Here is a 230686-nt window from a genome sequence, read left to right as displayed (position 1 = left end):
GACACGACCAGGACGAGGTGGGGGATGGCGGGGCGTGACCAGCTCGACGGCGTCGATCTGAAAATCCTATCCGAACTGCAGCAGGACGGGCGGGTTCGCAACAACGAGCTGGCGCTGCGCGTCGGCGTGTCCGCGCCGAACTGCCTGCGGCGGCTGAAGTCGCTGTTCAGCCGCGGCGTGATCCGGGCGGTTCGCGCCGTGATCGACGAGCGGCTGCTCGGCTACGAGGTGGTGTCGTTCGTCTCGATCCAGCTGGGCAGCCAGGCCCAGCCGGTGCTGGAGGCGTTCGAGAGCTCGATCGCCGCAATCCCGCGCATCCAGCAATGCTGGCGGATTTCCGGCGACACCGACTATCTGCTCAAATGCGTGGCCCCGAGTGTCGAGAGTATGCGGCAGCAGCTCCTGCATTTCGCCGCGATTCCTAACGTCAAGAACGTGCGCAGCTTCCCCGTGCTCGGGGTTGCCAAGGACGTGCCGCTGCCATTGCAGGAGGTCGCGGTGGCAGAGCCGGCGGGGTAAGGCTCCGAATATTCCACGATCAAGTCTGAATCTCAGAAAAGCGCCTCAGCGATACCGCCCCCGAAACTCGCGCGGGGAGGTGCCGGTCCAGGTCCGAAAGGCCCGCGAAAAGCTCTTCTCGTTGCGGAAGCCGGCGATCTCGGCGATGCGCTTGATCGGCGTGCGGCCGCGCATCAGCTCCTGTTTGGCCAGCTCGAATTTCGCCTCCTCCTTGAGATCGCGCAGCGAGGTGGACTCCTCGCGCAGGCGGCGATGCATTGTGCGGGTTGATAGCGCGAGCTCGCGCGCGACGTCCTCGGCGCCGAGGACCCGTCCGCGCGCTTCGCGCAGCACGCGGCGGACGCGCTCGACCAGCAGGCGGTCGCGCCGGTACGGCAGCACGGTGAGCCGGAGCGCGCCCTTGAGCATGTTGTCGAGATCGGCCGCGCTGCGCGTCAGCGGTAGCGACAGATAGTGCTTGTCGAAGACGATGGCCGCGCGGTCCGCGTCGAAGCGGACGCTCCGGCAAAAGATGGTCGGATAGACCGAGACGTGGCCGGGCTCTGAGTAAGGAAACTCAGCCGCGCGGAGCGCGATCTGGGAGTCGACAGCCCAGCATGAGAAGCCGAGCACGTAGCGGAACAGCGTGACGAGGCAGAACTCGCGGAAGGGTCCGAGGTCACGGAGCTGACGGATCGACACGACGGCGGTCTCTTCGCCAACCTCGAGATCGAGCAGCACATCCTCTGTGACCAAGCGGTGATGCCGGCACCAGCGCTTGAGCGCGACCTCCAGCGTCGGTGCGGTGATCGAGGCCCGGCACAGCATGCCGTAGGTGCCCCATGGCAGCCGGCGCGAGAACCAGCCAAGCGCCTCGTCATCGAGCTCGCGCATGGCATGGCCCGCCAGCGCTTCGAACTGGGCCGCGGTCACACGCCCATCAGGAGAATTCACAAGCTCCGGCGCGACCTGACCCCGGCTCAAGGCTTCGGCGGGATCGCGGCCGTAATGCTCGTACGCGGCCACCACGCCGCGGACGAAGGCGGCGGGCGTGACGGCGCGGCGCGGAATCGCGGTGGCGGCTTGAAAAGGCATCGGAATTCCTTTCGGAAATCCTCGCCAAGTTTGGCGGAAAATGCAACCTTTTCGACTGCAAGAGGGCCGGGACCGGGCTAGTTTCGGAGCCCAAAATACGGAGGACTCGCCTTGAACATCCCGAGCATCGATTTCGATCTGGGCGAAGACATCAGCCTGCTGCGCGACACCGTTCGTTCGTTCGTGGAGGCGGAGATCACCCCGCGTGCCGCCGAGATCGAAAAGGCTAATCTTTTCCCCGCAGATCTCTGGAAGCGCTTCGGCGACCTCGGCCTGCTCGGCATGACCGCGCCGGAGCAATATGGCGGCTCCAATATGGGCTATCTCGCCCATATCGTCGCCATGGAGGAGATCTCGCGCGGCTCGGCGGCCGTGGGCCTGTCCTACGGCGCCCATTCCAATCTTTGCGTCAACCAGATCCGCCGCAACGGCAATGACGCGCAGCGGCAGCGTTATCTGCCGAAGCTGATCTCAGGCGAATATGTCGGTGCGCTCGCGATGTCCGAGCCGGGCGCCGGCTCCGACGTGGTCTCGATGAAGCTGCGCGCCGACAAGCGCGGCGACCGCTACGTGCTCAACGGCTCCAAGATGTGGATCACAAACGGCGGCGATGCCGACGTGCTGGTGGTCTATGCCAAGTCCGATCCGGAGGCCGGGCCGCGCGGCATGACCGCGTTCCTGGTCGAGAAGGGTTTTAAGGGCTTCACACACGGCCAGCATCTGGACAAGCTCGGCATGCGCGGGTCCAACACCTATCCGCTGTTCTTCGACGATTGTGAGGTGCCGGAGGAGAATGTGATGGGCAAGGTGGGCGAGGGCGTCAAGGTGCTGATGTCCGGCCTCGATTATGAGCGCGCGGTGCTCTCGGGCGGGCCGCTCGGCATCATGGCGGCCTGCATGGACGCAGTGGTGCCCTACATGCACGAGCGCAAGCAGTTCGGCCAGCCGATCGGCGACTTCCAGCTGATGCAGGGCAAGCTCGCCGACATGTATGCGACCTGGCAGGCCACGCGCGCCTATGTCTATGCGGTGGGCCGCGCCTGCGACCGCGCCGACCACGCGCGCACCCTGCGCAAGGACGCGGCTGCTGCGATCCTCTATTCCGCGGAGAAGGCAACGTGGATGGCGGGCGAAGCAATCCAGGCGCTGGGCGGGGTCGGCTATACCTCCGAATTCCCGGTCGGGCGCCTGTGGCGCGATGCAAAGCTCTACGAGATCGGCGCGGGCACCTCGGAGGTGCGCCGCATGCTGATCGGCCGCGAGCTGATGGCCGAGACGGCTTAAGTCCTTCACCCCATTGGAATCACCATGCCGCTTCATTCCAGCATCGATCCGTCGTCATCAGATTTTGCGCGCAATTCCGAGGCCATGCGCGGCCTCGTCGTCGATTTGCGCGAAAAGCTTGCCCAAGTTGCCGGCGGCGGCGGCGAAGCCTCGCGCAAGCGCCACACCGCGCGCGGCAAGATGCTGGCGCGTGAGCGGGTCGACCTCCTGGTCGATCCCGGCACCTCGTTCCTGGAGCTGTCGCCGCTCGCAGCCTATGGCCTCTATGGCGGTGACGTGCATTCGGCCAGCGTCGTCACTGGCGTTGGGCGCATCTCGGGCCGCGAATGCGTGATCGTCGCCAACGATGCCACCATCAAGGGCGGCACCTACTACCCGATGACGGTGAAGAAGCATCTGCGCGCGCAGGACATTGCGCGGCAGAACAATCTGCCCTGCGTCTACATGGTGGATTCCGGCGGCGCCTTCCTGCCGCTGCAGGACGAGATCTTTCCGGACGAGCGGCACTTCGGCCGCATCTTCTACAATCAGGCGCAGATGTCGTCGCAGGGCATTCCGCAGATCGCGATCGTGATGGGCTCCTGCACCGCTGGCGGTGCCTATGTGCCGGCGATGTCGGACGAGAGCATCATCGTGCGCAACCAGGGCACCATCTTCCTCGGCGGCCCGCCACTGGTGAAGGCCGCGACCGGCGAGGTCGTCAGTGCGGAGGAGCTCGGCGGCGCCGACGTGCATTCGCGGCAGTCCGGCGTGACCGATCACTACGCCCAGAACGATGCGCATGCGATCGGCATCGCCCGGCGTATCGTCGGCACGCTCAAGCCTTCCGTGCGGCCGAACCTGAACATGCATAAGCCGCGCGATCCGCTGTTCGCGGCGGAGGAAATCTACGGCGTGGTGCCGGTCGACGGCCGCAAGCCGTTCGACGTGCGCGATATCATCGCGCGCATCGTCGACGGCTCGGAGTTCGACGAGTTCAAGAAACTCTATGGCACGACGCTGGTGTGCGGATTCGCCCATATCTGGGGCTATCCGGTCGGCATCATCGCCAACAACGGCATTCTCTTCAGCGAGAGTTCGCTGAAGGGTGCGCATTTCATCGAGCTGTGCTGTCAGCGCGGCATTCCCCTGGTATTCCTGCAGAACATCACCGGCTTCATGGTCGGCAAGAAGTACGAGGCGGGCGGCATCGCGCGCGACGGCGCCAAGTTGGTGACGGCGGTCGCGACCGCCTCGGTGCCGAAGTTCACCGTCGTGATCGGCGGCTCCTACGGCGCCGGCAATTACGGCATGTGCGGCCGCGCCTACGCGCCGCGCTTCCTCTGGATGTGGCCGAACGCGCGCATCTCGGTGATGGGCGGCGAGCAGGCCTCGATGGTGCTGAGCCAGGTCCGGCGCGACAATATCGAAGCCAAGGGCGACAGCTGGTCCAGGGAAGAGGAAGATAAATTCCGCGAGCCCATTCGCGCGCAATATGAGAGCCAGGGCCACCCGTACTACGCGACCGCGCGGCTGTGGGACGACGGCGTGATCGATCCGGCCGACACGCGTCTCGTGCTCGGCCTTGGCCTCTCGGCGGCATCGAATGCGCCGCTCGAGCCGACGAAATTCGGCCTGTTCAGGATGTGATGTGATGGACCGCTCAAAACTCTACCGGCGTTTCCGCACGCTCCTGATCGCCAACCGCGGCGAGATCGCCTGCCGCGTCATCCGCACCGCCCGTGCGATGGGCCTGCGCACGGTCGCGATCTATTCCGAGGCCGATCGCGAGGCGATGCATGTCGCGCTCGCCGATGAGGCCGTATTGCTCGGGCCCGCCCGCGCCCGCGACAGCTATCTCAATATCGAGCGCTTGATCGAGGCCGCGCGCAAGACCGGAGCGGAGGCCGTGCATCCCGGCTACGGCTTCCTCTCCGAGAATGCCGAGTTCGCGCAGGCTTGTTATGACGCCGGCCTCGTCTTCGTCGGGCCGACCGCCGGGATGATGACGGCAATGGGCTCGAAATCCGGCTCGAAAGAGCTGATGGAGAAGGCCGGCGTGCCGCTGGTATCAGGCTATCACGGCGAGGCCCAGGACGAGGCGACGCTCGCCAAGGCGGCGGACAAGATCGGCTTTCCCGTGCTGGTGAAGGCCTCCGCCGGTGGCGGCGGGCGCGGCATGCGCATCGTGCGGTCCGCCGATGAGTTGGCGCCGGCGATCGTCAGCGCCAAGCGCGAGGCCAAGGCCGCCTTCGGCGACGACCGCATGTTGATCGAGAAGTACGTCGACAATCCCCGGCATATCGAGGTGCAGATCATCGGCGACAGCCATGGCAATCTGCTCTCGCTGTTCGAGCGCGAATGCACGCTCCAGCGCCGGCATCAGAAGGTGATCGAGGAGGCGCCATCACCGACGCTCAATGCGGCGCAGCGCGAAACCGTCTGCGCCGCCGCGCGAAAAGCGGCGGGCGCGGTGAACTATGTCGGGGCCGGCACCATCGAGTTCGTCTCCGACGGCAAGGACGTGTTCTTCATCGAGATGAATACGCGTCTGCAGGTCGAGCATCCCGTGACCGAGCTGATCACGGGTGTCGACCTCGTCGAATGGCAGCTGCGCGTCGCCTTTGGCGAGGCGCTGCCCTTGAAGCAGGACGAGATCACGCTCAACGGCCATGCCGTCGAGGCGCGCGTCTACGCCGAGAACCCGACCAAGAACTTCATGCCGTCGGTCGGCAGGATCTCGACCTGGCGGTTGCCGGCGGAAACCGGGGGCTTGCGCATCGACGCCGGCTATCGCGAGGGCGATACGGTCTCGCCGTATTATGACGCCATGCTTGCCAAGGTGATCGCGTGGGCGCCGACGCGGGACGTCGCGATCGAGCGGCTGAACCGCGGGCTGGAGGAGTCCGACGTCCGCGGCATCGTCACCAACATCCCGTTCCTGTCGGCGCTGATGACGCATCCGAAGGTGCGGGCGAATGCGATCGACACCGGCTTCATCGAGCGCGAGCTGGCGGTGCTGACCGCGGCGGCGCCTGCGCCTGGAGAGCTCGAGCTCTGCGCCGCAGTTGCCGCCATCGTCAACGAGGAGCGGCAGACCGCGCATGCGGAGGCGAGTTCGCCCTGGCAGACCTTCGGCTGGCAGCCGGTCGGTCGCCGCCAGCGCAGCTTTGCCTTCCGTGTCGGCCATGGTCCGGAGCAGAAGATCGCGCTGAACTATGGCAGCGGACCGTCGACGCTGGTGATCGGCGACCGCGAGCTGGCGTTCACGATCGCAGCGAAGGATGGGGGCTTCGATCTGACGCTCGACGGCGTCAAATCGTCGGTGGCAGCGGTCATCGATGGCCATGAGCTGTACCTGCGCACGCGCAACGGCCGCTTCGACCTGCATTGGGTGGATCCGTTCGGAGGCGAGAGCGAGGAGCATGTCGGCGAGGACAAGATCGCAGCACCCTTGCCGGGCACGGTGGTTGCCGTGCTGGCCGAGGAGGGGGCCGAGCTGGAGAAGGGCGCGCCGATCCTCACGCTGGAAGTGATGAAGATGGAGCAGACGCTGCGCGCGCCCTATGCCGGCGTGCTGAAATCTATCAAGTGCAAGGTCGGCGACATCGTGCAGGAGGGCGTCGAGCTCGCTATGGTCGAACCTGCAGGGGAATGAGATGAGCGATCCGGTCCGCATCATCGAAATGGGGCCGCGCGACGGCCTTCAGAACGAGAAGACGTCCGTCAGCGTCGAGGCGCGCATCGCCTTCATCGAGGCGCTCGTGGCGGCCGGGCTGGATACCGTGGAGGTCGGCGCCTTCGTCTCGCCCAAGGCTATCCCGCAGATGGCAAGCTCGGATGCCGTGCTGCGCGGCGTCGCGCATGTGAAGGGCGCCGAATTCCACGTGCTGGTGCCGAACGAGAAAGGCTATGACGCCGCGCGTGCCGCGGGCGCGAAAGTGGTCTCCGTGTTCGCGGCGGCCTCCGAGGGGTTTTCCCGGGCGAACATCAACTGCACGATTGCGGAGTCCATCGAGCGCTTCAAGCCGGTGCTGGCGCGCGCGAGGGAGGATGGCGTCAAGGTGCGCGGCTATATCTCCTGCGTGCTGGGCTGTCCGTTCGATGGCGAGATCAAGCCGAAGGCGGTCGCCGATCTCGCGCGCACGCTGTTCGAGCTCGGCTGCTACGAGATCTCGCTCGGCGACACAATCGGTGTCGGCACGCCAGCCAAGGCCAAGGAGATGCTGCGCGCGGTTGCGGCCCACATTCCCGCAGCCAGGCTCGCGATGCATTTCCACGACACTTACGGCCAGGCGCTCGCCAACCTCTATGCGGGCCTGGAGGAGGGCGTCCGCGTCATCGACGCCGCTGCCGGCGGGCTCGGCGGCTGTCCCTATGCGCCGGGCGCGACGGGGAACGTCGCGACCGAGGACGTCGTCTACATGCTGGAGGGTATGGGCGTCAGGACGGGTGTCGATATGGAGAAGCTGCTGGCGGCGACGAACGCGATGAGCGGCGTGCTCGGCAAGCCGCCCGTGAGCCGCGTGGCCTCCGCGCTGAACGCGAAGAAGAAGCGGGCTGTCTCCTAGTTCTCCGTCATTGCGAGCGAAGCGAAGCAATCCAGAGTCTTTCCGCTGAGGCGGTCTGGATTGCTTCGTCGCAAGGGCTCCTCGCAATGACGACCGAGAGAGTTTTCAAGCCGCCTTCAGCCCGACATCCGGCAGGCGCGGGCGGTTCTTCAGCGCCTTGGCCATCAGGGCCTCGACCTCGGCCTTTTCCTGCGGCAGCAGTGCCAGGCGGGGCGGGCGGGTCAGGGCGGTGCCGCGGCCCATGATGTGCTCGCACAGCTTGATGCACTGGACGAGGTCCGGGCGGGCATCGAGATGCAGGAGCGGCATGAACCATTCGTAGAGCGGCATCGCCTCGGCGAAGCGCCCTGCCTTGGCGAGGCGGAACAGCGTCTCGCCCTCGCGCGGGAAGGCGTTGGACATGCCGGAGACCCAGCCGACGGCGCCCATCGCGACGCTCTCGACGATGACGTCGTCGAGACCTGCGAACAGCACGAAGCGATCGCCGACCATGTTGCGGGTGTCGATGAAGCGCCTGGTGTCGCCGGAGGAATCCTTGAAGCAGACCACGGTCTCGACGTCGGCGAGCGAGGCCAGGATATCGGGCGTAACGTCGTTCTTGTAGATCGGCGGGTTGTTGTAGAGCATCACGGGAAGGTCAGTCGCGGAGGCAACGGCGCGGAAATGCGCGGCGGTCTCGTGCGGCTTGGAGGAATAGACCAGCGCCGGCATCACCATGACGCCGTCGATGCCGATTCGTGCGGCTTCCTTCGCGGTCTCCACCGCAAACGCGGTGGTGAATTCGGCGATGCCGCACAGCACGGGCACGCGGCCCTTCGCGACCGACTTCGCCGCTTCCATGATCGCGACCTTCTCCTTGCGCTCGAGCGAGGTGTTCTCGCCGACCGAGCCGCAGACGATCAGGCCGGAGACGCCGTCGCGGATCAATCCGTCCATCACCCTGGCGGTTGCGTCGATGTCGAGCGAGAGATCGTCGTGGAATTGGGTGGTGACGGCCGGGAAGACGCCTTCCCAGGCAACGCGGCGGCTCATGGTTTGACTCCAGGGGTATGTGCCGGCGGGGGGCTGGAGCCGCCGGCTCTTGTGGAAGGGATGGGGAACGGGATCAGAGCGTCGCGCCGACCTTGCGCAGCTCGGCGAGGACGGGGGCCTTGGGCAGCCAGATCTTGTCGAACTCGGCAATCACGGCCTCGGTGTCCTTGGCGTCGACCTGGCGGATCGGGATCGGTGCTTTCTTGAAATTCTCGATCAGCGTGGGCTCGTTGCCGGCGAGCTCGTCGATCTGCGCGTCCAGCGTCGTCTTGATCGTTTTCGTGACCAGCTCGCGATCGGCGGCGGGCAGCGATTGCCAGACGCGGCCGGAGACGACCGCGGCCATCGGCATGAAGACGGCGTTCATCTGCAGGATCACCTTCGACACCTTGTCGAAGCGCTGGTTCCAGGAGAACTCGAGATCGGCTTCGAGGCCGTCGACCTGGCCGTTGGCCATGGCGTCGAACACTTGCGGCGTCGGGATCGGCGTCGGCGCCGCGCCGAGCGAGGAATAGAAGTCGCGATAGACCGGCGTCGGGTTGATGCGCAGCTTCATGCCCTTGATGTCGGCGAGCGTGTTCAGGTCCTTGGAGGAGAACACCGCGCGCATTCCAGTGATGCCCCAGCCGAGCCCGATCGTGCCGGTCTCCTGCGGCAGCACCTCGAACAGCTTCACCGCCGCCGGATGCCGCACGAACTTGGCCACCGCCGGCGTCGAGCGCACGATGTAGGGCGCGTTGATTGCGGCGATGTGCGGCACACGCGAGCCGAGCTCAGCGGCCTGGATGAAGCCCATGTCGAGCGCGCCGGACTGCAATTGCTGCATCATCGCGGTCTCGTTGCCGAGCTGGCCGGCGTGGAAGACGGTCAAGGTCAGGCGGCCGTTGGTGGCGGCCTTGAGCTCGTCACCGAATTTGAGCGCGGCCTTGTTCCAGGAATGGCCGTTCGGCGTGATCAGGCCGAGACGGAATTCCTTGGCCTGGGCGAGCGCCAGCGACGGGGCGAACACCGAGGCGGCGGCACTGGCGGCGAGAAAGTGGCGGCGTGAAAGCGGCATCGTGGGACTCCTTTGGGCCTATTTGACGAGGATCAGCGAGAGCGATGGGTACAGCGAGAGCAGCACCAGGAGGATGCAGGCGATGACGAAGAAGGGCAGCGTCACCATGAACATCCTGCCGGGCTTGGCGCCGGTGACGGCGGCCGCGACGAAGAAGCAAAGCCCGACCGGCGGCGACAAAAGGCCGAGCACGAGGTTGATCACCACGACGACGCCGAATTGCCGGGGGTCGATGTGATAGATCTCGGTTGCGACCGGCAGCAGGATCGGCACCGTCATGATCAAGCCGGGAATGCCGTCGATGACAGTGCCGATCAGCAGCAGGATGACGTTGCAGATCAGCATGAAGCTGACCGGATCCTTGGCGACGGTCTGGATCCAGGCGGCGGTCTCCTGCGGCACCTTGCCGAAGATCAGCACCCAGGAGAACACCGCGGCGGCTGCGACCAGAAACAGCACGATCGCCGAATAGATCGCGCTGCGCAGCATCATCTGCGGCAGCTGCGAGAACTTGAATTCCTTGGTCCAGAACTTTCCGACCACGGCCGCAGCCACCGCGCCGACGGCCGCGGATTCCGTCGCATTGGCGAGGCCGCCGAGGATGGTGCCGACGATGACGATCGGGATCAGCAGCGTCGGCGAGGTCCGCAGGATCGTCATGACGCGCTGGCGCGGCGTCTGATAGTCGGCGCGCGGATAGTTGTAGATGTAGCCCATCAGCGCGATGACGAGGCAGAACATCACGGTGAGGATCACGCCCGGGACGATGCCGGCGATCAGCATGTCGCTGACCGAGACCTGCGCCAGCACGCTGTAGACCACGAACATCACCGAGGGCGGGATGATCGGGCCGAGCATGCCGCCATAGGCGGTCAGGCCGGCCGCGAAGGTCTTGTCGTAGCCCTTCTTCTCCATCTCGGGGACCATGATCTGCGCCATGATCGCGACCTGCGCGGTCGCCGATCCCAGGATGGACGAGATGAACATGTTGGCGAGGATGTTGACGTAGGCGAGCCCACCCTTGAGCGAGCCGACGAAGGCCATCGCCATGTCGACGATGCGCCGCGTGATGCCGCCGCCATTCATGATCTCGCCGATCAGGATGAAGAGCGGGATTGCGATCAGGCCGTAGCTGTCGACGCCGCCGAACAGCTGCAGCGGATAGGACTGGAACAGCACCGGGTTGCCCGAGGCGGCGATGTAGACGAGGCCGGCGAGGCAGAGGCAGAGGCCGATCGGCACGCCGACCAGCATGAAGGCCATGAAGGCTGCTGACGTGATCATCAATTGACCCCGTCGAGCTCGGAGAGCTGGAAGCCCTTCGGCGGCGTGCGCGGGACCAGCTCGAGATCTTCCAGCAGGTTGGCGAGACCATGTACGGTCATCGACACCGCGAAGATCGGCAGCGTCAGATAGAGCACCCAGGTCGGCCAGTTCAGCGTCTGCGTGCGCTCGGTGTAGAGGAAGTTGAAGGTCTCGGCGGCGAGCTTACGCCCGTCGAAGCCGGCGCGGGCGAGGCCCACCGGGTCCATCCAGAGCACGCAGGTGACGATCAGGGCGATGCCGAACACCACGACGAGGCCGGTCGAGATCACTTTTGCAAATTTCTGGTGCTGAGCGGACAATCGCTCCGTCAGCATCGTCACCGCAAAATCGAGCCGCAGCCGCGTCATCGCGGATGCCCCGATGAAGGTCAGCCAGACCACGCAATAGACGGCGGATTCATCGATCCAGTAGATCGGGAAATGCGAGTAGCGGGTGACGACGTTCACCAGGATCAGACCGGTGAGCAGGTACATCAGGCCCATCAGCGCGAGCCGCTCGCAGGCCAGCAGGGCACTCGACATCCGGACGATCATGCGTCGGAGGCTGAGTGCGCGCGTGGCCGGCATGGTCTGCTCGATCATGAAAGAGGCCCCAACCCCCTGAAGATTTGTCGTGCGATTGCCAAATGTATAATTTATACATTTTGGGAGTCAAACGAAGTTTGCGGTCATTTCGGCGGCAGGGCGCGCGTTTGCTGGGCACTATGCGGCGCCCCGGCTTTTGCCGGGCAGCTCGACACGCAAGACAGGGACCGCGTCGGCCGCGCGAGTCGGGAAGGACATCGGACGATCAGATGAAACAGCCTCTGAAGCATCGCACCCTGTCGGCCGCGATCGTCGACCAGCTCCGCCAGGCAATTCTCGACGGCACTTATCCGGCCGGATCGCAGCTGCGCCAGGACGCGTTGGGCGAAGCCTATGGCGTCAGCCGCATCCCGGTGCGCGAGGCGCTGTTCCAGCTCGAGGCGGAAGGCTTGGTGCGCATCGTGCCGCAGAAGGGCGCCATCGTCTCGGAGCTGTCGCTGGACGAAATCAATGACGTGTTCGACCTCCGCCGTATCCTGGAGCCGCGGCTGCTGGCGCAGTCGGCGCCGCGCTTCACCGCGCAGGATTTCGACGGGCTCGACGACATCCACCGGAGCTTCGAGAAGGCGATCAAGGCGCGCAACGTCAGTGAGTGGGGCCAGCTCAATGCCGACTTCCACATGGCGCTCTACGTCCACGCCCCGCAGCCGCGCACGCGCGCGATCGTGCTGTCGCTGCTGCAGACCAGCGACCGCTACACGCGGCTACAACTCTCCAACACCAAGTCGATGGGCATTGCCGAGAAGGAGCACGCCCATCTGATCGCGCTCTGTCGTGCGCAGAAAGTAGAGGAGGCCTGCCGCTTCCTGGAGCGGCACATCGAGGCCGTGCGCAAAGACCTGCTGCAGGTGGTGGCGAACGCGCCGAAGTCGCGGCGGAAGGAGAAATCGTAGGGTGGGTTAGCCGAAGTCGTAACCCACCGCTGTTCGTCGCCGCTGCGACAGAAGACGTGGATTACGCCTTCGGCTAATCCACCCTACAGGCCGGCGATCGCTTCTACCTGCTCCCGTCCGGCCCCATCACGAGGTCCGGCAGCCAGGTCGAAATCCCCGGCACCAGGCACAGCAGCAGCACTGCAAGCATCATCAAGAGCACGAAGGGCAGCGTACCCCAGATCACCTCGCGCAGGGGAATATCGGGCGCGACGTTGCGGATGACGAAGATGTTGAGGCCGACCGGCGGGTGGATCAGCCCCATCTCCATCACGATGGTCATGACGACGCCGAACCAGATGATGTCGAAATTGGCGGCGCGGAGCGGCGGCAGGATGATCGGTGCCGTCATCAGGATGATCGAGACCGGCGGCAGGAAGAAGCCGAGCACCACGACCATGACGAGGATCGCGAACAGCAGCTCCCAGCGCGGCAGGTGCATCGCAACGATGGATTCGGCGACCGATTGCGAGATGTGCAGATAGCTCATCACGTAGGAATAGAGCAGCGACATGCCGATGATCATCATCAGCATGGTCGATTCCCGGATCGTCGACTTCATGATCGGCGCGAGGTCGCTCGGCCGCCACACGCTGTAAATTGCAGCGATCAGCGCCAGCGCGAGGAGGCCGCCGAGGCCCGCGGTCTCCGACGGCGTGGCGTAGCCGCCATAGAGCGCGACCATGACGCCGGTGAGCAGCAGCACGAAGGGGATCACGCGCGGCAGCACGCTGAAGCGTTCGGCGAGCGTGTACTCGTCACGATGCAAGATCGGAGCCTCCGGTTCGCCGTTCTTGTAAGCCACCTCGGCGGCGGCATATTCCTGGCGGAAGCGAACGACGGCATAGGCGCCGAATAGGAAGACCAACAGCAGGCCGGGACCGATGCCGGCGAGGAACAGGCGGCCGAGCGACTTCTCGGCGGCGACCGCGAACAGGATCATCGTGATCGAGGGCGGCAGCAGGATGCCGAGCGTGCCCCCCGCTGCGATGATGCCGGCGGCGAAGCCGCCGGAATAGCCGCGCTTGCGCATCTCGGGGATCCCGGCCGAGCCGATCGCCGAGCAAGTTGCCGGCGAAGACCCCGCCATCGCCGCGAACAGCGCGCAGGCGAACACGTTGGCAACGCCGAGGCCGCCGGGCACGCGGTGCAGCCAGGCATGCAGCGCCAGATAGAGATCCTGGCCGGCGCGGGACTTGCCGATCGCCGCGCCCTTCAGGATGAAGAGCGGGATCGACAACAGCGTGATCGAGGCCATCTCCTCGTAGACGTTCTGCGTCACCGTATCGAGCGAGGCCGAGGGCATGAAGATGGCCATGAACACCACCGCGACCGCGCCGAGCGCGAACGCAATGGGCATGCCCGAGAACATCACGAGCAGCGTCACGATGCCGTAGGCGACGCCGATACCGAAAACGCTCATGGCCGCTTGGCTCCGGCGAAAGGCAGCGCAAGCTGCACGAGGATCTGGATGCAGAGCAGGCTCATCCCCAGCGCCATCAGCGTGTAGGGAATGGCGAGCGGCGGCGACCACATCGAGTTCGAGACCTGGCCGTCGACATAGGCTTCGTGCGCCAGTGTCCACGACTTCCAGGTGAAGAAGGCGCAGAACAGGAACGTGGCGGCATCGACCAGCCAGAGCCGGACCTGGTTCGCGAATGGCGAGAGCAGGCCGACGAAGGCCTCGATGCCGATATGACCGCGGTTCTGCTGCACATAAGCCGCCGTCATGAAGGTCGCGCCGACCAGGAGGAATACGGCGGCCTCGTCCTGCCAGTAATTGGCCGCCTTGTATAAGGCGCGACTGAGCACGCTGTAGCTCAGGATTGCACAGGCCGCGACAAGTGCGATCGCGGCGAACACGACGATGATGCTGTTGAGGACGGCGAGACCGCGATCGATCGCCGCCGCAGGGCCGGTCCCCGCGGCAACGCTCGTCCGGTCGTCACGATCCGGAAGCGGACCGTGGCTCATGCTGCGACGTCGATGGCGAGCTTGAGCAGGTTTGCGGCGGTCGCGGTCTTGGCGCTGTAGTCCTTCCACGCGGTGTCGCGGGCGATGTCGCGCCATTTTCCGACGGTGGCGGCGTCGAGCGCCGAGACCTTGGCTCCGGCCTTCTCATAGACCTTGGCGACCTCGACGTCGTCATCCTGCGCGCCCTTGCGGCCGAAGGCTTCGAGCTCGGTGCCGACCGCGAGCAGGATGTCCTGATGGTTCTTCGGCAGCTTGTCGAAGATCGCCTTCGACATCATCAGCGGCTCGAGCATGAACCAATAGGAGGCGCCCGCGCCCGAGGTCAGCGACTTCGCGACCTCTTCCAGGCGGAACGAGATCAGGCTCGTCGAGGAGGTGATGCCGGCATCGCAGGCGCCGGTCTGCATCGCCGCGTAGATCTCGTTCGACGGGACCGACAACACCGAGGCGCCGGCGGTCTGCAGCACCATGTCCATCTCGCGCGAGCCGCCGCGCACCTTGAGGCCCTTGGCGTCCTCCGGGGCGACGATCGGCTTGGAACGGCTGGCAACGCCGCCGGCCTGCCAGACCCAGGTGAGCAGGATGATGCCCTTGTCGGCCAGGAAGTCGGTCAGCGCCTTGCCGACGGGCTCCTTCTTCCAGCGCAGACCCTGGTCGTAGTTGGTCACGAGGCCCGGCATCAGGCCGATATTGGTCTCCGGCACTTCGCCGCCGGCATAGGGCATCGGATAGAGGCTGATATCGAGCGCGCCCTTGCGCATGGCGGAGAACTGCGCGTTGGTCTTGATCAGCGAGGAGTTCGGATAGATCTCGGCGGCAATGTCGCCATTGCTGCGCTTACTCACTTCGGCGGCGAACATGCGGCACAGCCGGTCGCGGAAATCGCCCTTGTCGATAGTGCCGCCTGGGAACTGATGCGAGATCTTCAGCGTGGTCGCGGCCTGCGCGGTGCCGGTGCCGAAGCGGAGAATGGCAGGTGCCGCGACGGCGGTCGCGAGCAGATGGCGGCGCGTGAACATGATGTAATCCCCTTGGGCGTTTCTTTGGGCATTTCTCGGAGTGTTTTTGGCAGAGGTGATTTGAACTGGGTTCTTCGCGACCGCGGGGCCAATCCAAGCCGGTCTCCATCCGATGGTCTTTCATCTGATAGTTCGAGACAGAGTGCCGCGGCAAGTGCCGGTTGTGCTGCGCTGCAGCACATCCGATCCATGCGGGCTCGCCAATCAACGAGGGCGGCTGGCCGCAGAAATTTATCGATGGTCAGCGTAACAACGCCACACGGCTATCCGTCGAGACAGGATAGCGGCGTCCGTCGCTGACAAACAAATCACGAAGGAAGATGAACCATGACCATTCGCACCCGCATCGTGCTCGGCGTCTCGGCTGCCGCTCTCTCGCTAGGCCTCGCGTTTGCGCCGGCCGCCTTTGCTCAGGACAAGATGGGCAAGGATGATGGCATGATGAAAAAGGACACGATGTCCAAGGACGGCATGATGAAGAAGGACCACATGTCCAAGGACGACGGCATGAAGAAGGATCACATGTCGAAGGACGGCATGAAAAAGGACGACGGGATGATGAAGAAGAACTGATCCCGGGTCGTCATCGCGCAACGCCCCTTGGGCGGGCCGCGTCCTCTCGAATTCCGGCGGCATTTGAGGCCGCCGGAATGATGGCTCAGTTCAAGTTCAATTGAACGTGACCAGCGCGTTTTACTTGCGCTTAGCCTTGCGGGCGGCGTAGCGCGCATCGCGCTTGGCCTTCTGCTCGGCCTCGAGCGCAGCCTGCTTCTCGGCGGCTTCCTCGGCTTCCCGCGCGATCCGCGCAGCTTCGGCTGCCTTGGCCTCTTCCTCGAGGCGCTTCTGCTCAGCCTTTTCGGCCTCGCGCGCGGCCTTTGCCTCGGCGCGCTTGGCCGCGAGGGCCTCACGCTCGGCGCGCTTCGCCGCCACCGCGGGATCATCCGGCCCCGGCTGCGACTTGAACTTGTTCAAAAGATTTTTGCGGGCGTCCTGCGCCGCCTTTTGCCGGTCTGCAAAGCCGGGTTCCCTGAATCCACTCATCGACGAGCCTTGTCTTCCTCGCTTTCGATCCTACATCGGTGCCTGTTGGTAAGTCGGCTGGGCATAGCAGGCGCCACGCGACGCAGAAGCGTGTACATCGGCGCGCGTCGCGAAGCCACCCATAATCGCAGCCGATCAGGTCAACGAAAATCGCCCCCCGACGATCTCTCGTAGCCCGAAAAAACTGCCGAATTGTGATGTCCCTCATAAGGGAGCACATGGGCGACGCCTAGCGTCCGCCCCGTACGAGACGGAGCACGGGCATGACGATCTCAAGACCAAGCCTGAAGGCGCTCGCGATTGCCGTCGTCCTGGCAGGCGTGACCGGCGCCGCGCTGCTGCTGGCTCGTCCGCAGCCGGTTGAAAGTGCGGTCCTGGGAGCGGATTGGGAATGCACCCAGACCGCATTCGTGCTCACGAGTTGCGCACCGCGCGTTCAGGAGGCAATTCCGGCGGTCGAAACCTTGCGCAAGGATGCAATCCAGCAGACCCGGGGCTGAATTGGGCCGGACGATCGGGATGTGACGCGACGCCGCAGAGGTGGTAAAGCCAGCGCGCCAGCGTGACCAGACGGCCATGTCGAAGCCAGAGTCCAGATCCGAACTGGGCGAGGAGCCCCATCCTCGACCGAACCGTCAGCCCAAGCCTCCGTCCGGCGGCGACCGCCGCGGCGCGCTGGCAGGATTGATCATCGCGGTCGTGATCCTCGGCGTCGGCTGGTGGCTTGCCCGGGATCTGACGGCAGCCAGCAAGATGCAGGATTGTCTGATGTCCGGGCGAAGCAATTGCAATGTGATCGAGCCGGCTCGCTAGGCGCGCTCTACAGCATGGCCATGGGGCCGAAAAAATGCCCTGATCTTAATCATTTGTAACGGGACTTAGCCGATCAAGCAGGGCAGTGATTTCGGCCGGCATCAGCCCGGCGCGCGGCGATTCGCCGATCGCGCCCGGGATTCACGGCCATGAGAGCAGGGGGCGAGCACGCATGAGTGCGTCCAAACATCTGAAGATCTTCATTCCCTTGGTTTCGGCCACGTCGCTGCTCGCGCTGTCGGCGCAGGCGCAAGAGGCCAGGTCCCGGCAAGAGGTCGTCCAACCGCCGGCCGGGCCGGCAGCAGGCGCGCCGCCACAGGCCAATCCGCCCATGCGCAAGGGCCCTCCGCCGCAGCAAGCGACCAGGCCTGCGCAGCCCGGCGGTCAGCCCCATGCGGGTCACAACGCCGGCGGCCCGCCGCCCGGACGTCACGTCGCGCGCGGTCCTGCTCCCACACGTGATTGGGGTGGGCACACCTATCGCGGCAACCTTGCCTGGGAGGGTGGACGCTGGCGCCACGACGTCCGCCATGGCCGATCCGGCTGGTGGTGGGACGTTGGCGGCGTCTGGTATTATTATCCGCAGCGTATGGCCGGCCCGCCCGCCTACATTTCAGAGGACTATATCGACGACGTGCCGGTGGTCTACGCCCGGCCTCCGGTGGCCTATGCGCCGCCACCTCCGCCGCCGCCACCGCCGGCCGATCCCGGCGCCAGCGCGCTCGGCGGCGCGCTCGTCGGCGGCCTGCTGGGCGGACTGATCTCGGGCAATGCAACCGGGGCCGCCGCAGGCGCGGTTCTTGGCGGCGCGACGGGCGCGATTGCTGGCGCGACCGCAGCGTCCCAGCCCGGCTATTACTGGGCGCAGGGCACCTGCTACTACCGCTATCCGAACGGCCAATATGTGCAGGCCGATCCCCGCGCCTGCTATTGAGTTTTGCAGGCAGGATCGGACCATTGGAGGCGGGCTTCGGGCCCGCCTCATCCTTTTGCACGCCGGCGGTTGCTATGAATTGGCTCTGGTGCTCGTCGCCCCCTCACGTCAATTTCAAAGAAAAATGACGGGATGATTCGCGGGGGATGTGGTGCATGCTGGATGCCATCCAGATCAGCGTGGCGCTCTGGGCCATGATCGTTTGCGGCGGAATTAAACTCTCGCAGGCGTTGCCCTACCTGCTCTAAAACGGCGATCAGCTGGCAGGCCAATGCCTTGGTCGGTCAGGACACGAGCCAATCGAAGAATGCGATCGAGGCCCAGACCAGGCCCGCGATCCAGGCCACCATGACGACGCCGATGGTGCCGAGATAGGCGATGCCGAGCAGGTCCGCGCGATGTCGCTGCCTCGGGACGATGACTTCGGTTGCTGCTTTGCGTGTCATGACCGGACATCACCCATGAAGCCTGGACACGTAGTTTAGCGGAGATGTCGCGGACAGGCTGTGACGTGGTTCACAGACCGGTGCAGGAAGGCTGGTCGTTACCCCGCAATCATACGGACGAAATTGCCACGCACTCGTCCAGATGGCCGGCTAGAGTCTGCGCATGTACACCGAGTACGATCCGCAACATGAGGCCGAGGCCGCTATGAAGCGCGCCGCGGAGGCCGAGGGTGCCGACAGGCAACGGCTGATCCAGCTGGCCCTGGCATGGCACGAACTCGCCCGCGATCTGCACGATGAGCAAGCCGGCCCCTCGCATCCAGCCGGGCGCAGGCCTTTGGCCCGAGCGCGCTGAGATGAGAAAAACCCCGTGCTCGGGGGACAAGCACGGGGTCCTTCAAAGCCGACCGGGGCTGGCGGGTCGGCACCACTCAGTTCGGTCATCCAACGCGCGGATCGCGCATTCGTTCCGGTCAATCCGCAGCGCTGAAATCCGATCGCATTGCAGCGACCTTCCGCAGAAAGTCATCGTTAACGAATGCTCCGCGCAATCGAATTGCAGTCGCGATTCGTACTCGCGAACGAAGCGGAGTCGGACCGTGAACAAACAAAAAGCCCCCGCAGGGGCTCAGTGTTTTACGCAGCTTCGGTCTTCGGGACGGCGTCGGCATTCACCGACAGCTTGACCACGTCGCCTTCGACGGCGCCGACATATTTCGTGTCGATGTAGTGATGATGGTCCTTGTGACCTTCCGGGCTGTCCTTGCGCGTCAGCTTGATGCGGTTGCCCTCGAGACGATCGACGGTGCCGACATGTGCGCCGTCCTTGCCGATGATCTTCATGTGCTCTCTGATGTCAGCCATGCTGTCCTCCTTGCATGGCTTCAACTGCGAAGGCGCCGGTTCGTTGCAGCAGGCACGTTGGACCCGTTGGGATTTCCGGACGTTGACGCCTGATTGGATCTGTCAAGAAGCGCGATGGAGACCGTTCGGGCCTATCTGGAACGCAAGCACTGGGAACTCAGGCTGTTGAACGACGGCCTGAGAAACCCGCTCGATTTGGCGTCGCCGCGTTCCGTCGATGACGTCGTCAGGTCCAAATTCCAGATCACTGCCGCGCTCAGGGCGGAGCATGAATTACACGAGTGGAAGGCGACCGAGACCGCCTGGTCGCACACGGCCGATCCCGCCAGCGGGCCGTTCGAGTTCAGTTACGACTACCAGCGGGCCGATCTCACGGTACGCGGTCCGTCGTTCTACGAGCTCGACGGCGGCTGCACGAGCACGGCGATCTACACTGCCTCGGGGATGGCGGCGATCTCCGCGGTGCTGCTCGCCTCCGCGCGGATCGTCGCGAAGGCGGATATCCTGGTGCTGCCAGGCTGCTATGGCGAGACGCTGGAGCTGATCCGAAGCTTCATGCCGGATTTGCGGATCGAACCCTTGCCGCTGCCGCTCGGCGATGCGCTTGCACGGGTGAGCTCGCCGCGGATCCTGCTGCTGGATTCCTGCTCCGTCGCCGGCGCCATCGAGGCGGTGCTGCGCTGTGACGGCTCGGGCCTCGATCTCCTGATTTTCGATACGACGTGCTTCGCCGGCAGGTCGGGCCGCATCAGGCGCGTCGTGGGGTGGGCCAGGCGACACGGAATTGCGCTGGTGCTGGTGCGAAGCCACAACAAGCTCGATTCGCTCGGAGCGGAATATGGCCGCCTCGGCTCGGCCGTCTTCGTGCGCGGGCATGAGCGTCCACCGCGGGCAGGGGACGCTGAATGGTCACGTCTCGCGTTCGAAACGCGCAACGCAGTGCGGCTGCTCGGCGGCGCGGCATTGCCGGCCCACTTCCCGCCCTTCGCGGGCAGCGCGGCGTATTGGGCGCTGACGAAGCGGCGCGTGGCGGCGATCTTGCGCAACGGCCGCAGCTCGGCGCGATGCTTTGCCGCCGAGATCCCGGCGCTCTCGGCTCAGCTTCGCTTCGCTCACGGCCTCTACGTGACTCTTCGCGGAAGGCGCGCGCTCGACGAGGCGGCAGCACGGCAGGCTGCCGAGGACATGAGCTGCGAATTGCGCCGCGCGGGCTTTCCCATCCGCCACGCCGGCAGCTTCGGCTTCGATTTCGCCGCGACCGAGTGGTTTCACGACGCGACGACGGACCAGTACAGCGTCCGGGTGGCGGTGCCGGACCTGCCGACGGAGGTGTGGGACGATCTCACCGCGGCCATTGCGCGGTGGTGGCGGGGTCATCAGCGGGCAGGCTGTGGATAGACCGGAGGGCGGGCGCGTCGATCAGTCGACCGCCAGGCAATATTCGAGTCGCGGCTTGTCGTGACCGCGGCGCGCCCAGTCCTCAACTGCAAATGCAGGCTGACGTTGTCCCGTTGCGGCGCCAAGGATCGAGGCCTGGACCACCTTGATGGGCCTCGTGACCGCATTGGTGCTCACCAAGCCCGCGTCGACCGCCAAATACGAGATCGCAACGACCGCGACCGCAGATGCGATCGCCATTCTCGTCAATTCGGATTGCTGCATTCCCAAACCTACCGGGCGCGTCTCACCCGGCGCTTAGATAGGGCTGATCGGCGCCGTTCAAAGGCCGGCATATGGTTACCCACGCGTTCGTGAAGAGCGGCGGCGAGGCAACGAGCTGGCGATCCCGGCAGGACTCGAACCTGCAACCCGCGGAGTAGAAATCCGCTACTCTATCCAGTTGAGCTACGGGACCGTCTGAGCCGGCCGTCTTGAGCCGCTCGGATCGGGCGGCTGGCCGTTCATGTAGCATGCCAATATGAAAAAACTGGTGTTTCGCCAAGTCTGAACCGAACCGTTTTCCTCAGTGCGGCGACAAAGCGGAACGGTGGGGTGTCAGGGTGCCGGGTTGAGCGGCAGCGGACTGGACGATGGATCACATCGCCGGGAACGCTGAACAGCTTCCGGGGCACGGCCGCCGGTCGTCTGGTCAGGTAGTGCTGCGCCATCAGGACGGCGTGCGTGGCGATATCTTGGCCGGTCTCCTCTGGGCTTACCTCTGTCATGGCGAAAGCGACGCTTTGCACCTTCTGGTTCCATCGCCTTGAGTCCGTCACCTTTCCGCGCATTTCATTTGCCGCCGCGGCGTTCGTCCGCGCTTTCCGGGAGTCTTCGATGATCGGTCTCGTTCGCGCCGTCACAATCTGCGCCGCGCTGGCGCTCGGCCTTGTCACCGCGCAGGCCGCCGACAAGGCGTTCAAACGCGACGACCTCGCCGATTCCGCGATCAAGCTGGAGGCCCAGATCAAGAGCGAGGCGGGGCCGGTCGCCAAGACCAATGCGACGCTGAAGACGGACGCCGACGCCGCCTTCCGGCGCAATGATTACCGCACCGGCCTTTCGGTGCTCGGCCAGATCGCCGCGACCACGCCCGAGGATGCCGGCAACTGGCTGCGGCTCGCCAAGGTCATCTTCCAGATCTCGCCGAAGAGCTCGAGCGAGCAGACCTTCCTGCTGGAGCGCGCCTCGACGGCGGCCTATATCGCTTACATGCGCGCCGGCAATCCGGGCGAGGAGGCCGACGCGCTCGCCGTGCTCGGCAAGGCGCTGGCCGACCGCAAGCTGTGGCGGCCGGCACTGGATGCGCTGCGGCTGTCGCTCGACATGCGCGAGGTCGCCGAGGTCCGCGGCCAATATGAGAAGATGCGCGACGAGCACGGCTTCCGGCTGCTCGACTATACCGTCGACTCGGACTCGGCGAGCCCGCGCGCCTGCTTCCAGTTCTCCGAGGAGCTCGCCAAGCGCACCGACTTCGCGCCGTTCCTGGCGCTTGCAGGCCAGGACAACCCGGCGCTGTCGGCCGAAGGCAAGCAGCTCTGCGTCGACGGGCTGAAGCACGGCGAGCGCTACAACATCAACCTGCGCGCCGGCTTGCCGTCGACCGTGAAGGAGGGGCTGCCGAAATCGGCCGAATTCAACATCTATGTGCGCGACCGCAAGCCGTTCGTGCGCTTCACCAGCCGTGCCTATGTGCTGCCGCGGACCGGCCAGCGCGGCATTCCCGTCGTCAGTGTCAACACGCCTGCGGTTAGCATCAATGTCTTCCGGATCGGCGACCGCAACCTGATCAACACGGTGGTCGACAGCGATTTCCAGAGGACGCTGTCGAAGTACCAGCTCAGCGAGCTCGGCGACGAGCGCGGCGTCAAGGTCTGGACCGGCGAGCTTGCGACCGCGACGACGCTGAACCAGGACGTCACCACGGCCTTCCCGGTCGACCAGGCACTCGGCGAGCTCCAGCCCGGTGTCTACGTCATGACGGCCGCGGCGAGCGCCTCGGACGAGGACTACCAGCTCGCCACGCAATGGTTCATCGTCTCCGACCTCGGCGTCGCCGCTTATTCCGGCAATGACGGCATTCATGTCTTCGTCAACTCGCTGGCGTCGACCGACCCGGTCGGCAAGGCCGAGGTGCGCCTGGTCGCGCGCAACAACGAGATCCTGGCGACGCGCAAGACCGACGATGCCGGTCACGTGCTGTTCGAGGCCGGCCTTGCGCGCGGCGAGGGCGGATTGTCGCCGGCGATGCTCACGGTCACCGGCGAGAAGGCCGATTATGCCTTCCTGAGCCTGAAGACCTCGGCCTTCGACCTGTCCGACCGCGGCGTTTCGGGGCGCGCGGTGCCCGCCGGCGCCGATGCCTTCGTCTATGCCGAGCGTGGCGTCTACCGTTCCAGCGAGACCGTGTTCCTCACCGCGCTGCTGCGCGACGGGCAGGGCAATGCCGTCACCGGCGGGCCGATGACGCTGGTGGTCGAGCGCCCGGACGGCGTCGAATATCGTCGCGCCGTACTGGCGGATCAGGGCGCCGGCGGCCGCACGCTGTCCGTGCCGCTCAACTCGGCCGTACCGACCGGCACCTGGCGGGTGCGCGCCTTCACCGATCCGAAGGGAGCTTCGGTCGGCGAGACCACCTTCATGGTCGAGGATTACGTCCCCGATCGGATCGAATTCGACTTGTCCGCCAAGGACAAGCTGATCAAAGCTAACGCTCCAGTGGAGCTTAAGGCCGACGGTCATTTCCTCTATGGCGCACCTGCTTCGGGCCTGCAGCTCGAAGGCGACATGCTGATCGCGCCGGCGGCCGAGCGGCCCGGCTTTGCCGGCTACAAGTTCGGCGTCGACGACGAAGAGACCACCTCGAACGAGCGCACGCCGCTGGAGAACCTGCCGGAGGCCGACGCCAATGGCGTCGCGACCTTCCCGGTGACGCTGGACAAGCAGCCGGCCTCGACGCGCCCGCAGGAGGCACAGATCTTCGTCCGCATGGTCGAGACCGGCGGCCGCGCCGTCGAGCGCAAGATCGTGCTGCCGGTCGCGCCGGCAACGGCGCAGATCGGCATCAAGCCGCTGTTCGGCGACAAGAACGTCACGGAGGGCGACAAGGCCGAGTTCGACGTCGTGTTCGTCTCGCCGGACGGCGAGAAGCTGCGCCGCGACGGTCTGCGCTACGAGCTCCTGAAGATCGAATCGCGCTACCAGTGGTACCGCCAGAACAATTACTGGGAGTACGAGCCGGTCAAGTCGACCTCGCGCGTCGCCGACGGCGACGTCACTGTTACGGTCGACAAGCCGACGCGGCTCTCGCTCACGCCGGAGCCCGGCCGCTACCGGCTCGACGTCAAGTCGAACGAGGCCGACGGCCCGGTGACCTCGGTGCAGTTCGACGTCGGCTGGTACTCGGACGGCAGCGCCGACACGCCGGACCTGCTGGAGACCTCGATCGACAAGCCGCAATACGCCTCCGGCGACACCATGACGGTGTCCGTCAACGTCCGCAGCGCCGGCAAGCTCACCATCAACGTGCTCGGCGAGCGGCTGCTGACGACGCAGACCATCGACGTCAAGGAAGGCACCGCGCAGGTCAAGCTCCCGATCGGCAAGGATTGGGGCACCGGCGCCTATGTGGTGGCGACGCTGCGCCGTCCGCTCGATGCCGCCGCCCAGCGCATGCCTGGCCGTGCGATCGGGCTGAAATGGTTCGGCATCGACAAGCAGGCTCGCACCTTGCAGGTCAAGCTGTCGCCGCCTTCGCTGATCCGGCCGAATTCGACGCTGAAGATCCCCGTCAAGCTCGATGGGCTCAATCCGGGCGAGGACGCCAAGGTCGTCATCGCCGCGGTCGACGTCGGCATCCTCAATCTCACCAATTACAAGCCCCCGGCGCCGGACGATTATTATCTCGGCCAGCGTCGCCTCAGCGCCGAGATCCGCGACCTCTACGGGCAGCTGATCGACGGCATGTCGGGCACGCGCGGCCAGATCAAGTCCGGCGGCGACGCCGGTGGCGAGCTACAGGGCTCGCCGCCCACGCAGAAGCCGCTCGCGCTCTATTCCGGCATCGTCACGGTCGCCGCCGACGGCTCGGCCGAAGTGAGCTTCGATGTTCCGGAATTCGCCGGCACCGCGCGCGTGATGGCGGTGGCGTGGACCGCGACCAAGCTCGGCCGCGCCAACACCGACGTCGTGATCCGCGATCCCGTCGTGCTCACGACGACGCTGCCGCGCTTCCTGCTCAATGGCGACCGCGGCTCGGTCAATCTCGAGATCGACAATGTGGAGGGCCAGGCCGGCGACTACGTCATCAACGTGAAGGCGGGCGGCCCGGTGAAGATGACCGGCAATCCCGCAACCACGGTGAAGCTCGCCGCCAAGCAGCGCAATTCGTTCTCGCTCGCGCTCGATGCGACCGCGGCGGGGCAGGCGACGCTCGACGTCGACATCAAGGGGCCGAATGGCCTCGCGCTGGTGCGTCACTATGTGTTCGACGTCAAGCCGGCGACGCAGGTGCTGGCGCGGCGCTCGATCCGGACGCTGGCGAAGGGCGAGAGCCTGACGCTGAGCTCGGACATGTTCTCCGACCTCGTGCCGGGCACTGGCAGTGTCTCTGTTTCGGCCAGCCTGTCGACCGCGCTCGATGCGGCAACGATCCTGAAAGCGCTCGACCGCTATCCCCATGGCTGCTCGGAGCAGATCACGAGCCGGGCGATGCCGCTGCTCTATGTCAACGAGCTCGCGGCCGGCGCGCATCTTGCCATGGACACCGAGGTCGACCAGCGCATCCGCGACGCCATCGAGCGGCTGCTGGCGCGCCAGGGCTCGAACGGCTCGTTCGGCCTGTGGCTGGCCGGCGGCGACGATGCCTGGCTCGATGCCTACGTGACGGACTTCCTCACCCGTGCCCGCGAGAAGGGCTTTGCGGTGCCGGACGTGCTGTTCAAGAACGCGCTCGACCGTATCCGCAACTCCGTCGTCAATGCCGACGAGCCGGAGAAGGACGGTGGCCGCGATCTCGCCTATGGCCTCTATGTGCTCGCCCGTAACGGCGCAGCTCCGATCGGCGATCTCCGCTATCTCGCCGATACCAAGCTCGCCAACCTCGCGACCCCAATCGCGAAATCGCAGCTTGCGGCGGCGCTCGCCCTGGTCGGCGACCGCAACCGCGCCGAACGGGTCTATGGCGCGGCGCTCGACAGCCTTGCGCCGAAGCCCGCGCTGGAATTCGGCCGCACCGACTACGGCTCGCAGCTGCGCGATGCCGCAGCATTGGTGTCGCTCGCCAGTGAAGGCAATGCGCCGAGGGCGACGCTGACGCAGGCGGTGTCGCGGGTCGAGACCGCCCGTGGGCTGACGCCCTACACCTCCACGCAGGAGAATGCGTGGCTGGTGCTGGCGGCACGGGCGCTCGCCAAGGAGAACCTCTCGATCGAGGTCGATGGGCAGCCGGTCAAGACTGCGCTGTACCGCAGTTACAAGGCGGACACGCTGGGTGGCAAGCCGCCGAAGATCACCAACACCGGCGAGGCGCCGGTGCAGGCGGTCGTCTCGGTGTCGGGCTCGCCGGTCACGCCGGAGCCGGCGGCGTCCAACGGCTTCAAGATCGAGCGCGGCTACTATACGCTCGACGGCAAGCCCGCGGACATCAGCAAGGTCAAGCAGAACCAGCGCTTTGCGGTGGTGCTGAAGATCACCGAGGCCAAGCCCGAGTACGGCCACATCATGGTGTCCGACTATCTGCCGGCGGGCCTGGAGATCGACAATCCGAACCTGGTGTCGTCCGGCGACAGCGGCACGCTGGACTGGATCGAGGACGGCGAGGAGCCGGAACATACCGAATTCCGCGACGACCGCTTCACCGCGGCCGTCGACCGGGCCTCGGATTCCAAGTCGGTCTTCACGCTCGGCTATGTCGTGCGCGCGGTCTCGCCCGGCAAATACGTGCTGCCGCAGGCCTATGTCGAGGACATGTACAATCCCTCGCGCTATGGCCGGACCGGCACGGGCAGTGTCGAGGTGCGGGCGGCGAAGTGAGTGAGATGAGCGAGGTCGAGCCACATACACGGGCATCCACAGCCGCGCCGGCGGTGGGTGTTGGCGTGGATGGCCGGGTCAAGCCCGGCCATGACGGGCGGAGGGGGCGGATCGCCTTTCGCCTTCTCTCCGCAGCCGCGCTCACCTTTATCCTCGCCATCATCGGCTTCGTTGGCTGGGTCTACTCGCTCGGCCCGCTCCCGCTCGACGAAGCCCGCCAGGTCTCAACCACCATCATCGATCGCAACGGCAAGCTGCTGCGCGCCTATGCGATGGCGGATGGGCGCTGGCGGTTGCCGGTCGATGCCAGGACCAACGTCGATCCGACCTACCTGAAACTGCTGTTCGCCTATGAGGACCAGCGCTTCTACGCCCATGGCGGCATCGATCCGCTCGCCCTGGGACGCGCCGCCTTGCAGCTCGGAACGCGCGGCCACATCGTCTCGGGCGGCTCGACCATCACGATGCAGCTGGCCCGTCTGATGGAGCCGCGGCGGCAGCGCTCGCTTTACGCAAAATTGCGGCAGATCGTGCGTGCCATCGAGATCGAACGCAGCATGAGCAAGGAGCAGATCCTCGATCTCTATCTGGCGCTGGCGCCCTATGGCGGCAATCTCGAAGGCATCCGCGCGGCGTCGATCTCCTATCTCGGCAAGGAGCCGAAGCGGCTGTCGCTGGCGGAGGCCGCGTTGCTGGTCGCGCTGCCGCAATCGCCGGAGACACGCCGGCTCGACCGGTTTCCGGAGGCTGCGCGCAAGGCGCGCGACCGCGTGCTCGACCGCATGGTCGAGGAGCACGTGGTCAGCGCCGACGACGCCAATCAGGCCAAAGCGATGCCGGTGCCGAAACTGCGCAGGCCGATGCCGATCCTGGCGCCGCATGCCTCCGACGCCGCGCAGTCGACGGTCAAGGACGCGCCGATCATCAAGCTGACGCTCGATGCGACCTTGCAGAAGGTGCTGGAGCCGCTGGCGCGCGACCGCGCAACTGCGCTGGGTCCGAACATCTCGGTCGGAATCGTCGTGGTCGACAATGAGAGCGGCGACGTGCTCGCCCGCGTCGGCTCGGCCGATTATTTCGACGAGAGCCGGGCGGGGCAGGTCGATATGACCCGCGCCATCCGCTCACCCGGCTCGACGCTCAAGCCCTTCATCTACGGGCTCGCCTTCGAGGACGGCTTTGTCCATCCCGACAGCTTGATCGACGACCGCCCGGTCCGCTTCGGCTCCTATGCGCCGGAAAATTTCGACATGACTTTCCAGGGCACGGTTCCGGTGAGGAAGGCTCTGCAACTGTCGCTGAACGTGCCGGCCATCGTGCTGCTCGACCGCGTCGGCTCGAGCCGGCTGACCTCGCGGCTGCGGCAGGCCGGCGGCAACCTCGTCCTGCCCAAGGACGAAGCGCCCGGCCTCGCCATGGGGCTCGGCGGCGTCGGCGTGACGCTGCAGGATCTGGCCCAGCTCTATGCCGGCTTTGCCCGCCTCGGGACCACCAAGCCGCTGCGCGAGATCGTGACGGCCAGGGACGATCGGGAGCCGCTGCGGCTGCTGGATCAGGTCGCAGCCTGGCAGGTCGGCAACGTCCTGCTCGGCACGCCACCGCCGGAGAACGCCGCCCACAACCGCATCGCCTTCAAGACCGGCACCTCCTACGGCTATCGCGACGCCTGGTCGGTCGGCTTCGACGGTCGCATGACCATCGGCGTCTGGGTTGGCCGTCCGGACGGAGCGCCGGTTCCCGGCCTGATCGGACGCGTTGCCGCCGCGCCCATCCTGTTCGATGCCTTCGCCCGCAGCGGCAAGACGCTGACCGCCTTGCCGAAGCCGCCCAAGGGAACCCTAGTCGCAAGCAACGCGAAGCTGCCGCTGCCCTTGAAGCGGTTCCGTCCGGTCGGCGAACTGGTGCGAAGCGGGGGCGAGCAGCCGCTGCACATCCAGTTTCCGCTGAACGGCTCGCGGATCGACGTCGATCGATCGGGTGGCCGGGCGAGCGCGGCGATGCCAGTCAAGGTCGCCGGCGGCGTGCTGCCCATGACCGTCATGGTTAACGGCACCGCGCTCGGCGAGATCGACGGCCGCCGTCAGCGGCTGATAGATCCGCCCGGCCCGGGCTTTGCACGGCTCACCGTGATCGACGCCACGGGCGCCGCGGACACAGTCGTCATTCGAATTCAATGACCCTGCCTTAAGCGGTTGTCGCCATGGCGGTTTCAGCGTAAGCGGAACCAATGGCCGACACCTACCCCAGCCCCCGTTTTGGTGCCCCCCGCGAGTCGAAATCGCCCACAAATCCGGGCAGCGGGCTCGTGCGCATGCTCGACATCGTCACTGCCAGCCACCCGCGCGCGGTCGGCTTCCTGGTGCTGTGTGCGCTGCTGCTGTTCCTGCCGGGCTTCTTCACCATCCCGCCGATCGACCGCGACGAGGCACGGTTTGCCCAGGCCACCAAGCAGATGGTCGAGAGCGGCGACTATGTCGACATCCGCTTTCAGGACGACGTCCGCTACAAGAAGCCGGTCGGCATCTACTGGTTGCAGTCGGCAACCGTCGAGGCCGCCTCGATGCTCAAGCTGCCGAAGGCCGAATTGCGGATCTGGGTCTACCGGCTGCCGTCGCTGATGGGGGCGATCGGCGCCGTGCTGATGACGTATTGGGCCGCGCTCGGCTTCGTCACGCGGCGTGCCGCGGTGCTGGCGGCGCTGATGATGTGCGCCTCGGTGCTGCTCGGCGTCGAGGCGCGCCTGGCCAAGACCGACGCCGTGCTGCTGCTCTGCGTGGTTGCCGCGATGGGCGCGATGGCGCGGGCCTATCTGTCCTGGCAGCGCGCCGAGGACGAGACGCATCCGCCCTGGAGCTGGCCCGCGATCTTCTGGACCGCGCTTGCTGCGGGCATCCTGATCAAGGGGCCGCTGATCCTGATGTTCGCAGGCCTGACCATCGTCGCGCTCGCGATCCAGGACCGCGACGCCTCCTGGCTGTGGAAGCTGCGGCCTGTCTGGGGCCTGATGTGGATGCTGGTGCTGGTGCTGCCCTGGTTCGTCGCGATCTTCTGGCGCGCGGGCGAGACCTTCTTCACCACCTCCGTCGGCGGCGACATGCTGAGCAAGCTTGGCGCCCAGGAATCCCACGGCGCACCGCCCGGACTTTACCTGGCGCTGTTCTGGATCACGTTCTGGCCAGGTGCGCCGCTGGCGGCGATGGCGGCGCCCGCGGTGTGGCGGGCCCGCCGCGAGCCCGGTGCGCAGTTCCTGCTGGCCTGGCTGATCCCGTCCTGGATCGTGTTCGAGGCGGTGCTGACCAAGCTGCCGCATTACGTGCTGCCGTTGTATCCCGCGATCGCGATCCTCACCGCCGGCGCGGTGGAGCGGCGCGTGCTGTCGCGCTCCTGGCTGATGCGCGGCTCGGCCTGGTGGTTCGCGATCCCCGCAGCCGCCTCCATCATCGCGGTGGTCGGCTCGGTGATACTGACGCGGCAGCCCGCTTTCGTAGCTTGGCCGTTCATCGCGGCCGCGCTGATCTTCGGTCTGTTCGCCTGGTGGCTGTTCGATACCAACCGCGCCGAGCGCTCGTTTCTCAACGCCCTGGTCGCAGGCCTGATGCTCGCCGTGACGATTTACGGCATCGTGCTGCCGTCGCTGACCCCGCTGTTTCCCAGCATCGAGATCGCGCGCGCGCTTCGCAACGTCACCTGCGTCGGACCGAAGGCGGCTGCGGCCGGTTATCACGAGCCGAGCCTCGTCTTCCTGGCGGGCACCCGGACCTTGCTCACGGACGGCTCCGGTGCGGCGGACTTCCTGCGGCAGGGCAGCTGCCGCTTCGCGCTGATCGAGCAGCGCTCGGAGCGCAGCTTCGTGCAGCGTGCCGAGGCGATCGGGCTGCGCTACAAGGTCGGCGCGCGCATCGACGGCTATAACTTCTCGCAAGGGCGCGCGATCTCGATCTCGATCTTCCGATCGGAAGGTACCGAATAGGATGCGGGCTCTGACCGACGTTGCAGCGCATGCCGGCTATCCTGCGCAATTGCTAGCGGTGTCCTGGCGCGCGCTGGCGCAGCTCGTGCGGTCGCCCTCGCACTCGCGCCGCGCCGAGGCCGCCCGGAAGCTGGCGCGGCATTCGCTGTGGCTTGCCACGGCGGGTGCAGCGCTCGTCATCGTGCTGATGGTCGCGTTCGATCAGACCGAGATCCTGCTGATGCCGCCGCGCGGCACGCCGAGCCTGTGGCCGATCCGCATCCTCACCGATTTCGGCAAGGACGAGTATATCCTCTCGGTGCTGGGGGCTGCGCTGGTGGTGCTGGCGCTCGTCGCGGCCGGGCTGCGTGGGAGCCGCCGCGCGCTGCTGCTCGGCTTCGGCACGCGGCTGCAATTCCTGTTTCTGTCGGTTGCCGTGTCAGCCTTCGTCGCCGAGATCCTGAAATATGTCATCGGCCGCGGACGTCCGTTCGTCGGGGGCAAGGCCAATCCGTTCAACTTCGTCCCGTTCGAGGGGACGGGGGCTTATGCCAGCCTGCCGTCAGGCCACGCCGTGGCCGCGTTCGCCCTGGCGTTTGCCGTCTCGGCACTGTGGCCGCGTCTGCGCGTCTTCATGTTCACTTACGCAATCGTGATCGTGCTGACGCGCCTGGTGTTGCTGGCGCATCATCCGAGCGACGTGGTCGCCGGCGCTCTGGTCGGAACGGTGGGCGCCATGGCCGTTCATTACTGGTTCGCGGCCCGAAAGCTCGGATTTGCCATCCGCGCCGACGGCACCATCGTGCCGCTTTCAGGGACGTTTTCCGACCGCCTCAAAAGGGTTGCCCACCGGGCATCCGCCCCATAAAAGCGGCTGCCTGCCGGGACCGCCGGTTCCCTTGGGCAGGTCCTTTGGGCAGGTCAATTCCAACCACGAGCCTCGATTTGTCGACGTCCCAGCCTTCGGTGTCCATCGTTGTTCCCGTGCGCAACGAAGCCGACAACATCGCGCCGCTGATCGCGGAGATCGGCGCGGCACTCGATGGCCGCTGGCCCTATGAGATCATCTACGTCAACGACGGCTCGACCGACGCCACCGGCGAGCGGCTTGGCGCCATCATGAAGCAGCAGAGCAATCTGCGTCAGCTTCGCCATGCAAGATCGGGCGGCCAGTCGGCGGCCGTGCGCAGCGGCGTGCGCGCGGCGCGCGGAGAGATCGTGGCGACGCTCGATGGTGACGGCCAGAACAATCCGGCCTTCCTGCCCGACCTGATCGCGGCGGTCGAGAAGGGGGCAGGGCGCGTCGGTCTCGCGGCCGGCCAGCGGATCGGGCGCAAGGACACCGGCTTCAAGAAATTCCAGTCGCGCATCGCCAACGGCGTTCGCAACGCCATCCTGAAGGACGGCACGCGCGACACCGGCTGCGGGCTGAAGGCGTTCCGCCGCGACGTCTTCCTGATGCTGCCTTATTTTGACGGGCTGCATCGCTTCCTTCCCGCGTTGGTCCGCCGCGAAGGCTACGACATCGCCTATGTCGACGTGATCGACCGGCCGCGCCATTCGGGCGTGTCCAACTATGGTTTCTTCGACCGGCTGTGGATCGGCATCATGGATCTCGCCGGCGTTTGGTGGCTGATCCGCCGCAAGAAGCCGACGCCAGAAGTGACCGAGGTGGACGCATGATCATTCAATACGGTCAGGCGCTGAGCAATTATCTCTATGACGTCTTCGTCGCCAAGTTCGACTTCTGGCTGGCATTCGGCCTGGTCGCGCAGCTGTTCTTCACGGCGCGCTTCCTGGTGCAGTGGATCGCGAGCGAGCGCGCCGGCAACAGCGTGGTGCCGATGGCGTTCTGGTTCTGCTCGATGGGCGGCGGGCTGATGACGCTGGTCTATGGCGTCGTGAAGCGCGAGCCCGTCATCATCCTCGGACAGTCGCTCGCGACCATCATCTATATCAGAAACATCATGCTGATCTGGAAGAACCGCGGCACCGCCTCGAAGACGCTGGACCGCTGATCCAGCGTTCGGCTTCGCTTGTTGAAGCCTGGCACGTTGTTGGGCGAGATGCCCAATCCTGATGCTCACATGGCCGCTTTCAGGGCAGCGAAGCCGCGATCGAGATCGGCCTTGAGGTCGTCGGTGCTCTCGAGCCCGATGTGGAGACGCAGCGTCGGGCCGCCGGGCGCCCATTTAGTCGCGGTGCGATAGGCATCGCAATCGAAGGGAATTGCAAGGCTCTCGAACCCGCCCCAGGAAAAGCCCATGCCGAACAGCTTCAGCGTATTAAGCATGGTGTCGACCGCCTGCTGCGGCGCCGGCTTCAGCACGATGCTGAACAGGCCCGAGGCGCCGGTGAAGTCGCGCTTCCAGATCGCATGACCGGGATCGGTCTCCAGCCCGGGATGCAGCACGCGCGCAACCTCAGGCCTTGCCGCCAGCCAGCGCGCCATCTCGAGCCCGGAGCGATGATGTTGCGCCAGCCGCACCGACAGCGTGCGGAGGCCGCGCAGCGCCAGGAAGACGTCGTCGGGGCCGGCACAGACGCCGAGCAAGCGGATGCCTTCGGCAATCATCGGCCAGGCCTTGGCGTTGGCCGAGATGGTGCCGAACATGATGTCGGAATGGCCGCCGATATATTTCGTCGCGGCCTGCATGCTGATGTCGACGCCCTGGTCCAGCGAGCGGTGATAGAGCGGCGTCGCCCAGGTGTTGTCGTCGATGACGAGCGCGCCGCGCCCATGTGCGACTTCGGCGATGGCGCGGATGTCGGGCATCTCGAACGATTGCGAGCCCGGCGCCTCCACCAGAACGGCCCGGGTGTTGGGCTTGAACAGCTTGTCGATGCCCGCGCCGATCATCGGATCGAAATAGGTGGTCTCGACGCCGTAGCGCGTGAGCATGCCGTTGCAGAAATTGCGCGAGGGCCGATAGATGTTGTCGACCACCAGGATGTGGTCGCCGGCTTTGAGCACCGAGAGCAGGGTGGTGGAAATCGCCGACAGCCCCGACGGCACGATACCGACGCCGGCGCATTGCGGACCCTCCAGCGCCATCAGCGTCTCCTGGAACGCCTTGGTGGTCGGGGAACCGTGACGGCCGTAGGTGAACTCGCCGCGATGGGCGTGCAGGTCCTCTGCGGTCGGATAGAGCACGGTCGAGCCGTGGAAGACCGGCGGATTGACGAACCCCTTCTGCGCCTTGGTGTCGCGGCCGGAGGTGACCAGCCGGGTCTCGGCGTGCTGCTCTTGGGGGGACGAAGAATCCATGCGCCTGCTTTCAAAACCGCGTTTCCACCGGACGCATCGCGCCCCTGGGCCGACCGAAAGGCCGCGGTCGTTAATAACAGAACACAGAAGAGTCCCGTCAACCCCTTGACCCGGAACGCCAGTCGTTCTGTGATGCGCAGGTGCTATTCAGTCGCCGCATGTTGAGGGGCCTGCCGCGACCTTCGATCCATTGCCTGACCGGACGTCGCGTCACAGCCAAGAGATGGCGGGCGCCGGCGGCGGGGATGAAGGTATGGGCTCCCGAGATCGGCGAGTGTTCGGCAAGGTTTTCCAGCATGACTCTTGCAAGGCCGGATTCTTGAAGGACCTGGTTTGGCAGAGACGATCCTAAGACAACATTCCTGACCTTGAGACGACCTTGAAAGGCCCAAAGCCCATGAAACGCGTAACCCTGGCTCTCTCCCTTGCTCTCGCCGCCGGCCTCACCGCCCAAGCCGCCGATGCGCAAACGCTCAAGACCGTCAAGGATCGGGGCATGCTGTCCTGCGGCGTCAGCCAGGGCCTGCCGGGCTTCTCCTCGCCCGACGACAAGGGCAACTGGACCGGCATCGACGTCGACGTCTGCCGCGCCATTGCCGGCGCCATCTTCAACGATCCGACCAAGGTCAAGTTCGTGCCGCTGTCGGCCAAGGACCGCTTCACGGCGCTGCAATCCGGCGAGGTCGACGTGCTCTCGCGCAACACCACCTGGACCATCTCGCGCGACACCTCGCTCGGCGCCAATTTCACCGGCGTGACCTATTACGACGGGCAGGGCTTCATGGTGAAGAAGTCGCTCAAGGTGAATTCGGCGCTCGAGCTCAACAGTGCATCGGTCTGCGTGCAGACCGGCACCACCACTGAGCAGAATCTCGCCGACTACTTCAAGGCCAACAACATGAAGTACGAGGTGATCGCGTTCGCCACCAACGACGAGACCGTCAAGGCCTATGAGGCCGGCCGCTGCGACGTCTTCACCACCGACCAGTCGGGCCTGTACGCCAACCGCCTCAAGCTCGCCAGCCCCAACGACCACATGGTGCTGCCCGAGATCATCTCGAAGGAGCCGCTCGGCCCGATGGTGCGGCACGGCGACGACCAGTGGTTCGACATCGTGAAATGGACGCTGTTCGCGATGCTCACCGCCGAAGAGCTCGGCGTGACCTCGAAGAACATCGACGAGAAGGCGAAGCTGGAAAATCCCGAGCTGAAGCGCGTGCTCGGCAGCGACGGCAATTTCGGCGAACAGCTCGGCCTGACCAAGGATTGGGTGGTGCGGATCGTCAAGACCGTCGGCAATTACGGTGAGGTGTTCGATCGCACCGTCGGCGCCGGTTCGCCGCTCGGCATCAATCGCGGTGTCAACAATCTCTGGAACAAGGGCGGTCTTCAGTACGCGCCCCCGATCCGCTGATCAGCCCTGATCGGCCGGCAGCGGCATGAGCACCGAGGCTCGAAAACCGCCGCCCCAGATCGCGCTGAAGATCCGGCGCATTCTGGGCGGCAAGGCAGGCTGGAACGGCGTTGCCGTCCAGTTTGCCTTCGCGGCGATCCTGGGCTGGATCGGCTACGAGATCGTCTCCAACGCGCGGGCCAATCTCGAGAACCAGCACATCGCTGCCGGCTTCGGCTTCCTCAGGAACAATGCCGGCTTCGACGTCAACCAGACCCTGATCTCCTATACCGGCTCGGACACGTTCCTGCGCGTGTTCGTGGTCGGACTGTTGAATACGCTCGTGGTCTCCGTGGTGGGCATTGTCTTCGCCACGGTGATCGGCTTCATCGTCGCGCTGTGCCGGCTGTCGCCCAATTGGCTGCTGTCGCGGGTCGGCGAGATCTATGTCGAGGTCATCCGCAACCTGCCACTGCTGTTCCAGATCCTGTTCTGGTACCTGGCGGTGCTCGCGGCCCTGCCAAATCCGCGGCAGAGCATTTCCCTGTTCGGCATTGCCTTCATCAGCAATCGAGGCCTCGTCATTCCCAGCCCGATCGGTCAGAGCGGTCTCGCGCCGTTCCTGGCGGTGCTGGCGCTCGGCATCGTCGCCTCACTGGCGCTGCGCGTCTACGCAAGGCGAGCGCTGTTTCAGCGCGGGCAGGTGATCCGCATCTGGCCTTCCGTGCTGGCCCTGCTGTTCGGGCTTCCGCTGGCCACGATGCTGGTCTTCGGTCTGCCTTTCACCTTCGAGCTGCCGCAGCTGAGGGGGTTCAACTTCGCCGGCGGCTCACGCATCATCCCGGAATTCGTGGCGCTGACGGTGGCGCTGGCGACCTATACCGCCGCCTTCATCGCCGAGATCGTGCGCGCTGGCATCCTGTCCGTTCACAAGGGGCAGATGGAGGCGGGATCTTCGCTCGGCCTCAGCCGCGGCGCCACGCTCCGCCTCATCGTCGTGCCGCAGGCCATGCGCGTCATCGTGCCGCCGCTAACCAACCAGTACCTCAATCTCACCAAGAACTCGTCGCTGGCGGTCGCGATCGGCTATCCTGACCTGGTGTCGGTGTTTGCCGGCACGTCGCTGAGCCAGACCGGGCAGGCGATCGAGATCATCGCCATGACGATGGGCGTCTATCTCCTGATCTCGCTCCTCACCAGCGCGATCATGAGCGTCTACGGGTGGCGCGTCAGCCGGAGCCTCGGCGCATGAGCGATGTCATCTCGTCCAGCTTCGTCCGCCAGGACCTGCTCGCCGAGCGTCCGGCGCCGGTGAAGACCACGGGCTTCATCGGCCTGATGCGCACGCGCCTGTTCAACTCGCCGACCAACATCCTGCTGACGATCGTCGGCGCCTTGCTGCTCTGGTTCACCATCGTTCCCTCCGTCAAGTTCCTGTTGGTCGATGCGGTCTGGAGCGGTAAGGACCGCACCGCGTGCCTCGCCGAGAACGCCGGCTTTGCGGTCGGCGCCTGCTGGCCCTACATCCAGGCGAAGCTCCCGCAACTGATCTACGGCTTCTATCCCGAGGCCGAGCGTTGGCGGGTGAACTTGACGCTGTTGCTTGCAGTGGTCCTACTGTTGCCGCTGCTCATTCCGCGGCTGCCGGCGAAGAGCCTGAATGCCGGCCTGTTCTTCGTCGCCTTTCCGGTGGTGGCGTTCTTCCTGCTGCACGGCGGAGGCATCAAGGGCTTCGGGCTGAGCTGGACGGCCGGCCTGCTGCAATTGTTCGACGAGAGCATCATCGGTGCCGGACAGGCGCTGCTCACCTCGAGCAGGACCTCCGCGGTCGGTCCGCTGCTGTGGGTGCTCGGGAGCCTCATCGTGCTGCTCGGCACGGTGATCCATTGGCTGATCTTTCCGCTCACCTGGCTGCGCGACTATCTCCAGGGCACCGGCCAGCCCGTCTGGGCGGATTTCGGCGTCACGGCCGCGATCGTCTGCCTGATCGCCTTCGTTCTCGGCGGTGGTGTTCGCACCGGCGGGCGGGCTCTGGCGTCGAGCATCGCCACCTTCATTGGCATCGCCATCGTCATCAGGCTGATGGATCTCGATCACGGCGGATTGCCGATCGTAACGACGAATCTGTGGGGTGGCCTCCTGGTGACGCTGGTGGTGTCCGTCACCGGCATCGTCACCTCGCTGCCGATCGGCATCGCGCTCGCGCTCGGCCGCCGCTCGACCATTCCCTTGATCCGGATCTTCTCGATCGCCTTCATCGAGTTCTGGCGCGGCGTGCCGCTGATCACCGTGCTGTTCTTCGCAACCTACATGCTGCCGCTGTTCCTTCCCGGCAATTTCACCGTCGACGGCTTGGTGCGTGCGCTGATCGGCATCGCGCTGTTCACCGGCGCCTATCAGGCCGAGAACGTCCGCGGCGGGCTGGCGGCGATCCCGCGCGGGCAGAGCGAGGCGGCCGCCGCCCTCGGGCTGTCCTGGTGGAAGACGACCTCGCTGATCGTGCTGCCGCAGGGGCTGCGGCACGTCATTCCGAACCTCGTCAACAGCTTCATCTCGCTGTTCAAGGACACCTCGCTGGTCTCGATCGTGGCGCTGTTCGATCTGCTCGGCTCGCTGCGCGCCTCGTTCGCGGATCCGAAATGGTCGACGCCGTCGACGGCGTTCACCGGCTTCGCCTTCGCTGGGATCATCTACTTCCTGTTCTGCTTTGGCATGTCGCGCTATTCCTTGTTCGTCGAGCACCGCCTCAACGCCCACCGCCGCAACTGATCGAGGCCACCATGTCCGAGCCCATCGTCAAGATTTCCGGCCTGAACAAATGGTACGGCGAATTCCACGTCCTGCGTGACGTCGATCTCGCGGTGCAGAAGGGCGAACGCATCGTGATCTGCGGCCCCTCGGGCTCGGGCAAGTCCACGCTGATCCGCTGCATCAATGCGCTGGAGGAATTCCAGGAAGGCGAGATCGTCGTCGACGGCATCGAGCTCGGACCGAACCTCAAGCACGTCGACGCGGTCCGCCGTGAAGTCGGCATGGTGTTCCAAAGCTTCAACCTGTTCCCGCATCTGACCGTGCTCGACAATTGCACGCTGGCGCCGATCTGGGTCCGCAACATCCCCAAGAAGGACGCCGAGGTGACGGCGATGAAGTTCCTCGAGCGCGTCAAGATCCCGCACCAGGCCAACAAGTTTCCGGGTCAGATGTCCGGCGGCCAGCAGCAGCGTGTCGCGATCGCGCGAGCCCTGACCATGAACCCGAAGGTGATGCTGTTCGACGAGCCGACCTCGGCGCTCGACCCCGAGATGGTCAAGGAGGTGCTCGACACCATGGTCGACCTCGCCGAGGAAGGCATGACCATGCTGGTCGTCACTCACGAGATGGGCTTTGCCCGCGAGGTCGCCAACCGCGTCGTGTTCATGGATGCCGGGCAGATCATCGAGGCCAACACTCCGAACGAGTTCTTCGCCGCCCCGCAGCACGCCCGCACCAAGCTGTTCCTGAGCCAGATTCTGCGCTGAGCCCGGCGACCTGTGGCCTCGCCGGTCTGACCGCAAGCCTGGCACCATCCGAATCGGCTTGCTTCTTTTCGGACCATCCTCCGGAGAGAGACCTTGCAGAGCAGTGCCGGCGTGCGCGCATACCAGAATGCGCGACTGGAAAAGAAGCTGAAGAAGCAGGCGGACGCCGTCATGGCCTTCGCGATCGAGGCACTCGGGCAGGGCAGGCCCGATGAGGCCGAGATGCTCTGCCGCGAGATCTTGAAGGAGGTGCCGGATCATTTTCATGCCACGCATCTGCTCGGCCTGCGCGCGTTCGACGGCGGGCGGCTCGATGAGGCGGAATTCCTGCTCGAGCGTGCGATTGCGCTCGATCCGCGTTCGCCCGATGCGCACGGCAATCTCGGGGCGGTCTATTTCGCGCTGGAGAAATTCGCTAGCGCCCGCGCCTGCCAGGAGAAGGCCATCGCGCTCAAGCCGAGTTGTCCGATCACCCTGACCAATCTCGGCAATACGCTGCTGCACATCGGGCTCGGCAACGAGGCGATCGGGCTGCACGAACGGGCGATCAGGCTGAAGCCGGATTATGCCGATGCGTTTTGCAACCGCGGCATGGCGGAATTGATGACGGGCCAGTTCGAACGCGCCAAGGCGAGCTTCGAGCGCGCCCTGTCGTTTCAGCCATCTCACGCCGAGGCGATCGCGGGCAGGGGGATGGTCAGCCTCGAGCTCCGGCACTTCGCGGAGGCGGGCGCCGCCTTCGAGGCCGCGCTCGCGATCAAGCCGGGTTCGCCACGGATTCTGCTGCAGCGTGGACGGCTTAATTTGAGTTTAGCCCGGCTGGAGCAGGCGGCCGCGGACCTCGACGCGGCGCTGGCGCAATCGCCACGGCTCGAGCTCGCGCTGTGCTGGCGGGCGCAGATCGACATTCTCGCGGGAAACACGGCGCGGGCGATGGCAGGCGTCAAGACGCTGCTCGAGGTCAATCCGCAATCCGAGATGGGGTTGGCGCTTTTGGCGGCGTGCCATGTGAACCAGGGAGACATCCTGACCGCGCTCGCGCACCTCGACGCCGCGCTCGAGATCGCGCCGGATTTTCCGGAGGCGATCGGATACAAGATCTTCGTGCTGGACTACCTGCCGGAGGCCGATTTCGCCGCCCAGCAGGCCGCGCGGAAATACTGGTGGGACGCGATCGGCGCGAAGCTGCAGCAAAGGACGCTGGCGCCGCGGCCACTCGATCCTGACCGGCGGATCGTGATCGGATACGTCGCATCCGAATTCAGGAACCACTCGGCGGCATACTCTCTGTTGCCGGTGCTGCGCCATCATGATCACGCCCAGTTCAAGCTCGTCTGCTATTCCTGCTGGCCGATGCAGGACGAGATGACGGAGAGCTTCAGGCCTCTCGCGGATGTCTTCGTCGATGCCGCACAATTGTCCGATGACGAGCTGGCCGACCGCATCCAGGCCGACGGGATCGATATTCTGATCGATGTCTCCGGGCACACGACCGGCAGCAGGCTTCATGTCTTTGCCCGCAAGCCGGCGCCGATCCAGGTGACGGGCTTCGGGCATGCCACGGGGACGGGCCTTCAAACCATGGACTACGTGCTCGCGGACCCGATCTTCATCCCGCAATCGGCGCGCCATCTCCTGGCCGAGAAGGTCCACGACCTGCCGTGCCTGATCACGATCGATCCGATCCTGGACATTCCGCCTTCAGAGCCACCCATGCTCCGCAACGGCTACGTCACTTTCGGGGTGTTCAACCGCATCTTCAAGATTTCGGACGAGGCCATCCGGGTGTGGTCGAACGTGATGCATGCGGTGAGGGGATCGAAGATCATCGTCAAGAACGGGCTGCTTGATGATACATTGCTGCGCGATCGCCTGGTCGCGCGGTTCGCGGCACGGGGGATCGCCGAAGAGAACGTGGTCTGCATGGGCTCGACCTCGCGTCCCGAGCATCTGCGGGCCTTCGCGATGGTCGACATTTCCCTCGACACCTTCCCGCAGAACGGCGGCATCAGCACCTGGGAGTCCCTCTACGCCGGCGTTCCCGTGGTCGCCAAGCTCGGCAGCGGCGCTTCGTCGCGCGCCGGCGGCTCCATCGTTGCCGCCGTCGGCTTGGAGGACTGGGTCGCCGAGGATGACGCGGGCTATGCCGCGATCGCGTGCAACTACGCGGCGCAGCCGGCCCAGCTGGCAAAGCTGCGGGCGGATCTGCCGGCTCGGATCGCAGCCTCGCCGGCCGGCGACGTCGAATTTTACACGCGCGAGGTCGAAGCGGCCTATCGCCGGTTCTGGCGCGATTATTGCGCCGCCGCCTCGGAGGTGGCGTAGGACGATTGCGCTGGGCCCCGGGAAATCCCGGAGGCGATAGGACTCGGTGACCGGCGGGCCAGGCTCGCGAATCAGTTAGACTCTGCTGAGGGCATCCTCCGGAGATACACCTTGCAGAAGAGCGGCGGCGGCGCGCGCGCGTTCCAGAATGCGCGATTGCAGAAGAAGTTGATGAAGCAGGCCGACGCCGTCCTTGCCGCTGCGGCGAACGCCTATGGCCAGGGCCGATATGCCGAGACCGAGGCGCTATGCCGCGAGATCCTGAAAGCCCTTCCCGATCATGTCGATGCCATGCACCTGCTCGGCATGTGCGCCCATGACGGCCGGCGCCTGGAAGAGGCGAGGGAGCTGCTCGAGCGCGTGATCGCGCTCGATCCGCGCCTGCACGATGCCCACAACAACCTCGCGACCGTGCATTTCGACCTCGGCAATTACGAAGAGGCGCGGCGCTGCCAGGAGAGGGCGATCGCGCTCAAGCCGAATTTCGCCGTCGCATTGACCAATCTCGGCAACACGCTGATGCATATGGGGCTGTACGAACAGGCGCTCGAGATGCAAGAGCGCGCCATCAAGATTAAACCGGATTATGCCGATGCGCTCTGCAATCGCGGCATGGTCGAGATCGTGCTTGGGCAGATCATGCGTGCCAAGGAGAGCTTCGATCGCGCCCTCCTGTTTCAGCCGCGTCACGCCGAGGCCATCGTCGGCAGCGGCATGGTCAGCATGGAGCTGCGGCACCACGAGGAGGCCGCAGCCAAGTTCGCTCAGGCCCTCGCAATCAAGCCAGGCGCGCCACGAATTCTGGCCCAGCGCGGACGGCTCAGTTACGAGCTGCAGCACCTGCAGGAGGCGCTGGCGGATTTCGATGCGGCGCTTGCGGTTTCGCCCAAGCTCGAGCTGGCCCTTCGGGGCAAGGCGCAGGTCTGCCTCGTCATGGGAAGGACCGCGCAGGCGATGGCGGCCGCAACGACCTTGATCGAGCGAAATCCTCGCTCGGAGATGGGGTTGGCGCTTCTGGGCTTCGCTTATTCGAACCAGGGAGACATGGAATCCGCGATTGAATATCTCGATCGCGCGCTGGCGCTCCGACCGGACTATGGAGACGCGATCAGAGGCAAGATCTTCTTGCTGGACTACCTTGCGGAGGCGGATTTCGCGGTCCAGCAGGCGGTGCGAAAGTCCTGGTGGGATGCAATCGGCTCGAGGATTCCGCAAAGGACGCTGCCGAAGCGGCCGCTGGATCCGGACAAGCAGATTGTGGTCGGATATGTCGCGGCCGAATTCCGACAACACTCGGCGGGACTCACCTTGCTGCCCGTGTTGCGCCATCATGATCACGCCAAGTTCAAGATCGTCTGCTATTACGCCTGGCCGGGGGCGGACGAGTACACCGCCAAGTTCAAGGCGCTGGCGGACGTCTGGGTCGACGCTTGGCAGATGTCGGACGACGAGCTCGCCGATCGTATTCAGGCCGACAATGTCGACATTCTGATCGACGTTTCCGGCCACACGACCGGCAACAGGCTGCAATGCTTCGCGCGGAAGCCGGCTCCGATCCAGGCCACCGGCTTCGGACACGCGACGGGCACGGGCATGCCGACCATGGATTACGTGCTCGCCGATCCCATTTTCATTCCGCCATCGGCCCGGCATCTGTTTCCCGAGAAGATCCACGATCTGCCGTGCCTGATCACGATGGAGCCGGTCACCAATCTAAAGCCCTCCGAGCTGCCGATGCTCCGCAACGGCTACGTCACCTTTGGTGTGTTCAACCGCATCTACAAGATCTCGGATGATGCGATCCGCGTGTGGTCGCGCATCATGCGGGAAGTGCCGGGATCGAAGATCATCCTCAAGCATGGTTTGCTCGACGATGCCCTGCTGCGCGATAGCCTGGTCGCACGCTTCATCGCACAGGGTATTGCGGAGGAGGACATCACTTGCCTCGGCACCACCTCGCGTGACGACCATCTGATGGCCTTCGACAAGATCGATATTTCCCTCGACACGTTCCCGCAGAACGGCGGCATCAGCACCTGGGAATCCCTCTACAAGGGCGTTCCGGTCGTGGCCAAGCTCGGCATTGGAGCCTCCTCGCGTGCTGGCGCCTCCATCGTGGCGGCCGTCGGCCTCGGCGACTGGGTCGCGGAGGATGATGACGGTTATGTCGAGATCGCCCGCAAGTTCGCCTCGCAGCCCGAATATCTGGCAAAGTTGCGCGCGGGCTTACCGGCCCAGATCGCAGCCTCGCCCGCCGGCAATGTCGAGATCTACACGCGTGAGCTCGAGGCGGGCTACCGAAAGTTCTGGCGCGACTATTGTGCCGCTGCCGCCGAGCACGGCGACGCTGCGGTCAGCGGGGCGGACGCACCTGGCGGCTCCTGAGCCGCATCCTGCAGGCGACCCCCGGGATATCCCGGACGGATTTCTGGTCCGGCAGCCCGGCCGGGTCGGTGCGCGAATCAGTTAGACTCGGCCTTGGGCCATCTTCCGGAGAGACACCTTGCAGAGCAGCGTCGGCGCGCGCGCATTCCAGAATGCGCGATTGCAGAAGAAATTGAAGAAGCAGGCCGACGCCGTCATCTCCGCCGCGGCGAGCGCCTATGGTCAAGGCAGATATGCGGAGAGCGAGGCGCTCTGCCGCCAGATCTTGCAAGCCGTTCCGGATCATTTCGACGCGACGCACGTGCTCGGCCTCAGCGTGCAGCAGGGCGGGCGCCTCGACGAGGCGCAACAGCTGCTCGAGCGCGCGATTGCGATCGATCCGCGTTCGCACGAGGCTCAGAGCAATCTCGCGGCGCTCTACTTCGTGCTTCAGAAACTGGAAGCGGCCCGCGCCTGTCAGGAGAAAGCGATTGCGCTGAAGCCGAATTTTACGCCGGCCCTGGCCGGTCTCGGCAACACCCTGCTCCAGATGAACCTGCCCGAACAGGCCATCGAGGTCTACGATCGCGCGATCAAGCTGAAGCCCGACTACGCCGACGCGTTTTGCAATCGTGGCGTGGCGGAACTGGCGCTGTTCCGGTTCGACCGCGCCAGGGAGAGCTTTGATCGCGCGCTGCTGTTTCAGCCGCGCCACGTCGAATCGCTCATCGGCAAAGGCGTGGTCAGCATCGAGCTCAAGCGCTACGATGAGGCGGAGGCTGCGCTCGCAGCGGCGTTCGCGATCAAGCCCGATTCAGCGAAGATCCTGGCGCAGCGCGGACGCCTCAATTCGTCCCTGTCGCGGCTGGAACAGGCGGCCGCGGACTTCGATGCGGCACTTGCGCTTTCACCCCGGTTCGAGATGGCCTTGCGGGGCAAGGCGGAGGTCTCGCTCAGCCTGGGAAACACCGCACAGGCGATCCTGGCCTGCACGACCTTGCTCGAGCAGAATCCACGTTCCACGATCGCATTGGCGTTGCTGAGCTCCTGTTTTGCAAATCAGGGAGAAATCGCGTCCGCAATCGAACATCTCGACGCCGCGCTGGCGATCTCGCCGGATCCAGACTTGATGGCGCGGAAGATCTACTATCTGGACTTTCTTCCCGACGCCGATTTCGCGATCCAGCAGGCGACGCGACGGTCCTGGGGCGAAGCGATCGGTGCCCGCGTGCCGCAGAGGAAGCTCGCCCCCCGGCAGCTCGATCCCGACAGGCGGATCGTGATCGGCTATGTTTCCGCCGAATTCTGGTATCATTCGGCGGCGTTCGGCTTGCTGCCGGTGCTGCGCCATCACGATCATGCCAGCTTCGAGGTCGTCTGCTATTCGTGCTCGCCGACACGAGATGCGATCACAGCCGAATTCAAGTCGGCGGCAGACGGCTGGGTCGATGCCTGGCAGATGTTCGACGACGAACTGGCCGATCGTATCGAGGCCGACAAGGTCGATATCCTGATCGACGTGTCCGGGCACTCGTCGGGCAACAGGCTTCAGGTCTTCGCCCGCAAGCCGGCTCCCATCCAGGTCACGGGCTTCGGGCACGCGACCGGTACCGGCCTTCGGACGATGGACTACGTGCTCGCGGACCCGGTCTTCATTCCGCAATCGGCGCGGCATCTGCTGGCCGAAAAGGTCTATGACCTGCCGTGCCTGATCACGATCGATCCCATCCTCGATGTGCCGCCTTCGGAGCTTCCCATGCTCCGCAACGGCTACGTCACCTTCGGCGTGTTCAACCGCGTCAACAAGATCTCGGACGAGGCCATTCGCGTGTGGTCGAACGTGATGCGGGAGGTGGCCGGATCGAAGATCATCATCAAGCATACGCTGCTCGACGATCCCCTGGTGCGCGACGGCCTTCTCGCGCGCTTTGTCGCCCACGGGATTGCCGAGGAGAGGATCACCTGCCTCGGCTCGTCCGAGCGCGCCGATCATCTGCGAGCCTTCGCGCTGGTCGATATTTCGCTCGATCCGTTTCCGCAGAACGGCGGCGTCAGCACCTGGGAATCCCTCTATGCGGGCGTTCCGGTCGTCGCCAAGCTCGGCCACGGCGCATCCTCGCGCGCCGGCGGCTCCATCGTGGCCGCCGTCGGTCTCGACGACTGGGTGGCCGAGGACGACGAGGGCTACGCCGCCATCGCGTGCAAATTCGCTGCCCAGCCCGCGCATCTGGCAAGGCTGCGCGCGGAATTGCCGGCCCGGATCGCGGCGTCGGCCGCGGGTAATGTCGAAACCTACACGCGCAGGGTCGAGGAGGGCTACCGCAAGTTCTGGCGCGACTATTGTGCCGCGGCCTCGGAAAGCGGGGAGGTCGCTTAAGCCGGCCGAACCGCGCAGATTTTGTGGATCTGCGCCTTCGGCCCGAGGATGCGCGTGACGATCAGACGAAGGGCGGCTTGATGTTGCTGCGCTTCTCCAGCCATTCCGGCACCGGCAGGTTCTTGGCGCGCATGAAGTCGGCGTTGAACAGCTTCGACAGATAGCGGCTGCCGGAATCGCACAGCACCGTGACGATCGTCTTGCCGGGCCCGAGCTGCTTCGCAAGCCGCATCGCGCCGACGACATTGATGCCCGTCGAGCCGCCGAGGCACAGACCTTCATGCTGGAGCAGTTCGTAGATCGCACTGACGGCGTCGGTGTCGGGAATGAGATAGGCATCGTCGACCTTGGCAGTTTCGACGATCGCAGTGGCGCGGTTGAGGCCGATGCCCTCCGTGATCGAGCCGCCCGGCGTCGCCTTGGGATCGCCGGTTCTGAAATATTCGTACATGCCGGCGCCATGCGGATCGGCGCAGGCGATGCGGATGTTCTTGTTCTTCTCCTTCAAATAGCGGCTGACGCCGGCCAGCGTGCCGCCGCTGCCGACCGAGCAGACGAAGCCGTCGACCTTGCCGCCGGTCTGCTCCCAGATCTCAGGCCCCGTGGATTCGTAATGTGCCTTGGCGTTGTCCAGGTTGTTCCATTGGTCGGCGAACAGCACGCCATTGGGCTCGGTCTTGCGCAGCTCGTCGGCGAGCCGCCGGCCGACATGCTGGTAGTTGTTGGGGTTGGCGTAGGGAAGGGCCGGCACCTCGATCAGCTCGGCACCGCAAAGCTTCAGGAAATCCTTCTTCTCCTGGCTCTGCGTCTCCGGGATCACGATCAGGGTGCGGTAGCCGCGCGCGCTCGCAACCACGGCAAGACCGATACCGGTATTGCCGGCGGTCGCTTCCACCACCAGCCCGCCGGGCTTCAGCTCGCCGCGCTTCTCGGCCTCCAGGATCATCCATTTCCCGGCGCGGTCCTTCACCGACTGACCGGGATTCATGAACTCGGCCTTGCCCAGGATGGTGCAGCCGGTCAATTCCGAAGCCTGCTTGAGCTTGATCAGGGGGGTGTTGCCGATGGCTTCGACAACGTCGTTGCGAATGGTCATGTCGGGGAAAATCACTACCAAGGGGTTGATCGGCTTTGGCCCGAACCTAGTGCTTGGGAGGCCAAAGGGGAAGGCTTTTGCGCTGCGGCGAACCCGACCGAAACGCCCGCGGAAACAGTGATATGCCTGCAGTAGGAAATGGCCCAACCCCGGCCCGTGCACGAAACGATTGCGCTCCCGATCAACGTTGTTGCGACCAATTCTTGCCACGGGCGAAACGGGTCGCGACAGGGCGCGTGTCCTGTTCGCGGGGGATTGTCTAGAAATGCGGTTGTCCCTCGGTGGTAAGAACCTCAGCCGCCGCAGCGGGAGAGGCGAAGCGAACCCTGCAGCAACGGGTGTGGCCGCGATATCACATGAAATCTTGGTAAGCTTGCTTACGTTTCCCAATGTTTCGCAATGAAGAAAGTCTCTGCGAGACAGGCGCTTTTCGCATTCTTGTCAGTTCGCTCCCGCCTCGTTGGCACGGGCATCTCGCAATTGCGGCACTGTCCCGCCGTTCCGCGCCCGGCTAGTATGAAGCTCAAGTTCCGCAGAAAGCATCATTACTGTGAGCGCGTCGTCCAAAGCCTCCCGACCATCCCGCCGCGAATCGGTTAATCCGGCAGCGTTGCGGCGGCTTGATCTGCCCGGCGGGGGGTGGATGTGACCCAGCAAGTTCCAGTGATCGCCTCGCGGCGGTCCCTCGGTTCTGCATTCGGAACGCTGCGCGCGGCACGATGGATTGCGGTGCTGTGCCTCGCCGCCGGCTCGGGGGCCTGCGTGCTGACCCAGGATCTTCCCGATCCCGCGCTCGACGTTCCCGCGCACTACAAATATGCCGGCAAGGGCGATGCGCCGCCGTCGCTCGATTGGTGGCGCGGCTTCCGCTCCGCGGAGCTGACGCAACTGATGGAGGAGGCGCAGACCGTCAATCTCGACATTGCCGCAGCCGTGGCGCGCATTGTCCAGGCTGACGCGCAGGCGCGACAGGCCGGCGCGGCGCTGCTGCCGAGTGTCTCGACAGCCGGATCGGAATCCTATTCACGCACATCCGGCTCGAGCGCTTCGGGGCTGTCCATCGGCGGGCGCGAGGTCGTCAATTATTCGGCCTCGCTGAGCGCGAGCTATCAGCTCGATTTCTGGGGCCAGAACCGCGACGCGCTGCAATCGGCAGAGGAGACGGCGAACGCCAACCGTTTCGATCGCGACACGGTCGCGCTGACCACGCTCGCCGCCGTCGCCAACGCCTATTTCCAGGTGCTGGCCTCGCAGGACCGCATCAGGACCTCACAGCGCAACATCGCGAGCGCGCAGCGCATCCTCGATGCGGTCAGGGAGCGCCGCAGGGCCGGCACCGGCACCGATCTCGACGTCGCCCAGCAGGAGAGCGTGCTGGCGAACCAGAAGGCGCTGGTGCCGCCGTTGCGCCAGACGCTGGACCAGAACGTCAACGCGCTCGCCGTGCTGGTGTCGCGGCCGCCGGAGAGCGTGCGCGTGCACGGCGGCTCTCTGGACCGGATCGCGATCCCGCGCGTGACGCCCGGCCTGCCGTCGGAGCTCCTGACGCAGCGGCCGGACATCCGCCGACAGGAGGCGCAGCTCGCCTCGGCCACCGCCAACATCGGCAATGCCCGCGCACAGTTCTTTCCGACCATCCAGCTCACCGGCAATGGCGGCTACCAGAGCTCGGCGCTGGTCTCGCTGTTCCAGCCGCATGCGGCCTTCTTCCAGCTCGTCGGCAGCGCGACACAGCCGATCTTCGACGGCGGCAGGATCCTCGGCAATTTCGAGTTGGCCAAGGCGCGGCAGGACGAGCTGCTGCAAACCTATCGCAAGACCATTGTCCAGGCCTTTGCCGACGTCGACAACGCCCTGTTCTCGATCAAGCAGACCACGATCAGGCTGCAATTGCAGCGCAACGTCGTCGCCGCCTCGCGTCGCGCCTTCGATCTTTCCGAGCAGCAATTGCGTGCCGGCACCGCCGACATCGTCACAGTGCTCAACACCCAACTGACCTTGTTCCAGGCGGAAGACGCGTTGTGGCAGGCCCAACTCGCACGGCTTCTGGCCATCGTCAGCCTGTACCAGGCGCTCGGCGGAGGCTGGGAGCCGCGAATGGAGAAACCGGTCAATGCTCTTTAAGCCGGACACCAAGCAAGGCGCGCGAGAGGGGACAGCGAAGCGATCGCGCGGCCGCAGCTTCGTCATGACCCTGATCACGCTCGCGATCCTTGGCGGCCTTGGTTACGTCGGCTGGATTGCAATGCAGCAGCAGCAGGCAAACAACCGCAATCAGCGCCCCGATCTACCGGTGCCGGTGCTGGCGGCGAGCCCGCGCATCCAGGACGTGCCGGTTTATCTCGACGGCGTCGGCGCGATCCGCGCGCTCAACACCGTAACCGTGCGCTCGCAGGTCGACGGCAAGCTGATCGCGGTCAACTTCACGGAAGGCCAGGACGTCAAGAAGGGCGACGTGCTCGGCGAGATCGATCCGGCGATCTATCAGGCGCAGTACGACCAGGCGGTTGCCAAGAAGGCGCAGGATCAGGCCCAGCTCGCCAACCAGCGCATCGACCTCGCGCGCTACGAGCAGCTCGCTGCCTCCAACGCCGGCTCCAAGCAGCAGGCCGACACCCAGCGTGCGCTGGTCGCGCAGACCGAGGCGCTCGTCAAGGCCGACCAGGCTGCGATCGACAACGCGGCGGCGACGCTGAGCTACACCAAGATCGTGGCGCCGATCTCGGGCCGCGTTGGCCTGCGCCTGGTCGATCAGGGCAACATCATCCATGCCTCCGACACCACGGGCCTCGTGGTGATCACGCAATTGCAGCCGATCGCGGTGTGGTTCAGCCTGCCGCAACAGCAGATCATGCGCGTCAACGCGGCGGCGGCGAAGGGGCCGCTCGCGGTCGACGTGTTCGGCAATGACGGCATCACGGTGATCGATACCGGCAAGCTCACCGGCATCGACAACCAGGTCGACCAGACCACCGGCACGCTCAAGCTCAAGGCCGAATTCCCCAATGCCAATTACCAGCTCTGGCCGGGCCAGTTCGTCAATGTCCGCCTCAAGGTCGAGACCTTGACGCAGGCGCTGGTGGTGCCGACCTCGGCGGTGCAGCGCGGCCCGATCGGCACTTTCAGCTACGTCATCGGCGCGGACAACATCGTCTCGGCCAAGCCCGTGACGGTGACCCAGCAGAACGAGCATGACGCCGTGATCGCGAGCGGCCTGTCGGCGAGCGAGAGGGTGGTCACCACGGGCTTCGCAAATCTGTCCGACGGCTCCAAGGTGATCGTCGGCCGCGATGACCAGCCTCCGTCGGCCGATCTTGCCCCGCGCAAGCGCTCGCGCGCACCGGACGCTCAGAAGAAGGATGGTGCTAACGAAGGCCAGAAGGACGGGCAGAAGGACGGCCAAGCCAAGGACGGCGAGTTGCGCGCCAAGCGCAAGAGCAGTGAAGGCGACCAGAAGGGGCAGACGGGACCGGCGCCGGGGCCGGGGCCGGGGGCATCGGAAAGTGGAGCCAAGCAGCCATGATCCCGACAACAGCCGCTTGAAGCGGCAGGCATAACCCATGGGTGTCTCCGAACCCTTCATCCGCCGGCCGATCGCGACCTCGCTGCTCGGCATCGCGCTTCTGATCGGCGGGCTGCTCGGCTATTTCGCACTCCCGGTCTCGGCGCTGCCGCAGGTCGATTTCCCGACCGTGCAGGTGACGACGCAGCTGCCGGGCGCGAGTCCGGACGTGATCGCCTCGCTGATCACCGCGCCGCTGGAGCGGCAGCTCGGGCAGATCCCGTCGCTCTCGGCGATGAACTCGACGAGCTCGTTCGGCGTCAGCCAGATCTCGCTGCAGTTCGAGCTCAACCGCGACATAGACGGGGCGACGCAGGACGTGCAGGCCGCGATCAATGCCGCCGCGGGCGTGCTGCCGAGGACGCTGCCTTACCCGCCGACCTACGCCAAGGTGAACCCGGCGGATGCGCCGGTGATGACGCTGGCGCTGCGCTCGGACACGATCTCGCTGCGGGTGATGAGCGACATCGCCGACACCATTCTGGCGCAACGTTTGAGCCAGGTCTCCGGCGTCGGGCGCGTGTCCGTGCTGGGCGGGCTGAAGCCGGCCGTGCGCATCCAGGCCGATCTGGCGCGCCTTGCAGCCTACGGCATCGCGATGGAAGATCTGCGCACCGCGATCGCGAATGCCAATGTCTCGGGGCCGAAAGGCTCGCTCGACGGCGCGCAGCAATCCTACATCATCGCCGCCAACGACCAGATCGCGGCGGCTGAAGCCTACAAGCCCGTCATCATCGCCTATCGTAATGGCTCGCCCGTGACCATTGCCGATGTCGCCCAGATCGTCGACGGCCTCGAGAACGACCGCACTGGCGGCTGGTACCAGGGCACGCCGGCGGTCATCCTCGACATCCAGCGCCAGCCCGGCGCCAACGTCATCGACGTCGTCAGCCAGATCCGCGCCGAGATCCCGAAACTGCAGCGCGCGATCCCGGCCGGCGTGAATCTCACCATCGTCTCCGATCGCACCGTCACCATCCGCGCCTCGGTGCGCGACGTACAATTCACTCTGGTCCTTGCCGTCGTGCTGGTGACGCTGGTGGTGCTGCTGTTCCTGCGTTCGTTGCGCGCGACCGTGATCGCCGGCGTCGCGCTGCCGCTGTCGCTGATCACGAGCTTCGGCATCATGTATTTTGCCGGCTTCAGCCTCGACAATCTGTCGCTGATGGCGCTCACGATCGGCACCGGATTCGTCGTCGACGATGCCATCGTGATGATCGAGAACATCGTGCGCCACATGGAAAATGGCGACGGCGCGATGGAGGCCTCGCGCAAGGGCGCCAGCGAGATCGGCTTCACCGTGATCTCGCTGACGGTGTCGCTGATTGCGGTCTTCATCCCGCTCCTGTTCATGTCGGGCCTGGTCGGACGCATGTTCCGCGAATTCGCGCTGACCTTGACGATTGCGGTCGTGACCTCGGCGGTGGTCTCGCTGACGCTGACGCCGATGATGTGCTCGCGGCTGCTCAAGCACGCGCACGAGGAGCTGGCCGTGCCGGGACTGGCCGCGATCAGCCGCTTTATCGACCGCACGGTCGATGCCTATCACAGGTCGCTGTTGTGGGTGCTGGAGCGCCAGCGCGCCACGCTGGTCGTGACCTTCGTTACGCTGATCGCGACCCTGGTGCTCTATGTCGTCGCGCCCAAGGGCTTCCTGCCGCTGCAGGACACCGCTTCGATCACGGCGGTGACGGAGGCGGGGCCCGACGTGTCGTTTGCGGAAATGAAGAGGCGGCAGGCCGAGGCGGCCGAGGCCATCAGGGCCGACCCTGATGTGGTCGGCGTCGTCTCGGTGATCGGTGCGGGCTCCGTCAACCCGACCACCAATGTCGGCCGCCTCGTCATGAGCTTGCGGCCGCGCGGCGAGCGCCGCGACGATGTCAGCGTGGTCGTGACCCGGTTGAAGGAGCGGGTCTCCGGCATCCCCGGCATGACCGTCTATTTCCAGCCGGTGCAGGACGTGCAGATCTCGACCCAGTCGAGCCGCTCGCAATACCAGTACACGCTGACCGGCACCGATGCGACGCTGGTCTCGGAATGGGCGCGCAAGCTGGTTGCGGAGATGCGGCGCGATCCCTTGTTCCGGGACGTCTCCTCCGAGGCGCAGGAGGGCGGCCTGCGGGCGCAGCTCGATGTCGACCGCACGCGCGCCGGCCAGCTCGGCGTGAGCCTGCAAGCAATCACCGACACGCTGAACGACGCCTTCGCGCAGCGGCAGATCTCGACCATCTACGGTCAGGCCAACCAGTATCGGGTGGTGCTGGAGGCGCTGCCGATGTATCAGCGCGATCCCTCGATCCTGTCGAAGCTCTATCTGCCGGGTGCCGCGAGCGCCACCGCGGGCGCGCCCAATGCCCAGGTGCCGCTGTCGGCCGTGGCGACGCTGAAGCGGACCACGGCGCCGCTCGCGATCTCGCATCAGGCGCAATTCCCGTCGGTGTCGCTCAGCTTCAACCTGGCGCCGGGCGCGGCGCTCGGCGATGCCGTCGAAGCCGTGAAGGTGATCGAGACCCGCATCGGCATGCCAGGCAGCATCGTCGGCGTCTATGCCGGCGATGCCGCCGAATTCGCCAAGGCACTCGCCGGCCAGCCCTGGCTGCTGCTCGCCGCCGTCATCACGATCTACATCGTGTTAGGGGTGCTCTACGAGAGCTATATCCATCCGATCACGATCCTGTCGACGCTGCCCTCGGCCGGCGTCGGCGCCATCCTGGCGCTGATGCTGTGCGGACAGGACCTCTCGGTGATCGGCCTGATTGGCATCATCCTCTTGATGGGCATCGTCAAGAAGAACGCGATCATGATGATCGACTTTGCGCTCGAGGCCGAGCGCGGGCGGGGCATGTCGCCCAGTGAAGCCATCGTGCAGGCCTGTCTGTTGCGCTTCCGTCCGATCATGATGACGACGTTGGCGGCGCTGTTCGGGGCGCTGCCGCTCGCGATCGAAAGCGGCACCGGCGCCGAGCTGCGCTTTCCGCTCGGCATCTCCATCATCGGCGGCCTGCTGCTCAGCCAGCTCCTGACACTTTACACGACGCCCGTGATCTATCTGGCGCTCGATCGCATCAACCGTCGCCTCGAGCAGGCGCTGCCGCCGGCTGGATCCGGCGGCCCGCCGGTCGCCGGCGCGACCGAGGGGATGCAGTGATGGCATCGATCTCGGAGCCCTTCATCCGCCGCCCGGTCGCGACCACGCTGCTGTCGATCGGGCTGTTCCTGCTGGGTGTCGTCGCCTACCGGTTCCTGCCGGTCGCCTCGGTCCCGAACGTCGACTTTCCCGCCATCTTCGTCTCCGCCAGCCGGCCCGGCGCCGATCCGTCCGTGATGGCGGCGACGGTGGCGTCGCCACTTGAGCGGCGGTTGGGAGAGATCGCCGGCATCAACCAGATCACCTCGACCTCGAGCCTCGGCACGACCAGCATCCAGCTTCAGTTCGACATCGGCCGCAACATCGACAAGGCCGCGCGCGACGTGCAGGCGGCCATCAACGCCGCGATGGTCGACCTGCCGAGCGACTTGCCGACGCTGCCGCGTTTCCGCAAGGCAAACACGGCCGGTGCACCCATCTTCGTGCTGGCGTTGACCTCCAAGACGATCTCTCCGTCGGCGATCTACGACGTCGCGGATAGCGTGTTGGCGCAACGCATCTCGCAGGTGCCGGGCGTCGGCAACGTGTCGATCTCCGGCGCCGACCAGCCGGCCGTGCGCGTGCAGCTCAACCCGGTTGCGCTGTCCAATGCTGGAATCGCCACTGACGACGTGCGAACCGCGATCATCGCCGCCAACGCGCTCGGCCCCGTCGGCATCTTCGAAGGCGAGCGCCAGAGCGAGACGCTGTCGCTGAACAAGCAGATGCGCACGGCGAAGGAGTTCCGCGACATCGTCATCAAGAGCTCGGGCAATAATTTCGTGCGGCTGTCGGATGTCGCCGACATCGAGGATTCTGTCCGCAACGTCCGCTCGATAGCCTGGTTCAACAGGCAACCGGCGGTTCTGATCCAGATCACCAAGCAGGGCGATGCCAACGTCATCGACACCGTCGATCGGGTTAAGGCGCTGATCCCCGAGCTGAAGCAGTGGATCCCGGCCGGTGTCGAGATCTCCACCCTGGTCGATCGGACCGGCACGATCCGCGCCAGCGTGCTGGACATGCAATGGACGCTGCTGGCAACGTCCGTCCTGGTGATGGTCGTCGTGTTCGTGTTCCTGCGGCGGCTGACGCCGACCATCGCGGCCGGCATCTCGGTGCCGCTGGCACTCGCCGGCACTTGCGCCGGCATGTGGGTCGCGGGCTTCTCCATCGACAACCTGTCGCTGATGGCGCTCGCCATCTCCGTCGGCTTCGTTGTCGACGACGCCATCGTCATGATCGAGAACATGTTCCGCAACCTCGAGCAAGGCATGCGGCCGTTCCGGGCGGCGCAGGAGGGCGCCAAGCAGATCGGCTTCACTGTGGTCTCGATCAGCCTGTCGCTGATCGCGGCCTTCACGCCGCTGATCTTCATGGACGGCGTCGTCGGTCGGCTCCTGCGCGAATTTTCGCTGACGCTGACCTTCGCCATCCTGGTCTCGACGCTGGTGTCGCTGACGGTCACGCCGATGATCTGCGCCCATTACATCCGGCAGGCCACCTCCGGCACGGCAACGCTGTTCGACCGCATCATCGAAGGCGCGCTGTCGCGCACCATCGTGTTCTACGCCCGCACCCTGCGCACCGTGCTGGAATTCCCGCTGCTGACGCTGCTGGTGTTCTTCGCCACCATCGCGCTCACGGTGACGCTCTACATCAAGGTCCCCAAAGGCTACTTCCCCACGGACGATTCCGGCTTCATCATCGGCGCGACGCGCGCCTCGGCGGACACCTCGTTCCAGTCGATGCTCGGCCTGCAGCAGCGGCTCGCCGAGATCGTGATGAAGGATCCCGCCGTGGCCGGCATCGGCTCGACGGTCGGCAGCGGGGGCCCGGGTCCGGCGACCTCGAACCGCGGCACCATGTTCATCAGCCTGAAGCCGCCGGAGGAACGTGGCCACGTGTCGACTGAGGTCGTGATCGAACGGCTCAGGCGCGCGCTATATCCCGTGCCCGGCATCCGCCTCTTCATGTTCGCTGCCCAGGACGTGCGGGCCGGCGGGCGTCAGAGCGATTCCGACTACCAATATACGCTCACCAGCACCGATCTCGGCCTGTTGCAGAAATGGGCGCCGATCGTGGCCAAGCGCCTGGAGAGCGTGGAGGGCATCACCGACATCTCCAGCGATCGCGATCCCGGCGGGCTGCAACTGACGCTCGCCATCGACCGCCAGAAGGCGTCCGCGCTCGGCGTCAGGGTCCAGGACATCGACAACGCGCTGAACAACGCTTTCGCACAGCGGCAGATCTCGATCATCTACACCCAGCGCAACCAGTACATGACCGTGCTGGAGATCGACCCGAAGTTCCAGGTCGACCCCTCCAATCTCGATCGCATCTACGTCGCCGGCGCGGGAGATGCGCAGGTGCCGCTGTCGGCCGTGGTGCGCGCGACGCGCGGGCTCGCTGCGCTCGCCGTCTATCATTCGCAGTCGTTCCCATCGACCACGGTGTCCTTCAACCTGATGCCGGACGTGCCGCTTCAGGCGGCGACCCAGAACATCCAGCGCGCGGTCGACGAGTTGCACATGCCCGAAGGCATTCGCGGCAGCTTCGACGGCAATGCCGGCGATTTCGCCAGGACCAGCGGTCGCCAGCCGCTCCTGATCCTCGGCGCGCTGGTTGCGATGTATATCGTGCTCGGGGTGCTCTATGAGAGCCTCGCCCATCCGCTCACGATCATCTCGACACTGCCATCGGCCGGCTTGGGTGCGCTGCTGGCCTTGCAGCTCACCAACACGCCGCTGACGGTGATCGCCTTCGTCGGCATCATCCTCCTGATCGGCATCGTCAAGAAGAACGGCATCATGATGGTGGACTTCGCGCTCGATGCCGAGCGCCAGCGCGGCCTGTCCTCGGCGGAGGCGATCTTCGAGGCCTGCCAGGCGCGCTTCCGCCCGATCCTGATGACGACCATGGCGGCGCTGTTTGCCGGCATTCCGCTGGTGATCGCGACCGGCCCCGGCACGGAGCTGCGCCGCCCACTCGGCATCACCATCATCGGCGGCCTGTTCGTCTCGCAGATCCTGACGCTGTACACGACGCCCGTGATCTACCTCCTGATCGACCGCCTGCGGCGGCGATCCGAGCCGCGTCCGCTGGCGGCCCCGGCGGAATAGGTTGTTGCAGCGCCGCGCGGAGCGTATAGCGGCGCCATGTCCAATCCGCCTGACACTACCGCCGCGCCGGCCGAGCCGATCCCCGAATGCCCGCATTGCCAGAAGCCGATGCCGCTCTGCATTTGCGACAGCGTCACGCCGATCGAGAACCGGCTCTCGCTCCTGATCCTCCAGCATCCGCAGGAGCAGGACAGGGCGCTCGGCACGGCGCGGCTGCTGGCCAGGCATTTTGCCGATGCAACGGTGCGGGTTGGCCTGTCCTGGCCGAGCCTGTCCAAGGCGCTGGGACGGCCGGTCGAGAATGCTTCGCACTGGGCGGTGCTCTATCTCGGCTCGGCACGCGCCGCTGATCTCGAGGCCGAAGGAGAGATCGTCGCGCTCAACCGCAAGGGCGAGGTCGCGGAGAACCAGCGCGCGATCCTCGGCAAGCTCGAAGGCGTGGTGCTGCTCGACGGCACCTGGAGCCAGGCCAAGGCGCTGTGGTGGCGCAATCCCTGGATGCTGAAATGCCAGCGCGTGATCCTCAATCCGGCACGTCCCTCTCGCTACGGGCGCTTGCGCAAGGAGCCGCGCCGCGACGGCCTCGCGACCATCGAAGCCGCCGCGACGATCCTCGCCGCCCTCGAGCGGCGCCCTGATATCGCCGAGACGCTTCATGCCAGTTTCGAGCGGATGCTGGCTCGCTACCGCGAGGTCCAGGCCGAGATGCCGGAACTGGCACCCAAGCCCGCGCCCAAGGGCCGCCGGCGCGACTTCCGGCGCGGCAAGCGCGCCTGATTTCGGCTGGACATTTCGCTGTGCTACCCGCGGGCCGTGGGGTTGCCTAAGCCATTGATCCCCTATATTGGTCCGCCCTTACGGGGCCACGTGGCGGAGTGGTTACGCAACGGTCTGCAAAACCGTGTACACCAGTTCAATTCTGGTCGTGGCCTCCATTCAACCATTTGATTTTCTTCCTCGTTTTTATTCATGACCTGTTCCCCTAGGCAGGGCTTCTACCGGACTTCTACCCTTCGCCTCAGCCCTATTGCGAATGGCCGCCTGCAGCGCAGAATCGACCGTCCTGGCGGCGTCCTCCTGCATGCCGGGAATGACGTGGCTATAGAGGTCCAGGGTGATCCCAATCTTGCTGTGCCCCAGTCGCTCGCTCGCGACCTTCGGATGAACGCCGTTGGCTAGCATGTGCGTGGCGTGAGCATGTCGGAGGTCGTGGAACCGTAGCCGTGCTAGTTCCGTCTTGGCAATGGTCCGGGACCATTGCTGTGACACGTAGATCGGCGGAATTACCGTCCCGTCGGGGTGGGCGATCACCAGATCGTCTTCGGATAGGCGAACGCCGAGCCGCAGGAGCTCCTCCGCGCGCCTGGCGCGGTGCGCGCGCAGCTCGTCGATTGCCGTTTGAGACAACGCCACGGTTCGTCCTTTCCCGCTCTTTGGGGATTTGAACCGCAGACCAGCCTTTGTCTGCTCCAAGCTCTCGACCACCGATAGCTGCCCGCCGACCAGATCGACGTTCCGCCAGCGGAGCGCGCAGATCTCTCCGCGGCGGAGACCGCAGAGCACCGCCAGCATGGCCGGCACAAAGATCGGCTTGCCGCGGACCGCCTCGATGACGTCAGCGGTCTGAGTCAGGTCGTAAGTCTGGACCGGCTTCCAGTCGACCTTAGGAGGGTCCACGGCGTCGACTGGATTTCTGGGGATAAGCTCCCACCGAACGGCCTGATGAAGCGCCCGTTTTAAGACACGGTGCATGTGGCCGACCGTGCGAGGCGCCAAGCCGCCTTCCTTTTTGTCGCCTCGGCCGCCCGCCAGCGCATCGCTGTATGCGGCCGCAATTCGATCCGGCTTCAGTTTGGATAAAACGGTCGCTCCGAGGCGCTGCTTGATATTCTGATTGATCAGACCGGAGTAACGCTCGTGCGTCTTCGGCGAAACTTGTGATTTGCAATGCTCGAGCCATCGATCGAGGAAATCGGCGAGTGTCACCTTGTTCGGCTCAATGTACGCGCCGCTGGCGATGTCGGCGACGATCTTGGCGCATTCAGCCTGCGCTTCGCGCTTACCTTTGGCCTTCAGGGAATGCCATTTCCGTTTCCGCTTGCCAGTGATGGGGTCGCGAACGTCAACCACCGCATACCAGTTGCCCTTACCCTTTTCGCAAACGTGGCCCTTCATTTTTTTCCCCTGTTCATGAGAAGCATCCTCCAAGCTTGCCCCATCTCATCTTTGAAGCGATCACGCGCAGGCGTTGCCATCGGTTCATCGGTATAGCCCCGCTCAGCAACTTCCTTCTGCGCGGACGGCTGCTGCACCAGGACAACCTGCAGCAGAAACTCTGCAAACTCTTCAGGCGTCTCGCTGAAGATGAGATACCCTGTTTTGTGCCCACCGGGGCCGGGACCGAAAATATCCAACTCCTGCCGCACGATTTCACCTGGCGGCTGCAGAAATTCCAGCAGACCGTCGAATGCGAGGCGCACCGCTTTGAACGCAAAAGGATCGCGGCTCCATGCATCAGGCTCCGGTTGATTCACGGCGTTGGCTGCCGCCATGTCGATGAACTTTGCGAACATTGCGAACAGCGCGTAGGTCGACGTGTCTCGATATCTCCCTGCGTCCTCCTCGACAGTCAGCCACAATCGTTGCAACACCTCCTGACTGAAGCTGCGCTCGTTTAAGGCTGCGGCCTTTTCCAGCTCAGCGCGCAAATCGGTTGGTATCCGCAGGGATATCGGTTTTCCGGAAAGGTCCGAAAAGTTGCCCTGCGGCGGCCGGCCTCTCGGTCGCTTCGCCGTCTTGGCCGATGCCTTTTTAGCCTTCGCCATTGATGCTCCATTTTGCGCTACAATAAACTACAATCAGATTGCAAAAAGTAAGTCAAGCTCACAGTCTCCGTGAATAGGTGCAACCCCACCATTCAAGGAGATAAATCGTGGCAAACGACCAGCCCCTCACAATCACGGTCCCCGAGGCGGGGCAGCGGTACTTGGGTCTCGGAATGCAGGCGAGTTACCGCGCGGCAGCGCGCGGCGACATCCCAGTGATCAGGGTTGGTCGGCTGCTTCGGGTGCCGATCAAGGCGATGGATCGCATGCTCGAAGAGGCGGGCAGGGCGGCGCCGGTCGGGGGCGAGGCCGCCTAGCATGCAGCCGAAAAGGGAAAGCCCCGCTGGCGGGCGGGGCAATCCGGAAGCTGTTTTCGCGGGCGCGATCACACAGCCGGACCATATTTCCGCCCTTCGCGAAATTCAAGCCGCACGTCTCGCGCGGCGGTGCCCCGTTACGTTCGCCATGGCGCTGACGATCGCTCCCCTTTTGCATGGGGAGGCCGCTAGTGGCTGAGGGGGCGCGCAACACTTCGCCACTGGCCGAGCCGATCGAGATCGCGAAGTTCTGGAAAAATCGACGCCGCAGCGAATCCGTCCGTGTTTCGCTGAGCGAGTACGAAGGCCACCCGCTAATCAACGTGAGGATCTATCTCACCGGGATCGACGGCATCGATCGGCCGACGCCGAAGGGCGTTGCCATGGGTGTCCGCAAGTTGCCGGAGTTGGCCAGCGCGCTCGCGAAAGCTGTGGATAGAGCGCGCGAGCTGGGGCTGCTGGACGATGGGGGCGGCTCATGAACGCGCCGCTTCATCGTCAGATTGTCCTCGACATTGCCGAGCATCTCGAGCTCGAGGAATTCGCGGAGTGCTGTAGCTTCCTTGCCGAATTCGTCGCGCGCGACTGGATCACGCTGCAATGCGCGGCTGATGGTGCGCAGCACCTGGCCGAGGCCGCGGGCTTCGTCGCTGCGTACGGACCGGACGCAGTCCAGCGCACGATGGCGGAGGCCTTCACGCCGGCGCCCGCGCTGCCGTCGGATTACGCCGCGCGCCTCGTGCGGGATTGGGAGCTCGCCGACCCGCGCGACCGGTGGCGCTGGACCGGCGAGGCGCCGCCACTGGCGCCTGCCGAGCCCGTCAAGGAGCCGCCCTACCGGACGCCCCAGGCGACCACGGACGCATTTTTCTGGGTCGCCCGCAATGAACCCGGCCGGCTGCGCGCCTGGCTCGAAAATCATCCCCGTGACGCTGCGTACCTGCACAAGCTCTGGAAGGAAAAAACGCATGCTGTCGCGGCCGCATGAAGTCGTCGCAGAAGCCTTCGCGGCGATCGGGATCGGTGCCGAGCGGCCGGAGCCTCCACCGCACACGGAGATCCCCGAGCAGTTCGATGATGCACGAAGGGAAGTGGACCACGGCGCGCCTGGGGCGGTCGTTGTCTCACCGTTCGCGCCGATCACGCCCGCGGTGTGGGAAGGCGTAGAGATCGTTCCGCAGCGCTGGGTGGCCCATGCACGCATTCCTTGCGGAGACGTCACCATCCTGTCGGGCAATGGCGGCAGCGGAAAGACCGAGATTGCCACGCAGTTGCTCGTCTCGGTGGCGGCCGGCCTTGGGGATTGGCTCGGCTGCGTCACTGAGAGCGGCCCCGCGCTGTTCCTGTCCTGTGAAGAGCAGGTGGACAATCTTCGCGACCGCATTGAACGCATCTGCAGGCACCGCAGCATTAACCCGTACGGGCTGGATCGGCTGTACCTGCTATTTCCCGACCTCGACGAAACGTGGCTCGGTACGGCAGATCGTGCCGGCAAGATCACGCCCACCGCGCTGATGCTGGGACTGCAGAAGTGGGTGGCGGAGCACAAGCCGCGACTGGTCATTATCGACAACGTCGCGGCCGTGTTCGATGGAGAGGCCATCGCGCGCCGGCAAGTCCGAACCTTCATCGGAATGCTCCGCAAGGTCGCAGCCGAGCATGACGTCGGGATCCTGCTCCTCGATCATCCCAGCGTGCGCGGCATGGCCGACGGCTCCGGCACCGCCGGCTCGGTCGACTGGCGCAACTCGGTGCGGTCGATGATGTATCTGTCCGACCCCGACAAGGAGGACCAGGACCAGCGCACGCTCGAGGTCAAGAAGACGAACCGCGTCCGCGGCGGCGAGAAGGTGACGCTGCGCTGGTCCGGCCTGACCTTCACCACCGCCATGGCCGGCGAGACCTCTCCGTATCGTGCAGCGGCCGACCGTGAGGTCGATGACGTCTTCCTGCGGCTGCTCGACCGCTTCGCGGCCCAGGGGCGCACCGTTCGGCCCGCTATGGGCCGTGGCAGCGCGCCCGCCGAGATGGCTGACGAGCCCGACGCCTGTGGGATCAAAGCCGAGGCGTTCCGCGCCGCCATGGCTCGCTTGCTGACCGCTGGCACGATCAGGATCGTGGAGAGCGGCCCGCCGAGCAGGCGTTCGAAGCACCTTGAAAGGGCCGCGTCATGACCTTCGATCGCCCCTTCGATCGGTCTTCGATCGGTACGAACGCCTATGTCATCGCCACTGCGATCGCCCCTGCAATCGGGTGCAAACGCCTATTCGATCGGGTGTGTTCAATCCCCCTTATACCCTATAGCGATCGAAGCCCTCGCGCGCGGCTCCGGGCACCGCTCGTGCCGCTCGCATTCGGACACGGCTGCGCTGGCGCTCCGCTCGCGTCCAAACGCTCTCATCTCGACCATGAGCGCAGGCAGACATCATGGGGCAGAAGAGACTGGCCTCCATCGGTGTGTGTTTGTATCGGCGCGGGTGGCAGGATCGCGACCAACCATCGCGCCCAGCGGCGAAATCAGGGCATTCAGTAGATGCATCGGTAGACTACGCATCAGCCGTAATACGCAAGTGTCTGAAACAATTGCATCTACTGTCGCGGTGTAAACGGATCTGCAATTCGTTCGCCGACTCGTCGCCTTGTTCCCCGGTGGGGAGGGGTGGGGGACACCCCCTGGCGGCCGCGAGCCCGAGCCCTAGAGCCGGATTTTCTCTCAAGCGCCCCTGAGGTCCGCAGCACCAGCGGGACACGTCAACCAAGTCGACATGATCATCATGGGATCGCAGCGCTCGATGGGACGGCGCCGATCGCATCGCGCGACCTTTATTTTGCGCTACACATGTAGTGTCGCTGTATTCCAATTCTTCGGTCGCGCGACTATGCATGATGCATGAGCGAAGCAGAATCATCGATCCCCTGGGATCAGCCTCTCGACCGCGACTGGTGGACGGACACCGGCGCGCGGCTCGGCGGAAGCGAGCAGCAGATCGCGTTTGCTTGCTGCGTGTTCTCCGGAACCATGACGCAGAAGCAGGCGGCAATCCTGGCCGGCTACGGCGCCGAGACCGACCGCAAGGCCATTCACGCCGGCTCGACCGCGGCGAAGTCGCGAGTTGTGCAAAATCTTCTCGTGATGGCGCGAGCCGAGGTCCAGCGCCGGGAGCTCCCGGCGACGTCGGTCGAGCCGTTCTCACAGGAGGAATGGACGCAGCGGCTCCAGGAGATCGCGCGCGGCCCGGACGCCAAGCTGGCGATGCAGGCTGCCCAAATACTCTTCGAGGGCAAACCCCGGTCCACCGAGCCCGGTCACTTTGCCTTGTTGGACGACGGCTTCAACGGCTGGCGCGTCTGCCGGGATTTCTTGCGCGTGCCCGGCGGCGCGGTGGCGATCGCCTCCATCCACGCCGCCGAAGGCGCCGAACTGTGCGGCATTCCGTTGCTCCACGATGTGGTGATCCTTCTCAGGCGCGATGACCCTGAATTCTACGATCGTCTGCGCAGTCGACAGTCCAAGATCGGGCTTGCGACGCTGGACCAGCATCTCGCCGACCCGAACTGGCAGCGCGCGGCCCGCGTGAAGCTCTGGCGCGAGGTCGGCGTCGAGATCGACGAAACGACCGCAGACGCAAAGGAGGTCGCATGACCAAAGAGCCCGGCGGATCGATCGCGCGCCCCGAGCCGAGCCACGCGCGCACGACGTTTGACCATCTTCCCTGGCCCACTGGCGGCCTGCTCGGTGACGTCCCGCCGTCGGAGCTCACGGCGCGACTGATCGTCTGGAAAATCCCGGGGGCATCTCACGAGGCCGGCCGCGAAGCCAACGCTGCTGCCTATGCGCGCCACCTCGAGCGGCTGCGCACCGAGGCCGCGGCTGCCGCCGTCAACGCCTGGCTCGACGAGGCCGCGCAATGAGCACCGACAGCGAAGTGTTCGACCGCTTGGCGGAGAGCCTGCCGAACAAGCAGAAGCAGGCCCAGCTCAACGCCGAAGTGCTGCCCGACGGCCGGAAGGTCGCCGATCTCAGCAACGCTGAATTTGCGCGAGCGCTGAAAAAACTGGACGTGGCCGGCGCATCGGTCAGCAACAAGAAAGCGGCGAACGAAGCGCTCTACGCCGGGCATCTGCAAGGCATCGCCGAAGGCGCGATCTTGCTCTGGTTCTTCGACAACGAGGACAAGACTGAAAGCAATGACGACGACGAGGACGACGAATGATCTTTCTCACGCGGAACCATCAGCGCCGCAACCTTGTCCTGCCCGACGGCAGGATCGCGGAAGACTTGCGCCTCTTGCCGCTTCAAGCGGAGCTGACGCGTCTGCAAATTCCAGGCATCTCCGCTGAGCTCGGGAAACAGGATCTGCTCGATCGATACGCCGCGCATGTCGCGGAGGTCGTCAAGGCACTCCCCAAGCAGTCGCATGTCGGCAAGACGCCAAAAACGATCGCGGAGCTTGTGGCGCGTCAGGCCGCGGAACTGATCGGACGTCAGGCGGCCTCGCCGCTGGCGATCGAAAATCAGGCCGCACCGCGGCCGCAGCCGCCGCACATCTCGGTGGGTGTGTGATGGCGGACGCAATCGAAAATGCGATCGATGCATATTTCGAATCGCGGTTGGGGGAAGATTTTGCGCAGGTCGAGCTGCGCGGCGATCCGCTCTTCCTGAAGGCGCTCGCGGTAGCCCCTGATCAAGACGAGGATGCGGTGGAATTGATCCGGCGCTATTTCGAGTTGGAGACCGAGAATTTCGAGTTCGGTAATTCCGTGCTCGAGCTGATGAGCGAACATGCCGACGACGAGAGTTTCATGGCGCAGTGTCGACGCGCCCTCAAGTCGAACGCTGATCGGACGTCAGCACAGCAGCGCGATCTGCTCCACGCCTGGGAGCCTACGCTTCGCCACGTGTGTTTGGACAACTGAAGGAGAACAAAGATGTCCAATGAAATGGCTGACTTTGAGAAACGTTTTCGCGAGATGACGCGCGAGCAGCAGCAGCGGGTTGCAGCGATCTCAAACAAGGTCGTCGCTGAACACGACAACAGCGATTGGCGCCGCAGCATCGCGGAAATGACCGACGCCGAGCTCGATCGCGAGTGGTCCAAATACGGTAAATGAGATCTTCATGAGCGAAGAACAGACGACGCAGACCGTGGTTGACGAAACCGAAGTGCCAGCAACGCCGGGCATGGAGGCGGCAAGCTCACGGAACGACGACGGCCTTGACGCGCTTCTGAGCGACTTCGATCGATCCCGCTCGGTTGAGAAAACCGCGCCGGCCGAGCCTGCGCCCCAAGAGCAGCCGCGTGCCGAGATACCAGCCAACTATTCCGAAGACGATTTGATGCGTCTACAGCTGAGCGAGATCAGCAATCGAGTGGTCATGGAGAACCTCCTGAACCACCAGATTGCAACCTCGCAGCGCCTCCAATTCGAGGAATGGCAGCGCAACGAAAAAGCGGACTTCGCCGAGACGGTGCAGGAAGCCGCGAGCATGCTGGAGGATTTTCCGCACGTCGGCGACGCGGCCGAATTTGCTCGGCGATGGCTGTTGAGTGAGGCGCAACTCGACCCGGCTCTATACGAGGCGTGGCAGCATCGCCGTGACAGCAAGGAACATTGGCAGCACGCGGAACGCGCGCTCGCACGTGCCTGTAAAAAAATGATCAAGGAAGTCGCTCGCTTTCCTGACCCCGAGCTGTCGGCCGATCGTGCCCTCGTCGCCTCCGTGATGCGCGGCGGCTCGGGCAAGCCACCACCGGCCGAAACGAGCGCGGCCTATTCGCGTCGTGTCGCCTCTATGAACGACGCCGACTTCCAGGCTGAGTCCGACAGGCTGATGGGGCGATGATGAACGAGCAGGAGCACATCCGCGCCGCGATCGTCTCCACCTTCGGCGAAGCCAGGACGACCGAGATGGAGGCCCATTTAGCGGCGAGCTCAATGACGCTCTCGGATTATCTGGAGGCGGTCGCGACCCGCCCCGGTGGTGCGTGTGACCAATTCGGAGTGCCTGACACCGTCACCGGCCGTGATCTGGCAACGACGCTGCAGGCGGCCCGTCTGCTTGAGCAGGCGGAGACGCTGCGGATCGTTCTCTCACAAGATCCCGCGGCAATGTTTCAGAACAGGAGTGCTTGAGCATGGCCGAACAATATCCCGGCGTATCCATCACCGGCTACAACTCGAATCCGCCGCCGGACGACGGCACGCAGACCGAGGCCAACCGCGTCAAATGGTCGACGATCAAGACGAAGATCACCGACCCGGTCAAGACGCGCACCGACGACATGGACACGGCTCTCATTGCCGCGTTCGGGAAGATCGACGGCGGGGTCACCTCGACATCGATCAGCTACACGGTGCTCGCGACCGACCAGGGCAAACTCGTCCGCGCGACGAGTGCAGGCATCACCATCACGTCGCCGGATGCAACGGATGTCGACGCACCCTTCGTTTTCGGCCTGCTCAACGATTCCGCTGGCGACATCATATTCGACGGTAGCGGGTCGCAGACCGTAGACGGAGACGCGGATGTCACCGTTCCTCCAGGCTGCGGCTTTCGGGTCAGGACTGACGGATCGAACTGGTTTTCGGAAGGGCAGAACTATACCCGAACGTTGGTGAAGCCGCAGGGCTATCTCACGCTGCTTTCGGTGGCGACACAGCCGACGTCACCGATACCGGCATCAGATCAGTCAGCGAAAACTGCGGTCTATTATCGACCTGACAGCGGCAACCTGATTCCGATCCCCGACGGCACGACGTTTTCGGTTCGCGAGTTCTCCGAGCTCACCCTCTCGTTGAACAATCCAAACCACGTCGGAAACGCGATCTATGACGTGTTTGTCTTCTCCGACAGCGGCACGCTCAGGATCGGCACCGGGCCGGCGTGGACCACGGCGACAGCCGGCGCAGGAGCGCGAGGGTCTGGAGCCGGGTCAACTGAGCTCGCCCTTCTCAAAGGTCTGCTCGTCAACAACGTGCAGATCACCGCGCGCAATGGCTCGACGACGTATACTGTCGCCGCCAAGAACGGAATCTATGTCGGGTCACTCTATATCGACGGGACCGCCGGTCAGGTGTCGTGTCACGTTACTTATGGAGCGTCCCGGAAGTGGGGCGTATGGAATGCCTACAACAAACGGCGGATATTCCTGAAGGCCGGAGACGCGACCACCTCGTGGATACCGGCGAATGCATCGAACGCGCACACCGTCAATAACAATTCGGGAAACAGCCTGACCACGTTCGCCGGTCTGCCGGAAGAAACGCTGGACTTGCAGTACTCGTCGGCAGCGCAGGCAGCGGTCACAGGCTCGACGACAATGGCAATTCAGGTTGGCATCGGGTTCAACAGTACGTCGTCGTTTTCGGGCAAGACAGCCAACTTCTTGTTCAATAACGTCACGAGCGGGAGCACCATCACGGTGAGCCAGCCCTTGCAGGCGGCGCGCTTCCTTTCCGCACCGGGAATTGGCATCAACACCGTAACGGCGCTGGAAACGACGATCGGGTCGAACGTCAACATCTCGGTCTTCGGTAACGAACAGCACATGCTGCTGTCGGCTGAATATTGGGGTTGATGACCGCGGAGTGGATGGGCTGACGGACAGACAGCATGGAGGACGTCGCCTCCACCCGGAGTTCCGCAAAATCCAGCATCCGGGGCGTCAATTTCGGGCCGCGTTCGGGGGCGGGTGGTGACAAATCGTAAACGAATCCTATATAAGCTACTGGGGCTTATGGCCGGCTGGGGAGCCGTCGCCCAGAGGGAAACGCAAATGTCGATCGCTTCGTCCTCCGCAGCGCGACACATCTGCGCGCGTGGAAATTGGGGCGTCACGAACCTCGCCCTTCAGAAAATCCTCTACATGGCTCACATGGTGCATCTTGGCCGTACTGGTCAGCGGCTAGTCGACGCCGAGTTTCAGGCCTGGGATTACGGCCCGGTTGAGCCCGGCCTGTACAGACAGGTGCGGAATTTCGGCAACAAGCCTATTCAGGATGTGTTCTTCTGGTCGCCGTCGATCGCGGGAACGCCGGAAGCGGACACTTTGGACGAGGCCTGCAACTTCTTGATTCAGAAGTCGCCGGGCGAGTTGGTTGCAATGACGCATTGGCAGAATGGAGCTTGGGCTCGTCACTATGTCCCTGGAACAAGAGGCATCCCAATTCCCGACGCCGACATCATCGCCGAGTACCGTGCGCGAATTGGAAGCGCATGATTTTTCGGTAATCGTAAGGCAGACTCCATCCGCTCCAAACGTAATCGAAAAGAGTGCCGCGGCGCTCGAAGCTGCTCTGCAAAAAGAGGCTGACGAGCGTCGAGAGGAGCGATTCTATTGGATTTGCGCGTGTATCGCCCTCATCGATTTGGCTACATTTCCGCACCTCGGATTTGTCGCTGTCATCTGCGTCTTTCTGATTGAGATCCTGGCCCTTGCCGCACTAGCCAGAAAATACGCAGATGAGAACATTGCCATAGCGATCGACAAAATCGTCGCATCGATTTGCGATAAGTTCGGCTGGAAGTAGGAGAGGATTTCGTGTCGCCGGCGACCGCTATTTTAGACCGCGCTTCTTTTTCTCGCTCCGAAGCAGTTTCTCGAACGCCTCATCCCAACCGGACCTGTGCGGAAGCCGATCGAATTTTGCGTCCGTTCCCTTGAGAAGTTCGAGGCGCGACCGCTTCGAGATGTCCTCCCAATCGTCGTAAAGGACGTAGAGGGCGTTGCCATACTGCACGTTTTCGAAGACGACGAGATCATCGGCAAACTTGGCTCCAATGTACGAGCCGAATCCGCCCGATCCCTTCAAGAATGCAGAAGGTTTCAGCTTCGAGAATAGGCGCACGCGCTCATCTATCTTGCTGCGAACGTCAGCGCGATAGGTCCCTCCTCGGGTGAGCCGCTCTACCACCTCTGCTGCGTCGCCAGGTGGAAAGACTTCCCAATCGAGTGTTATCGTCTTGATGTAATCGGCAATCGGGGTGTCGCTACTCACGACACCGATTGCTCCGCAGTTTTCTTGCAGCAGATTCAGCATCAGCAACAGGTCGCTCTCGAACCCAGGAGTTGAACGGCTGAGCTCCTGCTTGACGCGTAGAAGCGCGACGCATGCGCCGGCCGTATTGACCTTCAGCGTGTGCGCAAGGATCGAATAGAGCCGAGGTTCATGGAATTCGCGTTGATAGACCTCTCGCACCCGATAGTGCGTGTGAGTGCCATACCTTGAAGCATCTCCGAAATTTGGGGTTTCCCAAAAGTAGGTCTTCGTGGTCTTCGGTAGATCGTCGCGAACGACTTCCCATCCATTCCGGTTTCGATCCGAAAACTTGCCCATGTTAGCGGGAGGGATCGTCTCATGCGAGCGACCTTCCTCTTTCGGAATTTGCAGCTGCTTTAAGGGCTTCGAGTCTATCTCGTCGGGGGAGAACGTCTTCGTGACACCAACGAAGAACACGTCCGATTTGAACGCAGCAATCTGCGCCAGGATGTGCTCGGGGATCGTCTTAAGGTTACGCTTCCACGGCACCGCGCGATATTTGTTTGCCATTCCGTCGTCCTCATCATCGATTCGCAATGGCCGAAAAGATGACACGCAGAACGAGTAGCGGACATAGAGATCGCGCTTATCCCACCTATTCACAGCCCGTGGATTGTCTCAACTCAGCCTTTGACGTGCCGCGACTCAGGCGCGCCCTTCACCGGCGCAATTCTGCGCTTAGCGGAGGGTGCCATGTCCCCGTTGCGATACCTCACCGATGCAGAGGCCGACGCTATTCTCCATGCCGTCAAAGATAACGGCTACACGGTTAGAGACCTGACGACCAACATCAAGGGACCCAAGCTCACCAGCCGCGAGGCTCTTGAACGACGCTTCGCCTCGCACCTGGATTGGGCGGTCACTGTGAAGGCGCTGCTCAAGCAGAATGCCGAAGCTGCCGAAAAGCGCCGGGGCTCCGCGAAGCGAAATCAGACTCACTGCAAATTCGGACACCCGCTTTTCGGACCAAACCTGCTCGTCGAGAGCAAGACAAAATTCCGCCGATGCAGGATCTGTATGGCTCGCCGTGCTGCCGCTCCGCGCCCCGCGACGGAGGATCAGATCCGGCGTGTCACCGAAGCGATCCATGCGGGGCAGCGCGCCTATCAGTTTTCCGGTAGCGGAAAAAGAGCCCTGGAGCGCATCCTTGGCCAAAACAAGCTTCTGCTGCTCCGGCAGACTAATCCGGAGTTCGATCAGCTCTATAGATCTAAGGTATTGATCAGGCGCCCGTGGATATTGCAGCGAACCCAGTCAACGCAAATCGTCCTCACGCCTGAGAGGATCGAGTTCAACCAGATCGCCAACCTGGTCCCCCGCTATCTCCCGCATGACGTGAGGGACGACGTGATCCAGATGATCTTCCTTGCGATCGCGGAGGGCTCCCTACAGCGGGACCAAGTGCCGGCGCGGGTGCGGCAATTCATTGGCGCGCATTACAAGGACGCCCGGCTGCACAGCGTAGGAAAGTACGGGCTGCGGTCCCTGAACGCCCCGATTTACGGCGACAGCAATCTGACACTCGCCGACAAGGTGAACCGGGTCATTTGGGACGAAGTGCCCCTGTAAGGGGTGGATTTTTAACCAAATCAGTGGTGCACTGAGGACGGAGCGTGAGAACTCCCGCCAAAGGCCCTTGCCGGGGCCCGTTTGGCACCAGGGCGTTGGCAGGGCGATCCTTGCCGGGATCGATTTTGCCAACGATTAGGACGTGCTGGTTAGCCGCCAGCGCGAACGGCACCACTATGCCGGGAGAGCGGCGGCTATACAAGACCCCTCGGGGAAAGGCCGTCGCGCATCGTCTCTGGCGATGTTCTCACCCTCCCGGCGCCAGTGCTGTCCGCTGGCACCCGGCCGTGAGAAGCCGGTTTTTTGATCCAGAGCACCCACCATGTCCAACGTAATCACCTTCCCAGGGCGCAATCCCACGCCCATGGGGAATCTCTCGTTCGCCTCTGTCCGCACCAGCCCACAGCCTCCGGAGGGCGACCCTGAGCTCGAAGAGATGCAGCCCACAGGCCGCCGACGATATGCCAGCATGCTGACCTACACATTCCGCAGCTACGGCGCGATCGTCGAGTCGTCTCATGCCGAGCTGGTGCGCGATGTGCGCTGCGATCTCCCCAAGGCGGCAACGAAGCTGAGAAAGATCCGTCAGCAAATCCAGCGTGACCGCGAGAACGCCGCTGAACGCGCGGCTTTGATGACCAAGGCGGAGGCCAAGCTGGCCGCTGCGATCGCAGCGGCCCATGATGGCCAGCTTCCGAGTGGCGCCGAGGCTGCTACCAAAACCAAGGGCGAAGAACGGCGCACATTCAGGGAGGCTATGCGCCGGCGCATCAGGGAGGTCGCGGCAATCCTCAAGCTTTCCGAGGAGCAGATCGAGTGGCCCTTGACGCTCAAACATCGGGAGATCGGACGCTTCTGTCTGGAACATGGCGTCCAAGCCGAATGGCTGCTCGAGGGCCGCGGCCGCATCTTCAAGGATGACCCAATCGAGGTCGGGCCGAACATGACCGGTGCCGAGTTCGCGGAGGTGGTCCGCACGTTGCCTATAGCGGATCAGCAGGCGATCGCGGTCAAGCTTCGGGAGTTCGCAGAGAGGCGGCAATGAAGCGCAGGCGCCGCATGCCAGGCGGCTGCGGCCGGTAGTTTTCCACAAGATCGGCGGCGCTGGCGCCTTGTTTCAGCGCCGCCGGGGATAGGATCAGGGCCATTTCATTTTAAAGAGGAGCCACGGAGCGATGGAGAACCACACACATCGAGCCTGCCAGTTTGAGGAAATCGTAGGCAAGGCCGTCAAGGTCTTAATGGCTACAGGAAAATTCCCACCGCGGCGCAAGATCACTCCCAAAACGTTCGCCAATGCCGATGCTCGGAATCTCATAGAGAGCGTTATCCACGAGCTGATGCCAGGCTGGACCCTTGCCGAACGTTCGGCAGCGAAGGAAGTTATTCGCCAAGAGCTTCTTTTCCAGACGACTGAGGTGGTCCCGCGCTTTTAGGCCTGCCAGCGTGAACCGGCGGGCCTTGTCGTGGGAAATTGGCCCCTTACTTACAAGGAAGCCGAGCTGCATGAGCCACCCAGAAGCAGGCAGCGATCCGATCGAATAGTACCGAAGCACCCTGCGTATAGGTCGCCTCAAATGTTTCGAGCCACGGAATAACGAGAGCACCAAGGAACCTGAGCGAGCCCTGATGACCGAGTGAACCAAGATCCATGAGCGAGAGGCCGCCCAACCGAGGCGGCCTCTTCACTTTGAGGTCGCAAATTGGGCCGGCCTGCCGCTCTCGAAATCCGGCCTGACATCGGCGCCGCGGCTTCCGCAAGCGGCGCAGACGAAGCGCGGCTCGACATCGGACAAGCGAGCGTCGTCAGGCCAGGGATCGGCGCTCAGGGCCACGTGGTGGCCGCAATGGCAGTAGACTAGGACGCCGCGCAAGCCCATCTCGCGCATCTGGCTGAACGTGATCTTCACCGGCCGGCCGTCAGCGTGCGTAGGCGTGTGGCGTCGAACAGGGCGCGGCATGGCGCCATCGAAGCGCGGCGCAGGCGAGAGTCAAATTATCGATTCCTGGTGGCGCGGAACGCCCGCCAGCTACTGTGGCTCGTGGGTGTGGATATTAAAAGCCCCGCCAATGCTACCGGCCGCGTCGCCGACGCGCTCGATACCCCTGCACGCAGATCCCAATAGCAAACAGGCCGACGCCCAGCAGTGTGATCCAGTCCGCATCGTCGTGAGCTGTTGCCACGAGGCTCTGCACGTCTACCGCGCGTTCTACCGAACTAGATGATAGAGCGGCGGAATGGATGAAAATCGAAGAGAATAGGAGGGCGACTAAGCCCTTAGAAAACAACAACAAGAGAGAATGCAGACATCTAGGCGATACTGCAGCCGCAGAACTGCAAAACCGTGTACACCAGTTCAATTCTGGTCGTGGCCTCCATCACAAGTCTCTGATTTTCCGCAAAATTTGGACTTATAGGCGGTTCCGCCGAGCCGCAGCTCCAGTGAGCCACCGGGTTTGCCCGGGGCTTGGCGGAAAGGTGCGATTCAGGTCCTCTGGCATAGACTTCGCATCTGCGAAAAGACGCATCCAAACCCTGGAGCTGGAGAGCACGTGGGCGACGTCGTTCGATTTGTCCCGAAATCCGAGCTGGAGCGGGCCCGCCTCATTGCTGAGGCGCGCGCGATCTATGACAGCATCTTCCCGCCGGCTGCACCCGACCGGGCGCCGCAGCAGGGCGAGGAACGCGTCAAGACTTGATCGGGGCTGCGCCGGTCCCCGGCGCTCGGTCATGCCGAACCGCCCGAAAGGCGGACGCATCGGTTCACTTCAAGTGGCCTCAGCAGGCCGCGTACCAGTCGTCGGGGAAGGGCAGGAGGGGCCAGGCGCCCTCGTTGTCATTGGCAGCCTTGTTATTGGCAGCCTTGGGCGTCATGTCGAAGCTCCACGAGCGGGGCACGTATTGCTCCACCGGCACGGGCGCGAAATCCTCAAAGACCATGGCGTCCCGGACAGCATCCAGCAGCAGATTAAATTCGGCTTCGCTCATCACACCCTCGCAGAACGCGGACGGCGCAATGTCGCAAAGCCGGTTTGTTTCCGGATTGACCCGATCGTTCGCATTTTAACGATGCGGCGATCGGGACCCGAATGGTTAGCGATTCCTGAAAATCCCCGGGGCAACCCTATGTGCCCGCCGCCGCGCAGCGGGCGTGAAGGAGATCACATTCCCCGCGGTTTATTTCTCGTAACCCCTTTTGCACCGTACGGCCAATGCAGGCCGGAGCGGGCAGTGCAGAGCGGGAGACTGGTCATGAAGGCGAGGTTCTTGCGGTTTGCGGGCGTGAAGAGCCGGGCGCGGGGCGCCTCGACGGTCGGGCTGTTCCTGACGCTGTTTGCCTCTGCGGCCCATGCACAGGGAACGGCGGAGCAGCGGCGGGCCTGTACGCCCGACGTCTACCGGCTCTGCGCCGGCGAGATCCCCAACGTCCGCGCCATCACGGCCTGCCTGCGCCGCAACCGCGCGAGCCTCAGCGAGGCCTGCCGATCCGTGTTCGACCAGGCGGGCGGCTGAACGGCCCGGCTTGTGGGCTTGTGCGCAGCAAGTCCCTCGCAGGGGCTCGCGAATCCGTCACAGGCACCCTGTGGATATGCTGTGGATTTGCTGCGGATGCTGGACGTGGATGCTTCGTACCTTCATCGCATCTTGGTCGCCAATCGTCATATCTGCGTCAAATGAGCTCACCGAATGATTCAGCGGGCCGGCAGATCGCTGCTGCGGCCGAGAGCATTTCGTAATCCCCCGAATTCGGAATCCCTCACCTGCGTCGCGGTCCGCGGACAGTTTTTGGGCAACCGTTTGCCCAAATGTCGGGCGCGCTCCGTCCAAATTTTTGTACGCCCGCGGACAAGCTTTTCACCGCCCACTCCCGCACGCTTCCTCCCCGATCACTGGAGCATGGCAGACGCCATGACATTTCGGAGGAACTGGCGAGATGGAGAAGTCGATTTGGCCCCAGGCGCGGCGGGGAATGGCGCGCGCATCATTGCCGCGGTACAAGCTCATGCTCGGCGCCGCCATTGCTTTCGGTCTCGTCGTTGCCTCACCGCTGAGCGCGGAGGCCGCAGCGCCCGCTGCCTGCGCCGCGCTTCAGGAAAAGTATCCGGACTGGAAGGGCAAGACGCTCGTCAATGCCATCAACCCGCACACGCCGGGCTATGAGACGATCGATCCCAAGGATCCCAGCAAGTATATCGGCTTCGACATCGATCTCGGTGAAGCCATCGGCGAATGTCTCGGCTTCAAGCTGACCTACAAGGCGGTGACGTTCGCGGCGCTCCTGACCACGCTCGCCGCCGGTCAGGCCGACATCGTGATCTCCGACATCTACGCCACCAAGGAGCGCGCCAAGGCGGCCGACTTCATCACCTACTCGAAGGTGTTCGATGGCGTGCTGGTCGCCAAGGGCAACCCGAAGGGCATCAACGGCATCAACCTGTCGCTGTGCGGCGCCGCTGCTGCCGAAAATACCGGCTATGTCGAGGTGCCCCTGATCCAGGCGCTGATCCCGGAGTGCAAGAAGGCCGGCAAGCCGGAGCCGACCATCCAGCTCTACGACAACAACGCCAACTGCATTCAGGCGATTCTGGCCGGCCGCGCCGACACCTACATCAACGACGTCAACACCGTCGACAGCGCCGTAAAAGCCTATCCGGACAAGCTGGAGAAGGCGGTCGCTGTGACGATCCCATACTCGGTCGGCATCGCTGTTCCCAAGGGCAAGCCGAAATTTCGTGACGCCGTGCTCGCTGCCCTGATCGAGGTGCAGAAGGCGGGCACGCACATGGCGCTCCTGAAGAAGCATGGGCTCGATGTGAACAACTTCATCGAGCCGGAAATTCTCACGGCTGACTGACTGAGCGCGGTCGACTTCTCCCCGACGGGGAGAGGTCGGCGCGAAGCGCCGGGTGAGAGGGCGTAACCTCTCATCCGGATCGCATCGAACGATGCGACGTAGCCGAAGCTTCGCTTCGAGAGGTGGCCTGTCCTCGAGGCGCCCGTCTTCGACCAAACCCGATCCCGTTCTCATGACTGTCGACTGATGTCGCTGTTCCTTCATTACCTGAGCATGCCGTATCTGCTCGCGGGCATCGAGCTCACCCTCGAGGTGACCGCCCTCGGGCTCGGCGGCGGGTTGATCCTCGGATTGATCCTCGCCGGCATGCAGCTGTCGCGCTTCTGGCTGCTGGCGGCGATCGCCCGGGCCTATACCGTGATCTTCCGCGGCACGCCGCTGATCCTCCAGATGGTTTTCGCCTACGACGCGCTGCCGCATATGGGCATCAAGCTGCCGGCCGTGCTGGCGGCAGGCCTTGCGCTCGCCTGCAACGAGGCGCCGTTCATTGCGGAGATGCTGCGCGCCGGCGTGCTCGGCGTCGACCGCGGCCAGGTGACGGCGGGGCAGGCGCTCGGCATGACGCCGTCGGTGCTGATGCGCAGGGTCATCGCCCCACAGGCGATCCGCACGATGATTCCGGCCTTCGGCAATGAGGCGGTGAGCGCGTTGAAGAACTCCTCGCTCGCGTCTGTTATCGCGGTGCAGGAGCTGACCTTGCGCTCGACCCAGCTGGCATCTTCGACCTTCGACTTCTTTTCGATCTTCTTTGCCTCGGGGCTGCTCTATCTCGTTCTGACCACGGCCATCAGTGTCATCCAGCTCCTCGTCGAATGGTGGCTCGACCTCGACCGAACCACACGCCGCGAACGCAAGCTCGCCGATTATCTGCCGTGGCGCCGCGTCGACCTCGGCACCAAGTTCGAGCTTGCCGCCGTGACCGCCGCTGATCCGGAGCCTGCACAGCCAGCGCCCGGCGATACGCCGCCGCTGGCCTTGACCCGTGAGGAGCGCGCCCGTCGCGCGGCGACGATCGCGCGCAACAATATCGCGGTCGAGACCAAGGACCTCACCAAGAGCTACGGCGGGCAAAAGGTGCTCAACGGCCTCGACTTGACCGTGCGTGTGGGCGAGGTGGTGGCGTTGCTCGGTCCCAGCGGCTCCGGCAAGAGCACGCTGCTTCGCTGCATCAACCATCTGGAGAACTGGGACGCCGGCACAGTGCGCGTCGGCGGCCGGCGGCTCGGCTTCGGCGAGAATGGCAAGCCATTGTCGCCGCGCGCCATCGCCAACGAGCGGGCCAGTGTCGGCGTCGGCATGGTGTTCCAGCATTTCAACCTGTTTGCTCACCTCTCAGCGAAGGAGAACATCGCCGGGCCCTTGCGCTGGGTCCACGGCATGACCCGGATCGACGCCGACCGCCGCGCCGCCGAGCTGCTTGACCGCGTTGGTCTCTCACACCGTGCCGATGCGCTGCCGCGACATCTCTCCGGCGGCCAGCAGCAGCGCGTTGCCATCGCCCGCGCGCTGGCGCCCAATCCGAGCGTGCTGCTGCTGGACGAGCCGACCTCGGCGCTGGATCCGGAGCTCGTCAATGAAGTGCTGGAGGTGATCCGCCGCCTCGCGATTGACGACGGCCTCACCATGATCATCTCGACGCACCAGATCCGCTTTGCCGATGAGGTCGCGGACCGTGTCGCTTTCCTGAGCGGTGGCACCATCGTCGAGGAGGGGCCGGCGCACGAGGTGCTCTCCAATCCACGCAATCCGCTGACGGCGCGTTTCCTCAGCGTGATGGAGGCCGACAAGGCTCCGGAGACGGTGCGATGAGCCCTCTCTCCACCCTGTGCAAGATCCCCGAAGAGGTCACGCCATGAAGCATGTCACGCTGCCGGTTTCGCCGAAGACCGTCCATTGGGGCTATTTCTCCAAAACGGTCACGCCGGCCCTGACGCTGCGCTCGGGAGACCGGGCCACGATCGAGACGCTGACCCATCACGCCAACGACGATTACGAGCGCATGATTCAGGGCGACCCCGGTGCCGAAAGCGTGTTCCAGTGGACGCGCGAGCACAAGGCGGTGGCGCGCCGCGGCTCGGGCCCGACGAAAGGCCCGTTCATCCGCGGCGCGGGCGAGGGGATCGGCGTGCACTTGCTCACCGGCCCCGTCGCGATCGAAGGCGCCGAGCCCGGCGACATTCTGGAGGTGCGCATCCTCGATATTAGGCCGCGGCCGAGCTGCAGTGCCTGTCATGCCGGCCGCTGCTTCGGCTCCAATGTCGCGGCGAACTGGGGCTTCCACTATCACGACCTGATCGAGGAGCCGAAGCCGCGCGAGGTCGTCACCATCTTCGAGCTCGACACCTCCGGCGAGCCCTATGCGAAGGCCGTCTACAATTACGTCTGGACGCCGCAAACCGACCCCGACGGCATCGTGCACCCGACCATCGACTATCCGGGCGTGCGCGTGGACCATGCCACCATCAGGAAGCGCGAGAACATCCTTCCCAGTGTGAAGGTGCCGGCGCGGCTGCATTTCGGCACCATGGGCCTTGCGCCATCGGAAGCCGATTTCGTCAGCTCGATCCCGCCGAGCTATACCGGCGGCAATATCGACGACTGGCGCATCGGCAAGGGCGCGCGGATGTTCTATCCGGTCGCGGTCCCCGGCGCCTATTTCTCGGTCGGCGATCCCCATGCCGCGCAAGGCGATAGCGAGCTCGGCGGCACCGCAATCGAGACCTCGCTGACCGGCGATTTCGAATTCATCCTGCACAAGAAGGCCGACCTCGGCGGCACCAGCCTCGAAGGCCTCGACCATCCCATGCTCGAGACCGACCTTGCCTGGTCGTTCTACGGCTTCACCTATCCGAATTATCTGGCCGCGCTCGGCGCTGATGCGCAAACCGAGATTGCCAATCACTCCAGTCTCGACCGTGCGATGCGCGATGCGTTCAGAAAACTCCGCCGGTTTCTGATGACGGTGCATGGCCTCAGCGAGGACGAGGCGATCTCGCTGATGTCGGTCGGCGCCGATTTCGGCGTCACCCAGGTGGTCGATGCCAATTGGGGCGTCCACGGCACGATCAGAAAGAACATGTTTCGGTGCGACTAATGCATTGAGACGCAGCCGGTTTTCAGGATGAGCAGGTGACAAGCGGAGACCATTTGCGGGCCGTCGCGGCGACGGATGACCGCGTGCGTCTGGCACAGAGGTTGCTTCGATCGACTGCAATCTGGGTCGATCCGATGAGCTTTCGCCCGTTCACGAGCGAGTCCTACGCGCAAGACGACCGGCCCGAAGCCTGGCGGGACGTGCTTGCGGCGGTCGGCCTGCAGCCGGCAGGCGGCCATTCCTTCTTTGACGGGCATGCTACCGCCTCCCATCGCCAGACCGCCGGCGTTGCGCTGACGCGCATGGCCGCGGGCGCGCAGAGCGTCGGTCCGCTGGCACGAGCGAACGAAGACCTGCCGATCGCGCTGATGCCGGTCGAGGATGGCATGGTGTTGAAAACCGTCGGCGGACACCGCATCGTTCCCGTCGGTCATCTCGTGATGCTGCCGCGCGGCGGCGACTGGAGCATCGTGTTCCAGCGGGACATGCGCGCCATCGTGCTGTCAGTCACCTCCGAGGCGCTGCACGGACGCCTTTCGGGTAAGCCGCGGCTCGGCGAGCCGCGCGTCGTTCCGCCCAGCGGCTTTGCCGAGGTGTTTTCGCGCCTGCTGGACGCGACCGCGCGCACGCTCGACACTTTGAGCGATTCCGAATGGAATCTGCTTGCGCAGTCGCTCGTCGATCTTCTCCTGACGCTCGCGCATCAACTGGCGGCATCGACGTCCGACGCCGGGGCGAGCGCGACGCAGGCCGCGCTGCTGCACCGGATCTGCCAGACCATCGAGCGTCGCCTCGACGATCCCGATCTGGTGCCCGCGCGTGTCGCGCAAGCCGAGGGCATTTCCGAACGTTATTTGCAAAAGCTGTTCGAGACGGTTGGCGACAATTTCACCCACTATGTTCGCGAGCGTCGTCTCCAGCGCGCCTGGGCGGATCTGTCCAGTCCGTCAGAGGCGCATCGCTCGATCTCGGAGATCGCCTACGCCTATGGCTTTGGCGACTCCGCGCATTTCAGCCGCGCCTTCCGCCATCGCTTCGGCCTGCCGCCGCGCGAGTTCCGACAGCAGGAGGCCGAGCGGGCGACCGTGCAACATGGCGTCGCCGGCCAACGCGGCTGGCCGCAGGAGGCGCTGGCGCAATTGCGCGCGCATCAGAGTGTGGAGGCCCGCAGCAGCGTCGCCTGTGCCGGCGCCGGGGAGCCGACCACCACCGAACGCCGTCATCACCATCTCCCGGTCGAGGCCAGCCGCGTTCATTGGGGCTATTTCAGCCGCTCGCTGCCGCCGCAGATCGAGATCGCGTCGGGCGATACCATCACCATCGAGACGCTGACGCAGCACGCCTCCGACGATCCCGAGTTGATGATATCAGGCGATGGCGCCGCAGAAAGCGTATTCGGCTGGACACGGAGCAAGAAGAACGTCGACCGCCGCGGCGCCGGCCCGATGGATGCCAGCGTGTTCGGCCGCGGTGCCGGCGAGGGGTTTGGCGTGCACATCTGCACCGGGCCTGTCGCGGTGAAGGACGCCCAGCCCGGCGATGTACTGGAGGTGCGCATCCTCGACATCGTGCCGCGGGCGAGCCGCAATCCGAGCCATGCGGGCCGTGTGTTCGGCTCCTCTGTCGCAGCGTGGTGGGGCTATCACTACAACGAGTTTCTCGGCGGTCCCAAGCCGCGCGAAGCCGTCACCATCTATGAGATCTTCGAAGAGGCCGAGATGCCGCACGCCCGCGCGCTCTATTCCTATCGCTGGGAGCCGCAGACCGATCCCTTCGGCGTGGTGCACGCCACTTACGACTATCCCGGCGTTCCCGTCGCACCTGGTACGATCAAGCGCCGGCACGCCGTGCTCGACTGCATCAAGATTCCTCTGCGGCCGCATTTCGGCGTCATCGCGCTGGCGCCGCGCGAGCTCGATTTCGTCGATTCCGTGCCGCCGTCCTACTTCGGCGGCAATCTCGACAATTGGCGGCTGGGGAAGGGGGCAACCGTCTATCTCCCCGTCTCGGTCCCCGGCGCGCTGCTGTCGGTCGGCGATCCCCATGCAGCGCAGGGCGACGGCGAGCTCAGCGGCACCGCGATCGAATGCTCGATGACCGGCACCTTCGAGGTGATCCTGCACAAGAAAGCCGAACTTGCCGGCCGTCCCTTCGCCGATCTCTCCTATCCCCTGATCGAAACCGAGAGCGACTGGGTGCTGACCGGCTTCAGCCACCCCAACTATCTCGCGGAATTCGGCGCGCAGGGGCAGAGCGAGGTCTACGCAAAATCCTCGCTCGATCTCGCCATGAAAGACGCTTTCCGCAAGATGCGGCGCTTTCTGATGAACGTCAAAGGCCTCAGCGAGGACGAGGCGATCGCGCTGATGTCGGCGGCGGTCGATTTCGGTGTAACACAGGTCGTCGACGGCAATTGGGGCGTGCACGCCATTCTCAGCAAGCGCCTCTTTCAGGACGCATCTTAACCAGGACATCCAAGTGAAATTCCACATGATCAGCGGCGGACCGAAGCCGGTCGCGCCCTTCAGCCACGCGGTGGAGACCGACGGCTTCGTCTTCGTGACCGGCCAGATGCCCGATACGCCGCAGACGCCGGGCGTGCTGCCCGAGGGCATCGTCGCGCAGACGAAGGCCGTGATGGAGAATTTGAAGGTGGTCCTTGCGGGCCTCGACCTCGGCCTCGAGCACGTCGTGATGACGCGGATCTATCTCACGCGCTTTAGGGAAGACTATGCGGCGATGAACGAGACCTATCGGACGTACTTTCCGCCGGATCGCCTGCCGGCCCGCACCTGCGTCGGCGTCACCGGCCTGGCCTATGATGCGCTGATCGAGATCGATCTGGTGTGCCGGCGGCCGTGACGGTCTAGGCGCGTGGCCTAGATTGAGCGAAGCGATATCCGTAACCGCCGCCGCGTTCTGAAATGAGAGTCGATGAACAGAGGTGTCGCGTCAGACTCCGTCACTGCGAGCGCAGCGAAGCAACCCAGACGGCCTCCTCGGAAGCAGTCTGGATTGCTTCGTCGCAAGAGCTCCTCGCAACGACGTGCCGAGAGAGTGACGGCCTACCGAACGCTCCCCGCATTTCATCTCAAATTGCAACCTTTGCGAGCAGGAAGTCTTGATCTGCCGTGAGCTAGGGATGATCGGCCGCCTTGAACGCAGGCCCTCGTCGTCGCGACTAACCGACAGAGTGCATAGGGATCAGCAGAACGTGATCGAGCTTCCTCTTCCTAAAGCACCAAAATGGTGCTTTAGTGCTTTCCATGAGCCAATCGCCCCGATACGCGCCGTCCGCACTGCGTTACCGGCTTGCCCCTGACCCGGCCGCCAAGGCCGCCATCGAGGCGACATTCCAGGCCTATGACCGCATGATGGAAATCCTCGACGAGGTGGCGCGGATCCACAATGTGGGTTCCAATGTGGTCCTGCTCCATGCCCATGCCTATGAGCCGATCCGCAAACAGACGGCGCTGCCTTCGCGGCTGGTGACGTTGGGGCTGCGCGACCGCGCGGAGTATCGCGCCGCGCAAGGGCGCCGCCTGCCGCTCGACGACAAGCTCGCGAAGATCAAGGGGCCCGCCACCATTTCGATTGCGACCGTGCAAGGGCGCTTCAGCGTGCCCTTCGACTACGCCGGCTATGCCGAGGGCTGGGGACAGAGCGTGCCGGCGCGCCTCATCCGCACCGACGACGGTTTCGAAGTTCACTACGGCGTCACGCCGAACAGCCTGCCAGAGGAGGAGAACGCCATGGATACCATCGCTGCCGCTCCCGACAATTTCCTGTCCCGAGTCGGGCGCCTGATTGCCGGGATCGCGTACGATGCGATCGAGCAGGCGGAGGGCAAGAACAAGCTGAAGGTGGTCGGACAGGCCATCCGCGAGATCGAGCGCGCCGAGACCGAAGCGCGCGATGCGCTCGCCGCTGCCCGGGCCGAGGAATATCGCCTCAACGCGCGCCGCAGCGAGATCGAGCGGGCGATGACCGATCTGACCGCCAAGATCGAGGCCGCGATCGCAGACGGGCGCGATGATCTCGCCCGCGCCGGCATCGCGCGGCAAATGGACCTGGAGGCGCAGTTCGAGGTGCTCTCTCGCGCCATCGACGAGAACAACGAGAAGATCGAGCAATGCGTCACATCGCTCCGCGCGGTGCTGTCGGCGCTCCAGGATGCCGAGCAGCGCCGCGCCGATCTCGAAAAGAGCGAGGCACAGGCCAGCCCACAGACATCGACGTCGTCGCGGAAATCCGGCGGCACCTCCGCTGCCGCGAAGGCGCTGCGGGCGGGCAGGGCAGTGGCACGGGCCACCGGCGTGCCGCCGGGAATTCCTTATTCGAGCGACATCGACGAGCTGAGCACGCTCCATCGCGACAAGGAAATTGCAGCGAGGCTGGCCCGGTTGAAGTCGGGCGGCTGAGTGCGGTGTCATGAGCGCTCTGCTCGAACACGTCATGGCGCCTGAGGTCAGGCCGTTCGCGATTGCGGCGGCCATGATCGTCATCGTCGGCTCGGTCGAGGTGATCTCGATGCTGATCGGGGCCTCCTTGAGCGAGATGCTGGGCACCAACATCGATTTTGCTCACCCCAGCGACAACGGCGTGCTCAACGCCATCTCCTGGATCAATGTCGGCGGCGTGCCGCTCTTGATCTTCCTGCTGCTGCTGCTCGGCGCCTTCTCCATCACCGGATTCCTGATCCAGGACCTCGCGCGAATGGTTGCGGGTCCCTTACCGGCGACGGTCGCCTCGGTCGGGGCCGTCGTGGTGTCGGTTCCGCTTGTGCGCGCCGCCAGCAGGACCATCGCGCGGGTCATTCCCAAGGACGAAAGCTACGTCGTCGGCCTCGGCGATCTGGTCGGCCGCATCGGGGAGGTCGTCGTTGGCCCGCTCGACCAGGGGCCGCCCGGCCGCGTCAGCGTCGCCGACATCCACGGCAACCGCCATTTCGTCTCGGCGGTCGCGGCGCCGTCATCGGGACCTTTGCCGCAGGGAACCATGGTCCTCCTGGTCGACCGCGACGGCACGCGCTTCGTCGCGGTGAAGGCCGACGATGAACTCAAGCCGTCCAACCCCACTCTAAGCAATTAGCAAGTCCCACAGCGGAGAAAGCCATGTTCGACATCGCAGTCCCGGCCGTGATCGGCGTCGCGCTGATCGTCGTCCTGGGGATCGTCTTCACCATCCTCTACAAACGCGCCACCCGCGACGAGGCCTTCGTGCGCACCGGGCTCGGCGGCAAGAAGGTCGTGCTCGACGGCGGCGCCATGATCCTGCCGATCTTCCACTCCTATGCCAGCGTCAATCTGAAGACGTTGCGCCTCACCGTCGAGCGCAAGGAGCGGGAATCCCTCATCACCAAGGACCGCCTGCGCGTCGACATCGTTGCCGAGTTCTACGTCCGCGTCCGTCCCGACGAGGAGAGCATCGCGCTTGCGAGCCAGACGCTCGGCGCATTGACCAATGACGCCGAGGCGCTGCGCAACCAGGTCGAGGCGAAATTCGTCGACGGCCTGCGCTCGGTCGCCGCGACCATGAGTATCCTGGAGCTCCAGGAGAAGCGCTCGGACTTCGTCAAGCACGTGCAGTCCACGGTCGAGTCTGACGTGAAGTCGAACGGGCTCGAGCTGGAATCGGTGTCGCTGACCAAGCTCGACCAGACCGACGTCAAATTCTTCAACCCGGAGAACTTCTTCGACGCCGAGGGTCTGACCCAGCTCAAGACGGTCACCGAAACCCGCCGCCGCGATCGAAACGCGATCGTGCGCGATAACGAGGTGGCGATCGCGCAAAAGGACCTCGAGGCGCGCCAGCAGACCCTCGGGATCGAGCGGACCAAGAAGGAAGCCGAGCTGTCGCAGGAGCGCGACATCGCCAACAAGACGGCGAGCACCCGCGCGGAGGTCGCGACCGCGACGCAGACGGCGCGTCTGACCGAGGAGAACGCTCGCATCGACACCGATCGTGCGGTTGCCGAGAAGGAGGCGGGTGCCAAGCAGGTCAAGGAAACCGCGGTGATCGAGTCGGAGCTGGCGATCAACAAGCGCAAGACCGACGCCCAGCGCGAGATCCAGATCGCGACGCAGGAGAACGAGATCCAGATCGCGGCGAAGAGCAAGGAGACGTCGGAAGCCGTCGCCGAAGCCAAGACCGCCGAGGCGCTGGCCGTCTCCGCGGAGGAAAAGGTCGTCACCGCGCGCGCCATCGAGGTCGCCGATCGTGCCCGCCTGACCCAGGTGCTGGCCGCACGCACCGAGGCCGAACGCAAATCGACCGAGCTGATCGTCGCGGCCGAGGCCGAGAAGAAGGCCTCGCTCGATCGCGCCGAAGCCGTCAAGACGCTGGCCACCGCCGAAGCCGAATCCAACAAGATCAAGGCGGTCGGCGTCCGCAACATCGGCGAGGCGGAAGCCGCCGTCATCACCATGAAGAACGAGGCGCAGAACAAGCTCGGCAACAACGTCATCGATTTCGAGATCGCCAAGAAGCGGATCGAGACCATGCCGTCCGCGCTGGCGGAGATGGTGAAGCCGATCGCGAATCTCAAGGATGTCCGCATCCTGCACACCGGCGGCGCGTTCGGCGGCAACGGTGCGAGCGGAGGTAATGTCGGCTTCGGCGAAGGTCTGGCCGGCGAGCTGCTCAAGGTCCATGCGCTGCGTCCGATGATCGACGAAATCCTGCGCCAGAGCGGCTTTGCGCCGGACGAGGATCCGGTGAAGGCGCTGGTCGGCGCCGTGACCGGAAAGAGCAACGGCGCGGTCGTGCCGGCGCCGCTGCCGGAGAAAACAAACGCCGCCGAACTATGAATGCCGGTTCATTGCTGCGGAGAATTCGAAGCGATAAACAGGCGGGGCGCGTCTCGCGTCGCGCGAACGTTCCGGAGCGCGGATCGATCGTGTCTTGAATCGGTCGATCTCGCTCCGGACGAGTCTTGAGGCAACGTTTTGTTTGCCACGGCGCCTGCGTCGATCGACATCGGGCGCCGAGACCTGTTTCGATCGGAGAATTTCACAATGAAGCATTTTCTGTCCGGATTGATCGCGATCGCCCTTTCGATCGCCGCCGCGCCGTCGCTTGCGGCCGATGCCCGCAACGTCACCGTGGTCAACGAGACCGGCTATGCCATCAAGTTCCTAGGCTTCAACGCGCCGGATGACGGGCTGGACGAGTGGGAGAACGAGCTCGACAAGGTGTTGCAGAACCAGGCCAGCACTTATGTCGAGTTCGACGACGACGATGAAGGCTGCGTCTGGAACATCCGGGTCGACTGGAAGAACTATGACGAGTCGGTGCTGTGGAAGAACGTCAATCTCTGCAAGCTCACCGCGCTCCGCTTGCGCTACGACCCCGGCACCAAGACCACCTCGTTCCTGGCGGAATAATCCTCGCCCGGTCCCGGCCGGAGGAGCGGCCATTCCAGGTCCCTCCGAGCGCGTTGCGGATGATGACGAATTCGTCCTTTGCAAGCGCAAGCGGCTTTGTTATACGCAGCCGCGCGCGAACGAACGGTTCGCCCTTTTCCTCGGTAGCTCAGCGGTAGAGCATCCGACTGTTAATCGGATGGTCGCTGGTTCGAATCCAGCCCGGGGAGCCATCAGGCTTTTTCCAAGCCTTTCAAAACACTCCAGAACTAAGCAAGCCCTAGGGGTAAGCCACTGAAAAATCAGGGGTTTCAACGTCTCGTTCTGTTCTGCCACTTCCGCCGTGGTCCGGAGCGGCTGGGGATATGGAGGGGGGTAGGGGCCATGTACCCCGAAATTGCCCCTCGGGATCCCCCCAAATTCCGGCGACGGCGTTGGAATAAAGTTCCAAAAGGCACTCTCTAATCGGGTCGTCCTGAGCGCCAAGTCCGAATCGAAGGAATGAAAGCCGGCCGATACCTCCAGAGCCCCTGGCCCTCTTGGTCGTGACCAGAAAGAACAGGCCGCCGGGCGGAGCGGCCGATATAGCTCGGCCGTACCCGCCATTAGCCTTCAGACGGGCACAGCAATCGAGATCATGGGCTTTGCCGTCGGTCGGAGCTATGTCGAGATCAATCCGTTCGTCGGCGTCAACTTCACGACTGCTGGCTCAGGTCCAGCACCGGGGCATTCTCACTCGCGGGCGGTGGACCGCGCAATCTGCGCCGAGACGCAACTGGCTGCGCGCCTGTTGCCGATCTCGCTAGGTGACCGATCGCCTGGCTTGATCTGGATCAAGCCTCCTCGGCGGGCCGCCCCGCTAGCTTTTCAGCAGCGGTCCGTCGGCTTGGAGGCAACGACCCTTGAAAACGCTTCGCCAGCTTCTGTCCGCGGAGGACATTGTCCAACTCGTGATCCGGCTAGGCTTGCTCGGGCTGCTGATCTTCTGGACATTTCTCGTCCTCCGGCCGTTCGTGCCGATCCTGAGCTGGAGCGCCGTGTTGGCGGTGGCATTTCATCCCGTCTTCGCCGGGCTCGCCCAACGCCTCGGTGGCCGTCCCCGGACAGCCTCAGCCGTTCTCACCCTGATCACGCTGGGCATAGTCATCGGTCCCGCCGCGTGGCTCGGCCTCAGTGCAGTCGAAGGGATCCGGGACCTTGCGGCCCAGATCGGCAGTGGCGATCTCGCGCTCCAGGCCGCACCGGAGCAGATCAGGAGCTGGCCGTTGATCGGTCCTCAGCTCTACGCGATCTGGAACGAGGCCTACACGAACATCCGTGCGGCGCTGCGCGAGGTGGCGCCGTACTTGAAACCGCTCGCCGGAGTGATGCTGTCGTTTGCCGGTGACACCGGAATTGGCATGCTCCAATTCCTGCTGTCGGTGATCGTCGCGGGCTTTCTGCTCCCGCACGGCGCGCAGCTCGTCGCCGCGCTGCGCGGCTTCCTGTTGCGCGTCGTGCCCGGCCGGAGCGAGCACTTTCTCGAGCTCGCCGGCGCAACCATACGCGCCGTCGCGCAGGGCATTATCGGCGTCGCTATCCTTCAAGCCTTGCTGGCGGGCATCGGCTTCAAGCTCGCAGAGATCCCAAGCGCGGGACTGCTCGCGGTCGTCGTGCTCTTGCTGTCGATTGTCCAAATCGGCGCCGGCCCCGTTCTTTTCCCCGTGCTGGTCTGGATATGGGTGGACAAGGACGTGACCGTCGCCCTGCTCTTGACTGTCTATCTGGTCGTCGTCGGTCTGCTCGACAACGTGCTGAAGCCGCTCCTCATGGGGCGGGGCCTGACGACGCCGACGCTGGTCATCCTGATCGGGGTCATTGGTGGTACGCTCGCGCATGGAATCATCGGACTGTTCATTGGGCCGATCATCCTGTCGGTGGCCTGGGAGCTCGCGACCGCATGGACAGGAATCGACCGCGCTGCGTCAGCGCGGGTCGATCAGGAAACCGTTGTCGCAAAAGAAACCATCGAGGCACGCTTGGCCTAGGCTAAAATGAGGTGTGTTTCACCCCGATGATGCTCCAATTCCTTGTCGGCACGCTCGTCAGCGTGATCAATATCGGAATCCACGCGCTCGTGACGGTGGTGGCCGTCACGGTGGCCCGCAGTGCCGTCCCGCGCCATACCAAGCGGCCGCGATTGCACCTCATGAGCGTCATGATCACGATCGCCGTCGTGTTGAAGATCGCCCACATGATCGAAATTCTGATGTGGGCGGCGACCTATCATATCGTGCACGCGGCGACCGCCGACGCGGACATGCTCTACTTCGCGTTCGTCAACTACACCACGCTCGGCTACGGCGACATCACGCCGGTGCCCGAATGGCGGCTGATTGGCCCGCTGACCGCCATGAACGGCGTTCTTCTGTTCGGCTGGTCCGCCGCCATCCTGTTCGAGGTTTTGCTCAGGACGCTCGACCATCTCGGGCTCACGGAAAAACCCGGCGCGGACCTGCCGGGCACCTGAGCCGCGGCGATCGCGACCATCGCGGATCGCGAACCGGCATTTCGCCGGTTCACGGCTGCAGATCGAGGCCTGCGAGCTGGTGCCGGTCGAGGAGCACGATCTGGCGCTGGGTGTTGCCGATGAAGCCGAGCACGCCGAGTTCATGCAGCCGCGACAAAGCCCGCGAGACGGTCTCCAGCGTCAGGCCGAGATAGTCGGCGATATCGCGTCGCGACATCGGAAGCGCCATAACGTCTGCAGCCGTCAGGCGCTTGTCCATTTCGAGCAGGAACGCGGCGACACGCTCCAGGGAGGTCTTGCGACCGAGCAGCAGCATGTGGTCTTCCGCATGCTGGAGGTTATTCGTGGTCATGCTGAGCAGGTTTCTGGCTACCATGGCATCGCTCTCTGCCACGATTTCCAGGCTTTGGCGTTTGATCAGCCGCACCGTGGTGTCGACGATGGCTTCCGTCGTGAAGCGGTGCTCGCTGCCGTTCTCGAGCCCGAAGATGTCGCCGACGAGGTGAAATGCGCCGATCTGCCTGCGCCCGTCCGACAGCAGCTTGTAGCTACGCACCGCGCCGGATTTGACCTGGTAGACATACTCGGCCGGCTCCTTCTCGCCGTAGATCTCGGAGCCTTTTCGGTAGGAAAATTCGCTTAAATTGACCAGGGCATTTGAATGAGATGCCATGCCGAGGTCGCGGAGGGTATTGGGACGCAGCTTGGAATCCGTCGTGATGCGAACGAACATAGGCCAACTCCTCAGCTTTTCCGCCGAATTGGTCTGTCAGACGAAATACTTTGCCGGAAATGCGCCGCGCTATCCCACTCCCGCCGAAGTTGATTTTCGGCCAGCGAAGTATTGTTATCCATTGTCCCAAGGTTCATTGTACCAAAGGACAGCAGTGGTGATTGCTGCGCTGGATGAGAATCCCTCGCCGCAGGGAAGATGCGACATATTGCGAAACAGATCTTCCGACGTTCAAACGAGAAAATCGCTTTGAAGAACGACAAGGACGTCGAGCGTCCTGATCAAGTTGGGCGAGAGGTAGGAAGTTGCCAGGCCTTGTTCACGTTGTTGACGACGACGAGTCGTTTCGGACCGCGATCGAGCGCCGGCTAAAGCTCGCGGGATACGAGGTCGCGACCTACGCCTCGGCGCTGGAGCTCCTGGACTCGGCGCCGGATGACGGGCAGGCGGGATGTATCCTGCTCGACGTGCGGATTCCGGGCCTGAGCGGTCCCGACCTGCAGGCGCGGTTGGCTGCGGCGGGGTCGATGCTGCCCATCGTCTTCCTGACCGGTCATGCCGACACGCAGACGACCGTGCGCGCGATCAAGGCAGGTGCGGAAGACTTCCTGACCAAACCGATATCCTCCGAGCAGTTGCTCGATGCGATCGAGCGTGCGCTGGCCAGTCAGCGGACCGCGCGGGCTCAGGCCAGCAGGCTGGATGCGTTTCGTGGCCATTTCGCCACGCTGACGCAGCGCGAGCGACAGGTGTTCGATCTGATCGTGCGCGGCCGGATCAACAAGCAGATCGCGCATGAGCTGGGCACCACCGAGCGCACCGTGAAGGCGCACCGCCATCAAGTGATGGAGAAGATGCAGGTTCGCTCGCTGGCGGAACTCGTTTCGATCGCAGAGCGTCTCGGAATGCTCGATCCGGACGAACGCTGACGGGTCCGGAAAGAGCGAGGTTCCCTCGACGTGCCTGTCCCAAAGGACAATGCCAAGGCGTGTTGACAGTGCGCGACGCGCTATGTGCAATAATGCACATACGCACACGCGAGAGCGCGGAGCTGTCGTATCCGATATCCCACTGTCGTGTTCCGGAAAGGCAATCGCTTTGCTCCTGCGCGAGTCCGTCTTCGTTGTCGATGACGATCCGTCCATGCGTACCAGCATGGACAGGCTGCTGCGAGGATACGGCTTCGCCACAACCCTGTTCGACACGGGAGGGGCCTTGCTCGATCATGACAGGTTCCACACCGCGATCTGCATCATCCTCGACATCAATCTGGGTGCAAGGTCCGGCATCGAGGTGCGGAGAAGCCTGGCCGAGAAGGGCATTGCGGCACCGGTGATCTATGTCACCGGCAATGACAGCCCGGCAAACCGCTCGGCCGCGATTGCCTCGGGCTGCATCGCCTATCTCATCAAGCCGTTTGCGGCGCAGTCTTTGATCGAATCCGTCCAGCGCGCCCGCGTCTTGTAGCTCCACGACGGCCGTCATTCTTCGACATATTGCTCGAGTATCCTGGTCGGCGCCCCCTTATGGGCGGAACCGAATTGCGCGAGCGGAATCGAAGTCGTCACGGCAAGAAGATTGGAGTCGACGAGTTCGAGCAGAAGCGTTTGACCGTTTTCCATCTCCGAGATGATTTTTGGCGTCACGACGTCCGCCGCGACGCATAAATTGGTGAGACACCAGGTATAAGGAATGCGGAACGCGGCGCCATGGTCGACGGCCAGTTTCGGTGCTTGCTGCAGGTACATTCCGACCGGCACGAAAAGTTGCAGGCGGGCGGTGGGCGCGTCCTCCCGCTCGATCAGATCAATGCGCACGGCTGTTTGCCCGGTCGCGAACCGGCCAGTGATCGAGGTTCGGCAGAGGGTGGGCGCGCCGCCGGCCTTGAAGCACAATTTTTGCCAGCTGCCATAGCTGATGTCGCTGGCGTCGCGCTGGCCGCGTGTTGCGACCTCGGAGGACTTTTCCGCTTGCGCCGCCTTGAGCGAAGCGACAGCCAAGACCGTCGCGACTCCGGCGGCTGCAACCATCAGGAGACCAGAGAGACAATCAAAAGCACGGGCCATCGCTGCAACTCCGAGATCCGGACTCAGTTCTGCGCGTCGAGAAACTTCGCCACCAACGGCGACCAGAGCGGAACCGCGTCCGGCGAACCGAGGAGGAAATGTCCCTCGTTGCCGAACGGGGGCATCAGGTGATATTCGGCCCGGCCGCCGGTGCCGATGAAGGCAGCGTGCATGCGCTTCGATAGGTCGGGGCCGAAATACGTGTCATTCCCGGTGTAGATCCACAGCATCGGCACGCGCGATGTGCGGCCGAAATCGGCGGTGGCCTCGACCAGTCGGTCGGGCGCGCAATTGTTGTTCGGCTTGCCGTCGACGCGTCCGCCGCGGCCTCCGGCAAAGACGATGATGGCCTTCACCTGTGGCGGGTTCACGCTCGACAAGGCGATCGAGGCCCAGCCGCCGGCGGACTGGCCGACCACGATCACGTCCTTCGGGATGATCCGCTTCTCGGCGGCCAGATAGTCAATGATCCAGAGATCGACCTGGGCGACCGCGAGGCCGGCATCACGGAAATTGGGATTGGCGCACTTCCCGATTTTCGAGAAGAACGGGCCGAACATTCCGCGTTCGGGGATGTCGATTGCCTGCGCGCCATAACCGCTGCCCACCGGGGCCACCACGAGATAGCCGCGCCTCGCAAACCATTTGGCGGCGTCGCGAAATTCGACCAGAGGGAAAAGGCTGCGCTGGGTCGCGTCGAGCGAGACACCGTGATTCATGATGACGAGCGGGAACGGACCGTCGCCGACCGGGCGCACCAGATAGGCGAACATCGGCAGCGGCAGGGGCAGCGCCCAGATTTCCTCCTGGATGCGGACCTCGTCCGCGGCGTGCGTGGGCGATGCGGCCACGAAAAGGCTGAGCAAGGTGATCGCGAAAAAATGGAGCAATGCAGGTCCGCGTCGCATCCGGGCCTCCCTCAACCTGAATAGGTTGCGGCCACGACGATCGGGCCGAGCACCGTGAGGACGACATTGCCGACCGCGTAGGGGACGGCGACGCCGAGCACCGGCGTCTGGCTCTCGGCAACGTCGCAGGCGCCGGTGACGGCGGCATCGACCGTCATGGCGCCGGCGAGCGCACCGCAGGTCACGACCGGATTCATGCGCAGCAGATAATAGGCAACCAGCGTTCCCACCGTCATCGGGACCAGCGTGACGACGATGCCCATGCCGACCAGCAACAGACCGTGCGCCTGGATCGCCGACCAGGCGGCAAGGCCGTTGCCGAGTCCGATCGCCGCGATGAAGCCGCCGAGGCCGATGTCGCTCAGGGTCTGCTGCGCCGCCGGCGGCATCGTGCCGATGCCGGGCCTGCGCGTCCGCAACCAGCCGCAGACGAGCCCGGCGATCAGCGCGCCGCCGCCGCCACCGAGTGTCAATGCGACAGTGCCGATTTTGAAGCTGGCAAGGCCGGCCAGAAGACCCACTGCGATGCCCGCAGCGAGAAAGGCGATGTCCGTGCGGTCGCTCGTATTCAGAGCGTGTCCCACTGGCGCCGTTGCCCGCGCGATATTGCCGGTGCTGCCGACCAGCGTCATGACGTCGCCGAGATAGACGCGCGTATCGGGACCGAGCGGCACTTCCCGCCCCATGCGCGTCAGCGCACGCAGGAATACACCGCGTGCATTGTCGCCGAGCCGGTCAACGATTTCGCGCAGTGAGCGGCCGTGCAGCTGGCGGTTTTCAACGAGCACTTCGATCACATTGCCGGGCAGGTTGCGCAGCAGTTCCCCCGCGTCGATCTCGGCCCCGAGGATCGGCTTGGCCGCGACGATCGCGGCGGTCGGACCGGCGATGACGATGTCGTCGCCGGCCTCGAGCACGGTATCCTGCTGCGGCTTGATGTCGGCCCCGCTGCGCACGATCCGCTCTACGACCGTGCGGCCGCCGATCTCCGCCTCGATGGCACCGATGGTACGACCTGCGCCGGCCGAGACGCGATAGGCGCGGGCCTGGAATTTGCGATAGGACAGGTTTTCCGTCTTTGGCGGCGTACCGCCGGCGAGCTCCGCCTCGAGCTTCTTCGCCTCCGCCTTCAGATCGATCCGCATCAGCCGCGGCGCGACGAATGGCACGAACAGGAGCGTCAGGATGTAGCCGAGCACGTAGGTCACCGCATAGCCCGCCGCGATGTTGGCTTCCTGCTGCTTCAGCACGTCGCTCGGCAGGCCGAGCTGCGCCAGCGCGCCGGATGCGGTGCCGATCACCGAGGATTGCGTCAGCGCCCCTGCCGTCAGTCCTGCCGCTGTCCCCGTATCCAACGTGAAGACACGCGCGAAGATGAGCACCAGCGCGAGCCCCGTGGCGCCGATCACCAACGCCAGCACGACCTGTGCCAAGGTCCGCACGCTCAGCGAGGCGAAGAATTCCGGTCCAGAACGGTAACCGATCGTAAAGACGAACAGGCTGAACAGGATCGCCCGGAGGATCGGCGGGAACGTGAAGCTCCCGAGTTGTCCGATCAGCACGGCGACGATCAGGATACAGGCGGTGGTTCCGATCGAGAAGCCGCGGATCCTGATGCGGCCGAGGATGGTACCGATCGCGATCGCGAGCAGCAGGAATATTTCCGGTGCGGTGGCGATGATCCACCTGACGGTTTCCATGGCATTCCCCCGGCGCTTTGGCGCGATTTGATTGGCGGCGGCGAGATGTTGCTTGATCCAGATCAAGCCTTCGCGGCGACGTGGCGGCGGCTATGACGCGATGGAATGTTCGCGACAGCCCATATTGCCGTCATGAGTACCCTGAACGTCACAACCGGTGCGATCCGCCGCGACGAGACAGTCGAGATCGTCCTGCTGCTCGCCTTTGTCGGCGGCTATATCGACGCCTATACCTGGATCATCCACGGCGTGTTGGCGAATGCCCAGACCGCCAACCTGATCTTCCTGTGGATTCACGCGATGGCGGGCAACTGGGCGAAGGCGTTGCACTTCGTGCCGCCAATCCTGGCGTTCGCGGTCGGCATCGTGCTCGCAGCCTGGCTGCGCCGCGCAACGGGCGAGCGGGCCAGCGCGGTCAGTACGTTGATCGAGATCCTGCTGTTGATAGCGATCGGCATCTTGCACAATAGGTTGCCCGATTTGGCTGGAACGCTCGGTATTTCCGCCGTGGCAGCGATGCAGGCCGCAATGTTCGTCAAGGTCGAAGGCACAGTGTGCAGCACGGTGATGATCACCAGCAACATGCGTCAGGCCATCGAGAACGTCTTCGCAGTCGCAGCAGGCGGCGCACCACTCGGAACGCTCCGCCGCTCGGGGATTTTCATCGCGTTGTGCGTCGTGTTCGGCTTCGGTGCCGCCGCCGGAGCCTTTGCAACCAAGAGCGTCCCCGATCTCGCGCTGGGCCTGCCGGTCGTCGCGCTGTTGATCGTGCTGCTGCGCTGCGAAGCGCTACGTTCGCAGGAGGGGAGATGAGCGCGCCAATGATCAGGTGAGCGTCGCACAACGAACGGCCTGATCTTTTCGTGTTGCGCTGCGAACGGCACGGCGTCGGCCCGCAGAATGCACGCGACCGTTGACTTGGATCAATGGAGCGAGCCGCGCCGCACCCACGATCCGCATCACCTTTAGAGGATCGGGAGAGAGAGATGTCCAAAGACGCCAAGCCCGCACAGAAGCGTATCGACCAGTTCTTTTCCGGCCCGGGCGCGCGGGCAGACGACTGGCGCGACCTTGTGGAAGCAGCAAAGACCTGGGCGCGCGTCGGCAATCGCACAGCCTATGACGCGGCGTTGGCCGATCTTTCGATCATCGAAGAATTTCACGGCTATCCCGGTCCGCACCTCATGGCGGCGCTGCGGGAAGCAGCAGTCGCCGGCGACGGTGCATCATCGTTCGCCCTTGCGACGAGAATTGCCCAGGCACTGGCGACGCGATCCTTCCGCCAACATGCCGGTGACTGGAGCCCCAAGGCCGACGGCAACGGCGATGCGCCCGAGCTGGCGCCGCCGGCCTTTGGCGCGCACAGCGCGCGCAGGCCGTATTTCGAAACCCTGATCGTCACCGGCGTATCTTCCAGCCAATGGCCGGCGCTGGCCGCGGAATGGCGCAAGCTGCGGCGCCCGGTCGACGCGTTCATCTATGAACCTGTGATCGTCGGCAGCCTGGAGGACGCTTTCTGTGCGACGATGCTCAATCCGAACATCGGAGCCGTCATCATCAACGAGGGCTTTGGCCTGCGTTCGCGGCACGATGCACCGGTGTTGCGCTCGATCATGGCCTCGGCCGGTCTCAACGACGAAACCGACGCTTCGGCGCTGCGGCTCGCCCAGATCATCAAGCGCGTCAGGCCCGAGCTCGACCTTTACATGATCTCGAACCGCGACGTGGAGGAGCTCGCCGGCAATCCCGAGGCGGATGTGGTCCGTCGCATCTTCTATTCCGTTGAAGAGCTGCTGGAACTCCACCTATCGATCCTCGAAGGCATCCAAGATCGCTACGACACGCCGTTCTTCGACAATCTCAAGAAATACGCCCAGCGTCCGATCGGCACCTTCCACGCGCTGCCGATCGCCCGCGGCAAGTCGATCTTCAAGTCCGACTGGATCCGGGACATGGGCGAGTTCTACGGCCCGAACCTGTTCCTGGCCGAGAGCAGCGCCACCACCGGCGGTCTCGACAGCATGCTGGAGCCGACCGGCAACATCAAGAAGGCGCAGGAGAAGGCGGCGAGGGCGCTCGGCGCCGACCGCGTCTTCTTTGTTACCAACGGCACATCGACGTCCAACAAGATGGCGGTGCAGGCGCTGCTCGCGCCCGGCGACATCGCGATTGTCGACCGCAATTGCCACAAGTCGCATCACTACGGCATGGTGCTGGCCGGTGCGCAGCCGCTCTACGTCGAAGCCTTCCCGATGACGGAATATTCGATGTACGGCGCGGTGCCGCTGAAGACCATCAAGCAGGCGCTGCTGGGCGCCAAGGCCGATGGCCGGCTCGACCGCGTCAAGATGGTCGACCTCACCAACTGCACCTTCGACGGCCATATCTACAACACACGGCGGGTGATGGAGGAATGCCTCGCCATCAAGCCCGATCTGATCTTCCTGTGGGATGAAGCCTGGTTCGGCTTCGCGCGTTTCTCGCCATTCCTGCGCCGCCGCACCGGACTTGGCGCGGCCAACGAGATCGAGGCATGGATGCGCGATCCCAAGTCGGTCGCGGCCTATGAGAAGCAGCAGGCCGAGCTCGGCAAGAACCCGTCCGACGAGGTGCTGCTCAAGACCCGGCTGATCCCGGACCCCCGACAGATCCGGCTGCGCGTCTACCAGACCAACTCGACCCACAAGTCGATGTCGGCGATCCGCCAGGGCTCGATGCTCTCGGTCAAGGACGTCGAATTCCACACCGTGGAGCAGCAATTCAAGGAAGCGGTGTTCACCCACGCCTCGACAAGTCCGAACCAGCAGCTGATCGCGAGCCTTGACATCTCACGGCGGCAGATGGAGCTGGAGGGCTATGGCCTCGTCGCCAATGCGATCGAGATCGCGTTCGCGATCCGCCAGGCGGTCAACAACAACCCGCTGATCTCGAAATATTTCCGCATCCTCGGTGCCGACGCCATGGTGCCGGCGCAGTACCGCCAGAGCGGCTTCACCGACTTCCTCGCCCCCGGCGTCAACTGGGCGAACACGCTGAAGAGCCTGGACGAGGACGAGTTCTGCCTCGACCCGACCCGCATGACGCTGGTATGCGGCACGGCCGGCTATGACGGCACGCAGTTCAAGGGCATTCTCGCCAACGAGTACAACATCCAGGTCAACAAGACCTCCCGCAACTCGGTGCTGGTCCAATCCAACATCAACAACACTCGCAGCGACGTCGCGCATCTCGTTCGCGTGCTCGCCGAGATCGCGGGCGAGATCGACCGCGGCCTGGCCCAGGGCGGTGCCAATGCGCGAAAGACCTTCGAGGCACGGGTGACGAGCCTCATGAAGGACGTGCCCGATCTGCCGAACTTCTCGCATTTCCACCCGAGCTTCCGCGGCGATGCTGGCACCAAGACCAACGAGGGCGACATCCGCAGCGGCTTCTACGCGGCCTATGACGTCGCCGGCTGCGAGCACATCCGCCTCAACGATCCCGAGATCGACCGGCGGCTGAAGGCCGGGCCCGAGCTCGTCTCGGCCAACTTCGTGATCCCGTATCCGCCGGGCTTCCCGATCATGGTGCCCGGCCAGGTCATCACCCAGGAGACGATCGACTTCATGCGCAAGCTCGATGTGAAGGAGATCCACGGCTACGACGCCAAGGAAGGGCTGAAACTCGTACGGACGGAAGCCTTGGCCAAGCTCGGCAGGCCAAAGCCCAGCGCCCAGCCGAAGCTCAAGGCCGCGTCATAGGTCGGGAGGGGACGAACATGCAGGCATTTTTCCAGTTCTTGCAGCAGTACCCGTATCTGCTGCTGTTCTTCGTGGTCGGTCTCGCCGTCTATATCGGCCGAGCCAGCATCAAGGGTTATGGCCTCGGCATGGTCGCCGGTGCCATCGTGGTCGGCGCGGGCATCTCGGTCTGGGCATCCAGCTATGGCGTGAAGCTGGAGTTGAACAACTTCGCCAAGAGCCTGTTCTACTATCTCTTCATGTACGGCGTCGGCCTGCGCGTAGGTCCGTCCTTCGTCAACAGCCTGCGGGGCGACGGGATCAAATTCTTGTTCCTCGCGGTGGTGTCGAGTGTGATCGGCCTGACCCTCGTCGTGCTTGGGGCGAAGCTCTTCGCATTGCCGCCCGGTGCGGCTGGCGGAATGCTGGCGGGATCGCAGACCATGTCGGCGGCGATCGGTTCGGCCGAGCAGGCCGTCACGTCGGGAGTCGTGAAACTGCCTGCCGGGATGAAGCCCGAGGATGCCTCCGGCATGATCGCTTTGTCCTACGGTATTACCTATATTTGGGGCACCGTCGGCATCATCCTGATCTGCAAATACCTGCCGCGCTGGTGGGGCGTCGATGCCAAGGCCGCCGCCAAGAAGTATGAGCAGGAGTTCGGCGTCAAAGATCTCGAAGGCGGCGCCCTGACCGGCTACCGTCAGTTCGGTCTGCGGGCCTACCGGCTGGAGAATCCTGCGACGATCGGGATGAGCATCGCCAAATTCCGCACGGTCAATCCCGAGTACCGTATCGTCAATGTCGGGCGCAATGGTGAGCCGCAGGGGGCTGATCCCGAGCTCGTGCTGCAGAAGGGCGATATCGTCGCGCTGGGCGGATCGACCGAGCATCTGACTGAGAAGATGGGCCTGATTGGTCCGGAGGTCGCCGATGCCAAGACGCTCGGTATACCCATGGACCAGGCGGAAATCGTCGTCTTCAACAAGGACGTCGTCGGGCGGACCTTCGAGTCCTTCCGCGACACGGCCATCGCCGGCCAGCTGCAGGTGACCAAGGTCGAGCGGGGCGGGGTGCAGATCCCGGCCGGTCTCAAGACCAAGCTGGAGCGCATGGACATCGTCTCGGTGGTCGGCCTGAAGTCGGCGGTCAACGAGCTCGGCGAGATGTGGGGCCGCATCGCGCGCGCCAACACCTCGACCGACTTGCTGACCCTGTCGGTCGGCATGATCATCGGCTTCCTCATCGGCATGATCGAATTCCCCGCCTTCGGTGCCAAGGTCGGTCTCGGCAATGCCGGCGGGCTGTTGCTGTCCGGCGTGATCGTGTCCTCGGTCGTGTCGCGGCTGCGCTTCTTCGGCAATACGCCGAACGCGGCGCGAAACGTGCTTGAGGATCTCGGCCTCGTTGTGTTCGTCGCGATCGTCGGGGTCAATGCCGGCGCCGGCCTGTTGGCTCAGCTCACCGGCGCGGTCGCGCTCAAGATCTTCATCGTCGGCTTCATCGCGTGCACGATCCCGCCGTTCATTGTGTGGGCGATCGGATACCACGTCTTCAAGATCAATCCGGCGGTTCTGATGGGCGGCGTTGCCGGCGCGCGCTCGCATTCCGGCCCGTGCCGCGAGGCCGCGGTCGAGATCCAGAGCTCCGTGCCCTGGATCGGATTCCCGGTCGGCTATGCCGTCTCGGGCATCCTTCTCACCATCTTCGGCTACTTCGCGATGATCCTGGCTCAATAAGGGGAAGAAAACGTCATGAGAAAACTGTCCTTCGGCGCCGTCCTGGTCGCTTCGCTCGCCGCTGTTGCCGGCTTTAGCACGTCCGCGCGTGCCGACACCGGCCAGGTCGCGGTCGTCTTCACCAAGGGTGGCTTCATCGTCGGCGCCGGTGGCGGTGAGGGCGTTCTGGTCTACCGGGGCAAGAAATACCCATTCACGGTGTCTGGCATGAGCGTGGGCCTCACCATCGGAGCGTCGACCACGAAGTTCGTCGGCCGCGCGCTCAATCTAAAGGGGCCGGCGTCGATCGAAGGCTCTTATGCCGTGGGAGGAGCGGGTGGGGCAATCGCCGCAGGTGCCGGCGCCGTTCAGTTGCAAAACAGCAATGGCGTGATCCTCCAGCTCAGCGGCCCGCGGGTCGGCGCGGAAGTATCGGCTGCAGTCGGTGGCGTCACGATCCGCCTGAAATCGAGTTGAAGGGGTCGTATGGCCATTGAGCGATCGACGGCAGCGTCGGGCCCCTAGGGCATGATCCGGAAAAGTGTGTAGCGGTTTTCCGAATAGAACATGCTCAAACAACAACCTAAAGCGCGATGACGATTAATTCCAATCGCATCGCGCTTTAGCGGCCTGACGCTGCTCAATAGCGCTGCGCGACGAAACTCATTTTCTTGAGGCTGGCCTGGTCGTTGTAGCGTCCCTTGTCGGAGCGCTTCGGCAGTTTGATCTTGTCCTTCTTGATGCGCTTGAAGGGGATGGCGCCGAGAAGGTGCGCGATGCAGTTGAGCCGCGCCCTTCGTTTGTCGTCAGAGCGGACGATGTTCCAGGGCGCATCCTTCGTGCTGGTCTTCTTCAGCATCAGGTCGCGCGCGCGCGAATAATCGTACCAGCGACGAAAGGATTCCAGGTCCATCGGACTGAGCTTCCACTGTCGGACCGGGTCGTCGATGCGGGCCTTGAAACGGCGCTCCTGCTCGTCCATGCCGACCTCGAGCCAGATCTTGATCAGGATGATGCCGCCGTCGATGACGTATTTCTCCATCTGCGGGCACAGGTTGAGGAAACGCTCGTGCTCGGCGGGGGTGCAGAAGCCCATGACGTACTCGACACCGGCGCGGTTGTACCAGCTCCGGTCGAAGATCACGATCTCGCCGCCGGCCGGAAATCGCTCCATGTAGCGCTGGAAGAACAATTGTGTCTTCTCGCGGTCGGACGGCGCGGGCAGGGCGACGACCCGGAACACGCGCGGGCTGACCTTCTCGGTGATCGCCTTGATCGTGCCGCCCTTGCCGGCGGCGTCCCGACCCTCGAACAGGACGATGACCCGGAGCTTGTTTTCCCGCACGTAGTCCTGGAGATGGCACAGCTCGACCTGGAGCTTCTCGAGCTCCTTCTCGTAATCCTTCCGCTTCATCCGCTCCGCAGGGCCGTCCTTCGCCATGCCGATCCCACCTGTTGCTAATCGTCCCAGGAAATGGTCACGCCGATGTCGCCGGGCACGCCGCCCGGAAAATCGATGATCTGATAGGCGATGCGATAGCCGCGCGGTTTCAGGTAATCGGTCCAGAGCTGGAAGATCTCCTTGGGAATTCCGGTCAGGGTGTTCTCCCAGCCCTTCTCCATCTGATTGATGGCGCGGCCCTTGTCCGTGCAGAGCGAATTGGGGAAGCGATAGACCAGCACTTCCGTGAGGCCGTTGCGCACCGCGCGCTGGATCACGGTCGAGGCGAGCTTGATCTTCTCCTCCTCGGTCTTGCCCGAGGGCTTGCTCAAGCGCTCGATCAAGGCGCGCTTCTCCGCCTCGGCCGCGGCGGCAAGGCGCACATATTCCTCCGCCTTTTCGGCTTCCTTGAGGGCGGCTTCCTTACGAATCTGGGCTGCGCTGGGGATGAGATCGTCTAGGCCGGGCATGGCGGGCGGCTCCTGATGGTTGTCCAATCAGCATGCGGCTGACGCTAGGGTTGGCCCTGACGTGTTCCCTTGACTCAAATCAAACAAACGCGAACATACCCGAACACAGTGCCGCCCATGGACGTTTTGACCGGGAGAGACGTTTGAGCGAGCAGCTTCATCCGATGGCACCGCATCATCTGCCGTTTTATCTCGCACCGGGGAGCGGGACCGATACGCTGATGGTGGTGATGGGCGTATTCCTGATCGGGGCCGTGCTCTGGGTCGGCACGCTCTACTGGAAACTGCACAGCCTGCCCGAGCGGATGGCGCACAAAACGCATAAACTGCAGTTCGAGTTAGTCGCCGTGCTCGGCCTGATCTCGCTGTTCACGCACATGCACATCTTCTGGATCGCCGGACTGCTCCTCGCAATGATCGATCTTCCGGATTTCGGCACGCCGCTGCGCAGCATTGCCGGGTCCGTCGAGAAGATCGCCGACGCGACGCCGGCCTCCGATGCGGAGGAAGTCCAGGCTGAGGCGGCCGTCGCACCGCCCCCCGCGGACAAGCCGGGACCCGCCAAGGAGAAGGAGCGCAGTCATGCTTGAGCTGCTGATCTGCTCCCTCGTCACGATCCTTCCGGACTACCTGTACCGCCGCTACGCCCAGGGCAAGCGCTTCGGGAAGGAAATCACCTTCTTCTCGGTCTGGTACGAGCTGCGCTGGGGCATCACCGCCTGCCTGATGCTGACGGTGTCGCTCATCACCATGATCTTCTACTTCCATCCGGCGACATCGTCGGCGACGCTGTACTTCCGCACCGTGCCAATTCTGCCCGAAGGCTCGGGCCGTGTTGCCGAGGTCAAAGTCGGCTTCACCGCGCCCGTCAAACAGGGCGATGTGCTGTTCACGCTCGATAGCGCGAAGCAAAAGGCTGCGGTCGAGACCGCCAAGCGGAAGGTCGCAGAAGTCGATGCCGCCATGCAGACGGCGCAGGCCGATGTGGTCAAGGCCGAGGCGCAGCTCGGCGAAGCGAGGGCCAACTACCAGCAGGCCAAAGACGAGCTCGAGGTCAAGACCGAGCTCCAGCGCCGCAATCCCGGCATCGTTCCACAGCGTGACATCGACAAGCTCCAGGTGCTGGTCGATCAGCGACAGTCCGGCATCGACGCCGCGACGGCGGCGAAGCAGTCAGTGTCCTTGCAGGTCTCGGCTCTGCTGCCGGCCCAGAAGGCCAGCGCCGAAGCCGCGCTCGACCAGGCGCAGGTCGATCTCGACAAGACTTTCGTACGCGCCGGCGTCGACGGGCGCGTCGAGCAGTTCCTGGTTCGCCCCGGCGATGTCGTCAACCAGCTGATGCGTCCGGCCGGTGTTCTCGTTCCGGAGGGCGCGGGCCGCAAGGCGCTCCAGGCCGGTTTCGGCCAGATCGAGGCGCAGGTCATGAAGACCGGCATGGTGGCGGAAGCGACCTGCATATCCAAACCCTGGGTCATCATCCCCATGGTGATCACGACGGTGCAGGACTACATCGCGGCCGGACAGTTTCGCACCGGCGAGCAGCTCATCGATCCGCAGAATGCCGTCCGTCCCGGCACGATCCTGGTTTTCCTGGAGCCGCTCTACAAGGGCGGTCTCGACGGTGTCACGCCGGGCTCGAGCTGCATCGTCAACGCCTACACCAGCAATCACGAGGAGATTTCGGCCAAGGACACCTCGACCAGCCGGAAGATCGCGCTGCACGTCGTCGACGGCGTCGGCCTCGTGCACGCGCTGCTGCTGCGGATCCAGGCGCTGTTGCTGCCGATCCAGACGCTCGTGCTGAGCGGCGGGCATTGAACGTTGAGAGAAGGGCGATGACCCTGTGCCGGAGTCGCAAGGCCATTCAGCTTTGCCTACGGTCCGGGACATGGTTCTATACCGATGTTGTGAGGATGATCGCGCAGGAGGAGTGGGGGCGTCAAGCCGGCTTCCCGGATCGTGGACGCATGCGCATGCGCGTCTGGTTTCTTGCTTTGCTAACGCTCGCTTCGTGCTTGCTCGAGCCCTCGGCTGCAAGCGCTCAGCAGGCCAAGCGAGTTGTCATCCTGCATTCCTTTGGCCGCGATTTCAGGCCCTGGGGCCAATATGCAAAGTCCATCCGGGAGCAATTGGACCGGCTTTCGCCATGGCATCTGGACATCCAGGATCACTCTCTGGTCGCCGCCCGGTTCGGCGATGAGGATCATCAGGCAGCCTTCGTCTCTTATCTCAAGGCGCTGAACGCACGGCATCCGCCTGATCTAATCGTCTCGATCGGCGCTCCTGCCGCGAACTTTGTGCAGCGAAACCGGTCAAATCTTTTTCCGCGTGTGCCAATGGTGTTGACGGCGGTTGAACAGCGCCGGGTGGATTCCGCCAATCTCTCGCCCGAAGATAGCGTCGTTGCCGTTGCGCATGATTTCCCTCGATCCTTCGACACCATTCTCCAAGTGCTTCCTGCAACGAAGAGAATTGTCGTGGTGAACGGTGCCTCGCCGAACGAAACGGTGTGGCGGAGAGAAATCCAGAAGGATGCTGACCTCTTCGCGGGCAAAGTCGAGTTCATCTGGCACGATGGTATGTCGTTCGACGCCATCCTGCAGGTCTGTGCTGCGCTTCCGCCAGACTCAGCAATCTTCTGGCATCTCATGAATATCGATGCCACGGGCGTGGCCTACGAAGGTGATCGAGCCCTGCAGGCGCTCCACAAGGTGGCGAACGCTCCGATTTTCTCCTACGATGACGGCTTTTTTGGACGAGAGATCGTGGGCGGACCCATGTACTCGGTCGAGGAGATCAGCCGCTTGACGGCATCCGTGGCCGTACGACTTCTCGGGGGAGAAAAACCGGCCGAGGTCAGGCCTGCTGCGGTCAGATTCGCGGCTGCGAAATTTGACTGGCGACAGCTTCATCGCTGGGGAATCAGCGAGAGCCGCTTGCCTCCCGGCAGCGAAGTCCTTTTCCGCGAACCGAGTATCTGGCAACGCTATCACTGGCAGATGCTGATGATCTTGGCCGTGTTCCTGGTCCAGGCCGGACTCATCTCCGGGCTCCTGCACGAGCGTCGCCGCCGACGGTTTGCCGAAGTCGAATCGCGTCAGCGGCTGGCGGAACTCGCCCACGTCAACCGCTACTCGGCCGTTGGCGAGCTGACCACCTCCATCGCGCATGAACTGAACCAGCCACTCGGATCGATTCTGACCAATGCGGAAACGGCACAGCTCATGCTCAGGGCCGCTCAGCCCGACCTTGTCGAGATTCAGCAGATCCTCGCCGACATCAGAAGGGACGACCAACGGGCGAGCGAGGTGATCCGTAGGCTGCGCAGCGTTCTGAAAAAGACCCCGTTTGAGGTCAAGCACATCGAGCTCAACGATACAGTGCGCGAAGCAATCGATCTGGTGAAGGCCCTCGCTCAGGGACGCCGGATCACGTTGAGCTATTTGCCGGCCCTGGCCGGCCTTCACGTCAAGGGAGATCCGGTCCAGCTTCAGCAGGTCATTCTCAACCTGATCATCAACGCGATGGATGCGATTTCCGATGCGGAGGCCGGAAAGCGGGAGGTCAGCGTCGCGACCCAGCTTGCCGGCAATCAGGCCGAAATCAGGATCGCCGACACCGGGCCCGGAATACCCGCCTCCGATCTCGCAAGCCTGTTTGATCCGTTCTTCACGACCAAACCGCAAGGCATGGGCATGGGCCTTGCAATCGCCAGAACCATCGTCGAGGCCCATCACGGCACGATCGCTGCTGCGAACCAGCCTGCGGGCGGCGCACTGTTCACGATCAGGCTTCCGACCGCTCGCTGAGCGGGCGGTATCTTGATCTTGATCAAACATCACGGCGCTGAAGCCGTTCTCTCTCGATCGCATGACGAGTACGACAGGCGAGCGTGAGGCGTATGAGACGTCGTGACTTCATGACGCTGGTTGGTGCTGCTGCTGCGTTGCCGGTCCTGGCGAAAGCCCAGGACCGAATGCCCGCCGTCGGCGTGCTGACGGGCAATGTCGCTGGTGATCCCGGCGCGCAAATGCGCGTGGATGCCTTTCAGCAGGGTCTCACCGATCGAGGCTGGATCGCCAACCAGAACTACCGCCTGGAGGTGCGCTGGCCGGGCCCCGATCCGGCGCGCCAGAAGTTGGAGGCGCTCGAGCTCGTCGCCGCGGCGCCGGACGTGCTGCTCTCGACCAGTACGGGATCAACACGGGCGCTGCGCGATGCAACGCAACGAATTCCGATCGTCTTCGCGGGGCTTTCCGATCCGGTAGGGACGGGCCTTGTCGCCAATCTGGCCCGGCCGGCCGGAAATCTGACCGGCTTTTCGCTCTATGAACATTCGATGAGCGGGAAGTGGCTCGGCCTTTTGAAGGACATGGTGCCGGGAATGAGCCATGCGGCTATGCTGTTCAATCCGGAATCGGCACCCTACGGACCGTTCTATGTTCAAGCGGCGCACCAGATGGAAGGCCGTCTCGGCCTCAAGATTGCCGGTGCGAGCGTTCGCAGCGGTCCGGAGATCGCGGGAGCGATCGAGACGGCGGCGCGCACAGGCGGCGGCCTCGTCGTGCTGCCGGATGGCGGCTTCTTCGGAACCCACAGCGCGATGGCCATTGCACTGCTGGCGCAGCGGCGCGTGCCCGCCATCTTCGCAGTCCGTTTCTACGCGTCGAATGGCGGGCTGATGTCGTATGGTGCAGATCTGACCCAGCAATTTCGTGATGGCGCCGGCTATGTCGACCGCCTCCTGCGCGGTGCCGATATCAGCACTCTCCCGGTGCAATTTGCCACCAGGTTCGAGCTCGTCATCAACATGAAGACGGCCAGGGCCCTCGGCCTGACGGTGCCGAACCGGCTTCTGCTGGATGCCGAGCTGATCGAATGATTATTCGATCTTGCGCTGCAGCAGCCGCGATGACCCGTTTCGTTGATCTCGATCAACAAATGCTTGCGCCCCGGCTTGATCCTCCCGCACTGAAGTCCGAGGGAGGATGTGATGTTTCGTTGCGGCAAGACCCTGATGGCGCTGGCGCTGTTGATGGCGACTTCGGTCGCCGCAATGGCGCAGACCCCAACGACGCCTGCAGCCCCGGCGCCGCAGGCGCAGCCTGCCAGCCCGCCCGCACCGGCGGCCGAGCTCCTGAAGCCCGAGCAACTCGAGGCCCTCGTCGCGCCGATCGCGCTTTATCCGGACGAGTTGCTCGCCAATGTACTGGCCGCCTCGACCTATCCGCTGGAGGTGGTGCAGGCCGACCGCTGGCTGAAGGAGCGCAAGAGCCTGAAGGGCGATGCGCTGAAGACGGAAGTGGAAAAGCAGGGCTGGGACGACAGCGTCAAGGCGCTGGCCAGCACCGCCGATGTCCTCGCGATGATGAGCGAGCAGCTCGACTGGACCAAGAAGCTGGGCGATGCCTTCCTCGCCCAGCAGCCCGACGTGATGGACGCGATCCAGCGTCTGCGCACCAAGGCCTATGACAACAAGAAGCTCGTCACCACCAAGCAGCAGAAGGTCAGCGTCCAGTCTCAGGAAGGCAAGCAGGTCGTCGTGATCCAGCAGGCCGATCCCGCGGCGATGTACGTGCCGTATTACGACCCGGCGACGGTCTACGGCAGCTGGCCCTATGCGGAGTATCCGCCCTATTATTGGGGCTACCCGTCTTATATCGGCGCCGGCGTGGTCGCGGCTGGCATCGCGTTCGGCACGGCCTGGGCGATCGGACGCTGGGGCAATTACTGGGGCGGCGGCTGCAACTGGGGCAACCGCAACGTCTATGTCAACCATCGCACCACGAATATCGGCAATGGCTGGCAGCACAATCCGGCGCATCGCGGCGGTGTGCGCTACAACAACAGCAATGTTCAGCAGCGCTTCGGCAACAACAATCTGAAGGCCGGCGTGTCGGACCGGATGGATTTCCGCGGCCGCGACGGCAACCAGGTGCTGCGCCCCGACCAAGGTGCCGGGGACCGGGCGGGAGATCGTGCGGGTGATCGCGGCGGTCCAGGAGATCGCGCAGGAGATCGCGCAGGGGATCGCGCCGGCAATCGTGGCGACCGTCCGGGCGCGGGCGATCGCCCCAGCGCAGGGACGCGCGACCGGCCTGGCGGCGGCGATCGTGCCGGTGCCGGTGATCGTGCCAAAGGTGCGACCAAGGGCGGTGGCGATCGCGCCAAGGCTGCGAACCGCGCCGGCGGCGGTGCGGCCAATCGTGGCGGCGGCAATCGTGGCGGGGCCATGAACGTTTCCTCCGGCCGCTCGGCTGCCGCGGCATCCGCGCGCGGCCGCGCCAGCATGGCGAGCATGCCGCGCGGTGGCGGCGGCGGAGCAAGCTTTGCCGGCCGCGGCGGCGGTGGCGGAATGGCGATGCGCGGCGGCGGCGGAGGCGGCTTCCGTGGCGGCGGCGGCGGTGGTCGGCGTTCCGACGCAGCGCTGAAGCATGATGTCGTCCTGCTCGGTCATCTCTCGAACGGCCTCGGCTATTATCGCTTCAGCTACGTTGGCAGCGACAAGGCCTATGTCGGCGTGATGGCGCAGGAGGTCGAGCAGGCGATGCCCGCTGCCGTGACCCGCGGCAGCGACGGCTATCTGCGCGTCCATTACGAAAAACTCGGGCTGACGTTCCGCACCTATCGCGACTGGCTCGCCGGCGGCGCGAAGATTCCTGCGGAGGTGATGCCATGACCGGTCTGAAATCGTTTAGCCGTGCGCTGATGCCCGGCGTCCTCGCGCTCGCGCTGCTCGGATCGGCCTCTCTCGCACAGGAATCCTACAAGACACCGGAAGAGGCCGCGTCTGCTCTTGCCGCCGCGGTCAAGAGCGGCCCGAAAGACATCTTGAAAGTGCTCGGCAGGAATGCGGAGGACATCGTGTCGTCCGGCGACGAGGTTGCCGACAACGACATTCGGGCGCGCTTCACCGCGATGTACGACGCCAAGCACGGCATCAAGGCGGAGGGCAACAAGACCGCCACCTTGATGCTCGGGCCGGACGATTTTCCGTTTCCAATTCCGCTGGTCAACACCAGGACGGGTTGGGCGTTCGACACCGACGAGGGACGCATTGAGGTGCTGCGCCGTCGCATCGGCCGCAACGAGCTCGACGCGATCCAGACCGCGCTCGCCTTCGTCGACGCGCAAAACGAATATGCCGAAAAGGACCGCGGCGAGGGCGTCGGCGTCTACGCGCAGCGCATCGTCTCCTCGCCCGGCAAGAAGGACGGCCTGTTCTGGCGCGACGACAGCGACCCGAGCCCGCTCGGCGCGCTCGCGGCCGAAGCAACGAAGGAGGGCTATCGCGGCGGTGATGTCGGGCCGACGCCCTATCACGGCTATTACTTCCGGATTCTCAAAGCGCAGGGGCGGGATGCGCGCGGCGGTGCGCTCAACTACGTCGTCAAGGGCAAGATGATCGGCGGCTTCGCCCTGATCGCCTGGCCCGCGGAATACGGCAATTCGGGCGTCATGACCTTCCTGGTCAATCATGACGGCGTCGTCTACCAGAAGGATCTCGGCAAGCGCACCGAGTTCATCGCCCAGCGCACCACGTTGTTCAATCCCGATGAAACCTGGAAGAAAGTCGATGCCGCAAAACCCTGAGCCGCGCATGCGCGCATTTCGCCTGGTCGCGCTGCTCCTGCTCGCGCTCGGGCTGACCCTGCCGGCGGCGCCGTCCTTCGCGCAGGCCACCGGTCAGGTCAGAGTGAAGATCGTCAAGGCGGGCCTCCTGGCCGGCGGTGGCGCCGGCAGCGGCGTGTTGACGTACCGGGGCAAGACCTATCCCTTCAGCGTCAGCGGCGTGAGCTTGGGCATCACGGTCGGTGCAAGTGTCGGTCGCCTCGACGGCTGGGCATCCGGCATTAGGGAGGTCAGAGATTTTGCCGGCAACTACAGCTCCGTCGGCGGCGGCTTTGCGCTGGTCGGCGGTGCCAACGGTGTGCACCTCCGCAACGAAAAGGGCGTCACGATGGTGCTGCAAGGCCCGAAGGCGGGACTCGAGCTGGCGGCCAATATCAGTCGGATCACGATCGCTTTGAGGTGAGGCTCAAGCCGGGCGCGCGGATCAAAGCGTGAGCGACAGGTGCACCGTTCTCGGATCGTCACTCCGCGCGAGGTTGAAGCCCGCCTTCGCGAACACGCTGCGCATGGGCATGTTGTCGGACAGAACCTCGGCTGTGAGCTCTCTTACGCCTTGTTCGCGCGCGATCTCTGTCAGGTGCCTCAGCAATAAGGAGCCCACCCCGCGACCTTGCCAGGCATCCACCACGACGAAGGCCATCTCGGCCCGACCGGGCTCGACGATGACGTACCGGCCGCCGCCGATAATGGCGTATCGACCCTGTTCCTCGGCGAGAGCGGCCAGCGCAACGTGATTGCTGAAATCCACGTCCATGAAGAAGGCACGCTCCTTCTCCGAGAAATGCCGTTTCAAAACGAAGAACCGGTTCTGCAGCGACTGCGGTCCGGTACGCGCGACGGCGGCGAGCATGTCCGCCTCGTCGCTGGCGCGAAGCGCGCGGACCTGGATCGGGGTGCTGTCCTTCAGCACGGTTTGCACGCTGTAAGTTGCAGCTTGGGACATTGCCGATGTCGCTCTTTCAAAACCGCCCGGCCGGGTCTCATGCCCTATAATGCAGGATAGACGCCTCCGAAGCGTGCAGATCATCTTGACCTAGATCAACGTTCGTCCTCGCTCCAAGCCGTCAATTGGCCGAGGCGACGGAGAGGTCGAGAACATGTCCATGCACAAGATGCAAATTCCGGGCGGTCCCATGTCGGGGCTGGTCGCCTCGGCAGTCGAATACCTCGTCGATGCGGGACAGCGCAGTATCCTGTTCCTGGATATCATGCGCCGGCGCGGGGACCAGTACAGGGAGCACCTCGCGCAAACCGCCCCGCATGTTCTGCAATATGCGGCGGAGTTGATCATCGACGGGCGCCAGCTCGCCGAGCCCGTCAATTACGCGCTGGTGCGCATCGTTCCGCCCGCCAACGTCGAGATCGACATGAACCGGCGGCCGTTCGTCGTGGTCGATCCGCGTGCGGGCCACGGCCCCGGCATCGGCGGCTTCAAGGCCGACAGCGAGATCGGGGTGGCGATGAAAGCAGGCCATCCCTGCTACTTCATCGGATTCCTGCCGGACCCGATGCCCGGTCAGACCATCGAGCGCATCGCGCGTGCCGAAGCCATCTTCATCGAAAAGGTCATGAGCCTTCACCCGGATGCCGACGGCAAGCCCTGCGTGATCGGCAATTGTCAGGCCGGATGGGCCGTCATGATCCTGGCCTCGCTACGTCCCGAGCTATTCGGCCCGCTGATCATCGCCGGCGCGCCGCTGGCCTATTGGGCCGGCGTGCATGGAAAATATCCGATGCGCTACTCGGGCGGGCTGTTGGGCGGAAGCTGGTTGACGGCCCTCACCTCCGATCTCGGCGCCGGCAAGTTCGATGGTGCTTGGCTGGTGCAGAACTTCGAGAACCAGAACCCGTCGAATACGCTCTGGACCAAGCAATACAACGTCTATTCCAAGGTCGACACCGAGGCGGATCGTTACCTCGAATTCGAGCGTTGGTGGGGCGGCCACGTCAACCTGAACGCCGAGGAGATCCAATTCATCGTCGATGAGCTGTTCGTCGGCAACAACCTCGCGGCCGGCAACATCGAAATGTCCGATGGCCGGAAGGTCGACCTTCGCAACATCAGATCCCCGATCGTGGTGTTCTGCTCGGAGGGCGACAACATCACGCCACCGCAGCAGGCGCTGCATTGGATCCTCGATTGCTATGCCGATGTCGATGAGATCAGGGCCTATGGCCAGACCATCGTCTACACCGTGCACCAGAACATCGGCCATCTCGGCATCTTCGTCTCCGGCGGCGTCGCCAAGAAGGAGCACGCGGAATTTTCCAGCAACATCGACCTCATCGACGTTCTGCCGCCCGGACTCTATGAAGCGACGTTCGAGGCGAAGGATGAGGAAACCGCAAGTTCGGATCTGGTCGTCGGCCAGTGGGTGATGCGCTGCGAAGCGCGGACGCTCGACGACATCCGCGCCATGGGCGGCAATTCGCCTGAGGACGAGCGACGCTTTGCCACCGCCAAACGAATCTCGGAAATCAACCTGGCGGCCTATCGAAAATTCGTCCAGCCATGGCTCAAGCGCATGGTGACGCCACAGATGGCCGAATGGGCTCACAACATGCATCCGCTGCGGCTGCAATACGAGCTGTTCAGCAGCCAGAATCCTTTCATGGCGACGGTGAAATCATTGGCCGAGAAGGCCGCCGAGAAGCGCAAGCCGGTCGCTGCGGACAATCCGTTCCTGGCGTTCCAGGAGCAGATCTCGAAGCAGGTCGTTCACGCCCTCGACAGCTGGCGCGATTCACAGGAGGCGCTCAGCGAAGCGATGTTCCTCAGCGTCTACGGATCCCCGGCGCTCCAGGCGGCGGTCGGGATCGATCCGACGTCCACGCCGTCGCGTCGGCGTGAGATGTCCGCCGAGCATCGCACCATGCTCGAGAAGCGCATTGCCGAGCTGAAGTCGCGGATCGGTGAGGGCGGCCTCCGTGAAGCGGCGTTACGCGCTTTGCTCTATGTCGGCTCGGCACGGGGGATGGTGGACGAACGCAGCATCGAGGCTCTGCGCCGGGTCCGCCGGGATCATGGCGGCGCACGCATGTCTCTTGCCGAGTTCAAGATGCTGGTACGCGAGCAGTTCTTCATGCTGCTGCTCGACCGGGAAGGGGCGCTCGCTGCAATCCCGAAATTGCTGCCTGACGACATGAACGTTCGCCGCGCAGCATTCGAGGCGATCGAGCAGGTGCTGTCGGCCAGTGCGGATGTCACCGGCGAGCGCGCCAACCGGCTGCGGCAGATCGCCGGCCTGTTTGGCCTCGACACCGCGGAAGGTGCCGAAAGGGCGTCGAACGTTGCCCCTTTCGATCCCAAGGCGAAGGCGTCGTAACGCGAGTTGCAAGGATCGGGAGCGACATCATGTCAGCAGATGCGACGGCCACGCAGTCTCCCAGCAAGTATGATCGCCTGATCGCGGCGGCCAGGGCAATCCCGCCGACGCCGACCGTCGTGGTGCATCCCTGCGATGAGACATCCTTGCGCGGCGCCGTCGACAGCGCGTCTGCCGGCATCATCCGGCCGCTCCTGGTCGGACCGGAGCGGAAGATCCGGGATACGGCTGGCACGTTCGGCCTGGACATCTCGGGTTATGAGATCGTGGATGCCGCGCACAGCGACGAAGCCGCGGCGAGGGGTGTCGAATTGATCCATGCCGCGCGCGGCGAACTGCTCATGAAGGGCAGCCTTCACACCGACGAGCTGATGCGAGCCGTCACGGCCAAAGTCGGGGGATTGCGCACCGATCGGCGCATCAGCCACGTTTTCGTCATGGATGTGCCGGCCTACGCCGAGACGATCTTCGTCACTGACGCCGCAATCAACATCTTCCCCGATCTGGACGCCAAGCGGGACATCATTCAGAACGCGATCGATCTCTACAATCAGGCGGGCTTCGGCAAGTCGCCGCGGGTGGCCATCCTTTCCGCGGTCGAAACCGTCACATCGAAGATTCCATCCACGATCGAGGCCGCGGCGCTCTGCAAAATGGCGGATCGCGGCCAGATCACGGGCGGCGTGATCGACGGGCCGCTGGCGTTCGACAACGCGATCGACCTCGAATCCGCGCGGATCAAGGGCATCAAGTCCGAGGTGGCCGGCCGTGCTCAGATCCTGGTCGTGCCCGACCTCGAAGCGGGCAACATGCTGGCCAAGAACCTCGCCTATTTCGCCAAGGCCGACGGCGCCGGCATTGTGCTCGGCGCGCGCGTCCCCGTCGTCCTGACCTCGCGTGCGGACAGCCCAAGAGCGCGGATGGCGTCCTGCGCAGTTGCTGCACTTTATGCTCACGCGCGGCGCCAGAAGGCGCCGACAGTCGCGGCGTGACCGCCATGGACAGCATCCTCGTCGTCAACGCCGGCTCATCGAGCGTCAAGTTCCAGGTCTTTGCGGTCGAGGGTGAGGGCGTTCTGCGCCGCCTGATCAAGGGGCAGGTGGACGGCATCGGCAGCCGTCCGCGCTTGCGGGCGAGCGGGGCAGGCAATGATCCCATGGCGGACCGGGCCTATCCGATCGAGGCCATTCCGGACGTGCCGGCGGCGATGCAAGTCGCGGGGGAATGGCTGCGGAACGAGGCGCGCATCCATCCATTGGCGGTCGGGCATCGCGTCGTCCATGGCGGGCCGGATAATGAGCGGCCAATTCTCGTCGATCATGGCGTGGTGGCACGGCTAGAACGCTTCGTCACGTTAGCGCCGCTGCATCAGCCGCACAATCTGGCGCCGATCCGCTCAATCCTGGCCAATTTCCCGACGATACCCCAGGTCGCGTGCTTCGACACCGCGTTTCACCGCACGCACGGTCCGCTGGCCGATCATTACGCCATCCCCTACCAGCTTCACGCCGAAGGTGTGCGACGCTACGGCTTTCACGGGCTCTCCTATGAGTACATCTCCAGGACCTTGCCCCAGATTGCGCCAGAGGTCGCAAAGCGCCGGGTGATTGTCGCCCATCTCGGCAGTGGCGCGTCGATGTGCGCGATGAAGAATGGGCTGAGCGTCGAGAGCACGATGGGATTCACCGCGCTCGATGGGCTGCCGATGGGCACGCGCCCGGGCCAGCTCGATCCGGGCGTCGTGCTGTACCTATTGTCCGAGAAGGGGATGACGCCATCGAAGGTGCAGGATTTTCTCTATCGCGATTGCGGATTGAAGGGGCTTTCCGGGCTCAGCAACGACATGCGCGAGCTGGAGGCGAGCACGGATCCGCAAGCGAAGCTGGCGGTGGACTATTTCGTCTATCGCATCGGCCTCAACGCCGGCATGCTGGCGGCGGCGCTGCAGGGGATCGATGCCTTCGTCTTCACCGCCGGCATCGGCGAGAACTCGAGCGGCATCCGCGCGCGTGTGGCGGAGCAGCTCGGCTGGCTTGGCGTGGCACTCGACCCGGCCGAGAACACGCGCCATTCGCGGCTGATATCGGCAAAGACGAGTCTCGTTCCGGTCTACGTCGTCCCGACGGACGAGGAGCTCATGATTGCGCAGCACACGCTGACGCTATTGATGAACGGCCAATCGCCCAACCCCAGACAAGAGAGGGTGTCATGATTCCAGTATTTCCGGACAGCAAGGTCGCACTAAAGGGGAAGAAGGGCCTCGTCGTCGGCATCGCCAACGACCAATCGATCGCCTGGGGCTGCGCCAGGGCGTTTCGCGCGCTCGGAGCCGATCTCGCCGTCACCTATCTGAACGACCGCGCCAAGAAGCACGTCGAGCCGTTGGCGCAGGCCCTGGAAGCGCCGATCTTCCTGCCGCTCGACGTTATGGTCGAAGGCCAGACTGAAGCGGTATTCGAGCGGATCAAGTCGGAGTGGGGGCAGCTCGATTTCCTGCTTCATTCCATCGCCTTCTCGCCGAAGGAAGCATTGCACGGCCGCGTCGTCGACGTCGGCCGCGACGGCTTTCTGAAGACCATGGACGTCTCCTGCTGGTCGTTCCTGCGAATGGCACATCTAGCCGAACCCCTTATGAAGAACGGCGGCACGATGTTCACCATGACCTATTACGGCAGCCAGATGGTGGTGGAGAACTATAACATCATGGGCGTTGCCAAGGCGGCGCTCGAAGCCGCGGTCCGCTATGCCGCTGCCGAGCTCGGTCCGAAGGGCATCCGCGTGCACGCGATCTCGCCAGGGCCGCTCGCCACCCGCGCGGCCTCGGGCATTCCGGAGTTCGATGAGCTAATGGACAAGGCGCAATCCAAGGCGCCCTCGCGCAGCCTCGTCAGCATCGACGATGTCGGCAACGCCACCGCGTTCCTGGCGCTCGACGGCGCCAAGCTGATCACCGGTGGCGTGCTCTATATCGACGGCGGCTATCACATCATCGATTGACCGACGCAACCGCGCGTGGTCATGCCGGCGGTGCGCCGATGCCGATGCTCTCAAGTAATTCGCGCCAGAGCTTGCGGACTCCGGCGTGACGCTGCGCGAGCGCCGCACTGACCGCGTCGCGATGCGGCGCAAGATCTGTGCTCTTCAGAAACAGAATCTGGGCCTGCAACAGCCGGCCACTCTCGAATTCGATCCGGCGTAGCGCCATAACAAAAGGATCCTGCGCATTGGCCTCGATCGGTAGGAGCGCAGCCGGCCGTATGCCGGCATGCACGGCGTGGGCAAGCGCTGCGAGGTGAATCATTTGGGCAAGGCGAGGGTCTGCGATCCCTTCGACCGGTGCAGGCAGCCAGGCGGACTCCCAGGAGGCGAGCATGTAACCCAGGGAAGGATCCAGCACCCAGGACGTGGCGCGCAGCAGCAGCGAGACGATCTCGGTCTCGCGATAAAATTGAGCATTCAATTCGGTCTGCCATGCCGCGTCGAGCCTCGCGGGCAGCATGAAAGCGAATTGCCGAGCCAGGGCGCCGTGCGCCGAAATCAGGAATGCTGCGACCTTCGTCTGCTGGTTCGGTGGAATGCGACCGTCCGGCGCGACGGGACCGAGGAAGCCGCTCATGGCAGCGCTCGCTTGACCGGGATGGCACGCAGATGATCGTAGCCGGCAGGAAACGGCGTGAGCTCGCCGCCGGGCTGGTCCGGCGCCACCCAGACCGCTTGATTGCCCTGCCAGCGGCCGGCCAGCACGTCTTCGGCAAAGCGCGCCAGCAGATCGGCGGTCAGTGCCCCTTTCTCCAGCGTGAAGGCGTGATAGGCCCTGGGGATGATCACCAATGAGCTGTTCTGAATCTCGACACGCAATGTTTCGTGGAGAGCCCGCGGCGTCAGGAAATCGAACTCGCCGTTGAGAATCATGGTCGGAACGGCGATCGCGGACAGGCGCGGCGTGAGCGGCTGGAAGTCGAGGAAAGATTCCATCAGGTTTTGCAGCGCGTAGACGTCGTTGACCAGCCAACCTTGCCGCTTCACGCTCTCGAGCTTGTCCAGCAGTGGCTTCAGCCATTGGTCCGAGAGGTTCATGGGCAACAGGAGATCCTGGAGGTAACTCGTGCCACCGAGGATCAGGCCGGTCCGCAGCGCATTGCCAAGCAGCAAGAGTTGCGGCGACAGCTCCGCAAAGCAGCTCATCGGCACCAGCCCGGCCAGCCGCTTGCCATGCTCGATCGCATATCGCAGCGCGATCAGGCCGCCAAAGCTGATCCCGCTCAGAAAGATCGGACCGTCCCCGAGTTCGTCGATGAGGAGGCGCAGTGCAGCGACTTGATCGTCCTGGCTGATGAAGAGCCTCGGCTTGTCGGAGGCGCCCTGGCCGAGAAGATCGAAGGTCGCAACGCGAAAGCCTCGCGCCGACAAGGCCTCGCGATAGGCGCTCCACAGCTCGGAATATTGCGTCAGCCCGTTCACGAGAACATAGGCCGGTGCGCCCGCCGGCCCGTCGAGCTCATAGCGGATCCGATATGAGCCGTGGCTGAGGAAGGGCATCGCGAGGGTACCGCCGGTCTTTTGATGCCCGCGATCCTCGATTCCTCCGAGCGGATTCCATTGAGCTAGATCAAACCTTCCCCGGCCGCCCTGCCTAGCGTTTCAGGAAAATCTTCCAGGGAGGATCTCATCATGGCCGGACGAGATGCGTTGAATCGTTGCCTGTTGAGCCTGATCGTGCTGCTGCTCGGAACGGCGATCGCAACCGCACAGCCTTTCACGCGCCGTTCGTCGCAGGTGCAGCATGACGGGCTGAAGAAGACCTACGAGATCGCCAACTTCCGCCTGGGCGGCAAGTACGACCTGACCGACCCTTCCAAATGGGAGAACGGCGGCGAGGGCGGCGTCACGCTGGAATCGCTCGGGGCCGGCAAGCTGCGCACGGCTTACATCGCCGTCGGCAACGCAAGGCGCAACGCGGCGGGCGAGATCACCAATGCCATCGTGATCAACTCCTATTATTCCGGCGATTCCACCGACATGTACGAACAGTGGGTCAAGGGTGCGGCGTTGTCGGGTGGCGTACCCATCATTGGTCCGGGCCGGCCGATCGATACGGATCGTTACTATGTCATCATGGTCGATCCGCTCGGCACTTGGGGCGCGAGCAAGCCATCCGACGGCCTAGGCATCAAGTTTCCGCAATACAGCTACTACGACATGGTGCAGGCGAACTACCGCCTGCTGCGCGACGAGCTGAAGGTCGCGCGCGTCGCGCTGGTGACCGGCGTCTCCATGGGTGGCACGCAGACCTACGTCTGGGGCGTGATGCATCCGGAATATGTCAGCGCCCTGATGCCGATCGGCGGCACCACGCAATCGGATGGCGACGACCCGGTCGGCAACTGGACTTTCCAGATGATGACAGCCGCGATCCAGGGCGATCCGGTCTGGCAGGCGACCGAGGGCGACTATTACAAGCTCCCGAAGGAAAAGCATCCGGTGCCGGGCGTGGCCTTCGGCTGGTCGATCCTCGGCATGACGGGTTATGACTTTTCCTTCCGCACGACCCAGAACTGGGCGGCGGTACAGCCCGAGATTTTCTATTGGGATCCGCCGAACGAGAAGGCCGGCCTCAACGTCATTAATCGCGCCAAGCTCTACGACGCCGTCGATCTCGTCTGGCGCAATCGGGTCGGCGAGACCCATAACGTCAATCCCTATCTCGGTCGCATTCAGGCTCGCACGCTGGTGATGCACATCACCAACGACCTCTGGCTCAACTTCAAGCTGGCGCAGAAGGCTGTCGATCGCGTGCCCGGCGCTGATCTTATCGCACAGGAGAGCCCCGTCGCGCACTACGGCGTGTTCCCGATCATCAACCAGCGCAAGAACGATCCGAAGTTCGTCGCCTTCATGGATGACGTGGCGGCCCTCGATCGCGCCCAGAAATTCGTCGACAAGAATTACCGCGTGCCCGGCGTCGCCCAGACGATTGATCCCAAGAAGTCGTTCTGGAAGGCCTACGTGACCTATCCCTATCCGGTCAAATTCCGCAGTGCCAAGGACAAGAGCGGCAACTCCTGGGAAATCGGCTACATGGACGAGTATGCCGGCACCGACAAGGATCCGAAGGTGCTCGTCATCATCCACGGCAAGGGCGCGTTCGGCGGCCATTACGGCAACATCATGCAGTATGCGCTGCGCAGCGGCCTGCGCGTGATCGTGCCGGACCTGCCGCATTACGGCATGTCGGGGCCCGGCAATCTCGACAAGAATCCCGCTCGCACCATGCAGGACATGCGCGAGGTGATCTACGACCTCGTGGTCAACCAGCTCGGAGTCAAGAAGGCGTACTATCTCGGCCACTCGCTCGGCGGCCAGTTCGTCGTGGGCTACGCCCTGACCTGGCCTGATGCGGTGCAGGGCCTCGCCTTGGAGGCGCCGTCCGGCCTCGAGGAATATCCGCGCGAGATCACCATTGCCAAGGACAAGAAGGCGCCTCTGTTCGCCGACGGTCTCGGCCGAGACTTCGACAAGTGGAAGCAGGTCTGGGACCAGACCGGTATTCTCGCTGCGGAAAAGGCGCGGAGCGAGCAGAACGTCCGCGACTTCTTCTACTTCAAGAAACGTGATCCGGACACCGGCGTGGTATCGGCTGCGAAGAGCGGATACTTCTTCAACGACAGCGAATATGCCCGTTTCCATACCGAGCAACGCGCCGGGCTTACCAAGGGCAACCCGAAGGAGCTCGATCAGTGGTGCAACGTCTTCATCTTCGACATCTACACGATAGGTGCTGAGCTCCAGCAGGATGACCCGAAGAACCTCTATGAGCGGGTCACCCAGATCAAAGCGCCGATCTTCCTGGCGTTCGGCGACAAGGAGCCGTTCATTCCGACGCCTGCGTTCAACGGCCTGACGGACCTCGGCCGCGACGTCATCACGCCGTTCATGACGCGTATGACCAATGCCGGCAACCGGCCGATGCTCAAGATCTATCCGGAGACCGGACACTTCATCCACACCGACAATCCAGTGGAATACGCTGCCGATGTCGTGGATTTCGTGACCAACGGGGAGGTGGACACATCATCGCCGCTCGGAACCGATCGCATGATCAAGGGCGCCGTCGTCTCTGCCTTGCCAGTGGCGCCGACACCGCCTGGAGCGGCTCCGACGGCTGGCCTCAACAAGTAGGGCCCGGCGATGCCAAGGGTGCAGGCGGGCGAACTCCGACTCGGCTGGCGGGAGTGGGGAGGAGGCGACGTCACCGTCGTCTTCATCCACGGAAATCTCGCCAGCAAGGACTGGATCGAGCTCGCCGCGCCATTGTTTCCGATCGGGCTCCGTGTGGTTGCAATCGATTGGCGCGGCTGTGGCGACAGCGACCGGCCGAAGCCGTCGGCCGACTATTCCAACTACTCCATGCGGCAGCACGCCGAGGACATGCTGGCGGCGCTCGATACGCTCGGGATCGGCTATTGCCATCTCGCGACACATTCCACCGGCGGCATCATCGCCGCCAGAATGCTGCTCGAGCAGCCGCAGCGCTTCGGCCGTGTGTTCGCGCTCGATCCGGTAACGCCGCTCGGCATGGCCTTCGATGCCGATCAGATCGGATTATTCAGGGCCATGATGTCGAGCAAGGAGCTGACGCGGTCCGTGATGGCTACAGCCGCTTCTTCGCTGTTCGTCCCGGAGAGCATGGGGCCGAACATGGTCCCTCGCTTTCGCGAGGGGCTGGGAGAGATCCAGACGCTGTTCGATCGGATCATTGAGCAGACCTTCGGCGTATCGGAGGGGATCTGGATCGGCACGCCGGTGAACCTGACGCGGGAGAAGGAGAGCCGTGAGCTGGAGCGCCGTATGTCCGAGATCCGGCATCCGCACCTCGTGTTGTGGGGCGAGCGGGACGGTTGGATCGCGCCGGCCGATCTCCGTGCCATGGCCGAAGCGATGCCGGATTGCCGGCTGGTCATCGTGCCAGGCGTAGGGCATTCGATGAACCTCGAATCGCCGGCACTTTATGCAGGCTATTTCGGCGCCTGGTTCGGAGGACGTGCCGCGTCACCATCCACGGCGCCAAGCTGATCCCCGGCGGGGCCTCGACGTCGACGGCGGCCACCACATCGTCGATTGACGCGCTGAGCAGTCCGGGACCCATGATCGATGGTGACATATTGCCAGTGTTTTGCCCGACGGAGCAACCGGTTCCGGGCGAACAGGAAACATCCGTCAAATCAGCCCCATGTCTACTGTGCATGGGGTTGTTTTTCGACTCTTTGACTCAGCGATAGTGCAGAGCGATCAATTCGGCGACACAGGCCGGCCTCTTGCCGCCCTCGATCTCGATCACGAGATGGTAGTTGACGCGCAGCCCGTCCGGCGGCACGTCCTCCGCTTCCGTGATCGTGACCCGGCCGCGTAACTTCGAGCCCGCCGGAACCGGCGCGAGATATCGGATGCGGTCAGCACCGTAATTCAGCGTATTGCGCAGCCCCTTCAGGCCGATGACCGAGCGGATGAACAGCGGGGCAAGGGCAAGCGAGAGCAGGCCATGGGCGATAGTCTTGCCGCCCGGCATCTCCTGCTTGGCGCGCTCCTGGTCGACATGGATCCACTGCTCGTCGCAGGTCGCCTCGGCGAACTGGTTGATGCGGTCCTGCGTGATCTCGATCCAGTCGCTGGCGCCTATCTCGGTGCCGATTGCGGATTTGATCTCGTTGAAGTCGCTGAATATTCGCATGGGTTGACCTGTTCAGAGCTTCATTTCCGGAACATTGTCGGGAATGGCGAGTTCGGCCTCCGTCAAGGCCATGACCTCGCCGATGCTCATGCCGGGTGCTGTTTCCAGCAGCGTCGCCTTGCCATCGGGAAAACCGATCACGGCCATGTCGGTCACGACAAGGTTGACAGGGCGTGCCGAGGTCAGCGGCAGCGAGCATTTCACCACGATCTTTGACTTGCCCTTGGCCGCGTGCTGCATGGCGACGATCACGCGCTTGGCGCCGGTGACGAGGTCCATTGCGCCGCCCATGCCCGGGACCATCTTGCCCGGGATCATCCAGTTCGCGAGATGGCCATGCGCATCGACCTGGAGACCGCCGAGCACGGTGACATCGACGTGGCCGCCGCGGATCAGGCCGAACGACATCGCGCTGTCGAAGGTGGAGGCGCCCGGCAGCGCGCTGATCGGGCGTCCGCCGGCATCGGTGAGCGTCGGATGCGCCATCCCCTGCTCGGGAATCGGCCCGGTGCCGATCAACCCGTTCTCGGACTGGAAGAAAACCTTCAGGTCCGACGGCACGTAATTGGCGACCAGGGTCGGAATGCCGATACCGAGATTGACGAGGTTTCCGCTCCTCAGCTCCTTGGCGACACGCCGGGCGATGATGATCTGGGGATCCATGATGTCACCCGTTGGTGATGAGATAGTCGACGAGCGGCGCGGGGGTGACGACGTGATCGGGCGCGATCACGCCGACCGGGACGATATGCTCCGCCGTCACGATGACGGTGTCGGCTGCCATCGCCATGACCGGGTTGAAGTTGCGCGAGGTGAGGGCGTAGGCGAGGTTGCCGAGGTAGTCGGCGAGGAAGGCGTGCACCAATGCGAATTGCGCCCGCAGCGCCGTTTCCAGCAGGAACGGCTTGCCGTCGACTTCGATCTGGCGCTTGCCTTCGGCCACCAGCGTTCCGACCCCGGTCGGCGTCAGCACCCCGCCGAGACCGCACCCGCCGGCGCGGATGCGTTCGACGAAGGTGCCTTGCGGCACGAGGTCGACCGCGATCTGGTTCGCCAGCATCTGCTGCTGCGCCTTCGGATTGAGACCGATATGCGTTGCCGTCAGCTTCGACACAAGTGCCTGATCGAACAGCTTGCCGACGCCCTTGCCGGGCGTGGCCGCGTCATTCGAGATCAAGGTCAGACCCGTCTTCCTCTGACGCACGACTTCGTCGAGCAGCCGCTCCGGCGTTCCAACTCCCATGAAGCCGCCAACCATGACGCTGGCGCCCGCCGGGATCATCGCAACGGCTTCTTCGACGGAAACAGTCTTCATGATCGAAACTCCCGGTCGCCCGACGCTGGGCTGAAGGGCGGTAATGTGTGGATGTTGGCGGGCGGGCGACGGGCTCCCTTGATATGGGTCAAGGGCCTCTGGATCATTGCGCGCCGTCAGCGCGTCCCTCTCCAACGTGAACGCTTGGTAGGCCTTGGGAATGATTTGGGAACCTCGACGCTGAGGCGCGCTAAAAGGCTCAAGAGAAACCGACGCTTCCGTAACAAAACCGGATCCAGTCCGGAGAGCCGAATCTTACTAAATTCAAAAGCTTGCCCTTGCATCCTAATGCTGCGTGCTATGTGCTTTGCCTGAAATCTAGAGCGAAGCACCGGGGTGCAGCATGGAATCGCGCTCGAACACCTGTGCGTCGGCGAGGTCCCGCCATTCGGACGGCGCCAAAACGACTCAATTTACGTCGAGCGTGGATCTGCCGGACACTCGCGGAGCTGATTCCCATGCCAGACAACAAGGTCGACCGTTCTGATTTGGCCCCCTCGATTCTGCCGGCCGGCATCCCCGAGCTCAGCGACGATGAATGCCTCGCTTGTCTCGCGCGCGCAGTCGAGGCGCCGGATTCGGCGCGGCTTGACGAGGTCGCTGGCCTCATTGGCCGCCTGGCAGTCGCCATCGAATAGGGCCGGCCCGGCCCTCCATCAGGAGAGGTTGCGGAGCGCGAAACGCGCATCGCCAACCGCTATGTTGCGTTTTGACCGAGCATGCTCCAAAAGATGGCGCGATTTTTCTACGCGGCATCGTCCGCATTGCAGGGTCCGCAAATGTCCGGTTTTTCGACCGCGCGCCAAAAAATGGTCGATGGCCAGGTGCGCACCAATGACGTCACCGACCGTCGTGTTCTCGATGCCATGCTCACGGTGCCGCGCGAGGCCTTCGTGCCGGCCGGCCGGCAGGCGCTGGCTTACCTCGATCTCGACCTCGACGTCAGCGAAGGCGCCGCCAAGCGGTTCCTGATCAAGCCGGCGCTGACCGGCAAGCTGCTCCAGGCCGCCGAGATCGGCGCGGATGACAACGTGCTGGTCGTCGGCTGCGCCACCGGCTATCTCGCCGCACTGGCCGCCAAGCTCGCGCGTCAGGTCACGGCGACCGAGTGCGATTCGGCTTTGGCGGCCAAGGCCAGCGACGCCTTCGCCGCCCAGGGGCTTGCCAATGTCGCCTGCAAGGCGGCGGCCTGCACCGAGGGGGACCCTGCTGCTGCCCCCTATGATGTGATTCTCCTCAACGGCGCGGCCGAGGTGATGCCGGAAGCGCTGCACGGGCAGCTGAAGGAGGGTGGGCGCCTGGTGGGGGTGTCGGCCGAATCGAGGCCGCCGCGCGTCACGATCGTGACCCGTACCCACGGCGAATTCGGTCATCGGACCCTGTTCGACGCCGCCGCCCCGGTGCTTCCCGGGCTGGAACGGGCGGCTGCCTTTGTCTTCTGACGGCCCCAAAGCCGCCCCAAATCCCGTTCTGAATCAGAAGTGTGGCCGGGATGCTGCACGCGAAGAGTTTCCACTGAGAACCACCCCCAGGTAGTTCCGTCGCGCTTGACCGCGTCCTATGTTGCGGCGGGGCAACGACTCCATTGGTACGGTACCCCGGCTCGCGGGCACGAGCAGGGCGCTAGAACGAACGGAATTTCACGGATGCATGGGGTGAAGCTCTTCACCGGAGCTGCGGTTTCGGTCCTGCTGCTGGCGCTTGCCGGGCCGACACCTGCCTTGGCGGATACGATCGAGGGCGCGCTGGTGCGCGCCTATCAGAACAACCCGCAGCTCAACGCACAGCGTGCCCAGGTGCGCTCGACTGACGAGGGCGTGCCTCAGGCCTTGTCGGGCTATCGCCCGAGGGTCAATCTGACAGCGACCGGTGGCTATTCATATCAAGATTTGCAGAGTGCCCCGGGGACCAACTCAGTCTACGGAACGAGGGTGCCTCGCAGCATTGGCGTGACGGCGACACAGACGCTCTACAATGGCAACCAGACCGCCAACCGGACCCGCGCGGCGGAGAGCCAGGTGTCTGGTACGCGTGAAGCGCTGCGCGGTATGGATCAGAGCGTACTGCTGAGCGCCGCGACGACCTACATGGACTATCTGCGGGATGCCGCCACGCTCGAAGTCCAGCGCAGCAACGTGCGCGTCCTCGAGCAGACACTGAAGCAGACCCGCGACCGCTTCAATGTCGGCGAAGTGACCCGCACCGACGTCGCCCAATCGGAAGCGCAACTGGCGGCCGGGAGGACCCAGGCGCTCACCGCTGAAGCGAATCTGACGACGACCCGCGCGAACTACCGTCGCATCATCGGCAACGAGCCCACGAATCTTGCGCCCGGCTCGCCTGTCGATCGGTTTCTGCCTCAGACGCTGGCTTCCGCCATCGAGCTCGGCCTGATCGAGCACCCCAACGTGACGGCCGCCATGTACGGCATCGACGTCAATTATCTGCAGGTCAAGATCAATGAAGGAGCGTTGCTGCCGACACTTTCGGTTCAGGCAACGGCCCAGCGGGCCGACGAACAATCCTTGATTCAGATGCGTTCGTACACCGCATCGGCGATCGCGCAGCTCACCGTGCCGATCTATAATGGCGGTGGTGAATATTCGCTGATCCGCCAGTCCAAGGAGAACCTGGCGCAGCAGCGGCTCAACCTCGAAACGACTCGCGACCAGACCCGCGCGACCATTGTGCAATGGTGGGGCTCGCTGCAGGCCACCAAGGCGCAGGTGCAGTCGGCTCAGGCGCAGGTGACGGCGTCCGAGATCGCCCTGAACGGCGTCCGCGAGGAGGCCAAGGCCGGCCAGCGCACCACGCTGGACGTGCTCAATGCGCAGCAGGCGCTGGTGAACGCGCGCGTTGCGTTGGTGACCGCGCAGCACGATCGCGTGGTCGCATCGTATAACGTCCTCGCGGCGGTCGGGCGTCTATCGCCGCAGGTCCTCGGCCTTGCGACTACGACCTACGACCCCAGCGTTCACTATCATCAGGTGCGGGACAGCTGGGCGGGTGTGCGCACGCCTGACGGCCGCTGATTCCCGTAATCATCCGGTCGATCTCGCCAATAGCCGAGGTCGACCGGTGCTTTGCTTGCAATCGTCAAAATCCCTGACATAGCCTTGCCAAGATGATGCGGGTCGATTCGCCCGCGTTGATGTCGTGTGCGTAACGCTTCGGCGCCGGGGGCAGGGGCGCACCGCTGCGCGTCGAGCCGTGATCTGGGGACAAGTCGGGCTGCGGCGACGAAAATGGCGGACCCATCGTTGCGGAACCGGCCAATCCTGCCGTGCTTGGTGTAAAACAACGCATGCGAGGGCGTTGATGATGTGGAGTCGGAGATGACGCAGCCTGCAAAGGTCACAGAACCCTCGATGGAGGAGATTCTGGCCTCGATCCGGCGCATCATTGCCGACGACGAGGCAAAGCCCCCGCCGGCTGAGGCCGCCAAGCCCGAGAAGGCTGCTGCGCCCGCCGCGCCGCCGAAGCCGCAGGCGATGAACGACATTCCGCCATCCAAGGTCGCTCCGCCTAAACCCGCCGCCGAGAAGCCGGCACCGCCGCCGGCTGCAAAGCCGGCGCCGCCACCTGCGCCGGCGCCCGCGGCGGACGCATCCAACAGCCAGGACGATATCGACGCGTTGCTGGCGGGTCTCGATGCGGCCACACCTACGCCGGAGGTCCGCGCGCCCGAGCCAGAGCCCGAGCCTGAGCCCGACGTGCTCGAACTGACCGACGACATGGCGATGGACCCGACGCCACCTCCGCCGCCGCCGACCTTCCGCAAGGTCGAGCCACGCGACGATCTCGAATTCGCCGAGCCGCCGCGTCCCGCCCCGCCGCCGTCCTACGCGCCGGTGGACTTCGACGCGCCGCCGCTGCCCCCGCAGCAGCCGATCCTCGCGCAATCGACGGTCTCCGCGGTCGAATCCGCCTTCAACTCCCTGGCCCATACGGTGCTCAGCAGCAATGCGCGGACGCTGGAGGACCTGGTCAAGGAGATGCTGCGGCCGATGCTGAAGTCCTGGCTCGACGACAACCTGCCCGGCCTGGTTGAACGCATCGTGAAGGCCGAAATCGAGCGGGTCTCGCGCGGGGGCCGCTGAGGGTGGCCGAAGGGCCCTCATAAAGCCCGGCTTGGGCGTCATATTCGGGCGCCGGACCGGGCTGGAAAGCGCTGTTGCCGCCTCGTTTTCCCTGACCTTTTCGTTGACTTTTCGTTGACTTGGCCCCCTCGCGCGGCTTTCTAGCAGCCCCATGATCGAGAAAAATTACCAGCCCGCCGATATCGAAACTCGCATGTCCGTGGTGTGGGAGGACAGCCTTGCGTTCAAGGCTGGCCGGCCCGACCGCCGTGATGCCGTGCCCTTCACCATCGTGATCCCGCCGCCGAACGTGACGGGCTCGCTGCACATGGGTCACGCCCTCAACAACACGCTGCAGGACATCCTTTGCCGGTTCGAGCGCATGCGGGGCCGCGACGTGCTGTGGCAGCCCGGCACCGACCATGCCGGCATCGCCACCCAGATGGTGGTCGAGCGGCAGCTGATGGAGCGCCAGCAGCCCGGTCGCCGCGAGATGGGCCGCGAGAAGTTTCTGGAGCGGGTCTGGCAGTGGAAGGCCGAGAGTGGCGACACCATCATCAACCAGCTCAAGCGCCTCGGTGCGTCCTGCGACTGGTCGCGCGAGCGCTTCACCATGGACGAGGGCCTATCGAAGGCCGTCGTCAAGGTCTTCGTCGAGCTGCACCGTGAGGGCCTGATCTACAAGGACAAGCGGCTGGTGAACTGGGACACCAAGCTGCTCACCGCGATCTCCGATCTCGAAGTGCAGCAGACGGAAGTGAAGGGCCACCTCTGGTATCTGCGCTATCCGATCGAGGGCAAGACGTTCAACCCCGAGGATCCCTCGAGCTTCATCGTGGTCGCCACCACGCGACCCGAGACCATGCTCGGCGATACCGGCGTTGCCGTCCATCCGGAGGATGATCGCTACCAGAAGCTGATCGGCAAGAACGTCGTCCTGCCGCTGGTCGGCCGCAAGATCAAAATCGTCGCCGACGAGTATTCCGATCCCGAGAAGGGATCGGGCGCTGTGAAGGTGACGCCGGCGCACGACTTCAACGATTTCGAGGTCGGCAATCGCCACGGGCTTCGCCGGATCAGCGTGCTCGACAGGGAAGGCTGTCTCGATCTCCTCGACAACGAGGATTATCTGCGCGACCTGCCCGAAGGCGCTGCGCAATTCGCCGAGGAATTCCACAAGGTCGACCGCTTCGCTGCGCGCAAGCGCATCGTCGAGCGGCTGGAATCGTTCGGCTTCGTCGAACGGATCGAGCCGCACACCCACATGGTGCCGCACGGCGATCGTTCCAACAGCGTGATCGAGCCCTACCTGACCGACCAGTGGTACGTCGACGCCAAGACGCTGGCGAGACCTGCGATCGCGGCGGTGCGTTCGGGCGAAACGACGTTCGTGCCGAAGAACTGGGAAAAGACCTATTACGAGTGGATGGAGAACATCCAGCCCTGGTGCATCTCGCGTCAGCTCTGGTGGGGCCATCAGATCCCGGCCTGGTACGGCCCTGACGGCAAGGTGTTCGTCGCCGAGACCGAGGAGGAGGCCATCAGCCACGCGCTCGGCTATTACGTCGAGCAGGAGGTCATTACGCCCGAGCAGGGCCGCGAGATGGCGCTCGACCGCAACAAGCGCGAAGGCTTCATCACGCGCGACGAGGACGTGCTCGACACCTGGTTCTCCTCGGCGCTGTGGCCGTTCTCGACGCTCGGCTGGCCCGACGAGACGCCCGAGGTGCAGCGCTATTATCCGACCAATGCGCTGGTGACCGGCTTCGACATCATCTTCTTCTGGGTCGCCCGCATGATGATGATGGGCCTGCACTTCATGAAGGAAGTACCGTTCTCGACCATCTACATCCACGCCCTCGTCCGCGACGAGAAGGGCGCCAAGATGTCGAAGTCGAAGGGCAACGTCATCGATCCCCTCCACCTGATCGACGAATACGGCGCCGACGCGCTGCGCTTCACCCTGGCCGCGATGGCGGCGCAGGGGCGCGACATCAAGCTCGCCACCAGCCGCGTCGAAGGCTACCGCAATTTCGCGACCAAGCTCTGGAACGCGTGCCGGTTCGCGGAGATGAACCACTGCGCCGTGCCTGATGGTTTCGAGCCGGCGAAGGCAAAGGAGACGCTGAACCGGTGGATCGCGCATGAGACCGCCCACACCACGCGCGAGGTGACCGAGGCGATCGAAGCTTATCGCTTCAACGATGCAGCCGGCAGCATCTATCGCTTCGTCTGGAACGTCTACTGCGACTGGTATGTCGAGCTCGCCAAGCCCGTGCTGCTCGGTCCGGACGGCCCCGCCAAGGACGAGACCCGCGCCATGGTCGCCTGGGCGCGCGACGAGATCCTGAAGCTGCTGCATCCCTTCATGCCCTTCATCACCGAAGAGCTGTGGGAGGTGACGGCAAAACGCGACGGCCTGCTCGCATTGGCGCCGTGGCCGCTGAAGCCGGTCGAGCCGACGCCGGAGCAGCTCGCGATGCTTGCGGCGACCACGGGACCGACCGATGCGCTCGTCTCGCCGGCCTGGGTGCTGCCGATCTTCGATCATGCCGACTTCACCGATCCGGCTGCCGAAGCCGAGATCGGCTGGGTCATCGACCTCGTCACGCAGATCCGCTCGGTGCGAGCCGAGATGAATATCGCGCCGGCAACGCTGACGGCGCTGGTGCTCGCAGGCGCTTCGGCCGAAACCAAGGAGCGCGCGCCGCGCTGGACCGATGTCATCAAGCGTATGGCGCGGCTGTCGGACATCTCGTTCGCCGACCGCGCGCCTGACGGCGCTGTCCAGCTGCTGGTGCGCGGCGAGGTCGCCGCGCTGCCGCTCAAGGGCGTGATCGACGTCGCCGCCGAGCGCACGCGTCTCGACAAGGAGATCGGCAAGGCCGAGGCCGACATCAAGCGCGCCGAGTCGAAGCTGGCGAACGAGAAGTTCGTCGCCAACGCGGCCGAGGAGGTCGTCGAGGAGGAGCGCGAAAAGCGCGAGACGGCGCTGGCGCGCAAGGCGAAGCTGCTTGAGGCGATGGAGCGGCTGAAGCAGGCGTCTTAGAGCATGATCCGGAAAAGTGTGCAGCGGTTTTCCGGAAAGATCATGCTCAAACAATAACCTAAAGCGCGATGATGATTCATCGCGCTTTAGGCTTATTTCGGAAACGGCTTGCTCAAAAACTTCGAGCCCCTGACGCCATAGCGCCAGGGCAGCTCGACCGCCTTGGTGATGCCGATGCGGATGCCGGTTGCGACCTCGACATCCTCGGTTCGCGCATGCAACGCGATGGGGGGCCGGTCCAGCGGCAGGGCGTTGTGCGCGAGGGTGATGCCGAGCGCCTCGGTCAGCTTGCCAGGGCCCGAGCACAGCGCACGCACCTCCTGCAGATGCCGGCGTCGGCGCATCGTAGCCAGGCCATGCGTCGGCTCCAGCGCACGGATCAGCACCGCGCTGGCCGAGCCTTCTTCCTCGCAGACGAAGTTCACGCACCAGTGGATGCCGTAGGAGCGGTAGACATAGGCAAAGCCAGGTGGGCCAAACATGACCTGGTTCCGCTGCGTCGGCCCGCGATAGGAGTGCGCGGCTGGGTCGGTATGGTGATAGGCCTCGACCTCGACGATGATCCCGCCGACGCCGTCGACGAGCATGGTGGCGCCGATCAGGTCGGGCGCGACCTCATGGACGCTGCGTCCGAAGAAGGCGCGCTTCAGGGGCTTGCCGAGCCGCGGTGGTGAAGCGTTCGAGATTGGAGCCATTCGAGGTGAGAATCGCCTGAGAACAGAGCAAGATATTGCCCATATCTGCCATGTTCCCTGAAGCGGGGCGAGCCGGGTTGCGATGCCAGGCCAGACCGACTAGGTAGGACCTGAACAGACCGGACACCCCATGGTCGTTATTGTCGATACCATCTCGAACCCGCTGCGCCCGCGCCACCCCGAAAAGGTGAATCGGCCCGATTCCGCTTCGCCGCCGAAGCCGGACTGGATCCGCGTGCGCGCGCCGAACACCCGCGGCTATGCCGATACCCGCAACATCGTGCGCGCCAACGGCCTGCATACGGTGTGCGAGGAAGCGGGCTGCCCGAACATCGGCGAGTGCTGGGACAAGAAGCACGCGACCTTCATGATCATGGGTGACACCTGCACCCGGGCCTGCGCCTTCTGCAACGTCAAGACCGGCCTGCCCAATGCACTGGACGCGGCCGAGCCGCAGCACGTTGCCGAGGCCGTGGCCAAGCTCGGCCTGGCCCACGTCGTCATCACCTCGGTCGACCGCGACGACCTCACTGACGGCGGTGCCGAGCATTTCGCTCGGACTATCCGCGCGATCAGGGCCGCGTGTCCCTCGACCACGATCGAGATCCTGACGCCCGACTTCCTGCGCAAGGAGGGGGCGCTCGAAATCGTCGTCGCGGCGAAGCCCGATGTCTTCAACCACAATCTCGAGACGGTGCCGTCGCGTTATCTCACGGTCCGGCCCGGCGCGCGCTACTTCCATTCGATCCGGCTGCTGCAGCGGGTCAAGGAGCTCGATCCCACCATCTTCACCAAGTCCGGCATCATGGTCGGCCTCGGCGAAGAGCGCCACGAGGTGCAGCAGGTGATGGACGATCTACGCTCGGCCGACGTCGACTTCCTGACCATCGGACAATATCTGCAACCGACCCGCAAGCATCACGCGGTGATGCGCTACGTGCCGCCGGACGAGTTCTCGTCCTACGAAAAGATCGCCTACACGAAGGGCTTCCTGATGGTGTCGGCAAGCCCGCTCACCCGCTCGTCGCATCATGCCGGCGAGGATTTCGCGAGACTGAAGGCTGCGCGGGCAGCTCACGCCCGCTGACGTACCATGCATCGAGTTTCGAGCAAGCACCGTGTCAACCACAGCGCGTCCGAGATGTTTGATCTGGTCGCCGATGTCGAGCGCTACCCGGAATTCGTGCCGCTGTGCAGCGCGCTGAAGGTGCGCCAGCGCATGGCGAAACCCGACGGCACCGAGGTGCTGGTCGCCGACATGACGGTGTCGTTCAAGCTGGTCAAGGAATCCTTCACCAGCCGCGTGACGCTCGACCGCGCCAATCTGAAGATCCTGGTCGAATATCTGCAAGGTCCGTTCAGGAATCTGGAAAATCGTTGGACGTTCGAGCCCAAGGGCGAGGGCGTCTGCGACGTCGGTTTCTTCCTGTCTTACGAATTCAAGAGCCGCATGCTGGCGATGCTGATGGGCTCGATGTTCGATGCCGCCTTCGCGCGGTTCTCGACCGCGTTCGAGAAGCGGGCGGACGCGATCTACGGGCGGCCGAAGCTGGCGCAGACGTAGTCGCGATAAGCGCTGCTCTCTCCACCATTCGCAATGACAATGGAGCGGCGGGCGTGCCCTCCCAATCCAACATCGCTCCGTGCTCCCCATCAGCATCCACCGGGATCATTTCGCATCGCGGCGCGTTCTCAACCGACTGACCGGGTTGGAGCCGCCATGACTATCAATTTCGACACGCTGAAAGCTTCGCTTGTCCTGTATGGCCTGAACGCGATCTACGCGGTCCTGCTGCTCGCGGTCGGCTGGTATCTGTCCGGCGCGATGCAACGCTTCGTCACGCGCGTCCTCAGCGTTACGCACCGCGTCGACCCGCTGGTGACGCTGTTCGTAGGCAGCCTTGCGCGCTATGGCGTGCTCGCGGTCGTCGGCATCGCCGTGCTGCAGCTGTTCGGCATCCAGACGGCGAGCCTCGTTGCCGTGCTGGGCGCGACCTCGCTCGCCATTGGTCTTGCCTTGCAGGGCACGCTGTCCAATCTCGCCGCCGGCGTGATGCTGCTCTTGTTCCGGCCATTTCACATCGGCGACGATGTCGAGGTCGCCGGCAAGGCGGGCAAGGTGAGGTCGCTGTCGCTGTTCATGACCGAGCTGGTCGCGCCCGACAACACGCAGATCCTTTTGCCGAATGGACAGGTCTGGGGCGCGGCCATCATCAACCACAGCGCCTATCCTGGCACGGGCGAGATCAAGGTGACGTTTCCGGTCCCCGCCGGCGCCGTTCCGGCGCTGGCCGATCGCATCCTGAAGGAGCTTCGCAAGGATTCCCGCATTGACGATCAGGCGCAACCTGCCGTCTCCGTCAGCAAGGTCCTCGATGTCGCCAATCCCGCCGCGCCGATCCTGGAATTGACGGTTAGCGCCAAGGCGAAACCGTCTGAAGCTGGCGCGGTCAAGCAGTGCGTGCTCGATCATGCGAGCGCGCTGCTTGCCACGGCCGCCTGAGACGATTTATCCCCGCGGCGGACGTGGCGGCCTGCGTTTCACCACATGCCGGCGCGGTGAGCGCGTCACACGCGGGCGCAGGCGGCTGGCGGCGGTGCGCTGCGGCTTGGCCGCGACTTGCGGGCCGCGGGCCAGATCCATCAGCATGCGCAGCGCCTCGACCACGGAGCGGGCGCGCACCGCGCTGCGGCCGATGGCGCCGAAGCGGTGCTCGCGGTGGATGATGCGGCCGTCGCGCGCGGCGGCGGCGAAGTGCACGAGACCGACCGGCTTGCCGGGCGTGGCGCCGCCCGGGCCGGCGATGCCGGTGATGGCGACCGCGAGATCGACATCGGCGCGCTCAAGCGCACCGATTGCCATTGCGGTCGCGGTCTCCTTGCTTACGGCGCCGAAATTGGCCAACGTGCTCGCCTCGACGCCAAGCATCGCGCGCTTGGCCTCGTTGGAATAGGTGACGAAGCCGCGGTCGATGACATCGGACGAGCCCGGGATGTCAGTCAGTGCGCCCGCGACGAGACCGCCGGTGCAGGATTCGGCCGTTGCGATCGTCAGCTTGCGCATCCGGCACAGATCGAGCAGCGAGCGGGAGAGGGCGCGTGCGTCGCTGCCGCCCATGGCCTAGACGCCCCAGGGAAGGCGGATGGTGGCGCTCGCGGTCGCCGCGATGCCTTCCTCGCGGCCGGTGAAGCCGAGCCGCTCGCTGGTGGTCGCCTTCACTGCGATGCGCGAGATGTCGACGTCGGAGATCTCGGCGATGCGCGCCCGCATGGTGTCGCGCAACGGGCCGATCTTCGGCCGCTCGCAGATCAGCGTGACCTCGAGATTGGCGACGCGGCCGCCGCGCGCTGCGACGCGCTCGATGGCATATTTCAGGAACTGGTCGGAGGAGGCGCCCTTCCACTTCGCATCGCTCGGCGGGAAGTGCGAGCCGATGTCGCCGTCGGCGAGAGCGCCGAGAATTGCGTCGACCAGCGCATGCAGGCCGACATCGCCGTCGGAATGAGCCAGGAAACCCTTGGTGTGCGGCACGCGCACGCCGCAGATCATGACATGGTCGCCTTCGCCGAAGGCGTGCACGTCGTAGCCGGTGCCGGTCCTGATGTCGCCGAGCTGGGCGGCCAGGCGCGCTTCCTCGCGCACGAAATCCTCGGGAGTTGTGAGCTTCATGTTGGCAACATCGCCTTCAAAGGTTGCAACCGTCAATCCTGCCCATTCGGCAATCGCGGCATCGTCGGTGAAATCCGAGCGTCCATCCCTTGCCGCACGACGATGCGCCTCGAGGATGACGTCGAAACGAAAGGATTGCGGCGTCTGTGCGATCCGCAAGGAAGCGCGCTCCGGCGTGGCCTCGACGTTGCCGCTTTCGCCGGTGACCTTGATGGTGTCGGTGACGGCAACGGTGGGGATCGCAGCGCCGGTGCGGCTCGCCGCCTCGATCGCGCGCGAGATCACGCCTTCCGAGACGAAGGGGCGCGCGGCGTCGTGGATCAGCACGATGTCCGGATTGTGCTTGGCCAGCGCTTCGAGGCCGGCGAGCACCGAAGCCTGCCGCGTCGCGCCGCCATTGGTCGGTGGCTCGTGCCTGAGCCCTGCGACCGCTGCGGTGAACATGGCGCTGTCGTCGGGGTTCACCACCGGCTGCACCGCGAACACCTCAGTGTGACCGCTGAAGGCTTCCATGGCGCGGCGGATCACGGGCACGCCGCCGATCTCGCGATATTGCTTCGGCCCGCCGGCGCCGGCGCGCAGTCCACGCCCGGCTGCGACGAGGACGACCGCGGTGCGCTGTGATTTCGCCATAGGACTCAAATACTCAATTGCTAATGAAAGAGCAGGGGGTGATTTGCCGGCATGCCTCTAGCACGGCAGGCCCGCAAAAAAAGGGGGTTTCCCCGGATTGTGGGAAACAGCATTTTGCTGCACTGCACTTGAAAGATCTACAGAACTGTCTAAACTGTAGGCATGACGCTTGACTGCACAAGAATTGTGCGCAAGATAGATCATGGCAGGCGCGATGAGGCCCTGCCCAGTCAACGGGACCCCTGTGACCGGCTCGGCAGTATCAGGCTCTAAGCCGTTGAAAATAGGCGATATTGAAGTCGCCACCCCGGTCTTCCTGGCGCCGATGTCGGGTGTGACTGACTCGCCCGTCCGCCGGCTGGCCGCCGAGCTTGGGGCTGGTCTCGTTGTGTCTGAAATGACCGCGAGCGATGAGCTCGCCAATGGCCACCGGATGTCCCGGTTGCGCTGCGAAGCCACTGGCATCGGCCCGCATGTGGTCCAGCTCGCCGGCTGCGAGATGCATTGGATGGCCGAAGGCGCCCGGATCGCCGAAGCGGAAGGCGCCGATATCATCGACATCAACATGGGCTGTCCCGCCCGACACGTCACCGGCGGCCAGTCCGGCTCGGCCTTGATGCGCGACCTCGACCATGCCGTCAGCCTGATCGAAGCGACGATCGCGGCGGTGAAGGTGCCGGTGACGCTGAAGATGCGCCTCGGTTGGGACGACCGCAGCCGCAACGCGCCGGAGCTGGCGCGACGTGCCGAGGCCGCCGGAATCAAGCTCGTCACCGTGCACGGCCGCACCCGCTGCCAGTTCTACAAGGGCGAGGCCGATTGGGATGCGATCCGCGCCGTGCGCGAGGCCACCTCCCTTCCGCTCGTCGTCAACGGCGACATCACCTCCTACGAGAAGGCGCTGGCGGCATTGGACGCCTCGGGCGCCGACGCCGTGATGATCGGCCGCGGCGCGCAGGGCCAGCCCTGGCTGCCGGGCCAGATCGGCCGCCGTCTGAACGGCGGGGCCGAGGAAGCCGTGCCCTCGCTCCAAACGCAGCTGCATTATGTCCGCACGCTCTATGACGGCGTTTGTGCGCTCTATGGCCTGCGCATCGGACTGAGGCACGCCCGCAAGCATCTGGGCTGGGCGCTCGACGTCGCAGCGCAGGCGAGCCGTGCGCCGGCCGAGAAGCTGAAATCCTGGCGGCAGAAGATCCTGGTCTCGGAGGATCCGCGCCTCGTTCACGATGCACTGCAAGACGCCTTCGACGACTTCGCATGGAGCGCTGCTGCATGAGTTCAGCCGCTGAACATCGTCGGCCGCTTCAGTCCGACAGCGACGCAATCCTGGATGCTTTGCCCAACCCCGTGCTCATGATCGGGCCCGACGGCAAGATCGTCGCCGCCAACATCGCCACCGAGGCATTCTTCGAGATCTCCACGCAATTCCTGAAACGGCAGTCGCTAAAGGAGCTGGTGCCGTTCGGCAGCCCGTTGCTGGCGCTGATCGACCAAGTGCGCTCCTCGAACGCGCCGGTCAACGAATACAAGGTCGATCTCGGCACGCCGCGCATGGGCGGCGACCGCCAGGTCGACCTGCACGTGGCTCCACTCACCGAGCGGCCCGGCCATATCGTCGTGATGCTGCAGGAGCGCACCATCGCCGACAAGATGGATCGGCAGCTCACCCATCGCAGCGCAGCGCGCTCGGTGATAGCGCTAGCAGCAATGCTCGCGCATGAAATCAAGAATCCGCTTTCGGGCATTCGCGGCGCAGCGCAGCTGCTCGAGCAGCAGGCCTCGTCCGAGGACCGCATGCTGACGCGGCTGATCTGCGACGAGGCCGACCGCATCGTGACGCTGGTCGACCGCATGGAGGTGTTCGGCGACGAGCGCCCCGTGGTGCGCGGCCCCGTCAACATCCATTCGGTGCTCGATCACGTCAAGCGGCTGGCGCAGTCGGGCTTTGCCCGCAACATCCGCTTCGTCGAGGATTACGATCCCTCGCTGCCGCCGGTGCTGGCGAACCAGGACCAGCTGATCCAGGTGTTCCTCAATCTCGTGAAGAACGCCGCCGAAGCGCTGATCGACGTGCCCGATGCCGAGATCCAGCTCACCACCGCGTTCCGACCCGGTGTGCGCCTGTCAGTCCCCGGTCAAAAATCGCGGGTATCCCTTCCGCTCGAATTCTGTGTGAAGGACAACGGACCCGGCGTGCCCGACGATCTTCTGCCCAACCTGTTCGATCCCTTCGTGACCACCAAGCAGACCGGCTCGGGTCTCGGCCTTGCGCTGGTCGCCAAGATCGTCGGCGATCACGGGGGCATCATCGAATGCGAATCTCAGCCGCGCAAGACCACCTTCCGCGTGCTGATGCCGATGTATTCCACATCGGTCAAACACGCCGATCAAAGCAGTCGCGACGGCTCTGCCGGGAAGTCGTCGCCTGCGTCACAGGGGGCAAAATGAGGATCAACGATGCCCGCAGGTAGCATTCTCGTAGCCGATGACGATACCGCCATCCGCACCGTTCTCAATCAGGCACTGTCCCGCGCCGGTTACGAAGTGCGGCTGACCGGCAATGCCGCAACGCTGTGGCGCTGGGTCAGCCAGGGCGAGGGCGATCTCGTCATCACCGATGTGGTGATGCCGGACGAAAACGCCTTCGACCTGTTGCCGCGGATCAAGAAGATGCGGCCGAACCTGCCCGTCATCGTCATGAGCGCGCAGAACACCTTCATGACGGCGATCCGCGCCTCCGAGCGCGGGGCTTACGAATATCTGCCAAAGCCCTTCGACCTGAAGGAACTGATCGCCATCGTCGGCCGCGCGCTCGCCGAGCCGAAGGAGCGGACCTCGTCGCCGGACGAGGACGCCGAGATGGAGGCGATCCCGCTGGTCGGCCGCTCGCCGGCGATGCAGGAAATCTACCGCGTGCTGGCGCGCCTGATGCAGACCGATCTCACCGTGATGATCACGGGTGAGTCCGGAACCGGCAAGGAACTGGTGGCGCGAGCGCTGCACGATTACGGCAAGCGCCGCAACGGCCCCTTTGTCGCGGTCAACATGGCGGCGATCCCGCGCGATCTCATCGAGTCCGAATTGTTCGGCCACGAGCGCGGTGCCTTTACCGGCGCCAACACCCGCGCCTCCGGCCGGTTCGAGCAGGCCGAGGGCGGCACGCTGTTCCTCGACGAGATCGGCGACATGCCGATGGAGGCGCAGACCCGCCTGCTGCGCGTGCTGCAGCAGGGCGAATACACCACCGTCGGCGGCCGTACCCCGATCAAGACCGACGTGCGCATCGTCGCGGCGTCCAACAAGGACCTGCGCGTGCTGATCCAGCAGGGCCTGTTCCGCGAAGACCTGTTCTTCCGCCTCAACGTCGTCCCGCTGCGGCTGCCGCCCTTGCGCGAGCGCATCGAGGACCTGCCGGATCTCGTGCGGCACTTCTTCACGCTGGCCGAGAAGGACGGTCTGCCGCCGAAGAAGCTCGACACGCTGGCGCTGGAGCGGCTGAAGCAGCACCGCTGGCCCGGCAACGTGCGCGAGTTGGAAAACCTCGCCCGGCGGCTCGCCGCGCTCTATCCGCAGGACGTGATCACGTCCTCCGTCATCGACGGCGAGCTCGCGCCGCCCTCGGTCAGCCCGGGGGCTGCGGTCCAGCAGGGGGTCGACAATCTCGGCGGCGCCGTGGAGGCGTATCTGTCCTCGCACTTCCAGGGCTTCCCGAACGGCGTGCCGCCGCCCGGCCTCTATCACCGTATCCTCAAGGAGATCGAGGTGCCGCTGCTCACGGCCGCGCTCGCCGCCACGCGTGGCAACCAGATCCGCGCCGCGGACCTGCTCGGCCTCAACCGCAACACGCTGCGGAAGAAGATCCGGGATCTCGACATCCAGGTGTATCGGAGCGGGGGCTGACTTTCTTGCGACGAACGCCAAACGCGCTAGCGCGGACCGGTGGCTCAGCTCCCCCTACCAAGGCAGAGCTGAGCCTGTCCGGATCGCGCTGGCCGTTGTGGCTGACGCGGTGAGCACAAGTCCTGACGGGACTCTAATGTTCCGCCCGCACATTCAAATTGGTCGTCGGCCGCAGCGCGGCCATTGCGCCTATCTGACCAGTCCGCCGGAGGCTGGCACCACGCTCGCGACATTCAGCGGCGGCTGCTGAAGGCCGAGGCCGTTGACCAGGAGGTCGGCGGCCACGATCAGCAGCAGAACGGCCGAAACCATCGTCGCGAGAAAGATCCTATCCATGCGGATTAAGCCGGGACGGCGGGAATCCGTTCCGCCCAGGCGGCATGTGCCTGTGGATTGCGCGGGTCCGCCAGGGCGAACACGCCGCGGAATTGTCGCAATTCGGCAACAATGTGGTACGAATACATCAGTATCCGCGCGTCCGCGGACCCGTTTTCAGCATCATTGCCGGAATGACCAGCGCAGATACCTCGGCCGCACACTTTGACACGGCCCCAGCGGAAGAGCCCCGGCGTTGGTCGGTGCGACGCTGGCTGGCACCCTTTGCCGTAGCGCTGGCGCTGTTGTCGGCCTTCCTGACCTTCCTGGTCCTGACGGGTCTGAGCACGATCGAGCCGACGCCCGCGGTGGTCCGCACATTTTATCTGATCAATGCCGCCACGATCCTGCTGCTGGTCGGGATCATCATCCGGGAACTCTGGCAGCTGATCCTGGCGCGGCGGCGGGGCAGGGCGGCGGCGCGTCTCCACGTCCAGATCGTCAGCCTGTTCTCGATCGTGGCGGTGCTGCCGGCGGTGCTGGTCGCCGTCGTCGCCAACGTCACCATCGAGCGCGGCCTCGACCGGCTGTTCTCCGGGCCGACCAAGGAGGTGATCCAGAACTCGCTGACGATCGCGCGGGCCTATATGCAGGACCATGCCCAGCTGATCCGCGGCGACATTCTCGGCATGGCCAACGACATCGCCCATGCCCGGCCGCTCTACGACCAGGACCGCCGCTCGTTCCGCGAGATGCTGACAGCGAGCGCCGCGTCGCGCAACCTGCCGGGCGCGATGATCATTGACAAGAACACCAACATCCTGGAGTCCGCCGACACCGGCATGCGGCTCGCTTATTCGCCGCCCGCGCCGGACTTTCTCAGCAACGTCAACGAGAACGAGCCCGAGATCGCGGTCCTTCCCGATGCGAGCTTCGTTGCTGCGGTGATCCGCCTGCGCGCCTTCAACGACACCTTTCTCTATGTCGCCAGGCCGCTTGATCCGAATGTCGTCAATCAGCTCAAGCAGACCGAGGTCAGCGTCGCCGAATACGCCCAGATCGAATCGCGCCGGCTCGGTATCCAGGTCGCCTTCGCGCTGATGTTCGCGGTGATCGCGCTGACCATCCTCATGGCTTCGGTGCTGATCGGTCTCAACTTCGCCAACTCGCTGGTCTCGCCGATCCGGCGGCTGATGAACGCGGCACATACAGTTTCGACCGGCGACCTGCACGTCCAGGTGCCGGTGCACCAGTCGGAGGGCGACCTCGCCCAGCTGGGCGAGACCTTCAACAAGATGACGCAGGAATTGCGCAGCCAGCGCGACGAGCTGGTCAATGCCAGCGATCTCATCGACAGCCGCCGCCGCTTCATCGAGGCGGTGCTGTCGTCCGCGAGCGCCGGCATCATCGGCGTCGACGCGTCCGGCAGTGTCGGCATCCTCAACCGCTCCGCAGAGAAACTGATCGGGCACTCCGAAGCCGAGACGCTCGGCCATCCGCTCTCCGACGTGCTGCCCGAGCTCGACGAGATGATGAAGACGGCGCGGGAAGGGACCCAGCGCCTGGTGCAGGGCCAGATCACGATCACCCGTGACGGCACCGAGCGCAACCTGTCGGTCCGCGTCAGCGCCGAGAAGAACCAGCCGCACGACAGCTATATCATCACGCTCGACGACATCACCGAGCTGGTCTCGGCGCAGCGTACCTCGGCCTGGGGCGACGTGGCGCGCCGCATTGCGCATGAGATCAAGAACCCGCTGACGCCGATCCAGCTCTCGGCCGAGCGCATCCGCCGCAAGTTCGGCAAGGACATCACCGAGACCAAGGACAAGCAGATCTTCGACCAGTGCACCGATACCATCGTCCGCCAGGTCGACGACATCAGGCGCATGGTCGACGAGTTCTCGCGCTTTGCGCGGATGCCGAAGCCCGTGATGGAAGGCGAGGACGTCGCCGACACGGTGCGCCAGGCCGTGTTCCTGATGAAGGTCGCCCATCCCGAAATCGACATCGAGGCCGAGTTCAGGCAGGATCCGCTGCGCGCCCAGTTCGATCGGCGCCTGATCTCGCAGGCGGTCACCAACATCGTCAAGAACGCCACCGAGGCGATCGAGCAGGTCCCGCCCGAGGAGCTCGGCAAGGGGCGTATCGACGTCGTGGTGTCGCGCGAGGGCGACGACGTGCTGATCGACGTCATCGACAACGGCATCGGCCTGCCCAAGGTCGCGCGCTCGCGTCTGCTCGAGCCCTACGTTACCACGCGTGCCAAGGGCACCGGGCTGGGGCTTGCGATCGTCGGGCGCGTGCTGGAAGACCATGGCGGGCGGATCGAGCTGAAGGACGCCTCCGACTTCCGCCCAGGCCAGCGCGGCGCCTGGATGCGCATGCGCTTTGCCGTGTCGGGGCAACCCGCGAAGTCCGCGACAACAGAGCAAGTGCCGACGGTCAACGGTGCGACTGGGACAACCTCCAAGCCCGACATCACGCAAACGGCGACGGAATCCGTCGCGACCCAGGCAACAAAAGAGCCGGCCGCCGGAACCAAAGAGCCGGCTGAAAAGACCAATGATTCAACCAAAATCGAAGCCTCAACAGGCAGCTGACAAGACAGGCGCGATCCATGGCAAGTGAAATTCTGATTGTCGATGACGAAGCCGATATTCGCGATCTCGTTGCAGGCATTCTCGAAGACGAGGGGTTCGTCACCAGGACCGCGCGTGACAGCGACACGGCGCTCGCCGAGATCGCCAATCGCAGGCCGCATCTGGTGTTTCTCGACATCTGGCTGCAAGGCTCCAAGCTCGACGGCCTGCAGCTCCTGGAGCAGGTCAAGAAGGACAATGCCGATCTGCCCGTCGTGATGATCTCCGGCCACGGCAACATCGAGACCGCGGTCGCCGCGATCAAGCGCGGCGCCTACGACTTCATCGAGAAGCCGTTCAAGGCCGACCGCCTCATCCTGGTCGCGACCAGAGCGCTGGAGAACTCGCGGCTGAAGCGCGAGGTCAAGGAGCTGAAGCAGCTCGCCCCGAGCGCCAGCCAGCTCGTCGGCCGCTCGCCCAGCATGAACCAGCTGCGCCAGACCATCGAGCGGGCGGCCAAGGCCAACAGCCGCATCCTGATCGTCGGCCCCGCCGGCGCCGGCAAGGAGCTGACCGCGCGCACGCTGCATACCGCTTCGGGCCGCGCCGACGGTCCGTTCGTCGTCATCAACGCCGCCGCGATCACGCCCGAGCGAATGGAGCATGAGCTGTTTGGCGTCGAGCAGTCCAATGGCGAGCAACCGCGCAAGCCCGGCGCGCTCGAAGAGGCGCATGGCGGCACGCTGTTCATCGACGAGATCGCGGATATGCCGCGCGAGACCCAGAACAAGATCCTGCGCGTGCTGGTGGAGCAGTCGTTCCAGCGCGTCGGCGGCACCGCCAAGGTGCAGGTCGACGTGCGCATCATCTCATCGACCGCCCGCAATCTCGAGGAGGAGATCGCGGCCGGCCGTTTCCGCGAGGACCTCTACCACCGGCTCTCGGTGGTGCCGATCCGCGTGCCCGCACTGTCGGAGCGGCGCGAGGACATTCCGGAACTGATCGATTATTTCATGGAGCAGATCTCGGCCGGCAGCGGCCTGCCCAAGCGCCAGATCGGTCAGGACGCAATGGCGGTGCTGCAATCGCATGTCTGGCCCGGCAATGTGCGCCAGCTCCGCAACAACGTTGAAAGAGTCATGATTCTGGCCGCCGGCGGGCCGGAAGTCATCATCACCGCCGACATGCTGCCGCAGGATGTCGGCTCGATGGTGCCGGCGATGCCGACCAGCAACAATGGCGAGCACATCATGGGCCTGCCGCTGCGCGAAGCACGCGAGGTGTTCGAGCGCGACTATTTGATTGCACAGATCAGCCGTTTCTCAGGAAATATTTCTCGAACGGCCGAGTTCGTTGGCATGGAACGTTCGGCCTTGCACCGGAAGTTGAAAGCGCTCGGCGTCGGCTAATGCTGCGACGCTGCGGCGGCATCTCGGGAATAGGCAAAGAAAATCATCGATTTCCGTAATTTTTCGGGGCAATAGGGCCACGCCTGCCGCTTCAAGCGGCTTGCCTAATATCCCGACCTGTCCTCTAATCGAACCGCTGTTCCTTCCGAGGGGGATCTCATGAAGGACGGCAACCGGAGGAAGCCCCGAACTCCACAAAGAGGGCCGCATCCGGCGCAATAAAAAGAAACTCAAAGCGAGAAAAAAACAATGGCGGCAGACCGCGCACAAAACCTACAGGACACCTTCCTTAATCACGTTCGCAAAACCAAGACGCCACTGACGATCTTTCTGGTCAACGGAGTGAAGCTCCAGGGCATCGTGACCTGGTTCGACAATTTCTGTTTGCTGCTTCGGCGCGACGGTCATTCGCAGCTGGTCTACAAGCATGCGATTTCGACCATCATGCCGGGCGCTCCGATTCAGTTGTTCGAAGGCGGCGAGGACCAGCCGGCTTGAGAGTGACCTGATTGGAACCCCGGAATTTCGACGGGGATGCCGACCGTCCGCGGTCGGCAGGGGCTACGCAGACGGGGCGGGTGCTTGTCATCGGCCCCTACTTGCGCGTGCGCGCGGGCAGCGCCGACGCGCAATCGGAGACTCATGCTTTGCGCGATACCGAGGCCCGGCTCGATGAAGCCGCGGGCCTCGCACGTGCGATCGATCTCGTCATTGCCGATGCCATCGTCGCGCCGGTCAGCCAGATCCGCCCCGCGACCTATATCGGCAAAGGCAAGGTCGAGGAGATCGCCGGGCTGATCAAGACCCTCGAGGTCGAGCTCGTGGTGATGGATTGCGCATTGTCGCCGATCCAGCAGCGCAATCTCGAAAAGGAATGGCATGCCAAGGTGCTCGACCGCACCGGGCTCATTCTCGAAATCTTCGGCCGCCGCGCCAAGACCCGGGAAGGCTCGCTGCAGGTCGAGCTTGCGCATCTCAACTACCAGCGTTCGCGCCTGGTGCGCTCCTGGACCCATCTCGAACGCCAGCGCGGCGGTTTCGGCTTCATGGGCGGCCCCGGCGAGACGCAGATCGAGGCCGACCGCCGCCTGATCCAGGAGCGCATCTCCAAGCTGGAGAGCGAGCTGAAAAAGGTGCAGGCGACGCGGCGTCTGCATCGCGCCGGCCGTCAACGCGTGCCGTATCGTGTCGTCGCGCTGGTCGGCTACACCAATGCCGGCAAGTCGACGCTGTTCAATCGCCTGACCCGCGCCGACGTGCAGGCGGCCGACATGTTGTTTGCGACGCTCGATCCCACCTTGCGGGCGCTCAACCTGCCGCATGGCGGCAAGGCGATGCTCTCGGATACCGTCGGCTTCATCTCCAACCTGCCGACGCAGCTCGTCGCCGCCTTCCGCGCCACGCTGGAGGAGGTGCTGGAAGCCGATGTCATCCTGCATGTCCGCGACATCTCGCATGAAGATGCCGAGGCGCAGCAGAGCGACGTCGATGCGGTGCTGCGCCAGCTCGGCATCAACCCTGATGATTCCGGCCGCATCATCGAGGTCTGGAACAAGATCGACCGTTTCGACCCCGAGCAACGCGAAGAGCTGCTCAACATCGTCGCGCGCAGGCCGGAGGATCATCCGGCGATGCTGGTCTCAGCCGTGTCGGGCGAGGGCGTCGACGCTCTGCTCGCCGCGATCGAGCAGCGGCTCGCGGCGAAACGGACAACGCTCGATCTCTCCATCGACGCCGCAGACGGCGCCGGCATCAGCTGGCTGCACCGCAATGCCGAGGTGCTGTCGAAGGAGCTGCACGAGGGCCGCTTCGACATGACCGTGCGGGTGGACGAGACCAAGCGGGATATCGTGGTGAACAGGTTCGACGCCGTGCCACATCTGCCGGCGTGAGGCCGGCGCGCATCTGGACTACGCGGTTCGCGTCTCCGAAGTCACCTTCGTCTCCACTTTCGCGGCATTCCACAGCGCATCCATCTCCGCCAGCGACGCCTGCTCGAGCGTCCGACCCTGCGCCTCCAGTGCCCGCTCGATATAGGCAAAACGGCGCTCGAATTTTGCATTCGTCGCGCGGAGCGCAGCCTCCGGATCGGCATCGACATGGCGGGCGAGGTTGACGAGGGCGAACATGAGGTCGCCGGTCTCTTCCGCAATCTCCTGCTTGTCGTTGCGGTCCAATGCCGCCTCGATCTCGTCGACCTCCTCGCGGATCTTGTGCAGCACCGCGCGCGGGTCGTTCCAGTCGAAGCCGACGGTGGAGGCCTTGCGCTGCAGCTCCATCGCACGCGTCAGCGCGGGCTGGCCGGCCTTCACGCCCGAGAGCAGCGACTTGTGCGTCGGCGCCTCCTCCGGCGGCCGGCGCGCGGCGCGTTCGGCTTTCTCCTCCGCCTTGATGCGGTCCCAGACTTCCTTGACGTGGGAGGAGGCGAGATTGCCGTCCTTGTCGGCGAAGACGTGGGGATGACGGCGGATCATCTTGCGGGTGATGGCCAGGACCACGTCACCAAAATTGAACGCGTTCTGCTCAGAAGCCATCTGGGCGTGGAACACCACCTGGAGCAGGAGATCGCCAAGCTCCTCTCTGAGATCGTCGAGATCGCCGCGGGTGATGGCGTCGACCACCTCATAGGCTTCCTCGATCGTGTAGGGCGCGATCGTCGAAAAATCCTGCTCGAGGTCCCAGGGGCAGCCGGTCACCGGCGTGCGCAGCGCCGCCATGATCTCAATCAGGCGGGAAATGTCGCGGGAAGGGGTCATTGCCGGGCAGTCTCCTGGGATCCAGAGCCTTATGCCAAAAGCGGGCCTCCGATCCCAGCACAAGGCGGCGGAACTGGCCGATTTCCACCGATTGGCGGGCAAGTCGTGCGATGCTAAAGCGCGGGCCATGAGTGATGCATTTTCCTCACAAACCGCGCTGGTGCTGTTCTCCGGCGGCCAGGATTCCACCACCTGCCTCGCCTGGGCGCTGAGCCGCTTCGCCCGCGTGGAGACGCTGGGGTTCGAGTACGGCCAGCGCCACGCCATCGAGCTTGCCTGCCGCGACCGCCTGCTCGACGGCATCAAGGGCCTGCGCGCCGATTGGGCCGCAAGGCTCGGCGAGAGCCACACGCTGTCGATCCCGACGCTGGCGGCCGTCTCCGAGACGGCGCTGACCTGCGACGTCGCGATCGCGATGGGCGCGGACGGCCTGCCGAACACCTTCGTGCCGGGCCGCAACCTCGTGTTCCTGACCTTTGCGGCGGCGCTGGCCTACCGGCGCGGCATCAGCCACATCGTCGGCGGCATGTGCGAGACCGATTATTCCGGCTATCCCGATTGCCGTGACGAGACCGTCCGCGCCATGCAGGCCGCGCTCTCGCTCGGCATGGCCAAGCAGTTCGAGCTGCACACGCCACTGATGTGGATCGACAAGGCCGCGACCTGGCGGCTCGCGCATGACCTCGGCGGCGACGGCCTCGTCGATCTCATCCGCGAGCACTCCCACACCTGTTATCTCGGCGAACGCGGCGCACGGCACGATTGGGGCTACGGCTGCGGCGAGTGCCCGGCCTGCAGTTTGCGGGCGAAGGGGTGGAACGAGTACGTGGCGGGACGGTAAGCTCGCTCTGTCGTCATTGCCAGGAGCCCTTGCGACGAAGCAATCGAGACTGCCACTGCGGAGGGATTCTGGATTGCTTCGCTGCGCTCGCAATAACGAGAGGCAACAGCTAACCAAAATCCTCCGGCCTGAGCTCGATCGGCTTGCCGTGCGGCGTGCGATCGGCGGCGTGGTCCCACGCATTCCGATAGCGGTGCAGCGTCTCCATCGACGCGACGCCCTTGCGGGCGACGAGGCCCTCCAGCGTGGCGAGCCAGTGCAGATAGTAGGTCTCGCCGGTATCAGGGTCGCCGGCGGCCTGGGCGCGCTTGATCTCGTCTGCGAGTGCTGCGGCCCATTCCGGCCAGGTGAATACGCCGCGCTCGTGCAGGCTCAAGGCCATCGCGAAGGCATGCGCCTCCCAGGGCGCTCGGAACACCGGGCCGTCGTCGTCGCACGGAATGCTCGGGATCGCCGCCGTCGCGGCGGCCGCAAGCGCGCTGCTCATCACGCCGGATCCAGATAGGGCTCGAACGCGTCGATCGAGACCTTCAGCGTGGGATCGCCGTCCTCGCCCCAGAGATCGCGGCCCTCGAACACCACGGTGTAGAGCCATTGCGGGTTCTCCCCGCGCTCCATCGCCGCCGTGTCAGGAAACACGTGACAGCCATGGTTCAGCTCGACCACGCCGACATGGCCACGGACATAGCGCGGCAGCCGCGTGTGCGTGGCTGGATGAATATTCCTGGCGCGGACGCGATCGCCGATGTTGAATTTCGCCGGAGCCGGGGCAGGGCGGCCGAACTTGCCGCGCACCATCACGCGCTCGACATTGGCGCGGTCGAACTTGCCGTGCTTGAGCGCCTTTGCAGGCTGCATCGCATGGCCGGCAGCGACCTCCTCGCGGGTGAGATAGCCCTTGTCGATCAGCATCTCCTCGAGCCCGAGAAACCATTTCTTGTAATAAGAGCTCGAGAGATAGACGTGCGGCGGCAAGGTCTCGCGATAGAAGCGCGAGGTGTCGATGTTGAAGGCGCCGGCCGCGCCCATCGCGCGCACCATGGCCAGCACGCGCGACTCCCATTCCTCGTGAAACATCGGCTCGTTCGGCTCAGGCTCGACCTTGCCGAACCCGTCCATGCCGCCCATGTCGTGCACGCCGTTCACGACGGTGCGCCCGGCGTCTTGGGGAAACCGGTGCCGATCATGGAGTCGCGCGTCACGAGCTCGGCGAGCTGCTCCTCGCTCCAGCCTTCCGTGCCCGCGGGGCGCATCGGCAGCACCAGGAAGCGCGTCTCGGCGGTGGAATCCCACACCCGGATCTCGGTGTCCTTCGGCAGCGCGACGCCGAAATCGGCGAGCACGCCGCGCGGGTCCTTCACCGCGCGCGAGCGGTAGGGCGCGGCCTTGTACCAGACCGGCGGCAGCCCGAGCATTTCCCAGGGGTAGCAGGAGCACAGTGTGCACACGACCATGTTGTGCCGCTCGGGCGTGTTCTCGACCACGACGAGATGATCGCCGACGCGGCTGACATGGCCGAGCGTGCCGATCGCCTTGGAGCCGTCCTGCAGCAGCGCCGTCTTGAACGCCGGATCGGTCCAGGCTTTGGCGACCACGCGCGCGCCATTGTGCGGGCCGATCTTGGTCTCATAGGCCTGGATGATAGCGTCGAGCGCAGCCGGCTCGACATAGCCTTTTTCGGTCAGGATCGTCTCGAGCGCGCGCACGCGCAGCTCGGTCTCGGACAGCTCGGAATGATCGTGATCGTGGTGATGATGGTCGTGATCTTGGCTCATGCGGCGGAAGATAGGCGCAATGGCTAGGGGCTGTCGAGGGCTCGTTGCAGTGCAGTCCTGGCACGTATGCGTGAGGGCAGTTGTGCGCTAGCATCCCGCAAACATCGTGGAGATGATGGTGACCGACTACGTGAAGATCGAGAAGGGTCTCGGGCCGGAGGGGCGGATCGCGGTCGTGCGCTTCGACCGCGGCGACGGCATCAACGCGCTCTCGCCGGAGGCGCTGCGCCAGCTCACGGCGGCCGCGCGCAGCTTCGAGGACGATGCAGCGACCTCGGTCGTTGTGCTGACCGGCAGCTCGGGCGCCTTCAGCGCCGGCTTCGATCTCAAGGACGCTGAGGGACGCTCGCGCAAGGAGATGGACCTCGGCGCGCTGCGGCGGCACCTCAAGCTCGGGCCGCGCCTGACGCACGTCTGGCAAGAGATGGAACAGATCACCATCGCCGCGATCGAAGGCTTTTGCGTCGGCGGCGGCGTCGCCCTCGCGGTGGCGCTCGATTTCCGGGTGATGGGGCGCGATGCGCATCTGCGCGTGCCCGAGATCGGGCTCGGCATGAATATGAGCTGGCAGAGCATCCCGCGCATGCTGCATCTGATTGGGCCGGCCCGCACCAAGCAGGCGGTGATCCTAGCCGACCAGCGTATCAGCGCGGACGAGGCCTATGAATGGGGGCTCGTCGAGCAGGTGGCGGATCCCGGCCATGCGCTCGATGCCGCCATGGAGCTTGCCCGCAAGGTTGCCGCGCAGCCGCCGCTGTCCGTCGCCATGACCAAGCTGACCGTCAACCGGCTCGCGCATGCGCTGGACGACCTTGCGAGCCACATGGATGTCGATCAGTTCGCGCTCGCCAGCCTCAGCGAGGACCACAAGGAGGGCGTGGAGGCGTTCCTGACGCGCCGCAAGCCGCGGTTCCGGGGTCGGTGATCACAGCGCCGATAGTCGGCGGATAATCTTCTCCGCCTGGAGGCGATCGGGAAAACTTCCTCCAAGTCCTCCCAAATATCTGAGATTGCAAGGAAGACCAGAAAGAGCGAAGGTGCGTGCTGCGGTGCAGCGCGCTCGATTGAGCCCTCGTCGCCATTCTCACCCCGTCGCAGACGCGACCGGTTCCCATGTGCCCTGGGCATCTGGGTGACCGAGCTATCGTGCATGAAGGCCATCTCCATGAATGCCCGCCAATCGCTCGCGATCGGACGACCGATCGAAACGATCGAAGCGATTTCACCCGCGCTCGCCGTGCCGCACGCGATGGTCCGTTTCGCCGGCATCTCCAAGACCTATCCGGCCTATCGCGGCAAGCCCGGCGTCAACGCGCTGCAAGACATCGACTTCGCCATTCCGCGCGGCTCCGTCACCGGCGTGATCGGCCGCTCCGGCGCCGGCAAGTCGAGCCTCGTCCGGCTGATCAACGGCCTGGAGAAGCCGACCACGGGCCGCGTGATCGTCGACGGCCGCGATATCTCGGCCTTGGCCGGCCGCGAGCTGCGGCTGGCGCAGCGCTCGATCGGCATGATCTTCCAGCATTTCAACCTGCTGTCCTCGCGCACCGCGGCCGACAACATCGCGCTGCCGCTGGAGATCGCCGGTTGGACCAAGACCGACATCAAGGCCCGCGTCGCCGAGCTGCTCGCGCTGGTCGGCATCGCCGACAAGCACGACCGCTATCCTTCCGAACTGTCCGGCGGCCAGAAGCAGCGCGTCGGCATCGCCCGCGCGCTGGCGACGCGGCCAAGCGTGCTGCTGTCGGACGAGGCGACCTCGGCACTCGATCCGCAGACCACGCGCGCGATCCTCGATCTGCTTGCGAACATCAACCGCGAGCTCGGCGTGACCATCGTGCTGATCACGCATGAGATGTCCGTGGTGCGCCAGCTCGCCAAGGAGGTGGTGGTATTGGACGCCGGCCGCGTCGTCGAGAGTGGTCACGTCGCCGACATCTTCACGCAGCCAAGACATCCGATCACGCAGTCCTTCCTGGCCGAGGTGATCGGCGACAGCCTGCCGGTCTCGCTGGAGAGCCGAATCGTTTCGAAGCAGCCTGCCGGCGGGCAGGCCGTGATCCGGATCCAGGTGCGCGGGGCAGGGGCGGGCGACACCGTGGTGGCCCGGCTCGCGCGCGAGCTCGGGCTCGACGTCGCGCTGCTGTCTGCGCGCATCGACGAGATCGGCGGCCAGCATGTCGGCTCGCTCACGCTCGGCATTCCCGGCGGCGAGGACGCGGTGACGCGGACGCTCGCCTGGCTCTCTCAGTATCAATTCTCGGCGGAGCGTCTCGGCTATGTCGCCTGAACTCATCAACCTGATCGTCCAGGCTACCTTCGAAAGCCTGTACATGGTCGGCATCGCGGCGCTGCTCGGCACCGCCTTCGGCCTGCCGCTCGGCGTGTTCCTGGCCACCAGCCGCAAAGGCGAGCTGTTCGCGGCGCCCATCGTCAATCGCGTGCTCGGCATCGTCGTCAATGCGACGCGCTCGACGCCCTTCATCATCCTCGTCGTCGCCATCATCCCGTTCACGCGCCTCGTTGCCGGCACCTCGATCGGCTCGACCGCCGCTATCGTGCCGCTGACCATCGCCTCGACGCCGTTCATCGCGCGCCTCGTCGAGGCTGCGATCCGCGAGGTCGACGGCGGCCTGATCGAGACCGCGTCCTCGTTCGGCGCTTCGCCCCTTCAGATCGTGCTCAAGGTCCTGATCCCGGAGGCGCTGCCCGGCCTGCTGCTGGCGCTGACGCTCGCAGTGGTCAGCCTGCTCGGCTATTCCGCGATGGTCGGCGCAGTCGGCGGCGGCGGCCTTGGCGATCTCGGCATCCGCTACGGCTATCAGCGCTTCATGCCGGAGATGATGCTGGCCGTCGTGGTCGTGCTGATCGCACTGGTGCAGATAGTCCAGAGCGCCGGCGATTACCTGGCGCGCCGGGTCAACCGCCGGCTGCGGCATCGCTGAATCCGATCAGGCGGCACACCTCGCGCGACGCAGCGTCTGCGAGGGCAGCTCGCCGAAGTGACGCTTGTAGTCGAGCGAGAACTGGCTGAAGTGCCAGAATCCGTGCAGCACCGCGACGTCGTAGACCGAGGTCTCGTTGCCGCCGGCGCCCTTGAGATCGCGCCGCACACGGTTCAGTCGCATCGCGCGCCAATAGTGCATCGGGCTCGTGCCCAAAACCTCCTGGAAGCAATAGCCGAGCTTGCGCGGGCTGGCGCCGACGGCCTTGCAGACCTCCAGCAGCGAGAGCGAGCGATCGCCCCTGCCATGCATCAGCTCGCGGGCACGATCCACGGTTCGCTTCCGAGCCGCCGCACTGCGGCCGGGATCGCTCGGACGTGCGGTCGGCAGCATGTCCATGATTTCGACGAGGAGGGCGTCTTCCAGGGCCTGCCTCGCCGCCGGATCGTTGAACGTTGCCGGAGCGGTCGTGATCGTCGCTTGAATGGCGGCCAGATGCGCCCGCAGCCGCGCGACCGGCGCTTCCGCCATTTCGATCACCTGCAGCCGGTGCCAGGCGGTGCGCGGCAGCTCGATGTCGAGCCGGGCGGCGAGCTCTGCGATCAACACCGTGCTGGCAACGACGCCGCGCAGCTCGAAGGCCTTCGGGGTACACATGTCGATCTCGGCGTCGATGCTGGCGAGGACGCGGGCGCCGCTGGCACCGGTCCCGTTGAAGCTGAGCTCGCCGTCGCCGTGCCAGGGCAGGCCGATGCCAAAACTGTCGGCGCCAAGCTGGCCATATTGGCGGACCTGCTGGCTGGTGATCTCGCAGAACACCTCCAGCCGCGGCAAGGAGAGTTGCGTGAAACTGCCCCGGAACGCGCCGGCGCTGATCTGATCGTAGCTCAGCCGCCAGCGGCCGAGGCTTGCGCAATGCTCATCGACATCCGTGCTGTTCGCCTGGAGCAGGCCCGCAGCCGAGTCCAGAATCGGAAGATTTGCCGTTAAGGCCATGGCGGTACGTCGAAAATCCTTGAGCCGAGCAGCGAGCAGGAACCACGCCAGACTGGCACGGCCAGAGACGCTGTCCAGCAAAATATTGCTGGATCTCGATAACGCCTGACAGCGCCGCGGTGCAGGCTTCCGTCCTGCCGTTCCGACATCGCTGCCGGGACGGCGCTTCGCGGAGGGAGCGAGATGCGATCGACCGATGTCATGCGCGGCAGCCCGCCCGTACCCGAGGCTCAGGTGACGCGCGGCAATTGGCGCAGCTTTCCCGCGATCCGCTGGGGTTTTACCCACACCCGCGAAGTGCTGCCGACCGCAGAGATTCGCCGCTCCGCCCGGCCGACGCCAATGAGAAGCGCCCCGCGCGAACTGGCAAAGCTCGGCTTCACCGGGCCTGATGGCAAAGCGACCACGATCGAATGCGCGCTGCGCGAAACCTTTGCCGATACGCTCCTCGTCATGCACCAGGGCACGCTGATCCACGAATGGTATGGTGACGGCATGAGCGCGACCACGCCGCATCTGATCTGCTCAATCAGCAAGGCGATCGCTGGCACGCTCGGCGGCGTGCTGGCCGCGCGCGGCCTGGTCGATCCGGAGGCGAAGGTGCTGCGCTACGTGCCGGAGCTGGAGACATCGGTCTACGCCGGCTGCACCGTCCGTAACCTGCTCGACATGGCTGTCGCCATCAAGTTCGAGGAGGATTATGAGGACCCCGCCGGCGACGTCGCGCGCTATCGGTTCTCCTCGGGTTGGGACGTGCCGCCGCCAGGCGTCGAGCCCAGCCATCAGCGCGCTTATCTGACGACGCTGCGCGGCACGGGTAAGCCGCACGGCAAGGTGTTCCACTACGTCTCGCCCAATACCGAGGTGCTCGGCTGGGTGTATGAACGCGCCTGCGGGAAGCCCTACCATCTTATTCTCTCCGAGTTTCTCTGGCAGCCGATGGGCGCGGAGGAGGACGGCTCTCTCACTCTCGATAGCCACGGCATGGGCCGCATCGCCGGCGGCATCTCGGTCTCCGCGCGCGATCTCGTCCGCTTCGGCGAGATGATCCGCTGCCGCGGTGTCGTCGAGGGCCGGCAGGTGGTGCCGGGCTGGTGGATCGACGACATCCGCGAGAACGGTGATCCCAAGGCGTGGGCCGATGGCGACCTCGCCGAGTTCTTCCCGGGCGCGCGCTACCGCAGCAAATGGTTCACCATCGATCCTTCGCGCAACGCGCTCACCGCGATCGGCATTCACGGCCAGCACCTCTATGTCGACCTCGACTCCGACACCGTCATCGTCAAGCTCGCAACACAGCCCAAGGCGATGGACGTGTCGATCGACCAGCGCTGGTTTGCTGCCTTCCGCGCCATCACCGCACATCTCGCCTGATATTTGGACGTCCTCATGCTTGAAACCACCAAAGCCCAACCGCGAGCGCAGACCGCGACACCGCATCCGCTCGATCCGCTGACGGCCGACGAGATCACCGCGGCTTGCGCTTTGGTGCGGGCGGCGGCCACCTCAGCGGCGAACTGCCGTTTCCCGACGGTGCGGCTGGAGGAGCCGACCAAGCAGGAGCTGGCTTCAGGCGAGGTGGGGCGCCGCGCCTTCGCGTTGACGCTCGACGTCGCCACAGGCGAGGCCATCGAGCATATCGTCGACCTCGGCCGCGGCGAGATCGTCGGCCGCAAGGTCGTGCCGAACCGCGAGGCGCCCTATGGGCAGCCGCCGGTGATGCTGGAAGAGTTGTTCAAGTGCGATGCCGTGGTGAAGGCCGATCCCGCTTGGCGGGCGGCGATGGTTCGGCGCGGGCTGACCGACAAGGACATCGAGCTGGTCCAGGTCGACCCGTTCTCCTCCGGATTCTTCGACAAGGAGTTCGAGCGCGGCGCCCGCATTGTCCGGGCCGTCAGCTATTTTCGCGAGCATCTCCAGGACAACGGCTACGCCCATCCGATCGAGGGCGTGGTCGCTGTGGTCGACCTCATCGGGCGCAAGATCATCGAGCTCACGGATGAAGATCCGATCGTGCCGATTCCGCGCAAGAAACGGAATTACGGCGCGCATGAGGTGCCAAACCCGCGCACCGACATCAAGCCGCTGCATATCGAGCAGCCGGATGGGCCGAGCTTCAAGGTCGACGGTTGGAAAGTCGACTGGCAAAAATGGAGCTTCCGCGTGGGCTTCACGCCGCGCGAGGGCCTCGTGCTGCATCAGCTCGCCTACCAGGACGGCGCGCGTAAGCGGTCGCTGATCCGCCGCGCCAGCGTTACCGAGATGGTGGTGCCTTACGCCGATCCGACCGCTAGCCACTTCTGGAAGTCGGCCTTCGATGCCGGCGAATACGGGCTCGGCATGCTCGCCAACGCGCTGGAGCTGGGCTGCGACTGCCTCGGCAACATCCACTATTTCGACGTGCCTGCCGCCGACAACAAGGGCGAGCCCTTCGTCATGCAGAACGCGATCTGCATGCATGAGGAGGATTACGGGATTGCCTGGAAGCACTACGAGTTTCGCAACGGCCTGTTCGAGGTGCGGAGATCCCGGCGGCTCGTGATCTCGTTCTTCGCCACCGTCGGCAATTACGATTACGGCTTCTACTGGTATCTCTATCAGGACGGCACGATTCAGCTGGAGACGAAACTCACCGGCATCATCCAGACTGCCGCGGTGCGGCCGGGCGAAAAGTACCGATGGGGCGGCATGGTCGACGATAATCTCGGCGGCCCCACGCACCAGCACTTCTTCAACGTCCGCCTGCATATGGATCTCGACGGCGGCGGTAACACGGTGACGGAGCACGAGTTCGTGCCGCGGCCCTGGGGCGACGACAATCCGCACGGCAACGTGTTCGACACCACCACGCGCGTGCTGTCGCGCGAGCGCGACGCCGCAGCGGTCGCCAATGGCGAGACCGGCCGATTCTGGAAGATCAGTAATCCGAACGAGATCAACTCGGTCGGCGGTGCACCGGCCTACAAGCTCGTCGTCAATCCCAGCCCGCTGATGCTGGCCCAGGAGGGTAGTTACGTGCGCAAGCGCGGCGGCTTTGCCACAAGGCATATCTGGGTGACTGCATTCGATCCGGCCGAGAAATATGCCAGCGGCGACTATCCCAACGTTCACGCCGGCGGTGACGGCCTGCCGCGCTATGCCGCGCAGAATCGCAATATCGAGAATGCCGACATCGTGGTGTGGCACTCCTTCGGCCACACCCATGTCTGCAAGCCCGAAGACTTCCCGATCATGCCGGTGGAATATGCCGGCTTCGTGTTGAAGCCAACCGGATTCTTTGCGGCGAATGCGGCTGGCGACCTTCCGCCGGACCGCAACAGCCGCAGCGTGCTGGCTGGCGAGAAGAGCACGACCTGTTGTCACGCGGACCGGACGTGACCTTCATCCGCTCCCACCCCTGGCTTTGGTCGCAACACTGATTGCGCGACGCGGCCGTCGCACGCGGTCGGGTCCTGACACACTGACAGAAACATTCTAGAAGCATTCCAATTCCAAAGAAGCAGCGCGCATGAGCGCATGCGTCGCACGTGCTGTGCACACGTCTGGAGAAATTCTAACGCCGTTCCTATCGCACTCCGAAACCGCCTGAGTTAGGGCGGGCCATCAAGATCGATACCGGCAAAGCCGGCAGTGCGTGGGGCTCAACAGACGTGACCGATTTCCAACCTTCTTCGCGTAAGAACACGCGCCGCCGACAGATTCAGACGCTCTTCCTCGGTGCGGCCAGCACATTTGCTGTCGCCGCGCCCTTCGGCTCTGCCCAAGCCCAGACGCAGATTCCCGCTGTCACCGTCGAAGCGCCGACGCAGCGGGCTCGTCCGGTGGCCATTGCGTCGTCGCGAAGGGCGGGGGCGACACGTACCGCACGCGCCAATCGTCGCAGCACGGAGCAGCAGGCTGCGCCAACCCAGTCGGCCTCATCGAACGGTGCAACGGGCGAACGCGCCAATGGCCCGGTACGCGGTTTCGTTGCGACGCGCAGCGGCACCGCCACCAAGACCGATACGCCGCTGATCGAAACGCCGCAGTCGGTGTCGGTCATCACCACCGACCAGATCAGAAACCAGGGCGCGGTCTCGATCGGCGAGGCCTTGCGCTACACCGCCGGCGTCAGCGGCGACGTCAATGGCGGCTCGGACACCCGCTTCGGCGGCCTCCAGATCCGCGGCTTCGACATGACGATGCCGGGCCTCTTCGTCGACGGCCTGCGGATTCCCTCCAGCAACTACGTGCACTTCAATGGCCTCGAGCCCTATGGGGCCGAGCGTATCGAGGTGCTCAAGGGTCCGTCCTCCGCGATGTATGGCGGCAGCGGCACAGGCGGCGTTCTCAACTACGTGACCAAGCTGCCGACGGCGCAGCAGTTCGGCGAGGTCTCGATCTCGGGTGGCAGCTTCAACCGCTATCAGGGCCAGTTCGACATGGGCGGCGCCGCCAACAAGGAAGGCACGGTGCTGTGGCGCCTGACCGGCGTCGTGCGCGACGGCGAGACCCAGGTCGATTTCAGCAAGGACAATCGCGTCTTCATCGCGCCCGCCGTCACCTTCAAGCCGAACGAGGACACCACCATCACCCTGCTCGCCAACTATCAGCGGGACCGGGCAGGGTGGGGCCTTCAGTTCCTGCCGGCCTCGGGCACGGTTTGGCCGAACAACGGCCGCACCATCCCGGTCTCGTTCTTCGCGGGCGTGCCGGGCTTCGACGCATTCAACACCGAGATCGCAACCGTCGGCTACCAGCTCGCGCACAATTTCACCGACAACGTCACGTTCCGGCAAAATCTGCGCTACGCCTATCAGCACAATGAGGAGAAGGTGTTTTACGGCGGCGGCTATACCAACGAGGCCGCAGGGCAGCTCGCGCGCTATGGCAGCTACAGCAACTCCTACATCAACTCATTCGCCGTGGACAACCAGCTCCAGGGCAAGTTCACCACCGGCATTCTCAGCCACACCACGCTGGTTGGCGTCGACTATCGCAACACCTCCTTCCGCGACACCGCCTTCGGCGTCACGACCTCGTCCCCCGAGATCAACGTCTTCAACCCGAACTACAGCTACGACTACGCCATCGGCGCCATGTACGACAACACCGGCGTCAAGCAGTCCCAGGTCGGCGTCTATGCGCAGGATCAGATCAAGCTCGGCCGGCTCTCGTTCCAGCTCGGCGGCCGTCAGGATTTCGTGACCACGCAGGTCGATAACGGTATCGCCAATACCACGGCCGCGAAGGACGCCTCGGCCTTCACCGGCCGAGCCGCCGTGATGTACAATTTCGATAGCGGCATCGCGCCCTATTTCAGCTACTCGGAATCGTTCCTGCCGCTGCTCGCGACCGGGTTTGGCGGACAAATGCTCAATCCCGAGACCGGCGTCCAATACGAGGTCGGCGTCAAGTATCAGCCGATCGGCTGGAACGCGCTGTTCACCTTCGCCGCCTTCGACCTGACGCGCGATAACGTCGCTGTGTACGTGCCCGCGGCCACCTTTTACGAACAGATCGGGCAGGTGAAGTCGCGCGGCATCGAGCTCGAAGGCACGATGTCGCTCGCCGATGGCTGGAACCTGCGCGCCGCCTATGCCTATGTCGACGCCATGGTCACGCAGGATCCGGTGAATGTCGGCAAGGCGCCAACTACTGTGCCGCTTAACCGCGCCTCGCTGTGGAGCGACTATACGCTGCAGAACGGGCCGCTCGCCGGCCTGCAGTTCGGCGGCGGCATCCGCTATGTCGGCGCGACCTGGGGCGACGAGGCCAACACGTTCAAGGTGGGATCGTCGACCGTTCTCGACGCGCTGCTGGCCTACAACAGGGACAATTGGCGCCTGGCGCTGAACGTCACCAATCTCGCCGACACCCGCTATGTCGCCTCATGTTACAGCATGTCGGGCTGCTTCTACGCGGAAGGGCGGAAAGCCATCGCCAGGCTGACCTACCGCTGGTGAGCACAATGCGAGGACGGTCCGGCCTTGGAGACCGGACCTGCATCCCGCCGATCAGAACGGATAGTGCCGGGGCCCGGTCTGCACGGTGATCCAGCGCAGTTCGGTGAACTCGTCGATTGCGGCCTTGCCGCCGAAGCGGCCATAGCCTGACGCCTTGGTCCCGCCAAACGGCATCTGAGGCTCGTCATGCACGGTCGGAGCGTTGACGTGGCAGATGCCCGCCTCGATCCGCCTGGCAACGCCGAGCGCACGGGCGATGTCGCGGCCGAACACGGCCGAGGAGAGGCCGTATTCGGTGTCGTTGGCCACGCGCACGGCCTCGTCGATCCCGCTCACGCGCACCACGGTCACGACCGGACCAAAGCTCTCCTCGCCATAGATCCGCATCGCCGGCGTGACATGGTCGACGATGGTGGCGGGCATAATGGTGCCGCTGCCGTGGCCGCCGGCAGCGAGCACGGCGCCCTTGGCGACGGCATCGTCGATCAGGCCCCGGACGCGCTCGCAGGCGGCGTCACTGACCAGCGAGCCCAGCACGACATTGCCCTTGCGGGGATCGCCCAAGGGAAGGCTCCTGGCCTTGGCGGCGAACTTGGCGATGAAGGCGTCCGCCACCTTGTCGTCGACCACGATCCGCTCGGTCGACATGCAGATCTGCCCCTGGTTCATGAAGGCGCCGAACGCTGCCGCATTCACGGCGGCGTCCAGATCGGCATCGTCGAGGATCACGAGCGGGGCCTTGCCGCCGAGCTCCAGCAGCGCGCGCTTCAGGTGCTTGGCGCATGCGAGTGCGATGAGGCGGCCGACGCGGGTCGAGCCGGTGAAGTTGACGCGGCGGATCGCAGGATGGGCGATCAGCGCCTCGACCACCGCCTGCGCATCCTCCGGCGCGTTGGTGACGACATTGACGACGCCGTCACCGAGGCCGGCCTCCGCCAGGCAGCTTCCGATCAGCCGATGCACGCCCGGGCTCATCTCGGACGCCTTCAGCACCACGGTATTGCCGCAGGCGAGCGGCATCGCGACCGATCGCACGCCGAGGATCACGGGAGCGTTCCAGGGCGCGATGCCGAGCACCACGCCGACCGGCTGGCGAAACGCCATGGCGAGGTTGTCGGGCTTGTCGGTCGGTATGACTTCGCCGGATATCTGCGTCGTCATGGCCGCGGCTTCGCGCAGCATGCCTTCGGCCAGGTGCACGTTGAATCCGGCCCAGCCCGCGGTGGCGCCGGTTTCAGCGACCATCAGCGCGGTGAACTCCGCGGCACGGCGCGCGAGGATGTCGGCGGCCGCATTGAGCCGCTTGCGGCGCTCCGACGGGCCGAGCTGTGACCAAGCCGAGAACGCGGCGGCCGCAGCGTCCGCGGCCCGCATCGCGTCGTCGATCGAGGCCGCCGCCACGATCGTCGCGACGTCGCCGGAGATCGGGTTGTGGCGCTGGAAGGTACGCTGATGGCTGGCCGACTGGTCCTTGCCGCCGATGAGAAGGTCGATCGCGTTCATGATGCACTCCAAAGGTTGCAGGCGGGATTGAGCGATTATGGTGGGGACGGGGCCGCGCGGGCCTTGCCGAGATAGGCGCGCTGGACCTCCGGATCGTTCTTCATCGCACTGGCCGGCCCGCTGCCGGCGTTGCGGCCGGACTCGATCAGGTAGACACGGTCGGCGATGTCGAGGCTCGCCCGCGCATTCTGCTCGACCAGCAACACGCTGAGGCCGCTGCTACGGATCTCCGCCAGTGCACGGAACACTTCGCGGCTGAGCAGGGGCGACAGGCCGAGCGAAGGCTCATCGAGCAGGAGCAGCAGCGGGTTCGACATCAGCGCCCGGCCGATCGCCACCATCTGCTGCTCGCCGCCGCTCATGGTGCGAACGGCCTGGGCCATACGCTCGGCAAGGCGCGGGAACAGTCGCAGGATCCTCGCGAGCCGGTCTGCCTCGCCTGCGCGGGCGCGGGCGGGGTAGGCGCCGAGCTGCAGATTCTCGGCAACCGTCAAATCGCCGAATACGCCGCGGCCTTCGGGCACCAGCGCGATGCCGCGCTCCACGATCAGGTGGGCGGGCAGCTCGCCAATGTGATGTCCCTCGAACCGGATCGTTGCGCCGGGGGCAGGTTTGACCAGCCCGGCGATGCTCTTGAGCAGGGTGGACTTGCCGGCGCCGTTGGCGCCGAGGATCGCGACGATCTCGCCTTGCCCAATAGCGAGCGCAATGTCGGCGAGAGCCTGGTGCTTGCCATAGAAATGGGAGAGGGCGGCGACCTCAAGCATCGTCGCCTCCGAGATAGGCTGCAACGACTTTTGGATCGGACAACACGGCCTCCGGCGCGCCGCGCGCGATCACGCTGCCGGCATTCATGACGATGCAATGGCTGCACAGCGCTCGAATCGCATCCATGACATGCTCGACCATGATGATGGTGAGGCCGCGATCGCGCAATTTCGCGATCAGCGCGATGCCGGTCTCGAGCTCGCTCGGGTTGAGGCCCGCCAGCCATTCGTCGAGCAGCACGAGGCGCGGCTGCAGCGCCAGCGCGCGGGCAAGCTCGAGCCGCTTCTGGTCGATATAGGTCAGGTCGCTCGCGGGCGTTTCCTGCAGCTTGCCGAGCCCGACGAGGTCCAGCAGCTCGCTTGCCGTTGCGCCCGAGCCGTTCGTCGTCGAGAACAGCTGCGCCGCCGCAACGTTTTCGGCCACCGTCAGGTCCGGCATCACGCGCACCAGCTGGAACGTGCGCGCAAGGCCAAGGCGCGCAATCTGGTGCGCGCGCATACCGTTGAGGACGATGCCGCCCAGCCGGATCGTGCCCGAGGAGGGCCGCAGCGCCCCGGACAGCGTATTCAGCAGCGTCGTCTTGCCGGATCCGTTCGGGCCGATGATGCCGATGATCTCGCCTGGCGTGACTGTGAAGCTGACACCGTCGACGGCGCGTAGTCCGCTGAACGATTTGCTGACACCGTCGACCGCGAGCAGCGGTGCATCGCCCGCGCGGGCGGGCGCGGCGGCGGGACCGCCGGCCGGAACACGCCAGCGGCCCGCCCCGAACAGGCCGATCACGCCGTTCGGCAACACCATCACGATGAACACGAAGATGACGCCGAGCACGATGCTGAAATGGTTGGGCAGCGTCGCCGTCAGCACCTCGAAGAGCAGGACCAGGGGAATGACGCCCAGCACGGGCCCGAACAGCGAGCCCGCGCCGCCCAGCAGGGCCATGATCACGACCTGGAACGAGATGGTCGGATTGAACGCAATGGCCGGATCGATATAGGTCCAGCGTGGCGCCATGACCGCGCCGGTCACCGCCATGAAGGTCGCGCTCAGAATGAAGACGCCGAGCTTGATCCGCGTGGCATCGATGCCGGAATGGCTCGCCGCGGTCTCGTCGGCGCCGATGGCGCGCAGGGCCAGCCCATAGCGCGAGCGCCCGAGCATCCAGCCCACCAGGAAGACGACCGCGGTCAAGCCCAGCAGCTGCCAGTAGAGAACGTCCTGCGTCACCGCACTGAAGAGATAGCGGCCGACCGATTTGTGGATGTTGACCTCGTACCAGATCACGAGCTGCCGGATCAGCTCGGCCAGGCCGAAGGAGAAGATCACGAAATAGATTCCGGACAGCCGCAGCGTCGAAAGCCCGGTGATTGCGGCGGTGAGTGCGCCCACGCCGGCTGCGGCCAGCAGCACGACCGGCCAGGGCATGGTCTCGCCGAGCACCGCAGCCGTGTAAGCGCCGAGCCCGAAGAACGCGACCGTTGCAAGCGAGATGTAGCGCGTCGGGCCCGAGAACATCGCCCACGCGGTCGCCAGGATCGTGAAATAGAGCACGCTGATGCCGAGCGCGAGATAATAGCCGTTGGCATAGAGCGGATAGGTGACGAGGCATGCGGCGAGGGCGAGGCCGGCGCACCACAGCAGAATGCGGACGGGCCCCGTCATGACGCCGCCCTGCCGAACAGGCCGGTGGGCTTGATCACGAGCACGCCGAGAAACAGTGCGTAGGTCGCAGCCAGCGTCAGACCGGGATCGACCAGCCGCGCCACCGCGGTCTCGACCACACCAAGCAGCAGTCCGGCGACCAGCGCACCGATGACGTTGCCGACACCGCCCATGATGATGACGACCAGTGCCTTCATGGTGAAGACCACCCCCATCGCGGCATTGAAGGTGAGGAACATGCTGATCAGCACGCCGCCGACGGCGACGAGGCCGCCGCCAAAGGCAAACGCCAGCCCCGACAGGGCCGCGACGTCGATGCCGACGAGACGCGCGGCGTTGGCATCGACTGCGATGGCGCGTACGGCAGTGCCGATCCGGGTGCGGGTGAGGGCGAGATACACGGCGCCGCCGACCAGCGCCGCGAACAGCAGCGCGACGAGCCGATTGACAGCAAGCGTCGAGCCCATGATCGTCAGCGGAATGGAGAGATAGCTATAGCTGTAGTACTGGCCGCCAAAGGCGACCAGCATGGCGCCCTGGATCACGAACAGCACGCCGAAGGTGACGAGGATGCTGTCGATCTCCTGCGCGCCCCGGTCCTTGCCGCGCCGCATCAGCCGTTCCAGCAGCAAGCGATACAGCAGCCAGTTCAGCACCATCGCGACCGGGACCGCCAGCAGCAGCGCCGCGAGCGGGCTCAGCCCAAGGCCGCCGTAGAGCGAGAACGCGCCGAAGGCGGCCGCGACCAGCGACTCTCCATAGGAGAGGTTCATGATCCGCGCCACGCCATATTGCAGCGTCAGCCCGAGCGCGATCAGCGCGTACATGCCGCCGAGCACGAGGCCCGGCAGGATGATGTCGACAAGCAACATGAAGCGGCGTCCCCTTGAGCGGACGGCAGGCAGGCCTCGCCGACGCAAGGCCTGCCAACCAGCCTTACTGCCACTGCGGCTTGGGCACGACCGCGGCACGCGCGCCCGGCAGCGAGGTCGGTGCGAGGGCGTAGAACTCGCCGTTCTGCCACTGTCCGACGCTCCAGACCTCCTGAAGCAGCCCGTCCTTCAGCTTGACCTTGCCGATGATGGTCTCGAACGTGCCCGCACGGATTTCCGCCGCGACAGCGGTGCGATCGAGCTTGCCGACCTTTTCGATCGCCTGCTGTAGCACCTGCAGGCTCGCATAGGTGATCGAGCTCGCCCAGCGATCGGGCTCCTTGCCGGTCGTGGCCTTGTGGCGCGCCAGATACTCCTTCAGCTGCGGAGACTCGGCATTCCAACCGCCGATGCCCATCACGCCGTCGCTGTTGGCGGCAAACTTGCCCTTGTAGAGCGGGAACGCGGTGCCGACGCCAACATAGAAAACCTTCGGGTTGAACTTCAACAGCTGCGCCTGCTCGGTCAGCGCGATCGTATCCGGCGGATAGCTGAAGGCGACGAACGCATCCGGGTTCGAGGCGATCGCATCCTTCAACAGAGGCTGGAGATCCTGCGTGCCCATCGGATAGGTCTTGTCATAGCCGAGCTTGAAGCCGTGCTTCTTGAAGGCCTCGCGGCCCGCGGCGGACAGCTCGATGCCGAACTGGTCGGCGATGCTGACCATCGCGATGTTCGCCCCGATCTTGCCTTCGCTCTTCAGCTTGCCGAGCAGATCGGCGAGCCCCTCGGATATCTGGGCCGACGTCCCGAGCCAGAACGTCGCGTTCGACCAGCGCTTGGCAAGCTCCGGCGCCTTGTCGGTCACCGACGTGACCGCGAGGTGAGGGTAGCCCAGACGGTTCAGAGTCGGGCCGACCGCGAGATTGAGACCCGTGCCCCACGGCGAAAGAATGAAATCGACCTTGTCCTGGTTGGCGAGGCGCTCGATCGCCTTGACGGCTTCTTCCGAGCTGCTGCGGTCGTCATATTCGACCACCTCGATCGGTAGCTTCTTGTCGCCGAGCTTGATGCCGCCGGCGGCATTCACGTCCTTCACCCACAGCTCATAATTGGGCAGGGTGGTGATGCCGGCGCCGCCGGCATAGGGACCGGTCTTGGAAATGGCGTAGCCGATCCGGATCTTCTCCTGCGCATCGGCCGTGGACGGAAAGGTCCAGAGCGTTCCGGCCAGAGCCGCAAGGCCAGCGACGCGCAGCAACGTTCGACGGTTCGCCGAAAACATATCGTGTCTCCCTCCTGTTGCACTCAAGCGACTGTTGGCATCGACGTGAGTGGTCGTTTCCTCTTTGGTCCCGACTTTCTCCAGGGCGGCATCATTGAGCCGGCCGCCACCGAGACTTGACCTAGCAAGCATCCCGAGCTTTGCTCGCACAATGGACAAATCCGGTGAAAGATTGGACGGTTCTGGCCTCGATGGCCAAGTGCGTCGAGGCGTCGCGGGCTCAGATCCGGCACCGGCACCCGCCCCGAGTGGGGCTGTGCCTGTGGGCGCCGAGCTGATCGCGGCGCATTACGTCGCGCGGCGATGGACGCTGACCTCGAAAGCGGCCCGTCCGTTCATTCATCTGCTCTGCCTTCCCGGCGGCGGGACCGCTGAGATCGGTCAGGCCGGCAGGACCATGCGGACGGTCGGACCCGCGCTGGTCTGGCTCCCGGCAGGATCCGCCGACTATCTGGAGGTGTCGGCAGGCACGACTGCGCAGCTGCTGCAATTGCGCGCCGGTATCTGGCATCGCTATCTCCCGCCATCGGCAGAGGCGGCCTATCTCGCGCTCGAGGGGGCGGGCGGCACCTTGGCGTTGCAGGTCGAGGCCGATCTCGCGGCCACGATCGCGCGTTCCATCGCGGCGATCGCCGCCGAGGTCGCCACGCCCGCACGCAGCGGTGCAGCGTCGATCATGTCGGCGGAGCTGACGCTGTGCGTGCTGCGATTCTGGCGCCTGTTCGCTGGCGACGGGAACCGCAACGAGGAGAGCAGCAGCACCGAGATCCTGAGCCGGTTCCGCAGGCTGCTCGAGGAGCGCTATCAACAGCACTTGCGCGTCAGCGATTACGCCAGTCTACTCGGCACCACGCCGGATCGCCTGCACGCGCTGTGCAGCCGCGAGCTGAAGCGCTCGCCGAGCGAGCTGATTCAGCAGCGCCTCGTCAGGGAAGCGGCGACGCGGCTGGAGGCTGGAACCATCGCCGTCAAGCAGATCGCATTTGCGCTGGGCTTCACGGACACCGCCTATTTCAGCCGCTTTTTCCGCAAGCACACCGGCGAGGCACCGGGCGTATGGCGTCGGCGCGTTGCGGCACGCGCGAGAGCGGGGCGATCGAGACCGACGCTGAATTTTGCCGATTGGCCGTAACGCACGCGGCTGCGTCGACACCCGATCACGCATGGACGCTTTGTCGCGCAGCTTATTGGCCAGTCTCGATAAATTCTAATGTCGGACCTCTCGCACTGCAACTGTCCCTGCGTTAGGCCGAAGGCCCACCGGCTGAACTGCCGGCGGCGAGTCCAATCGAAAAGCGGTCCGGCAAATGAGGGGCCGGGCCCAGTGGGAATGAGATCTGAGCGATGAGAGCGATATTCGGCAAACTGCATCGCTGGGCGGGACTGCTGACGGCCGCCTTCCTGTTCTTCTCCGGCATCACCGGCGCGATCATCTCCTGGGATCACGAGCTCGACGACGTCCTGAACAGCCATCTGTTCGATGTCTCCACGAAGGGCCCGGCCATTCCCTCGCTCGAGCTTGCCAAGATGATCGAGCAGCGCGATCCCCGCGCGCGCGTCGTCTACCTCTTCATGACGCCGGAGCAGGGCCACTCGCTGTGGTTCTTCGTCATGCCGCGGATCGATCCCGCGACCGGCAAGCGTTACCCGCTCGACTACAATCAGGTCTTCCTCGATCCCAACACCGGCGCGGAGCTTGGCCGGCGTTATTGGGGCGCGGTGTGGCCCGTCACGCGCGAGAATTTCGTCTCGTTTCTGTACAAGCTGCACTACACGATGCACATCCCGGAATTCTGGGGCAGCGACCGCTGGGGCATGCGCGTGCTCGGCATCATCGCCATCATCTGGACCATCGATTGCTTCGTCGGCTTCTACCTGACGCTGCCCTCGCGCCGGCGCGCCAAGGCCGCGCGGGCGCCTGAGGTCGCGCGCCAGCTCGAGCGCGGCTTCTGGGCGCGCTGGGCGCCGGCCTGGACCATCAAGACCTCGGGCAGCGCCTACCGGATCAATTTCGACATCCACCGCGCATTCAGCCTGTGGACGTGGGGCGTACTGTTCATCATCGCCTTCACCGCGTTTTCGCTGAACCTCTACTTCGAGGTGTTCTCGCCGCTGATGAAGATGGTGTCGAATTACACCCCGACACCCTATGAGCAGCGGCCCTATCGCGATCTCGATAATCCGATCGAGCCCAAGATGACGTTTGCCGAGATTGCTGCCCGCGCGGCCGCCGACGGCAAGGCGCGAGGCTGGACCACCCCGGTCGGCGCGCTCAGCTACGGCCCGGCCCATGGCGTCTACGCCGCCGCGTTCTTCCATCCCGGCGACGATCACGGTGCCGGCGGCGTCGGCCCGGCGCAGCTCTATTACGACAGCGAGGACGGCCGCCCCATTGGCGAGCGGCTGCCCTGGGTCGGCACCGCCGCCGACATCTTCGTGCAGGCGCAGTTTCCGCTGCATTCGGGCCGCATCGTCGGACTGTTCGGGCGTATCCTGATCTCGGTGATGGGCCTCGTGGTCGCCGCGCTCTCTGTCACCGGCGTCGTGATCTGGTGGCGCAAGCGCCGCGCCCGCGTTCGCGTGCGGGAGACGGCGGCCGTGCGGCTGAACCGGGAGCAACTGACGCCGGCAGAGTAGGGCACCCGCGTTCCGCCAATGGATGAACCTTGGCACGCGGCGTCGGCACAAAGATGGAGATCGCTCTCCAGTCTTCCCGGAATTGCAATGAGATTGCTTGCCTTGCTCTGCCTGCTCGTCCTGGCCGCGCCCGCCGGGGCGGCCGCGCCCGAGCAGCATTATCTCGACCTGCGCGACCGCTACATCGCAAAATTCTCGAATGCCAAGGAGAGCGACGAGATCTACCAGCAGCACGATGCGGCCCTGAAGGAGCTGGCCGGCGTGCTGCGCGGCCTGGTCGGTCCGGTCGCGATCAAGGGACTCCCGGCCGAGAGCAAGTCGAACGTCGATACGCTGTTCAAGGACGACATCGGCTTCGGCCATCTCGACGGGCTGAGCTTCGCATCCGAAGGCGACAAGATGCAGGCTGTAGTGACCACGACCGGGCTGCTCAGCCACTGGCTTGGCGAGCATCGCGAGGACGGCATGCCTCAGGAGAGCGGCGCCGCGTTGAAATCCGACCGCTTCTATTATTACGCCATCCAGGACGCCGCCTTTGCGATCTACGCAGAGCTGCCGATCACCAAGCCGGTCAAGGCGAGCGTGGCAGCCGCTGTGCTCGGCGTGCGCGGCAATGGCGGCCTCAAGGGCCCGCCGGACGAAATCGATGTCGTCGCGATCCAGGGCGACAAGGTCTATTTCCTCGCGGCAAGGGAGGCCGTGAAGACCGCCCCGATCCCGACCTGCGAGAAGGTCTGGAAGCAGATGATGGCAAAGCCCGTCGACAAGAAAGACCCGCGCGGCGAGATGGCCCGCGAGGACAAGGCAATGACCGCCTTCACGGCGTGCTTCGCCAAGGAAGCCCCGAGCCAGAGCTGGTATGCGGCCGCCGTCAAGAAGGCGCAGAGCCAGCTGGACCGGCTGCCGCTTCCCTAGGAATGCCAGCTCGATATTCTCCGCCGTGATCCTCCGGCTGTGAACCACCGGCTTTGAACCACGCCTTAGCCTGCGCAGGCGAGGCGGCGCCGCGCCGTCGGCAAACGGAAGACATGAGGTTTTTGAATAGGTTAGGCCAATGCGGTCGTCCTGATCGTCATATTCGGCGGATGCAATCCCCGCGAGCTTCCACTTGCGGGTTGGGCGAGTTACTATGGCCTTTTGCGATACTTGCTGCATCCGGTCTGGCACCCGCTGGAGACCGTACTTGCGGTTCGTCAACGAGTTGGCTGCGATTGACGATGATTACGCAGACCCGCGACCCCAGAGGCGAACGTCATCGATTGACGGTGCTGTTCTCCGACCTTGTCGGATCAACCGCCCTGGGCCGGGATGTCGAGTCCGAGCACCTTTCCGAACTCCTCAGCCAGTTGCGGCAGATCTGGCATCGCGCGGTGGCGAAGCACGGTGGTCGCATCATCCGAACGCAGGGAGACGGTGCGCTCGCCATTTTCGGCTATCCCCAATCCGGCGAAGATGACGGTCGTCGTGCTGCGGAAGCAGCACTCGATATTCACGAATGGGTCGGAGAGCTGCGCCACGATGGCGTATCGCCGGCGCTGATGCCGCTTCGAATGCATTCGGGTATCCATGCCGGCACCGTGCTCCTGACCCAAGGCGACATCGAGTCCGGCCGGTATGACCTGATCGGCGATGTCGTGAACACGGCAGCGCACCTGTCGCGCCACGCCGGTCCGGATCAGATCCTGGCCAGCCTCGATGCCCTTGGGCCGCATGCCAACTTCTTCGAGCTCGCCGCCCACCTCCCAGCGGCTTCGGGAATGCCGCAGGCGAGGCTGGTGTTGGGTCGAAGCACGGCGACCCGACGCTTCGAAGCAACCTCGCGCCGCGGCCTGACACCCTTCATCGGCCGCAACGAGATATTCGGCTTCCTGACACGCTTTCTGAGCGAAGCACCTGCGCAGGCGCAACGCTGCGCGGTGGTCGTCGGCGGGCCCGGACTCGGCAAGACGCGCCTTCTGGAAGAGGTGCTGGGGAACGTCGGCACCGAGCGCATCAGGCTGCTGCGAGGCAGTTGCGAGAGTTACGTCGGTGCCGAGGTTCTGCAACCATTCCTGCAAATGCTGCGCGCTGCGCTGGGAATTCGAGCGGACGCCTCCCTCGTCGAGGCAAAGGAGACGGCGCGCGCGGCTCTGGAGCCATGGGCGGCCCAGCTCGGTCCGAATGCAGAATCGATCCTGGCACTGGCGTCGGCCGGCGCCGATGCGCGTGGCGGCCGCATCACCGTCGATGGCGTCGTCGGCGATCTGCTCGGGTTCTTCACCGGACTGTCGGCACATGGCCCGCTGGTGCTGGTGATCGACGACTGGCAATGGTCTGATGACGCGAGCCGCCAATTGCTGCAGGCTTTGCTGGAATTGCCCAACGGACCTCGCGTCATCCTCGCCAGCCGGCCGCGCGAGGACGGCACCGAATGGATTTCCGGCGCGCCGCACCTGTTTCTCGAACCGTTTCAGGGGCCGGAAACCGACTTTGCCGTACGACGCTGGGTCCCGCAGGCCGATCCCTTCCTCGTAGCCCGCATCCATGCCTATGCGGGCGGGGTGCCGTTGTTCATCGAAGAGCTCTGCCATTCCATCGCCGCCAACGATCCTGCCTCGTTCGAAGCGCGCAGCAAACAGGGCTGGATCGCAACCCTGGTCGCTTCGCGCCTGGCACGCCTGCCGCCCGATGAGGCGAAGGTGGTGCGCGCCGCGGCCGTCATCGGCAACACCGTGCCGCACGGGCTGCTGGTTTCGGCCTGCGGCAGCGAACCCGACCCGGCCAACGTGCGGGCATTGGCGGATGCCGACTTTCTCTTTGCCGATCCAGCGGGCGGCGTCCTTCGCTTCAAGCACGGCATCACGCGCGATGCGGTCTACGACACCATTGGCCTGCACGAGCGTCAGGCATTGCACAAGCGGATCGAAGACACCCTGCTGGCGCGGTCCGAGCAGGCTGATCGCGAGGATGCGATGGAAGCTCTGGCCTACCATTCGCAAGGCGCAGGTCATTGGGAAAGCGCAGCCCATTATGCTGAACGTGCCGGCGACAAGGCCATGGCTGCATTTGCGCTCGATCGTGCCAGTGCGCAGTACCAGGTCGCGATGCAGGCGCTGGATCGCGTGCCCGATCGCTCGCGCGAACAATCGCTGCGCTGGTGCTTGCTGGCCAACAAGCTGGGTATGGCCAACATCTTCGACCCGCTGTCGCTGACCGACGATACCTCCGTGTTCGAACGCGCGGTCGCGATCGCGTCCTCCCTCGGCGAGACCGCCGCGATGGCCAGCGCCTACGAATGGCTCGGCTGGATGTGCTACGGGTTCGGCCGCTTCCGCGAGGCCGTGACGCACACGCGGACGGCACTGGAATTGGCACGCAAGCTCGAAGATCGTCGCCTGATCGCCCAGATCGAAGCGACGCTCGGGCAGATTCTGGCTGCAAGCTGTCAGTACGACGAAGCCATCGCCTTGATCGACGCCGCCATTTCGACCAAGCAGCAACGCAGCCGGCGTCATGGTGCGATATCCTTCGGGGCGGCTTATGCGCTGGCATGCAAGGGCGGCATCCTCGCGGATCGCGGCGATTTCGAGGGCGCCCACGCCTGTTTCGGTGAAGGCATGGCTCTGGTCGGAGGCTCGACCCACCCGGTCGTCAACTCCGTGCGCAACTGGATTGCCGTCGCGCTGATCTGGCAGGGCCGCTGGCAGGAGGCGGAGCAGCTTGCCGTGGAAGGGGCGCGCATCGCCGAGAACACGCGCAGCCTGCTGCTTCTGGCGGATTGCCGGGCAGCCTCGGGATTTGCCCGCTGGTCGGCGACCGGCGACGCCGATGGCTTGCTGCAGTTGCGGAACGCCGCCGAATGGATGGAGCGGCGCAATTTTCAATTCTACACGTCGGTTCAATATAGCTGGCTCGTCGAGGCGGCGACCGCCGAAGGCGATGTCGAGACGGCGCGGCGGTATGCCGCCCATGTCCTGCGCCGCGCACGCGAAGGCGAGCGACTGGGCGAGGCGGCGGCATGCCGCTCGCTGGCGAAGCTCGCAGCCCTGCGCCAGGATCTCGGCCTTAGCGAGCGCTGGTTGCGACGGGCTGAAACTTCCGCAGGCTGGCGTGGTTCGCTGCGCGATGCGGCCCTGAACCTGGCCCTGCGCGGCGAGCTTCTCGCAGGGCAGGGCCGGGGCGAGGCGGCCCGCCAGACCATGATGGAAGCCGCCGAGAAGCTGCGCGCGCTCGGCATGCACTGGCATGCGGAGGAGACGATCAGGCTCGTCATTGGCATACCCGTCGGCTACGCCAACGATCAGCTCGCTCGGCATTGTGCCGTCTAACCCCTGCGCACCTTTCCTTACACGGCTCTAGGGTGGAGGTGGGCTCGGTGCGGGAACTCTTCCGTCCATCGTCAGGCTCATTGGAATGGGGCCGGTCCGCAAGGGCAGCTCCGTCTCCACCAGTGCGCTGAAGAAACCCAGCATCACCGCCAGTGCCGGGTCTGCTCCGGGACATGAATGCGTGGGATGCCCCGGGACCCTGCGGTTGCCGCCGAAGGCGTGGTAGATGTCCTGGCGACCTTCGGCGAGACTTTGCTGGGTGGCGGAGACTGCGCCGGCGACGATGACGTCGCCAGGCCTCACCTCGACCCCTCCGATGCTTTGCGAAACGACGGCTGTCCGCCAGATCAATTCGGGCACCGCGCGAAGTTGCATCGCGGGGATGAAGTCGTCTCTTAGCCGGTTGAGGGTGTCCATGTAGTTCTTTGCCTTCGTGCCGGCGTAGCGAGCGCGCAACGCCCATAGCGTTCCTTCGCGCAGCCATTCGTTGAGTATCCGCCGCAGGTTGCCGTCGACGGTCGGAATGAATCCCATCATGGCGCCTGCGACCGTGCGCGCCACGAACGGAATGTCGCCGGTGCCCCGCGGCGAGTTGTAAACCGCCTTCGTCACCGGACCGTTTGTCGGCCCGAACTGCGTCAGGAAACCTTCCATCGCACGGCGCGCAGCGTCGCCATGTGCTGCGCCGATCGCCTCCACTGTCGCGTTCGGATGAGGCTGGAAGATATAGCGCGAAGGGGAGAGGAAATGGCCGGGATAACCGGGCGGCTCGCCCGGCGTCCAATCCCAACGATAGCCGACGCGGCGGAAGTGCCCCCCGTCTTCGCTCAACCCGAACCACGCTTCGCAGAAGGCGGCGAGCAGCGGATCCACCAATTCGTGCACGTCGACGGTCAATTCCCAGCTCGCTTCGCCGTCGCCTGCGGCAAAGTCGATCGTCTGCTTGACCATCAAGCCCAGAAACTTCTGCGTGACCGCGCGCGCCAGCTCGAATGCGGCGGGCTGGTCGAGCGCCATGATCGCGGCGTTGCACGCCTCGGATTCCTGCTCGTAGACCTGGTCGGGCTGCCCGGCGTCGCGGCCAAGATAGAGGATGCCGAACGACCGCAGCATGCGGGGAAGATAGCCGGTGATGGTCAGCTTGGTGTCGGAATCGGCGAACACCCGGGAGACCATGTCGCGGTCGGCCACCAGGACCCCGAAGGGCGTGCGGAGCGCGCCGCCGTGGCGCTCGCGGATCGCAGCCCAGATCGAGGCGTTGACGAAATGCGAGGCTGAATCCGGATCTTCGAGCGCGGTCTTCCACGCGGCCATCGCCGCGGCTTCGCCGTGCCGGCGCTCGATCAGGCGCAGACGCGCGATCTCCTTTTCTCCCCGATCCGCGCACCATGTCACGGCCGGTTTATACCCCCGGCTCGCCGCCCATTGCTTTAGATCGGCAAGCGCCTTCTTCGATGGCGCAAAGAAATATGCTCCCCATTCCAGACGAACGAACGGACGAGGTTCGTCGTGGAGCCGGTCCGAGCCGTCGAGCGCGACGCGAATGGTTTGGCCTTCATGCTCGAAACGGAAATGCCGGAGCCGGCCAGGCTCGGCGAGGCCGAGGAAAGGATCGCTTACCCCCGAGGACGAACCCGCGCTGTTGCCGCCAGAGAGCCAGCTCTGCACCACCTCGAACTGCTCGCCGAGGCTGGCATTGTAGGCCATGAAAACCAGGCCCCGCTCTGCTTGCTGGCCGGATTTGGCGGCTTGCGGCTCGACGGGCGGCCCGTAGGACATGCCGCGCCTGACGATACGTGGGGGCCGCGCGCCGGCATCCGCCTTGGTGATCGACACGCGCGGATTGGCGCGCCGTATGTGCGCGTGAAACGGACACGATTGGGCCTGCGGGTCGGCGTCGTAGTTGAAGTCGTTGTGGCCTTTGTCAGGGGGCGGAGTAGGGGTCAGGGGTTGCCCGGCCTGGGGATGGCCGGTCGGCCAGCGTCCCATCATCTTAGCCATCAGCGTCTCGCGCGTCAGGGCAGGTGCGTCCGGTCCGGCCGTCTCGGCTGCCTGTCGCGTCGCGCGGGCGAGCACATCCTCGAGCTGCTCGACGTCCTGTCGCAGCTTGCGCAGCGCCATGAAGCTGCCGTCGCGGAGCATCGCGTGAGCACGATTGGTCGCGTTGTCGAACGGCGCCGTCTCGTCGGCGATGTTCGGATAGCCGCACAGAATTTCGCCGAGATGCACCCGATTGGAATAGTACGTGCCGGCCTCGCACTCACGCAGCACCGGGTTCGAACTGCCGTCGGCGAACCCGAAATGGTCCTGCATGTCGCGGGATCTCTTGTCGCGCTGCCGCTGCATCCATTGGATCGAAAGGGGCCTGATACCCGCATCGACCCCGACCAGGCGGTTCATTTCGGCCATCAACGCATGTCTCGCATCCGCCGTCGTCTGCGCGTCCTTGGACAGCAACAGGCGGAGCTGGAGGACGGCATGGACCGAGCTCATGCTGATGCGCGGCGCCGGGTCGCCTTCGGGCAGGTCCGGCGCGTCGGTCCCGAGCGCCCAATTGCTGGCGGGAAGGCGCCATCGCTGCGGATGATTCCAGCGCACGTCGCCGAGCAGGCCGGCGCGTCTTTCCATGCCCTGCACGAACTCTTCCGGCAGAGTGCGCACCTCTTCGTCCGACAGGCCGGCCTGACGCAGTCCCTCGACCGTGAATGCGATGTTAGTGACGATCTGCCCCGGCGTCAGAACGTCGGCTTCGGAAGTCACCTCGAGGACGTCGAGAAACGCGGCCAGTGCGGCCGGATTGGCGAATTGCAGCAGCAGCAGGCAGCCGTAGTCGGAATCGGGGTAGGCGGTGATGATCCCGCCTTGCACGTTACCGCGATCCTGCAACGGCAGTTCGGCCGGCGGGGCGAGGGGCAGGTTGCGCCGTACCGGCGCCACATCGGGCGGGGTCATCAACCAGCGCAGGGCCTCATCATAGCGCCGGCGAGCGCGCTTGACGCCTTCCGCGTAGGTGGGGTCGTTGATCATGGTGACGAATTCGGGCAGCAGCTCGTGGCCGGCCCGATGCAGAAGCACCCCGTCATGCGTCCCCGGCGGATAGAAGTCGGCCAGACGGTAGAGGCCCGCCAGTGCGCGGATGCCGTGGCGAAACGGAGGCCGGGCGGCGGCTTCGATGCTGAGCGGTTTGCTGAAGCCGGCATTGGTCGGATCGACGCCGACCTGGCCGTCGACCTCGAATATCGAGTGTCGCGCGATGTCTTCCGGCGAGGGAATCCTGATCCGCGTGACGATCTTGTCGGCGCCGGCGCCAGAGGCGCGCCGATAGACCCGCTCCTCCATCCGCAGGAAGCGCGTGTCATCCACGGTCAGGTCGGGGGTGGCATAGAGGAAATAGGCTTCGGTCTGCTTGCTCTTGAGCCAGATACCCCAGTTTTCGTACGTGTTCTCGTATCCGAGCACATAACCATCGGTATTGCAGAAGATGAGGTCGAGCAGCCGGGCGGCCTTCTGCCAGATGACGCGGACATAGGCTTCCCAGGAGCCGTCGAACGTGGCGGTCAGCAGCACATAGTCCACGCCGTCCACGGATTCGTCCTCGGGTTCGAGCACGGCGATGCCCACCGAGTGGATCCGCCCGACGCGGTCAACGGAATCGGTCAGCACGCGGGCGAGCTCGTATTCATACGCGTTGGCGCGTCCGCCATTCAGCGCCCGTAGCACGTATTTGACGCGGGTCTTGTACGTGGTCGCATCCAGGGACGGCACGAACCCCTTCTTGATCGGAGCCATCACCCTGAAATCGGACGTGCCGGCCATGCTGCCGGTCTTGATGGTCAAATCACGACGCATGTTTTTGGCTCCCCCGGGTCGCACGCAGACTTGAGGCCATTTCGCGCCTGAGCCCGGCAACCGAAACGTGTTTCGCAATGCAACGCTATTTGCGAATAGTGCGGCTCGCGGCCGCTCGATTGTATGAACTGGCCCACACTTTCCGAACTTTCCGTTGCGGTCAGCGGTCGGAAAGTTCGCCGGAGCAGCGCAATCCACCAGGACTGAGCGACCTCGGGTTTGAGCTCGGTAAGGGGCGATATCGGCTTCGGCCATCTCGACGGGCCGAGCTGGGCCTCGGGACGTAGCTCGCACGGTATTGAGATTCCATACGAGGGTGCTCACCGATTTGTGGTCGAATCGCGCGCATCATTGCCGTGAATTAACACCACACCGCATTCACGTCTGACGGTGAGCATCGCCGCGGCTCATTCCGCGAGGTTGCGCAACAACTGGCTCGCGCACCACCCTCGACGCGGCGGAGGCGAAGTCGAGAAAGGTGCGGCCCGGTTCAGGACCAGGGCCGCGTTTGTCTAACTGAGCAGCTCACGCGCGATGACGACCCGCTGGATTTGGTTCGTGCCCTCGAAGATCTGGGTTAGCTTCGCGTCGCGCATCATGCGCTCGACGGGGTAATCCATGGTGTAGCCATAGCCCCCGAATATCTGCACCGCATCCGTTGTGACCTTCATGGCCATATCGCTGCCCACACACTTGGCCATGCTGGCAAGAACATTAAGGCGCTTCCAGTCACCCGCGTCCCCGGCGCGCGCGCACTCGTAGACCAGTGCACGTGCGGCCTCGATTTGCATCGCCATGTCCGCGAGCATGAACTGGACGCCTTGGAACTCCGAGATCGATTTCTTGAACTGCTTGCGCTCTTTCGCGTAGGCGACGCAGGCGTCGAGCGCGCCCTGAGCCAATCCGACGGACTGTGCCCCAATGGTCGGCCGATTGAGATCGAGGGCGCGCATCGAGGCTCGAAAGCCCTTGCCTTCTTCCCCAACCAGATTTTCCCTCGGCACGCGCACATTGTCGAAGAAGATCGGGGTATTCGGCGCGCCCCGGAAACCCATTTTGCGCTCGTGACGTCCAAAGGAAATTCCGGCCATCTTCTTCGGCTCGACAATGAAGGCGCTTATGCCATCGGAGCCTGGACCGTCGCTGGTCCGTGCCATCACCACCATATAGTCGGCGACCACCCCGTAACTGCACCACTGCTTGCGGCCATCGAGAACGTAGGAATCGCCATCCTTCCGCGCGCGTGTCGCAATAGCGGTGACGTCTGAACCGGCCTGCGGCTCGGAGATGGCGATTGCGGTGACGACGCCGCCCTTGGCGATGATCGGCAGGTATCTTTTTCGTTGTTCCTCTGAGCCAAAGTGGAGGAGCGGCATAATGAACATGGTGTTCAGACAGGCGATCGACGCGCAGGCAGGTGATATCCTCGAGATCTCCTCGCGCGCGATGCAAGCCATGGTGAGATTGCCGTTCGGGCCGCCATATTGCTCCGGCACCCAAAGCTGCATCAGCCCCATTTCGCCGAACAGCTTCACGAGCTCGGTCGGAAAGCGGTCGGTCTCGTCAATCTCGGCGGCGATCGGCGCCACATGCTTCTCGGCTATCTTGCGGACGGTGTCGCGGAAGGCGATCTGCTCCTCGGAAAAGCTCATGGACCCTCGTAGTGGACTTTCTTGAGTGAAACCCAGAAAGGGGCTTCCATTGAATGGGTGATCCATTTAATAATTCACCACATGAACACCAAGTCAAGCCCCCGCGCCGGTGCGCAGTCACGCAATGTTTCGCCCGGTAGGCGCGAGCGCCCGGCCGATCAGCGGGCGACGGCAAGTCCCGCGCCGGCCCCCAGGTTCCGGCCGATCCATACGAGGCGGGCGTTCGAGGAAATCTGCGAGCGCATCCGCGAGCAGCTGGCGCTCGGGCAGCTGAAGCCCGGCGACAAGCTGCCTCCGGAGCGCGATCTCGCGCAGCAGCTCGGTGTGAGCCGCAATGTCCTGAGGGAGGCGTTGCGCAGCCTCGAGATGGCTGGCGTGCTTCGATTGCTGAAGGGCGTCAAAGGCGGTGCCTTCATCCAGGAGGGCGACACCAGACGCATGAACGACGTCATGCGGGACATGCTGAGCCTTGGAACGATTTCGGTCCGGGAGCTGTCGGAGGCGCGTGTCCACGTGCTCGACCTCGTCGTCGGTCTTGCGTGCGACCATGCACGCCAGTCCGATCTCGATGCGCTGGAGGCCAACATCCGGCGAACCGAGCTTGCGACGAAGGAGGGGAGGCTGCTCGACCGGGTCGAGTGCTCGCGCGAATTCTACAAGCTGCTGGCGGCCTCGACCGGAAACAAGGTCATCGCGATGATCATGGATTCGGTGACCGAAATTCACATGCGCTTCGTCTACGCCAAGGTGGCCTCGAGCGGCGTCGCGATGAGCCGGTTGGCCGACCGGCGGCGTCAATTGCTCTCCGCCATAGCCGAACGGAACACCTCATCGGCGCGCCGCTTGATGCGCGCGCATCTCGAAGCTGTCCAGCGAATGCTGGAGCAGGATCCGGGCGCGATGTCGCTGCATGTCGCGCTGGCCGAGGTCCAGCCGGGCATGCGGCGTTAGCCGCGCTTGGACGCCGAAGGCCTGCGCTCGAACACGATAACAACGGGAGGAATAAAGTGTCGAACTACGCAAAGTATGAATGCCTCAAGGTCGACGTGTCGGAGAAGGTGGCGACGGTGACCCTGAACCGGCCGCAGTCGCGCAACGCGATCAATCAGAAGCTGATCCGCGAGCTGCGGACGATCTGGGACGACCTCGCCGATGACCACGCCGTCAGCGTCGTCGTGCTGACCGGCGCCGGCGATTTCTTCAGCGTCGGCGGCGACGTCAAGGCCATGTCTGAGCGTCCCGGCGGGGACGTCCTGGAGGAGGGTGAGGTCCATGATCCCATGATCAGCCGCCGCGGCGTGACGCGGCAGCTCGAGCTCGACAAACCCATCATCGCGGCGATCAATGGCGATGCCATCGGGCTCGCTGCGACCCATGCGCTGCTGTGCGATATCACCGTCATGTCCGACGATGCGCGCATTGGCGACACGCACGTCTCGCGCGTTGGGCTGGTTGCCGGGGACGGCGGCACCGTTATCTGGCCGTTGCTGGTCGGCATCAACAAGGCCAAGGAGTTTTTGATCCGCGGCACGCTGCTGAAGGGGCGGGAAGCGGAGCGGATCGGCCTCGTCAATCATGTCGTTCCTCGTGCTGACGTGCTGGGCAAGGCGCGGGAAATCGCCGTTGAACTGGCAAACGGCCCAACTTGGGCGATCCGCTGGACCAAGCTGTCGATCAACCAGATCGTGAAGGATCGCGTGAACATGTTGCTCGAGGCGTCAATGGCGCTCGAACAGGTCACGTTCGAGACAGCGGATCACAAGGAGGCAACCATGTCCTTCAAGGAGAAGCGCAAACCGAGGTTCGGTCAGGTGTAGGCTCTCGCAATGGCGGCCTCCGGCATCGAAAGCGACGACGTTGCGGGCATGCTTCGCGAATCCCTGCGCGGGCTTCTCGAAGCGCATTGGCGAGCCGACTGCCTGAAGGATGGTGCATCGCCCGACGCGATCACCGAGATGTGGAACAAGCTGGCCGGGCAAGGTCTCACGGCTCTGGGCGCAGATCCGGAGGAGGGCGGCCTTCGTGAGATCCTGACGGTGATGGAAGAACTTGGCCGCGCGGCGTGTCCCGCTCCGATGTGGTCTGCCGTGCTGGCAAATCTCGTGCTGTCAGGTGCATCCCCCGATGCAGGGGAATTGCGAACAGCACTTCAGGGGGGCACGGCGCGTGTTGTTTTTTCGTTCGGTGCATTCGACTCCGATCCTGGTATTGGGTCGATCGCGCTTCTTGGCGAGAAGGCAACAGGATCGCTTCGGTTCGTTGAGGCCGCGGGGAGCGCTACCCACCTGCTCGCGCCGGTGGACGAGAAACAGCTTGCGCTCGTCGACCTTCGGGCTCACGGCGTTAATCGTACCCCCACGCGCGCGATGGGTGCATGGGGCAATTGGGAGCTGGCGCTCGATGCGGCGCCGGCAAGACTTGTTCCTGCTGCCAAGATCAGCCTGAGCGATTTGCGATCGATCGCGCGACTGGCGCTGCTGGCGCGCGCCCATGGTGCCGCGCGTCGTGCGTTCGAGCTGGCGGTAGCCTACGCCGGGGAGCGGCAGCAATTCGGCCAACCGATCGGGCGATTTCAAGCGATCCAGCACAAGCTCGCCAGCTGCTTCGTCGATCTCGAGGGCGTGCGTCTCGTTCTGCGCCACGCGGCGAAGCTGCGGGACGAGGGTGATCGCGACTGGCAATACTTCTCCGATTGCGCCATGGCGTTCGGGGGTCCGTCTTTGCGACGCGTTTCTCTTGAGACGCAGCACACATTCGGCGCGATCGGCTACGCCGAAGAACACGAAGCGCCGCTGCACTTCAAGCGCGTGCATTTGGACACCATAGCGCTTGGTGGCTCGGCCCATGCCAGACGCCGCCTCGCCGCCCACCTGTTCGACAATGGCGGTGCAGCGATGCCGCAATATGATCTCGGCTCCGCCGGGAACGAACTGCGCGAACATGTCAGGCGGTGGCTTGCACAGAACTGGGCGGGCGGCCGAAAGGCCGCTTTTGACGCCAAGCCGTTCGCAAAGCGTGAATTCGACGCTGAATTTGCTGCCGATATGGGGAGCACCGGCTGGATCGGCCTCGGCTGGCCGCAGGAGTTCGGTGGCCAGGCGCGTTCGCCGCTTGAGCAGATCGCCTTCATGGAGACCATGGAGCAGTACGAAGCTCCGCGCCTCGGCGCCTCGATCCAGGCCAACGCCTTGATGATGTTCGGTACGCCCGAGCAGCAGAAGAAGTATCTGCCGGAAATTCTGCGCGGCGCGGCCATGCATGGGATGGGGTACAGCGAGCCGCAGGCAGGCTCCGACCTTGCGGCGCTGCGAACCAGCGCGGTCCGCGACGGCGACCATTGGGTCATCAACGGTCAGAAGATCTGGACCACGACCTGGTGGGGAAAATACATGTTCCTGGCGGCGCGAACCGACAAGAACGCCAAGCCCCATGCAGGCATCAGCATGTTCATCGTGCCGATGAACACACCCGGAATCACGATCCGGCCGGCCACCACCATGTACGATGGAACGTTCGCCAACATCTTCTACGACGATGTTCGCGTGCCCGTGGAGAACCTCGTCGGCGGTGAAAACGAGGGCTGGAAAGTCCTGACTGGAGCGCTCGCTTTCGAGCGGGGACTGGTCGGCGGCGGCATCGTGCTGAAAGTTGCGCATACCTTTGAACAACTGCGCCAGCATGTGATCGCCCGGCAGGAGTTGAGTGGAGATCCGATTGTCCGGGACCGCATGGCGGCGTTCGCCTGCGAAATCGAGATAGGCCGCCAACTGATGATGCATTGCGCGGACCTTGCCACAGGCGGCGTCACGCCGCCGGAATATGGCGCGATCAGCAAGGTCTTTTCCAGCGAGCTGATGGAACGCTTTGGCGAAGCCGCGCTCGACATCCTTGGCATGCGGGCCACGCTGTCCGAACAGATGCCGGGGGCCGTCGAGAACGGCCGGTTCGAGCAAAACCTGCGTCATTCGCTGATGTGGGTGATCAGCATCGGCACGAACGAAATTCAGCGCAGCCTGATTGCGCAGCGTGCGCTTGGCTTACCTCGATAGGAACCGATGATGCAGGGCCAATCATTGAAATCACCACTCGAGGGCGTCCGCGTGCTGGATTTCTCCATCATGCTCGCCGGACCCTATTGCGCGCGGCTGCTGGCGGATGTCGGCGCCGAAGTGATCAAGATCGAGCCGCCGGAAGGCGAGGAGATGCGTCTGCGCGCGCCCCTTCGCCACGGCCAAAGCGCCTATTTCGGTCAGCTCAATGCCGGCAAGAAGAGCATCGCGCTGGACCTCAAATCATCCGAGGCGATCGAGCTCGTGCATCGCATGGTCGAAAGCACGGATATTCTGGTCGAGAATTTCCGGCCCGGCGTCATGGAGCGCCTGGGTCTCGGATATGAGGCGCTTCGCAAGATCAATCCCCGTTTGATCTATTGCTCGATATCCGGCTACGGCCAGGCCGGTCCGCAGTCGGAACGCCCGGCCTATGCAATGATCGTTCATGCCGAGAGCGGTTTCGACCGCGCGCTGATGCGATATGCCGGCGATCGCGACCGGCCGGCGGCTGGAGCCGTGTTCGTCGCCGATATTCTCGGCGGCGTTTTCGGCTTCTCGGCGATTCAAACGGCGATGGTACAACGGGAGCGTACGGGAGCAGGGCAGCACGTCGATGTCGTTCTGATGGACTGTATGCTGAACCTCTTGGTGTACGAGCTGCAGGAAGCGCAGTTCTCGGCGCCGGTGGCGCGCCCGACCTACGGCCCTGTGCGCGCCAAAGACGGCGACGTCCTGATCGCGCCGGTGTCGGCACGCAATTTTTCCGCGCTTCGCGACCTCACGGGCCTGCCGGAGCTCTCGTCCGAACCTCGTTTCTCCTCGGTGTCGGCGCGCGGCGCGAACTGGACCGCTCTGATGCAGGTCGTCGAGCGGTGGACGATGCATCACACGGTGGATGAGTCCCTGGCAGCGCTCGATCGCGCCGGTATTCCGAGCGCCCGCTTTCGCGATCCCGCGGAAACGCTGGATGACCCGCACTTGTCTGCTCGCGGCGTATTCGCGCCGATCGCCGACGTCGCAGGCGAGTTCAGGGGCGTCAACGCGCCGTGGCGGATGTCGGGCGCGCGGACTGGGATCGGCCACGACATCCCCGCGGTCGGCGAGCATCGGGATGAGATCCTCGCGCGCGTGCTCGGCCTATCCAACAGCGACATCGGACAGGCGGCTGCCGCCGGCGCATTTGGCAAGGGTGAGACACCCCTATGATTTAAAGCTGCAAGCCGCGAATTGTTCTACCGCAAGATAATCAAAAAACAGCTTGGGAGGATCGACGTGAAGGTACTGCGTGTTCTGACTTTCATATTCGGAGCGGCGATCCTCGTTGCGCCCGCCGCAGCGGACAATTATCCATCGCGTCCGATCCGGCTCATCGTGCCATATCCCGCCGGCGGCTCGACCGACATCATGGCTCGTGCACTGCAGGAGCCGATGACGAAAATCCTCGGCCAGCCGATTGTCATCGACAATCGCGGCGGTGCGGCCGGCACGACCGGTTCCAACGAAGCGGCCCGATCGGATGCCGACGGTTACACGCTTCTGTTTGCCAACAATGGGCCGATTTCGATCGCACCGTTGCTGCAGAAGGGCATCGATTTCGATCCGCTGAAGAGCTTTGCACCGGTGTCCCTGGTCTCCACGGCGCCTCTGGTTCTGGTGTCAAGCGACAAGGTGCCCGTGAACGACGTTGCCGGGCTGCTTGCCTACGCCAAGGCGCAGAGCAAGCCGATGCTGTATGCCTCCGCTGGACCAGGCTCGCTCGGGCATCTGAGCACGGAACGCTTCCTCAATCAGGCAGGTCTGCAGATGGTCCACGTCCCATACCGGGGCCAGGCGCCGACGACGCTCGCCATCTTTGCCGGCGAGGTCGACATTCTGCTCACCACCACGTCCGATACGCTGAACGAGCACATCCGCTCCGGCAAGGTGAAGCTGCTCGGGGTTTCCTCGCCCGGTCCTTCTCCGGTTGCTCCCGGTGCGGCATCCATCGGCAGTGCCTTGAAGGGCTATTCGGTCGAAACGTGGTTCGGCATTCTCGCGCCTGCCGGCACTCCGCCAGACGTCTTGGCCAAGCTCAACGCTGCGCTTGGCACGGTGCTGGCGATGCCGCAAATACGGGATCGGTTTCTCTCCTATGGCGTGGAGGCCAAGGCCAGCACGCCTGCCGAACTGCACGCCCTGATCGCCGCAGAAATCCCGTCCTGGCGCAAGGTGATCGAGGAACGCAACGTCAAGACCGAATAGCGGACGTTCGGGGAGAGGGGACTGGCCGAGGCGGAAGAGGCCTCGAATAGGGCGATCACCAGCCGGTGGATCGCGGCGTCTGGGCTTCCGCCGACCGCCGGAGCTTGGAGGTAGGCTCGCGCCGCCGCCGCATCGTCACGTTGCCAGAGGAGGAAGCCGCCGATCACTTGGGGTACCAGTCGGCAGAACCAGATCAACGTAGCATCGTCGAAATCGCCGCAGGACATTGGCCTGGTGCCCGGCACATCCAAAATTCGCATAAGGTATATTATGGAATATATTTATGTACAATGAGATCAATCATTTGGGCGGAATTGCTGACATCCGACCTTCGCCAAAGCCCGTATCTCCGTCTGCGCGTCGGCCGTCGTCTTAGCTCTTGACGTCTACTGTGCATGGGGTTGTTTTTCAGGTTTTGAAACGGGTCGAGGTCTGCGAAAGCCGATATTGCCGTGACCTTGTCCGGCTGCAATAAGCGAGGCATCCGCGAGATCGCAGATGACCCTAAGGCCGACCGCCCGTATAGGTTTGCATCTCAGAACAACAACAAACCTTCCGAGGAAGCAGACCCATGGTCCTTTCCACGCGCTATTCCCGACGCACGCTTCTCAAGGCTTCCGCCGCGACCGCGGTCCTGGGCGGCCTCGGTGCGCCCCATGTGGCCCGCGCCCAGAGCGCCGAGTTCACCTACAAGTACGCCAATAACCTGCCCGACACCCATCCGCTCAACGTCCGTGCCAAGGAGATGGCGGCGGCGATCAAGACCGAGACAGGCGGCAAGTTCGACCTGCAAATCTTCCCGAACAATCAGCTCGGCTCCGACACCGACATGCTGAGCCAGATCCGCTCCGGCGGCGTCGAGTTCTTCACGCTGTCCGGCCTGATCCTGTCGACCCTGGTGCCGGCGGCGTCCATCAACGGCATCGGCTTCGCGTTCCCGGACTACGACACGGTCTGGAAGGCCATGGACGGCGATCTCGGCGCCCATGTCCGCGGCGAGATCAAGAAGGCCGGCCTCGAGGTCATGGACAAGATCTGGGACAACGGCTTCCGCCAGACCACGTCGTCGACCAGGCCGATCGCCGGGCCTGACGATCTCAAGGGCTTCAAGATCCGCGTGCCGGTGTCGCCGCTGTGGACCTCGATGTTCAAGGCGTTCGATGCCGCGCCCGCCTCGATCAATTTCAGCGAGGTTTATTCCGCACTCCAGACCAAGATCGTCGAGGGCCAGGAGAACCCGCTGGCCATCATCTCGACCGGCAAGCTCTACGAGGTGCAGAAGTACTGCTCGCTGACCAACCACATGTGGGACGGCTTCTGGTTCCTGGCCAACCGCAGAGCCTGGGAAAAGCTGCCGCAGGACGTGCGCACCATCGTCGCCAGGAACATCAATGCCGCCGCCGTTAGGGAGCGTGAGGATACCGCCAAGCTGAACGCCAACCTGCAGCAGGAGCTCGCGGGCAAGGGCCTGGCCTTCAACCAGCCGGCCATCGCGCCGTTCCGCGACAAGCTGCGCTCCGCCGGCTTCTACGCCGAATGGAAGGGCAAATATGGCGATCAGGCCTGGGAGCTTCTGGAGAAGGCCGTCGGCAAGCTGTCGTAGCGCGTTGGGGCCGTCGAGGGTCGGTATCAGGAATGGCTCATGTCGAGATCGAGATGACCGAAGCTGTGGGCGAGGTGACGTTGCAGTCCCCTCGCCGACCTTCGCTGCTGGCCTCAGTCGAGCGCGTGCTCGGCCTCGTCGTCGAAATCCCCACGGCGATCCTGGTGGTCGCCGAGATCGTGATCCTGTTTGCCGGCGTGGTCGCACGCTATGGCCTGCACCGGCCGCTGATCTGGTCGGACGAGCTCGCCTCGATCCTGTTCCTGTGGCTCGCCATGCTGGGCGCGGCGGTTGCGTTCCGCCGCTCCGAGCACATGCGCATGACGGCGGTCGTCGCCAGCGCCAGGCCGGCGATGCGGGCCTATCTCGATCTGGTCGCGACCTCCGCGGCCCTGGCGTTCCTGATCCTGATTGTGTGGCCGGCCTGCGACTACGCCTATGAAGAAAGCTACATCACGACGCCGGCGCTGCAGATCTCCAATATGTGGCGCGCCGCCGCGCTGCCGGCCGGCATCGGCCTGATGGCGGCCTTTGCCCTGCTGCGGCTCGCGCGCGCCGCCGACCACCGCATGGTTGCGGCCGCCGTGCTGTCGGTTGCGGTCGTGATCGGCCTGTTCTGGCTGGCCGAGCCATTGCTGCGGCCGCTCGGCAATCTCAACCTCATCATCTTCTTCGTCGGCGTCGCCGGCTTCTGCGTGTTTGCCGGGGTTCCCATTGCGTTCGGCTTTGGTCTTGCGATCTACGGCTATCTCGCGCTGACCACGAGCACGCCGGTCATGGTGCTGGTCGGGCGCATGGACGAGGGCATGAGCCACCTCATCCTGCTTTCCGTGCCGCTGTTCGTGTTTCTGGGGTTGCTGATCGAGATGACCGGCATGGCGCGGGCCATGGTGGCGTTCCTGGCAAGCCTGCTTGGCCATATCAGGGGCGGCCTGCATTACGTGCTCGTCGGCGCGATGTACCTCGTCTCCGGCATCTCTGGCGCCAAGGCGGCCGACATGGCGGCAGTCGCGCCCGTGCTGTTCCCGGAGATGAAAGAGCGCGGCGCCAAGCCCGGCGATCTCGTCGCGCTGCTGGCGGCCACCGGCGCCCAGACCGAGACCATCCCGCCCAGCCTCGTGCTGATCACGATCGGCTCGGTCACGGGCGTCTCGATCGCCGCCCTCTTCACCGGCGGCCTCCTGCCCGGCGTCGTGCTCGCCGTCACGCTCTGCATGCTGGTGTGGTGGCGCTACCGCCACGAGGACATGGGCCACGTCCGCCGCGCGACGGCATCCGAGATCGGCAAGACCTTCGTCGTCGCCCTGCCCGCGCTCGCGCTGCCTTTCGTGATCCGCTATGCCGTGGTCGAGGGCATTGCGACCGCGACTGAAGTCTCCACCATCGGCATCGTCTATGGCGCCCTCGTCGGCCTCCTGATCTACCGCCGCTTCGACTGGCGACGGCTGTTTCCGATGCTCGTCGAGACCGCCGCGCTGTCGGGTGCGATCCTCCTGATCATCGGCACCGCAACCGGCATGGCCTGGGGCCTGACCCAATCCGGCTTCTCGCGCTCGCTGGCTGCGGCCATGACGGGATTGCCGGGCGGGGCTGCGACCTTCATCGCCGTGTCGATCCTGGCCTTCACCATCCTCGGCAGCGTGCTGGAGGGTATCCCGGCGATCGTGCTGTTCGGACCGCTGCTGTTTCCGATCGCCCGCGCCGTCGGCGTGCACGAGGTGCACTACGCCATGGTGATCATTCTCGCCATGGGTATCGGGCTATTCGCCCCGCCCTTCGGCGTCGGCTATTATGCCGCCTGCGCCATCGGGCGCGTCGATCCGGCCGAAGGCATCAGGCCGATCTGGGGCTATCTGCTGGCGCTGCTGGTGGGATTGATCATCGTCGCGATCTTCCCCTGGATCTCGATCGGATTTCTTTGATGCGGTTTAAGGAGGGTGTCGATGAGCGAGCGACAGAACCCGTACAATATCGGCCTCGACAAGACGCAAGCCAATTATGTGCCGCTGAGCCCGCTGAGCTTCCTCGCGCGCAGCGCCGCGGTCTATCCCGATCACGTCAGCACGGTCTATGAAGGCCGCAGCTTCACCTGGGCTCAGACCTATGAGCGCTGCCGGCGGTTCGCCTCGTGGCTTTCGAGCAAGGGCATCGGCGTCGGCGACACCGTCGCGGCGATGCTGCCGAACATTCCCGCGATGAACGAGGCGCACTTCGCGGTGCCCATGACCGGCGCCGTGCTCAACGCGCTCAACATCCGCCTCGATGCGCCTTCGATCGCGTTCCAGCTCGATCATGGCGGCGCGAAAATCATCCTGGTCGATCCAGAGTTTTCAGGCGTCATCACTGCGGCCCTGGCGCAGATGACCGGCCCCAAGCCGCTGGTGGTCGACGTCGACGACGCATCGTTCAAGGGCGGCACGCGCATCGGCGAGATCGAATACGAGGCAGCCGTCGCCGAAGGCGATCCAAGCTTCGCGCCGATCACGCCGAGCGATGAATGGGACGCGATTGCGCTGAGCTACACCTCGGGCACGACGGGCAATCCCAAGGGCGTCGTCACCCATCATCGCGGCGCCTATCTGAACGCCGTCAGCAACATCCTCGCCGGCAATCTCGGCCAGCATCCGGTCTATCTCTGGACGCTGCCGATGTTCCACTGCAACGGCTGGTGCTTTCCCTGGACCATTGCGGCGGCCGCCGGCATCAATGTCTGCCTGCGCAAGGTCGAGCCGACCAGGATCTTCGAGCTGATCAAGCAACACGGCGTCACCCATATGTGCGGCGCGCCGATCGTCTACAACACGCTGATCAACGCGCCCGATGCACCAAAGGGCGATGCGGCCCGCCGCGTCGTCGGCCTGATCGCGGGCGCCGCGCCGCCGGTCGCGGTGCTGGAAGGCGCCGAAAGCATCGGCATCAAGCTGACGCATGTTTACGGCCTGACCGAGGTCTACGGCCCCGCCTCCGTCTGCGCCGAGCAGCCGGGCTGGGATGACCTGCCCGCCGCCGAGCGCGCGCGCATGAAGCGCCGGCAGGGCGTGCCCTACCCGCTGCAGGAAAGCGTCACCGTGATCAACCCGCAAACGATGCAGCAGGTGCCGCGCGACGGCGAGACCATCGGCGAGGTCATGTTCCGCGGCAACATCGTGATGAAGGGCTACCTGAAGAACGAGAAGGCGACCAGGGAAGCTTTCGAAGGCGGCTGGTTCCACACCGGCGATCTCGGCGTGCTCGACGAGCACGGCTACGTCATCATCAAGGATCGCTCCAAGGACATCATCATCTCCGGGGGCGAGAACATTTCCTCGGTCGAGGTCGAGGACATCCTCTACAAGCACCCGGCCGTGCTGTTCGCGGCCGTGGTGGCAAAGCCCGATCCGAAATGGGGTGAAGTGCCCTGCGCCTTCGTCGAACTGAAAGAGGGCGCCAGTGCCAGCGAGGCGGATATCATCGCCTTCTGCCGCAGCCAGATGTCCGGCTTCAAGACGCCGAAGGCGGTCGTGTTCGGGCCGATCCCGAAGACGTCCACGGGCAAGATCCAAAAGTTCCTGCTGCGCAACGAAGTCGGCTCGGTGAAGGCGATCTCGGCCTGACCAGCGGCCAAAGAAGCTTCCGCCCGCCTGCGGCGGGCGGAAGCTCTCTCATCCTCACATCTTCTTGTAGGCGTCGAGCACCGCCTGACCGTCGGCCCCTGCCTTCTTGAGCCAGTCGGCCGTGAGCTGGTCGCCGATCTTCTGGAAGCCGGCCTTCAGTGCCGGGCTCGGCGGCTCGACAGTCATGCCTTTGGCCTTGAGCTGACCGAGGTACCAATTGGCCTTCTCTTCCCAAGCCTTCCAGCCGCGCGTCTCCGCGGTGGCGGCGGCCTTCAGGATGGCCTCCTGGGTCGGCTTGTCGAGCGCCTCGAACGCAGCCTTGTTGACGAAAGTGTAGTTCTTCGGAATCCAGGCCTGCACGTCATAGAAGTATTTGAGCGACTCCCACGCCTTCGAATCGTAGCCGGTGCCGCCCGACGACATGAAGGAGTTCACCACGCCGGTCGCCAACGCCTGTGGCAGTTCCGCAGCCTGGATCGTGACCGATTGCGCGCCGACCAGTTCGCCGATCCGCGCGGTCCCGACATTGTAGGCGCGCCACTTCAGACCCTTCATGTCCTCGATCGTGGCCAGCGGCTTGTTGACGTAGACGCCCTGCGGTGCCCACGGCACCACGAACAGCAGCTTGAGACCTTGCGCGTCGAGCTTCTTGGCGATCGCAGGCTTGGAGGCCTGATACAGCTTCGTCGCCTCGGGGAAGCTGGTCGCGAGGAACGGCACGACGTCGACGCCGAAGATCGGGTCTTCGTTCTCGTGGATCGACAGCAGCACCTCACCCATCTGCGCCTGCCCGGTCACCACGGCGCGCTTGATGTCGGGCGCCTTGAACAGCGAGGCGCCCGGATGAACCGTGATCTGGAGCTTGCCCGAGGTGGCGGCTTCGACGTCCTTGGCGAACGCGACCAGGTTTTCGGAGTGCGGATTGTCCGCAGGATACGCTGCCGGCAGATTCCATTTGCTCTGAGCCAAGGCAGGTGTCGCGGCCAGCACAACGCCGGCAATCAAGGATGCGTGGAATAAGCGAGACATCATCGGACTTCTCCTCACAGTCGATCTAGAGAACGGGTACGCTCAGTCTGGGAAAGCGAGCTTCGGCAGGAACGTCACGATCTGCGGATACTCCGTGATGATGAAGACCGCAGCGAGCAATAGCACGAAGAACGGGAAGGCCGCCCGCGCGACCGTGAACGTATCGCGGCCGCTCATGTTCTGGAGCACGAACAGGTTGAACCCCACCGGCGGCGTGATCTGCGCCATTTCGACGTGGATGATCAGATAGACGCCGAACCAGACCAGGTCGAGGCCGGCCTGCCTGACCATGGGCAGCACGATGACAGCGGTCAGAACGATCATCGAGATGCCGTCGATCAGGCAACCCAGGATGATGTACATGATGCTCAGATACAGCGCCAGCATGCTCGGCGTGAGCTGCTGGCCCTGGACCCAGGTGGCGAGCGCGGCCGGAATCCCCGTATAGGCCATCGCCGCCGTGGTGTAGGCCGCGCCTGCCAGGATCAGCATGATCATGCAGGTCAGGCGCGTCGCGCTCATGATGCTCTCGAGGAAGTTCTTGCGCGTGAGCGTGCCGCTCCACCAAGCCAGCAGCAGCGCGCCGGAAACGCCCCAGGCCGCGCACTCCGTCGCCGTCGCAAAGCCGAGAACGAGCGACAGGAACACCGCCAGGATCAGCAGCAGGCAGGGCGCGAGCTTGGCGGACTCGCGCAGCTTCTGCCGGAGCGGCATGGGCGGATCGCGCGGCGGAACCTTTGTCGGGTTGAGCAGCGACCAGATGATGATGTAGCCGGAATAGAGCGCGATCACGAGCAATCCCGGCAGGAAGCCGCCGAGAAACACTTGAAGCACGGAGACGTTCGCCGTGACGGCATAGACCACCATCGGAATCGACGGCGGGATCAGCAGGCCGAGCGTGCCTGAGCCCGCCAGCGATCCGAGGCTCAGGCCCTTGTCATAGCCGCGCTTGTCGAGCTCCGGCAGCGCGATCTTGCCGATCGTCGCGCAGGTCGCCGCCGACGAACCCGACACCGCCGCGAAGATGCCGCAGCCGATCACGTTCACATGTGTCAGCCGTCCCGGCAGCCACTGCACCCAGGGCGACAGGCCGCGGAACATTTCCTCCGACAATTTGGTGCGGAAGAGAATCTCTCCCATCCAGATGAACAACGGCAGGGCCGCCAGTGTCCAGGATGAGCTCGCGCTCCAGGTGGTGGTCGCAAGCACGGTGCCGAGCGGCAGGCTCGTGGTGAGCGCCATCGCCACGAAGCCGACCAGCCCGAGCGAGACCGCGATCCAGACGCCGCTTCCCAGCAGCAGGATCATGACGCCGAGCAGGACGAACGACAGCTCGATCATGCCGAGACTGGCCATGGTCAGCCCCCACCGCCCTGCGAGATGCGTTCGACGAACTCTTCCGGAGTTTCGTCGGGCGAGCCCTTCTCGTAGCTCGGACGGTTGCCGCCGATGACGTTGACCATCTCGTCGATCAGCGCGATCGAGAGGATCACGAGGCCGCCGGCGAAGCCGAGCTGGGGAATCCAGAGCGGAAGCGCGACCACGCCCTGCGCCACGTCGTTGAAGCGCCAGGAATCGCAGGTCATCTGCACAGCATGACGGGTGAAGTAGAGAATGAAGGCAGCGGCAATGCCGAGCGCCACGACCTCCGCGATCTGCTTGGTCCGCCCGTGCAAGCGCTCCAGCAACAGGCCGACGCGGATCATCTCTCCGCGCTTGAAGGTGTGAGCGAGGCCGAGGAACGCCATCGCCGCCATGCACCAGGACGCAAAATCATCGCCGGCGGGAATGTTGAGCGCAAACTGGCGCCCGACCGACATCACCATCATGATTGCGAAGATCGCGACCAGGAAGACGCCCGCGGCATAGCCCGCGCCGAGATAGAGGAGGTCCAGCGCGCGTCGTACCGGTCCCTGAGTCGCTACTTCGTCCTCTGCCAACGCGATCCCCATCCTCACACGAGGCGACTCGACGGACCGATAGCATCCGACTGCCGGTCCTGTTTGAATATCGCCCTGCCCAACGCCTGTCTTTCAGACGTTAGATCAACATGATGGGGCCGGTGCAAGCAAGGTCTATGCCGGCTGGCAGGAGAATTTCCACCGCGGGTTTAGTGCGTCTCGAGCCGCAGCCCGTCATAGGCCGGCACCACGCCAGGGGGCAGCGACTGCCGGATAACCTCATAATCGACGTCGGCGGTCATGTTGGTGATGACCGCGCGCTTCGGCTTGAAGCGCTCGATCCAGGACAGCGCGTCGTTGATGCTGAAATGGCTGACATGGCCGGTGTAACGCAGGCCGTCGACGATCCAGAGATCGAGATTTTCCAGCGCCTCCCAGCTCTCGCGCGGGATATCATTGAGATCAGGCGTGTAGGCCGCATCCCCGATGCGGTAGCCGAGCGCGGGGATGTTGCCGTGCTGCACCAGAAAGGCGGTCATCGTCACCGCGCCGCCCTTCCCCAGAATGGTCTGGCTTTCTCCCGCCTCGATCGAATGCCGCGTCAGGATCGGCGGATAATCGCTGCCCTCGGGCGAGATGAAGCAATAGGAGAACCGCGACAGGATGTCCTTGGCGGTCGACTGGTTGAAATAGGTTGGAATGCGCCGGCGCATGTGCATGACGACCGAGCGCAGATCATCCATGCCGTGGGTCTGGTCGGCATGTTCGTGCGTCAGGAACACCGCGTCGATGTGGTCGACATTGGTCGAGAGCAATTGTTCGCGCAGGTCCGGCGAGGTGTCGATGACGATGCGTGTCGTGCCATGCTCGGACGTCCGTTCGACCAGCAGCGAGCAGCGGCGACGGCGGTTCTTGGGATTGTTGGGATCACAGGCGCCCCAGCCGAGCGCCGGGCGCGGCACGCCGGCGGAGGAGCCGCAGCCCAGGATCGTCAGCGTCAGCGTCATGTGGCTCCCAGTCTCAAGCTTTCACCTTCGAGAACAGGCGGAAGAAGTTTTCGCTGGTCTGGCGCGAGATCTCGTCGAGCGACACGCCGCGCGTCTCGGCGAGCACTTTTGCGACTTCGACCACGTAGGCCGGCTCGTTGCGTTTGCCCCGAAACTTGCCGGGCGCAAGATAAGGCGAGTCTGTTTCGACCAGAATACGGTCGGGCGGCAGTTCGGCTGCGATCGCGCGTAAGGTCTCCGATTTCTTGAAGGTCAGGATTCCCGTGAAGCCGATATAGAGCCCGAGCGACACCGCCTTCAGTGCCAGCTCGCGCCCGCCCGTGTAACAATGCAGGACGGCGCGAAACGATCCCTTTGCGGCCTCCTCTTCCAGGATGCGCGCGCAGTCCTCGTCGGCCTCGCGGGTATGGATCACCAGCGGCAGGCCGGTGGTGCGGGCGGCGGCGATGTGGGCGCGAAAGCCCCTCGCCTGCGCCTCCGGCGAGCCGTTGTCGTAGAAATAATCGAGCCCGGCCTCGCCGAGCGCGACGACCTTGGGATGCTGGGTCAGCGCAATCAGCTCATCCGGCGCGATGCCGTCCTCCTCGTCCGCATGATGCGGATGGGTGCCGACCGAGCAATAGACGTCGTCATAGCGCTCCGCGATGGCGAGCAGGTCCTGCAGCCGCCGGACCCGCGTCGAGATCGTGACCATGCGGGCGATCCCGGCGGCTCGCGCCCGCGACACGATACCGTCGAGATCTTCCGCAAAGTCCGGAAAATCCAGATGGCAATGACTGTCGACCAGCATCGTGCGAACGCCTTCAGGCCGCCGGCTCGACGTAGCGCGGGAACGCCGGCATCGGCGCCGGCAGCGTCGAACCGGGCGCGATGCGCTTGGCGCCGCCGAGCATGTCAAAATTGCGCTCGGCTTCGGGGATGCCGAGGCTGTCGAGCAGCTTGCCGGAGGCGGTCGGCATCGCGGGCTGAGCCAGGATCGCAATCTGACGCACGACTTCGGCGGTGACGTAGAGCACCGTCTTCTGCCTGGCCGGATCCGTCTTGGCGAGCGCCCACGGCGCTTCACCCGCAAAATAGCGGTTGGCCTCCGCGACCACGGCCCAGACGGCGTTGAGCCATTGATGAATCTGCTGCGTCGCCATGGCTTCACGCGAGGCAGCGATCATGCCGTCGGCCATCGCCAGGATCGCCTTGTCGTTGTCGCTGAACTCGCCGGGCTCGGGCAGCACGCCGCCGAGCTGTTTTGCGATCATCGACAGCGAGCGCTGCGCGAGATTGCCGAGATCGTTGGCGAGATCGGCGTTGATGCGCGCGACAATCGCCTCGTGATTGTAGTTGCCGTCCTGGCCGAACGGCACCTCGCGCAAGAAGAAGTAGCGCAACTGGTCGACGCCGTACTGGTCGGCGAGGTTGAAGGGATCGACAGTGTTGCCGACCGACTTCGACATCTTCTCGCCCCTGTTGAACAGGAAGCCGTGGGCATAGACCCGCTTCGGCAGCGGAATGCCCGCCGACAAAAGGAAGGCCGGCCAATACACCGCATGGAAGCGGATGATGTCCTTGCCGATGACGTGCACGTCGGCCGGCCAATAGCGCCAGTTCTTGTCGCTCTCATCGGGGAAACCGACGCCGGTGATGTAGTTGGTCAACGCATCGACCCAGACATACATCACGTGCTCTTCGTCGCTGGGCACCTTCACGCCCCAATCGAACGTGGTACGCGAGATCGAGAGATCGCGCAGGCCGCCCTTGACGAAGCTCACCACCTCGTTCTTGCGCGAGTCCGGCCCGATGAAGTCAGGCTGATCCGCATAGAGCTTGAGCAGCTTGTCCTGGTACTCCGACAAGCGGAAGAAATAGCTCTTCTCCTCCACCCATTCCACCGGCGTGCCCTGCGGCCCCAAGCGCACACCATCGTCGTTCACACGCGTCTCGTCCTCGGCGTAATAGGCCTCGTCACGGACCGAGTACCAGCCCGAATAGGTGTCGGCGTAGATGTCGCCGTTCGCTTCCATGCGGCGCCAGATCTCCTGGCTGGAGCGGTGATGCTGCTCCTCGGTGGTGCGGATGAAGCGGTCGAACGACACGTCCAGGCGCTCGTCCATCTCTCTGAAGCGGCCGGCATTGCGCATCGCGAGCGCGGCGGTGGACATGCCTTCGCTCGCCGCCGTCTGAATCATCTTCTGGCCGTGCTCGTCGGTGCCGGTCAAAAAGAACACATCCTTGCCGTCGAGCCGCGCAAAGCGCGCCAGCGCGTCGGTCGCGATCGCCTCATAGGCATGACCGATATGCGGGCTGCCGTTGGGATAGGCGATCGCAGTCGTGATGTAGAACACGTTGTCGCGCGCGGCGGCCACCGCAGGCGCGGCAGCGTGCGGAGAAGCGACGGGCTTCGGCGCGCGCGGGGCCTTGGACTTCGGCGCCGTTGGCTTCACAGGCGCGACGGGAGTCGGTGCGGCGGTCACGGCAGGCGCAGCCGCCTTTTTCGCGACCTTCTTCGCCGGAGCCTTGGCCGGCTTTTTGGCAGCCTTCTTCACCGCCTTCTTGGCGACGACCTGCTTCTTCGCGGCCTTCTTTGCGGCGCCCTTCTTCACGCTCTTCCTGACGGCAGCCTTCTTGGTCTTCTTGACCTTCTTGGCAGCTTTGGCCGCGCGCGCCTTGGCCTTTTTCGCGGCTTTCTTGACGGCCTTCTTCGCAGCCTTCTTGCCGCTCTTGCGTTTGACGGATTTCTTAGCTCGCGTTGCCACCACGAATTCCTTTACCGGCTTCTCGAATTTTGGAAACGGCTCGGCGTTCCGTTATTGTTTTGCGCATGATCTTTCGGAAAACCGCTGCGCACTTTTCCGGATCATGCTTTAGCGCGTTGCGTCCGCCAGCCAGCCGAACACCGAGAAAACCAAGGGCTTTCGCTCCAGATTGTAGGTTTCGGTGTCGCGCGCGGCGCGGACGATCTTTTCCCATACCTCAGCTAGCCGCGCAAGGCGCGGCAGGTTCTGGTTGGCATTGGCCTCATCCGCATGCAGGCGCTCCGCAATCCAGCGGTCGATGCCGTCGATGAAGGCCGCAAGCGCCACGCGGTCGCTGGTGCCGAGCGAATCGCCGAGCGTGTGCAATTCGCGCGGATCGACCTGCGGCAGGCGCGCGAGCAGCGCCGCCGTGCGCTGCTGAAGCTTCAGGGCCTCGCCACCGAGCAACGTCAGCGTCCGTGCGACGCTGCCCTCGGAGGCCTCGGCCGCCTCGCGCAGCGCGGCATCGTTCGGATCGAGCTCAGCCGCCGAAGCTGCGGCGCCGATCACATCATCCGTGGTGAGCGGTCGCAGGCGCAGCTTGCGGCAGCGCGACTGGATCGTGGCGAGCACCCGCGCGGGCGCGTGGCTCACCAGCAGGAACAGCGATTGCTGCGGCGGCTCCTCCAAGATCTTCAGAAGCGCGTTGGCCGCGTTCGGATTGAGCTCGTCGACCGTGTCGACGATGCAGACGCGCCAGCCTTCGGCCGCGGCGGTCGAGCCGAAGAAACCGATCGTCTCGCGCGTCTCGTCCACGGTGATCACGGTGCGCATCACGCCGCGCTCGTTGGCGGTGCGCTCGAGCGTCAGCAGGCCGCCATGCGAGCCGGCCGCCACCTGCCGCGCCACGGCGTCGTCGTGATCGATCGCAAGGCTTTCGGCGCGCTGCACGGCCGGCGCCAGCGGCTGCGCATGGGCGAGCACGAAGCGCGCCATGCGATAGGCCAGCGTCGCCTTGCCGATCCCCTGTGGCCCGCCGATCAGCCAGGCATGCGGAATGCGTCCGCTGCGATAGGCATCAAGCAGCGCGGCCTCCGCCTCGCGATGGCCGAACAGCTGCGACGTCTCGCGCGGATGCGGTATGGCGGTTTCGCGCTCGGCCTGACGCGGGCTCATACCGACACCACTGACGCAGGCGTTGGCAGCAGGCGCTCGCGCAGCGCCGTCCAGATGCGCGCGGCGACCGTGTCCGGATCGGAATTGGCGTCGATCAGCACGCAGCGCGCGGGATCCTCCGCCGCGATCTTGCGATAGGCTTCGCGAAGGCCCTGGTGGAAGCTGAGCTTCTCGGCCTCGAACCGGTCCGGCGTGCCGCTGCCGCGGCGCGCGGCGGCGCGTTGCAGGCCGATCTCGACCGGCAAATCGAGGATGATGGTGAGGTCCGGCTTGAGGTCGCCGATCGTCACCCTTTGCATCGCGTTGATCAGGCCATCGGACACCTGGCCGAGGCTGCCCTGATACGCCCGCGTCGAGTCCGCGAAGCGGTCGCACAGCACCCAGACGCCCTGGCTCAGCGCCGGCTGGATCACCGTGCGGACATGGTCATCGCGCGCGGCGGCAAACAGCAGCGTCTCGGCCTCGGGGCCGAGCAGCTTGCCCATGCCCGACAGCACCAGATGACGCATGATTTCAGCGCCCGGCGAGCCGCCCGGCTCCCGCGTCACGCGGATGCGCAGCTTTGCCGCCTTGAGGCGGTCGGCGAGCTTCTTGATCTGGGTCGACTTGCCCGTGCCCTCGCCGCCTTCAAAGGTGATGAAGCGTCCCCGTCCGGACGGCCGCTGTGCAGCGCTCTCACTCATGATCAGAGCTTCTCGGCGCCTGCGCGGAACATGCCGATCACGAGCTCGCTGGCGCCGTCGATCGCGCGGCGCATGGTCGAGCCGGTGCCGATCGCCTCCGCGGCGTAGACCGGCGTCTCGACCGCGATGTTGCCGCTGCGCCAGACCCTGACCACGCCGACCCGCTGGCCGGCCTCGATCGGCGCGCGCACCGGGCCACTATAGACGATGCGCGCAATCAGCTTGTCGCTGCCGTTCTTGTGCACCATCACCTTCACAGGGGTCTTGGCGATGAGCTTGACCGACCGGCTCTCGCCGCCGAACACCTTGGCGTAGCCGACCGGCTGCTCGGCTGCGATCAGGGTGCGGGTCTCGAAATTGCGAAAACCCCATTCCAGCATCTTCTTGGCTTCCGTGGCGCGGTCCTCGGGATCGTCAAGTCCGTTGACGACGACGATCAGCCGCGTGCCGTTCTGCACGGCGGAGCCGACCATGCCGTAGCCGCCTTCCTTGGTGTAGCCGGTCTTCAGGCCGTCAGCGCCTTCCATCGAATTGAGCAGCGGATTGCGGTTTTGCTGGCGGATCTTGTTCCAGGTGAACTCCTTCTCGCCGAACAGTTTGTAGAATTCGGGGAAGTCCAGGATGATGTGCCGGGCAAGCATGCCGAGCTCGCGCACCGTCATCTTGTTGCCGGGATCGGGCAGACCGCTGGAATTGGCGAAGGTCGACCTGGTCATGCCAAGCTCGCGGGCGCGCTTGGTCATGAAGTCGGCGGCAAAGATCCGCTCATTGCCCGCCATGGCTTCGGCCAGCGCGATGCAGGCGTCATTGCCGCTCTGGATGATCGCGCCGCGCAGGAGATCGTCGACCGAGACCTTGCTGTTGATGGCGGCGAACATGGTCGAGCCGCCCGAGGGGGCCCCGCCTCTGCGCCAGGCATTCTCGCTGATCCGATACTCGTCGTTCAGCTTGATGTCGCCCTTCTTGATGGCATTGAAGACGACCTCCGCGGTCATCAGCTTCATCATGCTCGAGGGCGCGCGCAGCTCGTCGGCGTTCTTCTCGAACAGCACGCTGCCCGAGGAGGCTTCGATCAGGATCGCGGTCGGGGCATCGCCGTCGAAGCCGGCATCTTCCGCTTTCTTGCCGCCCTGGACACTCTGGTTGGCCGCATGGAGCGCCCCGCCCCAGCCGATGGCCGCCGCCAAAACCGTCGCGATCAGCCCGCGCGCCAGCGTTCCTGCGGTGAGCCGGTTGCGACGAAGCAAAGGAAGACGAAGTGCCATGGCGAAGCCCTGAGAGAGGCGTTCTAACAGCTGGAACAGATGCGAACAACACGCGGTTGGACGCTTGTCGCAGAGATTGCACGATTCTCGCCGCGCCCCTATCGTGACGCCTCATGTTTTTCGACCAAACCCCTGAAACAAGGCGGAAAAGCGAATGCCCTCAACCCGCATGATCAAGTCCAACGGGGTCGAGCTTTTCGTCCGCGAAGCCGGCCAGGGACCGCTGGTCGTGCTGTGCCATGGCTGGCCGGAGCTGTCCTATTCCTGGCGCCGCCAGATCCTGCCGCTCGCCGAAGCCGGGTTTCACGTCGTCGCCCCCGACATGCGCGGCTATGGCCAGAGCGCGGCGCCGCTCGACGCGAACGCCTACTCGATCTTCGACACGGTCGGCGACGTGGTCGGCCTGGTCCAGGCCCTCGGCGAGACCAAGGCGATGGTGGTCGGCCATGATTGGGGTGCACCGGTCGCCTGGCACGCGGCGCTGTTCCGGCCGGACATCTTCACGGCGGTCGCGGGCCTGAGCGTGCCGCCGCCGTTCCGGGGCCGCGGCAAGCCGCTCGACCTGCTGCGCCAGGGCGGCGTCACCAACTTCTACTGGCAGTATTTCCAGACGCCCGGCGTCGCCGAGGCCGAGCTCGAGCGTGACGTCGCACGCACCATGCGCATCGTCCTCGGCGGGCGGGGCCTCGCCGATCCCACCGCGGCCATGTTCGTGCAGGAGGGCAAGGGCTTTCTCGGCCACGCGGGCGCCGACGAGCCGCTGCCTGGCTGGCTCAGCGAGGCAGACCTGGCCTATTTCACCGAGGCCTTCCGCAAGTCCGGCTTCCGCGGCGGGCTCAACTGGTATCGCAACATCGACCGCAATTGGGAGCTGACCGCGCCCTGGCAGGACGCGCAGATTCACCAGCCTTCCCTCTTCATCGCAGGCTCGAAGGACGCCGTCATCACCGGCCTGATCGGGGCCAAGCGGGTCAACGAGCTCGAGCGCGTGCTGCCCAATCTGAAGCGGAAGCTGATCATCGAGGGCGCCGGCCATTGGGTGCAGCAGGAGCGGCCCGAAGAGGTGAATGCGGCGCTCGTCACGTTCTTGAAGGAGAGCGCGGCTCAGTAGAGGCCGCGGCCGCTCAGGATGCTGCGGGCCTCGGCGGCGCCATCGGTCGATGCGGCCGCGCTGTCGGCGGCGTAGCGACCGTCCTCGCCATAGGACACCGCGCGGGCGTTCTGGAGCGCCCGGCCCCGGCTGCGGCTCGAAGCCGACATCTCCGAGGTAGCATTGAGCGAAGCCATATCGGCCGAGGTACTGCCGAGATTGTATGGCCGCCCCTCCGGCATCGGGACCTCGCCGCGAATGGCACCGCGGGCCGAGGACGGCAGCTCCGGCACAAACGGCTTGGCCGAGGCGACCCGGACCATCGAGGGCGACGGCGCCGGAACGCCGGTCCGCAGGGTCGCCAGAAGCTGACGGTCGTCGGAGCCTTCGAGCGGCGCGCGGCCGACATATTCGACCCGGACCTTGGCAACGCCGTTCCCTTTGAATTCAAGGAGTTCGGCGGCCTTGTTCGAGACATCGATGAGGCGGTTGCCGTGATAGGGCCCGCGGTCATTGACGCGGACGATCAGCGACTTGCCGTTCGAGACGTTGGTCACCCGCGCATAAGACGGCATCGGCAGGGTCGGATGCGCCGCGGTCAGCGAGGTCATGTCGAACACTTCGCCATTGGCGGTCAGGCGGCCGTGGAAACTGTCGCCGTACCAGGAGGCCATGCCCTCAGCTCGGTAGTTGGCGTCCTCCTCCGGCACGTAAGTCCGGCCCGCCACGACATAGGGCTTGCCGACGCGGTAGGTGCCGCCACCCTTCGGGACCGGATCGCCGAAGGCCACCACCCGCGGGCTCGAGGACACGCCGTATTTCGGGTCGACGCGGCTGGCAAACTTGTTCGAGGAAGCGCAGTTGGCGAGCGCAAGGCAGGTCGCGACCGCCGCAACACCGCGCGCGGCTCGCAAAACCGAATCTGACCGATGGATCCCCATGCGCCCCAAATACCACTTTGCCGGAGGCGTACCCAACCCGCTTTGGCTACGGGAGCGCTGTCCGGTCATCTCATCCGAGGCGGCCCACCACCGTCTCGGAAGCGGTAACGATAACGCAACCCGAACGCGGCGGAAATGGGGAGCCCACGGCGATCACGCCGGGATGGTAAACGAGACGTTCGCATTTTTCCGTTGTTCTACGGGGCGATGGCCCCCGCACTGTGCCAGTGCCGGACAGTCTGTTGCGCCAAATCCTCACTCCACCCCCATTGTCGCGGCGCTCACCGAAATTCTTTTGACTGTGCAAGGCCGCCCGCGTTCTCTCGGATGCGAGGGCAGGATTTGGAATTTAACGATGATCGAGACGGTTTCGGCACTGATGGGTCTGGTAAGCGCGGGGATCTTCCTGGCCCATGCGTTCGAGGGTTACCGCACGAGGGCCTGAAGGCACTCGCGCGGGCGGCAAGCATCACCTCTTTCAAAGCGGCGCGTTCGGACGGTCGATCCACTCGCGCATCGAACACGAGAGCGGCAGGTGTCCCATGCGTAATCATGACCTCGTATCCGATGGCTTCCTGGCCTTGACCGCCGGCGGCTTGGTGCTGCTCTGCTCGAGCCTCGTCGCGCTGGCGTTTGCCTGAACCGCACGTCCTCCTGTCCAACACGGGGTTCTCTCCATTGCGGCGCAGCAGGCGCGGCCGTCCCCGCTCCCATTCAGTTGATTGAATTATTGCGTTCGGCGCCTCGACCAATTGCAAGAGGCCATCACCAACGAGGGTGACGCAAATGCTTGCCGAGAAGTTCTTCCTGGTCTTGGAATCCCTGATCCGCGGCAACCGCACCTATCCGGATGGAAGTCCCCGGGTCATCAGCACCTCCCCGCATGTGCCGGTCAGGCTGCCGTCAGCGAAATAGCCGGCACGTCCGCCGGCCGCCGAAACCCGCCGCTCAGCGCAGGCCCAACAGCGAGCGTCGGTAGAAGCTGCCACGGGCTTCGTTCTGGCAGACGAAGCTGCCGTCGAAGCCCTGGCCATAGCGCTTCTGACCCTTGCGGTAATAAACGCCCTTGCCGAAGTCGAGCCAAACCACCTTGTCGCGCGGGCAATGACGCTGGGCCTGCGCCTCGTAGCGAAACGGCGTCAGCGGTGTCGCCGAGACCTCGGCGCCACCTGCAGCGACCAGCATGGCGCCGGCGCATGCGATTGCGCCGGACCATTTGCCAAAGCTGCCCCGTGACATGCCCCCACCTCCCGCTCGCCGCCGTCTCCGGCGGCCGGCACGGTAGCACGAAACGGCACAGCCCGTGGAAGGCGGCAAGCACGCCGAATGAACGCGGCAGCGGGTGTCATTGCCGGTCCGCTTCGAGCTGCGCCAGCGCCTGGTGCAGACAGTCCTGAAGCCTCTGCGCGACCTGCTCGCGCGCGATCCCCTTGCCTGCGAGATCGCCCGCCACCTTGCCGACCACGTGGTCCATCGTCCGGCTCTCCAGATGGTCCGTCACCAGCGCAGCCGCGTAGCCTGCAGCGGCATCGCCACTGAGCCCGAGCTGGCCTGCGGCCCACAGCCCGAGCAGCTTGTTGGACCGCGCCGTGGCCTTGAACATCAATTCCTCGTCGTGGGCGAATTTGGCTTCAAAGCCCCGCTCGCGCTTGTCGAACGTGGTCATGGTCAGCTCCATTCTGCGTCGCTGATGAGGATCGGACTTGCTGGGAGCGAACGTCTCCATGGTTCAGGTCAGTTTTGGATCATCAGAAGCTTCCTCCCGGAAGCGAAGCGCCGTCAAGCCTGCCGATGGGAAGCGGCATTGGCGGCCGACAATCAAATGCAGGCCGCCAGCAGATACGATTTTTTGGTAATTGCGCGGCTAAGCGCGTTCGCTCAGCCCTTCGCCGCCGCCGCTTCGCGCGCCAGCCGCTCGGCCTTCAGCCGTTCCTTGTTGGCATAGAACGCCTTCTGCGCCGCTTCGTGATCGCGCATGGCCTTCTCCGCCTCGATCCGCCGAGCCGCATCGCGAGCGTGGCGCTGTTCGGGAGTCAGGGGTTTGCGTCGGAAGGAAAGGTCTTCAGTCATGCCAAATGAACGTGGCCGTGAGGAAAAAGTTCCGCATGGTCCCGTTCGAGACCGTCGGCCGGGGGCATAAGTTGTCCGAAAACAACCCCATGCACAGTAGCTAAGTTTCTCTACCACAACGCTTTTCTCAATGAGGGCCAGAGATCCGCGCTCCGTCGCCGGAACCGTCAGATCGCGATGTCCGCGATCACGGGCAAATGGTCGGAATAGGCGCGCGCCGCATGATCGGTCCAGACTTTCTCGATCCGGCTGTCACGCGTTGCGTAGATCCGGTCGAGCCGCATGAGGGGCAAGCGCGATGGGAAAGTCCGCAACCGCGTCCGGTTCGGGCAGGCCTGCGCGAGCACGCGCCGCACCGATTTCACCCAAAACCAATCGTTGAAATCGCCGAGGACGACGGTCCTTTCCGGCTTCACCAGGCTCACCACGGCCTGAGCCTGCGCATAACGCTCGTGGATGCTGAGGCCGAGATGAGTGGCGACCACGCGGACGTCGCCGAAAGGCGTCAGCAATCCCGTCGCGATCGCCCTGCGCGGCTCCCGCTCTCGATACGACACGTCTACGATCTCGGGCACGCTGGAGAACGGAAAGCGGCTCATGAGCATCTGGCCGTAGTCACCGTCCTCCGTGACGATCGACTTGGCATGAACGCGATGATCGCCGACGACGCGCGCCAGCTTCGCGAACGGATCGTCCGACCGCGATCGGGAATCCACCTCCTGGAGCGCGACGACATCCGGCGACCATTTGCGAATGATGGAGCAAACACCTTCCAGATCGAACGTCGGATTGAGATTGAACGTGCCGTGCACGTTCCACGTCATGAAGCGCATCGGCGCCATCAGCGCCTCCCGGCGAGCCACGTCGCGAGGAATTGAGCGCCCGCACAGACGCCGAGCCAGCCCAGAAATGCCAGCGTGAGCAGCAATACGCTGCTCCAGGACGCATTCCTGGCCAGATCGGCGATCTGCGCTCCCAGAACGGCCATGGCGAGAATGCCGGGCATCATGCCCAGCAGCGTTCCAACCAGGAAATCACGGAGCGGCAGCGTGCTCGCGCCAGCCGCGACGTTCACCAGCGAGAATGGTGCGATCGGAATCATCCGGATGACGACGACGGCCAGGATTCCCTTGCCGACAACGCGCTCCTGGATGCGCGCGGCACGGCGTCCCAGCAAGCGCTGAAGGCGCTCTCGGCCCAGGAACCGTCCGATCGCAAAAAGGAGGAGCGCGCTGAGCAAGACGCCCGCCATTGCGGTGACGAAGCCCAGCCAGGGCCCCAGGGCGGCGGCGGTCGCAGCAATGAGCACGAGAACCGGAAAGATGACCAGCCCGCCGACGACAAAGGCCGCAATTGCGAATGGCGGTCCCCAAACGGACTGCGAATAGGCAGACAGGAACGACGAGATCCGGCCCGTATCGGCGTAATCGCTGAGGGACGTGTACGACCAGGCCAGCGTCAGTCCAAGAAGTGCCAGCGCGATCGAGGCGATCCCGATGATCGTCTTCGTGCTCCACATGCGCGATGCCGCCCGCTCGAGATGAAGAGGCAGCTCAGGGTCCGCCACCGGCTGAACCAGGGTGGCCAGCGTGCTGGTCAGAACCGAGGACTCCACTTTTCGCAGCGTCTTCGCCCCACCCTTTTTCGACACCTGGTCCAGCAGGGCGAACAGCCGATGCTCGTTTTGCGTGACGGCCTGCTCGTCGAGACCGCAGAAATGAGCGATGAGCCGACGGCGGACCGAGGCGATGAAATCCCGATGCTGCTCGGCTTCAGCTTCAAAGATGAGGTCGCATTCGCTGTCGGCCCCCATGGAACGATTGTTCAGATTGGCCGAGCCGATCCGCAAGATCCTGTCATCGACGATCATGAGCTTGCTGTGCACCATCACCGCGGCTTCCTTATTGCCGCTGCGGGAGATCGGATAGACGAAGCGGATGCGATCGGCCACGCCAGCCGCGCTGAAGCAGTCGATGAAGGCGCCACGGCCGTTCTGCATGGCCTGGGACTCAAGCCACGAGGAATGCAGTTTCGGAGCGACGACCAGAACCCGAAGCGACGGCACGCGACACATCTGCTCCGCGAGTTCGTGCGCCATCCTGGTCGCGCTGGTGAATTGATTTTCGATGTACACGAAGCTCGTTGCCGACCGGATCGCCGCAATGAAGGAGCGTTCGACCTCCTTGATGGTCGATCCTGCGGGACAGACCACCTCGGTCCGGGCGATTCCGACCGGCAAGTGCTCGGCCTCGACAGGCACGTTCGCCGGCCAGCGACCGTTCCTCGGTGCGCGCCGTTCATCGGACTGTTGGCCTGCCGCACGCCAGCGTTGCTCCGCGAGGGCGAACAGCTGCTCCGCAGCATCCCCGTCGACCAGGCACTGAACGTCGTGAAACGGTGGATATGGCTTGCGCTGAGGGTCGCAGCGCATGGCATTGTCGGCGCGGTGGTCACTCGTGTCCCAGCGCCGGATCGTCAGATCGAGGCCGCCGACGAACGCCAGTGATCCGTCGACACAGACGATCTTCTGGTGTTGCGCCGAACCGAACGGAAGCGTGGCGTCCAGATGAAACCGGACACGGCCATCGGTATCGGCAGTGAATTTCGCCGCGGAATTCCACTCCCTCTCGGAAGCGTAAAACGAGACGAAGTCCCAGACGAGAATGTTGATGCGCAAGGCGGGCCGGCGCTGCACTAGGGCGCGCAGGAACGGACCAAGCTCCTCAGGCAGGCCATCATCGGCACGTCCGGAATCTCCGACCAGACGCGTCCTGCTATGGATGTCCCATCCGACGATGTAGACGAGATCCTGCGCCTCCAGCAGTGCCTCCCGCAGGGCGGCGAAATAGGCAGCGGCATCATTCAGTACCGCCACGCGCCGCGCCCTGCACCGTCGCCAGACGGTGTCGCCGGGAGTGAGTGTCGATGCGCTCTGAAGCAGGTGGACCTCGCAATTCGCGTTTGCGTCTAAACGCGCTGGAGGCTCAAGGGGTTCCACGCGGTCAACGGCTGCGGTTCGATGCGAATGCCGAATGTCCGGCCCTCTGGGCCCGTCGCACAAGTCGTCATTTGGTGCGGACAAACTTCGCGCCGGCGCTCCTCAACACATCGACAATTTTCTCAGGGGCGTCGCCGTGAAAATCGACGGAAACCTCGATCAGGCCTTCCAGCTTCTGCCGTCCCTCCGGTGTGGGCGCTGTCTTGACGTCAGGACCTGCCGCGCGTGTTCCCACGGTGTTCGCGGCGCCGGCGGGCTGGACGAAGACGTCGCCTCGCGGCACGCCGCATTCCTGCACGACATGCTCAACCGCAAGCTCGGCTCCGCGGCGCGTGTCGAATTCTCCAATGATGGTGCTTTCCAAGACTGCTCTCCGTGTGCTCGAGACTGCGAACAACAGGCGAGCCGAGGCCAAGTTCCTGAGGGAGCACGCAAGAGGATGAAGGTCGGATCCCAGGCGCTGATGATCAGAACCGAATGAGTCCAAACAGGAAGAGCAGCGCCACCGTGACCAGGCCGGAGATCAGCAGCGAGCCGAGACATCCCAGCCGGTTCGAGAAAAAGAAGAACATGCCTTGCCCGCTGTGAAGCCTGGTGCGGGCTAATCTCTCTAAGTCAGTAGCGTTCCTGCGCAGTTTCGCGTGTCCGTGGCTCTAGCACGCAACGCTTCCTTCCACTGCATTTCAACCAGTCCCGATCCTCCTCTTGAAGACTGGAGATCCAAACGCAACATGGGTCTACGGCACCGCCGCAATCCGTCTCTCCAACATCGCGGGCCGGACTTGAGCGAGGAAGATTGAACAGATCCGTCGGGCTGCGGTGTTAGGAATGGGTCTCGGCCAAATGACCCGAGCGGCACCGGGGCGCCGCCAATCCAGACCTTGGGAGTGACGCGCCGAGGCGCCCCAGTCTTTCCAGCGCAGGCTAGTGCAACACGCGAGCGGCTTCGGCGAGCCGGACCCTTTCTCTCAGCTCCTCGAGCTCCTCGATCGCGTCCAGCAATCTCACCAGCTCGCGGGCAATATGTGTCAAACCGGACTTGGATTGCTTTAAGATACGAACTCGCTGTGCCATCGGTGCACGCCTCCATGGTCGGGCACGTCCAATTGGCAAGGAGCGTGCCAGCCCACGAGGGGAACTTATGGCGATTTCTGGCGGAAGGGGTGTCCGCCGATTGGGCCTTTCAGGGCATTTCACCCCATGTCATGAAGCCTCAGAAACGCTTGGAAATCCAGGGTTTGTGCCTTTCAGCCCCTGTCACGCCATGTCATACCTTTTCACTGCGATTTGTAGGCAGGTTTGTGGAGAGGCCACGTGGGGATTATCAACAAGCTTTCTGCGACCGAGGTGAAGAACAAGACGCTCCCGGGCCGGTATGGCGACGGTGACGGGCTCTGGCTTCAGGTCTCGAAGATCGGCGACAACGTCTCGAAGTCGTGGGTCTACCGCTTCATGCTGAACGGCCGCGCGCGCCACATGGGGCTCGGCCAATATCCGTTGTTCAACCTGGCTGAGGCTCGCGCGCGCCGCGATGATGCCCGCAAGCTGGTCAAAACCGGCATCGATCCCGTCGAGGAGCGCCAGCGCCAGCGCGCCGAAGCGAAGGCTGCGGCCGCAAAGCAAAAGACTTTCCGGGCGTGCGCGGAAGAATACATCGCCAACAAAAAGGCGGGATGGAAGAACGCAAAGCACGCGGCACAGTGGGCCTCGACCCTCGAGGCTTACGTGTACCCGAAGATCGGCAGCCTTAGCGTTGCCGACGTCGAGATCGAACACGTGCTCCAGGTCGTCCGGCCGATCTGGGAGACGAAGAACGAGACGGCCAATCGCGTCCGTAGCCGCATCGAGATGATTTTGGACTATGCGACGCCGCAATATCGAACCGGCGGCAATCCGTCGCGTTGGCGGATCCTGAAATCGAAGCTTGCTGCTCGGAAGCACGTCGCCAAGGCTTCCCACCACCCTGCTCTGCCGTATGAGCAGATTCCGGAATTCATGGCCGCCTTGCGCGAGATGAGCTCAATCTCAGCCCGCTCTCTTGAGTTCGCAATACTTACGGCAGGCCGCACCGAGCAAACGATTGCGAGCAAGTGGAGCGAGATCAACGGTCGCATTTGGACGATCCCAGGCGAGCGGATGAAGAACGGTCATGAGCACAAGGTCCCACTGTGCGATCGTGCCGTCGAGATCCTGAAGGACTTGCCGCGCTTCGACGACAACGAGCACATCTTCCCGGGCGCAAAAGAGGGCGAACCGCTGTCGAATATGGCTATGCTGCAGCTGATCCGCGGCATGAACGAAAAGCGCGAAAAAGCCGGCCACGATCGTTGGAAAGATCCGAGCAACGGACGAGATATAGTCACGCACGGTTTCAGGTCGACCTTTACCGATTGGGCTGGTGACGAAACAGAGTTCGACGAGGAGACGCGCGAGTTTTCAACCCACCACATTGTCGGGGACAAGACTAAGCGCGCTTATCGCCGGAAGAACGCTCTTGAGAAACGTCGCAAGCTCATGGCGCTTTGGAGCGATTATTGCGCCGGCAAGATTGCCGGCAACGTCATTTCCATGCGGAGGGCGGAGCAATGACCGCAAGCGCGCAATCAGTGGGGCCGATCGACGACGTCACCTGGAAGAAAGAAGCTGGCTTCAATGCAACACGCGCCGAGCGGATGGCCAAGTATGGCTTGCCGCGCAATTTTGCAGCCATTGCTGTGATCAGGCCCAGCAAAGAGGAGGCAGACCGTCTTGCGGGCGTTTTGGAGAGCACCCTTGCAGCGATCGATGAGGCGCGCCGACACGAGGACCGTCATTTCCTGCCGTCCTACACTGTCGACTTACTCAACGTGTACCAGCTGAATGCTTGGCCTATTCCTGCCTCTCTGGTTCGCACCGTTGCTGCGCTGACCGACGTTGAGGGAGCAATGGCGGCCACCGCTCGCTTCACCGAAAAGAAAGCGATCGAGAAGGCGCTTGCGATCGACCTTGCGGCAGAGATCATTGCAGACCGGCCGCGCCACATTCCCCTCTATAAATTCGCATCGGAGATTTGCCGCCGAGCACGAGACGATTTGGGGATGCCTGGCTACTACATCTCTGATCGCACACTTTCGACGATGAAGGGCCAGTTGAAGGCCGTGGGATGGCTCGAGCTCGATCGGTCGAAGACGGTGGCGCCGCGCGCAAAGCCGACTGCTCGGTCCGCTGCCACGGCGCCGACACCAGCCACCGATCGCAAGAGACCGACATTGCCGACGAGCCTCGATCCCGCGCTATCCCGATTGCGACGGCATCCGAAGTAACCCCTACCCCGTGCTTCGAAGCATTTAGACGCTCAGTTTGTCATCCCATGTCGCGGCCTTTCGCGGCATTTCAGGAGAGATGGGATGACCGAAAAGTTCATGCGGCTGCCCGCCGTGCTGGAAGCAACCGGTCTGTCGTATGTGACGATTTACCGGATGATCAAGAAGGGCACGTTTCCGAAGCAGATCCCGCTTTCTGGCAATACCGTCGGTTGGCGTGAGAAGGATGTTGCCGCGTGGCAGGCCGAGCGCATGAAGGCTGCCGGGGTGCCCGAAGCGGCCTAGCATGCAGCTGAAAAAGGAAAGCCCCGCTGGCGGGCGGGGCAATCCAGAAGCTGTTCTCGCGGGCGCGTCGAACGTTCTGGACCATATTGCCGACCTTCGTGAAATTCAAGCCGCGCGCCTGGCGCGGCGGTGCCCTATCACGTTCGCAATGGCGTTGACGATCGCCCCCCTTCTGCACGGGGAGTCCGCCGATGCCTGAAGTCGTGCGCAATCCCTCGCCACTCGCCGAGCCGGTCGAGATCGCGAAGTTCTGGAAGAACAGGCGCCGCAGCGAATCCGTCCGCGTTTCGCTGAGCGAGTACGAAGGCCATCCGCTGATCAACGTGAGGATCTACCTCACGGGCACCGACGGCATCGATCGGCCGACGCCAAAGGGCGTTGCCATGGGTGTCCATAAGTTACCGGAGTTGGCCAGCGCGCTTGCGAAAGCCGTGGACAAGGCGCGCGAGCTTGGGCTGCTCGACGATGGGGGCGGCTCATGAACGCGCCCCTCCTTCTCGATGCCGAGGCGATCAGGGCCAACCCCGGGAAATCTGACCGCGCGATCGCCGAAGAAATCGGCGTAGCGCGTGCGACAGTGCAACGCGCTCGTGAAGAGGTGGCTCATCATGAGCCACCTGCTCAGCGCGTCGGTCGCGACGGCAAATCCTATCCCTCCACCCAGCCCATGAAGCACGCCGCTCCACAGCGCGGCAAGGACGCGACGCGCGAGCGCGTCCTTGAGGACATGTGCCGCGACTACGCCGGTTGGTGGCACGATGGCATCCTCCAAAAAGCCGACGCAGTCGATTGCGTGCAAAGGCACGCCGAACTCTGGGGCACGGTCGTCGAGCTCGGCCAGGACACGGTTCAAGCCGCGATGGCGGAGGCCTTCACGCCGGCGCCCGCGCTGCCGTCGGACTATGCGGCGCGGCTCGTGCGGGATTTCGAGCTGGCCGACCCGCGCGACCGGTGGCGCTGGACCGGCGAGGCGCCGCCGCTGGCGCCAGCTGCCGAGCCTGTCAAGGAGCGGCCCTACCGGACACCGCAAGCGACTGTAGACGCGTTTTTCTACGTGGTCCGCAACGAAACACCCGCCCGGCTGACGGCCTGGCTCAACGATCATCCGCGTGACGCTGCGTACCTGCACAAAATTTGGAAAGACAGACATGCAGCCCAGTGACGTTGCCGATGCATTTGCGCTCAACGGTATCGGCGTGGACCGGCCGGAGCCGCCAGCCTATGACCGAATTCCGGAGGAGTTCGACGATGAGCGCCGGGAGCCGATCGCCGATGCGACGCGGCTGCATCTCGTCACGCCGTCGGCGCCCCTCCCGCCGTTGCAGACCACGACGCCCGCGGCCTGGCGGGACGTGCCGCCCGAGGCGCAGCGCTGGGTCGTGCCCGATCGTATCCCGTTAGGCGACCTGACCCTGTATTGCGGGAATGGCGGCAGCGGAAAGACCGAAACGGCCGTGGCGCTTGCGGTCGCAGTCGCCGCAGGATTGGGCGACTGGCTGGGGAAGCCTCTCGACTTGAGCGGCCCGGTGCTGTTCCTGTCATGCGAGGAGCCCGAGGCAAACGTCCGTGACCGCGTAGAGCGGATCTCCAAGCATCGCGCCCTTGATCCCTATGCGATCGAGGGGTTGCATCTGCATTTCCCTGACCTGGAGGCGACATGGCTTGGCACGGGTAACCCGCGAACCGGCAGGGTTGAGAAGACCGCTCTCCTGCAACAGCTCGAGCGCTGGATGGAGGAATGCCGCCCGGTGCTGGTAGTGATCGATTCCATCGCCGCCGTGTTCGACGGTGACGCGATCGTGCGCCGGCAGGTCCGGCAGTTCCTGGCCATGCTCCGCAAGCTGGCGATGGACCGTGACGCCGCCATGGTGCTGCTCGACCATCCCAGCGTGCGCGGCATGTCGGACGGCAGCGGCACCGCGAATTCTGTGGATTGGCGCAACAGCGTTCGCTCCATGCTTCACCTCTCCGATCCGGATAGGGAAGACCCAGACGTCCGCGAACTCGAGGTCAAGAAGTCGAACCGCGGCCGCGTCGGGGAAAAGGTCAAGTTGCGGTGGAATGGCCTCACGTTCTCGACGCTCAGCGATGCGACAGCGAGCTATCACAGGGCCGCAGCCGAGCGCGACATCGAGGAGCTGTTCTTGCGCCTGCTCGACCGCCGCAACGCTCAGGGCCGCCCGGTGCACGGCAATACCGCAACAGGCAGCGCGCCGTCGGAATTCGCCCTCGACCCCGAGGCCGCCGGCATCTCGTCAGGCGCGCTGCGCGCCGCCATGGAGCGGCTGTTCACCCGCGGCGAGATCAAGAACGTGGAGACCGGTCCGCCCTCGAAGCGACGCCAGCACATCGAACGCGCCTCGCCTTGAGCCGTAAAAGTCCGGATACCAACGCCCCTACCAACGCTCCGCCGCACCTTCCAACACCTATGCCAACGCCTCTGCCAACATCCCTGCCAACGCATACCAACGCCTATGCCAACGCCCTTCTTCCAACCCCCTATAACCCCCAAGCGTTGGAAGCGCCTCGCGCGCGCAGCTCCGGGCACCGCTGGTGCCGCTCGCATTCCGACCCTGCTACGCCGAAAGCTCCGCAGGATCGAAACGCTCTCACCGAGAAAACCCATCAGCAGCACGTCTGGAACGGCTGATGTCTGGTGGGAAGAAGGCTGGCCCGCGGCTGTGTGTGAGTGGCGCCGGCCGTGTGTGCCGACCTGGCAGGACCGGCTTCGAGCAGGGTTCGGAGGATGGTCCGTCCGTCGAGGAACGTGGCAACCGCTTGTGATCACAGCATCTTTCGATCTGGGCTGATCCGATGCACAAGCCTACCTACAAAATTTGCCCTCCCTCGCCGCGGCAAGCCGTTGATTTGCCAGCATTTCGGCCGCGAGGCCCTGCCCCACCCCCAGCCCGCCGCGGGTTCGGGCCCTAGCCCCCTTCTGAGGTCCAGCCCAGTCCCCAAGTCCGCCCCAACCTCTCGCGGGCCCTCCGATGTCTGCCGACGCTGCGGAGACGTCGAGGACACGTTTTGTCGCCCGACCGCGACCGTGAGATGTCCGCGCCGGGTCCGCCTGATCGCGACGAGGTGCGCAGGCCTTCGAAGCGATGGGGGGTCCGTGCTTCGAAGCATCTCGTGCGTCAACGTCGGCTCACAAGTCAGCAACTGATTTGCGGGACCGATGACCGACGAAGTCGAATTTGATTGGGGCGAGCTGTCCGAAGATGAATGGCGCGGCCTTGCGCGGGAGGCGCGCGCGAGCGAGCTGCATCTGCGGTTTGCAGTCTGCAAGGACCGCGGCTGCAGCGACGTCGAGGCAGCGGCGCAGGCCGGCTACACGGGAACGCGCGACGTCATCAAGGGCAGCGGTCACCGCGCGAAGAAAACCCGCTCGGTCATCACCCTGCTCGCCCTGGCGGAGCGCCGCAAGGCGGAGCTGTCGATCACGGACCCGTCGGCGCCGAACCGCGAGGAACGCCGTCGCCTGCTCGGCAAGCTGGCAAAGAGCCGGGATCCGCGCGTGCAGCAACAGGCGATCGACGCGCTCAACCGCATGGAGGACGCCGACCGCGCCGTGCAGGCTGCCGCGTATGTCGATCCCGACCCGCGCAACACGCTCGCCGAGATTGCGAAGCTTAGCCCGCTATGTGCGCAGCTGGCCGACGAGCTCGCGCGCATTCACAAGATCGATTTTTCATCGAAGGCGGCGCTGGCGCGCCCGGCCGAAAGCGAAGAGGTCGCAGCATGACCAAAGAACCTGGCGGCAGCATCGCGCGCGTTGAGCCCTCGCATGCCAAGACGCAGTACGACGCCCTCCCCTGGCCCGACGGCTGCCCGCTCGGCGACGTCCCGCCGGACGTGTTCACGTCGCGGCTGGTCGCGCTGAAGATCCCCGGCGCGAGCCATGAGTTCGGCCGCGAGGCCAACGCGGCCGCATATGCGCGGCATCTCGAGCGGCTGCGCACCGAAGCCGCGGCAGCTGCTGTCAACGCCTGGCTCGCAGAGGCCGCGCGATGAGCACCGATAGCGAAGTGTTCGATCGCCTGGCGGAGAGTCTGCCGAACAAGCAGAAGCAGGCGCAGCTCAACGCCGACGTGCTGCCCGACGGCCGGAAGGTCGCCGATCTCAGCAACGCTGAATTTGCGCGAGCGCTGAAAAAACTGGACGTGGCCGGCGCATCGGTCAGCAACACGAAAGCGGCGAACGAAGCGCTCTACGCCGGGCATCTGCAAGGCATTGCCGAAGGCGCGATCTTGCTCTGGTTCTTCGACAACGAGGACAAGACGGATACCGGTGGCGACGACGACAGCGAGGACGGCAAGTGAACTTCGCAACCCGAAAAATCGAGCGCCGCAACCTGGTCCTGCCCGACGGCACAATCGCGGAGGATTTGCGGCTGTTGCCGTTGCAGGCCGAGCTTACGCGGCTGGCGGTCCCCGGCATCACGCCAGAGATGGGCAAGCAGCAGCTGCTGGACCGCTACGCGGCGCATGTCGCGGAAGTCATCGAGGCGCTTCCGCCTCGCTCTCACGTCGGCAAGACGCCGAAGACAATTGCGCAGACCGTGGCCCGGCAGGCTGCGGAGCTGATCGGCCATAGGGCCGCGACGCCGATGGCAGCCGAGTCGCCGCAGATCGTGCGGCCGGCGCTTGTCTCCATGAAGGTTTGAATTCGAAGGGAGCACGACGTGTTTTTCGTTGAAGACTATCCGGCAACCGAGGCGCCGCTCAGGACGGACCCGCAGTTCCTGCGCGCGCTGGCAGTCGCGCCGGATCGGGATGATGACGCGGTTGAGCTGATCCGGCAGCACCTCGCGCTGAGCGACGAGCTCCTAGAGCTCGGCTCGCAAATCGATGGGTTGATCAGTAAGCGCGCCGGCGACGAGTCGTTCCGGCGACGCTGCCTGAATGCGCTCGAGGCCCGCGCCGAACTCACAGCGCTTCAGCAGCGCGAGCTGCTTCGCGATTGGTGGCCGACGCTACGCCACGTTTGTTTGGACAACTGAGGAGGACCACATGAGCACCGACAAATCTGACTTCCGGAAGCGCCTCGATGCGCTCTCCGACGAGCAACTTCAGCAGGTCGGCCGCGACTACGCGTCCGCCAGGGCTGCGCGCGGCGACAACGCCGAATTTCGCCAGAAGGTCTCGAACATGACGGACCATGAGTTTGCCCAGCTCACCGCGGAGCTCAATCGATGAGCGACGAATTCGCAACCGAGCCGCCCGACATCGCGACCGGACCCGCCGACCCGACAGCAGCGCCCGCGACGACGCCCTCGACAGCCGGGGATCCGGACATCGACTCGTTGTTGGGGGAATTCGATCGCTCGCGCCCGTCGGAGAAGGCCGCGCCGACCGAACCAGCGCCGCAAGAGCCGTCGCGGGCCGCCGCGCCGCGCGCCTATTCCGAAGACGAATTGTTCGGCATGGAGTTGCGGCAGATCCAGCACCGCGCCGTGCTAGAGAACGTCTTGCAGCATCAGATCGCGACGGCGGAGCGGCTTCATCAAGAACAGCTGCAACGACAGGAGCGTGAAGACTTCGCTGAGGTTGTTGACGAAGCCGCGCAGTTCCTTGAGGGCGCTGCGCACATCGGAGATCCAAAGCAGTTCGTAACGCGCTGGCTGTTGGCTGAGAGCCAACTTGATCCCCGGCTTGCCGAAGCATGGCAGCACCGGCGGGATTCCAAGGAGCATCAGGCTTACGCAGTGCGCACCATCAAGGCTGCCTTCAAGAAAATGAGCAAGGAGGTGTCCCGCATGCCGGACCCTCAGGCGACGGAAGATCGCGCCCTCGTGTCGGCAGCCGTGCGCGGTGCTTCGAGCAAGCTGCCGCCGGCCGAGACGAGCGCCGCCTATGCGCGGCGCGTCGAGCGCATGAGCGACGCCGACTTCCAGGCTGAGGCCGATAGATTGATGGGGCGGTAATGACCGAGCACGAACACATCCGCGCCGCGTGCGTCTCCGTCTGGGGCGAAGCCGGCACAGCCGAGATGGAGGCGCATTTAGCAGCGAGCTCCATGACGCTCTCCGATTATCTGGAGTCGGTCGCAACTTCACCCGGCGGTCCTTGCGATCAGTTCGGTGTGCATGTCGACCGCGTCACCGGCCGTAGTCTGGCAACGACGCTGCAGGCGGCCCGCCTGCTCGAGCAGGCGGAGACGCTGCGGATCGTTCTCTCACAAGATCCCGCGGCAATGTTTCAGAACAGGAGTGTTTGAGCATGGCCGAACAATATCCGGGCGTATCCATCACCGGCTACAACTCGAACCCGCCGCCGGACGACGGCACGCAGACCGAGGCCAACCGCGTCAAATGGTCGACGATCAAGACGAAGATCACCGACCCGGTCAAGACGCGCACCGACGACATGGACACGGCTCTGATTGCCGCGTTCGGGAAGATCGACGGCGGGGTCACCTCGACATCGATCAGCTACACGGTGCTCGCGACCGACCAGGGCAAACTCGTCCGCGCGACGAGTGCAGGCATCACCATCACGTCGCCGGATGCAACGGATGTCGACGCGCCCTTCGTCTTCGCTCTGCTGAATGACTCAGATGGAGACATCACCTTCGACGGCAGCGGGTCGCAAACCGTGGATGGCGACGCAAACGTCACCGTTCCTCCAGGTTGCGGATTTCGGGTAAGGACTGACGGATCAAACTGGTCCACGGAGGGTCAAAATTTCCAGCGCACGCTGGTGAAGCCGCAAGGCTATCTCACGCTGCTTTCGGTGGCCGCGCAGCCAACGTCACCGGTGCCGGCATCAGATCAGTCAGCGAAAACTGCGGTCTATTATCGGCCTGACGGCGGCAATCTTCTCCCGATCCCGAACGGCACCACGTTTGCGGTCCGCGAATTCTCAGAACTCACGCTCACGCTCGTCTCTAACCACGTCGCGAACGGCATCTACGACGTTTTTGCCTTCGATGACGCCGGAACGATCCGCATCGGCACGGGGCCGGTGTGGAATACGGTCACTGCGGGGGCTGGGGCTCGCGGCACGGGTGCTGGAACGACCGAACTCGATCTCCTGAAGGGCCTGCCGGTCAACAAGGTGTCGATGACAGCGCGCAACGGCTCGACGACCTACACCGTCGCAGCCAAGAACGGGATCTATGTCGGGTCACTCTATATCGACGGGACCGCCGGTCAGGTGTCGTGTCACGTTACTTATGGAGCGTCCCGCAAGTGGGGCGTGTGGAATGCCTACAATAAGCGGCGGATCTTCTTAAAGGCCGGAGACGCGACCACCTCGTGGATACCGGCGAATGCATCGAACGCGCACACCGTCAATAACAATTCGGGAAACAGCCTCACCACGTTCGCCGGTCTGCCGGAAGAAACGCTGGACTTGCAGTACTCGTCGGCAGCGCAGGCGGCGGTGACAGGCTCGACGACAATGGCAATTCAGGTTGGCATCGGATTCAACAGTACGTCGTCTTTTTCGGGCAAGACCGCCAACTTCTCGTTCAATAACGTTACGAGCGGGAGCACCATCACGCTGAGCCAGCCCTTGCAGGGGGCACGCTTCATTTCCGCGCCGGGAATTGGGATCAATACCATAACGGCGCTGGAGACGACGACCGGATCTAACGTCAACGTCTCGGTTTTCGGTAACGAACAGCACATGCTGCTGGCGGCTGAATATCGGGGCTGATGCCCGCGGAGTGGATGGCTGACGGGCGCGTCTACCGATGCCGGAACGGTACAGTGAGATCGCACCGGCATCCAGCTCAGACTTGCGCCATCTATCCGAGGGCCATTGATATCTTCAGGTGCAGTTGCCTCAACATATCAGGGGCTGTCATAGCATGAAGCTCAACACCACGATCGATCATCAGGACGCCATGCAGAGCGTCCGTAAGCTCTGCCAAGTTGGCCTGATGCACGCCGAACACAGTGGCTAGCACTCTGGGCGTGTACCTCAGGCCATTCTCGATTTCCTCGATGAGGATCAGAGCGTTTTCGGGCGCGGCTTCAATCTCGCTGACCATTCGGATCACCGACGATTCTCCCGCTCCGAAGTGAAATTCGGAATAAGTGATCTTTCCATCGCCGCCGACATAGAAGCTCTGGGACTGAGAGATTGCAGCATGCTGGAATTTGGAAACGTCTTTTCCAAGAACTTTCGCAACTTGCCCTTGGACGTCTGCTAAAAGCTCTGTGGGCTTGCCTGAGAACGGGTAGTTGACCGTCGCAAACTTTTTAAACTCGCGTCGTTCACCGGCAGGGACGGTTCGCTGAATGCCAAAATAAAGGACTGGCCTTTCGATTAGATCGTCGCGGACCCACTTGCTTCGCCTGAACCTGGCGCTCCGCTGAATGAGCTGAGAGGGACTCTTCGCCTTTTGAACGATCTCGTATCCGATCCCCCATTCGCTCATGGTTTCGTCCCCGATGAAACTTTTAGGGAAGAAGAGAGCCGGCCGAATGGATTTGTGAGCAATCGCCGCTGCACCAAGAATCGTCGATTTGCCCCCGCCGTTCGTTCCAATGAGAGCGGTGACAGGGAAGTCGAACTCAACGTTTTCATTCTGGAACGCACGGACCTTCAGGAGCCTCATGCGACGCAGGTACGAGCCGTAGTTGTTCGCTTTGACCTTCTGCAGCAGCTCTCGAACTTGGCTGTCGCGGATTTCAGACTGGTAAGGTCCCATCGCTCCCCCTCGAACCGGCGGCGCGAGGAGTTGCCGCCGGGTTCGGCCGGAGGTTAAGGGCGATTCTGCAATCAGAGATAGCGCCCACTCGCATTTCCCCACAGCGGCGTGGTACGGAGGGGACGTCCTGGCCTCAATCTGGAATTCCGTCCTTGCCCGCTTACCTCGTTCGCATCATCGAAAGCCGTGACTTGGTGGGTATCTTCGTCGCCGATGATGAGGACGACCTTGCGTTCGTGGTGGACGAATGCACCGACGCACCCGGATGTGAATACGTCGAACTGCCGGCCGGCGGTATCATGTGGGAGAGCCCGGCCAAGCCGGTCCCGCTGAAGACCGGCGATCCCGATGACATGGAGTCCGAGCCGGAGGAATTCCCATGGGCTGGCGCCTCGCTCACCGAGCGCTGGTGGTACATCGCCTATGGGATGACCGAGGTCGAGTGGACGCCTTTCGAGGATGATCCGCCCCCGCCGGCCCGCAGGGAGCCGCGGCCGCGCCGGCCGGGCGGAGGCCGCGTGCTCCAATTTCGGAAGCGCCCAGGCGGCTGACCTTGGGCAAATGCGAGCGAATTTCCCCCAGTGGGGAGAACGTCGCTAATTGAAAATTGAGCAAATCAGCAGCATGATGTCCGTGGGCGTGACAACCCGGACCAGAGCTATAGCCGCACATCCTTGGTCAGGATGACACCGATTGGCGTCGGTGATGACGGCTGAAGCATGCGGCTTTGCCGCATGAACGGACGCACTTGGCGGTGCGGCTCCGAACCCTGCCTTTATGGCCGGGGTCGGGCGTGCTGTCCAGAGGGGCAACCCTTAAAAGCGCTCGGCTCGTCGCTCTGGCGAGTTGTCACCCCCCGGCTGCAGCGGCTGCCCCGCTGCGCGGGCCGTGACAAGCCCTAATCCAGAGCCAGCCATGACAACCTTAACGCACGGAAATTCCCCGCCGATCTTCTCCGCATGTGATCAGAGCGCGCCGGCCAGCAAAGAGCCGATCTCGACAACTCGGAGAGCTATCATGAATATGCTTGTTTCCACCGCCCTCACTGCCACTGCCCTGCCGGTCGCATCTCCCTCGATCGCCGCTGGTTCGTCCGAAGTTGATCCGATCTTTGCAGCTCTGGACGCTTGGCGGCGCGCCGAAGTGGCCCTGGACGCGGTGGGCGACCTCTATCCTTCGCAGAAAACTGCCTCTGAAATGGACGAAGTGTTGGACCAGCATAGCACTGCCTTTCGTGCCGTAATGCGCACCCGCCCGAAGACCCCAGCCGGCCTGGCTGCACTCACAAATTGGGTGCGCGAGGAAGCCGATGACATGCATGCCAACGAGAGCCACTGGAACGGAAGGGACTTTTGCGCGCTCGCGGCGACCCTCGACGACGCCGTGCGCGGCATGTCGAAGCTCGAGCCATGGACGCCGCCGTTGCCGAGCGCAACAAGAGGGGCCGATCCGATCTTTGCAGCGATCGACGACTGCGTTTTGAAGCAGGCGCAAAGCGATGCTCGATATGCGCGGGTGACGGCAGCTTATCGCAAGGCAGCAAAGCACGGCCTCGACGATGCGAGTTCTTTGGAGGACCGCAATGCGTTCGTCCAGGCCGAGGTCGGCCAAGATCCAGACGAATACACGGACGAGGCAGCCAGCGCCTTCTGGCAGGCTGCCGACGATCTTTTCGAAATTGAACCGACGACGCTCGCCGGCGTAGTGGCGCTTCTTCGATTTGCTGACGATCTGGGTGACAGGAACAAGGACCTTGTCGAAGGCAATGCGGTGAAGCTCGTTAGGACGCTGCTCATCGCAAACCTGAATTTGGCCAAAGCGGCCAGGCGATCCGTCCAGACTGCCTAGTTCTCCACAGCCCTTGTTGCGCGCGACTCCGGAAGCGCGCAGCTTGTGCTTCGCGCGGGGCCCGCCGGTTCATTGATCCTTCTTCAGCTTGCGCCGGCTCCAGTGCGGCTCTTTGCCCTTCGGGTTCAACGGCGGGACGTAGCGCCGGTTCAGTGCCCGCATGACCCCGATCCGGGCGAACATTGTCGGGCCGCCGCCCTCCGCGACCAGGATCAGGGCTTCCATTGCGGCCTGCCATTCGGGCGCTGCGTGCTCTTTCTTCGGCAACCCCATGATGTACTCGCCCGCATCGAGCAAGGTCACGAGCTTGCGGCCGCCGACCTCGATTGCATCCTCGAAAGGCCGCCCCCAGCCCTTGGTCATTGCGTGCTTTGGTGTCCCCTGATGGCCAGCCGTAGGTTGCCGCGCTGGAAGTCTGGCCTAACCTCGCCGCCGCGTCCACCGCACCCCTGGCACACGAGCCGCGGCTCCAGGTCCGAGAGCCGGGCATCATCCGACCAGCGATCGGCGTTCAGAGCTACGTTGTGGCCGCAATGGCAGTAAACTAGGACCCCGCGCAAGCCCATCTCGCGCATCTCGCGGAACGTGATCTTGAGCGGGCGGCCGTCGGCGTGAGTTGGCGTGTGGCGTCGAGCGGGGCTGGGCATGCCGCTATCGAAGCGCGGCGCAGGCGAGAGTCAAATTATCGATTACTGGTGGCTCGGAACGCGCGCGAGCCACTGCGCGTCGTGGGTGTGGGAAATCGAAGGCGGCGACCGCTACCGGCCGGTTCGCCGACGAGCTCGATACCATTTCACGCAAGCCCCAACAGCAAACAGTCCGATGCCCACCATCGTGATCCAGTCCGCATTGTCGTGCACTTGCGCCCGCCCCCTCGCGCTCCAATTCGGGCGCGAACGATGGATGCAGCATGCGTCTAAGGTCGCTGGGACAATTTGACTCACCCCAAGCGAGCACGAAGATCAGGTTGTGGGTAGGTTAGTAGTCAGGCTTAGTTGCATGACAATAAATACAGCAATTTCAAACTCTTATGTGGATTTCTGGCGGAAGGGGTGGGATTCGAACCCACGGTACCCTTGCGGGCACGCCGGTTTTCAAGACCGGTGCCTTAAACCACTCGGCCACCCTTCCAGTCCCGGGAATGGGTGTCGCTTAACGTAGTCGACCGCGCAAGGCAACGCCAAGTTGGCGCAAGTGCTCAAACCTTTGCCGGCCGGAGCGCGGCGCGTTCCTTTTCCTGCACAACCTGTCTAGCTCTTCGGGCAATCAACCAGGACGGCACTCCGGATGTACTTGGTCCTCTGCCGGTCGCTGACGTTGCGCCCGAATTGAGGGCTGTAGTTCAAGTCGTAGCGGCACCCTGCCTGCATTGCCTTGTAGATCGCGCCCCGTTCGATCACGTAACTCCCTTGTGGGAGCGTCTTGAGGCGGACCTGTGTGATGGTCTGCTCCTGGCCGTGGTCCGGGCCGAGATAGGTAACGCGATCGGTCGAGCCGACCGACCAGACCACCGCAACTGCGCACATCAGTGAAACGGCGAAAGCAGCGACCAGCCCGAGTTGCGGTCGCTCGACGGAGTCCAGAAACGAGCTCATGCCGTTTCGTGTCGTTCCGGGCCTTGCGGTTCAAAGGCTCCCTCACCTTTGCGCGCGCAACAGAAAGGAAGAGCGCCGTCCTGAAATTCTTTGTTGTTTGCGTCTAGCTCAGTAGCCGCAGGACGCGCAGTTCATCTGCACCGGGGCGTAATAGGAATAACCCGGCGAGACCATCTCGACGCGCTGCCGGGTGGCGTATTGCGGCGGGATGCGCTCGTACTGGACGCTGGGCGGCGCGACCATCACGGTCTGCGGCACCATCACGGTGCGGTACTGCGCCGGCGTGCGGTGCGCGACCACGGAGCCGGGCGAGACCATCACGGTCTCGTCGACGGTGCGGTATTGCGGCGGCACATATTGTTGCTGGTAGCAGGTCGTGCACGGCGGCGGCGTGTAGCAATTGTAGCAGCCGGCGGAGGCCGCGCCCGTCATGGAAATGCCGGCGACGGCCGTTGAGAAAACGACAGCGAGAGTACGAGACATTGCGGTGGTGCCCCAGTTGCCCGAAACGGATCTGCGAAGGTCGCGGGAGTATACGGCGCAAAACCTTGCCTTGCCGAACTTCGTCGAGGCATCCTTAATGCGAACGATCGATCGCGGCGGAGCGGTAAGAACTCATTGACCACGCGCATTAACGCGCGGGATGTTTGCGCGGGGGTGCGCATGATAGCGAGTCCGCGATCGGAGATCGCCGCGGCACTCGTTCGAGCATAATTTGCAGTTCATCCTCGTTCCATGTTCGAGCTTTCAGCGCCTCGCTGCTCTTTCCAGAAACTCCAACAGCGAGGGATCGGTCTCCTCCAGTTCGACGAAGCGACGGCGCAGCTCATCGGCGATTTCAGCGGTGGCATCGCGCGACCATCCCTCCGCGGTATTGAAGGCCACGATACGTGCGGGATGGAGATATTGCCCTTCGGCGAGATGTCTGAGCAGGGTCGCGCGATTGGCGTCCTCCTCGGCCGTCTCGCACCAAGCCCGGCCCAGGCGGCGGCCGAAATCATCGAGCACAAGATAGACGTCCCGGTCTGTCGTGATTTGCGGCACGAGTGATGGAGAATGACTCATGGCTAACTCCGCTACTGGCAATCCGAACCTTTGCGGACGAACCTCGATACGGCGACCGCCTCGGCTGGATTCGGAAAAAATGGATTTCGACGATTTTTCTTAGGATGGCACGATTAAATAAAAATAAAAACAAAATTAATAAAAATTAAATAGCAAAATGTGGACAATGCACTAAGTTGATGATGCCTGGCGGGCGAGCCCGCACGTCGGGTGCCCACTGAGCAAACGGCTCCCGCTCCCACCCCAACCAGCCCCACGCCCTAGGGAGGCGGGGGCCGTTCTTTCCCGATCTCCGTTCCGGCTACTTCCTGCAACGGCGCATCCGGGTGGTCGCACGGAGCCGCGAGGCGTTCCGAAGATCGCCGATCCAGGCCAGTGGCGCCGATGCCGCCTACTTCGGACGCCGCTTGACCTCGCGCACCGCACCGCGCGCGGCACTGGTGGTGAGCGCGGCGTAAGCCTGCAGCGCGGTCGAGACGTTGCGCTTGCGGCCTTGCGCCTGCCAGGCGGCATCGCCCTTCGCCTCCTCCGCGGCGCGGCGCTTGGCGAGCTCCTCGTCGGAGACCTCGAGGCTGATGCTGCGGTTCGGGATGTCGATGGCGATGATGTCGCCCGTCCGCACCAGACCGATATTGCCGCCTTCGGCGGCCTCCGGCGACAGATGGCCGATCGACAGGCCGGAGGAGCCGCCGGAGAAGCGGCCGTCGGTGACGAGCGCACAGGCTTTGCCGAGGCCCATCGATTTCAGATAGCTGGTCGGATACAGCATCTCCTGCATGCCGGGGCCGCCGCGAGGGCCTTCATAGATGATGACCACGACCTCGCCGGCGACGACCTTGCCGCCCAGGATGCCTTCGACCGCCGCGTCCTGGCTTTCGAACACGCGCGCTGGGCCGGAGAATTTCAGGATCGAGGCATCGACGCCGGCGGTCTTCACGATGCAGCCGTCCTGCGCGAGATTGCCGTAGAGCACGGCGAGACCGCCGTCCTTGCTGAAGGCGTGCGCGAGATCGCGCACGACGCCCTTCTCGCGGTCGGCGTCGAGCTCGTCGTAGCGGCGCTCCTGGCTGAAGGCGACTTGCGTGGGGATGCCGCCGGGCGAAGCGCGATAGAAGGTCCGGACCGTCTCACTCTTGGTGCGCTTGATGTCCCAGCGCTCCAGCGCCTCGTTCATGGTCGGCGCGTGCACGGTCGTAACAGAGGTGTCGATCAGCCCGGCGCGGTCGAGCTCGCCGAGGATGCCCATGATGCCGCCGGCACGGTGCACGTCCTCGACATGCACGTCGGCGACGGAAGGCGCGACCTTGCAGAGCACGGGCACGCGGCGCGACAGACGGTCGATGTCCTTCATGGTGAAGGCGACCTGCCCCTCATGGGCGGCAGCCAAGAGATGCAGCACGGTGTTGGTCGAGCCGCCCATCGCGATATCGAGCGTCATCGCGTTTTCGAACGCCTTGAAATTCGCGATGTTGCGCGGCAGCACGGAGGCATCGTCCTGCTCGTAATAACGGCGGACCAGATCGACGATGGTGTGGCCGGCCTCGACGAACAGGCGCTTGCGGTCGGCATGGGTTGCGACCACCGAGCCGTTGCCGGGCAGCGCGAGGCCGAGCGCCTCGGTGAGGCAGTTCATCGAATTGGCGGTGAACATGCCCGAGCAGGAGCCGCAGGTCGGGCACGCCGACCGCTCGATCACCTTGACGTCCTCGTCGCTGACCTTGCTATCGGCCGCGGCCACCATGGCGTCGATGAGGTCGACCGCCTTGGTCTTGCCGGCCAGCTTGACCTTGCCGGCCTCCATCGGCCCGCCCGAGACGAACACGGCGGGGATGTTGAGCCTGAGCGCGGCCATCAGCATGCCGGGCGTGATCTTGTCGCAATTGGAGATGCAGACGAGGCCGTCGGCGCAATGCGCGTTGGCCATGTACTCGACGCTGTCTGCGATCAACTCGCGCGACGGCAGGCTGTAGAGCATGCCGTCATGGCCCATGGCGATGCCGTCGTCGACCGCGATGGTGTTGAATTCCTTGGCGACGCCGCCGGCCTGCTCGATCTCGCGTGCCACGAGCTGGCCGAGGTCCTTCAGATGCACGTGGCCCGGCACGAACTGGGTGAAGGAGTTGACCACCGCGATGATCGGCTTGCCGAAATCGGCGTCCTTCATGCCCGTCGCGCGCCAGAGGCCGCGGGCGCCCGCCATGTTGCGGCCGTGGGTGGTGGTGCGGGAGCGATAGGCTGGCATGGCGGTTTCCGTCCTCGGGTTTGCGTCGGCCGGGGCGGGAAAATGTGGAGCCACCTCAGGCCTTTCCGGCCGGATAGCGCACGGACCCGGCGGGCGCAACGGGAACTTGGGTTGGACAGGGCTCCCCTGCTCCCGGCGCGGGGGCTCGTCGCTCACTCTCTGTCCTTCCGGGGCGATGCGCAGCATCGAACCCGGAATCCATCGGGCGGCAGCACCCGCGGGACAATGATTCCGGGTTCGCGCCTTTCGGCGCGCCCCGGAATGACGGCGGAGGGCGTCGGAGCCCCTATTACAGCGTCGGATCGAGCCGATCGCGCAGCCAGTCGCCGATCACCGACACGGCCAGCGTGGTCACTACGATGGTCGTCGCCGGCGCCAGCATGATCCAGGGCGCCCGGGTCAGATATTCCCGGCCGTAGCCGACCATGTTGCCGAGGCTGGTCATCGGCGGCTGCACGCCGAGGCCGAGGAAGGACAGGCCTGACTCCATCAGGATCACCTCGGGGAACACGAGCGTGGTCGAGACGATCAAGGTCGAGGCGATGTTGGGCAGGATGTGCCGGAGGTAGATCCGCGACGGCGTCGCCCCTAGCTGGCGGACGGCAGCGGCGTAGCCCTGCGCATTGGCGGAGATGGCAAGGCCCCGCGCGATGCGGGCGTAGCGCTCCCAGCCGAACAGGCCCATCAGCCCGACCAAGAGCGGCAACGAGTTGCCGAAGAAGGCCAGCACGGCCAGCGCCATGATCAGGAAGGGCATGCTGGCCTGGAAGTCGGTCAGCATCAGCACGAGCTGCTCGACGAACCCACGAAAATGCGCGGCGAGGAAGCCGAGGGTGGTCCCGACCACGGCCGAGATTGCAGTCGCGCCGAACGCGATCAGCAGCGAGATGCGGATCGAGACGAGCAGCCGCGACAGCACGTCCCGGCCAAGCTCGTCGGTGCCAAGCCAGTGCGCGGCATTGCCGGGCGCAGCAAGCCGGTTGCGCAGGTCGAGCTGCGTGAAGCCGTAAGGCGCGATCTTCTCCGCAAAGGCCGCGATCAGCAGCATCGCGACGATCCAGGTGATCGCCAGCGCGACCGAGACCGGAATGGCCGGCAGGCTGAAGCGGCGTGAAAACGCCTTGCTATCCTTCAGGGTCGCGTCGGTCATGCATGGGCTCCCTTGCTGCGCAGGCGCGGGTCGAGGAAGCCGTAAAGGAAGTCGACGATCAGATTGGACGTCACCATGGTCATCGCAACCAGCAGCAGGATGCATTGCACGACGGCGAGATCGCGGTTGGCAACCGCGACGACGAGAAGCCGCCCTACTCCCGGCCAGGCGAACACGCTCTCGACCACGACTGCGCCTGCGATCAGCGTGCCCACCATGAAGCCGAGGATGGTGACGGTCGGGATCGCTGCATTCGGCAGTGCATGCGAGGTCACCACCTTGCGCCACGGCACGCCTTTTGCGGATGCGGTTCGGATATAGGGCTGGCCCAGCACCTCCAGCATGGCGCTGCGGGTGAAGCGCGCCAGCACCGCCGCGCCGCCGAGGCTGAGCGTTGCGATCGGCAGGATGGCGTGGCGCCAGCTGTCCTGCCCGCCCGAAGGGAGCCAGCCAAGCTGCACGGCGAAGATCAGCACCAGCAGCAGCGCCAGCACGAAGCTCGGGACGGTAAAGCCGGCGACCGCCGTCATCATCACGGCGCGGTCGATTCCCGAGCCGCGATGCAGCGCGGCGTAGATGCCGGCGGGAATGCCGAGCGCCACCTTGAAGAAGAACGCCGGCAGGGTCAGCGCCAGCGTTGCCGGGATGCGTTCCAGCACCAGCTCGATCGCGGGCCGGCCGTCGCGCATGGAGCGGCCGAGCTCGCCCTTGGCGATGGCGCCGAAATAATCGAAATATTGAGCCCAGATCGGATCATCGAGGCCCCACGCCTTGCGGAATGCCGCGAGCACCTCCGGCGGCGCCTCCGGTCCCAGGATCATCAGTGCGGGATCGCCTGACAGCCGCAACACGATGAAGGCGAAGGTCACGACGAGCACGATCGTGAGCGCGGCGCGTCCGATCCGAATAGCGAAATAACGTCCCATCAGGCGGCGTCCCGTGTCGCAGCGCCGGTGACGAGATGGCAGGCGACCTGCCGGTCGCCGCCGACGGCGGACAGCGCCGGCACCTCGCTCGCGCAGCGCGCGATGGCGCGCGGACAGCGCGGATGGAAGGCGCAGCCCGTGGGGCGCGCGGCCGGATTCGGCGGATCGCCCGACAGCACGATCCGGCCCGCACTGCGGCGGCCCGGCGCGGGCGAGGCCGAGACCAGCGCCTGGGTGTAAGGATGCTCGGGCCGCGCGAACAGATCGTCCGCGCTGCCGATCTCGACGATGCGGCCGAGATACATCACGGCGACGACGTTGCTGATCTGCCTGACGACGCGTAAATCGTGGCTGATGAAGAGCAGCGTCAGCGACAGCTGCGCCTGCAGATCGCAGAGCAGGTTCACCACCTGGGCCTGGATCGAAACGTCGAGCGCGCTGACCGGCTCGTCGCAGACCAGGAAATCCGGCTTGGTGGCCAGCGCCCGCGCCAGCACGATGCGCTGACGCTGCCCGCCGGAGAGCGCGCCGGGATAGCGTGCGCCATGCGCCGGCGTCAGCTCGACGGCGCGCAGCAGCTCGCGGACGCGCTCGTCGCGCTCCGCCGGCGTACCGAGGCCGTGAATGTCGAGCGGCTCGCGGATCTGCGTGGCGACCGGCAGCCGCCGGTCGAGTGCACCGAGCGGATCCTGGAAGATCATCTGCATCCGCGCGCGCTGCGCACGCCACGCCGTTGTCCCAAGCGCGGCCATCGGCTTGCCGTCGAACCGCACCGCGCCGCTGTCAGGCGGCTCGAGGCCGAGCACGATGCGGCCCGTGGTGGATTTGCCCGAACCGGATTCGCCGACGAGACCGAGCGTCTGGCCCCTTGGAATCGTCAGCGACACGCCGTCGACGGCATGCACGGCCGCAGCTCTCCCGAACATTCCGGAGCGCATCGCATAGGTGCGCGAGATCGCGGAGACCTCGACGAGCGGCGGACTCATTCGGCGGCAATCCCGAGCAGCGCGCGGCGCGAGGTCTCGGCACGGACGCAGGCCACGCTGCGGTCATCCGCGATCGGCGCCAGCATCGGCGCCGCAAGGCCGCATGCTTCCGCGACCAGCGCGCAGCGCGGCGCAAAGGCGCACCCCCCGGGCATGTGCGCGGGATCGGGCACCGTGCCCGGAATGGCGGTGAGGCGCCGCCGCGGGCCATCGAGCGGCGGCAACGCGCCGATCAATCCTTGCGCGTAGGGATGCACGGGATCGGCGAACAGCTGGTTGCTCGGCGCCTGCTCGACGATGCGGCCGGCATACATCACCGCGACGCGGTCGCAATTCTCCGCGACGACGCCGAGGTCGTGGCTGATCAGCACCATGGCCATGCCGAGCTCGCGGCGGACCGTGGAGAGCAGCTCCAGGATCTGCGCCTGGATGGTGGCATCGAGCGCAGTGGTCGGCTCGTCCGCGATGAGGAGATCGGGATTCCCGGCCAGCGCCATCGCAATCATGATGCGCTGGACCTGGCCGCCGGAGAATTCGTGCGGATAGGCCTCGAGCCGACGGCCAGCGTCGGGAATGCCGACGAGATCGAGCAGCCGCCGCGCCTCCGCCTTCACGACGTTATCTTGGAGATCGCGATGCAGCGCCAGCGCTTCGCAAAGCTGCCTGCGGATGGTCAGCACCGGGTTGAGCGCGCTCGCCGGATCCTGGAAGATCATGGCGATGCGCCCGCCCCTGACCTGATCGAGCTCGGCGGCCGGCGCGCCGAGAATCTGGCGCCCGTCGAGCCGCACCGAGCCAGAGACTTGCGCATGGGGCGGCAACAGGCCGAGCGCGGCGAGCCACGTCACCGATTTGCCGGAGCCGGACTCGCCGACGAGGCCGATGGCCTCGCCCTTCTGCAAGGCAATGTCGACGCCGCGCAGGACCGGCACGCCGTTGAAGGCGACGCGCAAGTCCTCGATGCTGACCAGCGGCTTCACCTTTAGACCTCGAAATTGCCGGCGCGGAAATCCATCGCGAAGGCGGGCGCTGCCTTCCACTTGATCGATTTCGGCTTGGCCGTGAAGGTCGCGTTCTGGTGCAGCACCGTGTAGGCGGGATCTTCACGCTCGGCGATCTCCAGCATGCGGCGGAACGCCTTCTTGCGCGCGGCACGGTCGGTCGAGGTCTCCAGGAATTCGGAGAGCGTGTTCAGCTCGGCATTGGTCCATTCGCCGATCTGCTGCTGCTGGCCGTTGGGGCCGTGCTGGGCGACCAGCGACGACACCGGATCGTTGAAGGCGGCCGAGTTCGACCAGTCGCGCACGGCGCGTGCCGGCCCGCGCTCCATGATCTGCGACCAGTTCTCCTTGGTCTCGATCTGCACGTTGAGCCCGACTGCTTTCCACATCTCGACCAGGATCTGCGCGGTCGCGACCTGGTTGGTGTAGTAGTTGTTGAGCAGGCGGTACGGGATCGGGTCGCCCTTATAATTGGCCTGCTTGAGCAGATCCTGCGCAAGCTTGGGATCGTAGGCCGGCACGTTCCAGTCGGCGTTGAACATGTCGCCGTAGAATTCCCATTGCAGACCCTTCGGCACACGGGTGCGGCCGGCCCACAGGCTGTCGACGATCGCCTGGCGATCGATCGCATGGGTGAAGGCGCGCCGCACCAGCGGATTGGCGAGCACGGCGTGGTTCTTGTCGAACACGGTAAGGCGATGATTCTGAATCGTGCCGCCCTGCACTTCGAAGGCGGAATTCTTCTCGATGCCGGCAATCTGGTCCGGCGGGATGTCGCAGGCGAACTGGTATTCGCCCGAGAGCAGTCCGTTGATGCGGCTGGCGACCTCAGGCACTTCGAGGAAGCGGATGCGCTTGAGCGGCGGCCGGCCGCCCCAATATTCGTCGTGGGCTTCCAGCGTCAGCGAGACGTCGGGCTTGAGCTCGACGACCCTGTAGGGGCCGGTCGTCACCGGCTTGCGGGCCCAGTCGAGATAGCTCGCCGCCTCTTCCCAGGCGCGGCGGTTCATGATGTCGGAGCCGTAGCGCGACAGCCGGCCTTCGATCGTGACGTCGGGTGTCGCGTTGTAGAAGCGCACCGTGTACTTGTCGACGGCATCGACGCGCACCAGGTCCGGCCAGATGCGGCGGGCGACCGCGGGGACGTCCGGCGGCAGCTCCTTGCCCGGGCGCGGCGTCGGGATCTTCTCGAACGCCTTGATGGTGGAGCGGTTTTTGGCCTCGGTCTCGCCGAACATGCGTTCGCGGCTGAAGGTGAAGACGACGTCTTCCGCCGTCAGCTCGTCGCCATTGTGGAACTTGACGCCCTGGCGCAGCTTCACCTCGACGGTCTGGTCGTCGATGCGGCGCCATTCGGTGGCAAGGCCCGGCACAGCTTCGAGCTTGCCGCGCCAGTTCTTGGAGATCAGGCCTTCCCAAATCGAGGAGAAGAACACGCGCTCGCCGACATTGGACTGCTCACGCAGCACGTCGAGCACGTTCGCATTCGTGACCTTCTGCACGGCGACCGTCACCGACGGACGGTTGTCGGCTTGCGCGATGGCAAAACGCGGCAGCAGCAAGGTGCTTGCGGCGGCGCCGCCGGATTTCAGGATGGTGCGACGGGTGAGCTTGCTCATGATGTGACCCTGCCCTTTGTGATTGCGGTTATTCGGCGAGACCGAGCGCGGCGAGATGCGCCGCGCCCTTGCGGACATCGTCGTGGTTGCGGAGTTCGAGGATCAGCCGCGGATTCGACGTCAGCCGTCCTAGCGCGCGGAATACGGCGACCCAGGGAATGTTGCCCTCGCCCGGCGCCCAGTGCCGGTCGGCAAAGCCGTCGGTGTCCTGCAGGTGCACATGCGTCAGCATGTCGCCGGCGGTCTCGACGTAATAGTCGACCGGCGGCGCGCCGGTGGAGATGTGCGCATAATTGGCGTGCCCGGTGTCGAGCGAGACGCGGACCTTGCTGCTTTCCAACGCCTTGGCGAGGCGCACGCGGTCGCGTGGATCCTTGTCCTCGATGTTCTCGATGACGATCTCGCAGCCGATCGTCTCGGCACGCGCAATCACCTCGGCGAGCGTCGCCTTGACTCGCTCGACGATATTGGCGCGGTTGTCGGGATAGAGATCGAGATTGTTGTGGTCCCAGGTCGTGAAGGGCGAGTGGATCACCATCTGCGTCGCGCCGAGGAACTCGGCGGCCTCAAGGCCCTGCAGCAGGCGCTTAGTTACGGCCTGGCGGATCATCGGATCGTGGCTGTCGATCTTGAAGCCCCAGAACGGACCGTGGATGCCGAGCCGGCCGGTGTGCCCGGTGAGCATCTGCTTGATCTCGCTAGCGGTTGCGCGCCAGTCGCTATCGAGCAGATCGGCGCGGAAGAAGTCCTGGATTTCCAGATCGCGCTGCTTTTCGAGAAGCCAGTCACGATGCGCGGGGATCGATTTGATGGACAATGCGGCGCCCAGCACCGGCTTCGACATGGCATGCTCCTTCGTCGTCAGCGATGACGGGAGCAGCGCTAGACCAGTTCAATGACAGGCCCGTGAAATGCGCCTTCCGCAGCGTGGACGAGATGTGGACATCCTGCCCGCGCGTGCTGCGGTTCAAGCAAAAGCGATCGCTCCGAGCGATGCCGAATGGGCACATGGCAAGCGCCATCGTGTCCGTAGTGATCCGGAATGGAATCCTAGCCGTCCTTCGCGTACATCGCGGGACATCGATCGGCGGCCACTTCCACGGGCATCACCCTCTGATCGCGCTACATGGGGTTGGGGGACCACATGGGGC

The 230686-nt window shown here is 64.5% G+C and carries 209 protein-coding genes and 5 tRNA genes; 137 read left to right on the top strand and 77 right to left on the bottom strand.

What is annotated here, in order from left to right:
* The first annotated feature begins 24 nt into the window (after positions 1-24).
* Positions 25-519 (top strand): Lrp/AsnC family transcriptional regulator, encoded by a 495-nt coding sequence (locus I6F36_RS06755; protein WP_225171185.1) that lies wholly within the window; start codon positions 25-27, stop codon positions 517-519.
* 45 nt (positions 520-564) lie between these two features.
* Here I6F36_RS06755 and I6F36_RS06750 read toward each other — a convergent pair whose 3' ends face one another.
* A complete protein-coding gene (locus I6F36_RS06750; RefSeq protein WP_128261788.1) occupies positions 565-1593 on the bottom strand; it encodes an AraC family transcriptional regulator in 1029 nt (342 codons plus the stop codon).
* 111 nt (positions 1594-1704) lie between these two features.
* On the opposite strand from I6F36_RS06750, the gene I6F36_RS06745 reads away from it, so the two are divergent.
* The 4 genes from I6F36_RS06745 to I6F36_RS06730 are packed head-to-tail and all read left to right on the top strand — an operon-like array spanning position 1705 to position 7427.
* Complete coding sequence (locus I6F36_RS06745; protein WP_225171184.1) at positions 1705-2877, top strand: isovaleryl-CoA dehydrogenase; 1173 nt, start codon at positions 1705-1707, stop codon at positions 2875-2877.
* Between the two features lie 24 nt (positions 2878-2901).
* Positions 2902-4506 carry a carboxyl transferase domain-containing protein gene (locus I6F36_RS06740; protein ID WP_225171183.1) on the top strand — a complete coding sequence of 535 codons (1605 nt, stop codon included), beginning with the start codon at positions 2902-2904 and terminating at the stop codon, positions 4504-4506.
* Between the two features lie 4 nt (positions 4507-4510).
* Positions 4511-6514: an acetyl/propionyl/methylcrotonyl-CoA carboxylase subunit alpha gene (locus tag I6F36_RS06735; RefSeq protein ID WP_225171182.1), complete on the top strand. Its 2004-nt coding sequence runs from the start codon at positions 4511-4513 to the stop codon at positions 6512-6514.
* A 1-nt stretch (position 6515) separates the two neighbouring features.
* Positions 6516-7427 (top strand): hydroxymethylglutaryl-CoA lyase, encoded by a 912-nt coding sequence (locus tag I6F36_RS06730; RefSeq protein WP_225171181.1) that lies wholly within the window; start codon positions 6516-6518, stop codon positions 7425-7427.
* Between the two features lie 105 nt (positions 7428-7532).
* Here I6F36_RS06730 and I6F36_RS06725 read toward each other — a convergent pair whose 3' ends face one another.
* The 4 genes from I6F36_RS06725 to I6F36_RS06710 all read right to left on the bottom strand — a co-directional run bounded on the left by I6F36_RS06725 (position 7533) and on the right by I6F36_RS06710 (position 11408).
* Complete coding sequence (locus tag I6F36_RS06725; protein ID WP_225171180.1) at positions 7533-8459, bottom strand: dihydrodipicolinate synthase family protein; 927 nt, start codon at positions 8457-8459, stop codon at positions 7533-7535.
* 73 nt (positions 8460-8532) lie between these two features.
* A complete protein-coding gene (locus tag I6F36_RS06720) occupies positions 8533-9516 on the bottom strand; it encodes a TRAP transporter substrate-binding protein (protein ID WP_225156062.1) in 984 nt (327 codons plus the stop codon).
* An 18-nt stretch (positions 9517-9534) separates the two neighbouring features.
* Positions 9535-10800 carry a TRAP transporter large permease gene (locus I6F36_RS06715; RefSeq protein ID WP_225140745.1) on the bottom strand — a complete coding sequence of 422 codons (1266 nt, stop codon included), beginning with the start codon at positions 10798-10800 and terminating at the stop codon, positions 9535-9537.
* Positions 10800-11408, bottom strand: coding sequence for a TRAP transporter small permease (locus tag I6F36_RS06710; protein WP_225171372.1), 609 nt, complete (start codon positions 11406-11408; stop codon positions 10800-10802). Before I6F36_RS06710 ends, I6F36_RS06715 begins: the two co-directional genes overlap by 1 nt.
* Positions 11409-11635: 227 nt before the next feature.
* Here I6F36_RS06710 and I6F36_RS06705 point away from each other — a divergent pair, with 227 nt between their 5' ends.
* Positions 11636-12319: a GntR family transcriptional regulator gene (locus I6F36_RS06705; protein ID WP_225113629.1), complete on the top strand. Its 684-nt coding sequence runs from the start codon at positions 11636-11638 to the stop codon at positions 12317-12319.
* 103 nt (positions 12320-12422) lie between these two features.
* Here I6F36_RS06705 and I6F36_RS06700 read toward each other — a convergent pair whose 3' ends face one another.
* The 3 genes from I6F36_RS06700 to dctP are packed head-to-tail and all read right to left on the bottom strand — an operon-like array spanning position 12423 to position 15351.
* Complete coding sequence (locus tag I6F36_RS06700) at positions 12423-13781, bottom strand: TRAP transporter large permease (RefSeq protein WP_057029144.1); 1359 nt, start codon at positions 13779-13781, stop codon at positions 12423-12425.
* Positions 13778-14332 carry a TRAP transporter small permease gene (locus tag I6F36_RS06695; RefSeq protein WP_225136783.1) on the bottom strand — a complete coding sequence of 185 codons (555 nt, stop codon included), beginning with the start codon at positions 14330-14332 and terminating at the stop codon, positions 13778-13780. Before I6F36_RS06695 ends, I6F36_RS06700 begins: the two co-directional genes overlap by 4 nt.
* A complete protein-coding gene (dctP, locus tag I6F36_RS06690; protein WP_225125469.1) occupies positions 14329-15351 on the bottom strand; it encodes a TRAP transporter substrate-binding protein DctP in 1023 nt (340 codons plus the stop codon). Before dctP ends, I6F36_RS06695 begins: the two co-directional genes overlap by 4 nt.
* Positions 15352-15678: 327 nt before the next feature.
* Between dctP and I6F36_RS06685 the strand changes: the two genes are divergently transcribed.
* Complete coding sequence (locus I6F36_RS06685; RefSeq protein WP_035999609.1) at positions 15679-15924, top strand: pentapeptide MXKDX repeat protein; 246 nt, start codon at positions 15679-15681, stop codon at positions 15922-15924.
* Positions 15925-16044: 120 nt separating this feature from the next.
* On the opposite strand, the gene I6F36_RS06680 is transcribed toward I6F36_RS06685, so the two are convergent.
* Complete coding sequence (locus I6F36_RS06680) at positions 16045-16392, bottom strand: DUF6481 family protein (protein WP_036027966.1); 348 nt, start codon at positions 16390-16392, stop codon at positions 16045-16047.
* Between the two features lie 263 nt (positions 16393-16655).
* On the opposite strand from I6F36_RS06680, the gene I6F36_RS06675 reads away from it, so the two are divergent.
* The 3 genes from I6F36_RS06675 to I6F36_RS06665 all read left to right on the top strand — a co-directional run bounded on the left by I6F36_RS06675 (position 16656) and on the right by I6F36_RS06665 (position 18139).
* Positions 16656-16892, top strand: a complete 237-nt coding sequence (locus tag I6F36_RS06675) for a hypothetical protein (RefSeq protein WP_225171179.1) — start codon at positions 16656-16658, stop codon at positions 16890-16892.
* Positions 16893-16968: 76 nt separating this feature from the next.
* A complete protein-coding gene (locus I6F36_RS06670) occupies positions 16969-17205 on the top strand; it encodes a hypothetical protein (RefSeq protein ID WP_225112820.1) in 237 nt (78 codons plus the stop codon).
* 172 nt (positions 17206-17377) lie between these two features.
* Positions 17378-18139 carry a hypothetical protein gene (locus I6F36_RS06665; protein ID WP_036028017.1) on the top strand — a complete coding sequence of 254 codons (762 nt, stop codon included), beginning with the start codon at positions 17378-17380 and terminating at the stop codon, positions 18137-18139.
* A gap of 284 nt (positions 18140-18423) precedes the next feature.
* Here the strand turns inward: I6F36_RS06665 and I6F36_RS06660 are convergent, their stop codons facing one another.
* Positions 18424-18585, bottom strand: a complete 162-nt coding sequence (locus tag I6F36_RS06660) for a hypothetical protein (RefSeq protein ID WP_035999590.1) — start codon at positions 18583-18585, stop codon at positions 18424-18426.
* A 163-nt stretch (positions 18586-18748) separates the two neighbouring features.
* Here I6F36_RS06660 and I6F36_RS06655 point away from each other — a divergent pair, with 163 nt between their 5' ends.
* Entirely contained in the window at positions 18749-18940 is a 192-nt protein-coding gene (locus I6F36_RS06655; RefSeq protein WP_225171178.1) for a hypothetical protein, read from the top strand.
* Between the two features lie 281 nt (positions 18941-19221).
* On the opposite strand, the gene I6F36_RS06650 is transcribed toward I6F36_RS06655, so the two are convergent.
* Complete coding sequence (locus I6F36_RS06650) at positions 19222-19449, bottom strand: DUF2171 domain-containing protein (RefSeq protein WP_025036201.1); 228 nt, start codon at positions 19447-19449, stop codon at positions 19222-19224.
* 114 nt (positions 19450-19563) lie between these two features.
* On the opposite strand from I6F36_RS06650, the gene I6F36_RS06645 reads away from it, so the two are divergent.
* Positions 19564-20847: a hypothetical protein gene (locus tag I6F36_RS06645; protein ID WP_035999576.1), complete on the top strand. Its 1284-nt coding sequence runs from the start codon at positions 19564-19566 to the stop codon at positions 20845-20847.
* Positions 20848-20868: 21 nt separating this feature from the next.
* Here I6F36_RS06645 and I6F36_RS06640 read toward each other — a convergent pair whose 3' ends face one another.
* Complete coding sequence (locus I6F36_RS06640; RefSeq protein ID WP_225112821.1) at positions 20869-21087, bottom strand: hypothetical protein; 219 nt, start codon at positions 21085-21087, stop codon at positions 20869-20871.
* A gap of 140 nt (positions 21088-21227) precedes the next feature.
* Positions 21228-21304: transfer RNA gene (locus tag I6F36_RS06635), tRNA-Arg, on the bottom strand.
* Between the two features lie 419 nt (positions 21305-21723).
* On the opposite strand from I6F36_RS06635, the gene I6F36_RS06630 reads away from it, so the two are divergent.
* The 6 genes from I6F36_RS06630 (at position 21724) to I6F36_RS06605 (ending at position 32886) form a co-directional block, all read left to right on the top strand.
* Complete coding sequence (locus tag I6F36_RS06630; RefSeq protein ID WP_225171177.1) at positions 21724-26919, top strand: alpha-2-macroglobulin; 5196 nt, start codon at positions 21724-21726, stop codon at positions 26917-26919.
* A 5-nt stretch (positions 26920-26924) separates the two neighbouring features.
* Positions 26925-29096 carry a penicillin-binding protein 1C gene (pbpC, locus tag I6F36_RS06625; RefSeq protein ID WP_225125464.1) on the top strand — a complete coding sequence of 724 codons (2172 nt, stop codon included), beginning with the start codon at positions 26925-26927 and terminating at the stop codon, positions 29094-29096.
* Positions 29097-29146: 50 nt separating this feature from the next.
* On the top strand, positions 29147-30889 hold the full coding sequence (locus tag I6F36_RS06620) for a glycosyltransferase family 39 protein (protein ID WP_225125463.1): 1743 nt from the start codon (positions 29147-29149) through the stop codon (positions 30887-30889).
* A 1-nt stretch (position 30890) separates the two neighbouring features.
* On the top strand, positions 30891-31736 hold the full coding sequence (locus I6F36_RS06615) for a phosphatase PAP2 family protein (RefSeq protein WP_225125462.1): 846 nt from the start codon (positions 30891-30893) through the stop codon (positions 31734-31736).
* A 77-nt stretch (positions 31737-31813) separates the two neighbouring features.
* A complete protein-coding gene (locus I6F36_RS06610) occupies positions 31814-32551 on the top strand; it encodes a glycosyltransferase family 2 protein (RefSeq protein WP_225171176.1) in 738 nt (245 codons plus the stop codon).
* Positions 32548-32886 (top strand): lipid-A-disaccharide synthase N-terminal domain-containing protein, encoded by a 339-nt coding sequence (locus I6F36_RS06605; protein WP_025036223.1) that lies wholly within the window; start codon positions 32548-32550, stop codon positions 32884-32886. Before I6F36_RS06610 ends, I6F36_RS06605 begins: the two co-directional genes overlap by 4 nt.
* Positions 32887-32951: 65 nt before the next feature.
* Here the strand turns inward: I6F36_RS06605 and metC are convergent, their stop codons facing one another.
* Positions 32952-34136, bottom strand: a complete 1185-nt coding sequence (gene metC, locus I6F36_RS06600; RefSeq protein ID WP_225171175.1) for a cystathionine beta-lyase — start codon at positions 34134-34136, stop codon at positions 32952-32954.
* 397 nt (positions 34137-34533) lie between these two features.
* Here metC and I6F36_RS06595 point away from each other — a divergent pair, with 397 nt between their 5' ends.
* From I6F36_RS06595 to I6F36_RS06565, 7 genes are all read left to right on the top strand, one after another.
* Complete coding sequence (locus I6F36_RS06595; protein ID WP_035999559.1) at positions 34534-35550, top strand: amino acid ABC transporter substrate-binding protein; 1017 nt, start codon at positions 34534-34536, stop codon at positions 35548-35550.
* Positions 35551-35575: 25 nt separating this feature from the next.
* Positions 35576-36781: an amino acid ABC transporter permease gene (locus I6F36_RS06590; protein ID WP_036027974.1), complete on the top strand. Its 1206-nt coding sequence runs from the start codon at positions 35576-35578 to the stop codon at positions 36779-36781.
* Entirely contained in the window at positions 36778-38298 is a 1521-nt protein-coding gene (locus I6F36_RS06585; RefSeq protein ID WP_225171174.1) for an amino acid ABC transporter permease, read from the top strand. Before I6F36_RS06590 ends, I6F36_RS06585 begins: the two co-directional genes overlap by 4 nt.
* Before the next feature lie 11 nt (positions 38299-38309).
* On the top strand, positions 38310-39047 hold the full coding sequence (locus I6F36_RS06580; RefSeq protein WP_035999552.1) for an amino acid ABC transporter ATP-binding protein: 738 nt from the start codon (positions 38310-38312) through the stop codon (positions 39045-39047).
* Between the two features lie 93 nt (positions 39048-39140).
* Positions 39141-41372: a tetratricopeptide repeat protein gene (locus I6F36_RS06575; RefSeq protein ID WP_225171173.1), complete on the top strand. Its 2232-nt coding sequence runs from the start codon at positions 39141-39143 to the stop codon at positions 41370-41372.
* A 111-nt stretch (positions 41373-41483) separates the two neighbouring features.
* A complete protein-coding gene (locus tag I6F36_RS06570) occupies positions 41484-43757 on the top strand; it encodes a tetratricopeptide repeat protein (RefSeq protein ID WP_225171172.1) in 2274 nt (757 codons plus the stop codon).
* 118 nt (positions 43758-43875) lie between these two features.
* Positions 43876-46113 carry a tetratricopeptide repeat protein gene (locus I6F36_RS06565; protein ID WP_225171171.1) on the top strand — a complete coding sequence of 746 codons (2238 nt, stop codon included), beginning with the start codon at positions 43876-43878 and terminating at the stop codon, positions 46111-46113.
* Positions 46114-46174: 61 nt separating this feature from the next.
* Here the strand turns inward: I6F36_RS06565 and I6F36_RS06560 are convergent, their stop codons facing one another.
* Positions 46175-47209 carry a cysteine synthase A gene (locus I6F36_RS06560; RefSeq protein WP_035999544.1) on the bottom strand — a complete coding sequence of 345 codons (1035 nt, stop codon included), beginning with the start codon at positions 47207-47209 and terminating at the stop codon, positions 46175-46177.
* A gap of 639 nt (positions 47210-47848) precedes the next feature.
* Here I6F36_RS06560 and I6F36_RS06555 point away from each other — a divergent pair.
* The 6 genes from I6F36_RS06555 to I6F36_RS06530 all read left to right on the top strand — a co-directional run bounded on the left by I6F36_RS06555 (position 47849) and on the right by I6F36_RS06530 (position 57955).
* The gene (locus I6F36_RS06555) at positions 47849-49333 is read left to right on the top strand and encodes an efflux transporter outer membrane subunit (RefSeq protein WP_225171170.1); all 1485 of its coding nucleotides are present in this window, start codon (positions 47849-47851) and stop codon (positions 49331-49333) included.
* On the top strand, positions 49323-50732 hold the full coding sequence (locus I6F36_RS06550; RefSeq protein WP_225171169.1) for an efflux RND transporter periplasmic adaptor subunit: 1410 nt from the start codon (positions 49323-49325) through the stop codon (positions 50730-50732). Before I6F36_RS06555 ends, I6F36_RS06550 begins: the two co-directional genes overlap by 11 nt.
* A 37-nt stretch (positions 50733-50769) precedes the next feature.
* Positions 50770-53919, top strand: a complete 3150-nt coding sequence (locus tag I6F36_RS06545) for an efflux RND transporter permease subunit (protein ID WP_225171168.1) — start codon at positions 50770-50772, stop codon at positions 53917-53919.
* Complete coding sequence (locus I6F36_RS06540) at positions 53919-57020, top strand: efflux RND transporter permease subunit (RefSeq protein ID WP_225171167.1); 3102 nt, start codon at positions 53919-53921, stop codon at positions 57018-57020. The genes I6F36_RS06545 and I6F36_RS06540 overlap by 1 nt, the downstream gene beginning before the upstream one ends.
* Positions 57021-57056: 36 nt before the next feature.
* Complete coding sequence (locus I6F36_RS06535) at positions 57057-57797, top strand: tRNA-uridine aminocarboxypropyltransferase (protein ID WP_225171166.1); 741 nt, start codon at positions 57057-57059, stop codon at positions 57795-57797.
* An 84-nt stretch (positions 57798-57881) separates the two neighbouring features.
* Positions 57882-57955, top strand: a tRNA-Cys gene (locus tag I6F36_RS06530).
* 28 nt (positions 57956-57983) lie between these two features.
* Here the strand turns inward: I6F36_RS06530 and I6F36_RS06525 are convergent.
* Together I6F36_RS06525 and I6F36_RS06520 are read right to left on the bottom strand one after the other, a co-directional pair.
* On the bottom strand, positions 57984-59195 hold the full coding sequence (locus I6F36_RS06525) for a tyrosine-type recombinase/integrase (RefSeq protein WP_225171165.1): 1212 nt from the start codon (positions 59193-59195) through the stop codon (positions 57984-57986).
* Positions 59192-59845 carry a hypothetical protein gene (locus I6F36_RS06520; protein ID WP_225171164.1) on the bottom strand — a complete coding sequence of 218 codons (654 nt, stop codon included), beginning with the start codon at positions 59843-59845 and terminating at the stop codon, positions 59192-59194. The genes I6F36_RS06525 and I6F36_RS06520 overlap by 4 nt, the downstream gene beginning before the upstream one ends.
* 173 nt (positions 59846-60018) lie before the next feature.
* On the opposite strand from I6F36_RS06520, the gene I6F36_RS06515 reads away from it, so the two are divergent.
* The 15 genes from I6F36_RS06515 to I6F36_RS06445 all read left to right on the top strand — a co-directional run bounded on the left by I6F36_RS06515 (position 60019) and on the right by I6F36_RS06445 (position 68694).
* On the top strand, positions 60019-60162 hold the full coding sequence (locus tag I6F36_RS06515; RefSeq protein ID WP_225171163.1) for a hypothetical protein: 144 nt from the start codon (positions 60019-60021) through the stop codon (positions 60160-60162).
* A gap of 191 nt (positions 60163-60353) precedes the next feature.
* Positions 60354-60644, top strand: coding sequence for a transcriptional coactivator p15/PC4 family protein (locus tag I6F36_RS06510; RefSeq protein WP_225171162.1), 291 nt, complete (start codon positions 60354-60356; stop codon positions 60642-60644).
* Positions 60641-61150, top strand: a complete 510-nt coding sequence (locus tag I6F36_RS06505) for a hypothetical protein (RefSeq protein ID WP_225171161.1) — start codon at positions 60641-60643, stop codon at positions 61148-61150. The genes I6F36_RS06510 and I6F36_RS06505 overlap by 4 nt, the downstream gene beginning before the upstream one ends.
* Complete coding sequence (locus I6F36_RS06500) at positions 61131-62336, top strand: AAA family ATPase (protein WP_225171160.1); 1206 nt, start codon at positions 61131-61133, stop codon at positions 62334-62336. Before I6F36_RS06505 ends, I6F36_RS06500 begins: the two co-directional genes overlap by 20 nt.
* A gap of 716 nt (positions 62337-63052) precedes the next feature.
* Positions 63053-63805 carry a hypothetical protein gene (locus I6F36_RS06495; RefSeq protein ID WP_225171159.1) on the top strand — a complete coding sequence of 251 codons (753 nt, stop codon included), beginning with the start codon at positions 63053-63055 and terminating at the stop codon, positions 63803-63805.
* Positions 63802-64074, top strand: coding sequence for a hypothetical protein (locus I6F36_RS06490; RefSeq protein ID WP_225171158.1), 273 nt, complete (start codon positions 63802-63804; stop codon positions 64072-64074). Before I6F36_RS06495 ends, I6F36_RS06490 begins: the two co-directional genes overlap by 4 nt.
* 26 nt (positions 64075-64100) lie before the next feature.
* Complete coding sequence (locus I6F36_RS06485; RefSeq protein WP_225171157.1) at positions 64101-64376, top strand: hypothetical protein; 276 nt, start codon at positions 64101-64103, stop codon at positions 64374-64376.
* Positions 64373-64726, top strand: a complete 354-nt coding sequence (locus I6F36_RS06480; protein WP_225171156.1) for a hypothetical protein — start codon at positions 64373-64375, stop codon at positions 64724-64726. Before I6F36_RS06485 ends, I6F36_RS06480 begins: the two co-directional genes overlap by 4 nt.
* Entirely contained in the window at positions 64726-65079 is a 354-nt protein-coding gene (locus I6F36_RS06475; protein WP_225171155.1) for a hypothetical protein, read from the top strand. The genes I6F36_RS06480 and I6F36_RS06475 overlap by 1 nt, the downstream gene beginning before the upstream one ends.
* Before the next feature lie 12 nt (positions 65080-65091).
* Entirely contained in the window at positions 65092-65274 is a 183-nt protein-coding gene (locus I6F36_RS06470) for a hypothetical protein (RefSeq protein WP_225171154.1), read from the top strand.
* 7 nt (positions 65275-65281) lie between these two features.
* Complete coding sequence (locus I6F36_RS06465) at positions 65282-66007, top strand: hypothetical protein (protein WP_225171153.1); 726 nt, start codon at positions 65282-65284, stop codon at positions 66005-66007.
* Positions 66004-66297 (top strand): hypothetical protein, encoded by a 294-nt coding sequence (locus I6F36_RS06460; RefSeq protein WP_225171152.1) that lies wholly within the window; start codon positions 66004-66006, stop codon positions 66295-66297. The genes I6F36_RS06465 and I6F36_RS06460 overlap by 4 nt, the downstream gene beginning before the upstream one ends.
* A gap of 2 nt (positions 66298-66299) precedes the next feature.
* Positions 66300-67742, top strand: a complete 1443-nt coding sequence (locus I6F36_RS06455; RefSeq protein WP_225171151.1) for a hypothetical protein — start codon at positions 66300-66302, stop codon at positions 67740-67742.
* A 198-nt stretch (positions 67743-67940) separates the two neighbouring features.
* The gene (locus I6F36_RS06450; RefSeq protein ID WP_225171150.1) at positions 67941-68384 is read left to right on the top strand and encodes a Panacea domain-containing protein; all 444 of its coding nucleotides are present in this window, start codon (positions 67941-67943) and stop codon (positions 68382-68384) included.
* A complete protein-coding gene (locus I6F36_RS06445) occupies positions 68362-68694 on the top strand; it encodes a hypothetical protein (protein ID WP_225171149.1) in 333 nt (110 codons plus the stop codon). Before I6F36_RS06450 ends, I6F36_RS06445 begins: the two co-directional genes overlap by 23 nt.
* A gap of 27 nt (positions 68695-68721) precedes the next feature.
* Here the strand turns inward: I6F36_RS06445 and I6F36_RS06440 are convergent, their stop codons facing one another.
* Positions 68722-69714, bottom strand: a complete 993-nt coding sequence (locus I6F36_RS06440) for a hypothetical protein (protein WP_225171148.1) — start codon at positions 69712-69714, stop codon at positions 68722-68724.
* A 183-nt stretch (positions 69715-69897) separates the two neighbouring features.
* Between I6F36_RS06440 and I6F36_RS06435 the strand changes: the two genes are divergently transcribed.
* From I6F36_RS06435 to I6F36_RS06425, 3 genes are all read left to right on the top strand, one after another.
* Entirely contained in the window at positions 69898-70773 is an 876-nt protein-coding gene (locus I6F36_RS06435; protein ID WP_225171147.1) for a hypothetical protein, read from the top strand.
* A gap of 469 nt (positions 70774-71242) precedes the next feature.
* Positions 71243-71818: a hypothetical protein gene (locus I6F36_RS06430; RefSeq protein WP_225171146.1), complete on the top strand. Its 576-nt coding sequence runs from the start codon at positions 71243-71245 to the stop codon at positions 71816-71818.
* Positions 71819-71948: 130 nt separating this feature from the next.
* A complete protein-coding gene (locus tag I6F36_RS06425; RefSeq protein WP_225171145.1) occupies positions 71949-72209 on the top strand; it encodes a hypothetical protein in 261 nt (86 codons plus the stop codon).
* A gap of 249 nt (positions 72210-72458) precedes the next feature.
* On the opposite strand, the gene I6F36_RS06420 is transcribed toward I6F36_RS06425, so the two are convergent.
* Entirely contained in the window at positions 72459-72734 is a 276-nt protein-coding gene (locus tag I6F36_RS06420) for a hypothetical protein (protein WP_225171144.1), read from the bottom strand.
* A gap of 353 nt (positions 72735-73087) precedes the next feature.
* On the opposite strand from I6F36_RS06420, the gene I6F36_RS06415 reads away from it, so the two are divergent.
* Together I6F36_RS06415 and I6F36_RS06410 are read left to right on the top strand one after the other, a co-directional pair.
* Positions 73088-73152, top strand: a tRNA-Phe gene (locus I6F36_RS06415).
* 174 nt (positions 73153-73326) lie between these two features.
* Positions 73327-73473 (top strand): hypothetical protein, encoded by a 147-nt coding sequence (locus I6F36_RS06410; RefSeq protein ID WP_167361661.1) that lies wholly within the window; start codon positions 73327-73329, stop codon positions 73471-73473.
* A gap of 79 nt (positions 73474-73552) precedes the next feature.
* Here the strand turns inward: I6F36_RS06410 and I6F36_RS06405 are convergent, their stop codons facing one another.
* A complete protein-coding gene (locus I6F36_RS06405; protein WP_225171143.1) occupies positions 73553-73762 on the bottom strand; it encodes a hypothetical protein in 210 nt (69 codons plus the stop codon).
* A gap of 264 nt (positions 73763-74026) precedes the next feature.
* On the opposite strand from I6F36_RS06405, the gene I6F36_RS06400 reads away from it, so the two are divergent.
* The 13 genes from I6F36_RS06400 to I6F36_RS06340 all read left to right on the top strand — a co-directional run bounded on the left by I6F36_RS06400 (position 74027) and on the right by I6F36_RS06340 (position 88596).
* A complete protein-coding gene (locus I6F36_RS06400; RefSeq protein WP_025036239.1) occupies positions 74027-74287 on the top strand; it encodes a hypothetical protein in 261 nt (86 codons plus the stop codon).
* Positions 74288-74708: 421 nt separating this feature from the next.
* On the top strand, positions 74709-75629 hold the full coding sequence (locus I6F36_RS06395) for an ABC transporter substrate-binding protein (protein ID WP_225141913.1): 921 nt from the start codon (positions 74709-74711) through the stop codon (positions 75627-75629).
* 186 nt (positions 75630-75815) lie between these two features.
* Entirely contained in the window at positions 75816-77438 is a 1623-nt protein-coding gene (locus I6F36_RS06390) for an amino acid ABC transporter permease/ATP-binding protein (protein WP_225171142.1), read from the top strand.
* A 43-nt stretch (positions 77439-77481) separates the two neighbouring features.
* Positions 77482-78723, top strand: coding sequence for an acetamidase/formamidase family protein (locus I6F36_RS06385; protein WP_225125446.1), 1242 nt, complete (start codon positions 77482-77484; stop codon positions 78721-78723).
* Between the two features lie 134 nt (positions 78724-78857).
* On the top strand, positions 78858-81188 hold the full coding sequence (locus I6F36_RS06380) for an acetamidase/formamidase family protein (RefSeq protein ID WP_225125999.1): 2331 nt from the start codon (positions 78858-78860) through the stop codon (positions 81186-81188).
* A gap of 13 nt (positions 81189-81201) precedes the next feature.
* On the top strand, positions 81202-81585 hold the full coding sequence (locus I6F36_RS06375) for a RidA family protein (protein WP_035999503.1): 384 nt from the start codon (positions 81202-81204) through the stop codon (positions 81583-81585).
* Positions 81586-81980: 395 nt separating this feature from the next.
* Positions 81981-83144 (top strand): PspA/IM30 family protein, encoded by a 1164-nt coding sequence (locus I6F36_RS06370; protein WP_036039425.1) that lies wholly within the window; start codon positions 81981-81983, stop codon positions 83142-83144.
* 10 nt (positions 83145-83154) lie between these two features.
* Positions 83155-83814: an OB-fold-containig protein gene (locus tag I6F36_RS06365; protein WP_109143809.1), complete on the top strand. Its 660-nt coding sequence runs from the start codon at positions 83155-83157 to the stop codon at positions 83812-83814.
* A gap of 23 nt (positions 83815-83837) precedes the next feature.
* Complete coding sequence (locus tag I6F36_RS06360) at positions 83838-85532, top strand: flotillin family protein (protein WP_225171141.1); 1695 nt, start codon at positions 83838-83840, stop codon at positions 85530-85532.
* A 207-nt stretch (positions 85533-85739) separates the two neighbouring features.
* On the top strand, positions 85740-86108 hold the full coding sequence (locus I6F36_RS06355) for a hypothetical protein (RefSeq protein WP_036027987.1): 369 nt from the start codon (positions 85740-85742) through the stop codon (positions 86106-86108).
* 137 nt (positions 86109-86245) lie between these two features.
* A tRNA-Asn gene (locus tag I6F36_RS06350) sits at positions 86246-86320 on the top strand.
* A gap of 669 nt (positions 86321-86989) precedes the next feature.
* Positions 86990-88114 carry an AI-2E family transporter gene (locus tag I6F36_RS06345; protein WP_225171140.1) on the top strand — a complete coding sequence of 375 codons (1125 nt, stop codon included), beginning with the start codon at positions 86990-86992 and terminating at the stop codon, positions 88112-88114.
* Positions 88115-88140: 26 nt separating this feature from the next.
* Entirely contained in the window at positions 88141-88596 is a 456-nt protein-coding gene (locus tag I6F36_RS06340) for a potassium channel family protein (protein ID WP_035999460.1), read from the top strand.
* A gap of 49 nt (positions 88597-88645) precedes the next feature.
* On the opposite strand, the gene I6F36_RS06335 is transcribed toward I6F36_RS06340, so the two are convergent.
* On the bottom strand, positions 88646-89329 hold the full coding sequence (locus tag I6F36_RS06335) for a helix-turn-helix domain-containing protein (protein WP_225141923.1): 684 nt from the start codon (positions 89327-89329) through the stop codon (positions 88646-88648).
* 305 nt (positions 89330-89634) lie between these two features.
* On the opposite strand from I6F36_RS06335, the gene I6F36_RS06330 reads away from it, so the two are divergent.
* Both I6F36_RS06330 and I6F36_RS06325 read left to right on the top strand, forming a co-directional pair.
* Positions 89635-90258, top strand: a complete 624-nt coding sequence (locus I6F36_RS06330; protein WP_225171139.1) for a response regulator transcription factor — start codon at positions 89635-89637, stop codon at positions 90256-90258.
* A gap of 169 nt (positions 90259-90427) precedes the next feature.
* Positions 90428-90796, top strand: a complete 369-nt coding sequence (locus I6F36_RS06325; protein ID WP_035999451.1) for a response regulator transcription factor — start codon at positions 90428-90430, stop codon at positions 90794-90796.
* A 14-nt stretch (positions 90797-90810) separates the two neighbouring features.
* On the opposite strand, the gene I6F36_RS06320 is transcribed toward I6F36_RS06325, so the two are convergent.
* From I6F36_RS06320 to I6F36_RS06310, 3 genes are read right to left on the bottom strand one after another with little or no spacing between them, the layout of a single operon-like run.
* A complete protein-coding gene (locus tag I6F36_RS06320; RefSeq protein WP_225171138.1) occupies positions 90811-91395 on the bottom strand; it encodes an invasion associated locus B family protein in 585 nt (194 codons plus the stop codon).
* A 23-nt stretch (positions 91396-91418) separates the two neighbouring features.
* The gene (locus tag I6F36_RS06315; RefSeq protein WP_225171137.1) at positions 91419-92303 is read right to left on the bottom strand and encodes a S9 family peptidase; all 885 of its coding nucleotides are present in this window, start codon (positions 92301-92303) and stop codon (positions 91419-91421) included.
* An 11-nt stretch (positions 92304-92314) separates the two neighbouring features.
* Positions 92315-94003: an aspartate:alanine exchanger family transporter gene (locus I6F36_RS06310; protein WP_225171136.1), complete on the bottom strand. Its 1689-nt coding sequence runs from the start codon at positions 94001-94003 to the stop codon at positions 92315-92317.
* A gap of 132 nt (positions 94004-94135) precedes the next feature.
* Between I6F36_RS06310 and I6F36_RS06305 the strand changes: the two genes are divergently transcribed.
* The 4 genes from I6F36_RS06305 to I6F36_RS06290 all read left to right on the top strand — a co-directional run bounded on the left by I6F36_RS06305 (position 94136) and on the right by I6F36_RS06290 (position 99917).
* Complete coding sequence (locus tag I6F36_RS06305; RefSeq protein WP_035999481.1) at positions 94136-94816, top strand: YoaK family protein; 681 nt, start codon at positions 94136-94138, stop codon at positions 94814-94816.
* A gap of 173 nt (positions 94817-94989) precedes the next feature.
* Positions 94990-97743: a decarboxylase gene (locus I6F36_RS06300; RefSeq protein WP_225171135.1), complete on the top strand. Its 2754-nt coding sequence runs from the start codon at positions 94990-94992 to the stop codon at positions 97741-97743.
* Positions 97744-97760: 17 nt separating this feature from the next.
* Complete coding sequence (locus I6F36_RS06295; protein WP_109143803.1) at positions 97761-99461, top strand: aspartate:alanine exchanger family transporter; 1701 nt, start codon at positions 97761-97763, stop codon at positions 99459-99461.
* Positions 99462-99476: 15 nt separating this feature from the next.
* Positions 99477-99917: a hypothetical protein gene (locus I6F36_RS06290; RefSeq protein ID WP_035999439.1), complete on the top strand. Its 441-nt coding sequence runs from the start codon at positions 99477-99479 to the stop codon at positions 99915-99917.
* A gap of 163 nt (positions 99918-100080) precedes the next feature.
* Here I6F36_RS06290 and ppk2 read toward each other — a convergent pair whose 3' ends face one another.
* Positions 100081-100881, bottom strand: a complete 801-nt coding sequence (gene ppk2 / locus I6F36_RS06285; RefSeq protein WP_109143802.1) for a polyphosphate kinase 2 — start codon at positions 100879-100881, stop codon at positions 100081-100083.
* Positions 100882-100898: 17 nt separating this feature from the next.
* Complete coding sequence (locus tag I6F36_RS06280) at positions 100899-101351, bottom strand: hypothetical protein (protein WP_035999435.1); 453 nt, start codon at positions 101349-101351, stop codon at positions 100899-100901.
* A gap of 164 nt (positions 101352-101515) precedes the next feature.
* On the opposite strand from I6F36_RS06280, the gene I6F36_RS06275 reads away from it, so the two are divergent.
* From I6F36_RS06275 to I6F36_RS06245, 7 genes are all read left to right on the top strand, one after another.
* Positions 101516-101941: a hypothetical protein gene (locus tag I6F36_RS06275; RefSeq protein ID WP_035999432.1), complete on the top strand. Its 426-nt coding sequence runs from the start codon at positions 101516-101518 to the stop codon at positions 101939-101941.
* Positions 101934-103169 (top strand): HlyD family secretion protein, encoded by a 1236-nt coding sequence (locus I6F36_RS06270; protein WP_225171134.1) that lies wholly within the window; start codon positions 101934-101936, stop codon positions 103167-103169. Before I6F36_RS06275 ends, I6F36_RS06270 begins: the two co-directional genes overlap by 8 nt.
* 95 nt (positions 103170-103264) lie before the next feature.
* The gene (locus tag I6F36_RS06265; protein WP_225171133.1) at positions 103265-105160 is read left to right on the top strand and encodes a sensor histidine kinase; all 1896 of its coding nucleotides are present in this window, start codon (positions 103265-103267) and stop codon (positions 105158-105160) included.
* Between the two features lie 92 nt (positions 105161-105252).
* Complete coding sequence (locus I6F36_RS06260) at positions 105253-106233, top strand: ABC transporter substrate-binding protein (protein WP_225171132.1); 981 nt, start codon at positions 105253-105255, stop codon at positions 106231-106233.
* Positions 106234-106344: 111 nt separating this feature from the next.
* Entirely contained in the window at positions 106345-108030 is a 1686-nt protein-coding gene (locus tag I6F36_RS06255) for a DUF3300 domain-containing protein (RefSeq protein ID WP_225171131.1), read from the top strand.
* Positions 108027-108944 (top strand): DUF2950 domain-containing protein, encoded by a 918-nt coding sequence (locus I6F36_RS06250; RefSeq protein ID WP_225171130.1) that lies wholly within the window; start codon positions 108027-108029, stop codon positions 108942-108944. Before I6F36_RS06255 ends, I6F36_RS06250 begins: the two co-directional genes overlap by 4 nt.
* A gap of 7 nt (positions 108945-108951) precedes the next feature.
* On the top strand, positions 108952-109386 hold the full coding sequence (locus I6F36_RS06245; RefSeq protein WP_306469113.1) for a hypothetical protein: 435 nt from the start codon (positions 108952-108954) through the stop codon (positions 109384-109386).
* A 21-nt stretch (positions 109387-109407) separates the two neighbouring features.
* Here I6F36_RS06245 and I6F36_RS06240 read toward each other — a convergent pair whose 3' ends face one another.
* Positions 109408-109926: a GNAT family N-acetyltransferase gene (locus tag I6F36_RS06240; RefSeq protein WP_225171129.1), complete on the bottom strand. Its 519-nt coding sequence runs from the start codon at positions 109924-109926 to the stop codon at positions 109408-109410.
* 154 nt (positions 109927-110080) lie between these two features.
* Between I6F36_RS06240 and I6F36_RS06235 the strand changes: the two genes are divergently transcribed.
* Genes I6F36_RS06235 through fabI form a run of 4 tightly spaced genes read left to right on the top strand, consistent with a single transcriptional unit; the run spans position 110081 to position 115306 of the window.
* Positions 110081-112309 carry a DUF3141 domain-containing protein gene (locus tag I6F36_RS06235; protein WP_057029173.1) on the top strand — a complete coding sequence of 743 codons (2229 nt, stop codon included), beginning with the start codon at positions 110081-110083 and terminating at the stop codon, positions 112307-112309.
* 29 nt (positions 112310-112338) lie between these two features.
* Complete coding sequence (locus I6F36_RS06230) at positions 112339-113301, top strand: phosphate acetyltransferase (protein WP_035999408.1); 963 nt, start codon at positions 112339-112341, stop codon at positions 113299-113301.
* Positions 113302-113306: 5 nt separating this feature from the next.
* A complete protein-coding gene (locus I6F36_RS06225; protein WP_225171128.1) occupies positions 113307-114521 on the top strand; it encodes an acetate/propionate family kinase in 1215 nt (404 codons plus the stop codon).
* Complete coding sequence (fabI, locus tag I6F36_RS06220; RefSeq protein ID WP_025035483.1) at positions 114518-115306, top strand: enoyl-ACP reductase FabI; 789 nt, start codon at positions 114518-114520, stop codon at positions 115304-115306. Before I6F36_RS06225 ends, fabI begins: the two co-directional genes overlap by 4 nt.
* Before the next feature lie 19 nt (positions 115307-115325).
* Here fabI and I6F36_RS06215 read toward each other — a convergent pair whose 3' ends face one another.
* Entirely contained in the window at positions 115326-115925 is a 600-nt protein-coding gene (locus I6F36_RS06215) for a hypothetical protein (RefSeq protein WP_225171127.1), read from the bottom strand.
* The gene (locus I6F36_RS06210) at positions 115922-116848 is read right to left on the bottom strand and encodes an alpha/beta fold hydrolase (protein ID WP_225112858.1); all 927 of its coding nucleotides are present in this window, start codon (positions 116846-116848) and stop codon (positions 115922-115924) included. Before I6F36_RS06210 ends, I6F36_RS06215 begins: the two co-directional genes overlap by 4 nt.
* 132 nt (positions 116849-116980) lie before the next feature.
* On the opposite strand from I6F36_RS06210, the gene I6F36_RS06205 reads away from it, so the two are divergent.
* Together I6F36_RS06205 and I6F36_RS06200 are read left to right on the top strand one after the other, a co-directional pair.
* The gene (locus I6F36_RS06205; RefSeq protein WP_225141936.1) at positions 116981-119488 is read left to right on the top strand and encodes an alpha/beta hydrolase; all 2508 of its coding nucleotides are present in this window, start codon (positions 116981-116983) and stop codon (positions 119486-119488) included.
* 9 nt (positions 119489-119497) lie between these two features.
* Positions 119498-120382, top strand: a complete 885-nt coding sequence (locus tag I6F36_RS06200) for an alpha/beta fold hydrolase (protein WP_109143791.1) — start codon at positions 119498-119500, stop codon at positions 120380-120382.
* Between the two features lie 196 nt (positions 120383-120578).
* Here the strand turns inward: I6F36_RS06200 and I6F36_RS06195 are convergent, their stop codons facing one another.
* Genes I6F36_RS06195 through I6F36_RS06185 form a run of 3 tightly spaced genes read right to left on the bottom strand, consistent with a single transcriptional unit; the run spans position 120579 to position 122352 of the window.
* A complete protein-coding gene (locus I6F36_RS06195) occupies positions 120579-121037 on the bottom strand; it encodes a MaoC family dehydratase (protein WP_225141938.1) in 459 nt (152 codons plus the stop codon).
* 12 nt (positions 121038-121049) lie between these two features.
* Positions 121050-121700: a 3-oxoacid CoA-transferase subunit B gene (locus I6F36_RS06190; protein WP_036028009.1), complete on the bottom strand. Its 651-nt coding sequence runs from the start codon at positions 121698-121700 to the stop codon at positions 121050-121052.
* Positions 121701-121704: 4 nt separating this feature from the next.
* Positions 121705-122352, bottom strand: a complete 648-nt coding sequence (locus I6F36_RS06185) for a CoA transferase subunit A (protein ID WP_225171126.1) — start codon at positions 122350-122352, stop codon at positions 121705-121707.
* Between the two features lie 458 nt (positions 122353-122810).
* Here I6F36_RS06185 and I6F36_RS06180 point away from each other — a divergent pair, with 458 nt between their 5' ends.
* The 5 genes from I6F36_RS06180 (at position 122811) to I6F36_RS06160 (ending at position 129480) form a co-directional block, all read left to right on the top strand.
* Positions 122811-122990, top strand: a complete 180-nt coding sequence (locus I6F36_RS06180; protein ID WP_035999393.1) for a hypothetical protein — start codon at positions 122811-122813, stop codon at positions 122988-122990.
* Positions 122991-123131: 141 nt separating this feature from the next.
* Positions 123132-123794 carry a protein-L-isoaspartate O-methyltransferase gene (locus I6F36_RS06175; protein ID WP_225171125.1) on the top strand — a complete coding sequence of 221 codons (663 nt, stop codon included), beginning with the start codon at positions 123132-123134 and terminating at the stop codon, positions 123792-123794.
* 204 nt (positions 123795-123998) lie between these two features.
* The gene (locus I6F36_RS06170) at positions 123999-125384 is read left to right on the top strand and encodes a TolC family outer membrane protein (protein WP_035999388.1); all 1386 of its coding nucleotides are present in this window, start codon (positions 123999-124001) and stop codon (positions 125382-125384) included.
* 303 nt (positions 125385-125687) lie between these two features.
* Complete coding sequence (locus tag I6F36_RS06165) at positions 125688-126452, top strand: PopZ family protein (RefSeq protein WP_057029343.1); 765 nt, start codon at positions 125688-125690, stop codon at positions 126450-126452.
* A gap of 151 nt (positions 126453-126603) precedes the next feature.
* Positions 126604-129480 (top strand): valine--tRNA ligase, encoded by a 2877-nt coding sequence (locus I6F36_RS06160; RefSeq protein ID WP_225171124.1) that lies wholly within the window; start codon positions 126604-126606, stop codon positions 129478-129480.
* Between the two features lie 92 nt (positions 129481-129572).
* Here the strand turns inward: I6F36_RS06160 and I6F36_RS06155 are convergent, their stop codons facing one another.
* Positions 129573-130175, bottom strand: coding sequence for a DNA-3-methyladenine glycosylase (locus tag I6F36_RS06155; protein ID WP_225171123.1), 603 nt, complete (start codon positions 130173-130175; stop codon positions 129573-129575).
* A gap of 130 nt (positions 130176-130305) precedes the next feature.
* On the opposite strand from I6F36_RS06155, the gene lipA reads away from it, so the two are divergent.
* The 3 genes from lipA (at position 130306) to I6F36_RS06140 (ending at position 132678) form a co-directional block, all read left to right on the top strand.
* Positions 130306-131262, top strand: coding sequence for a lipoyl synthase (gene lipA, locus I6F36_RS06150; RefSeq protein WP_036028026.1), 957 nt, complete (start codon positions 130306-130308; stop codon positions 131260-131262).
* Positions 131263-131268: 6 nt separating this feature from the next.
* Entirely contained in the window at positions 131269-131739 is a 471-nt protein-coding gene (locus tag I6F36_RS06145) for a type II toxin-antitoxin system RatA family toxin (RefSeq protein ID WP_109143786.1), read from the top strand.
* A 156-nt stretch (positions 131740-131895) separates the two neighbouring features.
* On the top strand, positions 131896-132678 hold the full coding sequence (locus tag I6F36_RS06140; protein WP_050996038.1) for a mechanosensitive ion channel family protein: 783 nt from the start codon (positions 131896-131898) through the stop codon (positions 132676-132678).
* Between the two features lie 6 nt (positions 132679-132684).
* Here the strand turns inward: I6F36_RS06140 and I6F36_RS06135 are convergent, their stop codons facing one another.
* The gene (locus I6F36_RS06135) at positions 132685-133293 is read right to left on the bottom strand and encodes a CinA family protein (RefSeq protein WP_035999375.1); all 609 of its coding nucleotides are present in this window, start codon (positions 133291-133293) and stop codon (positions 132685-132687) included.
* Positions 133294-133296: 3 nt separating this feature from the next.
* A complete protein-coding gene (locus I6F36_RS06130) occupies positions 133297-134478 on the bottom strand; it encodes a bifunctional 2-C-methyl-D-erythritol 4-phosphate cytidylyltransferase/2-C-methyl-D-erythritol 2,4-cyclodiphosphate synthase (protein ID WP_225171122.1) in 1182 nt (393 codons plus the stop codon).
* Positions 134479-134755: 277 nt separating this feature from the next.
* Here I6F36_RS06130 and dusB point away from each other — a divergent pair, with 277 nt between their 5' ends.
* Genes dusB through ntrC form a run of 3 tightly spaced genes read left to right on the top strand, consistent with a single transcriptional unit; the run spans position 134756 to position 138381 of the window.
* Positions 134756-135757: a tRNA dihydrouridine synthase DusB gene (gene dusB / locus I6F36_RS06125; RefSeq protein WP_085968735.1), complete on the top strand. Its 1002-nt coding sequence runs from the start codon at positions 134756-134758 to the stop codon at positions 135755-135757.
* A complete protein-coding gene (locus tag I6F36_RS06120) occupies positions 135754-136929 on the top strand; it encodes a nitrogen regulation protein NR(II) (RefSeq protein WP_035999469.1) in 1176 nt (391 codons plus the stop codon). Before dusB ends, I6F36_RS06120 begins: the two co-directional genes overlap by 4 nt.
* A gap of 9 nt (positions 136930-136938) precedes the next feature.
* Positions 136939-138381 (top strand): nitrogen regulation protein NR(I), encoded by a 1443-nt coding sequence (gene ntrC, locus I6F36_RS06115; RefSeq protein WP_035999368.1) that lies wholly within the window; start codon positions 136939-136941, stop codon positions 138379-138381.
* Between the two features lie 189 nt (positions 138382-138570).
* Here ntrC and I6F36_RS06110 read toward each other — a convergent pair whose 3' ends face one another.
* On the bottom strand, positions 138571-138717 hold the full coding sequence (locus I6F36_RS06110; protein ID WP_167361662.1) for a hypothetical protein: 147 nt from the start codon (positions 138715-138717) through the stop codon (positions 138571-138573).
* 173 nt (positions 138718-138890) lie between these two features.
* On the opposite strand from I6F36_RS06110, the gene I6F36_RS06105 reads away from it, so the two are divergent.
* The 4 genes from I6F36_RS06105 to hflX all read left to right on the top strand — a co-directional run bounded on the left by I6F36_RS06105 (position 138891) and on the right by hflX (position 144579).
* Entirely contained in the window at positions 138891-141299 is a 2409-nt protein-coding gene (locus I6F36_RS06105) for a PAS domain-containing sensor histidine kinase (RefSeq protein WP_225171121.1), read from the top strand.
* Positions 141300-141316: 17 nt separating this feature from the next.
* Positions 141317-142687 carry a sigma-54 dependent transcriptional regulator gene (locus I6F36_RS06100; protein ID WP_036039494.1) on the top strand — a complete coding sequence of 457 codons (1371 nt, stop codon included), beginning with the start codon at positions 141317-141319 and terminating at the stop codon, positions 142685-142687.
* Positions 142688-142936: 249 nt separating this feature from the next.
* A complete protein-coding gene (gene hfq / locus I6F36_RS06095) occupies positions 142937-143185 on the top strand; it encodes an RNA chaperone Hfq (protein WP_007591126.1) in 249 nt (82 codons plus the stop codon).
* Between the two features lie 11 nt (positions 143186-143196).
* Entirely contained in the window at positions 143197-144579 is a 1383-nt protein-coding gene (hflX, locus tag I6F36_RS06090) for a GTPase HflX (RefSeq protein WP_225125413.1), read from the top strand.
* Between the two features lie 18 nt (positions 144580-144597).
* On the opposite strand, the gene mazG is transcribed toward hflX, so the two are convergent.
* The gene (gene mazG, locus I6F36_RS06085; RefSeq protein ID WP_225125412.1) at positions 144598-145443 is read right to left on the bottom strand and encodes a nucleoside triphosphate pyrophosphohydrolase; all 846 of its coding nucleotides are present in this window, start codon (positions 145441-145443) and stop codon (positions 144598-144600) included.
* Positions 145444-145570: 127 nt separating this feature from the next.
* On the opposite strand from mazG, the gene queC reads away from it, so the two are divergent.
* A complete protein-coding gene (gene queC, locus I6F36_RS06080) occupies positions 145571-146284 on the top strand; it encodes a 7-cyano-7-deazaguanine synthase QueC (RefSeq protein WP_225125410.1) in 714 nt (237 codons plus the stop codon).
* A 109-nt stretch (positions 146285-146393) separates the two neighbouring features.
* On the opposite strand, the gene I6F36_RS06075 is transcribed toward queC, so the two are convergent.
* The 3 genes from I6F36_RS06075 to nthA are packed head-to-tail and all read right to left on the bottom strand — an operon-like array spanning position 146394 to position 148059.
* Entirely contained in the window at positions 146394-146771 is a 378-nt protein-coding gene (locus I6F36_RS06075) for a nitrile hydratase accessory protein (protein WP_036028031.1), read from the bottom strand.
* Positions 146771-147430: a nitrile hydratase subunit beta gene (nthB, locus tag I6F36_RS06070; protein WP_057029182.1), complete on the bottom strand. Its 660-nt coding sequence runs from the start codon at positions 147428-147430 to the stop codon at positions 146771-146773. Before nthB ends, I6F36_RS06075 begins: the two co-directional genes overlap by 1 nt.
* Positions 147427-148059 carry a nitrile hydratase subunit alpha gene (gene nthA, locus I6F36_RS06065; protein ID WP_035999337.1) on the bottom strand — a complete coding sequence of 211 codons (633 nt, stop codon included), beginning with the start codon at positions 148057-148059 and terminating at the stop codon, positions 147427-147429. The genes nthB and nthA overlap by 4 nt, the downstream gene beginning before the upstream one ends.
* 118 nt (positions 148060-148177) lie before the next feature.
* On the opposite strand from nthA, the gene I6F36_RS06060 reads away from it, so the two are divergent.
* The 3 genes from I6F36_RS06060 (at position 148178) to I6F36_RS06050 (ending at position 151004) form a co-directional block, all read left to right on the top strand.
* Complete coding sequence (locus I6F36_RS06060) at positions 148178-148984, top strand: enoyl-CoA hydratase/isomerase family protein (protein WP_225125408.1); 807 nt, start codon at positions 148178-148180, stop codon at positions 148982-148984.
* A 225-nt stretch (positions 148985-149209) separates the two neighbouring features.
* Positions 149210-150349: a methionine ABC transporter ATP-binding protein gene (locus I6F36_RS06055; protein ID WP_225171120.1), complete on the top strand. Its 1140-nt coding sequence runs from the start codon at positions 149210-149212 to the stop codon at positions 150347-150349.
* Positions 150339-151004, top strand: coding sequence for a methionine ABC transporter permease (locus I6F36_RS06050; protein ID WP_057029183.1), 666 nt, complete (start codon positions 150339-150341; stop codon positions 151002-151004). Before I6F36_RS06055 ends, I6F36_RS06050 begins: the two co-directional genes overlap by 11 nt.
* A 6-nt stretch (positions 151005-151010) precedes the next feature.
* Here the strand turns inward: I6F36_RS06050 and I6F36_RS06045 are convergent, their stop codons facing one another.
* A complete protein-coding gene (locus tag I6F36_RS06045) occupies positions 151011-152000 on the bottom strand; it encodes a helix-turn-helix domain-containing protein (RefSeq protein WP_225171119.1) in 990 nt (329 codons plus the stop codon).
* 183 nt (positions 152001-152183) lie between these two features.
* Here I6F36_RS06045 and I6F36_RS06040 point away from each other — a divergent pair, with 183 nt between their 5' ends.
* The 3 genes from I6F36_RS06040 (at position 152184) to I6F36_RS06030 (ending at position 157945) form a co-directional block, all read left to right on the top strand.
* Complete coding sequence (locus tag I6F36_RS06040) at positions 152184-153374, top strand: serine hydrolase (protein WP_225171118.1); 1191 nt, start codon at positions 152184-152186, stop codon at positions 153372-153374.
* Positions 153375-153389: 15 nt separating this feature from the next.
* Positions 153390-155378: a primary-amine oxidase gene (locus tag I6F36_RS06035; protein WP_225171117.1), complete on the top strand. Its 1989-nt coding sequence runs from the start codon at positions 153390-153392 to the stop codon at positions 155376-155378.
* Between the two features lie 272 nt (positions 155379-155650).
* Complete coding sequence (locus I6F36_RS06030; RefSeq protein ID WP_225171116.1) at positions 155651-157945, top strand: TonB-dependent siderophore receptor; 2295 nt, start codon at positions 155651-155653, stop codon at positions 157943-157945.
* A gap of 51 nt (positions 157946-157996) precedes the next feature.
* Here the strand turns inward: I6F36_RS06030 and I6F36_RS06025 are convergent, their stop codons facing one another.
* The 5 genes from I6F36_RS06025 to I6F36_RS06005 all read right to left on the bottom strand — a co-directional run bounded on the left by I6F36_RS06025 (position 157997) and on the right by I6F36_RS06005 (position 164035).
* Positions 157997-159448, bottom strand: a complete 1452-nt coding sequence (locus I6F36_RS06025) for an aldehyde dehydrogenase (protein WP_225171115.1) — start codon at positions 159446-159448, stop codon at positions 157997-157999.
* Positions 159449-159483: 35 nt separating this feature from the next.
* On the bottom strand, positions 159484-160215 hold the full coding sequence (locus I6F36_RS06020) for an ABC transporter ATP-binding protein (RefSeq protein ID WP_036028046.1): 732 nt from the start codon (positions 160213-160215) through the stop codon (positions 159484-159486).
* Positions 160208-161878: an ATP-binding cassette domain-containing protein gene (locus I6F36_RS06015; protein WP_050996039.1), complete on the bottom strand. Its 1671-nt coding sequence runs from the start codon at positions 161876-161878 to the stop codon at positions 160208-160210. The genes I6F36_RS06020 and I6F36_RS06015 overlap by 8 nt, the downstream gene beginning before the upstream one ends.
* Positions 161875-162750 (bottom strand): branched-chain amino acid ABC transporter permease, encoded by an 876-nt coding sequence (locus I6F36_RS06010; RefSeq protein ID WP_036028047.1) that lies wholly within the window; start codon positions 162748-162750, stop codon positions 161875-161877. The genes I6F36_RS06015 and I6F36_RS06010 overlap by 4 nt, the downstream gene beginning before the upstream one ends.
* Before the next feature lie 64 nt (positions 162751-162814).
* Positions 162815-164035 carry an amino acid ABC transporter substrate-binding protein gene (locus I6F36_RS06005; RefSeq protein WP_036028048.1) on the bottom strand — a complete coding sequence of 407 codons (1221 nt, stop codon included), beginning with the start codon at positions 164033-164035 and terminating at the stop codon, positions 162815-162817.
* A 256-nt stretch (positions 164036-164291) separates the two neighbouring features.
* Here I6F36_RS06005 and I6F36_RS06000 point away from each other — a divergent pair, with 256 nt between their 5' ends.
* The 4 genes from I6F36_RS06000 to I6F36_RS05985 all read left to right on the top strand — a co-directional run bounded on the left by I6F36_RS06000 (position 164292) and on the right by I6F36_RS05985 (position 170979).
* Positions 164292-165167: a helix-turn-helix domain-containing protein gene (locus tag I6F36_RS06000; RefSeq protein ID WP_225149684.1), complete on the top strand. Its 876-nt coding sequence runs from the start codon at positions 164292-164294 to the stop codon at positions 165165-165167.
* A gap of 212 nt (positions 165168-165379) precedes the next feature.
* Entirely contained in the window at positions 165380-166672 is a 1293-nt protein-coding gene (fsrB, locus tag I6F36_RS05995) for a siderophore utilization protein FsrB (protein ID WP_036028050.1), read from the top strand.
* Positions 166673-166759: 87 nt separating this feature from the next.
* The gene (locus I6F36_RS05990; RefSeq protein ID WP_225171114.1) at positions 166760-167587 is read left to right on the top strand and encodes a hypothetical protein; all 828 of its coding nucleotides are present in this window, start codon (positions 166760-166762) and stop codon (positions 167585-167587) included.
* Positions 167588-167889: 302 nt separating this feature from the next.
* Entirely contained in the window at positions 167890-170979 is a 3090-nt protein-coding gene (locus I6F36_RS05985) for an AAA family ATPase (protein ID WP_225171113.1), read from the top strand.
* 27 nt (positions 170980-171006) lie between these two features.
* Here the strand turns inward: I6F36_RS05985 and I6F36_RS05980 are convergent, their stop codons facing one another.
* Complete coding sequence (locus I6F36_RS05980) at positions 171007-174828, bottom strand: Dyp-type peroxidase domain-containing protein (RefSeq protein WP_225171112.1); 3822 nt, start codon at positions 174826-174828, stop codon at positions 171007-171009.
* A gap of 512 nt (positions 174829-175340) precedes the next feature.
* Positions 175341-176480, bottom strand: coding sequence for an acyl-CoA dehydrogenase family protein (locus I6F36_RS05975; RefSeq protein ID WP_035999273.1), 1140 nt, complete (start codon positions 176478-176480; stop codon positions 175341-175343).
* A gap of 81 nt (positions 176481-176561) precedes the next feature.
* Here I6F36_RS05975 and I6F36_RS05970 point away from each other — a divergent pair, with 81 nt between their 5' ends.
* From I6F36_RS05970 to I6F36_RS05935, 8 genes are all read left to right on the top strand, one after another.
* Entirely contained in the window at positions 176562-177431 is an 870-nt protein-coding gene (locus I6F36_RS05970) for a FadR/GntR family transcriptional regulator (RefSeq protein WP_051056824.1), read from the top strand.
* A 56-nt stretch (positions 177432-177487) separates the two neighbouring features.
* Complete coding sequence (locus tag I6F36_RS05965; RefSeq protein WP_225125386.1) at positions 177488-178297, top strand: enoyl-CoA hydratase-related protein; 810 nt, start codon at positions 177488-177490, stop codon at positions 178295-178297.
* Between the two features lie 9 nt (positions 178298-178306).
* Positions 178307-180529 (top strand): acyl-CoA dehydrogenase, encoded by a 2223-nt coding sequence (locus I6F36_RS05960; RefSeq protein ID WP_225125385.1) that lies wholly within the window; start codon positions 178307-178309, stop codon positions 180527-180529.
* A gap of 24 nt (positions 180530-180553) precedes the next feature.
* Positions 180554-181738, top strand: a complete 1185-nt coding sequence (locus I6F36_RS05955; RefSeq protein WP_225125384.1) for a CaiB/BaiF CoA-transferase family protein — start codon at positions 180554-180556, stop codon at positions 181736-181738.
* A 66-nt stretch (positions 181739-181804) separates the two neighbouring features.
* Entirely contained in the window at positions 181805-182773 is a 969-nt protein-coding gene (locus I6F36_RS05950; protein ID WP_225125383.1) for a tripartite tricarboxylate transporter substrate binding protein, read from the top strand.
* 571 nt (positions 182774-183344) lie between these two features.
* Positions 183345-184376, top strand: a complete 1032-nt coding sequence (locus I6F36_RS05945) for a TRAP transporter substrate-binding protein (protein WP_225171111.1) — start codon at positions 183345-183347, stop codon at positions 184374-184376.
* Between the two features lie 32 nt (positions 184377-184408).
* Positions 184409-186298, top strand: a complete 1890-nt coding sequence (locus tag I6F36_RS05940) for a TRAP transporter large permease subunit (protein ID WP_225171110.1) — start codon at positions 184409-184411, stop codon at positions 186296-186298.
* 21 nt (positions 186299-186319) lie between these two features.
* Positions 186320-187969, top strand: coding sequence for an acyl-CoA synthetase (locus I6F36_RS05935; protein WP_225140887.1), 1650 nt, complete (start codon positions 186320-186322; stop codon positions 187967-187969).
* Positions 187970-188023: 54 nt separating this feature from the next.
* On the opposite strand, the gene I6F36_RS05930 is transcribed toward I6F36_RS05935, so the two are convergent.
* The 9 genes from I6F36_RS05930 to I6F36_RS05890 form a co-directional block, all read right to left on the bottom strand.
* Positions 188024-189001 (bottom strand): TRAP transporter substrate-binding protein, encoded by a 978-nt coding sequence (locus tag I6F36_RS05930; protein WP_057029200.1) that lies wholly within the window; start codon positions 188999-189001, stop codon positions 188024-188026.
* 39 nt (positions 189002-189040) lie between these two features.
* Positions 189041-190354 carry a TRAP transporter large permease gene (locus I6F36_RS05925; protein ID WP_035999234.1) on the bottom strand — a complete coding sequence of 438 codons (1314 nt, stop codon included), beginning with the start codon at positions 190352-190354 and terminating at the stop codon, positions 189041-189043.
* Positions 190355-190356: 2 nt separating this feature from the next.
* On the bottom strand, positions 190357-190950 hold the full coding sequence (locus tag I6F36_RS05920) for a TRAP transporter small permease (protein WP_109143760.1): 594 nt from the start codon (positions 190948-190950) through the stop codon (positions 190357-190359).
* Positions 190951-191108: 158 nt separating this feature from the next.
* Positions 191109-191906 carry an MBL fold metallo-hydrolase gene (locus I6F36_RS05915; protein ID WP_035999229.1) on the bottom strand — a complete coding sequence of 266 codons (798 nt, stop codon included), beginning with the start codon at positions 191904-191906 and terminating at the stop codon, positions 191109-191111.
* A gap of 13 nt (positions 191907-191919) precedes the next feature.
* Positions 191920-192696 (bottom strand): TatD family hydrolase, encoded by a 777-nt coding sequence (locus tag I6F36_RS05910; RefSeq protein ID WP_036039597.1) that lies wholly within the window; start codon positions 192694-192696, stop codon positions 191920-191922.
* Positions 192697-192709: 13 nt separating this feature from the next.
* A complete protein-coding gene (gene metG / locus I6F36_RS05905) occupies positions 192710-194653 on the bottom strand; it encodes a methionine--tRNA ligase (RefSeq protein WP_225125378.1) in 1944 nt (647 codons plus the stop codon).
* A gap of 108 nt (positions 194654-194761) precedes the next feature.
* Entirely contained in the window at positions 194762-195808 is a 1047-nt protein-coding gene (locus I6F36_RS05900) for a DNA polymerase III subunit delta' (RefSeq protein ID WP_225125376.1), read from the bottom strand.
* Entirely contained in the window at positions 195805-196491 is a 687-nt protein-coding gene (gene tmk, locus I6F36_RS05895; protein WP_036031435.1) for a dTMP kinase, read from the bottom strand. The genes I6F36_RS05900 and tmk overlap by 4 nt, the downstream gene beginning before the upstream one ends.
* A gap of 2 nt (positions 196492-196493) precedes the next feature.
* On the bottom strand, positions 196494-197756 hold the full coding sequence (locus I6F36_RS05890; protein WP_225112894.1) for a D-alanyl-D-alanine carboxypeptidase family protein: 1263 nt from the start codon (positions 197754-197756) through the stop codon (positions 196494-196496).
* A 154-nt stretch (positions 197757-197910) separates the two neighbouring features.
* On the opposite strand from I6F36_RS05890, the gene I6F36_RS05885 reads away from it, so the two are divergent.
* Positions 197911-198867 (top strand): alpha/beta fold hydrolase, encoded by a 957-nt coding sequence (locus tag I6F36_RS05885; RefSeq protein ID WP_225171109.1) that lies wholly within the window; start codon positions 197911-197913, stop codon positions 198865-198867.
* Here the strand turns inward: I6F36_RS05885 and I6F36_RS05880 are convergent.
* Positions 198861-199787, bottom strand: coding sequence for a septal ring lytic transglycosylase RlpA family protein (locus I6F36_RS05880; protein WP_225149698.1), 927 nt, complete (start codon positions 199785-199787; stop codon positions 198861-198863). The two genes, I6F36_RS05885 and I6F36_RS05880, sit on opposite strands and share 7 nt — an antisense overlap.
* Positions 199788-200573: 786 nt before the next feature.
* Here I6F36_RS05880 and I6F36_RS39660 point away from each other — a divergent pair.
* Positions 200574-200702: a hypothetical protein gene (locus tag I6F36_RS39660; protein WP_260347296.1), complete on the top strand. Its 129-nt coding sequence runs from the start codon at positions 200574-200576 to the stop codon at positions 200700-200702.
* Positions 200703-200735: 33 nt separating this feature from the next.
* On the opposite strand, the gene I6F36_RS05875 is transcribed toward I6F36_RS39660, so the two are convergent.
* From I6F36_RS05875 to I6F36_RS05850, 6 genes are all read right to left on the bottom strand, one after another.
* Complete coding sequence (locus I6F36_RS05875; protein WP_128261651.1) at positions 200736-201026, bottom strand: hypothetical protein; 291 nt, start codon at positions 201024-201026, stop codon at positions 200736-200738.
* 106 nt (positions 201027-201132) lie between these two features.
* A complete protein-coding gene (locus tag I6F36_RS05870) occupies positions 201133-201453 on the bottom strand; it encodes a DUF1476 domain-containing protein (RefSeq protein ID WP_225149699.1) in 321 nt (106 codons plus the stop codon).
* A 212-nt stretch (positions 201454-201665) separates the two neighbouring features.
* Positions 201666-201857, bottom strand: a complete 192-nt coding sequence (locus tag I6F36_RS05865; protein ID WP_035999201.1) for a hypothetical protein — start codon at positions 201855-201857, stop codon at positions 201666-201668.
* Between the two features lie 167 nt (positions 201858-202024).
* Complete coding sequence (locus I6F36_RS05860) at positions 202025-202699, bottom strand: endonuclease/exonuclease/phosphatase family protein (RefSeq protein WP_057029206.1); 675 nt, start codon at positions 202697-202699, stop codon at positions 202025-202027.
* Positions 202699-204855, bottom strand: a complete 2157-nt coding sequence (locus I6F36_RS05855; RefSeq protein ID WP_225171108.1) for a VTT domain-containing protein — start codon at positions 204853-204855, stop codon at positions 202699-202701. Before I6F36_RS05855 ends, I6F36_RS05860 begins: the two co-directional genes overlap by 1 nt.
* A gap of 67 nt (positions 204856-204922) precedes the next feature.
* The gene (locus I6F36_RS05850) at positions 204923-205219 is read right to left on the bottom strand and encodes a hypothetical protein (protein WP_035999192.1); all 297 of its coding nucleotides are present in this window, start codon (positions 205217-205219) and stop codon (positions 204923-204925) included.
* Between the two features lie 950 nt (positions 205220-206169).
* Between I6F36_RS05850 and I6F36_RS05845 the strand changes: the two genes are divergently transcribed.
* From I6F36_RS05845 to I6F36_RS05770, 16 genes are all read left to right on the top strand, one after another.
* The gene (locus I6F36_RS05845) at positions 206170-207444 is read left to right on the top strand and encodes an integrase arm-type DNA-binding domain-containing protein (RefSeq protein ID WP_225171107.1); all 1275 of its coding nucleotides are present in this window, start codon (positions 206170-206172) and stop codon (positions 207442-207444) included.
* The gene (locus tag I6F36_RS05840; RefSeq protein WP_225171106.1) at positions 207441-208157 is read left to right on the top strand and encodes a hypothetical protein; all 717 of its coding nucleotides are present in this window, start codon (positions 207441-207443) and stop codon (positions 208155-208157) included. The genes I6F36_RS05845 and I6F36_RS05840 overlap by 4 nt, the downstream gene beginning before the upstream one ends.
* 84 nt (positions 208158-208241) lie before the next feature.
* Positions 208242-208442, top strand: a complete 201-nt coding sequence (locus I6F36_RS05835) for an AlpA family transcriptional regulator (protein ID WP_225171105.1) — start codon at positions 208242-208244, stop codon at positions 208440-208442.
* A gap of 1 nt (position 208443) precedes the next feature.
* Positions 208444-208641, top strand: coding sequence for a hypothetical protein (locus I6F36_RS05830; protein WP_225171104.1), 198 nt, complete (start codon positions 208444-208446; stop codon positions 208639-208641).
* Entirely contained in the window at positions 208634-208924 is a 291-nt protein-coding gene (locus tag I6F36_RS05825) for a transcriptional coactivator p15/PC4 family protein (RefSeq protein ID WP_225171103.1), read from the top strand. The genes I6F36_RS05830 and I6F36_RS05825 overlap by 8 nt, the downstream gene beginning before the upstream one ends.
* Complete coding sequence (locus I6F36_RS05820; protein ID WP_225171102.1) at positions 208921-209604, top strand: hypothetical protein; 684 nt, start codon at positions 208921-208923, stop codon at positions 209602-209604. The genes I6F36_RS05825 and I6F36_RS05820 overlap by 4 nt, the downstream gene beginning before the upstream one ends.
* A complete protein-coding gene (locus tag I6F36_RS05815) occupies positions 209591-210811 on the top strand; it encodes an AAA family ATPase (RefSeq protein WP_225171101.1) in 1221 nt (406 codons plus the stop codon). Before I6F36_RS05820 ends, I6F36_RS05815 begins: the two co-directional genes overlap by 14 nt.
* Before the next feature lie 809 nt (positions 210812-211620).
* A complete protein-coding gene (locus tag I6F36_RS05810) occupies positions 211621-212187 on the top strand; it encodes a hypothetical protein (protein WP_225171100.1) in 567 nt (188 codons plus the stop codon).
* Entirely contained in the window at positions 212184-212456 is a 273-nt protein-coding gene (locus I6F36_RS05805) for a hypothetical protein (RefSeq protein WP_225171099.1), read from the top strand. Before I6F36_RS05810 ends, I6F36_RS05805 begins: the two co-directional genes overlap by 4 nt.
* On the top strand, positions 212453-212764 hold the full coding sequence (locus tag I6F36_RS05800) for a hypothetical protein (protein ID WP_225171098.1): 312 nt from the start codon (positions 212453-212455) through the stop codon (positions 212762-212764). Before I6F36_RS05805 ends, I6F36_RS05800 begins: the two co-directional genes overlap by 4 nt.
* On the top strand, positions 212761-213108 hold the full coding sequence (locus I6F36_RS05795; protein ID WP_225171097.1) for a hypothetical protein: 348 nt from the start codon (positions 212761-212763) through the stop codon (positions 213106-213108). Before I6F36_RS05800 ends, I6F36_RS05795 begins: the two co-directional genes overlap by 4 nt.
* Positions 213109-213126: 18 nt before the next feature.
* The gene (locus I6F36_RS05790; protein WP_225171096.1) at positions 213127-213444 is read left to right on the top strand and encodes a hypothetical protein; all 318 of its coding nucleotides are present in this window, start codon (positions 213127-213129) and stop codon (positions 213442-213444) included.
* Between the two features lie 10 nt (positions 213445-213454).
* A complete protein-coding gene (locus I6F36_RS05785; RefSeq protein ID WP_225171095.1) occupies positions 213455-213640 on the top strand; it encodes a hypothetical protein in 186 nt (61 codons plus the stop codon).
* Entirely contained in the window at positions 213637-214368 is a 732-nt protein-coding gene (locus I6F36_RS05780) for a hypothetical protein (protein WP_225171094.1), read from the top strand. Before I6F36_RS05785 ends, I6F36_RS05780 begins: the two co-directional genes overlap by 4 nt.
* A complete protein-coding gene (locus tag I6F36_RS05775) occupies positions 214368-214661 on the top strand; it encodes a hypothetical protein (RefSeq protein WP_225171093.1) in 294 nt (97 codons plus the stop codon). Before I6F36_RS05780 ends, I6F36_RS05775 begins: the two co-directional genes overlap by 1 nt.
* Positions 214662-214663: 2 nt before the next feature.
* The gene (locus I6F36_RS05770; protein ID WP_225171092.1) at positions 214664-216103 is read left to right on the top strand and encodes a hypothetical protein; all 1440 of its coding nucleotides are present in this window, start codon (positions 214664-214666) and stop codon (positions 216101-216103) included.
* Positions 216104-216194: 91 nt separating this feature from the next.
* On the opposite strand, the gene I6F36_RS05765 is transcribed toward I6F36_RS05770, so the two are convergent.
* Positions 216195-217103: an AAA family ATPase gene (locus tag I6F36_RS05765; RefSeq protein ID WP_225171091.1), complete on the bottom strand. Its 909-nt coding sequence runs from the start codon at positions 217101-217103 to the stop codon at positions 216195-216197.
* 152 nt (positions 217104-217255) lie between these two features.
* Between I6F36_RS05765 and I6F36_RS05760 the strand changes: the two genes are divergently transcribed.
* Together I6F36_RS05760 and I6F36_RS05755 are read left to right on the top strand one after the other, a co-directional pair.
* Positions 217256-217654: a hypothetical protein gene (locus I6F36_RS05760; protein WP_225171090.1), complete on the top strand. Its 399-nt coding sequence runs from the start codon at positions 217256-217258 to the stop codon at positions 217652-217654.
* Between the two features lie 466 nt (positions 217655-218120).
* Positions 218121-218951, top strand: coding sequence for a hypothetical protein (locus tag I6F36_RS05755; protein WP_225171089.1), 831 nt, complete (start codon positions 218121-218123; stop codon positions 218949-218951).
* A gap of 69 nt (positions 218952-219020) precedes the next feature.
* Here I6F36_RS05755 and I6F36_RS05750 read toward each other — a convergent pair whose 3' ends face one another.
* The 12 genes from I6F36_RS05750 to I6F36_RS05690 all read right to left on the bottom strand — a co-directional run bounded on the left by I6F36_RS05750 (position 219021) and on the right by I6F36_RS05690 (position 230379).
* The gene (locus I6F36_RS05750; protein ID WP_225171088.1) at positions 219021-219314 is read right to left on the bottom strand and encodes a hypothetical protein; all 294 of its coding nucleotides are present in this window, start codon (positions 219312-219314) and stop codon (positions 219021-219023) included.
* A 678-nt stretch (positions 219315-219992) separates the two neighbouring features.
* Positions 219993-220082: transfer RNA gene (locus tag I6F36_RS05740), tRNA-Ser, on the bottom strand.
* A 119-nt stretch (positions 220083-220201) separates the two neighbouring features.
* Complete coding sequence (locus tag I6F36_RS05735; RefSeq protein WP_036012306.1) at positions 220202-220546, bottom strand: hypothetical protein; 345 nt, start codon at positions 220544-220546, stop codon at positions 220202-220204.
* A 108-nt stretch (positions 220547-220654) separates the two neighbouring features.
* The gene (locus I6F36_RS05730; protein ID WP_036028057.1) at positions 220655-220978 is read right to left on the bottom strand and encodes a hypothetical protein; all 324 of its coding nucleotides are present in this window, start codon (positions 220976-220978) and stop codon (positions 220655-220657) included.
* A gap of 315 nt (positions 220979-221293) precedes the next feature.
* Positions 221294-221554: a hypothetical protein gene (locus I6F36_RS05725; protein ID WP_225137321.1), complete on the bottom strand. Its 261-nt coding sequence runs from the start codon at positions 221552-221554 to the stop codon at positions 221294-221296.
* 448 nt (positions 221555-222002) lie between these two features.
* Positions 222003-223853, bottom strand: a complete 1851-nt coding sequence (ilvD, locus tag I6F36_RS05720) for a dihydroxy-acid dehydratase (protein ID WP_109143722.1) — start codon at positions 223851-223853, stop codon at positions 222003-222005.
* 289 nt (positions 223854-224142) lie between these two features.
* A complete protein-coding gene (locus I6F36_RS05715) occupies positions 224143-225003 on the bottom strand; it encodes an ABC transporter permease (RefSeq protein WP_225137325.1) in 861 nt (286 codons plus the stop codon).
* Positions 225000-225929 (bottom strand): ABC transporter permease, encoded by a 930-nt coding sequence (locus tag I6F36_RS05710; protein ID WP_225112902.1) that lies wholly within the window; start codon positions 225927-225929, stop codon positions 225000-225002. The genes I6F36_RS05715 and I6F36_RS05710 overlap by 4 nt, the downstream gene beginning before the upstream one ends.
* Positions 225929-226915 carry an ABC transporter ATP-binding protein gene (locus I6F36_RS05705; RefSeq protein ID WP_225171086.1) on the bottom strand — a complete coding sequence of 329 codons (987 nt, stop codon included), beginning with the start codon at positions 226913-226915 and terminating at the stop codon, positions 225929-225931. The genes I6F36_RS05710 and I6F36_RS05705 overlap by 1 nt, the downstream gene beginning before the upstream one ends.
* Positions 226912-227895: an ABC transporter ATP-binding protein gene (locus tag I6F36_RS05700; RefSeq protein ID WP_225171085.1), complete on the bottom strand. Its 984-nt coding sequence runs from the start codon at positions 227893-227895 to the stop codon at positions 226912-226914. Before I6F36_RS05700 ends, I6F36_RS05705 begins: the two co-directional genes overlap by 4 nt.
* A 2-nt stretch (positions 227896-227897) precedes the next feature.
* Positions 227898-229535, bottom strand: coding sequence for an ABC transporter substrate-binding protein (locus tag I6F36_RS05695; protein WP_225171084.1), 1638 nt, complete (start codon positions 229533-229535; stop codon positions 227898-227900).
* Positions 229536-229563: 28 nt separating this feature from the next.
* A complete protein-coding gene (locus I6F36_RS05690) occupies positions 229564-230379 on the bottom strand; it encodes a sugar phosphate isomerase/epimerase (protein ID WP_036012362.1) in 816 nt (271 codons plus the stop codon).
* Positions 230380-230686 lie beyond the last annotated feature (307 nt).

Origin of the sequence: Bradyrhizobium sp. BRP19 (assembly GCF_020194195.1) — a bacterium.
Taxonomy (GTDB): domain Bacteria; phylum Pseudomonadota; class Alphaproteobacteria; order Rhizobiales; family Xanthobacteraceae; genus Bradyrhizobium; species Bradyrhizobium yuanmingense.
Note: the sequence above shows the minus strand (reverse complement) of the source record. Positions and strands in the feature narration are given on the sequence as shown.

Excerpts from the sequence above, each read along its gene's own strand:
- I6F36_RS06755 (WP_225171185.1), top strand. The coding sequence starts at position 25 with ATGGCGGGGCGTGACCAGCTCGACGGCGTCGATCTGAAAATCCTATCC.
- I6F36_RS06750 (WP_128261788.1), bottom strand. The coding sequence starts at position 1,593 with ATGCCTTTTCAAGCCGCCACCGCGATTCCGCGCCGCGCCGTCACGCCC.
- I6F36_RS06740 (WP_225171183.1), top strand. The coding sequence starts at position 2,902 with ATGCCGCTTCATTCCAGCATCGATCCGTCGTCATCAGATTTTGCGCGC.
- I6F36_RS06735 (WP_225171182.1), top strand. The coding sequence starts at position 4,511 with ATGGACCGCTCAAAACTCTACCGGCGTTTCCGCACGCTCCTGATCGCC.
- I6F36_RS06730 (WP_225171181.1), top strand. The coding sequence starts at position 6,516 with ATGAGCGATCCGGTCCGCATCATCGAAATGGGGCCGCGCGACGGCCTT.
- I6F36_RS06725 (WP_225171180.1), bottom strand. The coding sequence starts at position 8,459 with ATGAGCCGCCGCGTTGCCTGGGAAGGCGTCTTCCCGGCCGTCACCACC.
- I6F36_RS06720 (WP_225156062.1), bottom strand. The coding sequence starts at position 9,516 with ATGCCGCTTTCACGCCGCCACTTTCTCGCCGCCAGTGCCGCCGCCTCG.
- I6F36_RS06715 (WP_225140745.1), bottom strand. The coding sequence starts at position 10,800 with ATGATCACGTCAGCAGCCTTCATGGCCTTCATGCTGGTCGGCGTGCCG.
- I6F36_RS06710 (WP_225171372.1), bottom strand. The coding sequence starts at position 11,408 with ATGCCGGCCACGCGCGCACTCAGCCTCCGACGCATGATCGTCCGGATG.
- I6F36_RS06705 (WP_225113629.1), top strand. The coding sequence starts at position 11,636 with ATGAAACAGCCTCTGAAGCATCGCACCCTGTCGGCCGCGATCGTCGAC.
- I6F36_RS06700 (WP_057029144.1), bottom strand. The coding sequence starts at position 13,781 with ATGAGCGTTTTCGGTATCGGCGTCGCCTACGGCATCGTGACGCTGCTC.
- I6F36_RS06695 (WP_225136783.1), bottom strand. The coding sequence starts at position 14,332 with ATGAGCCACGGTCCGCTTCCGGATCGTGACGACCGGACGAGCGTTGCC.
- dctP (WP_225125469.1), bottom strand. The coding sequence starts at position 15,351 with ATGTTCACGCGCCGCCATCTGCTCGCGACCGCCGTCGCGGCACCTGCC.
- I6F36_RS06685 (WP_035999609.1), top strand. The coding sequence starts at position 15,679 with ATGACCATTCGCACCCGCATCGTGCTCGGCGTCTCGGCTGCCGCTCTC.
- I6F36_RS06680 (WP_036027966.1), bottom strand. The coding sequence starts at position 16,392 with ATGAGTGGATTCAGGGAACCCGGCTTTGCAGACCGGCAAAAGGCGGCG.
- I6F36_RS06675 (WP_225171179.1), top strand. The coding sequence starts at position 16,656 with ATGACGATCTCAAGACCAAGCCTGAAGGCGCTCGCGATTGCCGTCGTC.
- I6F36_RS06670 (WP_225112820.1), top strand. The coding sequence starts at position 16,969 with ATGTCGAAGCCAGAGTCCAGATCCGAACTGGGCGAGGAGCCCCATCCT.
- I6F36_RS06665 (WP_036028017.1), top strand. The coding sequence starts at position 17,378 with ATGAGTGCGTCCAAACATCTGAAGATCTTCATTCCCTTGGTTTCGGCC.
- I6F36_RS06660 (WP_035999590.1), bottom strand. The coding sequence starts at position 18,585 with ATGACACGCAAAGCAGCAACCGAAGTCATCGTCCCGAGGCAGCGACAT.
- I6F36_RS06655 (WP_225171178.1), top strand. The coding sequence starts at position 18,749 with ATGTACACCGAGTACGATCCGCAACATGAGGCCGAGGCCGCTATGAAG.
- I6F36_RS06650 (WP_025036201.1), bottom strand. The coding sequence starts at position 19,449 with ATGGCTGACATCAGAGAGCACATGAAGATCATCGGCAAGGACGGCGCA.
- I6F36_RS06645 (WP_035999576.1), top strand. The coding sequence starts at position 19,564 with ATGGAGACCGTTCGGGCCTATCTGGAACGCAAGCACTGGGAACTCAGG.
- I6F36_RS06640 (WP_225112821.1), bottom strand. The coding sequence starts at position 21,087 with ATGGCGATCGCATCTGCGGTCGCGGTCGTTGCGATCTCGTATTTGGCG.
- I6F36_RS06630 (WP_225171177.1), top strand. The coding sequence starts at position 21,724 with ATGATCGGTCTCGTTCGCGCCGTCACAATCTGCGCCGCGCTGGCGCTC.
- pbpC (WP_225125464.1), top strand. The coding sequence starts at position 26,925 with ATGAGCGAGGTCGAGCCACATACACGGGCATCCACAGCCGCGCCGGCG.
- I6F36_RS06620 (WP_225125463.1), top strand. The coding sequence starts at position 29,147 with ATGGCCGACACCTACCCCAGCCCCCGTTTTGGTGCCCCCCGCGAGTCG.
- I6F36_RS06615 (WP_225125462.1), top strand. The coding sequence starts at position 30,891 with ATGCGGGCTCTGACCGACGTTGCAGCGCATGCCGGCTATCCTGCGCAA.
- I6F36_RS06605 (WP_025036223.1), top strand. The coding sequence starts at position 32,548 with ATGATCATTCAATACGGTCAGGCGCTGAGCAATTATCTCTATGACGTC.
- metC (WP_225171175.1), bottom strand. The coding sequence starts at position 34,136 with ATGGATTCTTCGTCCCCCCAAGAGCAGCACGCCGAGACCCGGCTGGTC.
- I6F36_RS06595 (WP_035999559.1), top strand. The coding sequence starts at position 34,534 with ATGAAACGCGTAACCCTGGCTCTCTCCCTTGCTCTCGCCGCCGGCCTC.
- I6F36_RS06590 (WP_036027974.1), top strand. The coding sequence starts at position 35,576 with ATGAGCACCGAGGCTCGAAAACCGCCGCCCCAGATCGCGCTGAAGATC.
- I6F36_RS06585 (WP_225171174.1), top strand. The coding sequence starts at position 36,778 with ATGAGCGATGTCATCTCGTCCAGCTTCGTCCGCCAGGACCTGCTCGCC.
- I6F36_RS06580 (WP_035999552.1), top strand. The coding sequence starts at position 38,310 with ATGTCCGAGCCCATCGTCAAGATTTCCGGCCTGAACAAATGGTACGGC.
- I6F36_RS06560 (WP_035999544.1), bottom strand. The coding sequence starts at position 47,209 with ATGACCATTCGCAACGACGTTGTCGAAGCCATCGGCAACACCCCCCTG.
- I6F36_RS06550 (WP_225171169.1), top strand. The coding sequence starts at position 49,323 with ATGCTCTTTAAGCCGGACACCAAGCAAGGCGCGCGAGAGGGGACAGCG.
- I6F36_RS06545 (WP_225171168.1), top strand. The coding sequence starts at position 50,770 with ATGGGTGTCTCCGAACCCTTCATCCGCCGGCCGATCGCGACCTCGCTG.
- I6F36_RS06540 (WP_225171167.1), top strand. The coding sequence starts at position 53,919 with ATGGCATCGATCTCGGAGCCCTTCATCCGCCGCCCGGTCGCGACCACG.
- I6F36_RS06535 (WP_225171166.1), top strand. The coding sequence starts at position 57,057 with ATGTCCAATCCGCCTGACACTACCGCCGCGCCGGCCGAGCCGATCCCC.
- I6F36_RS06525 (WP_225171165.1), bottom strand. The coding sequence starts at position 59,195 with ATGAAGGGCCACGTTTGCGAAAAGGGTAAGGGCAACTGGTATGCGGTG.
- I6F36_RS06520 (WP_225171164.1), bottom strand. The coding sequence starts at position 59,845 with ATGGCGAAGGCTAAAAAGGCATCGGCCAAGACGGCGAAGCGACCGAGA.
- I6F36_RS06515 (WP_225171163.1), top strand. The coding sequence starts at position 60,019 with ATGCAGGCGAGTTACCGCGCGGCAGCGCGCGGCGACATCCCAGTGATC.
- I6F36_RS06505 (WP_225171161.1), top strand. The coding sequence starts at position 60,641 with ATGAACGCGCCGCTTCATCGTCAGATTGTCCTCGACATTGCCGAGCAT.
- I6F36_RS06500 (WP_225171160.1), top strand. The coding sequence starts at position 61,131 with ATGCTGTCGCGGCCGCATGAAGTCGTCGCAGAAGCCTTCGCGGCGATC.
- I6F36_RS06495 (WP_225171159.1), top strand. The coding sequence starts at position 63,053 with ATGAGCGAAGCAGAATCATCGATCCCCTGGGATCAGCCTCTCGACCGC.
- I6F36_RS06490 (WP_225171158.1), top strand. The coding sequence starts at position 63,802 with ATGACCAAAGAGCCCGGCGGATCGATCGCGCGCCCCGAGCCGAGCCAC.
- I6F36_RS06480 (WP_225171156.1), top strand. The coding sequence starts at position 64,373 with ATGATCTTTCTCACGCGGAACCATCAGCGCCGCAACCTTGTCCTGCCC.
- I6F36_RS06475 (WP_225171155.1), top strand. The coding sequence starts at position 64,726 with ATGGCGGACGCAATCGAAAATGCGATCGATGCATATTTCGAATCGCGG.
- I6F36_RS06470 (WP_225171154.1), top strand. The coding sequence starts at position 65,092 with ATGTCCAATGAAATGGCTGACTTTGAGAAACGTTTTCGCGAGATGACG.
- I6F36_RS06465 (WP_225171153.1), top strand. The coding sequence starts at position 65,282 with ATGAGCGAAGAACAGACGACGCAGACCGTGGTTGACGAAACCGAAGTG.
- I6F36_RS06460 (WP_225171152.1), top strand. The coding sequence starts at position 66,004 with ATGATGAACGAGCAGGAGCACATCCGCGCCGCGATCGTCTCCACCTTC.
- I6F36_RS06455 (WP_225171151.1), top strand. The coding sequence starts at position 66,300 with ATGGCCGAACAATATCCCGGCGTATCCATCACCGGCTACAACTCGAAT.
- I6F36_RS06450 (WP_225171150.1), top strand. The coding sequence starts at position 67,941 with ATGTCGATCGCTTCGTCCTCCGCAGCGCGACACATCTGCGCGCGTGGA.
- I6F36_RS06440 (WP_225171148.1), bottom strand. The coding sequence starts at position 69,714 with ATGGCAAACAAATATCGCGCGGTGCCGTGGAAGCGTAACCTTAAGACG.
- I6F36_RS06435 (WP_225171147.1), top strand. The coding sequence starts at position 69,898 with ATGTCCCCGTTGCGATACCTCACCGATGCAGAGGCCGACGCTATTCTC.
- I6F36_RS06430 (WP_225171146.1), top strand. The coding sequence starts at position 71,243 with ATGCTGACCTACACATTCCGCAGCTACGGCGCGATCGTCGAGTCGTCT.
- I6F36_RS06425 (WP_225171145.1), top strand. The coding sequence starts at position 71,949 with ATGGAGAACCACACACATCGAGCCTGCCAGTTTGAGGAAATCGTAGGC.
- I6F36_RS06420 (WP_225171144.1), bottom strand. The coding sequence starts at position 72,734 with ATGCCGCGCCCTGTTCGACGCCACACGCCTACGCACGCTGACGGCCGG.
- I6F36_RS06405 (WP_225171143.1), bottom strand. The coding sequence starts at position 73,762 with ATGAGCGAAGCCGAATTTAATCTGCTGCTGGATGCTGTCCGGGACGCC.
- I6F36_RS06400 (WP_025036239.1), top strand. The coding sequence starts at position 74,027 with ATGAAGGCGAGGTTCTTGCGGTTTGCGGGCGTGAAGAGCCGGGCGCGG.
- I6F36_RS06395 (WP_225141913.1), top strand. The coding sequence starts at position 74,709 with ATGGAGAAGTCGATTTGGCCCCAGGCGCGGCGGGGAATGGCGCGCGCA.
- I6F36_RS06390 (WP_225171142.1), top strand. The coding sequence starts at position 75,816 with ATGTCGCTGTTCCTTCATTACCTGAGCATGCCGTATCTGCTCGCGGGC.
- I6F36_RS06385 (WP_225125446.1), top strand. The coding sequence starts at position 77,482 with ATGAAGCATGTCACGCTGCCGGTTTCGCCGAAGACCGTCCATTGGGGC.
- I6F36_RS06380 (WP_225125999.1), top strand. The coding sequence starts at position 78,858 with ATGAGCTTTCGCCCGTTCACGAGCGAGTCCTACGCGCAAGACGACCGG.
- I6F36_RS06365 (WP_109143809.1), top strand. The coding sequence starts at position 83,155 with ATGAGCGCTCTGCTCGAACACGTCATGGCGCCTGAGGTCAGGCCGTTC.
- I6F36_RS06360 (WP_225171141.1), top strand. The coding sequence starts at position 83,838 with ATGTTCGACATCGCAGTCCCGGCCGTGATCGGCGTCGCGCTGATCGTC.
- I6F36_RS06355 (WP_036027987.1), top strand. The coding sequence starts at position 85,740 with ATGAAGCATTTTCTGTCCGGATTGATCGCGATCGCCCTTTCGATCGCC.
- I6F36_RS06340 (WP_035999460.1), top strand. The coding sequence starts at position 88,141 with ATGATGCTCCAATTCCTTGTCGGCACGCTCGTCAGCGTGATCAATATC.
- I6F36_RS06335 (WP_225141923.1), bottom strand. The coding sequence starts at position 89,329 with ATGTTCGTTCGCATCACGACGGATTCCAAGCTGCGTCCCAATACCCTC.
- I6F36_RS06320 (WP_225171138.1), bottom strand. The coding sequence starts at position 91,395 with ATGGCCCGTGCTTTTGATTGTCTCTCTGGTCTCCTGATGGTTGCAGCC.
- I6F36_RS06315 (WP_225171137.1), bottom strand. The coding sequence starts at position 92,303 with ATGCGACGCGGACCTGCATTGCTCCATTTTTTCGCGATCACCTTGCTC.
- I6F36_RS06310 (WP_225171136.1), bottom strand. The coding sequence starts at position 94,003 with ATGGAAACCGTCAGGTGGATCATCGCCACCGCACCGGAAATATTCCTG.
- I6F36_RS06305 (WP_035999481.1), top strand. The coding sequence starts at position 94,136 with ATGAGTACCCTGAACGTCACAACCGGTGCGATCCGCCGCGACGAGACA.
- I6F36_RS06300 (WP_225171135.1), top strand. The coding sequence starts at position 94,990 with ATGTCCAAAGACGCCAAGCCCGCACAGAAGCGTATCGACCAGTTCTTT.
- I6F36_RS06295 (WP_109143803.1), top strand. The coding sequence starts at position 97,761 with ATGCAGGCATTTTTCCAGTTCTTGCAGCAGTACCCGTATCTGCTGCTG.
- I6F36_RS06290 (WP_035999439.1), top strand. The coding sequence starts at position 99,477 with ATGAGAAAACTGTCCTTCGGCGCCGTCCTGGTCGCTTCGCTCGCCGCT.
- ppk2 (WP_109143802.1), bottom strand. The coding sequence starts at position 100,881 with ATGGCGAAGGACGGCCCTGCGGAGCGGATGAAGCGGAAGGATTACGAG.
- I6F36_RS06280 (WP_035999435.1), bottom strand. The coding sequence starts at position 101,351 with ATGCCCGGCCTAGACGATCTCATCCCCAGCGCAGCCCAGATTCGTAAG.
- I6F36_RS06275 (WP_035999432.1), top strand. The coding sequence starts at position 101,516 with ATGGCACCGCATCATCTGCCGTTTTATCTCGCACCGGGGAGCGGGACC.
- I6F36_RS06270 (WP_225171134.1), top strand. The coding sequence starts at position 101,934 with ATGCTTGAGCTGCTGATCTGCTCCCTCGTCACGATCCTTCCGGACTAC.
- I6F36_RS06265 (WP_225171133.1), top strand. The coding sequence starts at position 103,265 with ATGATCGCGCAGGAGGAGTGGGGGCGTCAAGCCGGCTTCCCGGATCGT.
- I6F36_RS06260 (WP_225171132.1), top strand. The coding sequence starts at position 105,253 with ATGAGACGTCGTGACTTCATGACGCTGGTTGGTGCTGCTGCTGCGTTG.
- I6F36_RS06255 (WP_225171131.1), top strand. The coding sequence starts at position 106,345 with ATGTTTCGTTGCGGCAAGACCCTGATGGCGCTGGCGCTGTTGATGGCG.
- I6F36_RS06250 (WP_225171130.1), top strand. The coding sequence starts at position 108,027 with ATGACCGGTCTGAAATCGTTTAGCCGTGCGCTGATGCCCGGCGTCCTC.
- I6F36_RS06245 (WP_306469113.1), top strand. The coding sequence starts at position 108,952 with ATGCGCGCATTTCGCCTGGTCGCGCTGCTCCTGCTCGCGCTCGGGCTG.
- I6F36_RS06240 (WP_225171129.1), bottom strand. The coding sequence starts at position 109,926 with ATGTCCCAAGCTGCAACTTACAGCGTGCAAACCGTGCTGAAGGACAGC.
- I6F36_RS06235 (WP_057029173.1), top strand. The coding sequence starts at position 110,081 with ATGTCCATGCACAAGATGCAAATTCCGGGCGGTCCCATGTCGGGGCTG.
- I6F36_RS06230 (WP_035999408.1), top strand. The coding sequence starts at position 112,339 with ATGTCAGCAGATGCGACGGCCACGCAGTCTCCCAGCAAGTATGATCGC.
- I6F36_RS06225 (WP_225171128.1), top strand. The coding sequence starts at position 113,307 with ATGGACAGCATCCTCGTCGTCAACGCCGGCTCATCGAGCGTCAAGTTC.
- fabI (WP_025035483.1), top strand. The coding sequence starts at position 114,518 with ATGATTCCAGTATTTCCGGACAGCAAGGTCGCACTAAAGGGGAAGAAG.
- I6F36_RS06215 (WP_225171127.1), bottom strand. The coding sequence starts at position 115,925 with ATGAGCGGCTTCCTCGGTCCCGTCGCGCCGGACGGTCGCATTCCACCG.
- I6F36_RS06210 (WP_225112858.1), bottom strand. The coding sequence starts at position 116,848 with ATGCCCTTCCTCAGCCACGGCTCATATCGGATCCGCTATGAGCTCGAC.
- I6F36_RS06205 (WP_225141936.1), top strand. The coding sequence starts at position 116,981 with ATGGCCGGACGAGATGCGTTGAATCGTTGCCTGTTGAGCCTGATCGTG.
- I6F36_RS06200 (WP_109143791.1), top strand. The coding sequence starts at position 119,498 with ATGCCAAGGGTGCAGGCGGGCGAACTCCGACTCGGCTGGCGGGAGTGG.
- I6F36_RS06195 (WP_225141938.1), bottom strand. The coding sequence starts at position 121,037 with ATGCGAATATTCAGCGACTTCAACGAGATCAAATCCGCAATCGGCACC.
- I6F36_RS06190 (WP_036028009.1), bottom strand. The coding sequence starts at position 121,700 with ATGGATCCCCAGATCATCATCGCCCGGCGTGTCGCCAAGGAGCTGAGG.
- I6F36_RS06185 (WP_225171126.1), bottom strand. The coding sequence starts at position 122,352 with ATGAAGACTGTTTCCGTCGAAGAAGCCGTTGCGATGATCCCGGCGGGC.
- I6F36_RS06180 (WP_035999393.1), top strand. The coding sequence starts at position 122,811 with ATGCCAGACAACAAGGTCGACCGTTCTGATTTGGCCCCCTCGATTCTG.
- I6F36_RS06175 (WP_225171125.1), top strand. The coding sequence starts at position 123,132 with ATGTCCGGTTTTTCGACCGCGCGCCAAAAAATGGTCGATGGCCAGGTG.
- I6F36_RS06170 (WP_035999388.1), top strand. The coding sequence starts at position 123,999 with ATGCATGGGGTGAAGCTCTTCACCGGAGCTGCGGTTTCGGTCCTGCTG.
- I6F36_RS06165 (WP_057029343.1), top strand. The coding sequence starts at position 125,688 with ATGACGCAGCCTGCAAAGGTCACAGAACCCTCGATGGAGGAGATTCTG.
- I6F36_RS06160 (WP_225171124.1), top strand. The coding sequence starts at position 126,604 with ATGATCGAGAAAAATTACCAGCCCGCCGATATCGAAACTCGCATGTCC.
- I6F36_RS06155 (WP_225171123.1), bottom strand. The coding sequence starts at position 130,175 with ATGGCTCCAATCTCGAACGCTTCACCACCGCGGCTCGGCAAGCCCCTG.
- lipA (WP_036028026.1), top strand. The coding sequence starts at position 130,306 with ATGGTCGTTATTGTCGATACCATCTCGAACCCGCTGCGCCCGCGCCAC.
- I6F36_RS06145 (WP_109143786.1), top strand. The coding sequence starts at position 131,269 with ATGCATCGAGTTTCGAGCAAGCACCGTGTCAACCACAGCGCGTCCGAG.
- I6F36_RS06140 (WP_050996038.1), top strand. The coding sequence starts at position 131,896 with ATGACTATCAATTTCGACACGCTGAAAGCTTCGCTTGTCCTGTATGGC.
- I6F36_RS06135 (WP_035999375.1), bottom strand. The coding sequence starts at position 133,293 with ATGGGCGGCAGCGACGCACGCGCCCTCTCCCGCTCGCTGCTCGATCTG.
- I6F36_RS06130 (WP_225171122.1), bottom strand. The coding sequence starts at position 134,478 with ATGGCGAAATCACAGCGCACCGCGGTCGTCCTCGTCGCAGCCGGGCGT.
- I6F36_RS06120 (WP_035999469.1), top strand. The coding sequence starts at position 135,754 with ATGAGTTCAGCCGCTGAACATCGTCGGCCGCTTCAGTCCGACAGCGAC.
- ntrC (WP_035999368.1), top strand. The coding sequence starts at position 136,939 with ATGCCCGCAGGTAGCATTCTCGTAGCCGATGACGATACCGCCATCCGC.
- I6F36_RS06110 (WP_167361662.1), bottom strand. The coding sequence starts at position 138,717 with ATGGATAGGATCTTTCTCGCGACGATGGTTTCGGCCGTTCTGCTGCTG.
- I6F36_RS06105 (WP_225171121.1), top strand. The coding sequence starts at position 138,891 with ATGACCAGCGCAGATACCTCGGCCGCACACTTTGACACGGCCCCAGCG.
- I6F36_RS06100 (WP_036039494.1), top strand. The coding sequence starts at position 141,317 with ATGGCAAGTGAAATTCTGATTGTCGATGACGAAGCCGATATTCGCGAT.
- hfq (WP_007591126.1), top strand. The coding sequence starts at position 142,937 with ATGGCGGCAGACCGCGCACAAAACCTACAGGACACCTTCCTTAATCAC.
- mazG (WP_225125412.1), bottom strand. The coding sequence starts at position 145,443 with ATGACCCCTTCCCGCGACATTTCCCGCCTGATTGAGATCATGGCGGCG.
- queC (WP_225125410.1), top strand. The coding sequence starts at position 145,571 with ATGAGTGATGCATTTTCCTCACAAACCGCGCTGGTGCTGTTCTCCGGC.
- I6F36_RS06075 (WP_036028031.1), bottom strand. The coding sequence starts at position 146,771 with ATGAGCAGCGCGCTTGCGGCCGCCGCGACGGCGGCGATCCCGAGCATT.
- nthA (WP_035999337.1), bottom strand. The coding sequence starts at position 148,059 with ATGAGCCAAGATCACGACCATCATCACCACGATCACGATCATTCCGAG.
- I6F36_RS06055 (WP_225171120.1), top strand. The coding sequence starts at position 149,210 with ATGAAGGCCATCTCCATGAATGCCCGCCAATCGCTCGCGATCGGACGA.
- I6F36_RS06050 (WP_057029183.1), top strand. The coding sequence starts at position 150,339 with ATGTCGCCTGAACTCATCAACCTGATCGTCCAGGCTACCTTCGAAAGC.
- I6F36_RS06045 (WP_225171119.1), bottom strand. The coding sequence starts at position 152,000 with ATGGCCTTAACGGCAAATCTTCCGATTCTGGACTCGGCTGCGGGCCTG.
- I6F36_RS06040 (WP_225171118.1), top strand. The coding sequence starts at position 152,184 with ATGCGATCGACCGATGTCATGCGCGGCAGCCCGCCCGTACCCGAGGCT.
- I6F36_RS06035 (WP_225171117.1), top strand. The coding sequence starts at position 153,390 with ATGCTTGAAACCACCAAAGCCCAACCGCGAGCGCAGACCGCGACACCG.
- I6F36_RS06025 (WP_225171115.1), bottom strand. The coding sequence starts at position 159,448 with ATGAACGCGATCGACCTTCTCATCGGCGGCAAGGACCAGTCGGCCAGC.
- I6F36_RS06020 (WP_036028046.1), bottom strand. The coding sequence starts at position 160,215 with ATGCTTGAGGTCGCCGCCCTCTCCCATTTCTATGGCAAGCACCAGGCT.
- I6F36_RS06015 (WP_050996039.1), bottom strand. The coding sequence starts at position 161,878 with ATGACGGGGCCCGTCCGCATTCTGCTGTGGTGCGCCGGCCTCGCCCTC.
- I6F36_RS06010 (WP_036028047.1), bottom strand. The coding sequence starts at position 162,750 with ATGTTGCTTGTCGACATCATCCTGCCGGGCCTCGTGCTCGGCGGCATG.
- I6F36_RS06005 (WP_036028048.1), bottom strand. The coding sequence starts at position 164,035 with ATGTTTTCGGCGAACCGTCGAACGTTGCTGCGCGTCGCTGGCCTTGCG.
- fsrB (WP_036028050.1), top strand. The coding sequence starts at position 165,380 with ATGAGAGCGATATTCGGCAAACTGCATCGCTGGGCGGGACTGCTGACG.
- I6F36_RS05990 (WP_225171114.1), top strand. The coding sequence starts at position 166,760 with ATGAGATTGCTTGCCTTGCTCTGCCTGCTCGTCCTGGCCGCGCCCGCC.
- I6F36_RS05985 (WP_225171113.1), top strand. The coding sequence starts at position 167,890 with ATGATTACGCAGACCCGCGACCCCAGAGGCGAACGTCATCGATTGACG.
- I6F36_RS05980 (WP_225171112.1), bottom strand. The coding sequence starts at position 174,828 with ATGCGTCGTGATTTGACCATCAAGACCGGCAGCATGGCCGGCACGTCC.
- I6F36_RS05975 (WP_035999273.1), bottom strand. The coding sequence starts at position 176,480 with ATGAGCTTTTCCGAGGAGCAGATCGCCTTCCGCGACACCGTCCGCAAG.
- I6F36_RS05970 (WP_051056824.1), top strand. The coding sequence starts at position 176,562 with ATGAACACCAAGTCAAGCCCCCGCGCCGGTGCGCAGTCACGCAATGTT.
- I6F36_RS05960 (WP_225125385.1), top strand. The coding sequence starts at position 178,307 with ATGGCGGCCTCCGGCATCGAAAGCGACGACGTTGCGGGCATGCTTCGC.
- I6F36_RS05945 (WP_225171111.1), top strand. The coding sequence starts at position 183,345 with ATGGTCCTTTCCACGCGCTATTCCCGACGCACGCTTCTCAAGGCTTCC.
- I6F36_RS05940 (WP_225171110.1), top strand. The coding sequence starts at position 184,409 with ATGGCTCATGTCGAGATCGAGATGACCGAAGCTGTGGGCGAGGTGACG.
- I6F36_RS05935 (WP_225140887.1), top strand. The coding sequence starts at position 186,320 with ATGAGCGAGCGACAGAACCCGTACAATATCGGCCTCGACAAGACGCAA.
- I6F36_RS05930 (WP_057029200.1), bottom strand. The coding sequence starts at position 189,001 with ATGATGTCTCGCTTATTCCACGCATCCTTGATTGCCGGCGTTGTGCTG.
- I6F36_RS05925 (WP_035999234.1), bottom strand. The coding sequence starts at position 190,354 with ATGGCCAGTCTCGGCATGATCGAGCTGTCGTTCGTCCTGCTCGGCGTC.
- I6F36_RS05920 (WP_109143760.1), bottom strand. The coding sequence starts at position 190,950 with ATGGGGATCGCGTTGGCAGAGGACGAAGTAGCGACTCAGGGACCGGTA.
- I6F36_RS05915 (WP_035999229.1), bottom strand. The coding sequence starts at position 191,906 with ATGACGCTGACGCTGACGATCCTGGGCTGCGGCTCCTCCGCCGGCGTG.
- I6F36_RS05910 (WP_036039597.1), bottom strand. The coding sequence starts at position 192,696 with ATGCTGGTCGACAGTCATTGCCATCTGGATTTTCCGGACTTTGCGGAA.
- I6F36_RS05900 (WP_225125376.1), bottom strand. The coding sequence starts at position 195,808 with ATGAGCCCGCGTCAGGCCGAGCGCGAAACCGCCATACCGCATCCGCGC.
- tmk (WP_036031435.1), bottom strand. The coding sequence starts at position 196,491 with ATGAGTGAGAGCGCTGCACAGCGGCCGTCCGGACGGGGACGCTTCATC.
- I6F36_RS05890 (WP_225112894.1), bottom strand. The coding sequence starts at position 197,756 with ATGGCACTTCGTCTTCCTTTGCTTCGTCGCAACCGGCTCACCGCAGGA.
- I6F36_RS05885 (WP_225171109.1), top strand. The coding sequence starts at position 197,911 with ATGCCCTCAACCCGCATGATCAAGTCCAACGGGGTCGAGCTTTTCGTC.
- I6F36_RS05880 (WP_225149698.1), bottom strand. The coding sequence starts at position 199,787 with ATGGGGATCCATCGGTCAGATTCGGTTTTGCGAGCCGCGCGCGGTGTT.
- I6F36_RS39660 (WP_260347296.1), top strand. The coding sequence starts at position 200,574 with ATGCTTGCCGAGAAGTTCTTCCTGGTCTTGGAATCCCTGATCCGCGGC.
- I6F36_RS05875 (WP_128261651.1), bottom strand. The coding sequence starts at position 201,026 with ATGTCACGGGGCAGCTTTGGCAAATGGTCCGGCGCAATCGCATGCGCC.
- I6F36_RS05870 (WP_225149699.1), bottom strand. The coding sequence starts at position 201,453 with ATGACCACGTTCGACAAGCGCGAGCGGGGCTTTGAAGCCAAATTCGCC.
- I6F36_RS05865 (WP_035999201.1), bottom strand. The coding sequence starts at position 201,857 with ATGACTGAAGACCTTTCCTTCCGACGCAAACCCCTGACTCCCGAACAG.
- I6F36_RS05860 (WP_057029206.1), bottom strand. The coding sequence starts at position 202,699 with ATGGCGCCGATGCGCTTCATGACGTGGAACGTGCACGGCACGTTCAAT.
- I6F36_RS05840 (WP_225171106.1), top strand. The coding sequence starts at position 207,441 with ATGACCGCAAGCGCGCAATCAGTGGGGCCGATCGACGACGTCACCTGG.
- I6F36_RS05835 (WP_225171105.1), top strand. The coding sequence starts at position 208,242 with ATGACCGAAAAGTTCATGCGGCTGCCCGCCGTGCTGGAAGCAACCGGT.
- I6F36_RS05830 (WP_225171104.1), top strand. The coding sequence starts at position 208,444 with ATGCAGCTGAAAAAGGAAAGCCCCGCTGGCGGGCGGGGCAATCCAGAA.
- I6F36_RS05825 (WP_225171103.1), top strand. The coding sequence starts at position 208,634 with ATGCCTGAAGTCGTGCGCAATCCCTCGCCACTCGCCGAGCCGGTCGAG.
- I6F36_RS05820 (WP_225171102.1), top strand. The coding sequence starts at position 208,921 with ATGAACGCGCCCCTCCTTCTCGATGCCGAGGCGATCAGGGCCAACCCC.
- I6F36_RS05815 (WP_225171101.1), top strand. The coding sequence starts at position 209,591 with ATGCAGCCCAGTGACGTTGCCGATGCATTTGCGCTCAACGGTATCGGC.
- I6F36_RS05810 (WP_225171100.1), top strand. The coding sequence starts at position 211,621 with ATGACCGACGAAGTCGAATTTGATTGGGGCGAGCTGTCCGAAGATGAA.
- I6F36_RS05805 (WP_225171099.1), top strand. The coding sequence starts at position 212,184 with ATGACCAAAGAACCTGGCGGCAGCATCGCGCGCGTTGAGCCCTCGCAT.
- I6F36_RS05800 (WP_225171098.1), top strand. The coding sequence starts at position 212,453 with ATGAGCACCGATAGCGAAGTGTTCGATCGCCTGGCGGAGAGTCTGCCG.
- I6F36_RS05785 (WP_225171095.1), top strand. The coding sequence starts at position 213,455 with ATGAGCACCGACAAATCTGACTTCCGGAAGCGCCTCGATGCGCTCTCC.
- I6F36_RS05780 (WP_225171094.1), top strand. The coding sequence starts at position 213,637 with ATGAGCGACGAATTCGCAACCGAGCCGCCCGACATCGCGACCGGACCC.
- I6F36_RS05775 (WP_225171093.1), top strand. The coding sequence starts at position 214,368 with ATGACCGAGCACGAACACATCCGCGCCGCGTGCGTCTCCGTCTGGGGC.
- I6F36_RS05770 (WP_225171092.1), top strand. The coding sequence starts at position 214,664 with ATGGCCGAACAATATCCGGGCGTATCCATCACCGGCTACAACTCGAAC.
- I6F36_RS05765 (WP_225171091.1), bottom strand. The coding sequence starts at position 217,103 with ATGGGACCTTACCAGTCTGAAATCCGCGACAGCCAAGTTCGAGAGCTG.
- I6F36_RS05755 (WP_225171089.1), top strand. The coding sequence starts at position 218,121 with ATGAATATGCTTGTTTCCACCGCCCTCACTGCCACTGCCCTGCCGGTC.
- I6F36_RS05750 (WP_225171088.1), bottom strand. The coding sequence starts at position 219,314 with ATGACCAAGGGCTGGGGGCGGCCTTTCGAGGATGCAATCGAGGTCGGC.
- I6F36_RS05735 (WP_036012306.1), bottom strand. The coding sequence starts at position 220,546 with ATGAGCTCGTTTCTGGACTCCGTCGAGCGACCGCAACTCGGGCTGGTC.
- I6F36_RS05730 (WP_036028057.1), bottom strand. The coding sequence starts at position 220,978 with ATGACGGGCGCGGCCTCCGCCGGCTGCTACAATTGCTACACGCCGCCG.
- ilvD (WP_109143722.1), bottom strand. The coding sequence starts at position 223,853 with ATGCCAGCCTATCGCTCCCGCACCACCACCCACGGCCGCAACATGGCG.
- I6F36_RS05715 (WP_225137325.1), bottom strand. The coding sequence starts at position 225,003 with ATGACCGACGCGACCCTGAAGGATAGCAAGGCGTTTTCACGCCGCTTC.
- I6F36_RS05710 (WP_225112902.1), bottom strand. The coding sequence starts at position 225,929 with ATGGGACGTTATTTCGCTATTCGGATCGGACGCGCCGCGCTCACGATC.
- I6F36_RS05705 (WP_225171086.1), bottom strand. The coding sequence starts at position 226,915 with ATGAGTCCGCCGCTCGTCGAGGTCTCCGCGATCTCGCGCACCTATGCG.
- I6F36_RS05695 (WP_225171084.1), bottom strand. The coding sequence starts at position 229,535 with ATGAGCAAGCTCACCCGTCGCACCATCCTGAAATCCGGCGGCGCCGCC.
- I6F36_RS05690 (WP_036012362.1), bottom strand. The coding sequence starts at position 230,379 with ATGTCGAAGCCGGTGCTGGGCGCCGCATTGTCCATCAAATCGATCCCC.